The organism is Paraburkholderia sp. J67 (assembly GCF_905220265.1).
In the GTDB taxonomy this organism is placed as follows: Bacteria; Pseudomonadota; Gammaproteobacteria; order Burkholderiales; family Burkholderiaceae; genus Paraburkholderia.
Genome location: NZ_CAJMZK010000001.1, coordinates 459,417 through 690,102, shown reverse-complemented (window position 1 = coordinate 690,102; position 230,686 = coordinate 459,417). Strand labels below are relative to the sequence as shown.

Here is a 230,686-nt window from a genome sequence, read left to right as displayed (position 1 = left end):
GTGGGCATCGACGTTCTGCCGCCAACTTGGTATCCGCTTTCCGCAGGCGACGATCCGTGCTTCGGTAGCTGCCGTGTCGCTGCAGGCCGGCACGCTGCCGGACGCCCTGCACACAGCAGGCATCACGATCACGCGGCGCGGCGACGAGACCTACACGCTGGCGATCAGCGGGATCGCGCGCTTTGATCCCACATGGCAAAAAGTGCGTTATGCACGGGATTTCCTGCCGATGTTTAGTTCGCGCTGGCGCAGCCTCAGCTTCGGCACGTTCGAGGGCGTGCGCTCCGGCCACGAAAGCAGTAAGCGCTGGCGTCTCGATCAGCCAACGCCGATGGAGCACATGCGCGTGCTCGATCCGAGCGTTGACGAGCCGACCGTCGCCGAAATCCGCCGCCGCGCCGCAGCACTCTGTCCGGCCATCGCCGCCGCACCCGTTGCAGGGTCCTGGGCGGGCTATATCGACATGACGCCAGATGGCGTGCCAGTGATCGGTGAGTCTCAGCAGATCCCGGGCTTTGTGTTCGCGGCGGGCTTGAGCGGGCATGGCTTCGGCATCGGGCCGGGCGTCGGACATCTGACCGCCGACATCGTGAGCGGCACGACACCCATCGTTGATCCGCAACCGTATCAGCACGCGCGCTTCGAACAGTCCGTCTGGGGCAAGGTGGCCGACTTCTGAACGCGATGCGCACGCCTACCCACGGTTTTTTTGATCGCTTGACCGGTATCCGGCCTTTTCGCACGGATGCTGCCACATCCACACTGAGGATTCGTAGATGACAACGCTTCGCCCGAAATACATCACCTTCGACTGCCACGGCACGCTGATCCACTTCGAGATGAACGAGGCCGCGCACGCGCTGTACGGCACCCAGCTGAACGCGGACCAGATGGCGCGTTTCTGCAAGCTCTTTTCCGCCTATCGTCTCGACGAGGCAATGGGGGACTGGAAGCCGTACGCGCAGATCGTTCACAACGCGCTGGAGCGCACGACGAAGGCGTTCGCGCTGCCGTTCCGTGCCGAAGACGCGCTGGCGATCTACGAAAGCATTCCGACGTGGGGTCCGCATGCAGATGTGCCCGCAGGTCTTGCGAAGGTCGCGAAGGAAATTCCGCTGGTGATTCTGACCAATTCGATGGACGCGCAGATTCCGCACAACGTCGCGAAGCTCGGCGCGCCGTTTCATGCGGTGCTGACCGCGCAGCAGGCGGGCGCGTACAAGCCCCGGTTGCGCGCATTCGAATATATGTTCGACACGCTCGGATGCGGCCCGGAAGACATCCTGCACGTCTCATCGTCGTTCCGCTATGACCTGATGTCCGCGCACGATATGGGCATCAAGAACAAGGTGTTCGTCAATCGCGGCCATGAGCCTGTGAATCCGTTCTACGAGAACATCGAGATTCGCGATATTTCCGGCCTGGCCGGCGTCGTCGGTCTGTGATAAGCGCGATGCCAGCGCGGCGCGCGTTTACGTGCGTGTGTGTCGCCAGTTGGGGGGCAAGGGAGTCCTGATGCAATTCACTTCTTATTGGCTGGATACGTCCGAGCCGTTCGTCTCGCGTTTCGCGGAGCTGCCTGTCGATGCGTGTGACGTGGTCGTGGTAGGCGGTGGCATTACGGGCACGACCGCCGCGCTCGCGCTCGCGAAGAAGGGTGCGAGTGTCGTCGTCTGTGAGGCGGGCACAGTCGGGCAAGCGGCGTCGGGTCGCAATGGCGGCATGTGTAACAACGGCTTCGCGCAGGACTACGGAACGATGTCGCAACTGATTGGCGTCGAGCGCGCGAACGAGCTGTATCGCGCCTTCGACGCGGGCGTCGACACGGTCGAGCGGCTCGTACGCGAGGAATCGATCGACTGCGATTTCGCTCGGACCGGCAAGCTCAAGCTCGCTGCGAAGCCCGCGCATTTCGACAAGCTCGCACGCAGTCATGCGCTGCTGGCAGCGAACGTGGACCCGGACACCCGGCTCGTGACGCGCGCAGAACTGCGCGACGAGATCGGTTCGGACCGCTATCACGGCGGCCTGATTTTCGGCAAGAGTGCGGGTATGCACGTTGGCCGTTACGTGCGCGGACTCGCTCGCGCAGCGGAAGCCCGCAGTGCGCATATTCTCGAAAACAATCCGGTGCTCTCGCTCAAGCGCGAGCCGGGCGGCGCTTACCGCATTGGAACGCCGCGCGGCGAGATCCGTGCGAAGCAGGTGCTGCTCGCGAGTGGCATCTCGCAGGTCGGACCGTTCGGCTGGATCCGGCGCCGCATCGTGCCCGTGGGCGCGTTCCTGATCGTCACGGAACCGCTGCCTGTCGACGTGCTCGACCGGTTGCTTCCGCACCGTCGAATGGCGACCGACACGAAGAATTTCGTCAATTTCTTCCGCACCACGCCGGACAACCGGCTGCTGTTTGGCGGCCGCGCGCAGTTCGCAGTATCGAGCCCGCGCGCTGACGGCAAGAGCGGTCAGATTCTGCGTCAGCAACTGGCGAGCGTGTTCCCCGAACTGGCCGATACGCGTATCGACTATTGCTGGGGCGGCATGGTCGACATGACGAAAAACCGACTGCCGCGCGCCGGTCAGCGGGACGGCATTTACTACTCGATGGGCTACAGCGGCCACGGCACGCAAATGTCGACGCTGATGGGCACGCGCATGGCCGACATCATGGACGGTCGCGCGGATCTGAACCCGTGGAAGGATTTTTCGTGGCCGGCGATTCCCGGGCACTTCGGCAAACCGTGGTTTCTGCCGATCGTCGGCGCATGGTACCGATACAAGGATGCAACGCAATGAGTTCACAGCTTGAATCGACGTTTGAATCTCCGCTTGATCAACTGCGCCGCAACGGGCATCTGGCGCGGCTCTTCATCGACGGCGAATGGACGCCGCCCGGCGGCGCCGAACGCGTGCCGCTCGTGTGCCCGTCGACCGGGGAAACGCTCGCGGAGCTGCCGCTTGGCGATGCCGGCGATGTCGAGCGTGCGGTGCAGGCCGCGCGCCGCGCATTCGTGCGCTGGTCGGCCACGCCGCCGCAGGAACGCGCGGCGTACCTCGGCCGGATCCATGCACTGATGCTGGAGCGCGCCGAAGACTTCGCGCAGGCGCTCACGACCGAAATGGGTGCGCCGATCTCGTATGCGCGCAACGCGCACGTGCCGCTCGCGGCCGAGCATCTGCGCGTTGCGCGCGATAACCTCGCCGGGTATTCGTTCCGCACGCAGCGCGGCGCGACAGCGCTCGTGCGCGAGGCGATCGGTGTCTGCGCGCTGATCACGCCCTGGAACTGGCCGATTTACCAGATCACGGCGAAAGTCGGCCCGGCGCTCGCCGCAGGCTGCACAGTCGTGCTCAAGCCGAGCGAACTGTCGCCACTCTCGGCGCTGCTGTTCGCCGAGGTCGTCGAGGCGGCCGGGCTGCCGGCGGGCGTCTTCAATCTCGTCAATGGCACGGGACCGGAAGTCGGCGAGCGGCTGGCCGCGCACGAGCAGGTCGACATGGTGTCGATTACCGGTTCGACACGCGCTGGCGTTCTGGTCGCGCAAGCGGCCGCGCCGACGGTCAAACGGGTCGCGCAGGAACTGGGCGGTAAGTCGCCGAACCTCGTGCTGCCGGACGCGGATTTGCCGCGCGCAGTGTCACTTGGCGTGGCGGCTGCGTTCCGCAACATGGGGCAATCGTGCAGCGCGCCCACACGCATGATTGTGCCTCGCGCGTTACTGCCGCAGGTGGAAGAACTGGCGCTGGCGGCGGTCGAGGCCATGGTGGTGGGCGACCCGTTCGCCGAGGCGACGACGCACGGGCCGTTGGCGAACCGCGCGCAGTTCGAGCGCGTGCAAACGATGATCCAGGCGGGCATCGACGATGGCGCGAAGCTGCTGACGGGCGGTGCGGGGCGGCCCGCAGGATTCACGCGCGGCTGGTTCGCTCGACCGACGATCTTCTCCGGCGTGCGCTCCGACATGACGATCGCACGCGAGGAAATTTTCGGGCCGGTGCTGGCGATTCTCGCCTACGATAGCGTCGACGAAGCAATCGCGATCGCCAACGACACCGTGTATGGACTCGGTGCGCACGTGCAGGGCACGGACCTCGATGCGGCGCGCGCAGTAGCCGCGCAAATCCGCTCGGGGCAGGTGCATCTGAACTATCCGGCGTGGGATCCGCAGGCGCCGTTCGGAGGCTACAAGCAGTCAGGCAACGGGCGCGAGTACGGCGTCGAAGGGATGGAGGAATATCTGGAGATCAAGTCGATCCTTGGGTATTACGCCTGAAATGCGCGGTTCGTTGCTGCGTCGCGCGTTTTGCAGCCAGTCCAAGCGCCTGTATCCGCTCTCACTGCACACCATGAACATCACCGAACCCGATACTTCGATGCCGTTCTATCGCGTCCATCACGCGCACTGGACGAAGCTGCGGCAGGACCTGCACGCAAACCCTGAACTGCGTTTCGAGGAGACCCGCACGGCGGACGTCGTCGCGCGCGAACTCGAATCGCTCGGCTACGCGACCGTACGCGGTCTGGGCAAAACGGGCGTCGTCGCGAGCCTGCCGGGCGCCGATCCATCGCGGGGCGTCGTGCTACGCGCCGACCTCGACGCGTTGCCAATTCATGAGGCGAACACGTTTGCGTATGCGTCGTGCAGCGCGGGGCTCATGCACGCGTGTGGTCACGACGGGCACACGGTGATGCTGCTCGGAGCGGCGCGCGTGCTGAAGTCACTGCCGCAACTACCGGGCTCCGTGCATTTCGTTTTCCAGCCGGGCGAGGAAGGCGGAGCGGGCGCGCGCAAGATGATCGACGACGGGTTGTTTGAGCGCTTTCCGACCGAAGCGGTGTTCGGCATGCACAACTGGCCGGGTCTCCCAGCCGGCGAATTCGGGCTGCGCACAGGACCGATCATGGCGGCGGGCTCACGCTTCCGGATTACCGTGACCGGCAAGGGCGCGCACGCGGCGCAACCGCATCTCGGCCTTGATCCGATTCCGCTCGCGTGCTCGATGGTGCTGCAATGCCAGACGATCGCCGCGCGCCACAAGGATCCAGTCGATCCCGGCGTGATCTCGGTCTGCATGGTGCACGCGGGCGACACCGACAACGTGATCCCCGAAACGGCCGAACTGCGCGGCACGATCCGCACGCTGTCGTCGGCGTTGCAACAACAGTTGCAGCGCGATATCCAGACGATGTGCGAGGGGCTTGCCGCCGCGTATGGCGCACGCGTCCAGGTCGAGTATTTCCAGTACTATCCGGCGACCGTCAATACGCCCGCGGAAACCGCGCTCTGCGAAACGGTCCTGCGCGATACCTTTGGCGATGCGCGTGTCCACGCGAACGTGCCGCCGAATATGACGTCGGAAGACTTTGGCTTCATGCTGGAGGAACGGCCGGGCACCTACGTGCTGATCGGTAACGCGAAACCGGATAGCGCGCCTGCGGGTCTGCATCATCCGACCTACGATTTCAACGACGACATCCTGCCGGTCGGCGTGCGTTACTGGGTCGAACTCGCCCAGCAGTATTTCAAGAACTGACTGCTCGATTCGGGCGGCGGCGCCTGACGCCGCCGAACCCGATCGACTCCATCGCGTTCGCGATTTTCCCCTTTCTTTCCTTTCTAGCGCTGCTTCCTGCGCCGTCCCCTGTGTGGTCCGTGCCGTTCAATCCGCTTTAATCGCGGGTTTAATGGCCATTAAACCCGCCGCCGTTTTGCGTTTCTATAGTGGGGCAACGTCGATCGACTCAACGCCAGATCGGCAGGATTTATCGCCTTCAACACGAAACAGAATACGCATCAGGGAATCCACGTGAAAGTCATCAGCATTCGCAACAGCGCTCAATTTCCAGATCTCGAGGATCGCGGCAGCATCGCGTCGCTTGCGGGCCCCGACATCGAGCTTCGTGGCATACGCCTGGCCGTCGACGGCGCAGAAGTCACGAACACCGGCATCTTCGAATGCACGGCCGGTTCCTATCGCCGCATCGTGATGGAACCAGAAGTCATGCACATTCTCCAGGGACACGGACGCTTCACACCCGATGGCGAAGCGCCGGTCGATTTCGCGCCTGGCGATACGCTGTTCTTCGCCGCGAACACGCAGGGTTTGTGGGAGATGCCGGAAACCATGCGCAAGTTCTACGTCATTCTCTGAGCGATTCGTTGAACGCCGCCGCATACGCGTGCGGCGCATCACGTGTCATGAATACGAACGCAGTGCACACGAAGGTGAGGGAACCCCATGGGAAACGCGATTCGCGGCTACGCTGCGCGCTCCGGCGACACGCCGCTGAGGTTATTCGATTTCGAGCGACGCAGCCCGCGTCCGGACGATGTCGTCATCGAGATCCTGTATTGCGGCGTTTGCCATTCTGATCTGCATGGCGCGCGCAATAACTGGGGCAGCGCGAAATATCCGATGGTGCCGGGCCACGAAATCGTTGGCCGTGTCACGGCAACGGGAAACGACGTCACGCGCTTTGCCGTTGGCGATTACGTGGGCGTCGGTTGCATGGTCGATTCATGCCGTGCGTGTAGCTCGTGCGGTGCGGGGCTCGAACAGTATTGCGAGCGCGGCGCGACCTCGACTTATAACAACGTCGACCGGCACGACGGTTCGCGTACCTACGGCGGTTTTTCAGAGCAGATTGTCGTGTCCGAGCGCTTCGTGCTGAAGATGCCGGACGGCCTCGACCTGAAGGCGGCCGCGCCGCTGCTATGCGCAGGCATCACGGCGTATTCGCCGCTGCGGCATTGGCGCGTCGGTCCCGGCTCGCGTGTCGCCGTGGTGGGTCTCGGCGGCCTCGGACATATGGCACTGAAGTTCGCGCGAGCGATGGGCGCCGAGGTCACGCTGATCACGCGCTCGGCAGGCAAGGACGCCGATGCACGTGCGTTGGGGGCGCATCACGTCGTTGCATCGACGGACGACGCACAGATGACCGCGGCGAAGGAGCACTTCGATCTGATCGTCGACACGGTGCCGTATCAGCACGACATCAATCCTTATGTCGCGACGCTCGCGCCCGGCGGCACGCTGGTGATGATCGGGCATTTCGGTAAGCTCGAACCGGCGGTCAATTCGACGCCGCTGCTGATGAAGCGCCGGGCGGTCGCGGGTTCGTACATCGGCGGGATTCCCGAGACGCAGGAGATGCTCGACTTCTGCGGCGAGCACAAGATCGTCTGCGATATCGAAACGATCGACATCCAGCAGATCGATGAAGCATTCGACCGGATGCTGGCGAGCGACGTGAAGTACCGGTTCGTGATCGATATGGCTTCGCTGAATAACGCAGCACGGATGTGACGGGCACGCTGTCGCAGGTCACTTCCTGGTAGTGAAAACGAAGTTTGAAGGCTGGCGGCGCGACGTGTGTCGTCAGCGTTTCGGGCGTTCCAGTTCGATCTGCCGATCCGGTTCGTGCTGTCGGGGAGTTGTGGGCATGAATTGGTGAGTTGGGTCGCGGTGCAATCTGTTGAACTTTTCGGTTTTTATGGAGCACGTCGCATGAATGACTTCGATAGCAAAGCGGCTGGCATCACCCGTCGCGACATGATGCGCCTGATTGCGGGTGCTGGGGCGTTCGCCGTTGGCGCGGGTTTTGGGGTGCTGCCCGGCATCGCGAACGCCGCGCCTGTGCCTAAGCGCGGCGGAAGCATACGGGTTGCGTACGACTCGATGTCGACGTCCGACACGCTGGATCCTGCGCACGGTTCGACCGGCTCGGACTATATCCGCTTCTTCATGTTCTACAGCGGCCTCACGCAGCTAGACCGCAACCTGACGCCGAAGATGAACCTGGCAGAAGCGATCGACAGCCAGGACGGCGTTGTGTGGGTCATCAAGCTGCGCAAGGACGTTACGTTCCACAATGGCGCGCCGCTGACGCCCACCGACGTAGCGTATTCACTGATGCGCCATAAGGACACGGCGATTGCGTCGAAAGTGAAGGCGCTGGCCGATCAATTCAAGGAGGCGAAGGCGACCGGTCCGAACGAGTTGGCGCTCACGCTGACCTCGGCGAATGCCGATCTGCCGACCATTCTCGCCACGCCGCAACTGGTCATCATCAAGGCGGGCACGACGGACTTCACGTCGGCGAATGGCACCGGACCGTACCGGGTGAAGACATTCAAGCCGGGCGTGTCGACGGTAGGAATCAGAAACCCAAATTACTTCAAAGCAGGGTTGCCGTATCTCGATCAGGTCGAGGTGATCGGCATCAGCGACGACAACGCGCGCGTCGACGCGCTGTTGGCCGGCGACGTACATCTGATCGACAACGTCGATCCACGCACGACGAAACGGATCGGCACAGCAGGCGGCTACACGGTGATGGAGACGAAATCCGGCGAATATACGGATCTGGTGATGCGCGCGGATAACCCGATCTCGGGCAATCCGGATTTCGTGCTCGGCATGAAATACCTGCTCGATCGCGAGCAGGTGAAGGCGAGGGTATTTGGCGGCTACGCGACAATCGGCAATGATCAGCCGATTCCACCGTTTCATCGCTATTTCAATGCGTCGTTGCCTCAACGGCCGTATGACCCGGACAAAGCGAAGTTTTTTTTGTCGAAGGCCGGCGCCATTGCGTCGCCGCCACCGCCGGTGTTCGCTGCGCCGACGGCGACTGGTTCGGTTGAGATGGCGATGCTGCTGCAGCAATCCGCCTTGAAAATCGGCATGAATCTGGCGGTCAATCGTGTGCCCTCGGATGGATACTGGTCGCAGCACTGGATGAAGCATCCGCTTGGATTCGGCAACATTGGCCCGCGTTCCAGCGCGGACGCGTTGTTTACACAGTTTTTCCGCTCGGATGCTGCATGGAACGAGTCGGGCTGGAAGAATGCACAATTTGACCAGCTACTCGTCGCGGCGCGGTCGGAGACGGATGAGGTTAAACGCAAGGCTCTATACGGAGATATGCAGGAACTCGTGTCTGATAAGGGTGGAATCGGTATTCCCGCTTTCATGAGCCTGCTTGACGCTTACGACAATCGACTGCACGGACTGGAGTCGATTCCGACAGGACCGATGATGGGTTATTCGTTCGCCGAGTCTACGTGGTGGAGCGCCTGAACACTGTATTCGGCGCGAAGCGCGAAGTACGACGCGCGCTTCGCGCTGTGAACCGCGTTACGCGGTTCACAGAGTTCGATCAGTTTTTCAGTACCCAGATCTTGCGCGTGGTTTCCAGCACTTTCCAGGTGCCGACGAAGCCGGGCTTCAAAACGAACGTATCGCCTGCGCGAACAGTGACCGTTTCTCCACCATCCTCGGTGATTTCTGAAACGCCGGACAGGATCACACATAATTCCCACGCATCCTGCTTCATCGAACGGTAGGCACCTGGCGTGACTTCCCATACGCCGGTCGCCACGGTTTCGTCTTGAGTTTTATCGACATTCCAGTTGCGGCAGATCTGGTTGCCTTCGAGTTGCCGCTCAGGCAGCGGCGAATAGACACGATGCGGTTCTCCGAGATTATTCAGCGGGAATTGGATGAACGACGACATGATTGAGTCTCCGGGTTACTGAGCACAGGTGATAAGTATTTGCAAGTCGGCGAAGGCTGCACGCCGGAATTGCCTCCGTCTCGACAGTTGTGACGGAACATGGTCGCGGAGCTTCGAGAGAAAGCGGGTTTCGACGGGAGCGGAAAAATCCTGCAAAGGCTCAGTGATTTTATTTTTATTATTTCTCGTTGGAGTTAAATTAAAGTAAATATAAGATTTTGTTTTTATTAATGTTAATAAATCGAGAATGGTGGTCGACTAGTTTATCGTCGTTGTCGGATGCCTTAAACATTGTCAATGTTCGATGCGATTTGGTGCTACGGAGCTGCTCTGCGCATCTGCTGCGAGAGGGTGACCTGTTACCCGTTGCACGCAGATCATTGTGAAGATGGCCGTGGCTCGCGACGTCCTTGCAGCATATCAAGGCTCGGCGGGGGCTAAATGATCAAGGCGCGCTATGTTTAGGCGCAGGCGCAGTTCGGGCCGGTCGGCTCCCCAGGGCTGGATCTATCGAGTTCAGCGCCCAGTCAAGATCATGGCGATAGCGACTATGGTGGCAATAGACCCGACAAAGCCAGCTGCGACGGCCGATAGCGCAATGAGGGCTTCTTTGTCTTGGGCGCGAGGGAAGAGGCGCCGTGCGATCTTTATCAAGTTGAACTCTAGTGTCCAGCGGGCAGCGCAATAATCGACAGCAACGCGCGATATATGGGGTATTCAAGACTTCAAACGGCCTATCGTTTGTGCTGCCAGATCGTCTTAAGGCGATTCGATGTCGCGTTAAATCTAGTCGGTCAGAAACTCAATGGAAGTTTGAGTTTCCGCCCCTCGCGACGCGGGAAATTCGCCTACCCCGCGAAGGCGGGGAGGAGGGCACGGTGAGGCGCTGTGGCGTGAGGCAGATCACACAGTCGCCCGTTTAATTGCGTATGTGCGGGGTCAACTGAAGCGAAAGTGCGACAGCCTGAAGTCCTCGTCCCCTTTCTTACTGCACCGAATCACACTCAATGTAGGGTGCAGAGGACCATTCCGTTGTCCATTTTGTTTCCGTGCTTGCGTGACGTTGCCATGGAAGGAACGGGATGAGGGTACCGTCGGACACTTGATACGAATACCACCGTGTTCCGTCCGCCACATAGCTGTGGATCGAGGAAACCGGTTGGATAGCACATTGTTCGTCTGCATTCATCCGGGTGTTGATCACGAAGATTCTGCTATGTGCCTCAAGTTGGCTCACGATCTCAAGCAGATCCTCCGCCATAGCCGAGAGAAAAGTGTCAATTGGATATTCGTCTTGCTCGGTCTTCCTACCAGACTGGATGAGGAAGCAAGTTGGAGGAACTGCAACACATCGAAAGGCTGTGTAAGGAGAAAGTAGTTTGCTTCTGGCCGGGTTCTTGTCTTCCCAGCTGGCCTTGGTCAATAGCATCGATGCGGTTGTATATCTAACTCGAGCGCAATGTGTTCGAACCGACGAAACGCACGTCGTCGATTGCGTCGAAAAACGCTAATCATAGTATGTAGAATCGCAGTATGCAATCGCGGACATTTTCGGGATGTCCGTTAATCCCTCACAATGTCACCTCGTTTCTGTCTTTGCCGCCAACGTCCGGCGCCGCCGGCTCGAACTAGGCCTTTCCCAAGAAGCACTTGCCGAGTTGGCAGGAGTGCACCGAACCTATGTTGGGATGCTGGAGAGGCGCGAGAAGAACGTGACGATCTATAACATTGAGCGTATCGCGCAAGCTCTGGATGTTTTGCCCGCGTCGTTGCTGGAGTACTAGCGATAGGCTTTCCATAGTCCCGCGTGGTGAGCGTTTTCTCGGATAAATCTACCCGCATAGATTCCCGGAGAAAGCGGCGCACCGTGTACCAATAACTCAACTTACGGGGCTCAAGTCTCACGTTTTGGAGGGAATCGCACATCAGCATGCGTACTACGGTGGGGCGTTCGCGTCGCCGGACGCCGCGGACCCGACGCTCAGTGCGGGAAGGCAGATCCGTTTGGGTGTAACTCACATCGGACGCTAATCTTCCCCAGATTGCCTGATTGATCTCGGCATCGAGCTTCGCAGAACTCCCGCATTCACGATGAGCGTTAGTGACTTGGGCTAAGCGTGCTGGCTTCCACCCGGTTGCCTCTGCTGCGGACAAGGAACATGAGGAGTGAAATACATCTGCTCAGCAGCGGTCGGATTCAATCAAGTCTCCAGCCTTGAATGCAACTGGCCTGTGCCGTCACAAGAAACGTTGGTTTAGCGATTTTGGCTAGTTTAGCTGTACAGCAAAACTAGCCAAAATCGCTAAAGAAAGGGATTCTCCGCGATCGTGTAGCCAACTACAGACTGGTCGATTGTTTTTGTTTATCGATAATAGAATTGTAATTTTATTTGGCTATTGATGAGGTCGCTAGATCCATGGAAGACTTATGGTGAAACTCGTCGATCTCGGAAGTTATTTGGGTAACAGACCAGTCAAACGACACAGATTTTGAGCCCATACCCATACCTAAGCGGAAGTTATTTGGATAATTTTTCGGAAGCCATTTGAGTTCCTCTACAAGCAGCAGCGCGAGAACGAACGACCCCCTCTCGTGCAGTCAACCTCATCTCCACCCAAGGCCCGGAGCGACATGCTCCAGAATGGCTTCGATAGTGTGCGCGCAATAATCGACACCCAACTGGTTCGGCACCGTCAGCAGTAGCGTGTCGGCTTCTGCAATCGCTTCGTCTTCCGCAAGCGCCCGAATCAGGCGGTCGGGTTCGGCTGCGTAGGAACGACTAAAGATCAGCCGCAAGTCGCCAAAATAACCGATCTGATCGCGGCTCTGCGCGTCGCCGCCAAAATGACGGCGATCGTCATCATTCACCAATGCGAAAATGCTACGGCTGACCGATACGCGCGGTTCGCGAGCATGCCCAGCCTCGCGCCAGGCTTCGCGGTACGCGCGAATCTGCGCCGCCTGCTGGATGTGAAAGGGGCGGCCGTCTTCGTCATCCTTGAGCGTGGAGCTTTGCAGATTCATGCCAAGCCGCGCCGCCCAGACCGCCGTCGCGATGGTGCTCGAACCCCACCAGATGCGCTCGTGCAAGCGCTCGGAGTGCGGCTCAAGTCGCAGCAAGCCAGGCGGGTTGGGAAACATGGCTTGCGGACTCGGTTCGGCAAATCCCTCGCCACGCAGCACGTTCAGGAGTACTTCGGTATGACGTCGCGCCATGTCGATGCCGGTTTCTCCCTCGGCGGGTGCGTAGCCGAAGTGGCGCCAGCCGTCGATAACCTGCTCCGGCGAGCCTCGACTGATGCCCAGTTGCAGGCGTGAGCCCGCGATCAGGTCCGCTGCGCCTGCGGCTTCGGCCATGTAGAGCGGGTTTTCGTAGCGCATATCGATCACGGCCGTGCCGATCTCGATACGTCGCGTGCGTGCGCCAATCGCAGCGAGAAGCGGAAAGGGCGACGAGAGTTGCTGCGCGAAATGATGGACCCTGAAGTACGCACCATCGGCGCCGAGGGCTTCTGCCGCGACGGCGAGTTCGATCGATTGCTGAAGTGCGTCGGCCGCTGAGCGCGTTTGCGAATGCGCAGAAGGTGTCCAATGACCGAACGAGAGGAAGCCGATATTTTTCATCGAATTCAAATGTAGGCGCGTGTGCGGGGCAATGATCGATTGCAGAAGATGAGAGCGGCTTTCTCATCGCCGCTTTCTTCTTCGATGAACGCTGCGCGACAAACTCAAGGCAGCGGACCATGCAAACTCAGAAAATCAGGTTCACGCTGAGATAGCTTTCCAGCGCCCAATTGACCTTGGGATAAATCTCGGCGTTCTTCACTACGCCAAGACCGACCTGCACGAATGCGCCGGGCAGAATGTGGTACGCGTAGCTTGCGGTGATCGACGCCAGGTTGTTGGCCGTATCAAGGCCACGGAACTCGGTATTCAAGGCTGAACGGCTCAGCGAGTTGTCGGTGAAGACCAGCGAGGCCATATCGAGCGGGCGACCGGGAATAATGCCGAGCCCGTAAACACGCGCTTCGAAATATCGCGAGAAGAGGTTCATATTGGGCGGCGCATAGGTGAAGGACGCGCCTGCATAAATGCCCCGGAACGGCATGCCAGGATCGGGCTGGGTCAACTGGTAGTCGATGGCGGCGTAAGCGCCGCGATTGCTCGAGGTGCCGCCCGTGTCGAAGCGGGTGTACTGGGTCCAGTTGTACACGCCGCCCGCACGGAACCAGAGGTTGTGCTGGTCGGGCGCCGAGGGCCGGTTATAGCCGAATTCGTTCATCACGAGTGCTTTCGTGCCCGGATACGAGAGACGCATGCCGAAGCGTTCGCTATCGACGATCGTCTGAACGGCCTCGTTGGGAATGGCCCGTACGATGGCGACCTTGTCGTAGAAGTGATTCGGCGCGTTGTATTTGATGGTGATGCCCGGCGTGTTCAAACCGGGGAAGGCGGCACCGACCACGCCGATGAACGCGGCCGACGGGCCCAGTGAACCATTGGCAAAGCTGCCGGCCACATTGGCGCCCATGAATTCGTTCGCCAGCACCATATAGCCGACCTTCACTTCGAACGTATCGTGAAGGAAGGGCTGGAAGTAGGTCAGACTGCCGATATCGACGTTCTTCGGCCCGTTGAGATCGTTCGCGGCGTTGGTGAGCGCATTGAGTTGAAACTCGAATTGCCCGCCTTCCAGTCCGATGCGGCTCGCGTCGTAAGTCATGGCGATGCCGGTGCTGCCGAAGTAGTAAGTGGGGCGGCGGCCGTTGTAGTTCGCGCCTGGCGTGTTGTTCCCGCGCAGGTCGTAGGCGAAACCATTGAGGCTGTAGCCCAGGAAGTAGAGGCCGTTATCGGCCAGTTTGGTGCGGAGGCCACCCGCGTCGCCGATCAGCGAGTCGCTGGCAAGCGGGAAGGGCGTCGCCCAGCCCTTGACCCCGAGTTGATCGTAGTTATTGGTCGGCGGCGGCGGTACGGTGGCCGCCGGTGTGCCAGGCGTGCTCGAGGGACGTGCCGAGATCGTCGGTTTGCCGACCGGCGCGGTGTTCTGCGCGGTTTGTTGAACGTCATCGTTACCGGCATCCTGCGCGGTCTTTTGCGCATCGTTCTGCGCGCTGGCCTGGGCGAGCGCAACGCTGGACCACATGGCTGCACAGGCAGCCGCAATCACGAACTTCATGAGTATGTCTCCTTGCTTCTTCTAGATATGACGTGGGATCAGTGGAAACTGTCTTACGTGCTGAAGATTATTAAAATGTAGGAAAACTAAATAAATTCAATCGACAGCCGGATTAATCCGGCATGTGAGGTTTTTTAAGCCGTGAAGTCTTGCTCTGGCGAAGCGGATTTCAGTGGGAGGATGCAGCCTGTCCAGCCATTGCGTGCTCGCGTTTGATCGATTTTGGCGAAGCGAGCAATTGCAACAGGCCAATCAGCGTGGTCAGTGCGACACCCACTGCGAAGGCGGGCCCATAGGTATGGAGGCGATCGTAGACCGATCCTGCGCCCATGCCGCCTATCGTGCCGCCAATCATTCCGGTTGCGAGAATGACACCGTAGAGAATCGGAAACGCCTTGGTGCCGAAATAGTTCGTGAGCGTGGTGATCCAGCAGACCTGGCCGGCGCCGTAGCCGAATCCGAACACGATCCCGAAGGCCGCCAGGGCCGCAAAGCCGGACGGTGCGATCGCTAGTGCGAGGCCGGCGCTGAGCATCAGCATGGCGCCGGCGCCCAGCAGGTGAGGCGGGATGCGGTCGCCAAGCAGCCCGGCAGCCGCATTGCCGGCCAGCGAAGCCGCGACAATGATCGAGAGCGCCGTTGCTGCGCTGGTGGAGCTATAGCCGATGTCGTGCAGATGCTCGATGCCATGCGAGAGGAAGAACACCCAGACGATGCAGGTCGTCAGGCTGTAGAGCAGAAGATAGACATAGGGGCGCGTACGCATGGCTTCGCCAATCGGCCAATGGGTCGGCGTCTTGTAGACGCGCGTCCTCGATGCTTCACGATCCACCACGGGCACGCTCACGTCGATACTGTGCGGGTCGGCGGAGAGATTGCGCGGAATCATCCACAGGATCAGCAAACCCGCCACGACGAAACAGCCGAGCGTCACCCACCACGCGTCGCGCCAACTGCCGGTCTTGTCGATCAGCCAGGCATAGGCCGGCGACGTGACCACCCCCGAAATATCGATCGCCGAGAGAATCACGGACACGGCGAGCGCGCGGCGGTTGCGAAACCACGTCGCAACGATCGTCTGAACCGGCAGCACGCCGGAAGCGCCGACCCCGAGGCCGATCACGAGGCCATACGAGAGAATGAACGAAGGACCGGACGAGACGACGGTGGCCATCAGGATTGCGCCGATCATGGCCAGCGTCACGCCGGCCAGCGCAACATTGCGAATGCCGAAGAAACGAAAGCCGAGCGCGACACACGGTGCGGACAGGCTCATGAGGGCGACGAAGAGGCTGATGCCTGCGCCCAGCACCGTGCGATCCATTTTCAGGGCGACGGCCATATGGGCATTGATCACGGCCGCGCCGATCACGGGGGACGACACGATCAACGCGACGATGAACCACAACGGAATCAGTTTCCAGGTCGGCGCATGTCCTGAGGCCGAAGCCGCTGCCGAAGATGATGCGTCGCTTTCCCCGGGCCGGGGAAACGGAATATTCGCTGCCGTGTTGCTGCTCTCCATCTGATGCATGACTGTCTCCGCTCCGTATCCTGTTTGAGGCGAATCGCCGGATTCGCTCTCTCGGTCTGATGTGGCCTATGCGGCTCTGTTGCGTAGTTCGATGCGTCTGTCCGGCTCACTGCCCCGTCTCGTAGGTGTCGTAAGGCTCGGGCGGAACCGGGATCAGTTGCGGGGCGCGATCCTTGCTGTAACTCGTGCTCGGGCGCGGCGGTTCGTCGTACGTTGCGTCCCCTTCATTGAGCGGCGGCTCCGGCGGCGGCACGGCATCGACCCAGCTTTTGTAGTAGTCGGCTGCAAACGTTGAATATACGCGCAGGTGCCAGATGCGCCAGCCCGCTTCGGTGCGGATGAAATCCACCGAATAGCGCAGCCAGTTCCAGAAGGCGATGTGCGGCGATCCCTCCACCCAGAAGAACTTGTGCGCCTCGTGGCCCGGTGAATTCCACACGGCCTTCGCCGTTTGCGCATCGCCGGCCACTTCGATGATGGGGGTCGTCAGGGTGTGCTCGACCATCTCGCCACGCAGGTCGCGCGGCGTGAGGTCTTTCTCGAACAGCACTCCAAAGCAGCGGCGGGCGGCATCGCGGCCGTAGTAACGCCCGAAAGGCGCGTCGATCGACAAGTCGTCGCGATCCGCGAAAAGTCCGACGATGCGCTCGTTCAGATAGGCCGAGTGCAGGTACTGGTATTGGCTCATGAGGTTCTGGATCTCGACCGTGGCTTCGAGACGTTCGATCCTCTTTTCGAGCGACAGCTGGCGGCTCATTGTGTCCACTCCCGTTATCAATACAAGGCGTCGAGGTGCTTGCCCGGGCCTTGGCCCAGCAACACACGGCCTGCAAGCGATTGCGCGTAACGCCAGTCGAGAACGGCGTGACTGCGCATCACCTGGCTATTGCGGTTGATCAGATCGAGCGGATGCCCGTCGCGGTGAATGCTCGCACCCGCGTTTTGCACGAGGGTGTCGACGGCCTTCAGCGCTTCGGTGCCGCTGCCGGTCACGGCCAGATTCAAGCGGGCGCGCTCTTCCAGCGACGGGTTTTCGCTGCCGCGTGCGTAGAGTCGTTCCGTGCGGGCGACGGCATCGTCGAGCAGCAGGCGTGCGATCTGGGCCTGCTGGACCGCCTCGCCATACGCCGAGTGATTGCCGGCTTCCTCGGCCAGCGGCTGGCCGGTGGCGGGGCGTACGCGGTTGCCGATGATCGACGGATACAGTTCGAGCGCCGCTTCGGCCGTGCCCACCGCAACGGCGCCGTGGATCAACGACAGCACGCGATACATCGGATATTGCAGCGCTTCATACGACGGGAAGAGTTGGGCGCCATCGTTCTCGCGCGAGGAATAGCGCACGAAGTCGACGACACGGTGCGCCGGAATGAACGCATCCTTCAGTTCGAAGTCGTTAGAGCCGGTTCCGCGCATACCGGGTACGTGCCAGGTGTCGTGAATCGTGCCTTCGCCGATACGGGCGACGACCGCGAGCGGGCCGGTTGCCGGCCCACCGGCGGAGACGACCACCCAGTTCGAGTGCAGGATTGCCGATGCGAATCGCCAGCGTCCCGTCACGCGATATCCACCGTCGACCGCTTCCGCCTTGCCGGGCGGCGCGGCTGCCGCGGCGGCGAGCCCAAAGCCGTCCGCGAAGATCTCGGCCTGCGCCTGTGCATTCAGACGCGAAAGCAGCCATTCGTGCGAGATCAGGAACGCCGCTACCCAGCCCGCCGAGGCATCGCCGCGCGAGATGTGGCGCACGATGTCGATGAACTCGCCAAAGCGGATCGCCGCGCCGCCCACCTCGGCGGGGCGCATCGCCGTGAACAGACCGGCCTCGCGGAACGCGGCGATGAGCGCATCGGGAATCCGGCGCGACGTATCCGCTTGCTGGGCATATTCGCGCGCGAGGGGCGCGAGATCCACCGCAGCCTGAATCAAGGTTGCCGGACGCAGCCGGCCTTCGCTAATCACTGTCATTTTTTTGTCCCAAGGGTGTTGGCGATCTGGGCCTCGACGTTCGGCAGGCCGCCTGCGAAGGTCTTGTCTTCCGTTCGGCCGAGGGCGTCGCGGCCACTCAACTCGGCCAGCGGATCGAAGCGGATCGCGCCATGCGAGCAGAGGACGCGGATGTCACGGTGAAAGCGCTGAACCGGATTGGCCAGGGCGAACGCGGCGGAGCCCAGTGCGGATTCGAGATCGGCAATCGCGTCGGAGCACAGGCGGATTGCAAAGACGAGTTCCATGTGCATGCGCGTCGCTTCGACCTGGGTCAGATCGAGGCCCGCTGCGCTCAGCCGGTCGATGCCGTCGGCAATGCGCTCGATGGTGCCGCGCGCCACGTCGATGCCGGCCTGCGAGCGGCCCCCGCTGATTTGTGCGCCGGGGCAGTCCGCAATGGTCGGATACTGCGGCAGATTGAACGGCGTCCGTTTGGGCGCCTGCTGGATGAAGCATTCCAGCGCGCCTTCCGCCATGCCCACCGCGACCGCTGCCAGGTTCAGCGTGATGACGACGATGCGCGCCTGATCGCGCCACGTGAAAGCGGTTCCCTCGTAACGGTCCTTCAGGGCATCCATGCGGGCGGGAAGCTCGGCGAGATCGAACATCCGGTGAGCGGGCACGAAGACTTCGTCCTCGATCACGATGGTGTTGCTCGCCGTTCCCGCCATACCGGCGGTGTTCCAGTCGTTCAGGATTGCGTAGGTTTCGCGCGGCAGCAACACGAGTCCGCGCGCGGGGCCGTTCGCACCTTCGAAATCCGCACCGACCATCGCCCATTCGGCGGTGCGGCAACCGCTCGCAAAGCCCCAGCGACCGCGCACCATCCAGCCGCCCTCGACCTGTCGCGCGGTGCCGACCTGGCGCGCGAAGATCGAGGCCGCCACCAGACGCGGGCCATTCAGGCTGCGGCCGCTGCTGAAGACTTCGCGCACGGCTTCATCCGGGTACGCCACGACCAGCAGATGGTTATTGGCCGCCGTGCCGGTCAGCCAGCCCGCCGAGCCATCGCCGCGGCCGACTTCGCGGAGCACTTCGACGATGTCGCGCGCACCGGCGGCGAGGCCGCCATATTCCATCGGCGTGCCCAGATCGAAGACGCCAATCGCACCCAGGCGCTTCGAAATCTCCACGGTGAGCGAGCGCTGGCGCTCGGCTTCGTCCGCCTGCGCCCGCAATGCCGGAACGAGTTCCGCCACTTCGCGCCGCATCTGCGCGGCGCTTTTCGACAACGTGCTGTCCGGCGAGAACAACGCTCGCCCCGAAGAGGATCGACCCTGATTCAATAGGTCCTTGACTGCCTGCGCTGTGTCGTTCATCGGTTCATCCTTTTATTCGCAACTTGTGTGCGGTGGTATCGCATCGCTATCGGGTCGGCGCGGCGGGCGGAGGCGGCGCCGCGGCGCTCCAGTGCTCGGTCATCACCCCGTCGCGTACGCGGAACATGGTCGGGATAAAGCGCTCGAGGCCGCGATCGTTGACGCCCTGAAGCAGCAATGCGACGACATCGCCATCGTTCATCACGCAGATGGGCATGGGTGGCCACAGATCGACACCGGCTGCGGCCGCACCGCGGAAGAACTGCGCAAGCGACTCGCGTCCGTCGGCGAGATGCGGATCGTGTTGTCGATAGGTATCCGAAATAAATTTCGCCAGAAGATCGTCGATGCCTTCGGCCACTCGCCCGCTTGCAATCAGTTGCGCCAACTCGCGCTGGAACGCGACGGCGACCAGCTTGCGCGCCGTGTCGGCAGGATCGGCGGAACGGACCAGTCGTTCCACATAGTCGTCGTCGTCCATCCATCGACGAAAGAACGACGGGTCCGAGATCGTGGCGATGGGTCCGTCGAATCGATATCCCTCGGCGACGGCTGGCCTCTCTGTGCTCATGTGCTCCTCCTCGTGTCGATTGCGAAACGCCTTCCGGTCATGCCGGACGCGTCGTATCGCGATGAAGCGCAGTTTCTTGGAAACGAAACGGTTCTGTCAATGATCGAATTGAGCGATAGGGAAACTCCCTAGACGTCTCTTGATGCAAGCGAGGGTGGGCGATCAGGTGATCGATAGTTAGCAGAAAATCCTATGAAACCAGTATTTATAAGGATTAAGAAGAGATCGCGACGCTGCGTGCAAGTGCTGGAATCCGCCGCGGGCACGCGCGGTTGACCAGGGTTGACCATGATCTTGCGGCGTTAGACTGGTGCGGATATAGTACTAAAACGTACACTTTGAAGCCGGGGGCATTCATGGGATTCTTGTCTCACCAGGATGGGCCGCTCAGTCGCGATGGCGCTGTAGCCGAAGAGGGCGCCGCGCCGTCGACGCCCGCTGGCGGTCTGTCACCCGACGCGTTCAGGCAGGCGTTTCGCACGCATCCCGCCGGGGTCGCGGTCATCACGGCTGACGACGGCAACGGGCCGGTCGGGCTGACGGCGACTTCGGTCTTCTCGGTCAGCGCGGAGCCGCCCTTATTCGCTTTCTCGCTCTCGTCGGCATCGACCACGGCCCAGGCTATCGCCAACGCCGGGACGGTCGTGATCCATCTGCTGGGCGTTGAGCAACGCCACGTCGCGCAGATCTTTTCGACGAGGGGCGTGGACCGTTTCGCGGACACCACGCTATGGGATCGCCTGCCGGGCGGCGAGCCGTATCTCGTCGATGCGCCCGTGCGGGTGCTCGGCCGTGTTGTCGAGCAATTGCGCATGCAGGTGGGCGGCGCGATCGTCATCGCATGCCATGCGCTTGACGCACATGTTTCGCTCTCCCAGGAACATGCACCGCTCGTCTATCACGACCGCGCCTGGCATCGGATCGACGTGAAATCCAGGCTGCCGGAGTAGTCCGGCACGCTATCCCCACCCATTCGACCAAGGAAGACAATGCCGAAACTACTGATTGTGATCGCGAGCACGCGCCCGGGGCGGCTCGGCCTGCCCATCGCCCGCTGGGCAGCCGAAGCCGCAAGAAAGCACGAGGGTTTCGAGGTTGACATCGCCGACCTCGCCGAACTCGATCTGCCGCTCTTCAACGAGCCGCATCATCCACGCATGGGCAACTACACGAGCGAGCGCACGCGCAAGTGGAGCGAGCTGGTCGGCTCCGCGGATGCGTTCCTTTTTGTCACGCCGGAATACAACTATGGCGCGCCGGCGAGCCTGCTCAACGCGATCACCTACCTGTACTGGGAGTGGACGTACAAGCCGGTTGGCTTCGTGAGCTATGGCGGCTTGTCGGGCGGCCTGCGCGCCGTGCAGGCGCTCAAGGAAGCGGTAACGGCGGTTCGCATGATGCCGATTTCGGACGGCGTCGCCATTCCCTTCGTGATGAAGCAGGTGCAGGACGGCGTGCTCTCGACCACGCCCATCATGGACGCCACGCTGCCGTTCCACCTCGACGAACTGCTGCGCTGGACCAACGCGCTGGAGCCCCTGCGCAAGGAAGTGCCGTTGCGCAAGCGCGAACTCCCGCCGGGTGCGCCCCCGCCGCCGCCGGGCGCGGGGCCGAAGCCTTAAGGCAGCCCGGACATCCATTCCAGCAAAGCACCGCCGCCGGCAAGGCGGTTCGCTGGCGGCGTGCATCACGAGACCGACCGTATCCGGCCGGCAGTTTTACATGGAATCAGCGATCGCTCTGATCGACAGGAGACAAGCAGTGGTTACCGTCGCGGATATCGCGTATGTGCGTTACCAGGTCACGGACCTCGCGCGCATGGAAGAGTTCTTGAGCGACTTTGGCCTGCACCGGGTCGCGCATACGGGCAGCGCCTTGTACATGCGCGCGGCGAGTCCCGTTCATCACGCGCATGTCAGCGAACTCGGCGAGCGCAATGCGACGCTGGGCTTCGGCTTTCTGGCGCAATCGCTGGCCGATCTTGAGCAACTCGCGGGCCGCCTGGGGTCGGTCGTGGAGGACAACCCCGAACCGGGCGGTGGCAAGCGCGTGCGTTTCACCGATCCCGCGGGGTTCGTGGTCGACGTGTTGCATGGACAGGCGCGTCACGCGCCGCTGCCCGCACGTGAGCCGTTTGCGATGAACGCCTCGGTAGAGCGGCAGCGCTTTGGCAAGACGATTCGCGTTGGCCGCAAGCCGAGTGCCGTCGTGCGTCTTGGTCATGTGGCCGTGCTGGTGCCGGATTTCGCGCAAACGCTGGCCTTTTACCGCGATGTGCTGGGCTTCCGTGTTTCGGACACCTATTGGGCCGGCAGCGACCAGAACACGATTGCGGCCTTTTTGCATTGCGGCCTGGGCGAACAGTGGACCGATCACCACACGATCGCGCTGGTGGCCACGCAGGACGGTGCGGCGCGCTTCGATCATTCGGCCTACGAAGTGATCGATCTAGACGATCTGTACCAGGGCGGCGAACATCTGCGCGAACGTGGCTACCAGCACACGTGGGGCGTGGGTCGTCACGTGCAGGGCAGCCAGATTTTCGATTACTGGCGCGATCCGTTCGGCAACAAGATCGAGCACTGGACCGACGGCGATCTCGTCAACGATCACACGCCGGTGGGCCATGCCGAAATCACCGACAACGAATTGAGCCAGTGGGCGCCGCCCCTGTCGCCGGAATTTTTCCGGTAATCGCTTTCCAGAACGTCTTTTCAGGAGACAGCTTAATGAAGCTCGCACGTTATACCTACGGCGATGTCACGACGATCGGTGCGGTGGTGGAGGATCGCGTCGTGCCGCTGGCGTCGCTCGATGCGTCGGCGCCGTCGACGATCCGCGAAGTGCTGGCCGCCGGTCCCGCGCTCATTGACCGGCTCACCGGCAAGCTGGCTGGCGCGACCTCCGGCGTGCCGCTTGCCGAGGTGCGTCTTGAAGCGCCGATTCCCGATCCGCAGAAGTACCTCGCCATCGGCATGAACTATCACGACCACGCCGAAGAGTCGGCGAAGGCGGGTATGACGGTGCCGAAGAACCAGTTGTGGTTCAACAAGCAGGTCACCTGCATTACGGGCCCGTACGATCCGATCTACAAACCGCGCGTCTCGGAGAAGATGGATTACGAGGCGGAACTGGGCGTGGTGATCGGCAAACGCTGCCGCTATGTGTCGGTCGAAGACGCGCCCAGCGTGATCGGCGGCTATTTCGTCGCCAATGATGTGAGCGCGCGCGACTGGCAATTCAAGAGCCCGACATTCACGCTCGGCAAATCTTTCGACAGCCACGGCCCGATTGGTCCGTGGATCACGACTGCCGATGACATCGACGATCCGCACGCGCTTCAGATGGAGCTGTGGGTGAATGGCGAGCCGCGTCAGAAAGCGAGCACGGGCGACATGATCCACAACATCTGGCAGCAAATTCATGAGCTATCCCAGGTGATGACGCTCGAACCCGGCGATCTGATTGCGACGGGCACATGCGCGAACGTGGGCATTGCGCTGGGGAAATTCCTGCAACCGGGCGATATCGTGCGTGTGGAAATCGAGCGCCTCGGTCACATCGAAAACGCGGTGGCCGACGAGCCGGTCTGACGCGCCAGTTGCCATGCTGAAACTGTTCGAATAGAGGAGAGGGTCGATGACTGTGGAATTCAAACCTGGTGTGCGCTATCGCATGCCCGCCGTGTTCGGTCCCGCACCGGGCCCGCGCCAGAAAGCCGATGGCACGATCTGGACGCCAGAAGAAACCGGCACGATGAAAGCCCAATGGATGACCGTGAGCTACCGCACGGAACGCGCGAGTCTGGAGCGGATCCTGCCGCCCGGGTTTGCGCTGCGTGGCGAGCCGGAGGTCCATGTATCGCTTGCCTGGTTTCATAACCTCTATTGGCTGGCCGGCCGCGGCTACGGCATTCTCAATGTCGAAGTGCCGGTCGTCTATCACGGCAAAACGGAAACCATCGACGGGGCATTTTGCCCGGTGCTGTTCGAAGGCATTCCGGATGCGATCCTGACGGGCCGTGAGGAACTGGGCTTTCCCAAACTCTTCGCGAACATCCCCGATCTACGCATCGATCACGCGACGGGCACCGCAGGCGGGGAGGCTTCGTGGTTCGATTTTCGCTTCTTCGAAATCGATCTGCACGGTCTTGAGGAAACCACCGGCGACAAGAAACTGCCGGGTCCCGGCGGCGCCACGTTGTTCTACAAATACATGCCCCGCACGGGGCCTTCAGGCAGCGGCGGTTGCGACATCGCGTATGCGACGACGTCGCAGCCGTTGCCCGGCGCGGCCGGCGATACCTCGCCAATCAAGTTCAGCGACGCGAATTTCCGCAAGTGGAAGGGGACGGGCGGATCGGTGAAATGGAATCGTGCGACCTTCGAGCAGTTGCCCACGACGTTCCATGTGGTCAACGGTCTCGCGGATCTTGAGATTGTCGAATATCTGGGCGCGGAAATGATCGAGTTCTCGGGACCGGGCGTGGCGGTGAGCGCCAACGTGATTCGTTCTGTGGAAGCCTGAATGCAGCACGGATCGCAAGGCAGTGCGACCCGTGCTCGTAAAAGAATATCGTGAGCATTACTTCATATTGATCGTTATCTAATCGGCTATTCATCGACAGCTGGATTCTTCTCTTACCCGGAATTGCGCAGATGCATGAACGATCCGTCATGGCAGATCGAAACCTGAATGAGTTTCGATTGATCGCGACGCTTGCCACATTGGCGGCGTTCGCGCCGTTTTCGACAGACATGTATCTCGCCGGATTTCCTGCGATGGCGGCTGCGTTCAACGCCGATTTGGGTTCAGTGCAGGCCACGCTTTCCGTGTTCGTGTTCGGTCTGGCCGCGGGGCAGGTTCTTTATGGCCCCGCGATTGACCGGTACGGGCGCAAACTTCCTCTGCAATTTGGCATCGCACTGTTTGCGCTGGCTTCGCTTGGACTTTGCTTCGCGCCTACGATCGGCGTCTTCGTCTTACTGCGGCTGCTTCAGGCAATCGGCGGTTGCAGCGGAATGATTATCTGCCGCGCGGTCGTTTCCGATCTCTATGACGAACGCGAGGCGGCCGACAAGTTCTTGGTCATCATGCTGGTCGGCTCGCTCGCGCCTATCGTGGCGCCCGTTGCGGGCGGCCTGATTGTCACGTGGCTTGGCTGGCGTGCGATATTCCTCTTTCTGAGTGTCTTTGGACTCGTTTGTCTCGCGGCCGTCAGCGTCATGTTGCCGGAGACGTTGCCCCCGCATGGACGCAGCAGCGCTGCATTCCGCGACGCAGCGCTGGCATCCGTGCGGTTGCTGCGCACTCGCGCGTTTGTCCTGCCGATGCTTGCAGGCGCACTGGCGTTCGCGGGTCTTTTTGCCTTCATATCCGGATCTCCCGCCGTTTTCATGTCGTTTTTCGGCATCGATCGAAGTCTGTATGGCTGGATCTTTGCAGGCGTCGTGGTCGGGATGATGGGATTCTCGCAGTGCTCGCGACGGCTGTTGCGCAAGATGTCGTCCGAGCGGGTTTTCGTCGTGTCGATGTCGGTCAACGTGCTTGGGGCGCTTGCGTTGCTACTGTGCGGGAGGCACGTTGCCGTCCAGATTTTCTTTCTCGTGCTGACCGTGTCGGTTTCGGGAATACCGCTTGCCGCGGCCACCAGCACGTCCAGGGCAATGGCAGCAGCAGGCGCGAACAGGGGAAGCGGGTCGGCGTTGCTCGGCCTGCTCCAGTTCGGACTCGCGGGTGTCACAAGTTCGCTCGCGGGCCACTTTTACGACGGCACGCCTTTGGCCATGTCGATCTGCATGCTGGTGCCCGGTTGCCTTTCTCTCGCCGCGTTCTTTCCGCTGCTCAGAGAACCTGCCTCGGAGCGGCACGCCTGACACTGGCATTCATATAAAAAGGGAAACTGAAATGAACGAGTCATCGATTAACTTGCCGCGCGCGCCAGCGTTCAATCTGGGCGGCAGGCGTGCGCTGGTCACGGGCGCGGGCCGAGGGATTGGCGCGGGTGCGGCTGCGGCGCTGGCAGACGCCGGTGCTGCCGTGACCCTGCTTGCGCGCACTGCCAGCGAAATCGATGAAGTTGCCGCTGTTATCCGTGATCGCGGCGGCGAAGCGCACGCCATCGCCGTTGACGTTAGCGACGCTGCCGCGATTCGCGCGCTCGTGAACGACCTGCCGCCATTCGACATTCTCGTGAACAACGCGGGCACGAATCGCCCAAAACCGATGGTGGACGTGACGCCGGCTGATTACAGCGCCGTCATGGATCTCAACGTTCGCGCGACGTATTTCGTATCGCAAGCCGTATGCGCGCGCATGGCGCAGGGCGCCATTCGGGGCTCGGTCATTCATGTCTCGTCGCAGATGGGGCATGTGGGTGCGGCCAACCGCACGCTCTATTGCATGTCCAAATTCGCGGTCGAGGGGCTCACTAAAGCGATGGCGGTCGAACTTGCGCCGCTGGGCATTCGCGTGAACTCGCTATGCCCGACATTCATCGAGACGCCGATGACAGCGGGTTTTCTCGCAGATGACGCTTTCCGCACGCAAGTCCTCAGCAAGATCAAGCTTGGCCGCCTCGCGCGTGTCGACGATCTGTTAGGCGGACTGATCTATCTCGCGAGCGACGCCTCTGGCATGGTCACGGGTTCTTCGTTGTTGATCGACGGCGGATGGACGGCTGACTAGCGCGTTTGTCGGGCCTCGCACGCGAAAGCGATGGGCGTCGATGATGGGAGCCGGACGCGCAGTGTACCGGCTCCCATGTTCAAACTGTGCAGCGGATTGCTCAGATGGCGATGCCCGCGTAGGGCACGTCCTTCTGGCCATAGCGGCGTACACGCAGATTCGCCTGTTCGCCGTGACCGGCGAAGCCCTCCAGCGCACACAGACGCGAGGTGTATTCACCGATTGTCGTCGACGCTTCGTCGGTCAGGACCTTCTGGTACGTGCAGGTCTTGAGGAACTTGCCGACCCACAAGCCGCCCGTGTAACGCGCGGCTTTTTTCGTCGGCAGCGTATGGTTGGTGCCAATGGCCTTGTCGCCAAATGCGACGTTGGTGCGCGGGCCGAGGAACAGCGCGCCATAGTTGGTCATGCGTTGCAGGAACCAGTCGGGGTCGCGGGTCATGACCTGAACGTGTTCCGAAGCAATTTCATCTGCAATGCGAAGCATTTCGTCATCGCTTTCAGCGACGATGACTTCACCGAATTTCTGCCACGCCTGGCGCGCGATATTGGCTGTGGGCAGGATGTCGAGCAGTCGCTCGACCTGTGCGATGGTGTCCCTGGCGAGCTTTTCCGAGGTGGTCAGCAAAATGGCGGGCGAATCGGGTCCGTGTTCTGCCTGACCCAGCAGGTCGGTGGCGCACATTTCGCCGTCCACGCTTTCGTCTGCGATCACCAGCGTTTCCGTCGGCCCCGCAAAGAGGTCGATGCCCACACGGCCGAAGAGCTGACGCTTGGCCTCCGCGACGAAGGCGTTGCCCGGCCCGACGAGCATGTCGACTGGCGCGATGCTGCGCGTGCCGATCGCCATCGCGCCAACGGCCTGGATGCCGCCGAGGCAATAGATCTCACTTGCGCCCGCCATGTGCTGCGCGGCGACGATCGCGGCAGCAGGCTTGCCATTGAAGGGCGGGGCGCAGGTGATGATGCGCTTGACGCCGGCGACGCGCGCCGTGATCACGGACATATGCGCGGACGCCAGCAATGGGTATTTGCCGCCCGGTACATAACACCCAGCGGCATTGACGGGGATATTCCGATGACCAAGCACCACACCCGGCAGCGTCTCGACTTCGATGTCGCGCACAGAGGCGCGCTGATGCTTCGCGAAATTCTCGACCTGTGTCTGAGCGAACTGGATATCGGCAAGGTCGCGCGGCGAGAGTTGCGACAGACACTCGTCGATCTCCTTTTGCGTCAGGCGGTAGTCGTCGCGGTCCAGCTTGTCGAACTTGATCGAGAGATCGCGCACGGCTGCGTCGCCGCGCGCCTCGATATCGGCGAGCGTCGATTCCACCGTTTCGCGCACTTCTTTTGCCGCCGCCTTGACCACTTCGGCTTCAGCGCCTTTCTTGAGCCATATCGCCATGCCACATCTCCGTATCGTCGTTGAACAGGGTTTTGCATACGTATGCAATTGCAAGCACATTAGATCATTGGCGCAGTGGCGGCAAGCAAATCGGCGTTAGCGTAAACCCGCGCGGGGGTGTCAGCGGGCGCGGACGGCGGCGGGCGGGGCCCAGGTGCGGCGGTCGCCTTCGACGGTGATGCCAGCGTTCGGCTTTCTCGCGGAGTCGCGCACGATCAGTTGGCCGCTGACGACGTCCTGGACCGGCGCGGCCGGTTGATCCGCGAGCTGGCGAAGCACGATCTCGACGGTGCGCTCGACCATGCGGCCGACCGGCTGGCTGTACGTGGTGAGTCCAAAGATGGGCCATGTGCCCATGAGGATGTCGTCGAAGCCCACGATCGAAAGATCGGTGCCGGGTTCAAGGCCGAATTCGCCGCGTGCGATGCTGATGGCGATCAGCGCCATATGGTCGTTGGCGCAGAAAACGGCATCGGGCGCGCGCTTGAGCGAGAGCAGTGCACGAATGGCGCGTTCCGCGCCCGCAGCGGAATAGCCGCCGACCTGTCGCTCGATCTGTTGTATGCCGTGTTTGGCGAGACATTGCGTAAAGCCGGCTTCGCGATCCCGGCTCGTCGACGACTGTTCGAGCCCGGCGACATAGGCGAAGCGGCGATGGCCGCCCGCGAGAAGATACTCCGCGACCCGCTTGCCGCCTTTGCGGTTTTCTCCCGTGACGCTGGAGGAGGCGTCGCTGTCGGTCTTGCGGTTGAACATGACGACCGGCAGCCCAATCTGGAGGCACTCCTCAGCGAAGCGCGACGAAAGACCGGTCGAGACGAGTACGAGGGCGTCCACCTTGTAGCGCAGCACTTCCTCCAGAACCGGATCGGACGGCATATCCTGGTCGGTGGTGAACAGCAGTACGCGATACCCTTGAGTCGCAAAAGCCGCGGAAAGCTGCTCCAGCGCCTGCTGATAAAACGGATTGCCGTTGCCGGGGACCACGACGCCAATGAGATGCGAGCGCCCCATGATCAAGGAACGGGCCACCAGATTGGGGCGATAGCCGAGCTGTTCAGCGGCCGCAAGGACGCGTTCGCGCGTGGCGGGTGACGCGCTGGCGCCCGGGGTGAAGACACGCGATACAGCCGATTGCGATACGCCAGCAAGTTTGGCCACTTCGTGTGCGGTGGCCGGGCGCCGGGTCGGACCGCTGCTGCTCATGAACGAACTCCTTTCGTCATCTCTTGATCGTTTGTTCTCGATGATGCTTTTCGCTCGACAAATCAAGGCGATTGCGAATAGCGAGGACGCCGCTGACCCGATCAATCGGCGTGCGGATGCATGGTATCATCGAACTGTTTAGTTCTCGCCCACGCGACATACCTGCCTGGTCGCGCACGCCGCCCACGAGAACGTAAAGGGCGCGCCAGACCCCTGGTCAGTACGAGCAAGGTTTGCAGAAATGACGATCAATAGCCGCGAAAACGGTTCGCCAGCATACGGGCAGGAGCCTCCATATCGAACCGGGAAGCCCATGAGAAAACAGAAATCGCAAAAGGCCGCACAGGACATTGATCAAGACGATACGGTTTTGACGTCAGCGCCGGGGAAGCCGAATCACGAATCCTCGCCGAAAGCGGCGGGTTCGTCTCGCCCGCGTAGTGAAATCCGGCTTGAAAATCTTCGTCGTGTGGTGCTGGAACTGGTTGCGGCCCGCGGAATCGAGGGCGTCACGATCGACGCGATCGCGACCGCCGCGCAAGCTTCGAAGCAAACGCTCTACAAGCGCTGGCCGACTAAATCGGAACTCATTCGCGACGCTATTCGCATGAGTTTCGACGGGGCGCATCCTGGCGACCCGGGCGACCTTGGGTCCTTGCGCGAAGAACTGCGCCTCATTCTGGAATCCGCCGCAGCCATGCTGCGCACGAACCGGCGTCTGATCATCGCGCTGATCGACGGCGGCCAGCGCGATCCGATCATCATGGCGCTCATGCGGCAGGAGACGCGCGAAAACTATCGCGAGTCGCTACAGCGACCGATGAAGCGGGCCATTGCGCGGGGGGAGATTGGTCCGGAAACGGATCTGAACCTCGTGTCCGAAATTGCACTACCTGTGCTTTTGCATCGCGCCATGCTCGACGAGATCATTGATGATCGCGTGGTGCGTATGTTGCTCGACGATGTCCTCATGAAACTCGTCAGCAAGTAACTTCTTTTTATGCGCGATAGCCGGCGCGGGTGTGTGGCAGCGTTGGCTGCTCGCCCGGCAGGCCTGCATTGCGTTCGCTGTTTTCTCTGAATCAACCGTGCCGGTGCTGGCTTCAGCGCCTGCAAGTCATCAAGCACGGTTGAGTGTCCCCTGTTCCCGGTCTCCTGGCGATATTCGCGCGGCTACGCGCGTGACCTGTAGCGCCTTTTAGTATTCAACGGAACAACTCGAAAACTGCGAGGTGGCTATTGGCCACAATCATGCAGGATTCCATATGACGACGCAGCGCTCGTTTGAGTAGTGCACGCAAGCTTGTCCGAGGGCCGCGGATGGCATGAGGGGCGGTAGGTGCAGCAAGGGTCGTGTTCGAGTCCATGATCGGCGGTTTTGGGCCGGAAAGCGTTGGTGTTTTCCCGGATTATAGCCTGTCGATGCGGTTGAAGTATAAAAAGGTACGATTCTGTACTGTTGAAATTTTGATTGATCTCACCCTTGGCTCGCTTCGGCCATTGAGCGCCCGATGATCCGCCTTCTGGTGACGAATCGTCGTGGCGCTAAATAAATCCCGTAAAAAGGCGCGTATCTATCAGGCTGGCACCTGAGGAATTGAGGGTGACGCACACTCGCGTGAGCTGGCTGGCAAGGGTTTTCATGCTTGAATTCGTAGATTTTTGTGGATACAGTACGTTTCCGTTCACTTTGTTTTTTGCGGGAGCATCACGGTGATCGGCGTGGCATCCATTACTCAAATTCAATACATGCAGGAGAACGAACATGGCAGGAAAGCTCGACGGTCAGGTTTGCGTCATCATCGGCGGTGGCCGCAACCTCGGTAAGCAGATTGCGCACACCTTTGCGGAGCAGGGGGCGAAAGTCGTCGTAGTCGGCCGCTCGCTTGCGCCGCTCGAGGCCGTGGTCGCTTCGGTCGAAGCGGCCGGGGGCCATGCTTCGGCGATTGCCGCCGACGTCACCCGGGTTGACGAAAACGCACGCCTGGTTTCAGAGGTCGATGCCCGCTATGGGCGTCTCGACATTCTCGTCAACAGCGCGGGCATCTTCGTCAATCCCGTGTTCGCGGAAACGACGGAGACCGAGTGGAACGACATCATGGACATCAACCTGAAGGCGGTGTTCTTCGCCGTGCAGAAGGCCGCGCCGGTCATGGCGCGCACCGGCGGCAATGTGATCAACTTCTCCTCGGTAATGGGTGTCAAGGCCCGCGTAGGCAGCGCGGTCTATGCGGCGGCGAAGGCGGGTGTCATCAATATGACCCGTGCGCTCGCACTCGAACTGGGTCCGCAGAAAATTCGCGTCAATGCGATTGCGCCAGGCTTCACGCTCGAACCCGATCAGGCGCATGAAATCCCGCCTGGCGTGGTGGCGGAGATGACCGCGGGCCTGCCCGCCGGGCGCCCGGGAACCGCGGCGGAAATCGCCGCTGCTGCGCTGTATCTTGCTTCGCCGGAGGCGTCGTTTACGACCGGTACGACGATCTTTGTCGACGGGGGGGAGACCGCGCGATGACCGTCCTGGACTTCGGCTCACTCGTGCTCGGTGCGGGTGGCTTCGGGGATACGCTCGACCGCGAACAGAGCTTCGCCATACTCGATGCCTTCATCGAAGCGGGCGGCCAGGCGATCGATACCGCCGACGCCTATTCGGTGTGGGTGCCCGGGCACACCGGCGGCGAGTCCGAGTCGATTCTCGGCGACTGGCTCGCATCGCGCGGAACGCGAAACCGGGTGACGATTGCCACGAAGGTCGGCAATAAACCGGATCGTGCCGGGCTCTCGCGAGAGAACATCACGCGGGCGATTGACGAGTCGCTTGTGCGCTTGCGCACCGACCGGGTCGATCTTTACTATGCGCACCGCGACGACCCGGATCAGCCGCAGGAGGAGGTGCTGAGCGCCTTCGATGAACTGGTGCGTGCGGGGAAGGTGCGCGAGATCGGTGCGTCGAACTTTACGGCGGATCGGCTGCGAAGCGCGGCAGCGATCGCTGCGCGAGAAGGGTTCACGCCGTATGCGGTGGCCCAGGATCACTACAACCTCGTCGAGCGCGAGCCTGAGCTGGCGTTGCTGCCGACCATCGCCGAACTGGGGATCGTGGAGGTTCCGTGGGGAGGTCTGGCGCATGGCTTTCTCGCGGGCGCGTACGGGCAGGGCGACGCCGTTCCGCCGCCGTGGACCGGGCTCGTTGCGATGTATTGGGCAGACGCGCGCAAAGCCGATCTACTCGACCTGTTGAAGGACCTCGCAGCGGCGCATCGCGTGTCGCCGGCGGCCATCGCACTCGCGTGGCTTGCCGCGCAACCTGCCGTGGCGGCGCCTGTCAGTGCAGCGTTGAGCGTGCAGCAACTGACCGAACTGTTGCAGGCCGCGTCGGTTCAGCTCACGACCGGCGAACTCGCGCAACTGTCCGAGGCTTGCGCGCCGATTCCGAAAACATCATGAAACATGGGCCGGAAGCGAAGCTCCCGGCCCATGTTTGTCATTCTTCAGCGCGGCAGGAACGATTCCCTAGACGACCCCGGAGTTGCCGGTCGCAGCAATGATCTGGCCGGTGATATAACTCGCATCGTCGGACGCCAGGAAGGTAATGAGCGGCGTGACATCGTCGGGACGCCCAACCCGTTGCACGACGCTCGTAGCCGTCATCTTGTCCGCGACTTCCTTGAACGCCGGCGGCATCTTCGTGATATCCATCGTCAAGGCGCCAGGCGCGATGGCGTTCACGCAGATTCCATGCTCAGCCAGTTCGCGCGAGTGCGTCTTCGTCATGCCGATAATGGCGGCTTTGGCTCCGCAGTAGTCCGAACCGCCGCTTGGCTCGCCATACATGCCAGCGGTGGAGGTGACGTTGATAATCTTGCCTTTGACCTGGTTGTCGATCATCCACTTCACCGCCGGGGACGTGCAAAATGCCGTGCCCTTCACGTGGACATTGAAGACTTCATCCCAGCGTGCCTCGTCCAGCTCGGCAACCTTGGCGAACGACACAATGCCGGCGTTGTTGACCAGAATATCGATGCGGCCAAACGCTTCGACAGCCGTATTCACCAGCATTTCACCTGCGGAGCGGGTGCCGATTTTCGCAACCGCCGCCACGGCCTTGCCGCCGGCATCGGTAATTTCGTTGGCGACCTGATCTGCGCTGTCATTGATGTCGTTGACGACGACACTGCACCCTTCTTTCGCCAGCGCAAGCGCATAGGCCCGCCCGAGTCCGAGCGGACTGCCCGCACCCGTCACGATCGCGACTTTCCCGTTCAGCTTTCCCATCTCTCTCTCCTTCGAATTAGTCAATGAATGGATTTATCTGGCGCCAGGCGGCGGTTGATCGACGAGAAGGACGCCGCCCACGCCGACATTGTCAAGCTCGTCCTCGCGGATCTGAATCATGACCAATTCCCTGGGAACGCCCAGTTCGGTAAAGACGTTGGTGACTTTGGCGACCATTTCGCGCTTTTTCTCGATATCCCATTTGTGGATATTCACCTGGATGACTGGCATGCATAAGGACTCCTTTTCTATCAGGTTGCGTGAAACGTTATCGATGTTTTCGTCATGCGAGCGATGGGTGCTTCGGCGGCTTCGTGCAACAAATGAGTGCGAGGCTTAATGCAAGCGCCACTGTTGCCACAAGGAATGGCGTCATGAATCCGCCCGTTGCGTCATACAGGGCGCCGCTGACGCCAGCGCCCGAGCTGCCCATCAGCATCCAGAATGGCGTGGTGAGCCCGAGGATTTTGGGAAAATGCGATCGTCCATACCAGGCGGCGAAAATTGCCATGATGCTGGTGGTAAAGGCACCAATGCCCAGTCCCAGCACGACGTTGTACAGAAAAACCATAGGGACGGTTTGGGCTGTCAGGGTGAGACCCATTCCGGCCGTCAGCAACGCCATGCAGATAATGATCAGTGTCCGCATGTTGAATCTGAACCCCAGAAATCCGATGGCCAGTGCCCCAATAAGCCCCACTCCGGATTGGAGGCCTGCTGCCGATCCCGCGACCATTCCTTCGATGCCCAACGATTGCAGGAACGAAATCTGATAAGTCATGAGCATGGTGATCGTGTACTGGACCGCGCCATAGACTATGATCAACATCCACAACGCCCAGGTTTTCGACGCTTGTTTCAGGGTGAAATCAACGGGGGTGTTGTAAAGAGTGGGGAGCGATGTTTCGCGCTGCTTCGCCTTCGCCTGCGCAATCGAATCGGTCGCGCCATCCGGCACGTGGCCGACATCCTCGGGCTTGTTGCGAATGAGGATCCCCGGTATCACCGCTGTAAAGACCGTCACTACCGCACATAGAACCAGCAACGAGCTTCGCCATCCCGAATGGGCAACGAGTGCTGTCGTGAACGGAATCATCACGAAGCCGCCGATGCTGATCGACGAATTGATGAGACTCATGGCAAGCGATCGCTTTCTGAAAAACCAGTTACTTGCCAGTGTCATTGCCGGCACCATGCCGCCGATGCCGCATCCTGCGCCCATGAGCGATAGGCCCGCGTAGAGATGCCACGGCTGGGTTTGGAAAGAAAGGACCAGCAGCCCAATAGCCAGCAATACGTGGCCGGCGATGATCGCCATTTTGCAGCCATATCTGGCGGTGATTGCGCCGGAAAGCGGCGAGGTGAGACCAAGCAATAACATCGACAGGGAGACGGCTCCGCCAACCAGAGCACTGCTCCAGGCGAACTCTTTGCACAAGATGGGCAGGAAGATCTGGAAAGAAAATTCCACGCCCATCGAGATCATCAGGACCAGTCCTGCCATCGACACATTGATCCAGCCGTAAAACCGTCCGGCGTCCCCTGTGGCCTGGTTAGTGCAGGCTTCCCCTGAAGAGATTAAGGGAAGGGCGACCGCTTCGCTCGCACCCTCGCGGTTCGGTTGATTACCCATTAAGGACATCTCCTTTCCTTGCTCGGCCGTGTCTGGCGCGACTGGACGCGCCTCGCGTTGACGGGTAGGACATGCCCTCTTATGACGAGGACCATCCCCAGGAGCGTAGTTTCATGTGTACGATACAGTTCCGTACATAATGGTATCTACTGATCGGGTAAGTCCGGTGACTTCCTGGGTATGAATGGTTGTTGTCGAGTGCGGATCTAAAAAACGCAGGGGAAGAGCGGGGTGAGGGGCACGTAGGTCTGGCGTTGGCGTATTTCCTGTCAGCCGGGTTGGGTCTGATTCTCGGCGTCCTTGCGCTATTCAATATTGTTACGCCGTGGATACGGCCGCGAGGAACAATGATGGGAAAGCAAGTCGCGCTGGAGGGCGACCGGTGTCAATGCAAGTGTTCTCCGTCGCCAAAACGGGTTGCATCTCAAACATCGGGAACACTCTCAAGCTGAATGAGTCGATCGACTTCTGCTGGCCACGTGCCTCACTCCGCCACCGGGCACTCCAGTTCCTGCGCGTAAGTCCCCAACGGCTCGCCAACATGCGTTTTCAGTGTGTCGATAAAGCGCTTGATCTTGGCGTCGACGAACTGCCGCGACGGGTACACCGCATAAACGCTGCGCGCGTACGTGTGAAACTGCGGCAGCACCCGCACCAGCTTGCCGCTGCGTAGATCGTCCATCGCCGAAAACGCCGCGAGCAAGCCGATTCCCGCGCCTTCGCGTAATGCCAGCGCCATCGAGTCCATATCGTTGACGCTAAAGTGCGGCCCTGTCGGCCGGAACGTGGTGTTCCCGGCTGCGCTCTCGAGATGCCACTCGTCAGGCGCATAGTCCACCGTCCCCAGCAGGACGCATTGATGGTCGATGAGATCTTCAGGGCGCTCTGGCGCCGCGTGGGTGGCCAGGTAAGCGGGTGACGCGGCAAGGATGCAGTGGCTCGAACCGATCTTCTGGCTGACGTACGCGGAGTCAGGCAGCGTTCTCGTAATCACGACGGCGAGGTCCAGTTGTTCCTCGAGAAGGTTCGGCATGCGCTGCGACAGCAGGAGTTCGACGGAAACCTCAGGGTACGCACCGCGGTAAGCCATCACGGCGCGCGTGACAAGATCGCGGCCCAGTCCAGGCACCGAGTGCACCCGCAGCGTGCCGCGAGGCTCCAGAAGGGCGTCGCGTGCCTCGGCTTCGGCATGTTCGACGTCGGTGAGGATGGCCACGCATCGGTCGTAGAACCGCCGCCCTGCATCCGTGATGACCAGGCGGCGCGTCGAGCGTTGCATCAGCCGCGTGTCGAGCGACTCTTCGAGCACCGAAACGGCGCGCGAAATATTGCCAACCGTGGTGTCGAGGTGGTTCGCGACTGCCGTGAAACTGCCCATTTCGACCACTTTCGAAAACACCGACATGTTATATAACTTGTCCATCCCGCCATTCCTTATCGTCTGAGTCCGTCGAGTCCAGCGCCCCACGGCCGCCTGCCACGCAAGGCTTGCCGGCCATGATAGGCGAGTGCCCGATTCCGTGTCGGTAACGCTTGCCCGGCGTACGCGCCGCGATTTTCCCTCTGCCGGAAAGAATCATTCTTTCTGCCCCGACTAAAACCGCGCGGCCTTCCCGCATAGACTGGGTTCCGCAGACAGGCACTCGACACCGGCCACCTCAAGGGGCCAGCGAGCGCCACCCAACCTACCGACCCGGCAGACCGCCACCAGGCGGCGTCGACCGGAGAAAATGAAGATTAATCTGGATTCCGAATTAACATCGAGGACATTGCCATGAACACCCAATACGATCCACTATTTTTGTTCATCAACGGCGAATGGATTGGCGCGAACGAGCGGGACACTGCACCGGTCGTCAATCCCGCCACGCTGGAGGAACTGGGCCGCGTACCGCTTGCCACCGCTGCCGACCTCGACCATGCGCTGGCGGTCACGAAGCGCGCCTTCGACGTGTGGCGCAACACCGTGCCCGCCGAGCGTGCACGCATTCTCAAGGACGGCGCCAACCTGATTCGCGAGCGCTCCCTGCATATCGCGGAGTTGCTGACGCTCGAAGAAGGCAAGCCGCTTGCCGAAAGCCGCGATGAAGTGCTGCGCGCCGCGGAATACTTCGAATGGTTTGCCGAAGAAGCGCGTCGCATCGACGGTCGTGTCGTGCCGTCGAACCGCCCGGGCGTGCAGCAACTCGTGAAGAAGCAGGCCATCGGCCCGGTTGCGGCCTTCACGCCGTGGAATTTCCCGGCCATTACGCCGGCGCGCAAGCTGTCGGCGGCGCTCGCAGCGGGTTGTAGCGTCATCATCAAGCCGGGTGAGGAAAGCCCCGCGACGGCCTTGGCGCTCGCCCGTGCGCTCGACGATGCAGGATTGCCGAAGGGCGTGCTGCAAGTCGTATTTGGCGTGCCCGACGACATCTCGAAGACGCTGATCGCTTCGCCCGTCATCCGCAAGGTGACCTTCACGGGTTCGGTGCCCATCGGCCGCCTGCTGGCTACGCGCGCCGCCGAAGGCGTCAAGCCTATTACGCTGGAACTGGGTGGCCACGGTCCCGTGCTCGTCTTCGCGGACGGCGATGTCGAGAGGGCGGCCGTAGAGGGTGCCGCTAACCGCTTCCGTGGCACGGGCCAGATCTGCATTTCGTCGACGCGCTTCCTGATTCAGCGCGACGTCTACGAAGCATTCGTCGAACACTTTGTGCGGGCGACCGAAGCGCTCAAAGTGGGCGATGGCATGCAGCCCGGAACCCAGGTGGGTCCGCTCGCCAATCCGCGCCAGATTGCCAAGATGGAGGAACTCGTGGCCGACGCCGTAGCGCGTGGCGCAAAGGTCCTCACGGGCGGCAAGCGCATCGCGGGCAATGGCTACTTCTTCGAGCCTACCGTGCTCGCCGATGTGCCGATGGACGCTCGCGTGATGCACGAAGAGCCGTTCGGCCCCATCGCAGTGCTGATGCGCTTCGACAATCTGCACGACGGTCTCGCCGAAGCGAACCGGCTGCCGTACGGTCTTTCGGCCTATGCGTTCACGAACAACGCACGCACCGCTATCGACGTTGCGGATGGTCTGGAGGCTGGAATGATCGGCGTCAACCAGTACCGCATCATCGCAACCGAACTGCCTTTTGGCGGCATCAAGGAAAGCGGCATCGGTTCGGAAGGCGGCGCGGAAGGCATCGAGTTCTATCTCACCAACAAGTTCATCAGCCAGGCCTGAGGGAGGCATCATGTCCAACACGAATTTCGACAGTCCGCGCGAAGCCGCGCGTGCGTTCACCCCGAAACTCGCCGCGCTCGTCGACGACGTGCTGTTTCCCGAGGTGTGGGCCGACGCGGCATTGTCGCCGCGCGACCGAAGCCTCGTGACGGTGGCCGCGCTCGTGACGGGCGGCCATCACGACGAGATTCCCGCGCATTTGCGTCGTGCCGTGAAGAACGGTGTGACGCGCGAAGAACTGTCGGCGCTGATTACCCACCTCGCGTTCTACGCGGGATTTCCGGCCGCCATTTCGGCGTCCGCCGTGGCGCAAGCGACACTCGGCCATACCCACGCAATCGAGGACACGCAGTCATGAAAGCGATCACCTTCAACGAATTCGGCGATGCAGACGTACTCGCGATCGCAGAGGTTCCCACTCCGGAAGTTCGCCCCGACGACTTGTTGGTCCGCGTCTACGCGGCAGGCGTGAATCGCGCAGACCTCACGCATCGTCGTGGTGGCTATGGCCGGCCAAATTTCGGTGATTCGACCATCATGGGTCTGGAAATCGCGGGTGAAGTGCTCGAAGTCGGCGCGGCTGTCGAGGGTTACCGCATCGGCGATCGTGTGATGGGTGTCGTGGGCGGCGGGGCTTATGCCGAGATTGCGCGCATCGACTGGCGCATGGCGATGCCGATTCCGGCGTCACTCGACTACGTTCACGCGGCAGCCATTCCGGAAGTGTTCGTCACCGCGCACGAAGCGTTGATGCATCTGGGCCGCCTTAAACAAGGCGACTCGGTGCTCATTCACGCCGCGGCGGGTGGTGTCGGTTCCGCGGCCGTGCAACTCGCGGTTGCGACTGGCGCGACCGTGTTCGCGACGGCGGAGGCGTCGAAGCGCGAGCGTGTCCTTCAACTCGGCGCCGACCATGCAATCGACTACCGCACTCAGGATTTCGCGGAGGTCGTTGCGAGCGAAACGAATGGCCGTGGCGTAGACGTCGTGATCGATTTCGTCGGTGCGCCATACTTCACGCGCAATATCGCATCGCTCGCGCACGGCGGCCGGCTGGTTCAGGTCGGCATTCTCGGTGGAGGAGGGCAGGTGAATGTCGAACTCGAGACCATTCTCTATCGACATATCCAGATTATCGGCACCGTCATGAAGTCTCGTCCCCCGGCCGAGAAACATGCGATGGTGCGCCGTTTCAGCGAGCACTGGCTCGCCCGCTTCTCAGGTGGCCGCAGTCTGGAGCCGGTCGTGGACAGTACATTCCCGCTTGCGCGTGCGGCGGACGCCCATCGACGGATGGAGTCGTCCGCGAATGTGGGCAAGATTATTCTGGTGACGGGGGATCAATGACCTGAAAGAGGCGCGGTGGGGTTGGCTCCCCCCGCGTCTTTCGTCGACGATGCCTGGCCGCGCTGCAATTCAATGAAACGCGCGGAAAAAATCGAATAAAGAAACTGGCGCAGGCGCAAGGCATTGGACATGATCGTTCCGAAAGCGATTCGAAGGTCGTCGTTGGGAACGCAACAGCCATGCCATCGGCTTAATCGCAGCCGCCACCGTTATTCACTCGCGATTACGCCCATAAATAGTGCCGACGGTTTCAGCCGCAGCGCATGAATCCCCAAAACGGGGCGCAGCGTGCCCACTCATGCACCCGAAGCACCGCGAGAATCCGCTGCGCGAAATCCCCGCCAAGGCCTTTAACCAGCAAGGCTTTCTCACCCCCACGCCACCACTGGCACAAATCTCGCTACATGCCCATCCGAGAGGTGCGAAGTAATTTGCATCATCTTAGGATCGCTAGGGTTCCGGTCGCTGCGCAGGACAACGCCTCATTCAGTCTTGCGCCCGATGCCTGGTCCGAGAGCAATCCGGTCTCGTCTCCCACCTTCGTTTCGAGGGCGGTGCCGAGGCTCCACGGAGGGATAAAAGCCCGGGAGGTCGCGATGTCGTTTGGTCGCCCTCTCACGCTTATTCCCTTCGCAACCTGGAGCCTCCCATGCCGTCCAGCCTCCTCACTGAACTCGCGCCGATCGACGCACCGCTCTGGGAAACCGTGATTCCCGCGGGCACGCATTGGTCCGGCATTCTGCGCCGCGGTCTCGCACTGCGCATCGTCGATCTCGAAGGCGGGGCGAATCTCGCCGCCGTCTTCCATCGGCAGGAAGATCCGCTCGAGCGCTACAACATGGCGGATACGCTCAAGGCGCAGCACACCGCGCATCTCACGCGCGGCCACGCGTTGCATACCGACATGGGCCGCGTGATCGCATCCATCACGGGCGATACGCTCGGCTGGCATGATCCGCTCGGCGGGGTGGGCGATGCTGCGCTATTCGCCCGCAAATACGGCGAGAAGCGCTATCAGGCGCATCGCAACGAGATGATCCGCAATGGCCGCGACAGCCTCGTGCTCGAACTCGCGAAATACGGCCTTGGCGCGCGCGATCTCGTGGCCAATGTGAACTTCTTCAGCAAGGTGTCGGTGGGCGACGATGGCTCGCTCGAATATGTGCCGCGCCATTCGCAAGCGGGCGCAGCGATCGATCTGCGCTTCGAAATGAACACGCTCGCAGCATTCTCTACCGCGCCGCATCCGCTCGATCCTCAGCCGGGCTATCAGCCTAAGCCGGTGAAACTGATCGCATGGCGTGCCTATGCGGCTGCTCAAGCCGCGTCCGCCGACGATTTCTGCCGCATGTCGTGCGCCGAAAACGGCCGCGCATTCGCCAACACCGACCGCCTGTTTGCCTGAGGAGCCGCCATGCCGATCATCGAAAGCGCGCTCGACGAGCGCCACGCCCAGTACGATTTCACGCTGCCGGCAGGCGAGCCGTGGCTGTATGACCTCAAACGCGGCCAGACGCTGCGCATCGTCGATCTCGAAGGCAATCAGGCCGTCGATACGCTGTTCTATCGCAGTGACGATCCCGTCGAACGCTACAGCGCGCAGGACACCATCCGCGCGCAACGCAATCTCTATCTGAGCGCAGGCAGCGTGCTGATGTCGAATCTCGGCCGCCCCATGCTCACCATCGTCGCGGACACGTGCGGGCGTCACGATACGCTGGGCGGCGCCTGCGCGGCGGAGAGCAATACGGTGCGCTACGCGCTCGACAAACGTCATATGCATAGTTGCCGGGATAGCTACCTCAATGCACTCGCGCATTGCACCTGCGGCGCGGCGGCGCTGCTCGGCAAGCGCGATCTCGTCAGCAACATCAACTTCTTCATGAACGTGCCGGTCACGCCGCTGGGCAAACTCACGTTCGAAGACGGCATATCCGCGCCCGGCAAATACGTGGAAGTCCGTGCCGAAGAAGACGTGACGGTGCTGATCTCGAACTGTCCGCAACTCAACAATCCCTGCAACGGCTACAACCCCACGCCGGTGCGCCTGCTCGTGTGGGAGGCGTGATGGCGTTCAACAAGATTCTCATCGCCAATCGCGGCGAGATTGCCTGCCGCGTGATCCGCACGCTCAAGCGTCTGGGTATTGCGTCGGTGGCCGTCTATTCGGAAGCCGATCGCCACGCCATGCATGTGATGCTCGCGGATGAAGCCGTTTGCATCGGACCCGCGCCCGTTGCGCAGAGCTATCTGAATGCGGCGGCGATCCTCGATGCCGTGCGTCAAACCGGTGCGCAGGCCGTACATCCAGGCTACGGATTTCTTTCGGAGAACGCAGCGTTTGCGCGTGCCTGCGAGGATGCGGGTATTGCGTTCATCGGGCCACGCCCCGAACAGATGACCGCGTTCGGCCTCAAGCATACGGCGCGTGAAATCGCACAGGCCAACGGCGTCGCGCTGCTGCCGGGCACGGGCTTACTGCCCGATGCGCAGGCGGCGCTCGAAGCGGCGGTGTCGCTGGGTTATCCGGTCATGCTCAAGAGCACGGCGGGCGGCGGCGGTATCGGCATGTCGCTGTGCCGCGATGCCGTGCAACTGGAAGCCGCGTTTGCGTCGGTCGCGCGTCTGGGGCAGAGCAACTTCGCGAATTCGGGCGTGTACCTCGAAAAGTTCGTCGAGCATGCGCGCCATATCGAAGTGCAGATCTTCGGCGATGGCGCGGGCAAGGTGATCGCACTCGGCGAGCGCGATTGCTCTGTGCAGCGGCGCAACCAGAAGGTGATCGAGGAAACGCCCGCGCCGGGCTTGAGTGCTGTGGAGCGTCAATCGTTGCACGAAACGGCGGTGCGTCTCGCGCGCGCGGTGCACTACGCGAATGCGGGCACCGTGGAGTTCGTGTTCGACGCCCGCGAGCGCGCATTCTATTTCCTCGAAGTGAACACGCGGCTTCAGGTCGAACATGGCGTGACCGAGCAAGTCTATGGCGTCGATCTCGTCGAATGGATGATTCGCCAGGCCGAAGGCACGCTCGCGCCGCTCGATTCGCTGTTGACCGAGCCGCAGGGTGCGAGCATTCAGGTGCGCGTCTATGCCGAAGACCCCAACCGGCAGTTCCAGCCGAGTTCGGGCCTGCTCACCCATGTTGTCTTTCCCGATGACGTGCGCGTGGATACGTGGGTCGACGCGGGCACCGAAGTGAGTGCGTTCTACGATCCGCTGGTGGCCAAGATCATCGCGACAGCCGGCACGCGTGACGACGCGCTCGGCAAGCTGGCGGACGCACTCGATCGCACGCAGCTCTACGGCATCGAAACCAATCTCGACTATTTGCGTGCGGTGATCGGTTCGGCGACGTTTGCGGCGGGCGAGCAGACCACCGGTTTTCTAGGGCGTTTTCTGTTCGCGCCGCACACGGTCGATGTGCTCGACGGCGGCGTGCAGACCACCGTGCAGCAAACGCCGGGACGTCTTGGCTACTGGGACGTGGGCGTGCCGCCTTCTGGGCCGATGGATGATCTGTCGTTCAGTCTTGCTAACGAATTGCTCGGCAATCCCGCCGACGCGGCGGGACTGGAATTCACGATGGTCGGCGCGACGCTGCGCTTTAACTGCGAGACGCTGTTCGTGCTGGGCGGCGCGCCGCTGGCCGCCACGCTCGATGGCCAGCCGGTGCCGTTCTGGCGGGTCATGCGCGCGACCGCGGGCAACGTGCTCAAGCTCGGCGGCGTGACCGGCGCAGGCGTACGCGCTTGTCTCGCGGTGAAGGGCGGCTTGCAAGTGCCCGACTATCTCGGCAGCAAGGCCACGTTTACGCTCGGCCAGTTTGGCGGCCATGCAGGCCGTGCGCTGCGCAAGGGCGACGTGCTGCATCTCGCGCCGGGCTCGGGCAAGGGCGAGGCGGGCGTCACGCTGCCGGTTGAGCGTATTCCTGTGCTCACGCACGAATGGGCACTGGCGGTGCTCGACGGCCCGCATGGCGCGCCCGACTACCTCACGCGCGACGACATCGCGATGCTGTACGACGCGCGTTGGACCGTGCACTACAACTCCAGCCGCACGGGGGTGCGCCTGATCGGTCCGAAGCCGCAATGGGCACGCACCGACGGTGGCGAGGCCGGCCTGCACCCGTCGAATATCCACGACAACGCCTATGCGATCGGGGCGGTCGATTTTACGGGCGACATGCCCGTGATTTTGGGCCCGGATGGCCCGAGCCTCGGCGGCTTCGTGTGTCCCGTCACGGTAGTGGCCGAAGAACTATGGAAGCTCGGGCAACTGCGCCCCGGCGATACGGTGCGCTTCGTGCCTGCGCGTAACAACGAGCCAATGCCGAGCGAACCGCACGAATGCGTGCTCTACCGCAGCGAACCCGCCGAAGAAAGCGTGGCGGTCGTCTACCGGCGCTCGGGCGACCGTAATCTGCTGATCGAATATGGGCCGCCCGTGCTCGATCTCAAGCTGCGTTTTCGCGTGCATGCGCTGATGAACTGGCTCGACGAGCATCGTGTGCCGGGCATTGTCGATCTCACGCCGGGCATCCGTTCTCTGCAGGTGCATTTCGATCCTGCGGTGCTGGCACTCGACCGGTTGATCGACCATCTCAAAGGCGCGGAAGCGCAATTGCCTGCCGTCGACGCGATGCGCGTGCCCAATCGCATCGTGCATCTGCCGCTCTCTTGGGACGACCCGTCGACGCGCATCGCCATCGAGCGCTACATGCAGAGCGTGCGCCCCGATGCGCCGTGGTGCCCGAGCAATATCGAGTTCATCCGCCGCATCAATGGGCTCGACAGCATCGACGATGTCAAGCGCATCGTGTTCGACGCGCGCTATCTCGTGCTCGGTCTCGGCGATGTCTATCTGGGCGCGCCGGTGGCGACGCCGGTCGATCCGCGCCACCGTCTGGTGACCACGAAGTACAACCCGGCCCGCACATGGACCCCTGAAAACGCCGTGGGTATCGGCGGCGCCTATATGTGCGTCTATGGCATGGAAGGGCCTGGCGGTTATCAGTTCGTGGGCCGCACGGTGCAGATGTGGAATCGCTACCGCACGACGGCGGAATTCGCGCCGGGCCAGCCGTGGCTGCTGCGCTTCTTCGATGAAATCCGCTTCTTCGAGGTCAGCGAGGCCGAGCTGGCCGAATGGCGCAGTGAATTCATCGCTGGGCGGCGTGCATTGCGGATCGAAGAATCGGTTTTCGATCTTGGCGCATACGAGCGCTTCCTGCGGGATGAATCCGCTTCGATCGCGGCGTTCAAGACCACGCAGCAGGCCGCGTTCGAAGCGGAGCGCGAGCGCTGGCGCGAAGCGGGCCACGCCGATTATGTGGGCGAGTCCGGTGCGGAGAGCACGGCGCAAGCGGGCACGCAGGACGCGCTCGCAGACGATTGCCGCGCGATTGGCGCCGATGTTTCCGGCAGCGTGTGGAAGTTGCTGGTCGCTGAGGGCGAGCGCGTGGAGGAGGGCCAGGATGTCGCCATTCTGGAATCGATGAAGATGGAAGTGAGCGTGTCGGCGATGGCAGCGGGCGTGGTCGAGTCGATCGCGTGCGCCGAAGGCGATGCCGTCACCGCAGGCCAACGCCTCATAGTGATCCGTATGGATGAAACAGTTGCGCAGGCAACCGAAAACGAAAGCGTGGGCGGCGAGGAGGCCGCATGCCAATGAATGCGCCTACAACGATATTCGATGTGCCGATGACCCTCGCCGCGCTGCGTGCGCGCTATCTCGACGGCAGCCTCACACCAACGCAGGTCGTCGAGCAGATCGCCGCGCGTACATCGGGCGACGATCCGCACCACGTCTGGATCCGCGCGCTCACGCGTGAGGAAATGATGCGCTACGTGGAAGCGCTCGCAGGACGCGATCCCGCGACGCTGCCGCTCTATGGCGTTCCGTTCGCGATCAAGGACAACATCGATCTCGCGGGCGTGCCGACTACGGCGGCGTGCCCGGAGTACGCGTACACGCCTGCCCATAGTGCAGCTGTTGTCGCACGGCTGATCGCAGCAGGGGCGATTCCGATCGGCAAGACCAATCTCGATCAGTTCGCCACCGGCTTGTCCGGCCAGCGCTCACCCTATGGCGCGTGCCGCAACGCGCTCGATCCGGAGTACGCATCGGGCGGGTCGAGTTCGGGTTCGGCCGTGTCGGTGGCGCAGGGTCTTGCGGTTTTCTCGCTAGGCACCGATACGGCGGGCTCGGGACGCGTTCCCGCCGCCTTTCACGGTCTCGTGGGACTCAAGCCGACCAAGGGCGTGTTGAGCACGCAAGGCGTCGTACCGGCGTGCCGCTCGCTCGATTGCGTGTCGATCTTCGCGCACACTGCCGACGACGCGCAGACGGTCTTTGAATCGGCTCGCGGCGTGGCGCAAGGCGATCCCTATGCGCGCGAATGGGAAGGGCGCCATACGGGCTCAATTTCGCTGAGTCAGTTGCGCTTCGGCGTGCCGCGCGCGGCGCAACGCGAATTCTATGGCGACGCGTCTTACGCGCGCGCGTTCGATGCCGCGCTCGACGCACTGCGTGCGCAAGGCGCGCAAATCATCGAAGTGGATTTCGAACCGTTTCTCGACACCGCGCGCCTGCTCTATGAAGGGCCGTTCGTGGCGGAGCGGCTGGCTGCGATCCAGCCGTTCTTCGACGAGAACCCGGACGCATTGCATCCCGTCACGCGCGCGATCATTGGCGGCGCAGCGCGCTGGAGCGCCGCCGACACGTTCGCAGCCCTCGACCGGCTGGCCGCGCTGCGTATGCAGGCCGAGCCGGTCTGGTCGCAGATCGACGCGCTGTTGACGCCCACGTCGCCGACCACCTCCACGGTCGCGGAACTGGAAGCGGACCCCATCGGCGTGAACGCGAAGTTCGGCTACTACACGAATTTCGTCAATCTGCTCGATCTGTCCGCGCTGGCCGTGCCCGCAGGGATCTGTGAAATTGGCAGGCATGCAGGCAAGCCGTTCGGGATCACGTTCGTTGCGCGCGCACACGAAGACGACAAGCTCCTTGCGATTGCCCGGGCATGGCTGGACGAAGCTGCGCCGCAGAAGGCCTTGCCGCATGCTGAGAAAAACGTGCGAGTTGCCGTGGTAGGCGCGCATTTGAGCGGTCAGCCGCTCAATGGCCAGCTCACGACGCGCGGCGCGCGTCTCGTCGAGACCACGCTCACCGCCCCTGTCTATCGTCTTTACGCCTTGCCGCAGAGCGCGAAGCCGGGCCTCGTGCGTGTCGCCGAAGCGGGTGTCGCGATCGAGGTCGAGGTCTGGGAAATGCCTGTCGAACAGTTCGGCTCTTTCGTCGCGCTGATACCTTCACCGCTCGGCATGGGCACGCTGCTGCTCGACGATGGCCGTAGTGTGCAGGGCTTTCTCTGTGAGAGCGTCGCCCTGCAGGGTGCGACGGACATCAGTGAATTCGGCGGGTGGCGAGCGTGGTTGGGTCGCGATTCGGTCGAAACCGCAGAATCGTCAGGAACATAGACATCCTGATGAAAACTTCAAACCGTAGAGTTTCAGCATTCCCCTCTGTACTTTTCAATACCTGGAGATCAGCCATGAAGACCACGCACTTCACGTTTGCACAAGGCGCGGCACCAGCGCGCCGCTGGGCCACTCGTATTGCAGCGGGCGTCGCGCTCGCCGCCGGGTTGTTCGCGGCGGGGAGTCAGGCCGCAAGCGCTGCGCCGCTGCGCATCGGCTATAGCGACTGGCCGGGCTGGGTCGCGTGGCAGGTCGCCATCGACAAGGGTTGGCTCAAGGAAGCCGGTCTCGATGTGAAGTTCGACTGGTTCGACTACGCGGCTTCGATGGACGCATTCGCGGCCAACAAGCTCGACGCCGTGCTGGTGACCAACGGCGATGCGCTCACGATGGGCGCAAACGGCGCGAAGAACGTGATGGCGCTGATCACCGATTATTCGAACGGCAACGACATGGTGATCGCCAAGCCGCCCGCGCGCAAGATTCAGGATCTGAAGGGCAAGAAGATCGGCGTGGAATTCGGCGTGGTCGATCACCTGCTGCTGCTCGATGCCTTGCAGCGCGCGGGGATGAAGGAGGGCGACGTCACGCTCGTGAACGCGAAGACGACCGAAACGCCGCAAGTGCTCGCATCGTCCGATATCGCAGCGATTGCCGCGTGGCAGCCGAATGCGGGTGAAGCGCAGCGCGCGGTGCCGGGCGCACGTCCGGTATTCACGTCGGCCGACGAGCCTGGTCTCATTTACGACGTGCTCGCCGTCAATCCCGTTAGCCTCGCGGCGCACAAGGCCGACTACGAGAAGCTCGCGAAGGTCTGGTATCGCGTGGTGCATTACATCGAAGATCCGGCCACCCAGGGCGATGCCGTGAAGATCATGTCCGCGCGCGTGGGCCTCACGCCCGAGCAATATCTGCCGCTGCTCAAGGGCACGAAGCTGCTTACGTTGCCCGAGGCGCAACAGGCCTATGTGAAGGCCGACGGCTTCAAGTCGCTCTACGGTTCCAGCCGCGCCGCCGACGCCTTCAACGTGAAGTATCAGGTCTACAAGACGTCGCAGGATGTGGGCGTCTATGTGGACCCGACGCTCACGAGCGCGTTGAAGTAATCCGTATCGCCGTCCAGCAGCAAGAGAGGAGAGCACCGTGGCCGAAATCAGCCAGACCGGTATGTTTGCAGTACGCCGCGAGCTCACGCCGCGCGGTAAGTGGATGTTGGGACTCGGCTCGTTTCTGGTGCCGCTTCTCATCTGGTGCATGGTGAGCTATCTGCCGTTCGTCTGGCATCCGCAGATGTTGATCACGCAGCCCGGTAGCGTTGATTATTTTCAACCGGGCATGCGCATCGACAAGGCGGTGTTCGCGGACGAACTCTCGCACGCGCGCGAAACGCACGCGGCGCTGCCGGCCGGCGTGCCTGCGAATCCCGTCTATCTGCCCGCGCCGCATGAAGTGCTGCGCGCGTTCTATACGGCGTTCACCACGCCGCCCGCTTCGGCGGACGGCGTGTGGCTGCATCAGAGTCTCTGGCACAGCATCCAGATCATTTTCTGGGGCTTCCTGGTGTCCTCGCTGGTGGGCGTGCCGATCGGCATTATCTGCGGCACGTATAGCGCGATTGCGCGCTTGCAGGAGCCGTTCTTCGAGTTCTTCCGCTATTTGCCCGCGCCCGCGTTCGGTGCGTTGATGGTGGCCGTGCTGGGCATTTACGACGCGCCCAAGATCGCCATTATCGTGATCGGCACGCTGTTCCAGCAGGTGCTCATCATCGCGAACACCACGCGCAAGCTGGAATTCGGCTTGCTCGAAGCGGCCATGACGCTCGGCACCTCGCGCCTGAAGTTGCTCACGCATGTCGTGGTGCCGGGCATCCTGCCCGACCTCTATCGCGACCAGCGCATTCTGCTGGGTTGGGCGTGGACGTATCTGATCGTCGCGGAACTGGTAGGCACGAGTTCGGGCATTACCTGGTACATCACGCAGCAGGCCCGTTATCAGCACTTCGACAACGTGTATGCGGCGATCATGATGATCGGCATCATTGGTCTTGGCACCGATCTCGTGCTGGCCCTGGTCGGACGCAAGCTTTTCCCGTGGGATCGCACATTGAAGGCGTGAACGCGCTTTATCCTCGTTGCAGGCTTCACGTTTTCATTTACAAGGACGCCACCATGTTCAATCCCCAGCCCGTCCCCGACTATCTTTTGCAGTCCGATGCGGTGCGCGAGCGATTCGCGCGGCTCAAGGCACGCGAGCCCCTGCTCGAAGTGCGCAATCTCACCAAGCGCTTCGCCACGCCGCAGGGTGAACATACGGCGCTGGCCGATATCAGCTTCACGACGCATCGTCGCGAGTTCGTCTGCGTGATTGGGCCGTCGGGATGCGGCAAATCCACGCTGATCCGCATTCTCGCCGGGCTGGAAACGCAGACTTCGGGCGAGGTGCGCGTGAATGGCAAGGCCGTGCGCGGGCCCGGTGTGGATCGCGGCATGGTGTTTCAGGGCTACACGCTGTTTCCGTGGCTCACCGTGAAAAAGAACGTGATGTTCGGCCTGCGCATGAGCGGGCAGGGCGCTGCGCAAGCCGAGCGCGAAGCGCTCCAGTGGCTCGATCTGGTGGGGCTGGAAAAGTTTGCCGATGCGTATCCGCACCAGCTATCGGGCGGCATGAAGCAACGCGTGGCAATTGCGCGTGCGCTCGCGAACCGGCCCGGCATTCTGCTGATGGACGAGCCGTTCGGCGCGCTCGACGCGCAGACGCGCGCGAAGATGCAGCGTCATCTGCTCGATATCTGGCGCAACGTCGATGTCACGATCTTCTTCATCACGCACGATCTCGACGAAGCGATCTTTCTGGCTGATCGCATTCTCGTGCTCAAGGCTAATCCCGGCGAAGTACAGGAACTGATTGAAGTGCCCGTGCCGAGGCCGCGCAGTTATGCACAGTTCAATTCGCCGGAATTTCTCGCGACGCGCGCGCGGCTGGATGCGCTGATTCATCCGCCTGCGCAGGACGAGGCGGATGAAGACGCGAGCACGCAACCGCACATGATCCGGCTGACCGATATTCACGACTCGGTCGAGTAAGCGCGGATGCCGTGCTTCGTTGCGCTTAAATGAAGAGCGAAATCACCCCGCCGATGGTGAGCCCCGCGGCCATCCATCGGCCGATCGTGTAGGCGTGGTTCGGATTGGCCGGCTGGTCGGGCCGCGCGAGCCCCAGCGCCCCGGCGACGAGGGAGGTGACGGGCTGCGCGTTCGCCTGTGCGTCGGTTTCGTTCGAGTCGTCGCTGGCGGCGCCGGCCGCACCGCTTGCATCGGCGGTATCGGACGCATCGGTTGTATCCGTTGCATCCGATGCATCGGTCTCGTCAGACGCATCGGTTCCATCGGTCGCATCAAACGTATCGGATGCATCGGTCTTCAAATCGTCCGATGCATCTTGCGATGCGTCGATTGACGAATCCGACGCGTCATCCGACGACGCATCGGCTGACGCGGCGTTGTAGCCTTGCGGCGAAATCTGCACGGCGTCGTCCTGCGAGATCGGCGTGGAGCTATCGCTCGTGCCCTTGGTCGGCTTGTCTTGAGTTGTGGTCGTGGCATCCGCCTGATTCGCGCGGGTGTACGCAGCGCGATCGCTCGCGCCAGTCGCCAAACTGCCGATTTCCATTTTCCCCTCTTCTAGATCTGTCGCTACGCTGCGATGTTCCCACGTTGTGGTGCCAGTTCGCCCGACGAATAACGCATAGAAATGCGCGATATTCCGAGACCCTTTCGCGCGCGCGTACCGGCAAAATGTCGGTATGAATGGTCACGCTGCTACGCCTCATGTGGATTAAGCCCCTGCGCACGGGAAAACAGGCGTCGCAACTGGAGTGCGGGACGTGAGTCGGCCTTCGCCGCGCAAGGTATTCGAGGCGCTCTATCGGGCCGCCTATCTACAGGGTCATTCACGTCTTCCTGACGAGCTCGCGCGCGACTTCAATAACGAATACGCGCAAAGCGGCCCGCAAATCGCCTGGGAAATCTGGCAGGCCGCTCACGCGCATGCGCTGGAGATGGCCGCGCAGATCTGCGAGCAGCGGCAGGCGTCACACATTAATCAGGAAAGCAAAGCAGCGTGCCGCCTTTGTGCGGGCGACATCCGCTCGATGCTTGAAGACGCGCAAGGCGACGGCGTCTAGGCCGTGCGTTGCGCGTTCAGATTGCAGCGCAGCTTGCGTTCAGGCCGCGTGCGGCGTAGGCAGGAGGGCGCTGCCCGCTGCAAAACGCAAGCTTGCGCCGGTTTCCGCGTTACGGCTTTCCAGCACGGCGCGCGTGACGCCTGCGCGTGAAGGCGGTGCGCAAACACAGCAGGTATAGGGCTTGTTGGCGTCGCGTACAGGGCGCACGAAACGGCCCGTACAGGTGCCGCAGCGTGTCAGCGTGAGCAGGCCGCCTTCGAAAAAGCGCAGTAGCGTCCATGCGCGCGTGAAGCTCAGCACGCGTTCGGTTTCGGCCGACTCGCAGTGCTCGAGGTAGAGCCGGTAAGCGCGCGTGAGCGCGTCGAGCCGGCTGCATTTCGCCTCGTTCGTGAGATACAGATAGATGTTGTAGAACAGCGAGGCATGAATATTCGGCAGCCACGTGAAATACCAGTCCGCCGAAAACGGCAGCATGCCCTTGGGTGGCGACGCATCCTTGAGTTCGCGGTAGAGCCGGATCAAACGATTGCGCGAGAGATTCAATTCCTTCTCCAGCACCGGCATGCGTGCGCCAAGCTGGATCAGTTCGATCGCGCGCATGACCTCGCGCGCCTCTTCGGTGACACTGCCTTTGTACATGACGAAGCACTCCCTTGGGCAATAGTCCGCTGCCGCGACAACGAGGCGTCCATGCCTGAATTCACGGGCGATTATAAAAGCGGGAGAATGAGCGTCAAGAATAATATTTTGGAAGTAATAGGAAGTTTCGATAATGAAATCAACGACTTTTCGCATCGCTTGAAGTGCATTAAGAAGCGAGCAAAGAGGATCTTTCATGCCGACTTTCCAGATGTGTCCAATTGGAAAGATATGGAAAGATCTGGCGGTCAAAACACCCGTGACGGGGCCTTTATGGCGCGACATGATGTCGCTGCTGCGCGTATGTGGTGCAACGCACGGTAATACGGATTATTACGGAGTCTTGCGGTGTAACCTTTTTGTGCCCGCTTGCCGGTAAACTTCGGCTTTCCAATTTTTACGCGTCTGGCATGAATACTTGCCACCGCGGGCTCGCCGGAACGCGAGCACCATTACTCGCTTTCTATCGATGATCCTTCCCTTTTCCGCCTGCTCTTATTCGTTCAGGCAAGCGCGCAAGCGTTTGCCTGGTGCCGCGTCCGGTGGTTTCGCGCACGCCGCACGCAGCGCGGGCGGGGCGCCTGCGAGCCCACCGCGGCGCATGCTGCTCAAGGGCACGATGAGCGTGCTGGCCCTGAGCGGTTGTGCGAGCACCTTGCTGAGCGCTTGTGGCGGAGACTATTCGGACGGCAGCGGGCCGCAGTTTGCGCCCACGCCCGTCGTGAATTCCGTGGCCAATTTCCGCGACCTCGGCGGCGCGGCGCCCGGCTATTCCACGAGCGATGGTGCGCACGTGCGGCGCGCGCTGCTGTACCGTTCAGACGTGCTCACGCCCAATAACGCCGATACGACGACGCTGGAGCGCATGGCATTCGCCTGCGTCTACGATCTGCGTACGCCCGCGGAAAGCGACAATGCGCCCAACATCGCGTTGACCAGTGCGAACCGTGTCGCGCTCAATGTGCTCGGCATGCCGGGTCCGCGCTCATTCGCGGGCTATACAGGCAACCAGCTGGATCAGGCCATGCAGGCGCAGTGGCGCGAGTTCGTGACCGGGCGCGTGCAATGCATTGCGCTAGGCGCGCTGCTCGAACACATTGCCGAGGCGCCGGGGCCGCAATTGATCGTTGGCGGGAATGGGGTGGATGTGGCGGGGTGGGCGTCGGCGCTGCTGCTGCTGATCGCGAACGTGCCGCTCGAAATCGTCGTGCAGGATTTTCTTCTGACGAATGCGTATCGCTCGCCGGGCGTGGATACGGACAACCTCACGCCGCCCGTGCAGGCCAGCTATCTCCAGGCGGCCTTCGACGCATTGCAGTCGGGCTACGGCAATATCAACCGTTACCTGGCGAGCGGGCTGGGCCTCGACTCGGTGACCGTGGACCGCTTGCGCGCCCGCCTCGTGGTGTGAGCGCCCGCATGATCCGCGATTCAGAGCACGGGTAGCGCGATCTTCACGCGCAACCCGCCTTCGGGGTGATTGGACAGATCGCACTGGCCACCCTGATTGCGCACGAGTCGCGTGATGATGGCGAGCCCCAGGCCGCAATGGCCTTCGCCGCCGCGCGCTTCGTCCAGACGCACGAAGGGCTTGATTGCAGCGGCCACGCGATCGGTGGGAATGCCCGGGCCGTGATCGCGCACTTCGATGACCCATTGCGCGCCATCGCGGCGTGTGGCGATCTCGACGGGCGGCACGCCATGTTCGAGCGCGTTGTCCACGAGATTCGACATCAGCCGGTCCAGCAGCGTGCGCGGCAGCTTGAATGCCGGCCCCGCTTTCAGATCGAGCCTGAAAAGTACGTCTTCGTCGCTGCCGGTATCGGAGCAGTATTGCTCGCGCAACAGGGCATCCACTTCCACTTCAGGACCGGATTCAGGGCGTTGGCGCGCGAATTCCAGGAACTGCTGAACGATATCGTTGAGTGAATCTACTTCGCGATAAAGCTGCTGGCGCTCACGGTCGTCGGCGAGCATCGAGGCGCGCAGCTTCAAACGCGTGAGCGGCGATTTCAGATCGTGCGCGACGCCGGCCAGCATCACGGCCTGATCGTCGTCGGCCTCATTGAGCTGCTTCATCATGCGATTGAACGAGCCGACCAGTTCACGCAGCTCGCGCGGCCCCTGTTCTTCGACGGGGGCGGGCCGGTGACCACTGCCGAAGGCGCGCGCCGCCTGCGCGACGAGCGATAGCGGCCGTTGAAGCTGCCACATGGCGAGCAGCGCCACGAGCAACGATACGGCGAGCAGGCCGCCCGCGAGCGGCAGCAGATTGGGCGGCGGAGGGAGATCGACGGGCGCGACGATCCACGTGGGATGGCCCGCGAAACGCACCCATAACGCGCCGCGACTGTGATGCAGGTCCGCGAGAATTTCGGTGCCGGCGGGCAGGTCGCGCAGCAACTGCTTGCGCAGATCGGCAAGCGGCTCGCGCGTGGGCACTTCGAGCTTGACGTCGGCGGGCATGTTCCAGGTGGGCACGAGATGCACACGTAGCGCCGGGGCCAGCTCGACTTCGTTGGGCGCGGCGCCCGTGGCCGCGTGCAGCATGAGCACCAGGCCGCGCTCGAAGCCTTCGACCTCGTGGCGGCGCGGTTGCGGCGCGAATACCACGAACCAGCACGCCTGCACCAGAAACAGCACGAGCGCCGACATCAAGGCCATGCGGCCAAACAGCGTATTCAGCGGATTGTTCATGAACCTGCGTCAGCGTCGGCGGGGCCGTTGCCTTCGATCTCGTCCTCGCGCAGCGGCACGAATACATAGCCCTTGCCACGCACGGTCTGCACGAAGCGCGGCTGCGCGGGATCCTCTTCGATCACGCGGCGCAGACGCCAGATCGGCACGTCGAGGCTGCGGTCGTTGAACGGCACGCCGTCTTCGCGCAGCAGGTCATGGATCAACACGCGTGAAAGCACGCGGTACGGGTGGCGGGCGAAAATCTTCAGGAGAGCGAATATGCTGTCGCGTAGCGGCACGCGTTCGCCGTCGCGCAGCAGCGCGCGGGTGGCGAAATCCAGCTCGAACGGGCCGAACTGGCAGCGCTCGCGCGCTTCGGGCGCGCCCGGCGGCACTGCGCCATGACGGCGCAGCACGGTCTGGATGCGTAGCAACAGCTCCTGCGGATCGAACGGCTTGGCGACATAGTCGTCCGCGCCGAGCGTGAGGCCGGCGATGCGGTCGGTCACCGCACCGCGCGCGGAGGCGAAGATCACGGGAATGTCGTCGCCTTGTGCGCGCAACGCGGCGAGCGTGCGCAAGCCATCGGTGCCCGGCATCATGACGTCGAGCACGATGACCGAGGGCCGCTCGCGCTCGAGCCGCCGCGCGAGGTGGGTGCCCTCGTGCAGCACGGAAGTCTGGAAACCGTGGGTCCGCAGGAAACGGGAAAGAAGATCGCGCACGACCGGATCGTCGTCGACGATGAGAACGTGTGGACTCATCGTCGAATTTTATTTGATGTCGACGTTACGCAGAATAGCCCCAGTGTGACTAAATCTTACCTTCGCTTACAAGCGGACTAACTGGTCCGTTACTTGTCCGTTACTTATCCGTTACAGCCGCTTCCTGAACGGTCGTTTGCGCAGCGTGGGTAGCGTGCGTGGTCTGTGCCGAAGCGATGGGCGCGCTGTTCGCGACCGTCTTCGCTTTCGTCTGACCTGAGGACTTTGCCGTAGGGGTCGAATCCGCAGCCGGCTTGACCGGCTTGTCGGCGGCACGCGCGATGGCGTCGTCGATCGAGGCGACGCTCGTGGCGTTCGCGACGGCCTTGTTCGCTTCCGCACTCGATGCGGACGGCGCGGGCACGGCTGCCGGAATGTGCTTGGCGAGCGCGTCGGCGATACGCTTTTGACGCGTGTCCGCTGCGAGGCCGCTCGGCATCTTGCGCAGGCGCAGCGCTTCGGCGTTGGCCTGGGCATCGTCGTGCTTCGTGGCGACGTGCTTGCCCGATGCGGGTTCGATACCCTTCATTTGCAGCACGGCGTCCTGTGCCGAAGGCGCCAGATGCTGGTCGACGACACCGTCCTTCACGCGTTGCACGGTGGCTTGCTGGCCGTGCAGGTAATCGCCTTCGAGTTCGGCGATACGGCGGTTATACCAGTCCGTCACGCACGCTTTGTCCTTGCAGTTGTGCTGGCGCCATTGCCACTGGCTCAAGCGATCGGCTTCGAGCGCGGTGGCGTCGGGCGTCGCATCGACGGCCGTGCGATAGAGCGCAGCGAGCTTGTCGTCGAGCGCGGAAAGCGTCGGATCGTTGCAGACGATGCGCTCCGACGCGGAGGCGTTATGCGGGCATTTGAAGCTTGCGGCCTGCGCGGCCGTCGAAACGGCGAGCGTAGCGAAGAGCGCGAGCGCGGTGGCGTTCAGGCCACGATGCAGGAATGATTCGGCGCGGCGGATTTTCGGTTCTCGGTTCATGGCGGGCATGATCATGTTGAATTGGCAGGGGACGACAGGCGGCTCGTCCGGCGTCGCCACGGCGCATGGCACCGCAAGGAAAACGATAGCGCAGCGCCTCTCGAGTAAAGCTTCGCTCAACGGGGCGATTGCGGAATCGCTTACGAAACATTTCAAATGGGGCGCAAAAGGTAAGGCGTGGACCGCGCAGTTGGGGGCATACGCGCGGATCTCGTGCGCAATCCGCAAAACGTGCTTACCAGAAGGGAGATTTGCGAAGGACTGGAAAGCCGCTTTCAACATTGCCCGATGTCTGCGCCATCGTGCGCCACGCTTTGCCCCGATGATGCACGTCGAGCCCTGCCGTCCGCGCAACCGTATCGCGTGCGACGGGCAGCCTATCGACGCGTTCTGTCCTCGCCTCCATGCTCAACGTTTTCCGCTCCTCACTTTGCGCGGCGGCGCTCGCTGCGCCGCTCGCACTCAATGGCTGCGCGTGGACGCTGATTACGGCCGCCGATGCCACCGGTTCCGTAATTCAGGCCGGCTACGCGGTCGCGTCGAATTATTCGTCGCCGAAATTCGTGACGGGGCAGCCCGTGAATCTCGCCACGCTATGCGTCGAGATCAATCCGATGGTCACGGCGGCCGACTTCGTGCCGTCACTGCAATTCGCGCTCGCGCAGCGCGGCGTGCGCTCGGACCTCTATAGCCCCGGCACGGAGCCGGCCAATTGCGAAGGCAGGCTGGTGTATAACGCCTCGATCGAATTCGGCCGGCCGACGTTCAGCGACGACAGTCAGGCCTATCTGTCGACCATCAACATGACGATTTTCCTGCACAACCGCATTGCCGTGACAGCGCGCTATGAAGTGCATGGCCTGAGCACCGACCGCTATTCGAGCGCGGCGGTGAAGCTTCAGGGTCTGATCGATCGCATGGTGGTGGACCAGACGCGCCTCGCGAACACCTTCCAGGCGGCGTCGAGCGATCAGTGACCTTTCGCATTGCCTGTTTTTCGGAAAGGAATGGGAAGGTAAGGGGTCTATGCCTCGCACGCCGGTGTCCCTTACGATTTGCGCATGACCAATAACGTTTTCCTCGTCGACGACGACCCCGTCGTGCGCGACGTCACCGCCGAGTATCTTCAGATGCGCGGCTTTACCGTCACCGCGCTGCCGTCGGCGCGCGCCCTGCAACAGAAGCTGCGCTCCGAACGGCCCCAGGTTGTCGTGCTCGACATCATGATGCCGGAGGTCGATGGCATTACCGCCTTGCGCGAATTGCGCGCGAGCGGCGACGACCTGCCCGTGATCATGCTGACCGCGCGCAACGAGGTGATCGACCGCGTGCTGGGTCTGGAATTCGGCGCCGACGATTACGTGGGCAAGCCGTTCGATCCGGGCGAGCTGGCCGCGCGCATTCGCACGGTCATGCGCCGCCGCAGCGTGGCGAGCGCGACGGGTGCGCCAGAAAGTCGCGCCTCGTTCAGCTTCGGCCCGTTCGAGCTGGACTTCCGCTCGCGCGAACTCTTCCGTGACGAAGAGCGTATTCCGCTGCGTTCGAGCGAATTCGCGTTTTTGAAGCTGTTCGTCAATCACGCGATGACAATTCTCTCGCGCGAGCAGATCATCGAGATCGTCTACGGCGAAGCGGGGCGCTATCGCAACCGCAGTCTGGATGTGGCGATCTGGCGTCTGCGCCGGTTGATCGAAACCGATCCATCCGAGCCGCGCTATCTGCAAACGGTCTGGGGTCACGGCTATGTGTTCGTGCCCGACGGCGAAGTGGGCGTGGCGGAGCGCTACAGCGAATACAAGGGCGACTACAAAGGCGACAAGGGCGATTTTGCCGCCGATCTTCGTAGCGACGACGAGTAAGAAAAAAGGGCGGTGCGCGTCATTCAGCGCACCGCCCTTTGTTTATGTTGCTCGCCGTTCGATTAGAACGTCAGCACGCTCAGGAACATGCGCTGCAGCCAGCCCACGGTCGTGGCGTCGTTGAGCAGGCCGTGGCCGACCTCTTCGATTCGCGCATTGGCAATCTTGCTGGAATCCACGTAATTGTCGGATTCGACATCGTTGGGGTTGACGATGCCCGACAGGCGCAGACGCTGATGCTCGCCGCTCATTGCAATGATCTTTTCGCCCGACACCACGAGATTGCCCGTTGGCGTCTTGCTGATGATGGTGACGGCCAGCGTGCCGCTCATGTCGCTCGAGAGCGCGTGGCTGCCGGAGCCGTTGAAGGTCGTGGAGGCCGAGCCGATATTGAACAGACGCGCAAGACGCGCAGCCGTTCCGGTCGACTGGTCGGCGGCCGTGGCGGTGATGTCGCTCGAGCGTTTGGCCGCGGCGGTGGCCGTGTCGTTGCCGGTAAGGGTTTCGGAAAGACGGATCGTCAGCACTTCGCCGATGCGCTGGGCGCGCGGCGTTTCGTAGAGCGCGATGGACGTGCCCGCCTGATAGATCGAGCCGCCCGTGTTGATATTGAGCGGCGCTTCGGCGAGCGGCGGCGTCATCGGCGTCTGGACGATCGACTCGGGCGTGGAGCAGCCCGCGAGCGTCGCCGCGATGGCGGCGCCTGCGAATACGCAGGGCAGCGATCTTTTCATGGCTTTCCAGTGCGTAACGGAAAGTAAGGATTCCGATTTGATCGGTGCGACGTGGGCGCAGGAAGGTTTCATCATGTATCGTCGGGTTGCGCGTGAAGGTGGGCTCGGTTTGACAGCCGGAATATTCAGCCTTCGTCGAACTGGCTGACCTTCAACGCGCGCTCGAAGCCCTTGGGGCGCGGGCTGGATGGTTTGAGCAGATAGGTGAGCGTGGCGCGCCCGCCGTCGGGCAGCACGCAGATCGTGATCGTGCTCGATGCGTTGTCCCATTCGAGCAGGGGCACGTCGCTATTGCCGCGCATGTGCGGCTTGCCGTAGCGCGCCGCAAGCAGGTCGCGCAGATCGAACGCCGTCATGCTGTCCACCACAAAGGACATTTCATAGAGCCGCAGCGGCTCGCCCGGCGCATCGTGCGCGAAGCGCAGTACGTGATCGATGGCGGGCGCGCCGGCCACGACCGCGAGCGAGGGCGCCCAGCCGTTCGAGGTGCGATGCGCCCATCGGCAGGCAATCGTCGGACTACCGTCGCTCTTGAGCATCATGCCGATGCTGCCGCCGGTCACATCGGTCTCGCAGATCAAGGTGCTTTCGTGCGGTGTCGCGCGCACCATGTTCGCCTCGCGCAACGCGGTGAGCGTGATGCCGAGCGAGATGCCGCGAAACGCGAACGGCGTGTCGTCCGGCACGGCAGCGCGCGCGCGTGACGGTGCCGCTGGCGCACGGCGTTGCGGCGCCGCGTGTGACGGCGCTGCGCTGGCCGTTTTCTGCTGGACTTGCGCAGGGTCGGCCTTGTGCACTTTCTGGGCGTCAGCCTGCGTGATATGGGCCGACGCAGCGGCGCCCGACGCACCGGCGCCCGACGCACCGGCGCCCGACGCAGCGGCGCCCGACCCAGCGGCCGCCATCCGGACGGTGCCGGTCACAACGTTGCCTGATCCATCGGCGTGCGCCGGCATGGCGAGCATGCCGGCGCTGAGCGCACCGATGGCGCCGACCGCACAGACGATCCACGATGCCCGTTTCATCGAGCGACTCCGTTTAGTCGATCGCCGCCGAGCACGCATCGAACGGGATCGCCGCCGGATGACCGACGACGGGCACGATCTTCAGCGTGGCCGAGACGAGGCGACAGGGAAGCGCCACCACCGCGCAGCCGTCGAGCGGCAGCGCAAGGCTGGCGAGCACGAGTGCCGACGCGGTGCGCGCAATACCCTTGGGAACACGCATGGCGAGCAAACGCGACGAAACTTTGGAGTACGACATAGCGGTCGACGCAGCGGTCATGCAGTAGTGTTGATGTGATTGCCGAGCGGGCCGCTCGGCATGGTCGGACGCACGGTTTCCGGCTGGGCGGGCGTGCTGCCCGACGAGGTTTGCGTGCCACCGGTCCTGGTGTTGCGGTTATTCGCCAGCGGTTCGAGCGACGAAGATTGGGAGAGGGTGCCGGAGCCGATAGGGCTGGTCATATGGGGCCTCCTTGGCAGAGTGAAACGAGGAGGAGGGTGCGCGCTGTCGCAGCGGCCGCCCTCCGCGAGGCGCCGCACGAAAAGTGGCTTCCGTGGCGGCGCAGGGAATCTTCGCGTCAAGCGGCGCGCCATGAAGCAATAATCAAGGGGCCCTTTGCCAAAAGCCTTACGAGCCCTTTCGCGGGTATACAAATGCCCGCGCCCAAGCCCCATTGCGCCGCGGAAAATGTTGCGCAACCTTGCGGTTGGTAAGGGCTGAAAACCTTGCCTGGCGGGCCTGAGGGAAGCATGCGTTTTCCGCATGCTTCCCTCGACAATTAATCGTTTGTGAGCCAATCCGCGACGGCGGGATACTGCGCCCACCTCAGACGTGGCGACGATCAGGCATCACATCATGCGAGCAGATTACAACTTCATTAACGGGACATTCACCGAAACGGACGGGCAGCGCATCGCCGTCCATAACCCCGCGACGGCCGAATTGATCGGCCACGTGAGCGCCGCGAGCGCCGCCGACGCGATCCGCGCCGTCGAGGCCGCGGTCGCCGCGCAGCGCAGCTGGCGCCGCCTGCCGGCCGCCGAGCGCGGCGCGATCCTGACCCGTTTCGCCGACGCGATCGACGCCCGCTCGCCCGTGATCGGCGCGGTGCTGGCCGCCGAGTCCGGCAAGAGCGTCGCGGACGCCACGGCGGAAGCGCACTACGCCGCCGAGATCCTGCGCTACCACGCGCAGTGGGCCCGCCGCATCGAAGGCGAGGTGATCCCGAGCGACAGCGCGAACGAGAACCTGATCCTGATGCGCGAGCCGATCGGTGTCGCTGCCTGTCTGATTCCGTTCAATTTCCCGATCTACACCTTGTTGCGCAAGATTGCGCCGGCGCTCATCACGGGCAATGCCGTGGTCGCGCGGCCGAGCAACAACACGCCGTGCTCGGCGTTCGAAGTGGCGCGCGCCGCCCAGGACGCGCAACTGCCGCCGGGCCTCTTCAACCTGCTGGCGATGGACCACGACACGGCGGCGGTGCTCTGCACGCATCGCGATGTCGGCATGATCACGCTCACGGGCAGCGTCACGGCCGGGCGCAAGGTGCTCGACTACTGCAAGGAAAACATCGCGAAGCCGTCGCTCGAACTGGGCGGCAAAACGCCGGCCATCATCGAGGCCGATGCCGATCTCGAAGCGGCCGCCACGGCTATCGTGCGTTCCAAGACGACGCACTGCGGCCAGCTCTGCACGGCCATCGAGCGCGTCTATGTGCAGGCGTCCGTTCATGCGCGTTTCGTGGCGCTGCTGCGCGAGAAGATGAGCGCCGTGAGTTTCGGCGACCGCGCGGTGGACGCGGCGCGCATGGGCCCGCTCGTGAGCGCGCAGGCGCGTGCCGCGATTCATGCGATGGTCGAGCGCGCCGTGGCCGATGGCGCCGTGATCGAAACCGGCGGCTATCTGCCCGAAGGCCCGGGCCATTTCTATCCGCCCACACTGTTGAGCGCATGCCGCCAGGACATGGAGATCGTGCAGGAAGAGATCTTCGGCCCGGTGCTGCCGGTGCTGTCGTACGAGACGCTCGACGACGCGCTGCGCATGGCCAACGATCATCAATTCGGTTTGTCGTCGGTGCTCTATACGGAGCGCTATCGCTCGACCATGCGCGTCGCCAACGAAATCGAGGCGGGCGAGCTGTATGTCAACCGCACGCCAGCGGACCCGTATCAGGGCTACCACGCAGGCTGGAAGCGCTCGGGCCTGGGCGGCGACGACGGCAAGCACGGCATGCTCGAATTCACGCAGACGCGCCTCGTCGTCATGCCGTTCTAAAAACGTAGTAGTTCAATCGATTCGTTCGGATAGCTGAGCGAATGTGTGGAAGGGCGTCCGCTGCAACGGAGGCCCGCTTGAAGAAACGCCGGCTGCTGCATGGACGCTTTCTGGATGTCCCTGCAAGCGCGTTGGCGGTATGGAGACAATCTTGCAGAAGTCCATCGCGAAACCCATCGCGCCGGCGGCCTCGCCGCGCGCCGACGCCTCGTCCATTGTCACCTCGTCAGGCAAGATGCAGCGTTACGGTCAACTGCTGCTGCTCGTGCTGGCAGCGGGCGCCATCTACCCGATTCTCTATCTGCGCCAGGTCTATCAGACCACCATGCTCGATGTCTTTCACATCGACAATGCGCAACTGGGCTACCTGTACTCGGTGCTCGGCATCATCTTCTTTCTTTCGTACCTGCCGAGCGGCTGGCTCGCCGACCGTGTCGCGCCGCGTCTGTTGATCTGCTTCTCGCTGATCGGCACGGGCGCGCTGGGCCTCTGGTATTCGACGGCGCCGTCGTTTCCGATGCTGCTGGTGATCTTCTGCTGCTGGGGCCTGACGACGGGTCTCACGTTCTGGGCTTCGGTGCTCAAGCGCGTGCGCATGATCGCGGGGGCGAACGAACAGGGGCGCTTCTTCGGCCTGCTGGACGGCGGCCGCGGCCTGGTCGAAGCGCTGCTGGCGACCGTCGCGCTCGCGCTGTTTGCCGCCGCCACGGGCTCGGGCCGCGGCGAAGCCACCGGTCTGCGTCACGTGATCTTTCTGTATTCCTTCACGTGTATCGGCATTGGCGCGCTGATGAGTTTCTTCAAGGACGCAGCGCCTGTCCAGGCGGATGCGGCCGATGCCAGCGAGTCGAAAGAGCGCGGCGCACTCTGGAGCGATCTCAAGATGCTCGCCGCGATCCCGCAACTGTGGCTCGTGGCGGCCGTGGTGTTCTGCGGTTACCAGATCTTCTGGGCGACCTATAGCTTCTCCGCGTACCTGCAACAGGGCGAGATGCATATGACGGTGGTGGCGGCGGGCATGGTCACGACGCTCAAGCTGTGGATGCGTCCGCTCGGCGGCATCGGCGGCGGCTATCTGGGCGATCGTCTTTCGAATCTACGTGTGTTGATCTGGGCGCTGTTCCTGGCCGTCGCGGGTCTGATCGGCCTGATCGTGCTGCCCTCGCTGCACAACATGGCGGTGCTCGGCGCGGTCGTGCTGTTCATCGGCCTCATGACCTACGCGATTCGCGGCCTCTACTGGACGCTGCTCGACTACTGCGCGATTCCGATGCGCATTACGGGCCTCGCCATCGGCCTCGTTTCGTTGATCGGCTATTCGTCGGACATTTTCCTGCCGCTCCTGAACGGCTATATCACGGAGCACTACGCGGGCATGCTCGGCTATCAGTTCTATTTCGCTTACGTAGCGGCCATCGGCACGCTCGGCGGTATCGCGGCGCTGGTGCTCAAGCGCATGTCCCATTTCCAATCTGCCTGAATTCGCTCGAACCATGAAAGTCGTTGCATTGCAAACCCACGTCGTCGCGGTGCCTCCCCCGCACCTCGGCGGTATGTACTGGATCTTCGTCACGCTGCAAACCGATTGCGGCATCGAGGGCGTTGGCGAAATCTATGCGGCCACCTTCCATCCGGACGTGATGGTGCCGGCCATCGAAGACGTGTTCACGCGCTATCTGTTAGACCGCGATCCGCATCACGTCGAGCGCCTGTGGCGCGAAGCGTATTCGAGCGGCTTCACGCAGCGTCCCGACCTCACGATGATGGGCATCGTCAGCGGGCTGGAGATGGCCTGCTGGGACATCATCGGCAAGGCGGCTAACAAGCCGGTCTATGAACTGCTCGGCGGCATGGTGCACGAGCGTCTGCGTTCGTACACCTATCTTTATCCGAAGAACAGCAAGGGCGAGTACGACTACGACGACCCCGATCTCGCCGCCGAATGCGCGGTGCAGAACGTCAAGCAAGGCTTCACCGCCGTGAAGTTCGACCCGGCAGGTCCGTACACGGCGTATTCGGGCCACCAGCTTTCACTGGAAGTGCTCGACCGTTGCGAAACGTTTTGCCGCAAGGTGCGCGAGGCAGTCGGCAACAAGGCCGACCTGCTGTTCGGCACGCACGGGCAGATGGTGCCGTCGTCGGCGATTCGTCTGGCGAAGCGCCTCGAAAAATACGACCCGTTGTGGTTCGAAGAGCCGGTGCCGCCGGGCCAGCCGGATGCGATGGCCGAAGTCGCGAAGCACACCAGCATTCCGATTTCGGCGGGCGAGCGCCTGACCACCAAATATGAGTTCCACAAGCTGCTGGAAGCGGGCGCTGCCTCGATCATCCAGTTGAACGTGGCGCGCGTGGGCGGTCTGCTCGAAGCGAAAAAAGTGGCGACGCTTGCCGAGGTCTATTACGCGCAGATCGCACCGCACCTCTATAACGGGCCGATTGGCGCAGCGGCGAGCATCCAGCTCGCGGCCTGCACGCCGAACTTCCTGATTCAGGAAAGCATCGGCACCTGGGGCGGCTTCCACGCGGAAGTCCTCAAGCAGCCGCTGCAATGGGAAGACGGCTACATCATTCCGTCGAAGGCGCCGGGTCTGGGCGTCGAACTGAACATGGACGTCGTGCGCGCCCATTCGCCCTATACGGGCAAGCGTCTGCATCTGCAGATGGCGAGCCAGCCGGCCGACGTGCGCGATACGTCGCCCGCACGCGGATAAACGTGGGAAACATGCGATGAACTACGACTACATCATCGTCGGCGCGGGCTCGGCGGGCTGCATTCTCGCCGAACGGCTCTCGGCCTCGGGACGCCATTCGGTGCTACTGCTCGAAGCGGGTGGCTCGGACAACTCGTTCTGGTTCAAGATCCCCATCGGCTTCGCCAAGCTGTACTACAACAAAGTCCACAACTGGATGTACTACAGCGAGCCGGAACCCGAACTCGCCGGGCGCCAGATCTACGCGCCGCGCGGCAAGGTGCAGGGCGGTTCGGGCTCGATCAACGCGATGATTTATGTGCGCGGCGCCGCGCGTGACTTCGACGACTGGGCGGCCGCCGGCAATCCGGGCTGGTCGTATCAGGACGTGCTGCCGTATTTCCGCAAGCTCGAATCGCATCCGCTCGGCGATACGGCCTGGCACGGCGCGAACGGTCCCGTGCGCATCACGCCGATGAAGGACGGGGCGCATCCCATCTGCAAGACCTTCCTCGAAGGCTGCGAGCAACTGGGTTATGCGCGCAACGACGACTTCAATGGCGCGAAGCTCGAAGGTGTGGGCATCTACGATGTGAACACCCGCGACGGTCAGCGCGCGTCCAGTAGCTTCGCGTATCTGCATCGCGCTGGCGAGCGGCCGAATCTGAAGATCGAGCATCATGCGCATGCCACGCGCGTGCTGTTTGCCGCGAATGAAGGCAACGGAGAGACGCCGCGCGCGATTGGCGTGGAGATCGAGCAAAAGGGCGTGAAGCGCAGTTTCCGCGCGAACCGCGAGGTGATCGTGGCGGCGGGTGCGGTCGATTCGCCCAAGCTGCTGCAACTCTCGGGCGTGGGCCCGGGCGCGCTGCTCAAGCAGCACGGCATCGACGTGGTGCATGAACTGCCTGCAGTGGGACAGAATTTGCAGGACCATCTGTGCGTGAGTTTCTACTATCGTTCGCGCGTAAAGACGCTCAACGACGCGTTCAGCAGCTGGGCCAGCAAGCTCAAGTTCGGCATGCAGTATCTGTTCCAGCGCAAGGGACCGTTCTCGATGAGCGTGAACCAGTCGGGCGGCTTCTTCCGCACGACGGCCGATCAGGCGCATCCGGACATGCAGGTGTATTTCAACCCGCTGTCGTATCGGATTCCTAAGTCAAATCGCGCGCAACTGACGCCGGAACCGTACTCGGGCTTTCTCGTCTGCTTCAATCCGTGCCGGCCCACAAGTCGCGGTTCGGTCGAGATTGCCTCAAGCAAGGTGGCGGACGCGCCGAAGATTCGCGGCAATTATCTGTCGACGCAGAAGGATCGCGACGAAGCCATCGCGGGTAGCCGTCTCGTGCGCAAGCTGATGGAGGCCCGCGCGCTGAAGGCGATCACCGTAGAAGAAGTCACGCCCGCAGGCGAAGTCACCGACGACGCCAGCATGCTCAAGTTCTTTCGCGAGCAGAGCGGGTCGATCTATCACCTGTGCGGCACCTGCGCGATGGGCCCGGACCCGCGTACCTCGGTGGTGGATGCGCGCTTGCGTGTGCACGGCATCGACGGGTTGCGCGTGGTCGATGCGTCGATCTTCCCGAACATCACGTCCGGCAACACCAATGCGCCGACCATGATGGTGGCGGAGAAGGGTGCGGACCTGATCCTCGAAGACGCGGACAGCACGATCGCCGCGCAGGGGCTGGCCAGGACCGTTCAGCGCGCCGCGGCGATCTCTTCCTGAAGCCACTGCCTGAAAAGCTGGAGCGGCCTGGACGCTTTCTGTTCGGGCCGCACCACGAACCAGTAGGATTGCCGACCCTCCACGTGGATGTCGCGCACCGGCGCGAGCAGGCCGTCGGCCAGTTCGCGCCCGATCATGTTGCGGTCGGCCATCGTGACGCCCAGTCCTTCGATGGCGGCGCGGATCGCATGGTCGAGCAGATCGAATTCATAGCCGCCCGAGGTGTCCACGTCCTCGATGCGCGCGGCGTCCAGCCAGTGTCGCCAGGTCAGGTAGCGCTGGTTTTCCGCGGCCAGCACGTGCAGCAGCGTCTGCTGCCTGAGATCGACGGGGCCGTTCGCCAGCAGCGCGGGCGCGCACACCGCGATATGCGATTCGTGCATCAGCACTGAACTTTCCAGTCCCTCCCATTCGCCATCGCCGAAACGGATCGCGCAGTCCAGCGCCGTCGAATCGGCGAGGCTGTCCTGCAACTGCGTCGTGAGGCTCAATTCGAGCGAGGGATGGCGCGCGTGCAGGCGCGTGAGACGCGGCACGAGCCAGCGGCTCGCGAAGGTGGGCGGGGCGTTCACGCGCAGGCGATTCAGGTCGCTCTTCTGCTGGATCGTGCGCACCGTCAGCTCGATACGGTCGAACGACTGCTGGAGCGTGCGCAACAGCGCGCGCCCGGCGTCGGTGAGTTCGAGCCGGTGATGGTGGCGTTCCAGCAGGGTCTCGCCCAGTTGCTCTTCGAGCTGGCGCACCTGGCGGCTCACCGCGCTCTGCGTCACGTTCAGCTGCTCGGCGGCGCGGGTGAAGCTGCCGCTCGTGCCTGCCGCCTCGAACGCCTTCAGGGCATTGAGCGCCGGCATTTTTCGCTTCAAGGTGGTCTCCTCGCGGGCGGCGCCGTCTCGAAAAGACGGGGCGCCAAAACGTCGGAGTATACCGGGCTGCGTGGCGCGACGGCGCGAGGCTATTCCGCGCGACGCTGCTCGCGCGGCACCATTCAGGGCGGCACCATTCAGGGCGATGCCATTCAGCGCCGCGCCCGCGAGAGCGCCGCGAGCCCAAGCGTGATGGCCAGCGCGAACACGTAAAGGCCGCCGGGGCCGAGCAGGCGCATGAAGAGGGAGGCTAGCGTCGGCCCGGCCGCGCCCCCCAGCGAGAACACCAGCAGCAAGGTGGCGCTCGTCTGCACCCGGCGGGTCTGGTCGACGTGATCGTTGACGTCCGAGACGATCACGCCATAGAGCGTGAAGGTGAGCGCGACGTAGAGGAACAGCAGCGTATCGACGAGCCAGGGCGTGCGCACCACGATCAGCGCGGCGGCTGCGACGGCGGCGACGAGCGAGACCGCGCCGAGCGTGGCGCGTCGGCCGAGCCGGTCGGAGAGGCGGCCCACGGGCCATTGCGAGAGCAGCGCGCCGATCAGCACAATGCCCATCGCGTGCGAAATGTCGCTGGCCGGAAAGCCGATGCGCGCGAGATAGACCGGCGTGAGCGCATAGAACGCGCTGGAGAGCAGGCCCGCGCCGATACAGGCGGGCACGCTGCGCGGCGCGACGCGCGCGAGTTCGCGCAGGCCGTCGAGCAGCAGCGTGGGACGCTTGGGCATGGCGAGCGGCGAGGCGCGGGCCGCGGCGGCGGTCACGGGTGGGGGCACGCTGTGCTGCCAGTCGCCGACCAGCGCAACGGGAATCAGCGCCAGCACGTAGAGGCCGTTCACGAGTGCGTGTTCGAGATTGCTGCCGGGCGCACCTACGCCCAGTAGAAACTGCCCGGCGCTCACGCCCAGATAGGTGAGCACGAGATAGAGTGCGAAGGCGCGCCCGCGCTGTTCATTGGCCACGGCGCCGTTCACGCCGCTTTCGATCGACGTGAACACGCCGACCATGCTGAAGCCAGTAACAAGCCGCAGCACGGCCCAGACATCGGGCGAATCGAACGAGAGATAGCCGAGCGCGGCCAGCGCCGTGAGCGCGCCAAAGCCGATAAAGGCGCGCTGCGGCCCGATCCGCCCCACGAGCGGACCGAGACCGAGCGCGCCGACGATAAAGCCGACGTAGTAGCACGATTGCACGAGGCCGACGCCGAGCGCACCGTGCGCCGCCTCGAGCATGCGCAGCGAGATCAGCGTCGTGAGCAGGCTGTTGCCGCAGACGAGAATCGTGTAGCCGCCCAGCAGGCCGTAGAGCGCCCGCATGCGTGCCTTAGTGGGTCGTGCCGCTGCGGCGCTCGACGAAGCGGCGCACGTAGTCGTCGGCGGGGCGGTGCAGGATGTCGTCGGGCGTGCCGCACTGGATCAGACGGCCGTCGCGCAGGATCGCGATCTGGTTGCCGATGCGCAGCGCCTCGTCCAGATCGTGCGTGATGAACACGATGGTCTTCTTGAGCGTCTTCTGCAGTTCGAGCAACTGGTCCTGCATCTCCGTGCGGATCAGCGGGTCGAGCGCGGAGAACGCTTCGTCCATCAGCAAGACATCCGTATTGGCGGCCAGCGCGCGTGCGAGGCCCACGCGCTGGCGCATGCCGCCCGACAATTCGTCGGGGTAGCACTCGCCGTAATTGCCCAGGCCCACTTTGCCGAGCCATTCGCGTGCGCCTGCGAGTGCCGCAGCCTTCTTCTCGCCGCGCGTGACGAGCGCATAGGCGGCGTTGTTGAGCACGGTCTGATGCGGCAGGAGTCCGAAGCTTTGGAACACCATGCTCACGCCGTAGCGGCGCAATTCGCGCAGGCCGTTGTCGGAGAGCTTGAGCACGTCTTTACCGTCGATCAGGATCTCGCCGACCGTCGGCTCGATCAGGCGGTTGAAGTGACGCACGAGCGTGGACTTGCCTGAGCCCGAAAGACCCATGATGACGAAGATCTGCCCCGAGCCGATCGACAGGCTCACGTCGTTCAGGCCCACATTGCAGCGCGTCTTTTCCAGCACTTCGGCCTTGTCCGCGCCGCCGCGCAGCAGTTCCAGCGCGCGCTGGCTCGCGTCGCGTGAGCCAAAGATCTTGTACACGTGTTTGACTTCGATGCCGCTCATGTTCGTTACCTCTTTGCTTGTTCGGGGTGCAAGGCGTGGGTGCGCTGCGCCGTTGGGCGCAGCCGCGCGCCTTATTTAGCCGGCTGGCCGCTCAGATCGCTGGCCTTGGACGCATCGTTATCGGCCTGCTGACGGGCGCGGCGAAACGGAATGCGCGAGGGCTGTTTGCCCTGGCGTGCGATGCCGCGTGTGCGGCGTCCTTGACCGTAGCCCTGGCTGATGCGGTCGATCACGATCGCGAGAATCACGATGGCGATGCCGGCTTGCGTGCCCTTGCCCACATCGAGCGTCTGGATGCCCGCGAGCACGTCTTCACCGAGGCCGCGCGAGCCGATCATCGAGGCGATCACCACCATCGACAGCGCCATCATCGTGGTCTGGTTGATACCGGCCATGATGCTCGGACGCGCGAGCGGCAACTGCACGCCGAACAGCAATTGCATGCGCGTGGTGCCGAAGGCGCGTGCGGCTTCGACGATCTCGCCATCCACATGACGGATGCCCAGATCGGTCAGACGGATCAGCGGCGGCAGCGCGTACACCACAGTCGCGAGAATCGCCGGCACCTTGCCAAGGCCGAACAGCATCAGCACCGGAATCAGGTAGACGAAGCTCGGCAGCGTTTGCATGACGTCGAGCACGGGCAGCAGGACACGGCGCAACGTGCTGCTGCCGGCCGCGAGAATGCCGAGCGGCACGCCCAGCGCCACCGAGATGACCGTGGCCACGACCATCAGCGCGAAGGTCTGCATGAGCTTGTCCCAGAGCCCGAAGCAGCCGATCAGCCAGAGCAGGCCGACAAACAGCAGCGCCACGCCCACGCGGCGCGACGCATGCCAGCTCAGCAGACCGACGAGGGCGAGCACGAGCAACGGCGGCATGGCGCGCAGCAGGCCTTCGAGCGGCACGAGCACGTCGCGCAGCATCAGCACGCTGAAGTTGTGGAAGGCGTCGCCGTACTGCTGCACGAACGCCGTGACCTGATCGTTGACCCAATCGGCGATCGACAGGTGAAGAAAGGGGGATCCCATGATGAGCCTCATTCTGCTTGTGACTGCGTATGACTGCTTGTGACGTGATGCGGGTGAGCCGGTCAGGACTTCACGACTTCAGACCGGCCTGTACGCGCGCCGCGACATCCGGCGTGACCCATTGCTTCCAGATTTCGGGGTGCTGCTCGAAGAAGCTGCGCGCGACGGTGGACGCGTCGAGCTTCTTGTCATGCATTTGCTGGACCAGTTGTTCGTCGAGCGGCAGCGGCAGGCTCACTTTCTCGAAGAACGAGACCGCGCCGGGTTCCGATTCGAAGAACGGCGTGGAGACCGCGACCTTCAGATGCGAGACCTTGAACGCGGAAGCGCAGGGCGTGCCCTTCGGTTCGGCGATGGTGTTCCAGCAGGCGTCGGAATAGGGCGCGCCCGCAAGCTGCACGAAGTGATATTTCGCCATTAACCCGGCCGGTTGCCAGTAGTAGAACAGGATGGGCTTGCCGCGCTCGTAGGCCGAGGCGATGGCCGCATCGAGCGCGCCGCCCGTGCCCGGGCGGAAGTTGGTGTAGTCGTCGCCGAGTTTGTAGGCCGACATCAGGCGATTGTTGAAGCGCTCGCAGTCCCAGCCCGCCGGACAGTTGTAGAAGCGGCCCTTGCCGGGTTCTTCGTCGTCGCTAAAGAGGTCTTTGTATTGGGGCAGTTGCGCGATCGAGCGCAGTTGCGGCGCGAGCGGCTTGATGCCGCGTTTGGGGTCGCCGTTGATGACGTAGTCGGGTACGTACCAGCCTTCCTTGTCGCCGCCCGGGATCAGTTCGCCGACCAGCTTCACGCTGCCATCCTGCAAGCCGCGCGCGATGATGGGGCTGCGGCCCGTCCAGTGTTCGGCCCATACCTGCAGGTCGCCGTGAGCGAGCGCCGTTTCCGTTGCGGCCGTGGCGCCGGGCACCACTTCGGTCTTGCAGCCGTAGCCTTTTTCCAGCACGGTGCGGACCATTTCGGTCATCAGCGCGCCGCTCTCCCAGGTGATCTGCGCGAGCTTCACCGTCTTGCCGGCCTGGCACCAGCTGGATGCCGCGAAACTGCTCGTGGCGGCGCACGTGAGCGCCAGCGCGGCGGCGATCTGTACGCCTGCGCGTGTGATTCGTTTCATGTCTCCTCCTGTCGACCAGCGTTCGTGCTTCTGGAGCATGTCTCTGGTCCCATACACAAGTTGTTCGTGATGTCGGGGTCGCCCTTGCTGTTGTCCTGTTTGCTACTGCGTGCAACGGGCTTTTCGATTTGGCGCGAACAAAGTCTAACGGCAGCATTTTGGGTTGCGAAGCCACGAAAAGTCATCGAAGCATTACCGGATCTCATGCCGATGATCGGGTGTCATGCCCCCATGAGATTTCATAGCTTTTTGCCGGACCTGGCGTGTGCTGGAATTCGTCTCGACGCGCAGCTTGCAATGAACCAAACGGCGACGCTGCGGCGCACCAATCAAACACCGGCACTATGGAGACGGAGTCAGATATGAAAGCCTTGGAAGTCTATATCGGTGAGGGTTTTGCAGGACCAGGCGTAAACGCTGCCCATATCAACATCATGATCGGCCCGCGCAACGGTCCCGTGGGCCAGGCCTTCACGAACAGTCTTTCGTCGCCGTCGCAAGGGCATGTGCCCTTCATGGTGGTGGCGCAGCCCAACGTGCCGGTGAAGCCCGCCACGCTCTATGTGAACAAGGCCGACATTCGCGGCGATCTGCACGGCAACGCCACGTGGGGCGCTTCGCAGGCGGCCATCGCGCGCGCCGTGACCGAAGCGATGCTCGACGGCACGCTGCCGCCGGAAGCCGAAAACGAATGGTGCATCGTGACGGCCAACTGGGTGAACTGGTCCTGCGACGATCTCGATGCCGTCTACGAGAACAACTACGCCGCCTGCAAGACCGCGATCCACGCCGCGATGAATGGGCTGCCCAAGCTCGACGACATTGCGAAGATCAAGGATCAGATCAGCAATCCGTTCTATACGCCCAAGGCCCGCGCGGCCTGAACCCCGACTCTCCTGGCAGGTGACTACGATGGAATACGTGCAACTCGGCCGTTCGGGCCTGAAAGTGTCGCGCCTGTGCCTCGGCACGATGAACATGGGCACGCCCGACTGGAAGCCGTGGATCTATAACGAAGAGCAAAGCGAGCCGATCGTGCGCCATGCGCTCGAAGCGGGCGTGAACTTCATCGACCTCGCCGACTTCTACTCGACCGGCGTGGGTGAGGAAGTGGTGGGCCGCATCGTCAAGCGCATCGCGAAGCGCGACGAGCTCGTGCTGACCACCAAGGTCGGCTATCCGATCGGCGGCGGCGTGAACAATCAAGGCCATTCGCGCAAGCACATCATGGACGGCATCGACGGTTCGCTGCGCCGTTTGCAGACCGATTACGTCGATATCTACATGCTGCATTACTTCGACGTGAATACGCCGGTCGAAGAAACGATGGACGCGCTCAACGATATCGTGCGTTCGGGCAAGGCGCGTTATATCGGCGTGTCGACCATGTTTACGTGGCAGTTTGCGAAGATCCTGCAAGCCTGCGAGCGCTATAACTTCGCACGCCCGATCAATATGCAACTGCAACTGAACTGCGCGTATCGCGAGGAAGAGCGCGAGATGGTGCCGTTCTGCCAGGATCAGGGCGTGGGCGTGTCGGTGTTCAGTCCGCTGGCGCGTGGGCTGCTCTCGGGCGACGCGAAATCGGTGCGCAACCAGACCGACTTCTTCACCGGCCAGATGTACGACGATGAAACCTCGCGCAACGTGGCGCGCTCGGTGGCGGAAGTCGCACTGGCGCGTGGCGTGTCGTGCGCGCAGATCGCCCAGGCATGGGTGCTGAATCGTCCGGGCATCACCTCGATGCTGGTGGGCGCGGATACGGTCGCGCAATTCGACAGCGCGCTCGCGGCCCTGGACACGAAGCTCGACGCCGACGAACTCTACGAACTCGACCGCAACTACACGCCGTGCGATGTGATCAACGACTACGTGACCTCGCGCATTCCGCGCGTGGCGCGCGCGGCACGCCGCCTGGAGATCGCAGCATGATCGACGGCCTGAAAGAGACGCGCTTGCTGCGCACGTCGAGTTTCATCGACGGCGAATGGGTCGCGAGCGACGCCACCTTCACGGTAATCGATCCGGCGAGCGGTGCTGCGCTTGCGGAAGTGGCGCGCGCGGGCGCACGTGAAACGCTACAGGCCGTGGCCGCCGCCACGCACGCGTTCCCCGCATGGCGCGACGCCACGGCGGCCGAGCGCGGCGCGAAGGTGCGCCGCTGGGGCGAATTGATGCTCGCGCATCGCGAAGACCTCGCACGCATCATGACGGCGGAGCAGGGCAAGCCCTATGCGGAAGCGCTCGGCGAAGTGGCCTACGCGGCGAGCTTTCTGACGTGGTTCGCCGAAGAAGCGCGGCGGGCCTATGGCGATGTGATTCCCGCGCCGAAGAAAGGCGCGCGCATCGTCGTGACGAAGGAAGCCGTGGGCGTGGTCGGTGCGATCACGCCGTGGAATTTCCCGCTCGCGATGGTGACGCGCAAGGCTGGCCCGGCGCTGGCGGCAGGTTGCACGATGGTGCTCAAGCCGTCCGAGGAAACGCCGCTGAGCGCGTTCGCGCTCGCCGTGCTGGCCGAGGAAGCGGGCATTCCGCGCGGCGTGTTCAACGTAATCTCGGGCGACGCGCCCGCGATCGGCGACACGCTGATGGCCTCGAAGGCCGTGCGCAAGATCTCGTTCACGGGCTCGACGCGGGTGGGCAAGCTGCTCATGCGCGCCGCCGCGGACAGCGTCAAGAAGGTTTCGCTCGAACTGGGCGGCAACGCGCCGTTCATCGTGTTCGACGATGCCGATCTCGACGCCGCCGTGGAAGGCGCGATGGCTTCGAAGTTCCGCAACACGGGCCAGACCTGCGTGTGCGTGAACCGCTTCTACGTGCAAGCGGGCGTCCATGACGCGTTCGTCGAAAAGCTGACGGCGGCGGTGCGGGCGCTGCGGGTGGCCAACGGGATGGACGCGGGCGCGACGCAAGGGCCGCTCATCAACGCGGCGGCGCTGCGCAAGGTGGAGGCGCATGTGAGCGATGCGCGCGAGAAGGGCGGCACGGTCGTGTGTGGCGGCCAACCGCATGCGCTCGGCGGCACGTTCTACGAGCCGACTATCATCACGGGCGCGCATGGCGGCATGATGCTCGCGCATGAAGAGACGTTCGGGCCGGTGGCAGCCGTGTTCCGTTTCGATACGGAAGAAGAGGCCATTCAGGCTGCGAACGATACGGACTTCGGTCTTTCCGCCTACTTCTATGCGCGCGATATCGGTCGCGTGTGGCGCGTGGCCGGTGCGCTGGAAAGCGGCATGGTCGGCATCAACGAAGGGATCATCTCGACCGAGGTGGCGCCGTTCGGCGGTGTGAAGGAGTCGGGCCTCGGGCGCGAAGGGTCGAAGTACGGACTCGATGAGTACCTCGAAACGAAGTACATGATGATGGGTGGGTTGGGGTGAGCTGAGCTTTCTCTGCGCTAATCGCGCGGCTTTGCCGCGCGTTGCCTGGTCTGGGCGGAAGCCGCCACGTGAAAACGTGGCGGTTTTTTTCTTTGCGACGTGTGCTTAGCCTGGTTTCGCCCCTCGCCCGATGCGACCGAATTCGACCGGCACTTTCACATAGGTCAGGTCGACGTCCTCCTGCGCAAGCGCGTCCATCAACTGCCGATGCGCGGTTTCATCGACGGACAGGGTGATGGCGACTGCGATTTTCGGTTTTTTCTGATTCCTTCCGTTGCTGACTTTTCAGACCCTGATGGTCGCGCCGCGTTGAGAGGGCGCGCTACCTCGCAAGAAGGGAAGTGAACCGGAGATCGACTGGTGCCCCAATCAAAACCTGTAGTCAGGACGAACTCGACATCCCATTCAGGCCTTGATGGCTATTTGAGGCCGGTGAAGTTCGACGAACTCTGGTCGGCGTATCCGGACAAGGAGGCGTCATTCGCCGGCCCGGCAAACGGCAAGCCCCCCGCGCACGCGGACAGCCAAGGTGCAATCCGACTCAGCATTACCTTGCACCGTGCAGGCGTCGAGATGAATTCGTTTCGCGGAACGGGGCAGATTCTGGTCGACGGCAAGCGGACTGCGTTGCGTGCGCGAGAGCTGGCGGAGTGGCTGACGTTGCGCCCCATGACGGGACTGGCCGCATTGACCGATATCACGGGCGTGGACTGGCAACGCAGAATCAAGGGCAGGACGGGGATCGTGTACTTTTCGGGCTATGGGTCGCGCAAGACGGGGCGCGTTGGCGGGACCGCCCGGGATCATATCGATCTCTGGAACGGTCACACCCTGACATCGCCTGGTATTCGGGGAAAGCTTGTATCGTTCTTTCGGTTTCGGGTTGGCGTGAAGGCCGCCGGGTACCCGGACCTTGGCAAATCGCGGCAGATCCTTTTCTGGGCACTCAAATGAACCGTGAGCGACGGCCTACGCCTTCACCGCATGCCCGTCGATCAACCAGCTACTGAAGTTACGCACCCGCACGGTCTCCTGCACCTCGGGCCGCACGTCGAGCCAATAGCCCGACGGCCCGTTCACCTCGATCTCGCTCAACTGCACGAGCGTCCCGTTCGCGAGTTCCTGCTCGATCATGTGGCGGTCGGCCACCGCAATGCCCAGGCCAGCCACCGTCGCGTGGATGACCTGATCGAGCGTGCTGAATTCCAGCTCGCCGCGCGGCGCCATCGCCACGTCCAGGGCGGCGGCTTCGAGCCACGCTTCCCACACCAGCAAACGCCGGTCGATATCGAGGATGTAGAGCCAAGGATGCTGCGCCAGGATTTCGCGTAGCGCTTCGGTGTTCGCAGGCGCGCCGCCGAATTCGCGTGCCGAGCCCACCAGCACATGGCGCTCGCGCATCAGCAGCGTGCTTTGCCCGCCCGGCAGCGGCTCCATGCCGAAGCGGATCTGGCAGTCCTCGTTGCGCTCGCTGCCATGCAGCGGCCCGTATTCGTTCGTGATGGAAATGCGCAGATCGGGATGGCGCGTCTGGAAATCGCGCAGGCGCGGCGTGAGCCAGCGTGTGGCGAGTGTGGGCGCGGCGTTCAGGCTCAGCAGGCTATTCGAGGGATCGGCGCGGATCGTGTCGAGCGTGTGGGCGATGCTGTCGAACGCGGCCTGGAGTGTGGGCAGCAGACGCTTGCCCGCCGCGGTGATTTCGAGCCGATGATGATGCCGCATGAAAAGCGGCGTACCCAGGTAATCTTCGAGCAGACGGATCTGGCGGCTGATCGCGCCTTGCGTGACGTGCAGATTCTGCGCCGCCTTGGTGAAGCTGAGAGTCCGGCTGGCTTCTTCGAACGAGCGCAGGGCCGAAAGTGAGGGAAGGCGGCGCATGCTGCAACCTCTTGATGCAATACGTGAGACGGGTCTCGATACGGAAAAACGCCGGCTTGCGCCGGCGTCTCAAACCGCGAACGTCAGAAGGAGTGCGTAATACCCACGCGGCTGACGACCTGATTCTGCGTGCTCGACGGGTTGAAGCCCGTAATCTGGGCGTTTTCCGCCGAGCCCGCCGCGTGCTGGTACGAACCCATCGCGTAGACCGAGGTGCGCTTCGAGATCGCGTACTGCGCAATCAGGTTGACCTGGTGGTACTTCGGCTCGGTGTCGCTGGCGTGATCGCGGCCCATCGTGAAGGTGTAGCCCGCGCCCACGGATACTGCCGGCGTGACCGCATAGGTGCCCGAGACCTCGTAGTTCTGGTAATGGAGGTCGTGGCTGCCGTTACCCGAGGAGAAGTCCACGTTCGAGTAGTTCGCCATCAGCTTGAGGCTGCCCAGCACGTACGATGCGCCCGCCGAGAGAATGCCCTGGTAGCGCGCGTTCGCGAGCGCGTCGCCATAGACGGTGTTGACGTAGCCGCCGCCGCTGCCATAACCGGCCACTGCCGTGATCGGGTTGTTGATGCGCAGGTAGCCCACGCCCGCGCTGAACGAGTTGAGCGTGTAGGCGGCTGCCGCGCTGTACGACGCGTTGTTCGAAAACTGCCCGGCCTGGCCGCCGAACGAATAGTGGCCTTCGAATTGCAGGCCCGCGAACACGGGGCTCACGTACTTGACGGCGTTGTTGACCGGAAACCCGTTGTCCAGGTTGTCCATGTCGTTCGGGTGCGCGAAGTACCAGCCGCCGTAGTTGCCGTTCAGCGAGTACGGCTCGATCAGGTCGACCGTGGCGTCCCACTGCTTGCCGAACGTGACCTGACCGTATTGCTCCGACTTCAGGCCGACATAGGCGTTGCGCGAGAAGGCGAGGCCGCCGCCGGCTGAGCCCGTGGCCGCGTTGAAGCCGCTTTCGAGGCGGAAGATCGCCGAATAGCCGCCGCCCAGGTCTTCCGTGCCGCGCAGACCCCAACGGCTGCCCGCCGGCACGCCGCTCTGCATCTGCACCAGATGGCCGCCGCTGCCCGGCACGAGGTTGCCGTTCGCACCGTTGACGACGTTGTTGGCGTAGTCCACGCCGAGGTCGATGATGCCGTACAGCGTGACACTGCTTTGCGCGTGGGCGCCCATTGCGGCGAGGGCGAGCGGCAGCGCCGCGAGAAGTTTCTTCTTCACTACGAGTCTCCTGTTGCTGGCGCCGCTTGTCACGGCGCTTCCTGCTGGTTGAATGGTTACCTGGTGATGCGAATCAATTCCCTAAGCGACGCTTACGCGCCGAGCGACTTCTGCACCTTGGCCGCCACATCGGCGGGCACCCACGTCTTCCACATTTCCGGGTGGGCCTTGAGGAACTTGAGCGCTTCGGCCTGCGCATCGACCTTGTGTTCGGTCATGTCGAGAATCGTCGTGTCCAGGAAGTCGATCGGGAAGTTCACCTTCGAGAAGAACGTCGCCACGTCCGGCTCGGCCTGATAGAACGGTGTCGATACGCCGATCTTCAGTTGCGAGACGAGATACGACGAAGGGCATTGCTGCGTGCTCTTTTCGTCGCGCAGAGTCTTCCAGCAGGCTTCGTTGAACGGCGGCATCTTCAGTTGCACGAACTTGTATTTCGCCATCAGCGCGGCCGGTTCCCAGTAGTAGGTGAGAATCGGCTTGCCGCGCGCATAGGCGGAGGAAATCGCCGCGTCGAGCGCCGCGCCTGTGCCGGGGCGGAAATTCGTATAGCTGTCGTCGAGCTTGAGCAGCTTCAGCAGGCGCGTGTTCACGCGCTCGCAATCCCAGCCCGAGGGGCAGTTGAGGAAGCGGCCGCGATCCGGTTCCTCGTCGTCGGTGAAGAGGGCCTTGTATTTCGGCAGATCGCTCACCGATTGCAGGTCGGGCGCGCTCGCCTTGATGCCGCGCTTCGGGTCGCCGTGAATCACGTAATCGGGCACGTACCAGCCTTCCTTCGTGCCGCCCGGCAGCGTGTCGCCAACGAGCTTCACCGTGCCGGCCTTCACGGCGTTGGCGATGATTTCCGACCGGCCGGTCCATTGCTCGGACCACACTTGCAGGTCATTGCGGGAGAGCGCGGTTTCGGTGGCGGCGGTGCTGCCCGGCACGGTGTCGGTCTGGCAGCCGTAACCGTTCTTGACGATGTAGCGCAGCACTTCGCTCGTGAAGTTGCCGCTTTCCCACGTCACGCCCGCGAAGTGCACCGGCTTGCCCTGGCTGCACCAGGTGCCTGCCGCGTGCGCGGGCAGGGCGGCAATCGCCAGCGGCGCGGCGAGGCAGGCGGCGCGAAGCAGTTGGCCTATCCGGCTGGTTGCTTTTTTCATTGTCAGTCTCCTTCTGATTAAAATGTTTCGGAATGCTTCATATTACGTACGATCGTTCGCGCGATTCGTTGGGATTGCGCTGACGTCGAGGGGCGTTCAGTCGTAGCGGCTGTCGCTGGCGCGCGTGGCGGCCAGCACGGTTTCATCCAGTTCGATGCCGAGGCCCGGCGCGTCACCCAGGTCGATCCAGCCCTGCGCGTCGGGCTCGATTGCGCGCGTGAGCGGGAAATCGCGGCGCGCGGGCGTCCATTCGGGCGGGTCGTAGGGGAATTCGACGAAGGGCGCGTGAGCCGCGCCCGCCACCACATGCAGATTCGCGGCAAGACCGATGCCGTTGCCCCATGTGTGCGGCGTGAAGATCTTCCCGTTGGCCTCGATCTGCGTGGCGAGGCGGCGCGCGCCTTCCATGCCGAGCGTGCAGACCACATCGGGCTGGTAGACGTCGAGGCATTCGTGCGCGAGCAATGTCGCGAACTCGTGGGCCTCGCGCGTCATCTCGCCGCCCGCGATGAGCACATCCGTGAGATGGCGCAGCCGCGCGTGACCCGCGTAGTCGCCGCGATGCAGCGGCTCTTCCACCCAGTAAGGGCGATAACGTTCGATCTGACGAATGACGGCGAGCGCGTTTTCTACGCGCCACGGCGCCTGGGTGTCCCACGGCATGCGCCAGCCCTGGTTGCAGTCCACCATGATTTCGACGGCGTCGCCCGCGGCTTCGCGCACGGCGGCGAGCGCGGCGATGTCGTCGGCGAGGCTCGCGCGGCCAAAGCGCACCTTGAGGGCCGGGAAGCCGCGTGCGACTGCGTGTTCGGCCCAGCGCGCCATGCCGTCGAGTGGACGATGCACACCCGAGGACGCATAGGCGCGCACCCGGCGCGCGCGGCCGCCGGCCATCTGCCAGCACGGCTGGCCCAGGATCTTGCCCGCCAGATCCCAGAGCGCGACGTCGAGCGGCCACAGACGGCCCGCGTGGAAGCTGAGGTTGTCGAGGATTGCCGAATGGCGCGCGAGATCGAGCGGATCGGCGCCGATAAAGAGATCGCGATAGTCGTCGAAGCCGTACATCGCGTCGCCCGAACCGATGCCGACACGTCCTTCGGTGTCCTCCACACGCACGATGGTCGCGGGGAAGGCGCGGCGCGGACGGCTGTCCCAGGAGGCCGGAAAGGGCGGGTCGAGCGGCAGGCGATGCTGGCTGACCGTGATGCGGGCGATGCGGTTCGTCATGGCGTGTCTGGCGCGGCCCGGTGCGTCTGTCAGACGGTGCGAGCGGCGTTGGTCTCCTTAGCCTGTTCAGGCGTTACGGCATCCTAGAGGTGCAATTTGTGACACTCAATGAAGTCAATTGAAGTAAATGACAGCCTTCAATTCCGCGAAATGGGCGAGATAATGATGCAGCCGTCGTGCGGGGAGCGCGGCGCGTTTCGACCTTCGGGAAAACACCCATGAACGGCTGGTTGCCCACGTTGCCTGCGCTGCCACGCGGCGAGCCCAAATACCGTGCGATCGCTTACGCCTATGCGAACGCGATCAACGGGGGACAGATGCTGCCCGGCGAGAAACTGCCCGCGCATCGTCTGTTGGCTAAAAAGCTCAATGTGACGACCGGCACGGTCAGCCGCGCCTATACGGAACTGGAACGCTGCGGCATGGTGGTGGCGCGCGTGGGCGACGGCACCTATGTGGCCGAACCCGACGCCGATGGCGCGCGTCTGCCCGCGCGCACGCGCCAGGCACCCGAGCCTGGTGAATTGACGACGACGGGGGCGGCAGGCAGCGCGCAGCCGGTTCTAGCCGCCGCGCGCGCAGTCGACCTGGGCCAGAACGTGCCGATGCCGACCGACGAAGCGCTGCTGCTCACGCAGACGCTGCGCGAACTGGCCGCCGACGAACGGCTCGCCGGCGAACTGCTGCTCTATCAGCCCGAGGGCGGCCGCCGCTCGCATCGCGAAGCGGGGGCGCGCTGGCTCGCGCGCATGGGCTGCACGGTGCCGGCCGAACGCGTGCTCGTGACCCAGGGCGCACAGCATGGGCTCGCCTGCGTGCTGCGCGCGGTGCTGCGTCCCGGCGACACGATCTTCGCGGAGGCGCTGAGCTATCCCGGCATCGTCGCGCTCGCGCGGCAACTGCGCCTGAATCTGGTGGGCATCGAAATCGACGAAGAGGGCATCGTGCCCGCTGCGCTCGAACGCGCGTGCGCGTTGCTCGCGCCGCGCGCGCTCTTTTGCGTGCCGACGCTGCACAACCCGACCACGGCGACGCTGTCCGAAGCGCGCCGCGTGGCCATCGCCGACATCGCCGTGCGCCACAACCTCGTGGTGATCGAGGACCTCGTGCCCGCCGCGCTGCTCGATGCGCCGCCCGCGCCGCTGGCCGCGCGTCTGCCCGAACATGGCATCGTCATCAGCAGTCTGTCGAAGGCTGTCGCGCCTGGCTTGCGCGTGGGTTATGTGCAGGCGCCGCAGGATTGGGTCGGCAAGATCCTCGCGGTGATCCGCAGCGATTGCTGGATGACCTCGCCCCTGAGTGCCGAGATCGCGGCGCGCTGGATCGTGAATGGCGAGATCGACCGGCTGGTCGCGCAGCAGCGCGCCTGTGTGGATGCGCGCCAGGCGATCGCCGCGCAGGTGCTCGCGGGCTGGTCTTATCGCACCGATCCGGCCAGTCCGCATCTGTGGCTGCCGCTCGCCGAGCCCTGGCGCGCGGCCGAATTCGCAGCGGCGCTGCGCCAGGCGGGCGTGCTGGCGAAAACGGCGGATAGCTTCGTGATCGGGCGCGGGTCCGCGCCGCACGCGGTGCGTTTGAGCCTGGGCGGCGCGCGCTCGGACGAGGCTTTGCGCGATGCCCTGAACGTTCTGGCGCGCACGCTGCGCAATGGGCCGGAAGGGCTTTATTCGGCGTGATCTAATCGATGCTTGTGGCCGTGACGATGGGGTGTGTTCAATCCGAGGGAGGCAGGCAGACCATGAGCAATGCGAAGGACTCGAAGGGGGCGAAGGACTCGAAGGATTCGAAGAAGAAGGCCGCCGGGGCGAAAAAGCCCAAGGCGAAAACCGGTGCCGAAGCAGGTAAGGCGCGCCGCACGCAGGTGATGGGAGAAGCCTTCGTCGAGCGCGCGATGGGCTCGATGGATGGCTTCACGCGACCGCTTCAGGAATGGCTCAACGAGCACGCGTGGGGCAGCACCTGGCTGCGCGACGGTCTCGATCTCAAGACACGCAGCCTGTGCACCTGCTCGATGCTCGCAGCGCTCGGGCGCAGTACGGAACTCAAGGGACACGTGCGCGGGGCGATCAACAATGGCGCAAGTGTCGTCGAGATTCGCGAGGTGCTGCTGCATTGCGCGATCTACGCTGGCGCGCCCGCTGCGAGCGAGGCGTTTCGTGCTGCGAAGGAAGTGCTGGCGGAGATGGGCGTCGAACTGCCTGAATGACGGACAGGACACGTGCGCGGTGACCAGGCCACCGCGCACGCCAGGCTGAACCCGCTGAACCCGCTTAAGCCGCGACGCCTTCTTCCGCCTCGCTTTGCTGCACGGCGGCGCGGTTATCGAGACCATCGATCGCCACCGGCACGCGCCGCGCAACAGCGCACATCAACTCGTAGCCGATCGTGCCCGACGGCTCGGCCACTTCATCCACCTTGACGTTCTCGCCCCACAGCTCGACGTAGGAGCCGATGCCCGCATTCGGGCAGGGCGTGAGATCGACGGTGAGCATGTCCATCGACACACGGCCGACCACGCGCGTGCGCACGCCATCGACGGCGATGGGCGTGCCGGTCGGCGCATGGCGCGGATAGCCGTCCGCATAGCCGCACGCCACCACGCCGATGCGCATCGGCTGCTCGACCGCATAAGTGCGGCCATAGCCGATGGTTTCCTGCGGCGCGAGCGTCTGCACGCCGATGATGCGGCTCGACAGCGTCATCGCCGCACGCAAGCCTACGTCTTCGATATGACGCGCCGCGCCCGTGGGCGACGCACCGTAGAGGATCGTGCCGGGCCGCACCCAGTCGCGGTGCGCCTTCGGATGCCAGAGCACCGCTGCGGAATTCGACAGCGAGCGCTCGCCGGGGATGCCGTCGGTTGCCGCGTCGAAGCGGTCGAGTTGCCAGTCGACCGCGCCGTCGTCGGCGTTGGCGAAGTGCGTCATCAGGGTGATCGCGCCGATCGTGGGCGTCGCGCGGGCGCGCTCCCAGGCCGCGCGATAGGCGTCGGGGCGGTAACCCAGCCGGTTCATACCCGAGTTCATCTTCAACTGGATGTCGATAGGCTGGGTCGTCTGTGCCGCCGCGAGCAGCGCCAGTTGTTCGTCGCAATGCACGGCGACGGTCAGACGATGCGCGACGACCGTCGCGACATCGGCGGCGTCGAACACGCCTTCGAGCAGCAGGGTCGGCTTGGTCCAGCCAAGTTCGCGCACGCGCACGGCTTCGTCGAGATCGAGCAGCGCGATGCCATCCGCTTCCGCGAGCGCCGGATAGATGCGCTCGATGCCGTGACCATAGGCGTTGGCCTTGACGACGGCCCAGACGCGCGCGCCCGCGGCGCTGCGCGCGGCGAGCTGGAGATTGTGGCGGACGGCTTCGGGATGGATGCGGACGGAAATGGGGCGCGGCATGGGCAATCCTGCGGACGAAGGTTAGCGGGGTTGAACAGTAATTTGTGCAATCGTATTGATTTTCGTCCAGTTATTTTTAATGAATTTGTTTTAGGTTTTGGTTTTATCGACTGCCTTTATACCCGCTGGCGGTTGTGTCACGGAATTTTCGCGGTGTTACGCCGGGAGGCGCTGTTCGTTCGCCGCGTGGCGCAGTGCCTCCAGCACCGTGGCGACGGCGGCGCTGCGCGGCTCGTGGCTCAGCGCGCCAATGGCGGGCGCGATGGTCGTGAGCTTGAGCGGCAATGCGCGCAGTTCGCGCGTCGCGTCGCTGCGGTTCGCGCGCGTGGCCGAGGTCACGAAGAGGCAGGGCATGCGCTGCGCCACGGCGCGATTCGTGTGATGCAAAGCCGACTCCATGAGGATTTGCGGCATTGCGTGGCCCGCTCGCGCAAATTCCGCTTCGAGGGCCACGCGCATGGGCGAGCCCAGCGGCGGCGCGATCCACGGGAAGGCCGCGGCGTCGGGCCAGTCGACGCGGCTGCGCCGATGCAGCGGATGCCGATGACCTGCCACGACCACCACGTCGTCGCGCAGCAGTTCGTCCACATGCAGTCCAGAGGCTAGCGCCGTTGCCTCCAGGCGGCACACCAGCAGATCAAGTTCGCGCCGCTGGGCGAGCGGCAGTAGACGGTCGAGCGTGTCCACGCGCGTATTGAGCTGGATCGGCGTGTCGTGTTCGCGCAGCCACGCGAGCACGCCGGGCAGGAACTGCTCGTCCATGTTGGGCAGTAGCCCGATCGTGAGCGGCTGGGCGAGGCCGTGGCGCAGCGCCTCGAAGGCGGGCTCGATCTCGCGCAGATCGTTGAGGATGCGCGCGATGCAGTCGAGCATAGCCTCGCCGTAGAGCGTGGGCTCGACGCGCCGCGAGGTGCGCTCGAAGAGCTTCAGCCCGAGCGACTCTTCGAGTTCGCGCAGCCACTTGGAGAGCGCGGGTTGCGAGATCGACGCGGCTTCCGCCGTGCGCGCGAAGCTGCGAAAGCGGCCGAGCCATTCGAGCGTCTCGAGGTCGCGCAGGCGCAGACGGCGCAGCGCCACGGGCAGGGCCGCGAGGCGGGCGGCATCGCGCGACGTGGCGGGCTGGGGAGCGGACGGGGAAGCGGACTTCAAGGCAGGCATGGCAGGGCGATTCCATTCATATATCCACGGTTATGGATTATGCGGAATCTTTCATCGAATCCGCTGCCGATCCGCGAATAATAAAAAGCCCGCGAACAAGGCGTGTACGCAACGACGGCACGCCACGCATCAGGAGACAGTCGATGAGAGACACCCCGGAGAACGGCGCTGCCGGCGAGCCTGGCGAAGCGAAGGCCAACAACCACGGCCGCAGGCAATTCCTCAAGGTGGCGGGCGCGGCGGTCGCGACGGCGGGTGTGAGCGCCGCCGCGCCGGTCGTGTCCGTGGCTGCCGAAGCGCCGCGCGCGGCCAGCGCGCCCACGGACGGCGTGCCCGCCTTCCAGCAGGCCGCTGCCGCGCCAGGGCAGGTGCCCGAGGGCTACAACATCCTCTTCATCCTCACCGACCAGGAGCGCCACTTCGACGCGTGGCCGTTCCCCGTGCCGGGCCGCTCGGCGATGCGCCGCGACGGCATCACCTTCGCGAATCATCAGATTGCCTCGTGCGTGTGCTCGCCTTCGCGATCGACCATCTACACGGGGCAGCACACGCAGCACACCGGCGTGCTCGATAACGCGGGCGTGCCGTGGCAGCCCGACATGTCGCCCGATATCCGCACGGTCGGCGACATGATGCGCGATGCGGGCTATTACGCGGCCTATCTCGGCAAGTGGCATTTGAGTTCGAAGCTGCACGAAACGACCAGCCCGTACACGGCGCCCGTGTCCGACTACAACCATACGATCAAGGAATACGGCTTCGACGATTACTTTGGCGTGGGCGATTTGATCGGCATGGTGCGCGGCGGCTACAACTACGACGGCATCACGACCGAATCGGCGGTGAGCTGGATGCGCAACCACGCGCCGCGTCTCGCGAAGGAAGGCAAGCCGTGGTTTCTCGCGGTCAACCTCGTCAATCCGCACGACGTGATGTTCGTGAACACCGATCCGCCCGGCTCGACGCTGCAAGACGCGAACAAGCCGATGCTCGGCAACGCGCATCCGCCTGAGGACGCGCTCTATCAGCAGAAGTGGGACCGCGTGCCGTTGGCTGCGTCGCGTCATCAGCCTTACGACGAACCGGGCCGTCCGCCCGCGCACGGCATGTTCAATGCGGCGCACGCGAATCTCGTGGGCCGTTATCCGTTCACCGACGAGCGGATTCGTGTTTATCAGGACAACTACTTCAATTGCCTGCGCGATTGCGACACGCATGTCGTGCGGCTGCTGCAATCGCTGCAATCGCTGGGTCTCGACGAACGCACCATCGTCGTGATGACTGCCGACCACGGCGACCATGTGGGCGCGCATCAACTCGTGGGCAAGGGCGCGACGGCGTATCAGCCGCAGAATCATGTGCCGTTTGTGATTCGCCATCCCGCGTATCCGGGCGGCAAGCAGTGCAACGCGCTGACCTCGCATATCGACGTCGCGCCGACGCTGCTCGGCCTCACGGGACTCGATCCCGCACGCCGCGCCGCGATTGGCGGTCCCGCGCTCAAGGGGCACGACCTCACGGCATGGCTTGCCGCGCCCGAGAAGGCGCAGACGAATAGCGTGCGCGATACCTCGCTCTTCAACTACGCGATGCTGCTCTATTACGACAGCGAGTGGATGCTCAAGGAATTGAGCACGCTGCGCGAGAAGGGCGTGCCCGAGGACGAACTGCGTCGCCGCGCGTTGGCGCAGCAGCCTGACTTTCGCTTGCGTGGCACGATACGCAGCGTGTTCGACGGGCGTTATCGCTTCACGCGCTATTTCTCGCCACTGCAATTCAATACGCCGACGACGCTGGAAACGCTGTTTGCGCAGAACGATGTCGAGTTATACGACGTGGCGAGCGACCCCGGTGAGATGCGTAATCTGGCAATAGATCGCAAGCGCAACGGCGAGTTGTTGCTGGCGATGAACGACAAGCTCAACAACGCGATCGGCAACGAAGTGGGCGACGACAGCCCCGACGTCATGCCGATTCGCGATGGCAAGGTGCAGGTGCAGTTACGCAGCTTCCATTAAGCCTCGCGGGGCGCGGGGGCGAGTTGCTTGTAGTAGAAGGTGGTCGCGCAGAAGCGGCCATCGGGCATCAGCGCGTAATTGGGCACCGTGCCCGCGCGCTGCCATCCCGCGCGTTCGTAGAGGCGTTCGGCGTCGCCGCCCGTGACCGTGTCGAGCACCAGCACGGTCTTGCCCGCCTGTTGTGCGTGCATGTCGACGGCGTGCATCAGGCGCGCGCCGATGCCTTGCTTGCGCGCGGCGCTCAATACCAGCATCTTGGCGACATCGGCGCGATGCGGCTGGTTTTCAGGCTGCGCCGTGACGATCTGCACGGTGCCGACGATGCGGCCCGATGCGTCTTCGGCGACCAGAAGGATGCGTTCGTTGGCGGCTACGCTATTGGCTATCTGCTGCCAGAACGCGAGCGCCGTTTCGCGCGCGAGCGGCGCCATGAAACTTACGGACGCGCCGTTTTCCACGCAGTCGATCAGTATGTTGGCGAGCGCGTCGAGGCTCGCGGCGGCTTCTTTTGCGCTGAGGCGGCGCACTTCGATTTCGCTCATGCTGCACTCCACTAAGAATTCTGCGCTGCCCGGCTTAGGGCTACGAGGTAACGCGCGGGCTGGCGCGTGGGATTGCGCCACACGATGGGGCAATCGAGCTTCATCGCGAGACAGTCGCCAGTTTCAAGGCGCCAGCGCTGCTCGCCCACCGTGATCTCCATCGTGCCCTCGATGATCCAGACTTGTTGATGAATATCGGTGTCGCGCAGGCTCGTGTCGTAGGCAACGCGCTTGCCCGCTGGGAAGCGCACTTCGACAAGCTGGATGGGTGTCCATAGCTCTGGCGAGAGATTGCGGCGCACATAGCCGGACGCCGGATCGGTCCAGACGGGTTGCGCATCGACGGGCGAATACGGAGACGGCTCGGCGGCGACCGCATGCTCGGGCGGCTCGAACAGCGAGGCGAGCGAAACGCCCAGGGCGGTCGCGAGCTTGTCGAGCACGACGGCGGTGGGGCTGCTCTCGCCCCGCTCGATCAGCGAAATGGTCGAGCGGCTGACGGCGCTGCGTTCGGCCAGCGCTTCGAGCGACCAGCCGCGCGCGTCGCGCAATTCGCGCAGGCGCTGGGCGAGCGCTTGGTGGATGTCCATGTTGTCTAGTTTAATAGATGTCAATTTCCAGTAAACTAGATGCGAGAACCCCGGTTGTCAAACCCGACAAAAATGCAGCGCTGGGTGCCGTCCGCCCCCGCAGCAATTTCTTCCAAGACTTCACCTCCAGCGTGCCGCATGATCGCGCCTTTGCTCGCGCTTTCCGCACGCCATGAACCCCGCAACCAACGGCTTTCTGCTTTCCCTTTCGCTGTGCCTCGACATCGGCATTGCCAACATCGCGATGATGAACCTCGCCATGCAGCGCGGTTACTGGAACGGTTTCTGGCTAGGGCTGGGATCGTGCTTCGGCGACCTGATCTATGCTGTGCTCGCGCTCGCGGGCATGACGGCCTTGCTGCAATTTTCGGCGGTGCGCTGGTGCATGTGGCTGGGCGGCTCGGTCGTGCTGGCGGTGCTGGCCGTGAAGATGATCCGGTCCGCGTTGGCATCGGCGGGTGCGGGTTCGGCCGAGGCATCGCGCGCGGATAAAAGCTCGCCCTTGCAGCACCTGACGAAAGGTGTGTTGCTTGCGCTCTCGTCGCCATCCGCGATTGTGTGGTTCGCGGCGGTGGGCGGTTCGCTGATCGCGCAATCGGGCGTGCGCGGCTGGCAGGCGACGGGCAGTTTTCTCGCAGGATTCTTCGCGGCGGGCGTGGTGTGGACCGTAGCCGTGTGCTTCGCGGCGCGTCAGGGCGGCAAGCGATTCGGCGCGCGTGGGCTGTCGTTCTGCTATTTCGCGTCGGCGGCGCTGTTCGCGTTCTTCGCGTTTCAGGTGGTGACGTCGGGGTATCGGACGCTGATTCTGGGCATGACGTCCTAAGCCCTCGCAAACCGCAGCGGGCTCACGCCCAGCGTCGTGCGAAACGTATTGATGAAGTGGCTCTGATCGTAGAAGCCCAGCGTGAAGGCCACATCCGCAATGGACGATCCCTGGCGCAACAGGCGGCGCGCTTCGATCAGCCGCAACTGCATGTGGTACTTCCCCGGCGACATGCCGACCGCGCCCTTGAACGCGCGGATCAGGTGGAATTTGCTGATGTCGGCGATGCCTGCAAGCTCGTCGAGTTTGACCGGTGCGTCGAGTCGTTCGCGCATGAAGGCCTGCACACTATCGAGCCGGTGCGCGCTCAGGCGGTCGGTATCGGCGTGTAGCGCGCGCGTCGAGCCGTTCGAGAGCAGGGCGGCCGCGAGTTCGGTGAGCGCGATATCGTATTCGAGCGTGTCGGGCTTCGCGTGGGGATTGGTGTTGAGCGTGCGCGCCGCGAGATAAAGCTCGACGATGCGTCGATGCAACGTCGCATCCGCGAATACGCCCTGGCTGATCTCCTGCGCGAACGCGCGTGACGTCCAGCCGTTTTCGCTGGCGATATCGGCAAGCCGTTGCGGTTCCAGGTACAACGAAACAAATTCGCAATCGCCTGTCGAGGGATCGAATTCCGAGGCCTGAATCGCGAACGGGTTATAAACGGTTGCCGTGCCGGCCGGCGAGCTGAAGGTTTTGCCGTCGAGCCAGACGTCCTCGCTGCCGGACAGCGTTGCGCTGATCACATATTCCGCGTGCGTATGGCGAGGAAACTCCGCCGCGCCCGTGGCCAGGATTCGCGCCACTTCCAGCGGGCCGTTGCGATAGAACTCCGTTGTGTTCAACATGAGGTCGCCCGAATGTCGCCAGCAAGGCAACGCACAAGCGGCGACATGGCTGCCGCCGCTTGTGCGAAAGACCGTCAGGCCGCGGCGATCACGTCGATGCGCAGCGCCTCGCCGCCTGCCGCGACTTCCAGCAGACGATCGACGTTCGGGTGGGCACCCGGACGATTGCGTGCGTCAGCGGTGTGTTCGGCGAACACGGCGAGGCCGTGCTCGGCCGCCTTCGCGTCGAGCGTGCCGAAGGCCTGCTTCAGGTAGTGATAGACAGCCAGCGAGCCTTGCTTGCCCGGCTTGTTCTCGATCGTCGAGACCACCGCGCCCTGGCCGTTCACCAGGTCGATGCGCTCAATGCCGTCGATCGAAGGCAGTTGCGCGAGGTTGTCCTTGAATACGTTGCCCGCTTGAATCATCTCTGAAAATACTCCGTTGGTTCCGTGGTGGGCCGTATCTTAGCCGATTCGCCTGGCCGATCGGCGCGGCGATTCAGGGCTGCGCCTGCGGCGGCGCTTTGTCGAGCCCTTCGAGGATTGCATACGCCGCGCTCACACGCGCCTCGTTCGGATATGACTTGTTCGCGAGGATCACCACGCCTATGCGCCGCGCGGGCACATAGGCGACGTAGGCAGAAAAGCCGTTGGTCGAGCCGGTCTTGTTGATCAGCGCGTCGGCCTGCGGCACGAGCGGCGGCGTGAGCTTGTGGGCCGGCGTCGGTTTGAGAATGACTTCGAGGTTATTGCCGCGCTGGAGCGTGTCGAGCGTCACCGGCCACGGGTACTGCTCCCAGACGAGATCCTGCGTGAAGGCGCCCGCCGTGTAATAGCCCGTGTGCGTGCAGGCGATGGCGCGTTGCCAGGCGGCGTCGGGCGGTGCGATGCCCATGTTGGCGTCGAGATAGCGCACGAGGTCGGTGGTGGTCGTGCGCAGGCCGTAGGCCGCGTCGGCGAAGACACCGGGGCTCATGCGTTTGGGCGTGTCCGTCTTGTCGTAGCCCTGCGCGTAGTGCGCCAGGCTTGCGGGCGGCACGTCGAGCCACGTGTGCGTCATGCCGAAGGCGGGCAGCAATTGCCGCTGGATGGCTTCGCGCAACGGCACGCCCAGGCTCTGCGCGGTCGCCTCGCCCAGCAGGCCGATGCCGAGATTCGAGTAGACGCGCTGGGTGCCCGCCGGGCTGGCGGGCTGCCAGGCGCGCAGCCAGGCGGTCATCTGCGTGTCGTTGGTGACGCCGTCTGGCACGAAGAGCGGCAGGCCGGACGTGTGGGTGCCAAGGTTCAGCACGCTTACATGGTCGAACGCACTACCGCGCAGCGCGCCTACGTAATCGGTCGCGGGTGCTGCGAACGAGAGCTTGCCTTGTGTCTGCGCATAGCAGGCCAGCGTGGCAGTCACGGTTTTGGTGACAGAGCCGATTTCGAACAGCGTGTCGTTATCGACGCGCGCGCCCGTGGCCTTTGACGCCACGCCGTAGTTATAGAACGCGTGCTTGCCGTCCACGGTGATGGCGACTGCGACGCCCGGGATGCCGTATTTCGCCTGCAGAGGCGCAATTGCGGTATCGACGGCGGCTTTGACATCGGCTTGTACGGCGTGCGCGTTCGCCGTCGCTAACGTCAGAGCCATCAAAATCGCTTTTGTCTTGAAATTCATTTTTCTCAATCGGGTTGCATGGGTTGGGGAGGATGCGGCCCGCTTCATCGGCGTTCTATCCTGCCGCGCCAAGCATTCTCTGGCGTTGCCGCCCCGCCCACAAGCGACGATAATTTGCCTCACCCGATAGAAAAACTTATGGATCGTCCATGCGTCCCAATGTGCCCCTGCACGCGCTGCGCGCCTTCGAGGCTTCCGCGCGCCATCTGAGTTTCACGCGTGCGGGCCTCGAACTCAAAGTCACTCAAGCCGCCGTGAGCCAGCAGGTTCGCATGCTCGAAGACTGGCTTGGCGTGCCGTTGTTCCGGCGTCTGCCGCGCGGCCTCGGCATGACCGACGAGGCGCGGGCGCTGCTGCCGGTGCTCAGCGACGCGTTCGGCCGTATCGAGAACGTGCTCAAGCAGTTCGAAGGCGGCCGCCTGCACGAGGTGCTCACGGTCGGCGTGGTGGGGACGTTCGCGATCGGCTGGCTGATGCCGCGTCTCAAGGCGTTTCGCGAGGCGCATCCGTTCGTCGAATTGCGCCTGCTCACGAACAACAATCTCGTCGATCTGGCGGGCGAGGGGCTGGATTTCGCGATCCGCTTTGGCGACGGCAAATGGCCGGCCACGCAGAACACGCATCTACTCGACGCGCCGCTCGCGGTGTTGTGCGCGCCGGAGATCGCGCAGCGTTTGCGCGCGCCGGCAGATCTCGCGAAGGAGACGCTGCTGCGCTCCTATCGCACCGACGAATGGTTGCGGTGGTTCAGCGCTGCGGGCATCGACGCGTGGACGGTGAGCGGGCCGATCTTCGATTCGTCGCGGCTGATGGCCGAGGCGGCCATGCAGGGTGCGGGCGTGGCGCTCGCGCCGGCGCGCATGTTCGCGCGCGAGTTGCAGGCGGGGCTGTTGATGCGGCCCTTCGACATCGAGGTGCCGACGGGGAGTTACTGGCTCACGTCCTTGCAGTCGCGAGCCATGACGCCTGCGATGCGGCTGTTCGAGGCGTGGATCGTCAAAGAAGCCGCATCCTGACGCTACGCGCCGTCACAGCACGTTCAACATCGACAGCGCCGTCTCCTGCAAATGCGGCAGCACGCGTTGCACGGCCGCCTCCGCGCTTTCAGTGCCGATCGACATGTTGGTGCTCAGCGCGGCGATCACTTCGCCGCTGCGGTTGCGCAACGGCACCGCCACGCCCCGCACGCCTACCTGCAATTGCTGCTCGATGAGCGCATAGCCATCGGCGCGCGCGCGCACGATTTTCTCGCGTAGCCGCGTCGCGCTCGTGAGCGTGTGCGGCGTGAAGGGTGCGAGCTCAACGGTATCCAGCCACGCGGAAACCGCCTGCTGATCTTCCTGGTAGGCAAGCAGCACGACGCCCGGCGAGATCAGCGGCGCGGGCACGCGTGCGCCTAGCACGAAGCCCGTCGTCATCACGCGCGAGACGCCGTTGCGCGCGATCACCACGAGGTCCCAGCCGTCGAGCACGCTCACATAGGCCGATTCGTTGAGCGTCGCGCTCAGTTGCTGGAGATAGGGCTGCACCGTGCGCGGCAGGCGCGCGGAATCGAAATACGACCAGCCCACGCGCAGCACGCGCGGCGTGAGGCCGAACAGGCGCCCATCGGTATGCACGTAGCCGAGCGATTCGAGCGTGAGCAGATAGCGCCGCGCGGCCGTGCGCGAGAGGCCGGTGCGCTCGGCGGCCTGGGTCGCGGTCATGCGCGCGTGCTGGCTGTCGAAGGCTTCGAGAATCGCCAGGCCTTTTTCGAGGCCGGCGATCCAGTCGCGCTTGTCGAGGGTCGTCGTCGTTTTCATGTCGGCGGAAATAGCGTGGCGTTTTGGCGCATCAGCGAATCAACGCAAAAGGCCGGGCATGTGCCCGGCCTCGTTGCCATCTGCAAAAGCGTGCGTCGTGCTCAGGCCTTGGCGGGCTTCATGCGCGCGGCGACGATCAGCGAGATCAGGCAGCCAACGGCCAGATACGCCGCCACCAGATGCCACGATCCGCTGCCCACGCCCACCAGCGCCACGGCGATGAACGGGGTGAAACCGCCGCCCACGACGCTGGCGAACTGGTAGCCCACGCCCGCGCCGCTGTAGCGATATTCGGCGCCGAACAGTTCGGTGAAGAGCGGTTGCTGCACGCTCACCACCATGTCGTGCGCGAGGTTGGCGAGCGCCACCGAGAAGATCACGATCCAGAACGTCGAGCGCGCTTCGAGGGCGAGGAAGAACGGCACCGCGCTGGCGAGACCGATCACCGCGCCGATCAGGTAGATGCGGCGCAGGCCAAGGTGGTCGGCGAGCCAGGCGAAGCAGGGAATCGTCACGCACGAGAGCGCGCCGACGAACAGGCCGATGCCGAGGAACAGATCGCGCGAGAGGCCCAGGTTGGTCGTCGAGTAGCTCAGCGCGAAGGCGGTCACGATGTACATCGTGAAGAGTTCGGCCAGACGCAGCGCGATGATGTAGAGGAAGGCCTTCGGATGACGCGTGAGCGCTTCGAGCACCGGCATCTTGAGCTTGCGATGGCCGTGCTCGACCTTCTCGACGAATTCCTTCGACTCGTCCATGCTGGAACGCACCCACAGGCCGATCAGCACCAGCACGATGCTGAACACGAAGGGCAGGCGCCAGCCCCACGAACGGAAGGCCGTTTCGCCGAGCAGGTGGCTCAGCAGCGCGACGATGCCGGTCGCGAGCACGAGACCCACGCCATAGCCCACCTGTACGCCGCTGCTATAGAACGCTTTCTTGCCCTTGGGCGCGCTTTCCACGGCCATGAGCGCCGCGCCGCCCCATTCGCCGCCCACGGCGAAGCCCTGGATCGCGCGCATCAGCACGAGCAGCACGGGCGCCCACCAGCCGATCGTGGCGAAGGTGGGCAACAGGCCGATGGCGACGGTCGACAGACCCATCAGCATGACGGTGAGCACGAGCATGCGCTTGCGCCCGAGGCGGTCGCCATAGTGGCCGAACACCACGCCGCCGAGCGGGCGGAACAGGAAGCCCACGCCAAACGTGGCGAAGGCCGCGAGCGTGCCCATGTTCTTGCCGATGGCGGGGAAGAATTCCGCGTTGAAGACCAGTGCGGCAACGATGCCGTAGAGCAGAAAGTCGTACCAGTCGACGACGGCGCCAACGAAGCTGCCCAGGGCGGCTTTCTTCGCCTGGCTGCGTGCGTGGCTGGCATTGGCCGGCTCGGCCGCGCCCGTGGATTCGAGGGTAGGGGTCATGAGATGTCTCCAGTCCCAGCAGCGTTTTTGTCTGCCTGGTGTGATGCCTGCCGGTGGTTCGGCAGCGGTGAAACGGAGCATAGGGCCGCGTGCGCCCCGGATCAATGCGTACAACGCGCGAAATGCGCGATTATCGCCCATAAGTGTGCGATTATCGAACGCTTTGAGGGTTAGCACGGAGGTGGTTGCGGCCGAATCGGCCGGGCCACCTTTGGCGTGGTGTACGAATTGGTTAAAATTGGCGCGCCGCAGCGGGGTGCGGTTCGGGGTGTCGTCATGCTGCGCTGGGGCTTGCGCCGCGCGCGTTCTGCACGCACTCTCTAGCTGTTCCCGCTGCTTCGTTCGATTGATTTAATTCGACGCTTCATAGTCTGCTTCATCGTCTGGTATCAGGAGCCTCCCGCATGTCGTCCAACCCCATTTCCGGTGCACCGGAGCAGCTCAATCCGCTCGGCATGGCCGGGCTCGAGTTCGTCGAATTCGCGGCGCCCGAGCCCGCGGCGCTGGCGGCGCAGCTCGTGCAACTGGGGTTCAAGGCCATTGCGCGCCACATCAGCAAGGACGTGACGCTCTGGCGTCAGGGCCAGATGAATTTTCTCGTCAATGCCGAACCCGACTCGTTCGCCGCGCGCTACGCCGAGGAATACGGCATGGGCGTCTGCGCGATCGGCGTGCGCGTGGAGAACGCGCGGCGCGCGTTCGAGCATGCGCTGCGGCTGGGCGCGTGGGCCTATGAGGGCGAGCGCGTGGGCGCGGGCGAACTGCGCATTCCCGCCATTCAGGGCATTGGCGACTCGCATATCTATTTTGTCGACCGCTGGCGCGGGCGCGGCGGCCAGCGCGGCGGCGTGGGCGATATTTCGATCTTCGACATCGACTTTCGCCCCATCGAACTGGCCACGGCGCAAGCCGATCTCGAACACAGCGGCACCGGTCTGCAGCGTGTCGATCACCTCACGCAGACGGTGGGCGCGGGACGCATTGGCGAATGGCTCGACTTCTATCGCGACCTGCTGCATTTCCGCGAGATCCACGAGATCAATGCGAACTGGCACGTCGCGCAGGAGTCGCGCGTGATGGTCTCGCCGGACGGCGAGATCCGCATTCCGGTCTACGAGGAAGGCACGCATCGCACCGAACTCATGCACGACTATCTGCCCGATCATCCGGGCGAGGGCGTGCAGCATATCGCGCTCGCGACCGACGATATCGTGCCCTGCGTCGATGCGCTGATGGCGAACGGCGTCGAATTCGTCGTGCCGCCCGCCGCTTACTACGATTCGGTCGATGCGCGCCTGCCGGGGCATGGCGTCGATCTGGAGGCGCTGCGCAAGCGCCATATCCTGATCGACGGCGAGATCGGCGCGGACGGCGTGCCGCGCCTGTTCTTCCAGACTTTCGTGAAGCGTCGCGCGGGCGAGATCTTTTTCGAGGTGGTGCAGCGTAGCGGCCATCATGGCTTCGGCGAGGGCAATCTCGACGTGCTCGCGAAGGCGCGCGCGGCGCAGGGCAGCTAGGCGCGCGCCGCCGGTCGTGAGGATCTGCCATGCGCTTGCATGGCGTAGTGTGTGTGGCCTGGCGCACGGATGCCACGCGTCGCAGCGCGTAGGCTGGAAGCGGGCCTTCCCCTTATGCGGGGTCGCACGATGACAGGCGTTGAACGGATCCTGGAGACACCCCGTCGCGTCGCGCGAATCTGTGCGGCGTGGGTTGCCGTGTTGCTGTTCACTGCTGCAAACATGGTGCGCGCGCAACCACAGACGCCGCTGCCGGGCCCGCCCGCCGACGATCATCCGCCTGTCTGGATCGCGCGTTCGCCGGGCCATCCCACCCTGATCCTGCTGCCGACCATCCACGCGCTCGCCAGCGACGATCCGCGCGTGAACGCGGCGCTGGCCGAACTGGCAAACGGCGTGCAGGCGATCGTGCTGGAGACGCACACCCAGCCGACGCCCGAGGACACGCAGATGGTCAGGCGCATCGGCTTCTATCCCGCGAACGACAATCTCTCGAATCACGTGAGTTCGATGACGGCCGAATCGCTGGCGCGCTGCGCGCGTGAAAGCGGCGCCGATATCCGCACGTTTTTCCAGACCAAGCCCTGGCTGGCGGGTTTTGCCGCTGAAGCCGTGCGCCTGCACCAATGGCGCTGGGTGAGCGATGGCAGGCAGCGTGCGCATTTCGTGAAGGATGCCTCGCCGCAGGTGTTTGCCGGTATCGACGAGCGCCTTGAAACGCTGGCGCGGCACCGGCAGATTCCGCTCATCTATCTGGAAACGATGGAGCAGGGCATGCAGCTTTTCGACGAGATGCCCGCCGACGATCAGGAGGCGTTTTTGCAGGGCGTGTGCATGGGTCTGCATGGCGGCAAGGCGCCGGGCGAGGTTTCGTACGAGTCGTTCCAGGCGGCATGGGCCGCGGGCGATGTCGCGGCGCTGGAGCGGCTCGCGAACACGCGCTATCCCGGCGAGAGCGACGCGCATTACGACTTCAGCCAGTATCTGTTCGTGCGCGGCACCGACATTTTCGCGGCCACGATGGCACAGGACGGCTACTTTTACGGCAAGGGGCCGATACTCGTCGCCGTGGGCGCGGGGCACTTCTTCGGCGAACATTCGTTGCTTGCGCATCTGCGCGATGCGGGCTATACGATCACGTCGCCGGTTACGGCGCAACCGCACGGGGCGCCGCCCAATGAAGTCGCGGTGCGTTGATGCTTTCGATTCGCTTTCGTGGTGGCGTGCATGCGCCACGCCCCTAAAGGTTCTCGCGCCAAAGCCGTTAGCCCGGGTATGACGACGCCATTTTCAAAATCCGAAGCACAACTCATTCTCTCGATCGCCCACGAGCGCGCGGAGTATCGTGCCGCCGCCGCGGGGGTCCAGCTGGAATCGGCTGCGGGTTCCGCGATCTACGACACCGTGATTTACTCGACGCTCTCCGAACTCGCACCGGCACTGTCGATCGAGGAATTCATCGGCCTGCTCGCGCGGCCCGAAGTGCTGCACTGAGTCTGCCGCGTAGCCGATATAGTCAATTGTCTGATTAATCTGCAATCCTGATCAACAGGATTGAAGGTTCGCCCGCTGGGCGAACCGCATCCAGGGCACGCCCGCGCATTCGCGCCGCGTGCCCTGTTTCATTACAGCGTCAGAACTTCTGGCGGAAACCCACGCTCACGATCGTCTGCGACTGCGCCGCCGACGAGTGGCTATTGCCCTTGTCCGACACCGACGCCGTCGCCGCCACCGGTTCGCCAAGCGCGTTGAGCGTCATGCCCGATGCGTGCTGATAGCCCGCGAGCAGGTACACCGTCGAGCGCTTCGACAGATCGTAAAGCGCGCCCAGCGAAACGTTGTGGTACTGCGCCGGGTCGTCGAGACCATCGACGTGGCTGCCGCGCGTGTAGCTATAGCCCGCGAACAGGTGCGTGCGCGGCTGCACGTTCCACATCCCGAACGCGCCCGCGATGTTGAAGTTCGCCGTGCCCGAGTAGAGCGAGTTCGCGCCCGCCTTGTACTGCACGTTGCTGTAGTTCACGCCCACGAGCACCGGGCCGAAATCCCAGGTCGCGCCCGTCGCCACCACCTGTTGCGATTGTGCGCTGGCGTAGCCTTCGTTGATCGACGAATTGAAGGTGCCGTCGAAGGTGCCTTGCCACTTGCCGTAGGTGGTGTCGGTGAGACCGGTCTTGCTGTTGTCCGAGCGCTCGTAGCCCACGCCGACATGCAGCGGGCCGTTCGCGTAGCCCGCGCCCACGCTCCAGGTGTTCTTGCGCTTGAGGGTGCCCGCCTGGCCGCCGAAGCCGTACAACGCGCCGAACGTGAAGCCGGAGTAGTTCGCGCTCGTGTACTTGATCGAGTTGTCGACGCGCGTGGTCTGGTCCAGATCGTCGATGTCGCCAGGGTGCGCGCCGAAGCCGCCCACCGCGCTGACCGGCGCGACCGGGGCCACGAAGTCGTTGAGCGAGGTGTACTGGCGGCCCATCGTGAGCGAACCGTACTGCTTGTCGGCGAGGCCCATGAAGGCCTGGCGCCCGAACAGGCGGCCGCCTTGACCCGAGGTGCCGTTGCTGATGTCGAAGCCGTCTTCGAGCAGGAAAATCGCCGACAGACCGTTGCCGAGGTCTTCCTTGCCCTTGAGCCCCCAGCGGCTACCCGAGAGGTTGCCGCTCGTCACGCCCACGTTGGAATGGCCTTGATACGCGCCGGCGCTGCCGGTGCGTTCGTTGCTGCGGTAGGTGATGCCCGCATCGACGATTCCATAGAGCGTGACGGAGCCCTGCGCCGCTGCGACGCCCGCGAGGGACATCAGGATCGGTGCAGAGATCAGGTGTTTTTTCATCATGTGTTGTCTCGATGAGTGATGGACCGCCATGCTGCGGTCTTTTGTTATGCGCGCAAGCACAGGCCGCCTCGCGTGCGAATGCGAGGCGGCCCGCGGCCTGGGCGCGGAAAAAAGGCGTGGATTTTACGGAGCGGTGGCGAAAACGCCAGTGCTGCGGGTGGTTGTTTCGATGCACTGCGTCGATGCGCTGCCTTTAAGGCCGCGCATCGAAACCTCAACGCATCAATGCATCAACGCTTGAGCGAAGCGCCCGGCGGCAGATCGGGCGCGCTCACGCTCACCGTCTTGCGCACCTTGGCGACGTCGGCGGCGCTCACCGGCGCGCCGGTGTTGCCCCAGCTCGTGCGCACGAAGGTGGCGACGTCGGCGACTTCCTCGTCGGAGAGTCGCCAGCCGAAGGGCGGCATGGTGAAGGTCGACGGCGCGGCCTTCGTGCCTTCGAGCGCGGCGCCCGTGAGCAGCACGTGGATCAGCGACGTGGCGTCCGTGCCCTGCACGACGGGGTTGCCGCCGAGCGAGGGGAACACGCGCGTGTAGCCGCGTCCATCGCTGCGGTGGCAGGCCATGCAGTTGTCGCGATAGACGGCCGCGCCGCGCGCACTCGCGTCGCCGCTTTGCAGCGCGTGACCGGCGGCGGCGTCGTAGGCGTACGACGTTTCCTTCGCATCGCTCGACGGCAGCGTCTTCAGATAGCGGGCCATCGCGAGCAGGTCCGCGTCGGTCATGTACTGCATGCTGTGCTGGACCACGTCGGTCATGCCGCCGAATGCCGCCGTGTGCAGATTGCGGCCAGTTTTGAGGAACTGGACGATGTCGTCTTCGTTCCACGTGCCAAGGCCCGTGCGCGGATTGCCGCGCAGATTCGACGGCACCCAGCCGTCGATCGGGCCGCCGCCCGCGAGGAAATCGTCGCCCTCGAGATCGGTGAGCGCGCGTTCCTGCATCGTGCTGGCGCGCGGCGTGTGGCACGCGCCGCAGTGGCCGAGACCCTGCACCAGATACGCGCCGCGCGCGACGATCGCATCGTTGTAACGCGAGGGATCGAACGCCTGCTCCTTGGGCGCGAACATGGTGCGCCAGATGCCGAGCGGCCAGCGCATCGAAAGTGGCCAGGGAATATCCACCGCGCGGTTCTGAGCCGCGACGGGCGCCACGCCCTGCATGAAGTACGTGTAGAGCGCCTTCATGTCGTCATTGGAAAGACGCGCGTACGACGGGTAGGGCATCGCGGGGTAGAGCGTCTCGCCGTTCGGGCGCACGCCTTCGCGCACGGCTTTGGCGAAGTCCTCGTAGCTCCACTTGCCGATGCCGTTGCTGGCGTCGGGCGTGATGTTGGTCGAGTAGATCGCGCCGATGGGCGTGTCGAACTTGAGGCCGCCCGCGAAGGACTTGCCGCCTTTCGCGGTGTGGCAGGCGATACAGTCGCCGGCGCGCGCGAGATATTCGCCGTGCGCGACGAGCGCGGTGTCGGCCTTGCTGGCGGGCGCGGGCGCATCGGCGGCGCGGGCCGCGAGCGGCGCAACGAATGCGCTCAGGGCAGCGGACGCCGAGATTGTTGCGGCCGCAACCGAAAGGCGCGCGAACTTGTGCATGTTGCGTGTGGGGGAAAAGATCGTCTTCATGCGGCTCGTCACACGCTCACCAGAGGGCCGGGGTTCTTCAGATACTGGTTGCGGATGGCCTTCGCCGACCAGTACGCAAGGGCAGCCACCAAACCCGTCGGGTTGTAGCCGATGCCCTGCGGGAACGCGGACGCGCCCATCACGAACACGTTGTGCACATCCCAGCTCTGCAAATAACGGTTGATCACGCTGGTTTTCGGGTCCGTGCCCATCACCGCGCCGCCCACGAGGTGGGTGGTCTGATAGCGGCGCGAATCGAAGTGCGCGCCGAACTCGCGCGTATAGACGTTGATGGCCTGCGGACCCATCGCCTCGGCGATTTTCTTCATCTGGCCCGTGACGTACTGCGCCATCTTGATGTCGTTGTCCTTCCAGTCGAAGGTCATGCGCAGCAGCGGCTGGCCGTACGAGTCGCGATAGGTCGGATCGAGGTCGAGGAACACGTCGCGATACGACATGTTCGAGCCGTGCGCATCCATCGACACCGTATGCGCGTAATGATCCTTCACGGCCTTCTTCCACTGCGAGCCCCAGTTGGGCGTGCCCGCCGGCGTGGCGATGCCGCTGATCGGCTTCACGCCCGCCTGGTTCACCCACAGCGGCGAGCCGCCGACAAAGCCGAGCGGACCGTGGTCGAAGTTGTCGGCGTTGAAATCGTCCACGGCCACGCCGTTGCCGCCCGCGCCGATGAACGGATTCGTGTACGTGTCCTTGTCGAAGAACGCGGTGATGGTCGAGAGGTTCTGGTACGCGAAGTTGCGGCCCACCACGCCCTCGCCCGAGACCGGGTCATAAGGCTTGCCGATGCCCGAGAGCAACAGCAGATGCACGTTGTGATACTGGAACGCCGAGACGATCACCAGATCGGCGGGCTGGAATACTTCCTGGCCCGACGGATCGACATAGGTCACGCCGGTCGCGCGTTTCTTCGAATCGTCGAGTTCTACGCGCAGAACGTGGCACTTCGCGCGAAGTTCGAAATGTTTTTCCTGCTTGAGTGCGGGCAGGATGTTCAGATTCGGCGACGCCTTCGAGTACATGTAGCACGCGTAGCCGCTGCAATAGCCGCAGAAGTTGCACGGGCCCATCTGCACGCCATACGGGTTCGTGTACGGACCCGAGGTGTTCGCCGAGGGCAGGCGGTACGGATGCAGGCCGAGCGACTTCGCCGCGTCGAAGAAGCGCTGCGCCGAGTACGTATTCAGTTGCGCGGGCAACGGAAAATTATCGCTGCGGCGCGCTTCGAACACATTGCCGTCGCCGACGACCTTGTCGCCCACCTTATAGGCCTGGCCCGAGGTGCCGAACACCTTTTCCGCGAAGTCGAAGTGCGGCTCCAGCTCGTCGTAGCTCACGCCATAGTCCTGGATCGTCATGCCGTCCGGGATGAACTTCTTGCCGTAGCGCTCTTCGTAGTGGCTCTTCAGGCGCAACTCTTCGGGCGTGATGCGAAAGTGCACGCCCGACCAGTGCAGGCCCGCGCCGCCCACGCCTTCGCCAGGCAGGAAGGCCGCGAGCTGGCGATAGGGCAGCGCCGTGTCGTTCGCGCCGTGGCGGATCGAAACGGTGGTCTTCGAAAGATCGAGAAAGAGTTTCTTGCGAACGTTGTAGGTGAGCTCGTCGATGGTGTTCGGGTACGCGCCATCCGGGTAGGTGTCGCGATACTCGCCGCGCTCCAGCGCGACCACGGACAGACCGGCTTCCGTGAGTTCCTTCGAAAGAATCGCGCCGGTCCAGCCGAAGCCGACCACGACCGCGTCCACATGAGGTTTCTTGATCGCCATTAAGTGCGTTCCCCGTTGATCGAAACCGGACCGTACGGGTAGGCCTTACCGTTCTGGTTCACGAAATCCATGAAGTCGGCGCGCGCGCCGGGAAAGCCGATCATCTTCCACGCGGCCATGTCCTTGTTGCCGCCGTGAATCGGATCGCAGAAATAGCCTTCGCGGGTGTTCTGCAACAACTGGCCGAAGAACACCTTGGCGGGCACGCCGTCGAGTTCGACCTTGCCCGCTTCGAGGGCGCCGAGCACGGCGTCGCGCGTGGCGGCGTCGAGCGCGTCGAAGTCTTTGCCGTACGCCTTCGAGCAATACGCATTCACCGCTGCAATGCCCAGTCGATAGAGGTCGCGCGGCACCAGCTTCAACTGGTAGCCGAGTTCCGGGATGCCTTGCTGGAACGGGCCCTGCATGTACCAGAGCGCGCCGTGCGCGTAGGGCGTGTCCATCTGCCGGTCGATGAACTCAGGCACGCCCGCGTCGAGCGCGCCTGGGCCTTCGGTATCGGCGGGAATCAGTCGATCGACGGCCGCGCGCAGGAAGGTCCATTCGCGGGCGTCGAAGAAGCGGGGTTTGTATTCGGTCTGCGCGGACGCCTGGTTGCCGCCTTGCTGGGCCGCCATACTGGAAGGCGCGGACGACGACTGCGTGCCGCCCTCGCAGGCCGCGAGCGCGCCAGTTGCCGGAACGAGCACCACCGCCGTGCGCAGGAAGCCCCGGCGTGACGTGAGAGGAGATTCGGACATGGTTGGATTCTGTATCAATTCGACGCGGCCTGATCTGACCGTGCCGTTCGCGGGGACCGACTTTTAGCCTAGGCCGCTTTGCGGGCCAATGGTAAATGGAACCGGTTCCAAAATTTGCGCGGAATTTTACAACAATCCATTTCAGTGGCTGTAGGGGTGGGGGAGGTGGAGGGTTTTTAGTCGCGTTGCGCGGGGGCGCGGTGGGGTGGCTGAGTGTTGGAAAATTCTATTTTTATCAACAGGTTATAGATTGTTCTGTTGGCCAGGTTCGCCGCATTCGCAGCGGGCGGAGACGGGTTTCTGGCAAGTGACGTGATGTCGCTTTTGTTGCTTTTTGGGGAAGAATGGGTGGGGTGGGTTGTCAGGAAGTGATTGGATTTGGTAAGGCGATGCGCAATGGCTATTTATCCGATGAAATAGCCATTCATGTTTCTCTTTGCGTGTTCGCTATCAACGCCCAAGCCCCACTCTTTAGCCCCTCCGAACAAACCCTAACAACTCTCAAAGTTGTTTGACAACTAAACAACGCCGGTGCTACTGTGCAGGGTATCGACAACCCTCCATCCAGCACGAGGCCTCATGAACGTGTCCCCGATCGTCGAGAGCGAATTCGCTTCGACCGTGATGGCGGTGCCCCCCCTGGCACGCCGCCCTGATTTCTCGCTCGACGTTGAAGCTAACGGCAAGCTCATCCGCCACATGGAAGCGGGCGGCATCCGCACGCTGCTGTACGGTGGCAACGCGAATCTCTATCACGTCGCCGTCAGCGAATTCCGCGAGCTGCTGGACATGCTGGCCGAGCTGACCGCGCCCGAAACGCGCGTGATCCCGGCCATCGGCCCGGACTACGGCAAGATGCTCGATCAGGCGCGCATCCTCGCGCAGACGAAATACCAGACGGCCATGGTGCTGCCGCTCGCCGGTTTCACCACGCCCGCGGGCGTCGAGGCTGGCCTCACGCGCATCGCCGACGCCGCCGGTATTCCGCTCACGCTCTATATCAAGAGCGAGGATTACGTCGACGTGGACACGCTCGTGCGCCTGATCGACCGTGGCACGCTGATCGCGGTCAAGTACGCCATCGTGCGCGACGAGCCGGCCAACGATCCGTACCTGCGCCGTCTGCTGCAGAGCGTGCCGGCTTCGAAGGTCGTCTCGGGCATGGGCGAGCGTCCGGCGCTGGTGCATGTGCGCGACTTCGGTCTTGCCGCATGGACCACGGGTTCGGGCTGCATCGCGTCGCACGCTGTCATGGCGCTGCTCAAGGCCGCCAAGGAAGGCCGCGCCGACGAAGCGCAACGTCTCTACGACGCCTTCATGCCGCTCGAAACGCTGCGCGACGATATCTCGCTGATCCGCGTGCTGCACGACGCCGTGACGCTCTCCGGTATCGCCGACATGGGCCCGATCCTGCCGCTGCTCTCGCAATCGCCCGCCGAGGCGCTGCCCGCCATCGGCGCGGCCGCAAAGGAACTGCTGGCATTCGAGCAGTCGCTCGCCGCGGCGCACGCCTGAGTCGTTCGTGCAATTGAATGAAGTGAACGGAGCGAACATGTCTATCACTGGATCCATGCTGCTGGGCGCGCAAGCCGTGCGCGGCCAGGCCGGCGAGATGCGCGCTTTCGCGCCCGCGCTCGGCAAGGACATCGAGCCGTCGTTCGGCCTCGGCGGCAAGGCCGAAGTCACGCGTGCCTGCGAACTCGCGGCGCAAGCGTTCGACGCTTTCCGCGCGGCGCCGCATGAAACCCGCGCGCAACTGCTCGAAGCGATCGCCGAACGCATTCTCGGTATCGGCGACGAGTTGATCGAGCGCGCGCATCTGGAATCGGCGCTGCCCAAGCCGCGCCTCGAAGGCGAGCGCGGCCGCACGGTCGGCCAGTTGCGTCTGTTCGCCTCGCTGGTGCGCGACGGCCGCTGGTGTGGCGCGGTGCTCGATTCGGCGTTGCCGGAACGCAAACCGCTGCCGCGCTCGGACCTGCGTGCGCAGCGCATCGGCCTCGGTCCCGTGGCCGTGTTCGGCGCGAGCAATTTCCCGCTGGCGTTCTCGGTCGCAGGCGGCGATACGGCTTCGGCGCTGGCCGCGGGCTGCCCCGTCGTCGTGAAGGCGCACCTCGCGCATCCGGGCACCTCGGAACTCGTCGGACGCGCGATCCAGCAGGCGGTCGCGGACGTCGGTCTGCCCGAAGGCGTGTTCTCGCTGATCTTCGGCGGCGGCAACGAAACGGGCGAGGCGCTGGTCGCGCATCCGGCCATCAAGGCGGTGGGTTTCACGGGTTCGCGCCGCGGCGGTCTCGCACTCGCGCACATCGCTGCGCAGCGTGCCGAGCCGATCCCCGTCTACGCCGAAATGAGCAGCATCAACCCGATGTTCGTGCTGCCGGCAGCGCTGGCCGCACGCGGCGAAGCGCTGGCGCAGGCTTTCGTCGATTCGCTCACGCTGGGCGTTGGCCAGTTCTGTACGAACCCGGGCCTCGTGCTGGCCATCGACTCGCCGGAACTCGACCGCTTCGTGCAGACCGCGAGCGTGGCGCTCACGGGCAAGCCCGCGCAGACCATGCTGACGGCGGGTATCGCCTCGGCGTATGGCGAAGCGGTGGCGGCGCGCAAGACGGCGCAAGGCGTCGAGCAACTGGCCGAAGGTACGCAGACCGACGCGCATTGCGCCGCGCTGCCGCTGCTCTTCAAGGCGAGCGCAGAACAGTTCCTCGCGCAGCACGCGTTGTCGGACGAGATTTTCGGACCGACCTCGATCGTGGTGGCCTGCCGTGACGAAGCCGAACTCGTGCGCGTGGCCGAGCACCTCGAAGGCCAGCTCACCGCCACGTTGCAGATCGACCGCGACGACTACGCGATGGCCGCGCGCCTCCTGCGTGTGCTCGAACGCAAGGCGGGTCGCATCCTCGCGAACGGTTTCCCGACCGGCGTCGAAGTTTCGTACGCAATGGTGCACGGCGGCCCGTTCCCGGCCACGTCCGATGCGCGCACGACTTCGGTGGGTGCGATGGCGATCGAGCGTTTCCTGCGCCCGGTCTGCTATCAGGATCTGCCGGCGGAGTTGCTGCCCGCCGCGCTGAAGGACGACAACCCGCTCGCGCTGTGGCGTCTGCGCGACGGTGAACTGGTGCGCAAGTAAGTCGATAGAAGGCGCTTGCAGAACCGCTGCAAGCGCCTTCTCGCTGGCCGTGTCGTCAAGTGCCTCACAGAAGGCTCACAACGCGCTCACAAAAGCACATAAAAGCCCTTACGTTGCTTGACAACTTGATGTGTGGTTCGGCATCCTTTGACCGCGCGGTGGTTGAACGCGGTGGATAAAAGCAGTCGGCAAAACAGGCAACAGAACCCAACAGCCGCGTACAACAAATTCCATAAACAAGATGTGAGGAGATGCGATGTTCAATGGACGCTTGAAGGTCAGGATCCTGGCCGTGTGTGTGGCGGCCGCCGCAGCGCTCGGCGCGAGCGCGGCCAAGGCTGATCCTGTTTCGCTGAACATCGTCGACGTGGCCGGGAATCTGCAGCTCACGCAGAAAGCCTTTGAAGCGTTCAAGGCAAAGTATCCGAACCTCGTCTCCAACATCACCTACACCAACGCGCCCGCGCCGCAACTGCCCGGCAAGATCAAGGCGATGCAGGCCGCTGGCCGCGCCGATATCGATCTCGTGCTGACCGGCACCGACGCGCTCGCCGCGGGCATCGAGCAGAACCTCTGGATGAAGCTGCTGCCGGATCAGTCGGCGGCGCTGCCGGGCGTGCTCGACAAGTACGCGCCGGGTCCGCGCAAGATGCAGGATCTCGCCCAGGGCTTCGGCCTCGAAGTCTCGTACATGCCGGCTGGCCCGCTGGTCGAATACAACCCCGCCAAGGTGGCTAAACCGCCGCACACGCCGCAGGAACTGCTGGCGTACTGCAAGGCCAATCCGGGCAAGCTGATTTACGCGCGTCCCGCGAATTCCGGCCCGGGCCGCACTTTCCTGATGGGCCTGCCGTACCTGCTCGGCGACAAGAATCCGCAAGACCCGATCAATGGCTGGGACAAGACCTGGGCCTTCCTGAAAGAGCTGAATTCGTGCGTGCCGTACTACCCGGGCGGCACCTCGGCGGTGATGAAGGAACTGGGCGAGGGCACGCGCGACATGACCGTGACCGTGACGGGCTGGGACATCAACCCGCGCGCGCTCGGCATCGTGCCCGCCGAATTCAAGGTGCAGGCCTTCGACAACATGACGTGGGTAAACGACGCGCACTTCATGGTGGTGCCCAAGGGCGTCTCGAAGGAGAAGCTCGCGGTGCTGCTCAAGCTGATGAACTTCATGCTGGAGCCGCAGCAGCAGGCCATGACTTATGACGATGGCTACTTCTATCCGGGGCCTGCCGTGAACGGCGTGACGCTTGCGATGGCGCCGAAGCAAAGCCAGGACGTGATCGCCAAATATGGCCGTCCTGAATACGCAAAGTGGCTCACGCAGTATCCGCACGTTCAGCCGCTTTCCGCGCAGGCGATGGTTGCAGCGTTCCAGAAATGGGACCGCGAAGTCGGCTCGCAAAAGTCCCAGTAAAGGCGCAGCGATAAGTGAGGGCGGCCTCGCATGCGCGCCGCCCGCGACCTATCCTCAGGAATGTCGATCTCGTGATCAGGAACGTGTCATGAAGCATTCATTCGATCGTCTGCGTCTGGACTCGGTGTGCCGCAGTTTCGCCAATGCCGAAGGCGCGCAGGTTGCGGCGCTGCGCGGTCTCGATCTCGACATTCGCCGCGGCGAATTCATTGCGCTGCTCGGGCCTTCCGGTTGCGGCAAATCGACGGCGCTCAACTGCATCGCGGGCCTCCAGCCGCTGACGAGCGGTAGCATCTGGCTCGACGATCTGCGTATCGACGTGCTGCCGCCCGAAAAGCGCGGCTTCGGCATGGTGTTTCAAAACTATGCGTTGTTCCCGCACATGACGGTGCTGGAGAACGTCGGTTTCGGCCTGAAAATGCAGGGTGTTTCGCGCGAGGAAGCGAAGCGCCGCGCGCGCGAGGCGCTGCAACTCGTGCAGCTCGTCGGCCATGAAAGCAAGTTGCCGGGCCAGCTTTCGGGCGGTCAGCAGCAGCGTGTGGCCATTGCGCGCGCGATCGTCATCGAGCCGCCGCTCGTGCTGATGGATGAACCGCTTTCGAATCTCGACACGAAGCTGCGCATCGAAATGCGTGCGGAGATTCGCCGCATTCACGGTCAGCTCGAACGCGCAACGATTTACGTCACGCACGATCAGGACGAGGCGCTGTCGATGGCCGACCGCATCGTCGTGATGAAAGAGGGCGTCGTGCAGCAGGTGGCCACGCCCAAGGAAGTGTATAGCCGTCCCTCGAATCTGCATGTCGCGCGTTTTATGGGCTATCGCAACGTGCTGCCGTTCGCGGTGGCGGGCGAGCGCGGCGAGCATATCGCGATGTCGGCGTCGGGCATCACGCTTACGGGCGTGGCGATGGGCGACGTGAAGGGCGGCGAGATTTCCGTTGCGATGCGCCCGGAGGATTTCGAACGCGCCCAGTCGGGCGATGCAAACGCCTTCGACGTCGAAGTCGAAATGGTCGAGTACGGCGGCCGCGATTCGCTGCTGCTTGCCAATGCGCCGTTCGGCAAGCTGTGGGCGCGTGTGGCGGGCGAATTCGAAGCGGGTGAGCGCGCCACGCTGCGCGTCGCGCCGTCGCGCGTGCTGGCCTACGCGGAGCGTGCGGCATGAGCACGCTCATGTCCTCGCGTCTTTCCAGGCTTAACCGGCAGCCGCGCGATGCGCGTGGCTGGCTGGTTGCGCCCGCGCTCGGTTTTATCGTCGCGCTGTTTCTCTATCCGTTCGCCTACGGCCTCGTGCTCTCGTTCAAGCCGATGAACGGCGGCGGCATGTTCGCGAACTACCTGCAGTTCTTCCACGATCTCGCGCTCTGGCCGACCGTGTTCGTCACGCTCAAGCTCGCCGTGCCCGCGACGATCATCAACGTGGGCCTGTCGCTGCCGGTGGCCTTCGCGCTGCGCCGCAAGTCGCCGTATCAGAAGCTCGTGACGACGCTGCTGGTGATTCCCGTGACGCTCGGCACCGTGCTGATCGCGGACGGCATGCTCAGCTACTTCGGCCCCAACGGCTGGTTCCCGCAGGCGCTGCACGCACTGCATCTGTACACGAACGAAGAGGTTCGGCTCACGCACAACTATTGGGGCGTGCTGATCTCGCTGATCGTCTCGGGTTTTCCGTTCGCTTTCCTGCTCACGCTCTCGTACGTCACGGGCATCGACCCCACGCTCGCACGTGCGGCCGCGACACTCGGCGCAGGCCCGTGGCAGCAGTTCCGGCTGATCTATCTGCCGTTGCTCGCGCCCGGTCTGACGATGGCGGCGTGTCTGTCGTTCGTGCAGGCGTATTCGGTGTTCCCTTCGGCAGTGCTGCTCGGCGCGCCCGCCGGCCCCACGCGCGTGATTTCCATCGCGGCTTCGGAGGCGGCGTTCGAAAGCTACGATTACTCGCTCGCCTCGACCATCGCTATCGCGATGGGCTTCGTGCAACTCGTGGTGGTCGCGGCGATGCTCGGCGCGAAGCGCTACTTCTATTCCGGTCCGGTGAGCGGAGGGAAAGGCTGATGGGCGCACATCAACGTAACGCAGCCGGCCTCCCCGCGAACACGTCGATGCGCGACGAGGGCGCCGCGAATACCGCCAATGCGCCGCGCGCGAAGCCGCGAGCAAGCGTGCCCGACATCCTCTGGAAAGTGATCGTCTGGGGCGGCGTGGTGTTCTTCCTGCTCAACGTCGTGCTGCTGATTGCCACCGTGGGCGTGAACTCGATCGCCACGCGCTGGTTCGGCACACCTCTGCCGCAAGGATTCACGCTGCACTGGTATGCGCAGGCATGGCGCGACTTCCAGTTGGGCAGCGTGCTGTGGGTCACCTTCGAAGTGGTGGGCGCGGTCGTGCTGCTGTCCATCGCGCTCGGCGTGCCTGCCGCTTATGCGCTCGCGCGCGCGCAGTTTCCGGGCAAGCGCATCTGCATGCTCGTGTTCCTGCTGCCGCTGATGGTGCCGCCTGTGACCTATGGCATTCCGATGGCCACGGCGATGTACCAGACCGGTCTCGCAGGCACCTTGACCGGCGTGATTCTCGCGAACCTCGTGCCCGCGCTGCCTTTCGTGATTCTGGTGATGACGCCGTTCATCGAGCAGATCGACCCGAACCTGGAGTCGGCAGCGCGCATCTTTGGCGCGAACACGCTGCGCTATTTTCGTTATGTACTGCTGCCGCTCCTCGTGCCGGGGATGCTGGCGGCCGGGCTGCTCGTGCTGGTGCGCACGATCGGCATGTTCGAACTGACTTTCTTTACCGCCGGACCCGACACGCAAACCCTCGTCGTGGCGCTGTATTACGCAGTGTTCTCGACAGGCGTGCGCGCGCCGCAGTCCATCGACGCGATGGCGATGATCTACATGGCGATCACGCTCGCATGGGTGCTGGTCGCGCTGCAATTCGTCAGCCCGACACAACTCGTGTCGCGCGTGAAGGAACAGCGCTAGCCACGCGCCGGCGGCCCTACTCGCCAGCGGCCCTACTGAAACACATCCGCGGAAACACCTGGAGCAACGCAACATGAGCAACAAGCGAAAGACCCCCGAAGAACTGCGCAGCCACCGTTGGTATGGCGTGAACGACCTGCGTTCGTTCGGCCATCGTTCGCGCAGCGCGCAGATGGGCTACAGCCGCGAAGAATACGCGGGCAAACCGGTGATCGCGATCCTCAATACGTGGAGCGAGATCAACCCTTGCCATACGCACTTCAAGCAGCGCGTGGAAGAGGTCAAGCGCGGCATCTGGCAAGCGGGTGGCTTCCCGATCGAGCTGCCGGTGCAGACGCTCTCCGAGCCGTTCCAGAAGCCCACGACGATGCTCTATCGCAACTTCCTCGCGATGGAAGCGGAAGAGACGCTGCGCTCGTATCCCGCCGATGGCGTGGTGCTGATGGGCGGCTGCGACAAGACCACGCCCGCGCTGCTGATGGGCGCGATCTCGATGGACCTGCCCACGATCTTCCTGCCCGCCGGCCCGATGCTCAACGGCAACTGGAACGGCGTGACGCTCGGCTCGGGTTCGGACACCTGGAAGTACTGGGCCGATCTGCGCGCGGGCAAGATCACCGAACAGGACTGGCAAGGCGTGGAAGGCGGCATCGCGCGCTCGCCGGGCCACTGCATGACGATGGGCACGGCGTCGACCATGACGAGCGCGGCGGAAGCGCTCGGCTTCACGCTGCCCGGTTTCGCCTCGATTCCCGCGCCCGATTCGCGTCACGCGCAGATGTCGGCGAAGACGGGCATGCGTATCGTCGAGATGGTCTGGGAAGACCTCAAGCCCTCGGACATCATCACGCGCAAGGCGGTCGATAACGCCGTCACGACTTGCCTCGCGCTGTCCGGCTCGACCAACGCGATCGTGCACATGATCGCGGTCGCGCGCCGCGCCGGCGTCGATCTGACGCTCGCGCATTACGACGATGTTGCGCGCCGCACGCCGGTGCTCGCGAACATTCGCCCGACCGGCAAGTACCTCATGGAGGACTTCTATTACTCGGGTGGTCTGCGCGCGATGCTCAAGGAACTGGGCGATCTGATCGACGGCTCGCAGATGACGGTGAACGGCAAGACGCTGGGCGAGAACATCGCCGACGCCGAGATCTACAACGAGGAAGTGATCTATCGCCGTGCGAAGCCGCTGATGCCGGATACGGGTCTTGCCGTGCTGCGCGGCAATCTCGCGCCCGATGGCGCGGTGATCAAGCCGGGCGCGGCGGAAAAGCGCCTGCACGTGCATACGGGCAAGGCCGTCGTGTTCAAGGACTACAACGACATGGCCGCGCGCATCGACAGCGAAGAACTCGATTGCGACGAGAACAGCGTGATCGTGCTCCAGCATGCCGGTCCGGTGGGCGCGCCGGGCATGCCCGAGTGGGGCCAGTTGCCGATTCCGCAAAAGATCCTCAAGAAGGGCGTGCGCGACATGCTGCGCATTTCGGACGCGCGCATGAGCGGTACGAGCTACGGCGCATGCGTGCTGCACGTGGCGCCCGAATCGTTCATCGGCGGCCCGCTCGCGCTGGTGCAGGACGGCGACATGATCGAGCTGAACGTGCCGGAGCGCCGCCTGAACGTGCTGATCTCCGATGAAGAGATGGCGCGCCGCAAGGCCGCGTGGGTCGCACCGGAACCGCGTTTCAAGCGCGGTTATGGTGCGATGTATCAGATGCACGTGATGCAGGCCAACAATGGCTGCGAATTCGACTTCATGCAACGCGAAGGCGCGGGCGGCTGTGGCGGCAATAGCGGTGCAGGCGGTGAGCCCGAGATTCACTAAGGGCGCAGGGATGGGCAAGTGAAGGCATCGGGCGTCGCATGGAGCGGCGCCCGATGCCGGAGCGCAGAGGCACTCTCGCAAAAAGATTCATACGTAGTCAAAAAAGCAATACATCACAATGATTCAATCAGGAGAACAGATGAAGAAGACCATTCTCGCGTCCGCGCTCGGACTCGCCGCTATCGGCGCGCAAGCCCAGAGCAGCGTCACGCTGTACGGTATCGTCGATACCGGCATCGGCTATCAAAGCAGCTCGGCAGCGCTCGGCAGCAACTCGGGCGGTCACTCGGTCGTCAAGATGGTGCAGGGCGTGTGGGCCGGCTCGCGCTTTGGCTTGAAGGGCAGCGAAGACCTCGGCGGCGGCACGCGCGCGATTTTCCAGCTCGAAGAAGGCTATAACTCGGCGAATGGCGCACAGTCCACCACGAACCTGATGTTCAGCCGCGCGGCCTTTGTCGGCGTCGCCAACAAGGACTACGGCACGCTCACCGCCGGCCGCCAGTACGCGCCGTACTACACGCTGCTCTCGCCGTACAGCCCGACCACCTGGCTGACCGGCGCATACGGCGCGCACCCGGGCGATCTCGACTCGCTGGACACGATCTATCGGATCAACAACTCGCTCGTCTACACCTCGCCGAACTTCTCGGGCTTCACGTTCAGCGGCATGTACGCGTTCGGGGGCGTGCCGGGCAGCACCGGCGCGGGCCAGACGTGGAGCGTGGCGGCGAACTATATCCACGGTCCCGTGGGTCTCGCGGTGGGCTTCGAGCGTCTGAGCAACTCGACGAGCGGCGGCGGCACGTGGGGTTCGAGCTCGACGGCCTATAGCAATGGCGAGCCGGGCGTGTCGGGCATCACCAACGGCTTCCAGACGGCACAGACGCAACAGCGCCTTGCCGTGACGGGCGGCTACGCGTTCAACTCGCAGTGGGATATTTCGGCGTCGTACTCGAACGTGCAGTACATCGCGGGCACGGGTTCGAAGTTCTTCGACACGCAGATCTGGAACACGGGCGGCGTGGTGCTGCACTACAAGCCGCTCGTCGCGCTCGATCTGGCGGCGGGCTACAGCTACACGCGTGCGACCAAGGCCAATGGCGTGACCAGCGCGGCCTCGTACCAGCAGTTCAACCTCTCGCAGTACTACAGCCTGTCGAAGCGCACGGGCCTGTACTTCGTCGAGGCGTATCAGCGCGCGGGCGGTCAGACGCTCGGCTCGAACGGCGCGGGCGACATCATCAACGCGACCGCCGATATCGGCGACGGCCAGAACAGCGCGCCGTCTTCGTCGCGCAGCCAGTTCGCGGGTGCGATCGGCATCGTGCACCGGTTCTGATCTTCAGGTTCGTTTTTCACGCTCCGAGGCAGGTTTGACGGCGGCGCCAGCTTGGCGCCGCCGTTTTTTTGCGTGCGTGCATCGCCGGGATGATCTGGAGGTGCCAGGTGGGCTTCGCAGGGCTGCGCTATCATGCAGGCCCGGTATCGCGAAGCCGCGCCGTGACGGCGCCCACCCACGCTGACCCACGCCAACCTCATAACTTCGATGTTCGATTTCCAGCTCTCCGGGGGCGTCCTGCTCCCGCACATGCAGGCGCTCGACGCGCTCCAGCTTTGCGGTATCGTCGTGGCGCTGGTGCTCGGCGGAATGGTGAAGGGCGTGACCGGCATCGGCGTGCCGCTTATCGCCATGCCGATTCTTTCGCATTTTCTGCCCGTCAAGCAGGCCGTGCTGCTGCTCTCGATGCCCATCATCCTCGGCAATATTCCGCAGGCGCTGGAAGGCGGGGAGTTCTGGAAAACGGTCAAGCAGATCGCCGCGCCGCTGGTCGGCACCGTGATCGGCAACGTGGTGGGCGTGTCGCTGCTGATCCGGCTGGAGCCGCATCACGCGCAGGCTGCATCGGGGCTCGCGCTGATCGTGGCCGCGGCGTTGCTGCTCGCTTCGCCGAAACTTCGGCTGTCACCGGGGCTCGTTCAGCCGGTGGGCTTCGTGCTCGGCTTTGGCGCGGCGTTGATGGAGAGCATTGCCTCGGTGCCGGGGCCGCTGCTGGCGATGTATCTGATTGCCTCGGGCGCGTCGGGTCGTGTGTTCACCAAGCAGATCGCGATCATTCTCGTGGTGTCGGTGCTTACGCTTATCACGACGTTCAGTGGCGGCGCACATGCGAACGGCGCCGATCTGGCGATATCCGCGCTGGCGAGCGTGCCGGCGATCATCGGCATGCTTCTGATCCGGCCGTTGCGTGACAAGCTGCATCCGCTGGCGTTTCGCGTCGTCGTGCTGGTGTGCGTGCTGGCGGCGGCGGTGCAGATGATTTTTAAATCTGGCGTGCTGTGACGGTCGCCTTCCTGCAATAAAAAAGCGCCCATGTGGGCGCTTTTTTGTATCCGGCGAGCGGCTAAAGCACTCAGGCCCTGCGGCTACGCTTTTCCACCGGCGTGAAGTCGAAGCTCGCGAAACTGCCGCCTTGATAGCGTTGCGCGGTAGCGTCGAGCGGATTCTGTTTCGCGAGGATTTCCGCTGCGTAGTCCTCAGCATTTTGTTTCGGATGGTAGCCCAGACGTTGCGCGTCGTCGGTCTTGCCTTCCTGCACCCAATAGCTGCGCGTGTTGTTCGACACGCCCCAGACCACGGCGAAGCCAATCGATTCCACATTGATCACGCGATCGACCAGATGGAACAGGTCGTCGTGGCCGAACCACGTGCTCAGATGACGGAATTCGGTCGGCTGCGGCAGGCAGCTGCCGATACGCACATTCACCGTTTCGATGCCGTGCTTGTCCCAGTAGAGGCGCGCGAGCGATTCGCCCCACGCTTTCGAGAGGCCATAGAAACCGTCGGGACGGAACGCACAGTCGAGATCGAGCTTGTCCTCGACCGGATGCATGCCGATCGCGTGATTCGAACTTGCGAACAGGATGCGCTGCGTGCCGTGACGGCGTGCGCCTTCGTAGACTTCGACGAGGCCGCGCAGGTTGTTCTCGATGATCTCGGGCAGGGGCCGCTCGACGCTCGTGCCGGCCATGTGGATCAGCACATCGACGCCGTCGAGCAGACGATCGACCACTGCGGGGTCGCGCAGATCGCCGTGCATGACGTCTTCGCCGTCGAACAGCGGTTCGAGCGGTTTCGTGCCGGCCGCGGAGCGCAGATTCACGCCGCGTTCGTGCAGACCCTTGCGCAGGACGGTGCCGAGCTGGCCGGCCGCGCCGGACAATGCAACTTTCTTCACAGTGGGATTACCTCACATAAAAACGCCAAAAGCCGGCACCCTCGCGGGCGCCGGCCGATGTTGGAGCGATCAGGCCTTCACGTTCTGCGCGGCCTGCAACGTGGCGCTGGAAACGTTGTCGCGCTGCTGGTTCGAGATCAGACGCCAGGCGACGCAGGCGCCGATGATGTCGAACAGCATCAGGCACACGAACAAGGGGTTATAGCCGATCGTGCTGGCCAGTGCGCCGACGATGAGCGAGAACACCGTCGCGCCGAGATAGCCGAACATGCCGGAGAGACCCGTGGCGGTTGCCACTTCATGCTGGCCGAACACGTCCGAGGCCAGCGTGAACAGGGCGCCCGAAATCGTCTGGTGTGCGAAGGTGCCGACGCAGAAGAGGGCGATGGCGGCATACGGGCTCGCAACGAGGCCCACGCAAGCCGGTCCGATCATCAGCAGCGCGCCGGTCGTGATGACGAGCTTGCGCGAGGTGATCAGCGAACAGCCGAACCAACGGATGAACAGCGGCGCGAGGTAGCCGCCGATCAGACAGCCGAGATCGGCGGCAAGGAAGGGGATCCACGCGAACAGCGCGATTTCCTTCAGGTTCATGTGACGCACGGTGACCATGTAGAGCGGAATCCACGCACCGAAGGTCTGCCATGCCGGTTCAGCGAGCATACGCGGGATGCCGATACCCCAGAAGCGACGCGTCTTGAGCACGTCCTTGAACGAGGCGCGCTTGCCGACTGCCGACTTCTGCGCGTCGGTCTGACCGGCGCGGATGTAATCGGCTTCGTCTTGCGAGAGGCGCGGGTGTTCGGCGGGCATCTTGAAGAACACGAGCCACAGCGCGACCCAGATCAGCGCCACACCGCCCGTGACCACGAACGCGAACTGCCAGTTGTACTTGAGAATGCACCACACGACGAGCGGCGGAGCAATCATTGCGCCGATCGACGTGCCGGTGTTGAGCCAGCCGGTGGCGACCGAGCGTTCCTTGGCCGGGAACCAGGCGCTGATCGCCTTCATGCCGGCCGGGAAGATCGCGGCTTCGCTCATGCCGAGCAGGCCGCGGAAGAAGGCCAGCGCGGGCCAACTGCCGGCGAGGCCGTGCAGCATGTTGGCGATGGCCCAGCCGAACGCGAAGATCGCGAAGCCGATCTTGACGCCCACGGAGTCGAGCACGAAGCCGGCGATGGGCTGCGAGAGCGCATAGCAGGCCTGGAAGGCCGTGACCACGTAGGCGTACTGCTGGGTGGTCATGTGCATCGTCTGCGTCAGCGTGGGCGCGGCCACGGAGAGCGAACTGCGTGCGAGGTAATTGAAAATCGTGCCGATCATGATGAGGCCGATGATCCACCACCGAACCCCTTTGATAGTCTTGCGTTGCACTGCTCGTCTCCTGTCGATCCGGGGTGAATGCGTGTGCACTGACTCCGGCTCCATGCCCGGCGATGCGTCCGGATGGATGTTGTTTGCGTGTGCTTGCCGATCGCGAGGCCGCCGCGTTGTCATGCAACCTTGCGGTCCCGCTGCCGTTTCCAGGCTGTTTTTCAGCCTTTTCTCGTTGGTTTCCCTTTATTACCCGTTTCTCTCTGGTGGGCCGTGACGGACCGGATAAGGCCTGTCATGTAAGACATCATTCTATTTGCGCGAAAGTTGTAAAGCAAATCTTGTTTCGATGGGGATTTCCCTGGGATTCGGTCTGAGTCTGAGAGTGGTCAAGAAAGGTACGGATTGCGGCGAGAAGCGCTGGACAAGGCCCGAAAAGGCGGTGCATCAAGGCTTCATGGGGTTGTCCGATGACTGGCGCCAAAACGAGACGCTACGGGCTGGTTGACAATTCTGGTGTTGTATTACAACAATGCCGACATTGCGTTCGACAACGGTCGGGCGGCCCGCATGCGCGACCCCGCGCAGCCTATAAATGGACGAGACACGATGAATTCACCTGCGATCCCCGTCAGCGAACAAGCGCTCGAACAACTGCGCCACGTCTCCACTGCGACGCTCACCACCCAGCTTTTCAAGCACGGCTTGCGCAACGTGTTCATTCAGGGCGTGAAGCCGCTCGCCTCGCCAGCGCCCGGCACGCCCAATCTCGTCGGGCCGGCCTTCACGATGCGCAACATCCCGGCGCGCGAGGATCTCGACCAGTTGAGCGCGTTCCAGAATCCCGAGCATCCGCAACGCAAGGGCGTCGAGACCGTGCCCGCGGGCGCCGTGCTGGTGCAGGACTGCCGTGGCGTGACCGATGCGGCGTCGATGGGCTCGATCCTCGCCACGCGTCTGAAGATGCGCGGCGTGGCGGGCATGGTCTCCGACGGCCCGGTGCGCGACAGCGCGACCATCGCGGCGCTCGGCATTCCGGTCTATTGCGCGGGGGCCTCGGCGCCGCTCAATCTCTGCAAACACCACACCGTCGATCTGAACGTGCCAATTGGCTGCGGCGGCGTGGCGGTGTATCCGGGCGATATCCTCGTCGGCGATGCGGATGGCGTGGTGGTGATTCCGCGCCATCTCGTCGAGGAAGTCGCGCAGGCGTCCACCGAGCAGGAAACGCTCGAATGCTTCATCACCGAGCGGATCGAGGCGGGCGCGGCGCTGCCGGGCACCTATCCGCCGAACGAGGCGACGCTCGCCGCTTACGCCGAGTGGAAGAAGGCACGCGGTTAAGCCGAAAGGCGCTTGCCAACAGGGCACGCCACGCCGCATCAAAAGTTTTCTCAATTTCCGATACGACATGCCGAAGTTTCAGGATCAGGACGTCATTGAAATCGCGCGCGGCGCTTCGCGCCTCTTGATCGCGCCGCAAGCAGGCGGACGCCTTCTGTCGTGGTATCTGCACGGCGCATCGATCATCCATTGGCCCGATGACGCAGACTGGAGCCAGCCAGCATTGGTGCGCGGCGGCAATCCGTTGTTGTTTCCGTTCATCGCGCGGCATCGGGTGGACGGACGCATCGGTTTCTGGCGCGATGCGCATGGCGTGGTGCGGGAGATGCCGCTGCACGGCTTCGCGCGCGACCTGCCGTTCGATGCGCAGATCGACGAAGACGGCAACGGCGTGCGCATGACGCTGACCGATAGTGAGGCGACGCGCACGCGTTACCCGTTCCGTTTCCGCTTCGAGGCGCACTATTGCCTCGTGGATGAGACGACGCTCGAAGTGAGCCTGACCACGACGAACACCGCCGACGGCCCCGACTCGGCCGACGCCCGCCTGCCGTACTACGCGGGCCATCATTTCTATTTCGCGCTGCCGCATGCGCAGCGCGGCGAGGCGACGCTCGCGCTGCCGCGCAACGTCTGCCGGCATCAGCTGGCCGACGGCGCGAAGACCGAGCCGCTGCCAGGCGCAACGCGCTACACCTTCGACGATCCGCAAATCGTCGATCGATTTCATTGCCTGCAAGGCGAGCCGGACGCACCCGTGCGCATCGAGATGCCCACGCTGAACCGTGCGATCGAAATTGATCTGAAACGCCCCGATTCGCTGCCCTGGTACGCCGTGACGTCGTGGACGCTCGCGCCCGATTCGGACTTTTATTGCGTCGAACCGTGGCTCGGTTTGCCCGATGCGATCCACAACGGTCTGGGATTGCGCTGGCTCGCGCCGGGGCAAAGCGAAACGGCCACGCTGCGTATTGCTGTGAGCGCTGCCTGATGATGTGCAGAAATACGCCAGAAGCCTTGCAGGCCGGGGAGTTTCGCTCTGTGACCGGTTCATATGACTTACAATCCACGACACACCTGACAACTTACCGCGTAGCACCTCATCATGGCTGAGCAGAAAGCGCCGAATATGCCGGCGCGGATTTACAGCGACATCCTGAACCGCATCATCGAAGGCGAATACAAGGAAGGCGAACGCCTGCCGACCGAGCACATGCTCGCGGAACGCTTCGCGACCTCGCGGCCCACCGTGCGCGAAGCGCTCGCGCAACTGCGCGCCGACGGCATCATCGCCACGCGCCACGGTTCGGGCACCACGGTCATGCGCCGTCCCGACCCGGACGTGCGCCGCTTTGCGCCGCTCGAAACGTTGTCGGACATCCGCCGCTGCTACGAATACCGCGTGGTGGTGGAGGCGGGTGCGGCCTCGCTCGCCGCAATGAAGGCCGACGACGCCGACCTCGCCGCTATCCGCCGTGAGTGGGACAACCTTCAGACGATCATCGAGACCTCGGGCATCGGCGCGAAGGACGACTTTGCATTCCATATGGCCGTTGCGCGTGCTTCGAAGAACCAGTTCTTCATCACCGCGCTCTCGGGCATCCAGGAGCAGATGGTCTTCAGCATGAATCTCTCGCGCAACCTCTCGCTCGTGAAGTCCATCGAGCGCCAGCGCATCGTGCAGCAGGAGCATCTGGAAGTGCTGGAAGCCATTCAGGCACGCGACGCCGCGCGCGCCGCGCAGGCCATGCGCGACCACCTCGAACATGCGGTCAGCCGCATGTTCGGCTCCTGATCGACGATTGAAAGGCGGCGCGCAGCCGCCTCTTCGGTCTCTCCGCGCTTTCTGCCGCGGGTTTCCGTTCCGAACGTTTTATCCTGTGTTTTTCCAATGAGAAACACGATGGGTTCGACTGTTCTGCGGGCTGTCTTTGCCACGGCGCTGGCCCTTTTTCTTGTCACTTCTGCCGCTGCGCGCCCGGTCGACGCGATCGCCAGCGCGCGCATGCCGCTCGACACGCCACACGGCCATGCCGAATTCGCACTCGACCTGAGCGCGGACTGGAACACGCCACAGCCCGACGTCGTGCGCGCCGTGATCGTGCTGCACGGCCGACTGCGTAACGCCGACGACTACTTCCACACCGCGCAACGCGCGCGCGAACTTGCGGGCGGCGATCCGTCGGGCGGCGATCCATCCAGCACGATCCTGATCGCTCCGCAATTTCTCTCGACCGCCGATGCGCACGCTTTTCACGCACCGCGCGATCTGCTGAGCTGGCACGCCAACTCCTGGATGGGCGACGCCGACGCGAAAACGGGCGCGCCGGTGGGGTCTTACGCGGTGCTCGACGCCATCGCCCGTCGCCTCGCAGACTCGCAGCGCTTTCCCAATCTGAAGACGATCGTGTTCGCCGGGCATTCCGGCGGCGCGCAGGTGCTTCAACGCTATGCGATCGCGTCCGACATGCCGGACGAACTCGCGCAGGCGGGTATCGACGTGCGTTTCGTCGTGGCGAGTCCTTCGTCCTATGCGTATTTCGACACCCAGCGGCCTCTCGCCGATGGGACGCTCGCCGCCTTCGATGCATCGCACTGCGCGGGCTTCGATACGTGGAAATACGGCATGGAAGGGCGTCCCGCATTCATGCGTGAGCGCTCGCCGCAGCAACTGGAAGCACGCTACGCGCTGCGGCGGGTGCTTTATCTGGTGGGCGGCGCGGACCACAATCCCAGTTCGGATTCGCTCGACAAAAGCTGCGCCGCGATGGCGCAAGGGCCGCAACGTCTGGCGCGCGCAGAAGGCTTCTTCCGCTATATGCAGACGCGTCACCCGGCGGGGCTGAATCAGGATTTCCATGTCGTGCCGGGTGTCGGTCACGACGGCGCGCGCATGCTCACTTCGCACTGCGCGCTCAAGTCGATGTTCGATGTGGGCGCGTGCGACGATTAAAGGCGCGTTGCCGAAAGGAAAGTCGCGAGCCGAAAAGACGTCAATCGGCAATATCTGCGCCCAAAAGAAAAAGCGGCTTCCGCTTGCGCGAAACCCGCTTTTTGCGCGGCTGTGACGCCGCAAGGGCGTCCAGCCGAAAATCTGGTGCTTAAGCCGTTTGCTTTGCAGCGCGCGTGGCTTGGGCTGCTGCCTTCGATGCTGCCTTGGTGACGGCGTCGATGTTGCTTTCGGCGATTTCGGTGGCTTGCTTCGCGGCCTTGTTCACCGACTCGAAAGCGCCTTGCGCTGCCGTGATAGCCGACTTGAATGCTGCGATGGCGGTTTCCGAACCGGCGGGTGCGTTCTTCGCTGCCGATTCAACCAGCGACTGGACTGCACGTTGCTGCTGTTCGATCTGGCTCTGCGCGGCTTCGGTGAATTCCGAGTGCGTGGCCGAGACGATGGCGTACACGTTGCGGCCATATGCCAGCGCCTTTTCGGCGGCGGGTTGGGCGAAGCCGGCTTGCAGTGCGAAGAAGCCTTGCGGATCCTTCGCCGTCAGCGCGCGCTGGGCGTGTTCCTGACCTTCAGCGATGGCGGCGCGAGCCGTCTCGATGTTCAGTTCGGCGAGCTTGACTGCGCCCTCGAATGCCTTCGTCGTGAGGCCGAAGAGGGTTTCGAGGCCAGCTTTCTGGGTGGCGGCGAATTGTTCGGGAGTAGGCAGAGTCATGTCGTCGTTCCTGATTGGGGGACCGCTACGCGTCGGTTCCGTTACGAGAAGGAGAAAACGTTCTTTGATCACCGGTTCGCGCATTGGTGCGATGCAGCAATCTGAGCTCATGATATCTCAATAGAAACGCGTGTCAAGCGTTATCTTGTGCGTCGCAACATTTCAGTAAACGCTTGATTCGAATTAAGAATTTGCTGACATCCGCAGGCACCGCAGCCGGCCAGAATTTCCGATTCGAAACGCATGGAAAAGCACGTAACGCCGCAAATTTTCCGATGCGAAACGACGCTGGCCCAGCGAACTTCTCCGCCATGCCGTCTTCTTCCGCGTTCCTGCAACCGCTTAAGCGCAACGCCTGGCGAGCCGGAGCAGAATGTCCCCTCCCTGGCGGCCAGGTGAGCGCCGGGGCGTCCCCCAATCAGAGCCGCGACGCGCTTCGCGTACCACGACGTTTCGCGCCCAATGTGCGCGGCACGGCTGTTGCGCGGCTCAGTGAGTTCTCAGCAATTCCACAGGAGAGGTGAAATGGCGGATTCGAGCGGAAAGTCTCTCGGCAAATCCACGACGAGCGCGGGAGCACCGGCCATCAGCGACCGCAACTCGCTGACGATCGGACCCGATGGCCCGATCCTGTTGCACGACGTGCATTTCCTCGAGCAGATGGCGCACTTCAACCGCGAGAAAGTGCCGGAGCGTCAGCCGCATGCGAAGGGCTCGGGCGCGTTTGGCGAGTTCAAGACCACCGAGGATGTCTCGAAGTACACGAAGGCAGCGCTATTCCAGCAGGGCGCGAGCACCGAAATGCTGGCGCGCTTTTCCACGGTGGCGGGCGAGATGGGCAGTCCGGACACGTGGCGCGACGTGCGCGGTTTTTCGCTGAAGTTCTACACGACCGAGGGCAATTACGACCTGGTCGGCAACAACACGCCGGTGTTCTTCGTGCGCGACCCGATGAAGTTCCCGCACTTCATCCGCAGCCAGAAACGTCTGCCCGATTCGGGCCTGCGCGACGCCGAGATGCAATGGGACTTCTGGACCAACAATCCGGAGTCCGCGCACCAGGTGACGTATCTGATGGGCGAGCGCGGCCTGCCGAAGACGTGGCGCCATATGAACGGCTACGGCTCGCATACCTATATGTGGGTCAATGCGCAGGGCGAGAAGTTCTGGGTGAAGTATCACTTCCATACCAACCAGGGCATGCAGTGCTTCACCAACGCCGAAGCCGAGGCCACAGCCGGCCGCGATGCCGACTTTCATCGCCGCGATCTGTTCGAGGCGATCAAGCGCGGCGAATTTCCGTCGTGGACGCTCTCGGTGCAGGTGATGCCGTATGCGGACGCGAAGCAATATCGCTTCAATCCGTTCGATCTCACGAAGACGTGGTCGCACAAGGACTATCCGCTCATCAAGGTCGGCACGATGACGCTCAACCGCAACCCGGAGAACTTCTTCGCGCAGATCGAGCAGGCCGCGTTCTCGCCGGGCAACACGGTGCCGGGCATTGGCCTGTCGCCGGACAAGATGCTGCTGGGGCGCGCGTTTGCCTATAACGATGCGCATCGCGCGCGCATCGGCACGAACTTCAACCAGTTGCCGGTGAATCGCCCGAAGGTGCCCGTGCAGACGTATCAGTTCGACGGTCACATGGCGTTCGAGCACACCGGCAACGCGCCGACTTACGTGCCGAATAGCTTCGGGCGCCCGTGGGCCGACCAGACCGGTCCCGCCGACGACGGCTGGGAAGCCGACGGCGACATGGTCCGCAGCGCCTACACACTGCACGCCGACGACGACGACTTCAGCCAGCCGGGCCACCTCGTGCGCAACGTCTTTAACGACAAGCAGCGCGCGTTGCTGGTCGAGCAGGTGGTGGCGAGCCTGGGCGGCGTGCGCAGCCCGGTACGCGAGCACGTGTTCGAATACTGGAAGAATATCGACGCCAACGTCGGGCGTCAGATCGAAGAGCAGGCGGGCAGCGGCAAGTAAGCTGTCACTGCCCGACCCGCAAGCCGGAGTGGTGCGCTACGCGCCGTTCCGGCTTTTTTGCGTCCGCGCCTCGCATGGAGCACGTGGAGCGGGCGATCGAAGCTGGCAAGCGCGCCATCTTTCGGCTTCTGCGGTGTCAGGTGCGAGGGCGCATAATGCGCGTGCCTCTTGCTGGTATCCGGCCTCGGGCTCCGGCGACACTCAACGAATGTTTGCGCGTGCGATGGAATAAATCCTGCGCACAGCGCGTTATCCCCTACTAGAACGTTACGGCCCGCTCACGTGAAGACTTCTCTCTCCGCCGAATCGAGTTTTGACGCCGCCGCACCCGCGCAGAAGTACACGCGCGTGGCGGTGTTGCTGCACTGGTCGATCGCCTTGCTGATCCTCGGTAACGTCGCGCTCGGCCTGACGGCCTCGTTGCTGCCCGATGGCACGCTCTCCGACGAAGGCATCCGCTTCGTGATCGACACGCACAAGTCCATCGGCATCACCGTGCTGGGGCTGGCAATCCTGCGCGTGCTGTGGCGCCTCACGCACCGTCCGCCGCCGCTGCCCGCCGAGTTCCCCGCGTGGGAGCGCGCGGCCGCGCACGCGGCCCATATCGCGCTCTATGTGCTGATCTTCGCGATGCCGCTCAGCGGCTGGTTGCACGACTCGGCGTGGGTGGCCGCCGCCTCGCATCCCATGTATCTGTTCGGGCTGTTCCAGTGGCCGCGCATCGGTTTCATCATGAATCTCGATCCGGTCACCAAGAACCAGTTGCACGAACAGTTCGGCGCGCTGCACACGGCGTGCAGCTATGCGCTCTATGGCGTGCTCTTCCTGCATATCGCGGGCGCGCTCAAGCATCAGTGGATCGACCGTCATTCGGTGCTGCGCCGGATGATGCCGTGAACGACGAAAAAGGACTGTCTTGAACGACTCGCTCGACCAGGCGCTTGCGCGCACTTCACCGCGCATCGCGCCGCCGCCCACGCCGTTTGTCAGCATCGCCATTCATCTGAGCGTGATGGTGCTGTGGGCCGTGCTGTTCGCCCGCGCGTTCTTTCTGCAAGGGGTGGTCGCGTGGTCGACCGGCATCGCCTACGTGATCTACGACACGGTGTTGCTGATCTTCGTCGCCTGGCAGGCGCGCGTGTTATTGCGCCCCTACGAGAGCACAGGCATCGACGCGCCCGCATCGTCCGCATTGCCGACGCTCGGTGTGATCGTCGCGGCGCACAACGAGGCGGGCGTGCTGCCGATCACGCTCGACGCGCTGTTTGCGCAAACGCGCGCGCCGCGCCAGATCGTGATCGCCGACGATGGATCGACCGACGGCACTGCCGCGCTGCTGGCGAAGCAGTATGGTCTGACCGATCCGGGCGAAGGGCGCATGAGCGCGCCGTCGCCGCGTTACCCGAATCTGCGCTGGCTGAAGCTGGCGCACGGCGGCAAGGCGCGCGCGCTCAACGCGGCGCTCGGCGCGATGGACACCGACGCGGTGATGACCGTGGACGCCGACACCTTGCTCGAACCCGATGCCTGCGCCGCGATGGCCGATGCGTTCGCACGCGAGAGCACACTCGTGGCTGCGGCGGGTCTGCTTACGCCGGTCTGCGGCACGACGGCGAGTGGCCGTTTCTTCCAGTGGTTCCAGACCTACGAGTACATCCGCAATTTCATCTCGCGTTTCGCGTGGATGCGTGCGGACAGCCTGTTGCTCGTGTCCGGGGCGTTCGCCGCATTTCGCCGCGAAGCGGTGATGACGGTGGGCGGCTTCGATCCGAATTGTCTCGTAGAGGATTACGAACTGATTCACCGTTTGCGCCGCTATTCGGCGCGTGAAGGGCTGGGCTGGGATGTGCGCGTGATCGGCACAGCGCGCGCGACCACCGACGCGCCCGGCACGCTCGCGAGCTTCCTGCGCCAGCGTCGCCGCTGGTTTGCGGGCTTTCTGCAAACGCAATACTGGTATCGCGACATGACCGGCAACCGCCGATACGGCAAGCTCGGCCTCATGATGCTGCCCGTGAAAGCGTTCGACACCGTCCAGCCGATCTACGGCCTCACGGCGTTTGCGCTGCTGATCGGCTTTCTGTTCGACGGACGCTTCACGATCGTGCTGCCGGTGCTGGCGGTGATCGTCGGCAAGATTGTTGTCGACCTCGCGTTTCATCTGTTCTCGGTGCATCTGTATCGGCGCTGGAGCGGCGACCGCACGCATTCGAGCTTCGGCATGGCGCTGCTCGCGGCCATCTTCGAGCCGTTCTCGTTCCAGTTGATGCGCCATGCGGGCGCGGCATTGGGCTGGGTGCATTTCCTGCTGGGTCGGCGCAAATGGGGCGTCCAGCAACGCACTGGCTTGAGCGCGCAACAGCGGCGTGAGACCGCGGCACCGACGCGTTGAATGGGCAACCGCCACGGTTTCGCCTAGACTGCACCATGATGAGGCACCGAATCGCGCCGCCTGCGTCTAGCACGTTGGCGGCCGGACGCTTGCACCATTCAGGCGCGTAAAAGCGGGGCAATCGCGTCCCGCAGATGGCACACGCCTTGCTTTTTGTAGCGTACCGCAGCGCGCCGCCCGTGGTGAGAACCTTGCATCAGGACGCGTCGCTGCATCCACGCGCGAGAACGAGCCGATGCAAGTCCATGACGAAATGCGCGACGAGGGTGCTGTGCGCCCGCATTACGAACGTTTCCAGCACTGGCTGGAGCGACAGACCGGCGAGACGATGGCGCGCAAGCGCGCTGAAGCGGACCTGCTGTTCCGGCGCGTCGGCATCACGTTCGCGGTCAACGGCGACCTGTCGGGAACCGAGCGGCTGATCCCGTTCGATCTGATTCCCCGCATCATTCCCTCTGACGAATGGGCCACGCTCGAACGTGGATTGCGCCAGCGCGTAAAGGCGCTCAATCTCTTTCTCCACGACGTCTATCACGATCGCAACATCGTGCGCGCGGGCATCATTCCCGCCGAACAGGTCTATACGAACGCACAGTATCGGCCCGAAATGCAGGGCATCGATCTGCCGCTCGGCGTCTACGCGCATATCGCGGGCATCGACATCGTGCGTGACGGCCGCGATGGCGCGTTCTACGTGCTCGAAGACAATCTGCGCGTGCCCTCGGGCGTTTCGTACATGCTCGAAAACCGCAAGATGATGATGCGGCTCTTTCCCGAACTGTTCGTGCAGCACAAAGTTGCGCCCGTCGCGCATTACCCCGACCTGCTGCTCGAAACGCTGCGCGCGTGCGCGCCAGACGGCGTGGACGATCCGGTGGTCGTCCTGCTCACGCCGGGCATGTACAACTCCGCGTACTTCGAACATACCTTCCTCGCGCAGCAGATGGGCGTGGAACTCGTCGAAGGTAGCGATCTGTTTGTCGAGGACAACTACGTATTCATGCGCACGACCAAGGGGCCGCGCCGCGTGGACGTGATCTATCGGCGCGTGGACGACGACTTTCTCGACCCGCTCGCCTTCCGCGCCGACTCCGCGCTCGGCGTGCCGGGCCTGCTGACTTCGTATCGCGCGGGCCGCGTCGTGCTGGCGAATGCGATGGGCACGGGTGTGGCCGACGACAAATCGATCTATCCCTACGTGCCGGACATGATCGAGTTCTATCTGGGCGAGAAGCCGATTCTCAACAACGTGCCGACATGGCAGTGCAGGCGGCCCGAAGATCTCGCCTATACGCTCGACCGCTTGCCCGAACTCGTCGTGAAGGAAGTGCACGGCGCGGGCGGTTACGGCATGCTGGTCGGCCCGGCATCGACGCAGGCGGAAATCGAAGCGTTTCGCGCGCGTCTGCTGGCGCGGCCCGGCAATTACATCGCGCAGCCCACGCTGTCGTTGTCGGCGTGTCCGACCTTCGTCGAGGCCGGCATCGCGCCGCGCCATATCGATCTGCGGCCCTTCGTGCTGTCGGGCAAGACGGTCCAGATGGCGGCGGGCGGCCTCACGCGCGTTGCCCTCAAGGAAGGGTCGCTGGTGGTGAATTCGTCGCAGGGTGGCGGCACAAAAGATACCTGGGTACTCGAATGAGTGCGCCGTTGAAGATCACAACGTTGAAGATCGCAAGACACGGAAACAAAGAGGAGCGAGCATGCTGAGCCGTACCGCCGATCACCTGTTCTGGATGGCCCGTTACATGGAGCGCGCGGAGAACACCGCGCGCATGCTCGACATCAACCTGAGCGCGCTGCTATTGCCAGGCAACTCTGACGACGAAGCCCGTACGCACCGTGCGGTGCTACGCATTTCGGAGCTCGACACCGCTTTCGATGCACGCCACGAAAAGACCACGCGCAGCAACGTGTTGCAGTTTCTCGTGGCCGACCCGACCAATCCGTCGAGTATCTATTCGTGTCTGCAAGCGGCCCGTGAAAATGCGCGTGCGGTGCGTGGGACGCTCACGACGGAGTGGTGGGAAACCATCAACGACACCTGGTTGCAGTTCTCCGAACTATTGCGCGCCAATGAGTTGACGACCCATCCCGAGTCGCTGTTCGAATGGGTGAAGTTCCGCTCGCACCTGTCGCGTGGCGTGCGGGTGGGCACCGCCTTGCAGGACGATGCGCTGTTCTTTACGCAACTGGGCACTTTCCTGGAACGTGCCGACAATACGGCCCGTATTCTGGATGTGCGCTTCGTCGAAGTGGATCAGCCCGATTCGCGTTCGGCCGCGCGCCAGCTTGAAGACTTCTATTACTGGACCTCGATTCTGAGTTCGGTGTCCGCGCTCGAGATTTACCGCAAGGTGTATCGCGACGTGGTGACGCCCGCACGCGTGGTGGAACTGTTGATTTTGAATCAGCAGATGCCGCGCTCGCTGCTGGCGTCGATCGATGGCGTCTGCGCGAATCTCGCGATGCTGCGCACCGACGCATCGCGCGAAGTCGAACGCACGGCCGGCAAGCTGCGCGCCGAACTGCTTTACTCCGATTTGCGACAAGTCTTTTCCGTGGGCGTGCATACCTTCCTCACGCAGTTTCTTGCGCGCGTCTACGAGCTGGGCAACCAGGTCGCGCGCACGTATCTGATGCTGCCGGTGGGCTAGCGCGATGCGATATCGTTCGCATTCCAGATCGATTCGTTGAAGGATTTCAGCCATGCAACTCGCGATTCGCCACGACACCGTGTACCGCTACGATGCGCCGGTGCACTACTCGATCCAGCAACTGCGGCTCGCGCCTCTCACCACGCCCTCGCAGATCGTCACGCAGTGGCATGTGGACGCGCCCGGCAAGCTGGACGCGAGCCGCGACGCCTACGGCAACACGCTCATGACGCTGGTGCTCTCGCGTCCGCATCGCGAGATACGTCTGCGCGTGCGCGGTGAAGTGGAAACCGTGCCGCTTCCCGACGGGCGCTTGCCCGAAGGCGAAGGGCCGATCCCCACGTACCACTTCACGTCGCCCACGCGCCTCACGGAAGCCGATTCGGCGCTCTGCGAATTTGCGCAGAGCCTGGGGCCGCTCGACGACGCGGCCTCGATTCTCGACGCGGCGGCAAATATCACGCAGCGCGTGAGCTACGAAGCGGGGGTGACCGATGTGGCGCACACGGCCGCCGACGCGTTCTCGCTAGGCCGCGGCGTGTGCCAGGATCACGCGCACGTGATGCTGGCGGTGTGCCGTGCGCGCGGCGTGCCCGCGCGCTATGTGAGCGGCTATTTCGCGCCGGGCGACGTGCCCGAAATGGCGAGCCACGCCTGGGTGGACGTCTGGCTCGATAACGGCTGGGTGACGGTGGACGTCACGCACGCGTGTTTCGCGAGCGAAAAATACTGTCGTATTGCGGTGGGGCGCGACTACGAGGCGGCCGCGCCGGTGCGGGGGCGGCGCATCGGCGGTCTGGGCGAGACGCTCGACGTCAGCGTGCGGGTCAGCGCACAGACGGCGCAGCAACAACAGCAATAGTTTTCTCGTTATACGAGAGGAGACAACGCGGGTTTCTCCCGCTCAACGCTGCGGCGGAGCGTGCGAAAATCGCGGCTACACGAGGCGATTCGAAGGATAACCATGACGTACTGTGTAGCGCTGGCAGTGGAAGAGGGGCTCGTTTTCCTATCGGATACGCGTACCAACGCGGGGGTCGATCACATCAGCACCTCGCGCAAGATGGCGGTGTTCGAAGAACCCGGCGAGCGCGTGCTGGTGCTGCTCGTGGCCGGCAATCTGGCGATCACGCAGGCCACCTTGCAGGTGCTGACCGAGCAGCGCGACAGCGCGCAGCCCTCGCTCTGGAACGCGCCGAGCATGGTGGAGGCCGCGCGCATCGTCGGCGAGGCGGTGCGGGAAGTGCACCGGCGCGACGCCGAAGCGCTCAAGCAGTTCAACGTCGACTTCAACTGTAGCTTTATCCTCGGCGGGCAGATTCAGGGGCAGGCCATGCGCGTGTTCCAGATCTACGCGGCGGGCAATTTCATCGAAACGTCGAGCGTGAATCCGTACTTCCAGATCGGCGAGTCGAAGTACGGCAAGCCGATCATCGACCGTGTGCTCACGCCGCGCACGCCGCTCGACGAAGCGGCCAAGTGCGCGCTGATTTCGATGGATTCGACACTGCGCTCAAACCTCTCGGTGGGCTTGCCGCTCGATCTGCTCGTCTATGAGCGCGATTCGCTGCGCGTGACGCGTTACGCGTCGCTCGATCATTCCAACGACTATTTCCTGATGCTGCACTCGACCTGGGGCGAACGGCTGCGCCAGGTGTTCGGCGAAATTCCCGACCCGCTCTGGACCGACGATGGCGGCGTGCCGCGCCACGAGCGCGTAGAACTGCCCGCTGTGTCGCGCTCGCCGCACGAGGGCCATCGCGCGAACGACGAGCAGACCCGCCCCACGCAGACGCTCGCACAGGGGCCGCAGCCAGCGACGCCGCCGCGCAACACCTGAGTTTTTCCCTGCCTCCTCGCGCCTGAGTCGCACGGCCTTGTGCCGTGCGGGTTCGCCTGCGCGCGCCGTCGCGCGTAACGGAAGTGTCATGCGCCGTGCCGCCGCGCAGGCCGCCTCGCGCGGTATCCTCCTGCAGAACGTGTGTATTGACGTGCAATCTGCAGCGCGCGCTGAGCGCCCTTTGACCGGAAAGAGGAGACAGGCTGATGAAGCATGACGACCCGAAGGCAGCGGACCTGGACGGCGACGACGAGAACCGTGCGCCGGGAGAGCCGGGCGCGCCCGACGATCCTGCGCGCCGGCGCGTGCTGGGCGGTCTCGCCGCGGTGGGCGTGGGCCTGGCGCTCGGCGGGTGCGAAACGCCGCAGACGAACGCCGGCATGGGGCCGCGTACAGCGAGCGAAGCGCGCGTCGACGCGGCGCTACGTGACCAGGTGCGCCACATCGTCGTGATCTATGCCGAAAATCGCAGCTTCACGAATCTCTACGGCAATTTCCCCGGTGTGCAGACGCCGCTCTCGGGCGTGCCTGCCTCGCGCTACGCGCAACTCGACCGCGACGGCAAGACGCCGCTCACGCAGTTGCCAAAGATCTGGGGCGGCCTCGTTCCGCAGGCGCAGGAACTGGGCGGCAAGCGCTACAGGATCGGCGAGCAGGCCATTACCGGTCTTGCAAACCAGCCGTTTCGCATCGTCGACACGCATGGCGATCCGTTGCCGAACGGAATCATCACGCGCGATCTCGTGCATCGGTTCTATCAGAACCAGATGCAGATCAACGGGGGCCGCAACGACCAGTTCGCCGCCTGGGGCGATTCGGGCGGTCTGGTGATGGGCTATTACGAGAACTCCGCCGACACCTTGCGCCTGTGGCAACTCGCGCAGCAGTACACGCTTTGCGATAATTTTTTCATGGCCGCCTTCGGCGGCTCATGGCTCAACCACATCTACCTGATCGCCGCGCAGCCGCCGTACTACCCGAACGTGCAGTCTAGTCCGGCGAAGAAACTGGTTTCCGTGCTCGACGGCGACGATCCGTTCGGCACGCGGCTCAAGCTCGCGGAAAGCAATCCGGCCTCGGCGCTGGGCGGGCCGCCGAAGTTCGTCAACGACGGCGCCTTCACGCCCGACGGCTATGCGGTCAACACCATGGCGCCGCCGTACCAGCCCAGCAGCGTGCGACCCGCCGAGGACGGCAACGCCGCCTGGGCCGACCCGGCCGACCCGCGCGTGATGCCGCCGCAAACTTTTGCCACCATTGGCGACCGGCTCTCGGCCAAAGGCGTCGACTGGGCCTGGTACAGCGGCGCGTGGCAGTTTGCGCTCGACCATCGCGACACGGGCGCCGTGCCCGATTTCCAGTACCACCATCAGCCGTTCAACTATTTCGCCAGCTTCGCGCCGGGTACGGCGCAGCGCGCGCGGCATCTGCGCGACGCGGGCGTTGGCGACGATCCGGCCACCAATCGCCTGCTCGCCGACATCGACGCGGGGCGGCTGCCCGCCGTGACGTTCTACAAGCCGCAGGGCAACCTGAACATGCACGCGGGCTATGCCGATGTGGAGTCGGGCGACCGCCATGTGGCCACCGTGATCGAGCATCTGCAACGCAGCCCGCAGTGGGCGAACACCTTGATCGTGATGACGCACGACGAGAACGGCGGCTGGTGGGACCCGGTCGCGCCGCCGACGGGCGACCGCTGGGGACCGGGTTCGCGCATCCCCGCGCTCGTGGTCGCACCGTTCGCGAAGAAGGGCTATGTCGATCACACCTTCTACGACACGAACTCGATCCTGCGCTTCATCAGCCGCGTGCATGGCCTCGCGCCGCTCGATGGCGTGGCGTCGCGCGACCAGGCTTTCGCCGCACGCGGACAGACGCCACCCGGCGACCTGACGGGGGCGCTCGATCTGGCGTGACGGCGCGCCGCAGGGCAGGCGGGCAAAAGTTGCGGATCGGAAACCTCTGCTGATTCTGTGACTAAATCGACTAACTGTCCGTCCGATCAATGAGTTGGTGCGCTCTTCAGGTGGTTATAAACAGGGTTGTCCACAGAAGTTGTGGACAACTTTTCTGCATAGTTTTTGTGCATTTTTGCTGACTCGAAGGAATTTATCCTTTGTGATCAGTGGCTTGGTTGCGATGTCCAGTACTTGCCCACAGGGCTGCCAACAAAAACTGTGGACAAACCCGCTTCCAGCTTTCGTGTTTGCATCAAAGCTGCTGCAAACGGCAACGTTGCAGACAATCCGATATGCATCAGGCACTTGGCGCACTCATCCCAGGGTTACGCACAGGCCTGTGAACAAAAACTGTGGATAGCGCGCCGAAGCCGGACCTGGATCCAGACCCAGATGCTGATATCGATAACACTCGCCTTGCGCCGCGCGCGGTTTCGGCCCGATAATCGGTTTCGCAATCGGGTTCAATCAGCCTGAACGCGTCGCCTCCACTTCTCCCGCCACTCTCCATCGCGCCGTGCTCAAGAACTCGCGCTTTGTCGGTCTCCTGCATATTCCCGGTTTTCTGCCGCTCGCCGGCGCCACCCTGATGCTCGGTGTGGCGATGTCCTTCACCGCTCCGTATCTGTCCTTGTTCGGCGTCGAGCGCGCGGGCATGACGCCGTTCCGGCTTGGCGTGTTCATGACCGCCATCGCCGCGAGCGGCGTGATCGCCAGCACGGCGGCGGGGCGCTGGAGCGACCGCACGGACAAGCATCGGCTGCTGTTGCTGGTCTCGCTGTGCGCCGCCACGCTCGGCTATCTGTGCCTGTGCATCGTGCGCGACTACCGGCTGCTGCTGGCCGTGGGCATTGCGTTCATCGGCGCGGGCGGCTGCGCGATGTCGCTGGTGTTCTCGTTCAGCCGCGCCGCGCTGCCTGCCGCTGACGACGCCGAGCGCACCTTTGCCAGCGCAACCTTGCGCACGATTCTGTCGGCCGCGTGGGTGTTCGGCCCGGCGGTCGGTGCATTGGTGCTCGCGGCCACCGGTTTCTACGGGCTGTTCCTGTTCGCGGCGGCCAGTTTCGCCGCCTGCGGCACGATTGTCTGGCGTATGCGCGAGCCGCGCCAGGACGAGCATGCCACCCAGCATCTGATGGCGCGGCCCACGGCTCAGGAGGTGGCGCAGGAGCGCGCCGAAGAGGCCATCGCGCCTTACGAGGGCCAGCCGCTCACTCAGGCCGAGGTGCAGCCCGCCGTGAAGCAGCGTGTGCGCGCGAGCGCGCCGGATGTCTCGCAGAAGGACATCATGCGGGCGGTCGTTGCGCTCACATTGATCGGTCTTGCCGCCAACGCGACCATGATCGTGCTGCCGCTCTATATCGTCCACGGCTTGCAGGGCACCCGGATCGACGTGTCGATCATGCTGGGTCTCGGCGCGCTGATGGAGATTCCGATGATGCTGGCGCTTGGGGCCAAGGCTTCGCGCCTGAACAAGTCGCATTGGCTGGCGGCCTGCGCCGTCGTGCACGCGGTGTACTTCGCGGCGATGGCGGCGGCGCCGGGCGTCCACTCGCTCATTCCGATGCAGATCCTCAATGCCTTCGTGGTGGCCGTGACGTCGTGCCTCGGCATGACCTTCGTGCAGGATCTGATGCCCGATTCGCCGGGGCGGGCGACGGCGCTGTTCTTCAATGCGTCGCGGCTGGGCTCGATTTTGTCCGGCGTGCTCTCGGGGATGCTTGTGCAGGCGTTCGGTTATCGCGGCACGTTCCTGTTCTGCGGCGTGCTGGCGCTGTGCGCGCTGGTACTGTTCGCTGTGCCTGGCGAGCAATATCCGAAGATGGCGCGCGCGTTGCGCGAGTTCGTGCGCGAGCGTTTCGCATCGCGTACGAAGTAGACTCCATCGTGGATAGTCGATAAGGTATCCGAATCAATTGGCATAAAGTACAAGGCGGCGCGATCAACGCGCCGCCTGCATCGTTCAACGTCGAAAGCCGTTATTCGACCGTTTCGGCCACGCGCAAGCCCGTCGGGCGCTGCGTGTTATCGCCATCGACGGCCGAAGCAAAATCCTCGGCATCCACGTCGTATCCCGACGGTTCCCAGCGCACTGCGAGCAGCGCCACGAGTCCTGCGAGCGGTGCGATTGCGATGATCCAGAACACGCGCGTATGAAGCGCGGCGGCGAGTACCGGGAACAGGAACAGCGAAACCGTGGAACTGGCGCGCATCAGCGTCTGGTTCAGACCGACGCCCACGCCGCGCAGCGAGGTCGGATAGGCGAGCGAGGCGAACGTCATGCTGTGCGAGCCCGGCCCGATCCCCTGGCCGAACAGGAAGGCCGCGAGCAGCGCGACGGCGCTCACGACTTCGGGCGTCGTCGCGGGCTTGCCCACGATCGCGAGGCCCACGAGCGCCACGAACTGGATCGCGTAGCCGCAGACCGTCATGTTCCAGGCGCCGAAGCGCGGCACGGTGCGCACGGCGATCAGGCCGCCCACGAACGCGAAGCACAGATTGAGCGCGAGCGAGGCGAGGATGGTGGTGAGCATCGACTGCGCGAGGAAGCTCGAAATGATTACCGGCAGGCCGAACGCCACGGCGTTGTAGGCGAAAGAGGACGCCACGCCGATCACAGTTGCGAGCACGGTGCGGCGCTTGTAGACGCCGCGCAGCAGCGCGCCGTAGTTCTTCCACGATGCCACGCGAGCGGGCTTCGTCGCAGCCGTCTGGAGGGCTTCGGGCGCGACTTCCGCATCAATGCCATAGGAGCGCTGCAGGATGCGCGCCGCGCCTGCGAGATCGCCCTGATTCGCGGCCCAGACCGGCGACTCGCTGATGTAGCGGCTGCGGATCGCGATGATGACGAGCGCGGGCACCGCGCCGAAGCCGAGCGTCAGGCGCCAGAGCAGATGCGAGTGCGACGCGGGCAGCGTCGCGTAGAACGCCAGCACGAGCAGATAGGACACGCTGATGGCCGCGTACCAGACGGGGCACCACATCGCCACGCGTGCGGCCTTGTTGCCGCGGCCCGAGAGGCGCGAGAACTCCGCGAGGAAGGCCATCGCCACGGGCAGGTCGATGCCGACGCCGAGTCCCATGACGAAGCGCGCGCCGCCTAGCACCCATGCGTTGGGGGCGAGCGCGCAGGCGAGGGCGGCGACCACGAAGAAGAACATGTCGGCCATGAAGACGCGGTAGCGGCCGATGCGGTCGGTCAGGAAGCCGCCGAGAAACGCGCCGACGATCGCGCCGAACGTGATCGCCGAAGCCACGAAGCCGGTGCCCGCCGGCGAGAGCGAGAATTCGCGCGCGACATCCTTGAGGCCGAAGGCGAGCGCGCCCAGGTCGTAGGCGTCGAGGAACACGCCACCCAGCGCGATCGCGACGACGATGCGTGCGTTGCTGTCGGGCGCACCCCCCGCGTTGACGAGCCGCGAGACATCGGCGGCACTGTGAATCAGCGGGCGGCCAGCGGAAGAGAGGGAGGCGGACGAAGCGGAGGACATGCGGACAGGGCTAAGCGGCGGCTGAAAGCTGGCCATGCTACCGGCGGCTCGTTGGCTGTCCAAATCGTCTTTCGTAATGAGCTTATGCCGTGTGCATGGCTGTGTCTGACGCGTCGAACCCAGCCGCACCGTCACGGTGCATGTCTCGGTGCGCCAGTGCCTCAGTGCATATAGGTCACGCGGCGGCTGCGGTCGCTCAATTGAACACCCGCGTCGAGCAGGCAGATGGCGAACCAGCGCGCGGTCTTGAGCATGGCGCTCACGCTTTGCGAGGGCAGCCAGTCGTTGAGAAGCTGCACGGCGGCCTCGCTACGCGTCGATTGCAGCAAGGCGATCACCTGCAACAGCGAGCCTTCGTCTTTCGCCAGTTCCGACGCGCAGCGGCAGCGCGTATCGAGCGGGCGGCACGAGGCGTGGCACAGCGTACCCATCAGCAGATCGAAATGGCCGATGCCTTCGGCGCCCAGTCCCGCGTCGGCGAGCACGCCGCGCCAGTTCTCGGCCTTGGCGTAGGCGTCGCAGTGCGGGCGCAGCCAGGTGCGCACGGCGCGCAGGATGGTTTGTTCGGCGCTGTCGGGGTGCTGGACGAAGGTGTCGTCGATCAGCGTGTCGTTTCTCGCGAATGGGGCGGTGTAGTTCATGGGAGCCTCGGGCGAACGGGTCGGTCGGACGCGCAACCATTGCGCGGATCATTCGAGGCCGGCCTCGCCGGCATGGAAAGCATGATGCCCCAAAATACTCTCAAATGCAAATGATTCTCATTTGTATAATTGACGGTGCCAGATGGGTGTGGAGCCAGCAGGGGAGCAAGACCGATCGACGTAGGGATCCCCAGTCGCGCCAGGAAGGTCTCTTCCACGGCGCCCGCTTAATCAGGGGGCGCCGAGCGGCTACAGTGCGGCCCATGCGTGTTCCAGCACCGCTGGTGCATCGTGAGAGTTCGCCCCGGCCCGAAGACGGCCGGGGCTTTTTTTTGCGCCGCGCAAACACGCGCTCAACAGGCCTGGCGGGGCCGCCGGGATCCTTCCCCTATGCATAAGTCATTGAGGGGAAAGAAACAACTAAGGTATTATTTCGGCCGCGCGGTGTGACGGCGTGTCGCTTCCACGGGCGTACTGGAGGTCGTCGAGGGTTGGTCTGAGGCTGGAAAGGCGCTGAACGAGGCGATTGCCTGTTTTTTCTGGTAACAAAAAGTTTCGGAAAAACAATGGCTTGGTTCAAGTCGATGATCGGGTTTGGGTTGTTGCGCTGCAAAAAATCCGTAATCCGTTTACCCTCGTTAACCCTTGAACGTGTGTTGCATATCGCCTCAGCTGACAAGAACGTTACAGCTCGTCTGGCTCGATTTTCACCCCGCGTCAATCTTTCAGTTTGCTTGCGCACCAGCCCGTGCGCTGACAAAGCTATGTGCTCCGCATTTTTAAGGTCCTGTTGAAATGCAATCCGTTCCATTCCTGAGTCTGGCGATCTGGATTCCCATCCTGTTCGGCGTGGCTGTGCTGCGCCTCGGGTCGGATCGCCATCCGCAGCGCACGCGTTGGTTGTCGCTGACTGGCGCCATCGTCGGTCTGCTGCTGACCATTCCGCTCGTTACCGGTTTCGACAACCATGTTGCCGCCATGCAGTTCGTCGAATTCCGTAACTGGCTGCCCGACTTCGGTGTGGCGTGGCGACTCGGGATCGACGGCATTTCGATGTGGCTCGTCGTGCTCACGGCGTTCACGACGCTCGTGATCGTGATCGCCTCGTGGGAGTCGATCACCGTGCGCGTGGCCCAGTACCACGGCGCGTTCCTGATTCTTTCGGGCCTGATGGTCGGCACCTTCGCGGCGACCGACGGCATGCTCTTCTTCGTCTTCTTCGAAGCCACGCTGATTCCGCTTTACCTGCTGATCGGCGCGTGGGGCCATGCCCGCCGCAGCTACGCGGCAGTCAAGTTCTTCTTCTTCTCGCTGGCCGGCTCGCTGCTGATGCTGGTGTCGATGCTGTATCTCTACAGCCAGTCGCACACCTTCAACATGGCTGAGTGGCACAACCTCACGCTCGGCTTCGTGCCGCAGGTGCTGGTCTTTATCGGCTTCTTCGCGGCCTTCGCGGTCAAGGTGCCGATGTGGCCGTTCCACACCTGGCTGCCCGACGTCCACCTCGAAGCGCCTACCGGTGCGACCGTGATCCTGGCGATGCTCAAGCTCGGCGGCTACGGCTTCCTGCGCTTCACGCTGCCGATCACGCCTGACGCCGCGCACTTCTTCGCACCCGCGATCATCACGCTGTCGCTCGTCGCCGTGGTGTACTCGAGCCTGCTCGCGCTCGCGCAAACCGACATGACCCGCCTGCTGGCGTACTCGACGATTGCCCACATGGGTCTCGTCACGCTCGGCCTGTTCCTCTTCAACCAGATCGGCACCGAAGGCGCGATCGTCCAGATGATCTCGTACGGCTTCGTCTCGGGCGCCATGCTGCTCTCGATCGGCGTGCTGTTCGACCGTACCCACACGCGTACGATCTCGGCCTATGGCGGCGTCGTCAACACGATGCCGCGCTACGCGACCCTGATGATGCTGTTCTGCATGGCCAACGTCGGCCTGCCGGGCACCTCGGGCTTCGTGGGCGAGTTCATGGTCATCATGGGCGCGATCCGCGTGAACTTCTGGATCGGCGCGATTGCCGCGACGTCCGTCATCATGAGCGCTGCGTACACCCTCTGGATGTACAAGCGCGTGATCTTTGGCGCGGTGGCGAACAAGAGCGTTGCGAAGCTGGCTGACATCAGCCGCCGCGAAACGCTGGTGCTGGGTTCGCTCGCCGTGCTGGTGCTGGCAGTGGGCCTCTATCCGAAGCCCATGACCGATGCGATCGAGCTCTCGGCAGCCAACCTGGTGACCCAGGCCGGCCGCACCAAGCAGCCCGCAGAGGACACGGCCAACGCGGACGCAGTGCGCACGGATGCTGCGCGCCCCGCGACGGAAACCCGTGCTCCGCACTCGCCGACTTAAGTCGATCGGTCTAGCGAAAGAATGACGACGCAACTGCGCGCTGTCCCGCCCACGAGGCGGCACGGCGCGCAGGCGCGTTCAACAGTTTCGGATTTTTAGATTCGGAAAAAAGCCGCGGCGGATCCGCGTCAAGACTTTAGTGGGGCACGACGTGCGTGTGTTGATGAGGCGCGACAAACCTCGCGAACGCATGCGACATAGTGTCTCACTTTCGTTTTGACAAAGATCATTTTCAGCATTCATTGATTGTCATGGATCAAAGCGGCTGTATGATTCGGGCGCGCTTCCTTTGCCGGATGTCAGGGGATGTGCCCGGAACTATTCAATGAATGAAATTCAGGCAAACGTGATGAAAAGAACAACCTTGCAAAGGTTATTGCTTCCCGTCAGCGCCGGATTGGCCATGTGTCTTTCCGGTTGCAACTTGGAAGTCCTCGACCCCAAAGGTAGCGTGGGCGTGGCGGAAAAGCAGCTGATCGCTACTTCCACCTGGGCCATGCTGATTGTGGTGATCCCCGTGATCATCCTGACGCTGTGGTTCGCGTACCGCTATCGCGCGTCGAACCGCAACGCCACCTATGCACCGAAATGGTCGCATTCGACGGCCATCGAAGTCGTCGTCTGGACCGTCCCGACGCTGATCATTCTGTTCCTCGCGGTCCTCACGTGGAAGACCACGCACGAACTCGATCCCTACAAGCCGCTTGAATCGAACGTCAAGCCGATCAACGTCGAAGTGGTCGCGCTGGACTGGAAGTGGCTGTTCATCTACCCGGATCTGGGCATCGCCACGGTGAACCAGCTGGCCGTTCCGGTCGGCACGCCGGTCAACTTCAGCATTACGTCGGACTCGGTGATGAACTCGTTCTTCATCCCGCAACTGGGTACCCAGGTGTACGCGATGGCCGGTATGCAGACCCGTCTGCACCTGATCGCTGACGAAGCTGGCGACTACGCAGGTCTGTCGGCGAACTTCAGCGGCAAGGGCTTCTCGGACATGAAGTTCCGTACCCTCGCAACGAGCCAGAAAGACTTCGACGCATGGGTCCAGAAGGTCAAGGCGTCCTCGACGCAGCTTTCGATGGATCAATACGTGACGGTCGCGAAGCCGAGCGAGAAGGTACCGGTTGAATACTTCTCGACGGTGGACCCGAAGCTCTTCAACAACATCATCGCGAAGTACAACAACGGCCACGTCACGAATTTCAGTGACCCGTCGTGTGTGACCAAGGGGTAAACCAGGCATGTTCGGAAAACTTACACTATCCGACATTCCGTATCACGAGCCGATTATTCTCGGCACGATGATCGGGATGGCGCTCATCGGGGCGCTGGTCCTCGGTGCCATCACTTACCTCGGTAAGTGGAAATATCTGTGGTCGGAGTGGCTGACGAGCGTCGACCACAAGCGTCTGGGCGTGATGTACATCGTGCTCGCCCTCATCATGCTGCTGCGCGGCTTCGCCGACGCAATCATGATGCGTACCCAGCTGGCTCTCGCGTACAACGCGCCGGGCTATCTGCCGCCGCACCACTACGACCAGATCTTCACGGCTCACGGCGTGATCATGATTTTCTTCATGGCAATGGCCTTCATGGTCGGCCTGATGAACATCGTGGTGCCGCTTCAGATCGGCGCACGCGACGTCGCGTTCCCGTTCCTGAACTCGCTGTCGTTCTGGATGACCGCCGTTGGCGCGATCCTGCTGATGATCTCGCTGGTCGTCGGTGAATTCGCAATGACCGGCTGGCTCGCCTATCCGCCGCTTTCGGAGCTTGCATACAGTCCAGGGGTCGGTGTCGATTACTACCTGTGGGCGCTGCAGATCTCGGGTGTCGGTACGCTGCTGACCGGCGTGAACTTCTTCGTCACCATCATCAAGATGCGTGCTCCTGGCATGACGCTGATGAAGATGCCGGTGTTCACGTGGACGGCGCTGTGCACGAACGTGCTGATCATGGCCGCGTTCCCGATCCTGACCGTCACGCTCGCGCTGCTCGGCCTCGATCGCTACATCGGCACGCACTTCTTCACGAATGACGGTGGCGGCAACGCCATGCTGTACCTGAACCTGATCTGGGCCTGGGGTCACCCCGAGGTGTACATCCTGATCCTGCCGGCGTTCGGTGTTTTCTCGGAAGTCGTTGCGACCTACGCGAAGAAGCCGCTGTTCGGCTACAAGGCGATGGTGTACGCAACCTGCGCGATCATGGTGCTGGCATTCGTCGTCTGGCTGCACCACTTCTTCACGATGGGTTCGGGCGCTGACGTCAACGCGTTCTTCGGTATCGCCACGATGATCATCTCGATCCCGACGGGCGTGAAGATCTTCAACTGGCTGTTCACGATCTACCGCGGTCGCCTCGAGTTCAACTCGTCGGTGCTGTGGACGATTGGCTTCATGGTCACCTTCACCATCGGCGGCATGACCGGCGTGATGATGGCGATCCCGGGCGCGGACTTCGTGCTGCACAACTCGCTGTTCCTGATTGCTCACTTCCACAACGTGATCATCGGCGGCGTGCTGTTCGGCTACCTCGCCGGCTTCAACTACTGGTTCCCGAAGGCGTTCGGCTTCAAGCTCGACGAAAAGCTGGGCAAGCGCGCGTTCTGGTTCTGGCTCGTGGGCTTCTACGTTGCTTTCACGCCGCTGTACGTGCTGGGCTTCATGGGCGCAACCCGCCGTCTGAACCACTACGACAATCCGGCATGGCATCCGTGGATGATCATCGCGTGGGTCGGCGCCGTGCTCGTGGCAATCGGTATCGCGCATCAACTGATGCAGCTGTACGTGTCGATCCGCGACCGCAACCTGCCGGAAAACCGCGATGTGACGGGCGATCTGTGGGGTGGCCGTACGCTGGAATGGTCGATGTCGTCGCCGCCGCCGTCGTATAACTTCGCGATCATCCCGCACGTGAGCGAGCTCGACGAGTACGCCCACCTGAAGGAAACCGGCCGCGCGTTCGTTGACCCGGCGAAGACGAAGTACACCGACATTCACATGCCCTCGAACACGAGCGCAGGTCTGTTCATCGGTTTCTTCAGCCTGGTGCTCGGCTTTGCTGGCATCTGGCACATCTGGTGGCTCATGATCGTTGGCTTTGTCGGCATCGTCGGCACGGCAATCGCTTACAGCTTCCAGAAGAACGAAGGCTATTACATCCCGGCCGCCAAGGTTCGGGCGGACGAAGAAGCGCGTCATCGCGCACTGGTCAAGGCGTTTGCTGACAAGCAACGCGGTGGCAAGGTTGAAGAAGCACTGGAGGCCAACTGATGTTGACGAAAACTGGTGCGGCCGCACTCGCGGAGCACGATCACCACGATCACCCGCCGTCACACTCGGTGTTCGGTTTCTGGCTGTACCTGATGACCGACTGTATTCTGTTCGGCACGCTGTTCGCAGTGTTCGCCGTGATGCAGAACCAGTTCGCAGGCGGCCCGACGGGCAAGGACCTGTTCGACATCAACGGCGTCGCGATGGAAACGGCAGTGCTGCTGCTGTCGTCCATCACGTACGGCTTCGCGATGATCGGCGCGCACAAGCACCGCAAGGGCCAGGTGTTCTTCTGGCTGGCCATTACGTTCCTGCTGGGCGCAACGTTCCTGTATTTCGAACTCCATGAGTTCGCGAACATGATCGCCGAGGGCAACGGCCCGAGCCGCAGCGCGTTCCTGTCGTCGTTCTTCACGCTGGTTGCCACCCACGGTATCCACGTGACGTTCGGCATGATCTGGATGGTCGTCCTCATGGTGCAGACCCTGAAGGCGCCGGAACTGGGCGATCGCGAAATTCGCCGCCTGTCGTGCCTGAGCCTTTTCTGGCACTTTCTGGACATCGTCTGGATCTGCGTGTTCTCCTTTGTTTACCTTGCGAGCGTGATTTAAATGAGTGCTCATCCTATCCACGAAGAAGAAAGCCACGGCAGCTTCGGCGGCTATCTGGCCGGTTTCATCCTGGCGGTGGTGCTCACGGCCGCATCGTTCTGGGTGGTTCTGCATGGCGGCTTCCCGCGTGAAACCGCGTTGCTCGGCCTGGCTGTGCTCGCAGTCGTGCAGATCCTGGTCCACCTCGTGTTCTTCCTGCACATGAACACGTCGTCGGGTCAGCGCTGGAACGTGACCGCGTTCGGCTTCACGGTCATGACCGTGTTGATCGTCGTGGGCGGCACGCTGTGGGTCATGCACAACGTCGCCATGAACATGATGTCGCGTTAATTCGCGCATCCCGCGGGTCCCGCATCGCATGCGGGCGAAGCAAAAAACGCCGCCTGGGTTTGCGCCCGGCGGCGTTTTTCTTTTGGGGCTTCTTGTTGGGTTTCTTGTGCCGCTCAGGTGCTGAAGCGCTGCCGCACGAGAGCCGCGACCGCGTTGCCGAGCTTGTGGTGTTGATCGGCTTCGTAATGGATGCCGTCGGTTTGACTGACCTTCGCAAATTCGCCCGCATCGAGAAACGCCGAGCCGAATTTCACCGCCACGCGCTCATAGAGCGGCGCGAGCAGGCGCGATTTGGCCGCGCCGCCCGTGAAGATCTCGCCGAGAAAGCCGATTTCCTCGATCGGCGCGGGCGACATCAGCAGCACATGCGGCGTCGAGCCGCCCGGACCCGCACGGCAGGCGACGAGCGTTTCAAGCAGCACGTCCACTGAATTGGCGACGTCGGCAGGTGTGACAGAAAAGCGCGCCTTGAGGTCGTTGGTGCCGAGCATGAGCACGACCACATCGACGGGCAACTGACTTTCGAGGCAAGGGCGCAGGTAGGTCAGACCGTTCTTGTGGTGACCCTCGATGGGGTCGTCGTGAACCGTGGTGCGCGCGGGCAAACCTTCCTCGATGAGTTGCCAGCCGCTGCCGAGCGCGTCGGCCGCCACGCAAGGCCAGCGATCCGCGGGGCTGAAGCGTTCGAGCACGCCCGGCAAATTGAGCGGCCTGGTGCCGTGAGTGTTCGAATCGCCGTAACAGAGCAGGGTGCGTAACGACATGAGTGGCGCTCCAGATGGTGAGTTTCCGATGCGAAATTTCCAGCCGCCGCTCGTTTGAGGGCGCGAACGCGCGCGGCAGGCCGGTGCGATAAAGCCACTTCGTGAGTCGGGAGATTACTAGACGACTGGTCTAATCCACCTGTAACATGGCAACCCATGAACGCAGCGCCAGCCGTCGAAGTACGACAACACATCCTCGATACCGCCATGCCCATCATTTTGGGCAAGGGTTTTTCAGCCGTCGGTCTCAACGAGATCCTCGCGACCGCGGGCGTCCCCAAAGGGTCGTTCTATCACTATTTCGGCTCGAAAGAGGCATTCGGCGAAGCGCTGCTGACATCGTATTTCACCGAGTATGCGCAACGCCTCGAAGAACAGCTCGTGCAGCACGGCGGTTCGCCGGTCGAGCGCCTGATGGGCTACTTCGAGGAATGGCGCGTGATGCAGTGCGCGGACGGCCCCGACGGCAAGTGTCTCGCCGTGAAGCTGGGCGCCGAAGTGAGCGACCTGTCCGAGCCGATGCGTGCGGTTCTGCGTCGCGGCACGGAAGAGATCGTACGCCGCATCGCAGTGTGTATCGAAGAGGGCGTGGCGGACGGTTCGCTCACCGGCGTGAGCGATGCGAGTTCGACGGCGGCGACGCTCTATGAATTGTGGCTGGGCGCAACGCTGATGGAAAAAATCCGTCGCGATCGCCGCCCGCTCGATGCCGCGATGGCGACCACGCGGCTGCTTCTGAATTTGCCCGCTGGCGTTTGATTCGTCACGGCAGCATCTAAACGCCATATCGGCATGACATCATCATCTGGGCGTCCTTGAACGGGCGCTCTCTCGAAGAGTCGTGTCATGCGGCAAGTAACTAGACGACCGGTCTAATATTTTGAGCGCTGCATAGTGTGCTATAGCACAGCAGACCGGTTTCATTGGGCGCGCGAGCGTCCCGACATCATCGAAAAAAGGAACGTCGATGAAGGTACTGATCGTTTTGACTTCGCACGAAGACCTCGGCAACACGGGCAAGAAGACGGGTTTCTGGCTCGAGGAATTCGCGGCGCCGTACTTCGCCCTGCGTGACGCAGGTGCACAGATCACGCTGGCTTCGCCCAAGGGTGGCCAGCCGCCGCTCGACCCGAAGAGCAGCGATCCGTCGGCGCAAACTGATGCGACGCGCCGCTTCGACGGCGACGCCGCCGCGCGTGCGGAACTTGCCAATACGAAACGTCTCGCCGATGTCGACGCGAGCGAGTTCGACGCCGTGTTCTATCCCGGTGGCCACGGCCCGCTGTGGGATCTCGCGGAAGACCCGCTGTCGATCGCACTGATCGAAAAGACGATCGCAGCAGGCAAGCCGGTCGCGGCCGTGTGCCATGCGCCGGGCGTGCTGCGTCACGTGAAGGGTGCCGATGGCCGTCCGCTCGTGGCCGGCAAGAACGTGACCGGCTTCGCGAACAGCGAGGAAGAGGCCGTTCAACTGACGGACGTGGTGCCGTTCCTCGTCGAGGACATGCTCAAGGCGAATGGCGGTCACTACACGAAGGCCGCCGACTGGGCTCCGCACGTCGCAACCGATGGCCTGCTCATCACGGGGCAAAACCCGGCGTCGTCCGAGCCGGTGGCCGAGGCGCTGCTCGCGCTGCTGCGTAGCAAGTAAGCTCCGAAGTCACCCCCGATTTATCCAGGTTTCCTGAAGGCAACATTCCACGCTGCGCGAAACGCGCGGCGTGGACGGATTTTGTTGTCTGTTCCGGCGACACGTGCCGAAAGGAAATCCCGATTTTTCAAGCTTTCGCAGGTCGTGCATCGCGCGCGGCCCGCGTCGGTCGATTACCGTTTTTTCAAGGGCGGGAGCCAGCGCTGAAAAGCCTGCTCCGGCCGCTATAGGAGTGCAGTAGATGTCCGCATTGTTCGAACCGTTCAAGCTCAAGGATGTGTCCTTGCGCAATCGCATCGCCGTTCCGCCGATGTGCCAGTACATGGCCAACGACGGCATGATCAACGACTGGCACCACGTCCACTACGCGCAGATCGCGCGCGGCAGCGCAGGCCTCGTGATCGTCGAAGCGACGGCGGTGTCGCCGGAAGGCCGCATCACGCCGGGCTGCACGGGTATCTGGAATGATGAGCAAGCCAAGGCCTTCGCGCCCACCGTCGCGGCCATCAAGGCTGCGGGTTCGGTGCCTGGCATCCAGATCGCGCACGCAGGCCGCAAGGCAAGCGCGAACCGTCCGTGGGAAGGCGACGACCATATCGCCGAAAGCGATGCACGCGGCTGGCAGACCATTGCGCCGTCCGCGATCCCGTTCGGCGCGAACCTGCCGAAGGTGCCGCAGGCGATGACGCTCGATGACATCGCGCGCGTGCGCGAAGACTTCGTCGCGGCGGCAAAGCGCGCGCTCGACGCAGGCTTCGAGTGGCTCGAACTGCATTTCGCACACGGCTATCTGGCGCAGAGCTTCTTCTCGGAGCACTCGAACCAGCGTACCGATGCCTACGGTGGCAGCCTGGAGAATCGCAGCCGTTTCCTTCTGGAAACGCTGGCTGCCGTGCGCAAGGTCTGGCCGGAGCATCTGCCGTTGACGGCGCGCTTTGGCGTGATCGAATACGATGGACGCGACGAGCAAACGCTCGCCGAGTCGATCGAACTCGCGAAGAACTTCAAACGTGAAGGTCTGGACATGCTGAGCGTGAGCGTCGGTTTCTCCACGCCGACCGCGCAGATTCCGTGGGCGCCCGCGTTCCTCGCGCCGATCGCACAGAAGGTGCGCCGCGCGACGGGCCTGCCGGTGTCGTCGGCATGGGGTATCGGCACGCCGGAACTGGCTGAGCGCTCGGTTGCCTCGGAGCAGCTCGACCTGGTGATGGTGGGTCGCGCGCATCTTGCGAATCCGCACTGGCCGTACTTTGCCGCGCAGGAACTGAAGGTCGATCGCGCAGCGTGGGTGCTGCCGGCGCCGTACGCGCACTGGCTCGAACGCTACAAGGGTTGAGTCGCGTCGGCTCAGAAAGAGCCGATCGGAAATTTCATTGATTTCATTGACGATAAGGAAATCTCGATGAGCATCTATGTCTTTGCAAGCCTCACGCCGAAGGCCGAGCACGTTGCCGACCTCGAAGCGGTACTGCGCCACATGGTGGCCGAAACGCGCAAGGAAGCGGGCAATCGCCGCTACGACCTGCTGACTCGCGCGGACGGTGCGCCGGGCTTTCACATCTACGAAACCTATGTCGATGAAGCTGCCGTGCAGGCGCATCGCGAGAGCGCGCACTACGTGGCATTTCGCGCCAAGATCGGCGACTGGCTGGCCGAGCCGGTCGACGTCAAGGTCTTGAAGGGCGTGGATATCGCGGCCTGAGGCCGATGATCCAGCCGCGCATCGATTGATGCGCGAAGGCGCCGGGACGATGTCGTGTCCCGGCGCTTTTGCTTTTTGCAGCGTTGAATGTGCTGATGCGCGCGCGATTCAGTTCGCGAAATCGAGCACCACGCGACCTTCGATGGCGCCGCGCTCCATACGCGCGAAGACGTCGTTGATGTTTTCGAGCCGGTCGGTGCTAACGGTCGCCTTGACCTTGCCTTCCTGCGCGAACATCAGCGATTCCTCAAGATCGAGCCGGGTGCCGACGATAGAGCCGCGTACCGTCACGCCACTCAAGACCATGTCGAAGATCGGCAGCGGAAAATCGCCGGGCGGCAAGCCGTTGAGCGAGACCGTGCCGCCACGGCGCACCATGCCGAGCGCCTGCGAAAATGCGATTGGCGAAACGGCGGTTACGAGTACGCCATGCGCGCCGCCGATTTCCTTCTTCAGAAACGCGGCCGGGTCGGTAGTCTTCGCATTGACGGTGACCGTGGCGCCCAGGCGTTTCGCGAGTTCGAGTTTCCCATCGTCAACATCGACGGCGGCGACATTGAGACCCATCGCGCGCGCATATTGCACGGCCATGTGACCCAGTCCGCCCACGCCGGAAATAACGACCCAATTGCCCGGGCGCGTATCGGTTACCTTCAAACCCTTATAGACCGTGACGCCCGCGCAAAGTATCGGCGCGATGTCGATAAAGCCGATTGCTTTGGGCAACAAGCCGACGTAATTCGCATCGGCCTTCGCGTATTGCGCGAAGCCGCCGTTTACCGAATAACCCGTGTTTTGCTGCTGTTCGCAGAGCGTTTCCCAGCCGCCGAGACAATGTTCGCAATGACCGCAGGCGGAGTAGAGCCACGGAATGCCCACGCGGTCGCCTTCCTTCACGTGCTTCACGCCGCTGCCCACGCCCACCACGAAGCCCACGCCTTCATGGCCCGGAATAAAGGGAGGCTGGGGCTTGACGGGCCAGTCGCCGTGCGCGGCATGCAGATCGGTGTGGCACACGCCGCACGCTTCGATCTTCACGACAAGCTCGCCTGGACCTGGCTCGGGAATCGCAACCTCTTCGATCACCAGTGGCTTGCCAAACGCGCGGACCACGGCCGCCTGCATTGTCTTGCTCATCATCGGGCTCCTGTGTGCGGGGCGGCGCGTTGCACCGGATCGGGTGCCAGCGCAACGTCCGTCCGAATGACGCGCCGGCGGTTGCCGGCGTCAGAGGCGAGCGCAAGTGTTGCGATGTAGCATGCATCGCAGATGCGCTTTTTCGCTTTCGTCGCGCTTGCAGTGTGCAACAAAGCGTGGGGCGTTGCGTTGAATCTGTGCATGGCATAACGACGCAGGGCGAGAGCGAAGTTAATTAACGAAGGCACGGTGATGTCATTTTTACATCGCATTCCGAATCAATTTATTTGCTTTCGGAGTGCAAGAAAATGGCTTGGCGGCGAGACGGCACATCGGGCCGATTACAATCAACGTTTTGCTCATTGAATGGCGCATCCGGATGCAGATCGACGAACTCTTTCAGCAAGCTCACGAACGGCATATCGCCGGGGATTTTGCATCGGCGCGCGAGGCTTACGGCCGTATCGTCGAACTTGACCCTTCGCATGGCGCCGCGAGATTTCGCCTCGCGGTGATCGACATCCAGCAAGGCCGTTTTCAGGACGCCATTCTGTGGCTTACAAGCGCCCTCGAAATCGAGCCCGCCAATCGACGCTATCGTGAAGCATTGGGGCAAGCTTATGCTTTCGCGCAGCGTCATGCGGATGCTGCGTTGGTCTATCGCAGTCTGCTCGAAGAAGATGCAGCCGATCCTGATCACTGGTTCGGACTCGGTGCCGCGCTCCAGGCGCAGGGTGAGCTGAGCGAAGCGGCGGCGGCATGGGAAGGCGTCACACAACGCGATCCGCATCGAGCCGATGCGCTCAATAATCTCGGCAATTGCCGCCAGTTGCTCGGTGAACCAGTGCTCGCGCGCGACGCTTATGAGCGCTCGCTTGCGGCGCAACCCGGCAATGTGGACGCGCTCGTCAACCTCGGTGCGCTGTTGCGCTCGCAAGGGCAGCGCGCTCAGGCACTGGCATTGTTGCGCGAAGCCGTGACCGCGTCGCCCGAATCGACGGCTGCGCTCGTGAATCTCGGCGCGCTGCTGCTGGACGAGGGGAAACCGCAAGAAGCCGCAAACGTGCTCGTGCGCGCGCTGCAGCTTGCACCGGATTTCGCGCACGCCGCGTTCAATTACGGCAACGCGCTGCATGCGTTGGGACAGCGGCGCGAGGCGCAAGCGCAGTATCGGCACGCGCTGTCGATCGAGCCTTCGCATGCGGATGCGGCCAACAATCTGGGCAACGTGTGCCGCGAACTGGGCGAGCACAAAGCGGCAATGGACGCTTTCGAAGCCGCGATTCGCGCGCGGCCCGATTTCGTCGATGCATGGAACAACGCGGCGAATCTGGAGCGTGCTCTGGGTCATCAGGACCGGGCGCGCGCGCTGCTGGGCAAGGCGCTAGAACTCTCCCCGGAGCATTCGCCCACGCTCAATAATCTCGGCAACGTGTACAAGGATTGCGGCGAGCTCGACGAGGGTGTTGCTTGCTTCGAGCGCGCCGTGAAAAGCGATCCGGACAACCTCACCGCGCACAGCAATCTGCTCTACGCGCTGTCGTTCCAGTCACCCGAGCCCGAGGCGATTCTCGCGCAGGCGCGTCGCTGGTCGGCGCACCATGAGGCGCCGTTGCGTGCGGTGCGTATCTCGCACGAACGCAGAAGTGTGGAAGGGCGCCGGTTGAGAATCGGTTACGTCTCGGCGGATTTTCGTGAGCATTGCCAGGCATTATTCATGACGCCGCTGCTGTCGAATCACGACCGAAGCCGCTTCGAGATTCACGCGTATTCGAGCGTCGTGCGGCCCGACGCCGTCACGTCGAGCCTCGCCGCACACGTGGACGTGTGGCACGACGTGCGCCAGCTCGACGACGCGGCGCTCGCCGAGCGAATTCACGCCGATGGCATCGACATCCTCGTCGATCTCGCGATGCACATGGCCGATGGCCGGCCTCTGTTGTTCGCGCGACGTCCCGCGCCGGTGCAGGTTGCGTGGCTCGCCTATCCGGGCACGACAGGGATCGAGGCGATCGACTACCGGCTTACCGACCCGCACCTCGATCCAGCGTCGTTCGACGCGCACTACACCGAACGCACGATCCGTTTGCCCGACACCTTCTGGTGCTACGACCCGCTCGCGCACGAACCCGCCGTCAATGCGCTACCGGCCGCGCGAATGGGGTATGTGACACTCGGCAGCCTGAACAATCCCTGCAAGTTGACCGAGGCCACGCTCGGTTTGTGGTCGGGTGTATTCGCGGCTTTGCCCGATGCGCGTCTGCTGCTGATGGCAGCCGAAGGCGAGGCGCGTGAGCGTCTTGCGGTGCGGCTTGCACGTCATGGCATCGATCCGGCGCGTGTGCGTTTCGTGCCGTTCCAGCCGCGCGATGCTTATTTGCGCACGTATCACGAGGTCGATATTGCCCTCGACACGTTGCCGTACAACGGCCACACCACGGCCCTCGACGCGTTGTGGATGGGGGTGCCGGTGATCACGCGCGTTGGCGCAACTTGCGCGGGGAGGGCGGGGCTGTCCCAGTTGGCGAATCTGGGGCTTGATGCGCTCGTGGCTTCTTCCGACGCGGATTTCGTGCAGACGGTGGCCGGGCTTGCCCGTGATCTGCCGCGACTCGCCGAACTGCGCGCGACGTTGCGTGCGCGTATGGAAGCGTCGCCGCTCATGGATGGAATGCGATTTGCGCGGGGCATGGAAGCCGCGTACGAGACGATGTGGCGCGAGTGGAGCGAAGCCGACGTGCGATAAGCCGCCGTTGGATGCGTCTGGCCGAATGGCCCAGGCCGAATGGCCGACTTTTTCGAGCCGCGCGTCCGCTCTGGCCATGCTTCAGCACGCGTCCAGCATGCTGTATAAATATACAGTAAAATCTCAAACACTCAGCCCGCCGAATCGGGCCGAAAGCTGCCGGGCTCGCCGCCCGGTTCCTACGCCTGTGATCCATCCGGAATGCCAGCGCAAGTGAGCGATAACCGATCTATCCGTATCCGCGGTGCCCGTCAGCACAACCTCAAGAATCTCGACCTCGATCTGCACACCGGTGAAATGACGGTGGTGACCGGGCCGTCCGGCTCGGGCAAATCCAGCCTCGTGTTCGACACCCTTTACGCGGAAGGGCAGCGCCGTTACGTCGAAACCTTCAGTGCCTACGCACGCCAGTTTCTCGATCGCATGGACCGTCCGCAGGTCGATCGCGTGGACGGCGTGCCGCCCGCCATCGCCATCGACCAGACCAACCCCGTGCGCAGTTCGCGTTCGACGGTCGGCACGATGACCGAGCTGAACGACCATCTGAAGCTGCTGTACGCGCGCGCCGCGAATCTGTTCGATCGCGTCACTGCGCAGCCGGTGCGCCACGACACGCCGGAGACGATCTACGCCGAATTGCGCGCGCGCACGGCGGCGGGCGATCCGCGCCTCGTGGTGACGTTCCCGGTCGAACTGCCGGACACGACCACCGAAGAGGAAGTGCAGCAATGGCTGTCCGCGAGCGGCTATACGCGTGTGCAGGCGCAGCGCGAAGTCAAAACCGCAGAAGGCACGCGCAAGGTGCTGGACGTGGTGGCCGACCGCTTCCGTTTGCAGAACGCCGAAAAAAGCCGCGTGGTCGAGGCGATTGAAGCGTCGCTCAAGCGCGGCGCGGGGCGTGTGAACATTTATGTCGTATCGGAAACCGACGCTGCGAGCGAGGTTTCCGATACGAAATCCGAGCCGCAGATCTGGCGCTTCTCCACCGGCCTGCATTGCCCGGATAGCGATCTGCGTTACGCGGACCCGCAGCCCGCGCTGTTCTCGTTCAATTCGGCCTACGGCGCCTGCGAGGCCTGCCGGGGCTTTGGCCGTGTGATCGGCGTGGACTGGGGGCTGGTGATTCCCGACGCGCGTAAATCGTTGCGCGGCGGCGCGATCAAGCCGTTGCAGACGCCCGCCTGGAAGGAGTGTCAGGACGACCTGATGCGTTACGCCGCCAAAGCGGGCATTCCGCGCGATACCGCGTGGTCGGAACTGACCCAGGCGCAACGCGACTGGGTGATCAACGGCGTGCCGGACTGGAAGGGCGACTGGCAATCGCAGTGGTATGGCGTGAAGCGCTTCTTCCAGTACCTGGAATCGAAAGCGTACAAGATGCACATTCGCGTGCTGCTGTCCAAGTACCGTAGCTATACGCCGTGCGAGACATGCGGCGGCGCGCGTCTGAAGACAGAGGCGTTGCAGTGGCGTCTCGGCACGCAGGAAAACGCGGATGAAGTGCTAGCGCCCGCCGCGCGTTTCCTGCCGCATGGCGTGGACTGGTCGCGCGCGCAACTCGAAGCGCTGCCCGGATTGACGCTGCACGACGTGATGCTGTTGCCGATCGAGCGGATCCGTCGTTTCTTCGACGACCTCTCGCTATCGTCGGCACTCCTTGACGATGCGCTCAAACTGCTGCTCGCCGAAGTGCGCACGCGGCTCAAGTATCTGTGCGATGTCGGCCTCGGCTATCTCACGCTCGACCGCCAGAGCCGCACGCTCTCCGGCGGCGAAGTGCAGCGGATCAATCTGACCACGGCGCTCGGCACCTCGCTGACCAAGACCTTGTTCGTGCTCGACGAGCCGAGTATCGGGCTGCATCCGCGCGACCTCAACCGCATTGTCGAGGCCATGCAGCGACTGCGCGACGCAGGCAACACGCTCGTGGTGGTCGAGCACGATCCTTCGGTGATGCTGGCCGCCGATCGTCTGATCGACATGGGCCCGGGGCCTGGCGAGCGCGGCGGCACGATCGTTTATGACGGCACGCCGAAAGACATTCGTTCGTCCGGCACGTTGACCGGCGAGTATCTGGGCGGTCATCGTGCTGTAGCCGATGCCTCGCATTGGGAGCGCCGTCCGGTCGATGCGAAGACGCCGAGCCTCCTGCTCGAAGGCGCGAGCGAACACAATCTGCGCGATGTGACGGTGCAGTTCCCGTTGCAACGCCTCGTTTGCGTGACGGGCGTGTCGGGCTCGGGAAAATCGACGCTCGTGCAGGACGTGCTTTATCCGGCGCTGGCGCGCCATCTCGGCAAGGCTACGGAATCGCCGGGCGTCTATCGCGCGCTCAGCGGCGCGGAGCAGATTACCGACGCCGTATTCGTCGATCAGTCGCCCATCGGCAAGACGGCGCGCTCGAATCCGGCCAGCTACGTGGGCGCGTTCGACGAAATCCGCAAGCTGTTCGCCAAGGCGCCGCTCGCGAAGCAGCGCGGCTATACGGCGGGCATGTTCAGCTTCAACTCGGGCGAAGGCCGTTGCCCGACTTGCGGCGGCTCGGGCTTCGAACACATCGAGATGCAGTTCCTGAGCGACGTCTATCTGCGTTGTCCGGACTGCGACGGCAGCCGCTATCGTCCGGAAGTGCTCGAAGTGAAGATCGAGCGCGCAGGCCGTACGCTGTCGGTCGCCGACGTGCTGGACCTGACCGTAAGCGAAGCGGCGCAATGCTTCGCTGAGGATGCCGAAGTATTGCGGGTGATCCAGCCGATCGTCGATGTGGGTCTCGAATACGTGAAGCTTGGCCAGCCCGTGCCGACGCTTTCGGGCGGCGAGGCGCAGCGCCTGAAACTGGCGGGCTATCTCGCGGAGACCGCGCAGGCGCGCGGCAAGGATAAGGCGACGGGCGGCCGTCTCTTCATGTTCGACGAGCCCACCACGGGCCTGCATTTCGACGACATCGCCAAGCTCATGCGCGCCTTCGGCAAGCTGCTGGCGGGTGGTCACTCGCTGCTCGTGATCGAGCACAATCTCGACGTGATCCGTGCGGCGGACTGGCTGATCGATCTCGGTCCCGAAGGCGGCGATGCGGGTGGCGAAGTGGTGTGCGTGGGCACGCCTGAAGACGTGATCGCCTGCCCGCGTTCGCATACGGGTGCAGCGCTCGAACGCTACGAAGCCGCGCTGGGGCAAGGCGTCGAGCCGTTGCTGGCGGAGGAAGAGGGCGTCGCGTTGCAGACGGCCCTGCGCGCCGCGCAGGCGCGCCGCGAGATCCAGGGCGAGGACGTCGTGCGTATCGTGAATGCGCGCGAGCACAACCTCAAGGCGCTCGACGTCGATATTCCGCATGGCCGTTTCAACGTCATCACGGGGGTGTCGGGTTCGGGTAAATCCACGCTCGCGTTCGACATCCTGTTCCATGAAGGCCAGCGCCGCTATCTGGAATCGCTGAACGCTTATGCGCGCTCGATCGTGCAGCCCGCGGGCCGTCCCGAAGTCGACGCCGTGTACGGCATTCCGCCTACCGTTGCGATCGAGCAGCGCCTGTCGCGCGGCGGTCGCAAGAGTACCGTCGCGACCACTTCCGAGGTGTGGCACTTCCTGCGTCTGCTGTACGTGAAGCTCGGCATGCAGCATTGCGTTCATGACGGCACGCCGGTTACGTCGCAAAGCGTCGATGCGATCGTCGCGCAATTGTTGCGCGAGCATCGAGGCGAGCACGTGGGCCTGCTCGCGCCGCTCGTGGTGAACCGCAAGGGCGTCTATACCGATCTCGCGAAATGGGCCAAGGCGCGCGGCAACACGCATCTGCGCGTCGATGGCGAATTCCTGCCGGTTGCGCCGTGGCCGAAGCTCGACCGCTTCCGCGAACATACGATCGAACTGCCGGTGGGCGATCTCGTGATCGAGCCTGAAAACGAGGCGCAATTGCGTCAGATGCTCGACGCGACGCTCGAAGCGGGCAAGGGCGTCGTGCATTTGCTCGCCCCGCTCGATGGGCTCGATGACGCGCTCGGCAACGGCACATCGACGTCGCACGTCGGCACGGTGAAGGTGCTTTCGACGCGGCGTGCTTGCCCGGTGTGCGGCACGAGCTATCCGGAACTCGATCCGCGCATGTTCTCGTACAACAGCAAGCATGGCTGGTGCACGACCTGCGTGGGCACGGGGCTCGCACTCACGCGCGAGCAGCGCGCCGTCTACGACGACACGGTGATGTCCGCCGACGATCGCGGTCGCGAACAGACGCTGCCTTCGGACGAGCAGGAACCGGAAGGCGTGGTCGACGAACCGTGTCCGGATTGCCACGGCACGCGCCTGAATCCCGAGGCGCGCGCGGTGACCTTCGATGAACATGCGATCGTCGAGATCGCGCAATGGACCGTGGCCGATACACGCCGCTGGATCGAGTCGCTCGAACTCGATGGCCGCGAAGCGCAGATCGCGCGCGACGTCATCAGCGAAATCCGCAGCCGTTTGCAGTTCCTGGAGGAAGTGGGTCTTGGCTATCTGAGTCTCGACCGTGCCGCGCCGAGTCTCTCGGGCGGTGAAGCTCAGCGCATCCGTCTCGCGGCGCAGCTTGGCAGCAATTTGCAGGGCGTGTGCTACGTGCTCGACGAACCGACCATCGGCCTGCATCCGCGCGATAACCAGATCCTGCTCGACGCGCTGCGCAATCTCGGTGACAAGGGCAATACGCTGGTTGTGGTCGAGCACGACGAGGACACGATTCGCCGCGCCGATCACATCATCGACATCGGGCCGAGCGCGGGCAAACGCGGCGGGCGTGTGGTCGCGCAGGGCAAGGTCGCGGATCTCGCGGCGCAGCCGGATTCGATCACGGGTCGCTATCTGGCGCATCCGATAGTGCATCCGCTGCAACCGCGCCGCGAAGTGAAACCGGCGCGTGCGGGCCGCGATGCGGTGCCCGAGCAATGGCTCACCGTGCATGGCGGCAAGCTGCACAATCTGCGCAACGTGACCGCACAGATTCCGCTCGGGCGTCTCGTAGCGATCACGGGCGTGAGCGGTTCCGGCAAGTCGACGCTCGCACGTGATGTGCTGCTTTCGAATCTGCTCGACGCGGTGGGGCGTTCGGTGCTGTCGTCGCCGGCCCAGCGGCGCGCGCGCAAGGCCGTGAAGGAGAGCGCGCCGAGCGCGGCGGAACGCCGTTCGAGCGTGATCGCACGCACCAGCACGAAGCCGAAGATCGAGGTTTCGCACACGTGGCAAGGCTGCGATTCGATCAGCGGATGGGAAAGTATCGACCGCGTGCTCGAAGTCGACCAGACGCCGATCGGTAAAACGCCGCGTTCGTGTCCCGCGACCTATATCGGCGTGTGGGATGCGATTCGCCGTCTGTTTGCCGAGACGCTCGAAGCGCGGGCGCGCGGCTATAGCGCCTCGCGTTTCTCGTTCAATACCGGCGACGGTCGTTGCCCCGCTTGCGAAGGCCAGGGAGTACGCACCATCGGCATGAGCTTCCTGCCTGACGTGAAGGTGCCTTGTGATGTCTGTCATGGTCAGCGCTTCAATCCGGAAACGCTGGCGGTGACCTGGCGCGGCCGCAACATCGGCGAAGTGCTGACGATGGAGATCGACGAGGCGGTCGAGTTTTTCGCGTCGATCACGAGCATCTCGCATCCGTTGCAATTGATGAAGGATGTGGGGCTCGGCTATCTCACGCTCGGCCAGCCTTCGCCGACGCTGTCCGGCGGCGAGGCGCAGCGCATCAAGCTCGTGACCGAGTTGTCGAAGGTGCGCGACGACATCACGCGACGCGGCCAGAAGGCGCCGCACACGCTCTACGTGCTCGACGAACCCACGGTGGGCCTGCATATGGCGGACGTCGCGCGGCTGATTCGCGTGCTGCATCGTCTCGCGGATGCGGGCCATAGCGTGGTGGTGATCGAGCACGATCTCGACGTGATCGCCGAAGCCGACTGGATCATCGACCTCGGTCCCGAGGGCGGTGTGGGCGGCGGGACGATCGTCGGCGCGGCGGACCCGGAAGGACTCGTGAAGGTGGCCGCGAGCCATACCGGCGTGGCGCTCAAACCGGTGCTCGCGCGCACGGCGACCGATGCAGCGGATGCTGGGTCCGCGGTGGATGGCGTGAGCGATCCAGACGCTGCCAGACGGCGTGTGGCGGCGTCTGAGGGGTAACCCCGCCCGATGCCCGGGGAAGACGCCTGCAACGGCTTTAAATGGCCTTTGCAGGCGTCAAATCGCTTGATCTGGGCGGCGGCGGCAAGGTATCATGAGTTCCGCTTGCAGCAAACAGCCGCGCACCTTTGCGGCACATTCTGGCGAGCGGAGCAGTGGACCTCAGATCCCCTCCGAACCGGCCACGGACACCACCCCTGGTCACCTCATCAGTGCAGCAAGGCTTCGCGGCAAATGGCGAAGCCTTTGTCTTTTCAGGGCAGACGATTCGATATCGATCGGCACCTGGCCCTTGGCGATGCGAGAGGAATTAACCGATGTTCGACCTCGACAGTGAGGCGCGCGAACGGCTCATCCTGTGGATTAAACGCCGCATGGACGAGTACGGCATTACGCTCGAAGATCTTGAATCATCAATTGCGGAAAGCGAACGGCTACCGAAGTATCGCGACGCATATGGCAACTCCTGGAATGGAGAAGGCGATATGCCGAGCTGGTTGTTGCGTTATAAGCATGCAGGTCAGGATATCGAGCATTTCCGCTGCTAGCGGAGCGAGCCCCGCCTAGCGCACGGCGGCTCAAAAAAGCAGTCTGTTCTTTGCCAGACATAGGTTTGGCCATTAGCATCTTTTCCGGTATTTTTTAGCGGTGTTTTAAAATACCTTTCAGCGGATATTGCCCATTTAATCAATGGCGCTTCGCCTGGCGCACGTCCCGGTTTGACCTGAAGCGGTTTAAACACGCTCGGGCCCTCGTTGTGCGATCCGCGCGATAATCGTGCTCATTGCGGCTTGTGCTGCAAGGAGGCGTAGATGGCGTTACTGGTCGTGGGTCTCGTGCTCTTCATCGGCGTGCATTCGATCCGCGTCGTGGCGGCGCCGTGGCGCGCCGCGCAGATCGAGCGTTTCGGCTTTGCCGCGTGGCGGGGCGTTTTCGCGCTTCTCTCGATTCTCGGCATCGTGCTGACGGTTTGGGGCTATGGCCTCGCGCGGCGCTATCCCGTGCCCATCTGGCTCCCGCCCTTCGGCATGGCGCATGTGACCGCGCTATTGACCGCTATTGCCTTCGTGATGATGACGGCGGCCTACGTGCCGGGCAACCACATCAAGCGCGTGCTCGGCCAGCCGTTCGTGAGCGGCGTGGCGCTCTGGGCGTTCGCGCATCTGCTCGACAACGGCACGCTCCACGCGATGCTGCTCTTCCTTGTTTTTCTCGTCTGGGCGCTGTTCGAGGTTCGCGCGGGGCGCAGGCGCGACCGTGAAGCCGGGGTCGTCTACCCAGCAGGCACGGCCGCGCGCGATGCGCTGGTCGTCGTCATCGGACTCGTGGCGTGGGCGGTGTTCGCGTTCTGGCTTCATGGCCTGCTGATCGGCGTGCGTCCGTTCGGCTGATCGAAATCCGCTTCACCAAAAAAGAAGCCTGCTCAAGGCAGGCTTCATCAAGGTACAGCTCGGAGTTCCGCGATCAGATCGCAGTGACGGCGATTTTAGGGCCGGCTCATGAAAGGCGCGTGAAAGTACACGCAAAAGTCATGGATCGAATCGATCGGGCCGCGCGGAACGTGTACCTCAATTACAGATCGAAAAACACCGTTTCGCCTTCGCCCTGCATGCGGATGTCGAAGTGATAGACGATGTTGCCGGCCTGTTCGGTGCGGCGTGCGATCAGCGTATTGCGGCGCGCTTCGGGGACCGAGGCCAGCACCGGATCGGCTGCATTGGCGGCGGCTTCGTCTTCGAAGTAAATGCGCGTGAAGGTGTGCGTGAGCATGCCGCGCATCATCACGATCACATTGATGTGCGGTGCCTCGCCAGCGTTTTCGCTGCCCGGTTTCACCGTGCGCACGATAAAGCGCTGCTCGGGATCCGTACCGGTGCCCACGCGGGCGAAACCGCGGAAGCCCGATGCGGCGATCTGCTCGCGCGACTCGGGGTAGTGACCTTCGGCGTCGACCTGCTGGAACTCGAGCATCGCGTCGAACACGGGCTTGCCGTCACCGTCGATCACATGACCCATCAGCGTGATGTGCTCGCCGGGCGTCTTCGAGCCGGCCAGTTCAGCCGTAAACAGGCTCTTGAAGTCGAAGTTGTACTGCTGCGGGCAGAGGCCGTAGGCGAAGTACGGGCCGACGGTCTGCGAGGGCGTTTCCTTGAGTGCCATGATCAACGCTCCGTGGGGGTCTGGTTCGGGCCGCGCAGCACGATGTCGAATTCGTAGCCGAGTGCGTAGCTGTCTTCGGTGGTATCGAGCGAGAAGCGCGAAATCATGCGCTCACGCGCCTGCTCGGGCGTGCCCTGATAGATCGGGTCGAACGCGAGCAGCGGGTCGCCGGGGAAATACATCTGCGTCACGAGACGCGAGCCGAAGTAGTCACCGAACAGCGAGAAGTGAATATGTTGCGGGCGCCATGCGTTGGGATGGTTGCCCCAGGGATATGCACCCGGCTTGATCGTAAGAAAGCGATAACGGCCTTCGTTGTCGGTCACGCAGCGGCCTGCGCCGAGGAAGTTCGGATCGAGCGGCGCATCGTGCTGGTCCTGCTTGTGGACGTAACGCCCCGCTGCGTTGGCCTGCCAGATTTCCACGAGCGTGTTGCGCACCGGCTTGCCGCCGTCGTCGAGCACGCGACCGGTGACGATGATGCGCTCGCCGAGCGGTTCGCCATTACGGGCTGCGTTACGCGTCAGATCATGGTCGAGCGCGCCGAGATCTTCCGCGCCATAGACGGGCGCGTGCAGATTGCGCAGCTTTTCCTTGAGGGGAATCATCGGCAGCGTCGGGCCGCGTTTGACGGAGGAGCGATACGGCGGATAGACGAACGCCGGATGCGAATCGAAGTCGCGCGGCGACAGGATGGACTCGTCCATGGTGGGGTGTCTCCTGGCAGGATTTGTGGGAAGAAGTTTTCTTGCAGCGTGGCGCAAGGTCGCGCTCCGTGCATGCAGCCACTTTATCCAATCCGAAAAGTTATGCAAAATGACGTTTTATCGCGTCTCGTATAACCAATCGTTATGCAAAACCGGCTTGCGGATTCCCGCGTCAAATTTCGCCATCTCCAGTGCTTTCTTGCGGTTGCGCAGTTTGGCAGCGTGCAGCAGGCGGCCGAGAGCCTGTCGATTACCCAGCCCGCCGTTTCCAAGACGATCGCTGAACTCGAAGCCGCGCTCGGCGTGAAGCTGTTCGAGCGCGGCCGGCATGGAGCCGTGCCCACGCGCGAGGGGCAGCTTTTCATGCCGCATGCGAGCGCCTGTGTGAGCGCGTTGCGCCAGGGCGTGGCCTTGCTCGCGCGCGAGGAAGGGGCGGTCGCGGCGACGCTCGATATCGGCGTGCTGCCGACCGTGGCGACTGCGCTCGTGCCCGGCGCGTTGCGCGGCTTCAACGGCGACTGGCCGCGCGTGAGCGTGCGGCTGGTGACGGGGGCCAATGCGGAATTGCTCGAACTGCTGAAGGCGGGGGCGATCAGCTTCGCGGTCGGGCGGCTCGCGGACCCGGAGCGCATGGTGGGTCTGAGCTTCGAACAGCTCTATAACGAGCCGCTCGCGGTGGTCGTGCGCCGCGGCCATCCGCTCGTGCAGGAAACGGGCGCGGCGCTGCCGCTCGCGCAGTTTCCCACGCAGTTCCCGCTGGTGTTGCCGCCCTTCGGCACCTTGATCCGCCAGGCGGCGGACAGTCTGCTGGCGGCGTGGGGCGCGCCGCCGCTGACCTCGTTCGTCGAATTGCTGTCGGTTTCCGTTGGGCGCGCGCTGGCGCTGGAGAACGACGCGGTCTGGTTCGTGCCGTCGGGCGCGGTCGAATACGATCTGCGCGAAGGCACACTGGTGCGCTTGCCGTTGCCGAGCGCGGGCGGCGAGGAACCCGTCGGCCTGATTCAGCGCACCGATACGCAGCCGACGGCGGCGGGGCGTGCATTAATGGACGCCGTGAGGCAGGCGGCGCGGGAGCGTGCCGGATCTCAGGCTGCCGTTGCAGCGAAAAAAGGGCGTTCGCGGGGGAAAGCGAAGCGCGATGTCTGACGCGCGCTGACGCTCACGCAGCCGAAAGTTTCTTTCTGGAACGTTTCGGTTTGGCGGTGGCGGGCGGGGCCGTTTCGGCCCCGGCAACGTCTTGCTCGCCCGGAACGGTCTCGCCGGTGGACATCCAGAGCACCACGGCGTCTTCCTTGCTCGTGGACACGGCGTAGTGGCCGGTGCGACTGTCGAAGTACAAACTGTCGCCGGCCTCCAGTTGGGTAGGCGTATAGAGCTCGGTATGCAGGCAAACGCTGCCGCTGATCACATAGATGAATTCCTCGCCCTCGTGACGCCCCCAGTCGTCGAATGCGTCGACCGAATGCGCCGTGATACGCACGAGGAACGGCAGCATGGCCTTGTGCGCGAGTTCCGTGGCCAGCACCTCCATCTCATAGCCGCGATACGCATGTGGCTTGCCCGCGCCGCGTCGCGTGAGTGCGCGGCGGCCGCCGAAATCCAGCTTCGGCGTGGAGCCGAACAACTCGCCCAGGTCGATCTTCAAGCCGGCGACGATCTTTTGCAGTACGTCGAACGTGGGCGACATCAGCCCGTTTTCGATCTTCGACAAGGTCGAGCGTGACACCCCGCATACGCGGCTGGCGTGTTCGATCGTCAGATCCTGCGTGAGGCGCGCAGCGCGGACGCGGCGGCCGAGGTCCGCGGTCGATGAGGCAGCCGATTGCGTGAGCGTGGTGTCCATAAGCGTGAAGAAGAGGGCAGGTGTTCTGGCACGTTTCCGATCATAGCAAAGCGTCGCTTTTCGGAAACCTCGGCCGAATGGCTAACGTTTGCAATCGAATTCGCAGTTTCGTGCGGTTTTCGGGGCTATTTTGTCGCACGCAGGCCGTTTAACGCTCCGAATTAACAATCCTTGAAGATTGACCTGGATCTTGTCGTCGTCAGAGTTGTCTTTCAATACAGTAAGGATTTGAGTAGAGCCTCGATATGCGTCGCAGGGTCACGTGACGAACCATATGGTGGTGCTTAGTATTGATTTTGATGATGAAAATCAAGCAAGGAGAAGAAAATGCGCGACGAACGTCTCGAATTACTGTTGGCCATTTCACGACGAACGCTCGGTGTCGAGCGCTTTGAGCTGACGGGCAAGCAAACCGCCGACCTCCACCTGGTGAGTTCGGATGACGTCGGTCGCGCGCTCGAATCCGCCTATGACGCAGGGTTGATCATTGGGCACCGCATGGGCCGCGCTGAATGCGTGCAAGAGTCGTAGGCGGCTGATGTCGAAGGATAACGGCGGCGCTAGAGCATGCGGCCGCCGCTCTCTGATGCCGAGGCCTTGAGCTTCGACGTTTCTCTCAGGAAACTTCCGCTGAACTCACAAGGGCTGCCCGGTGTGCCGGGTGGCCCTTTGCATTCGTGGCGCACCTTTGGCGCATCGCGGAGCTCTTTGTTTCTGATCGGAAACACGCGTTATGGCCGCTGTGTTTCTTAAAGGAAACATCCGCTGCGAGGCTCCAATTCGAACCTCGCTGGCTGAAGATAAGCCGGTTGATTCCCGTCACATGGACGTTCCAAGGCATCGGAAGCGTTCGGTCTTTCCCGTCTTGATGCGCCATCGGCCCCCGTGTATAGTCGGTCCACCAAAGTTTGTTTCTTATCGGAAATAAAGGATCGGTCATGGACGCAACACGCATTCTTGCTGACCTCGGCATCTCAGAAGAGGCCGGGTCGGGTGACATCGAGGTGAGATCGCCTATATCCGGCGAAGTGATCGGGCGGGTGGCAAGCCAGTCGGCGCCAAATGTCGACGCGGCGCTGGCGCGAGGGCACGCAGCCTTTCTCCAGTGGCGCAATGTGCCCGCACCGCGTCGCGGCGAACTCGTGCGCCTGCTGGGCGAGCGGCTGCGTGCGCGCAAGCAGGCTCTGGGCAGCCTCGTCTCGCTGGAGGCGGGCAAGATCCTCCAGGAAGGGCTGGGCGAAGTGCAGGAGATGATCGATATCTGCGACTTCGCGGTCGGTCTCTCGCGGCAACTCTATGGTCTGACGATCGCGTCCGAGCGTCCGGGCCATCGCATGGCTGAAAGCTGGCACCCGCTGGGCGTGTGCGCTGTGATTTCGGCGTTCAATTTTCCGGTGGCGGTGTGGTCGTGGAACGCGGCGCTCGCGCTGGTCTGCGGCAACCCGGTGATCTGGAAACCTTCGGAGAAAACGCCGCTCACGGCGCTGGCCGTGCAGAAGATCATGGACGACGCCGTGCGTGAATTCGGCGATGCGCCTGAAGGCCTCACTTCGCTCGTCATCGGCGGACGTGACATCGGCGCGAAGCTCGTGGCCGATCCGCGCGCGGCGATCGTGAGTGCGACGGGTAGCACAGAAATGGGCCGGGCCGTCGGCGTGGCCGTGGCGCAGCGCTTCGGCCGCTCCATTCTCGAACTCGGCGGCAACAACGCGGGCATCGTGGCGCCTACCGCCGATCGCGAACTCGCGTTGCGCGGCATACTCTTTTCCGCGGTTGGCACGGCAGGGCAACGCTGTACGTCGCTACGGCGCCTGTTCGTGCACGAGAGTGTTTATGACGCGACCGTCGAGCGGCTCAAGCAACTCTACGCCAAGGTTCCGATCGGCAACCCGCTGGTGGCGGGCACCTTGATGGGGCCGCTGATCGATTCCCACGCGTTCGAGCGCATGCAATCCGCGCTGCAACAGGCGCGTGCCGAAGGCGGCACAGTGACGGGCGGCGAGCGTGTTCAGGTCGAGGGTCTGGCCAACGGCTACTACGTGCGTCCCGCGCTCGTGGAAATGCCCGCGCAGAGCGCGATCGTCCTGAAGGAAACCTTCGCGCCGATTCTCTACGTCATGAAATACCGAGACTTCGACGAAGCCGTCGCAGCGAACAATGGCGCGGCGCATGGCCTGTCGTCGTGTGTGTTCACAAACGATCTGCGCGAGGCCGAACGTTTCCTGTCGGCATCGGGCAGCGATTGCGGCATTGCGAACGTGAATATCGGGCCGAGCGGTGCGGAAATCGGCGGCGCGTTCGGCGGCGAAAAGGAAACCGGCGGCGGCCGCGAATCGGGCTCAGACGCATGGAAGGGCTACATGCGCCGCGCGACCAACACGGTCAACTATTCGTCGGCGCTTCCGCTTGCGCAAGGCATCGACTTCTCGCTCGACTGATCGACGGGGTGAGACGAAAACAAGGGGGCGGCGCAGTCAAGCGCCGCCCCCTTGTTTTCCTGTGAATTAATTCGGATTGCCAATCATGAGACCAGCCGCCGCAATGACTCGAACGACCAGCTATGCGGCACGCCATGCACGGCGAAGAACCACGCGGCAACCCATGACGCCGCGATCACGATCAGATCGCATCGGCCGCTGCGCCACAGATTCAATGAATGCCGCCGTGCGATCCACGGCACGCCGAGCGGGTTCGGCCAGTCGGCGAACAGGTGCATGACGCCGCCACACGCAAAGCCAAAGACCGGCGCAGCGATCAGCAGATGCCCCAGTTCGTGATAAGACCACAGCAACATGCCGACCCAGCCGATGCCCCAATGCGTGAGCGTGCGATGCGTGATCCAGAGCTTGCGCTTCTTGCGCCACCAGGCGACTTCTAACCAGTCGGGCGCCGTGCCGCCCGCGACACCTGCGATGAAGGATAAAGCGGCCGCGAGGTGCCAGGGGGTATCCGCTCCCGCATGTGTAACGATGGCTGCGGCGATGACACCGGCGGCCCAGCCGGTGGCGTGATGTGCGGACCCAGATGCCATGAAGCGATGTCGTGCAAAATCCAGAGAGGGCGCAATCTTCGCAGATGTGACGACATCGTGACAGGGGCTTTTCGCGAGATTTTCTCTCGCGAGCTGTCGTTAGTTGCAACAGAAGAAATTAAGTCGTGCAACGCGCTACATCGAAGCGCAATTCGGCTTCAGGCGGATCGTCGGAGCTCGACGCACCATGCGTCACACGGATCACCGAACCATAGCCATTCGGTGTGAGCGTAACGAAGTACGAGGCGTCCGAACGTGATCCAACCGAGAGTTCCATCGCCTCGCCATTACGCGATTCGTGGACGCTCGAAATGCGGTCTTCGAGGCAACTCGCGATCGACGAAGGCGAGCGGGCCGACGACGCGTAGATCATCGTTTCGCCATTCGAGGCGGTAGTGGAAGGCGACGATCCGCAGGCAGCGATGAGTGCGAGCGGAAGGGCGGCGATGAGGCGTTGCGTGAGGGTTTTCATGAGCGGCGTGACGAGTGCGAAGCGCGTCGCAACGCGAGGCGCGATGCGGGACACGTGCTTCGAAGTATACGCACGCGTGCGTCGATGCAGGCCCATGCAGACGTAAAAAGATGCAACGGCGCGAGCGCTAGCGCGCATTCGCTCGAACGACAAAAGTTGCCGATACGAAATCGGGAAAACTCGCGGGAAACGCACGAAAAAAAACGCACGTGCGGTCGTGCCACAGGTGCGTTTTGCGGGAGCCGGGCAAGACGGCGGATTGCGCCGCCTGCCCGACGACGCGCGCCGCGAGGCACGCGTCGATGCGCTTTAGAAGCGGTGACGCAGACCGACCGTTGCGGCGATCTGGTTGTTGGTCGACGAGGGCGACAGCGTGTTGATCGCAGCGACGTTCGCGATCGCCTGGCCCGAGCTGTTCACACCCATCGAACCCGATGCGTGCTGGTACACGCCCGCGACATAGACGTCGGTGCGCTTGCTCAGCGAGTAGTCGGTGCCGATCATGACCGTGTGCCATTTCGGGCTCTGGTCGCCGTTGCCCGTGCCGGTCACGGTGCCATCGGTGAACGTGTACGAACCGACGAAGGCGAGTGCCGGCGTCAGGTGGTAAGCACCGTTCAGTTCGAAGTTGTCCATGTGCAGGTTCAGGCCGCTCACGCCGGCGAGCGTCGTGCCGCCGCTCGAGAGGCTCTGCAAGCCGTCGATCTGCGAGTGCGACCACACGAAGCCGACTTGCGCCGGGCCGTAGGTGTAGTTCGCGCCGGCGCCGAAAGTGCGTTGCTGGCGTGCGGAGATGTTCTGGTCAGCCGAGGCCGCGCCGCTCGTGTTGCCGCCCACGGTGCCCGAGTTGTTCAGTTGCAGGTAACCGGCCGCGACGTTCAGCGGGCCGTTGGTGTACGACGCGCCCGCGCTCCATGCGCGGCTGTTCGCGAAGCCGTCAGCCTGGTTCGAGAAGCCGTACAGGCCGCCGAACTGGAGGCCCGAGTAGTTGGCGCTCGAGTACTTGACCGCGTTCTTGATCGAGAACGTCTGGGCGAAGTTGTCGTTATCGAACGGGTGGCCCGCGAGGTTGTTGCCGAAGCCCGCGCCCGCTTCCGAGAGCGGTGCGAGGTACTGGTTCATCGAGTCGTACTGGCGGCCGAGCGTCACGGTGCCGTACTGGTCGCTTTGCAGGCCGACGTAGGCTTGACGGTTGAAGCCGCTGTCGCCGTTCTTGTAGCCGCCGTTATTGATGTTGAAGCCGCTTTCCAACGTGAAGATCGCCTTCAGGCCGCCGCCGAGGTCTTCAGCGCCTTTCAGGCCGAAGTAATTGTTCGACATTGCGCCGCTGCCTTGGGCAAACAGGCTGTGACCGCCCGCGTTGTTGGCATACACGAGGCCTGCGTCGAGCGAGCCATAAAGCGTCACGCTGCTTTGCGCGTGTGCGCTCATTGCAAATGCACCGAGAACGCCAGCGAGGATAAGGGTTTTTTTCATGCTTTTTAACTCCGGACAGTACTTGGGAATCTCACGGAATACGATTGCCTGGCAATGGCTTCCGTGGTCTGACGATTCGAAGCGAAGTGTATTCCGGCTATTCCGCTGATTGCTTTTGTTCGACGCAACAATTCTTTCTGAAAATTGTAATAACCGAATTAATGTCTGTAAGTGTTTGCCTGTAAAGGTATTTTTCTTAATCGTGAGAGATGCGACAAAATGTGACAATCGAGATTTTGTTGCGCAGGTGCGACGGCTTTGCAGCGATTGTGCGGCGGAGAGTTGGCGTGATTGCGTGATTTTTACGGGATATTTCTGCTGTTTTCTGAAAGGTACTGTTCCAGATTATGCGATCTACACGTGGCGAGTGTGGCGGTACAATTCGCTCACCCCTTGACCAAGGGTGGTCTTTTTTCATCTGTTTTACGCGGCTCTCGGGCCGCGTTTTTTTTGCGTCACTCAAAAATCATTATTAGTTCAATTTGATGCGCGAAAGACAGTATTGCGAAAAACGAAATGAGACAATTTGCCACGCGTATGGCGGACCTGTTTGGCGTGATTCCAGAATCGAAAGTCATTCGATTGAATCCTGAATTCCGGGCATTATTCGGTCATTAAAATCCTGATTCGAAGGGCGCTTTCTGATGGATTTTTGGCGGCCTGCGCGCGCACGTCGTAGCGGCCATGCGCGCCTGGTGTGACCGCCGCCCCGGCGCTTGCGGGTAAAATCCTGCCCCTGCCCGTGAAAAAACGGGCAGGCCCGCAGAACCCGATGGAACCCGCCACATGACCAACGCCTCCTCCGCCACCTCCCCCGACGACTCCCTCGATCCGACCGCCGACGATGCACATTCGCCCGACGTGATTCAGGAGCCGCGCCTGTGGCACAAGGACGGCTGGATGGCGCGCGTGATCAAGAACGAAGACGACGACGGCTGGGCCGTCGAGATGATCAAGGACGGCGAGCCCGAGCCCGCGCTGGTCGGACCCTGGACGATGGGCCGCGACAAGAAGAATCCGAAGCCGCTCGACACCTCGGCGTTCAACACGCTCGTGAAAACCGCGTCGGAAGTCCTGCGCCGCCATGAACAGCAACTGCGCGCGCTAATGCACAAGCGGCTCGGCGTGCGTACCGACGACGGCGATATCGACGTGACGCTCGACATCGTGCCCGACGAGTACGAGCCCTACGCCGTGCTCACGGCGCTCGACGCTTTCGGCGAACAGATCGCGCAGGTGCGCGTCGCGCCCAACTTCAAGCTGACCAAGGCGCGCGCCGAATCGTGGGCCGAAGGCGGCTTCGGGCGTATCGAGTAAGCGGCTGCGAAACAGGTCCGATCCGTTTCACGTTCGCTAACGGTTACGCGGTAACTCAGTCCTGCTGGCAGAAGATGGCAGTCAGGAGCGGCCCCGCGTGATGGACGATGGCGGTATTGCCGACCGCGTCGAGCGCCGCCTGGACCTTGGCCTGCGTGCCGACCACCACCGCACCATAGGCCGAACGGGCGATCGGTTTGCCGTCGCCGGTCTTGAAGATCGGGTCGTTCTGCTGGAAACCCACGATCGCAAACACGCTGAAGCCGTAGGCCGTCATGCGCTGACCGTGCGCGGGCCAGAAGGCGTTGATCGAGTTGCTTTCGACGCGCATGGGTTTCCCATCGATCAGTTTCTGATCGATGAGCCCCGAAATGAAGTCGTGGGCGGACTCCTTGCAGGTCAGGGAATCGTCGAGCGCGGCGGCGTGACCGGTAAGCGGTACGAAAGGCAGCGCCGCGAGCAGCAGGGCAGCGAGGGAAAGACGTTTCATCGGGATTCTGGCGATTGGGCAGCGTCAGCGCCGCGTGTGGACGCGACGCCGGAGCCGGTGCGAAGGGGTGCACTGTACGCGGGTTCGCGCGAGTGTGCTCTCGGCCTTGCGTCGGGCGACTTGCTGGAATCGTTTGTTTTGACCCCGATCTCCATTTTCATTCCGATCCAATTGTAGGAAACCCTGCAAGTTTTCTGGAAGCCGTATATATTTCCCGGTTATGACTGGAAAAGACAAATCTGTAAAAACGACACCTCGAACGGTGCCGTTGCCGCGTACATGGGACGCGCGCGCGGCGCGCTGGCTCGTGACGCCGCTCGTTTCAACCCGCGTTACCCCGAATCATCTGACCACGCTGCGCCTGCTGATCGGCCTCGCCGGTGCCTTCTATCTGGCGCGCGGTGATTTTCTGTACGCCAATATTGGCGCATTTCTGATCGTTTTGTCGAATTTTGTCGATCATACCGACGGCGAACTCGCACGAATCAGCGGGAAAACCAGTCGTATCGGCCATTTCTACGATCTCGCCGCCGATGCGGCCACCACGATCCTGCTGTTCTTCGGCATGGGCTACGGCCTCGGTGTGCAGGCGGCGGGCACGACTGCGGCCGAATGGCACGTGCCGCCTGCCGTGCTGGGCGCTATCGCCGGGGTGGCGGTCGCGGTAATCTTCTTCCTGCGCATGCGCATCGAGGAAATGGCGGGCAAGGCCGGCACCCAGCAGGCCTTCGCCGGCGGCTTCGAGACGGAAGACGTGCTCTATCTGTTGCCGCTCGTCACGCTCACCGGCATCGCGTCGCCCTTCGTCATGGCCGCGTCCATTGGCGCGCCGCTGTTCGCCCTCTATGTGGTGTTCGATTACTGGCGCGTCACGCGCCGCGTGGCCGGCAAGGAAACCAGTCAGGTTTGGATCAGCAGATGAGTTTGCAAGCAGAAGAAGAACAAGTCGTCATGGGCGGTGCACGCAGCGCGGGCGGTCAGTCCGCCGCAGCGGCAGGCGCGGCCGACGCCTCGATTGGCCGCGCCCTGGGCGGTCTGGACTCGGCGCGTCTGCGCGACGAGTACGTGAATCAGGGATCGTTTCTGTATCTCTCCGAATTCCTGCCCGCCGACGCGACGCAGCGGCTCATCGACGCCGCGAATGCGTTGATGCCCGAGGTCAACCGCAATTTCATCCCCGGCCATAAGGCTGGCGGCAGCGTAAGCAGTCATACGATTGACCGCCTCCAGCCGTATATCGCCGAGCTGTATCGCTCGCCGAAGCTGCTCGCCTGGCTCGAAAAGATCACCGGCGACAAGCTCCAGCTCTCGCCCGAGGACGATCCTCACGCCTATGCGCTGTATTACTACACGCGCGCGGGCGATCACATCGGCTGGCACTACGACACCTCGTACTACGACGGCCGCCGCTACACGGTGCTGCTGGGCGTGATCGACGACTCGTCGTGCATTCTCGACTACGAGTTGCACACGCGCGACGAGAACAAGCCCGACGAACCCGGCGCCGTGCAATACCCGCCGGGCGCGCTCGTACTGTTCGACGGCGACAAGCTGCGCCACCGCGTCACGCCGAGCCGCGAAGGGGAGGTACGCGTTTCGCTCACGTTCGAATACGTGACCAACCCGAACATGCGCCCGTGGCGGCGTTTCATCTCGAACATGAAAGACGCGATTGCGTACTTCGGCTTCCGGCAGGTGTTCCGCAAGGCTTTCCAGTCCGTCCGCTCCGGCGGCGGCAAGGCCGGAGAACGGGCGTGAGTCGTGTCGCCATCCTGCTGCTGTCGATCGGCACGGCACTCTTCATCGCATTGCTCGCCTGGCAGGGGCTCGGCTCGATCACGAGCACGCTCGCGGCTGCAGGCTGGGGCCTCGCGCTCGTCGCGGCGTTCCATATCGTGCCGCTCGCGCTCGACGCCGGTGCGATCGCGGTGATGTTCCGCAAGGGCGAGCGGGTCGATCAGCGCGACGCGCTGCTCGCGCGCTGGAGCGGCGAAGCCGTGAACAGCCTGCTGCCGGCTGGCCAGATCGGCGGCCCGGTCGCGATGGTGCGTCAGCTTGCGCAGCGCGGCATGGCCATGCGCGACGCGGCGGCGGCCATCACCGTGAGCACCACGTTGCAGGCCGTCGCGCAGATCGTGTTCGCGGTATTCGGCATCGCGCTCTTTTCCGCCTACGCCGCCAACGGCGCGCCGCGCGATCTCGGCCTCGCGGCGATGATCGCCACGGTCGTGCTCGGCGGCATGATCGCCCTGTTTTACGTGGCGCAGCGCCGCGGCCTGTTCGGCCGTCTGCTGCGTCTTGCGTCCAAAGTGTTCGGCAAGCGCGACTGGTCGTCGCTTGCCACGCGTGCCGACGCCATCGACGCCGCCGTGAAGGAACTCTACGCCGAGCGCGGCCGCGCGGCGGCCAGCTTCGCGCTGAGCCTCGCGGGCTGGCTTGTGGGCACGGCGGAGGTGTGGCTCGCGCTGCACTTCCTCGGCCATCCGGTTGGCTGGATCGACGCGCTGCTGCTGGAAAGCATCGGCCAGGCGATCCGCGGTGCGGCCTTTGCGATTCCCGGCTCGCTCGGCGTGCAGGAGGGCGGTTATCTGCTGCTCGCGCCGCTCGTCGGCCTGCCGCCGGAGGCGGCGCTTGCGCTTTCGCTCACCAAGCGCGCGCGCGAAATTGTGCTCGGTCTGCCGGGCCTTCTGTATCTGCATTTCAGCGAACGTAGCTGGCAACGCCGACGCGCTCCGCGTGTCCCCGCTGTCGAAATCGCCGATTGACCTTTTTCTCCCAAGGAACGTTGCGCATGCGCGCCATCATTCTCGCGGCAGGCCTTGGCCTGCGCCTTCAGCAACGCGCTGGAGAACAGTTTCCGAAATGTCTGCTGCAATTCGAGGGCGTGTCGCTGCTCGAACGCCATTTGCAGTTGCTCGAATCGGCAGGCGTCACTGAGGTCGTGCTCGCGCTCGGCTTCCAGCCTGAACTGGTCGAAGCCGAACTCAAGCGCATCAACTGGCCGCACAAGGTCGAAGTCGTGATGAACCCGCGTTTCGATCTGGGCAGCGTGCTGACCGTGCATCGCACGGCCGAGGCGCTCACGCGCGGCGGCGACGTGCTGCTGATGGACGCCGACGTGCTTTACGACGAGCGCGTGTTCGCACCGCTCGTGGCTGGCGAGGCGCCGACCAACCGTCTGCTGATCGACCGCGACTTCGAGGCCGGCGATGAGCCCGTGAAGCTGTGCCTGCGCGACGGCGTGCCCGTCGAGCTGCGCAAGCAACTGGCTGTGGGCCTGCAATACGACACCATCGGCGAATCGGTTGGCTTCTTCCGCCTGAATGAAGCGACGGCGCGCCGCTTTGCGCAGATCGTGGAAGGCTACGTCGATACGGGCCGCGCGAACCTGCCGCACGAAGAAGCCCTGCGCGATCTGCTGCTGGAGCGCGGCGCCGAATTCGAAACGGCCGATGTCACGGGCGCACCGTGGATCGAGATCGACTTCCCGAACGACGTGACGCGCGCTGCCGAACAGGTGCTGCCGCAACTGACGCCGGTCGCGAGCCGCTTGCAGCAAACGGCTGAGTGATCGCACAGCGATCAACGGTTGTGAAGTGAGTTTGCCGAGGGCCGTCGAAAAGGGCGGCCCTTTTGCATGGGCGCTCGCCTGTGCGGCGTGTGCGGGCTATGCGAGCGCACCGCTTCATCTGTTGCCAAAGCCCCGCTTTCTGCAACACGGTGCCATAATGGCAGCTTTACGCCATCAGCCGCGCTGATAGTCGTTCCTGCCCATGCCACTAGCCCTCGGCGCTTTCATCGTTCCGCTCATTGTCGCGTGCTCGATGTTCATGGAGAACGTGGACGCGACCGTCATCGTCACTTCGCTGCCCGCGCTGGCCCGCGATCTCGGCCAGGATCCCATTACCCTGAAGCTTGCCGTCACGAGTTATGTGATCGGACTCGGCGTGTTCATTCCGATCTGCGGCTGGGTGGCCGATCGCTTTGGTTCACGCAATGTGTTCCGCACGGCTATCGGCATCTTCATGACAGGCTCGCTGCTGTGCGCCGCTTCGCGTTCGCTCGAAATGTTCGTGGCCGCGCGCTTCGTGCAGGGTATTGGCGGCGCGATGATGGTGCCGGTGGGGCGCATCATCATCTTCCGCTCGCTGCCGAAATCGGACTTCATTCGCGCGATCAACTATCTGACCGTGCCCGCACTGCTCGGTCCTGTCGTGGGGCCGCCGCTCGGCGGCTTCATCACCACGTATCTGCACTGGCGGCTGATTTTCTTCGTCAACATTCCGATTGGCGTGCTTGGCATCTGGCTGGCGAACCGGCATATCGCGAACATGCACGAGGAGCATCCCGGCCCGCTCGACTGGACCGGTTTTCTGCTCTCGGCGGGCGGCGCTTCGTTGTTCATGCTGGGGCTTTCGCTCGTGGGCGGCGAACTGGTTTCCAATGGGAAAGCCGTGACGATGTGCGTGATCGGTGCGCTCCTGCTGGGCATCTACTGGCTTTACGCCCAGCGTGCCGAACGGCCCGTTCTCGATCTGAAATTTCTGCGCATTCCGAGTTTCAACGCAAGCGTCGCGGGTGGCTCGCTGTTTCGTATCGGACTCGGCGCGGTGCCGTTCCTGTTGCCGCTCGCGCTGCAGGAAGGGCTCGGCATGACCGCGTTCGCCTCGGGGGCGATCACCTGCGCGTCGGCGTTCGGCTCGATCTTCATGAAGTCGATCGTCTCGCGCGTGCTGGGTCGTTTCGGCTTTCGTCGCACGCTGATCGTCAATGCCGCGCTCGCGGGCGCAGCCATTGCCGTGTATGGACTGTTCTCGCCCAGTACGCCCATATGGCTGATCTGGCTCGTCGTGCTGGCGGGTGGCATCTTTCCGTCGCTGCAATTCACGGGCCTCAATTCGCTTGCTTATGCGGATATCCCCAGCAAGGACATTGGCCGCGCCACCAGCGTGGCGAGCGTGATCCAGCAGGTGTCGCTCGGCCTCGGCGTGACGATCGCGGGGATCGTGCTGCAAGTTTCGCATCGGCTACAAGGGCATCCGACCATTGTGTGGTCCGACTTCTGGCCGGCGTTCTTCGTGGTCGGACTGTTCTCGGTCGCATCGATTCCGGTCACGCTGCGCCTGCCCGCCAACGCGGGCGACGAGATCGCACGCGGACGGCGCGGCAAAGCTTGAGCGAGGCGCAGTCGATCGGCGCGGATCATCGGTATCGGCGGATGGCCGGATCGCAAACGTATGGCGTGCGTGCTATAAGCGTGGAAGCCGGGTCACAAGCCCGGTGAAAGCTGACCAGGAACGCGTTAGACGATGAACCGAATCATGGAGGTTGCTCAATGAAGCTGGTTGATAGAACGAAAATTTCCGCTGCCGCTCTCGCACTTGTTTCACTTTCCGCTTTATCGGCGGGCTTTCTCGAAGCCACGCCTGCCTTCGCCAAGGACACGCAACAACGTCCCGCCATCCTGACCGCTTCGGCGGTCGCCGTCGCCGACAAATACGCGGCCGACGCCGCCGAGCAGATCTTCAAGGAAGGCGGTAATGCCGTCGATGCCGCGGTCGCCATTGCGTTCTCGCTGGCCGTGACTTACCCCGAAGCCGGCAATATCGGCGGCGGCGGTTTCATGACGCTCTACGTGAACGGCAAGCCGTATTTTCTCGACTATCGCGAACGCGCGCCGCTGGCCGCCACGCGCACGATGTATCAGGACGACAAGGGCAATGTGATCGAAGGCAAGAGCCTCTACGGTTACGACGCCGTGGGCGTGCCGGGTACGGTCGAGGGCATGTGGGAAGCACAAAAGCGCTTCGGCAAGCTGCCCTGGAAGCAGGTGCTGCAACCGGCGATTCACTATGCGCGCGATGGTTTCGTCGTCGACGAGCAACTGGCGAAGCGTCGCGACGACTCGGCCAAGGATTTCGCCGGCAAGACCAACTTCGACCAGTATTTCGGCGACATGAAAGTGGGCGCGACCTTCAAGCAGCCCGATCTGGCGAATGTGCTCACGCGTATCGCCAATCAGGGGGCGAAGGACTTCTACGACGGCAAGACGGCCGATCTGATCGCGGCCTCGATGAAGGGCCACGGCCTCATCACGAAGCGCGATCTTCAGGAGTACAAAGCCGTCTGGCGTCAGCCGGTCGAGGCGAAGTGGAACGGCTATGAGGTGATCACGGCGCCGCCTCCGAGTTCGGGCGGCGTGGGCCTCGTGCAACTGCTCAAGATGAAGGCCGATCTCGCGCCGCAGTTCAAGGACGTGCCGCTCAACTCGCCGCAATACATCCACTTGATCTCGGAGATCGAGAAGCGTGTGTTTGCGGACCGCGCGCAATATCTCGGCGACCCCGACTTCTACAAGGTGCCGGTCGCGCAGCTGACCGACGATGCCTACATTGCGAAACGCGCCGCCGACGTCGATCCCGACAAGCCCTCGGACACGCAGAGCGTGCAACCGGGCCTCGGCACCTCGATGCCGGAAAAGGCCGAGACCACGCACTTCTCGGTGGTCGACAAATGGGGTAACGCCGTGTCGAACACCTACACGATCAATGGCTACTTCGGCTCGGGTGTCGTGGTGCCGGGCGCGGGCATCGTGCTCAACGACGAAATGGACGACTTCTCCGCGAAGCCGGGCGTGCCGAACATGTTCGGCGTGGTCGGCAGCGACGCGAACGCCATCGCGCCGAAGAAGCGCCCGCTGTCCTCGATGACGCCGACGATCCTCACGAAGGACGGCAAGGTGTCGCTCGTGATCGGCACGCCGGGCGGCTCGCGCATCTTCACGTCGATCTTCCAGGTCATCAACAACATCTACGACTTCCAGATGCCGTTGAAGGACGCCGTCGGCGCGATGCGCTTCCACCATCAACTGCTGCCGCCCAACACGATCTTCTGGGAGCCGTACGAGCCGATCGACGGAGAACTCGCGAAGAGCGTCGAGGCCAAGGGCTATACGTTGAAGGGGCAGAACTTCAATGGCGACATCCAGGCTATCCGCGTGGATGGCGATACGCCTGAAGCGGCCGCCGATCCGCGCGGGCGCGGTGTGACGCGTGTGGTGCAGTAAGCTGAGCCGACGTTGGTGGTCGAAGCTACCGGTTGCATGCATAGCTCGTTGCCGATGGGAAATTTTTGCCTCGCAAGTTTTCCCGAAAAGCACCGGTTTCAGGGCATATGCTCAATGCATGACGAAAAGCTCGCATGCGATGCGCGTTTGTCCTCTTTATTGAGGACTTCAACAGGTGCTTCATCGCGTAGGATGCAAGCTCCGGTGACGTGAAAACCTAGCCGGCGTGTGTTTTCGTGGGCGGCCTCGGCCGCCCATTTTTCTTTATTCTCCTGATTTTCCCGCAGTGTTGCGTGCCGGCACGCTGCCTTGTAGTCGCCGAATTCGCTATATAAGCTATAACGATTTTGGCCGCCCCTTAACCGCCGTTCCGACGCAGGCACTTCCCCCCGCGCATGTATCTGACAAGCCGCGAACTGGCGTTGCTCGCCGACGTCTTCAAGGTGCTGGCCGACCGTACGTTGCCGGAGGACGTGCTTCGGCTCGAAGTAGGGCGGCGCATGCTCGATCTGCTGCGCGCGGATTTTCTGGGCTCTTACGTGTGGGACGACGCGCAGGGCATCTTCACGAACCGCGTCGCCATCAATATGTCGCCCGACAATCTCGGGGACTACGAGCGCTATTTCCAGTATCGCGATCCGCTGACGCCGCGCCTGCAGCCTCACCGCGAAGCTGTGCGCGTGACCGATGTGATCGCGCACGACGAACTCGCGCGTACCGAACTGTTCAACGACTTTCTGCGCCGTGACGGGCTCTACTGGGGCATGAATCTGTTCGCCTGGGAGGGCGATGCGAACCTGGGCGATCTGCGGATCTGGCGCGGCGAGCATCGGGAGAATTTTTCCGATCACGAACGGGCCTTGCTCGACATGATCCGGCCGGCGTTTACGGCGGCGCTCGCCCGCGCACGCCACGAAGCGGGTCTGGTGAAGGCACCACCTGCTGACGCGGTGGTGCCGGATGTCACCGAACTGATCGCACGCCTCACGCGGCGCGAACGCGAGGTGGCCACCTTGGCCGCCGACGGGTTGCTCGACAAGGAAATCGCCGAGCGGCTGGGTATTTCCTATACGACCGTGCGCACGCATCTCGACCGGTCGTTTCAGAAACTGGGGGTCAGCAATCGTTCGCGTCTTGCGCGATTGCTGCAATCGGCACGGCGTTGACGATCGGAAACCCGGGCGATGCGCGAGGCGTCAGACCGGCATCTCGTCGCGGGCCGCGTCGATCAGACCGAGCGCGGCCTGTGCATCGTCGATGCGCTCCACGGCGAGCAGCGCGAAACGCGCGAGAAAAAGCGGCGCATTGGCCTCGCCCAGTTCGGTCATGGTCTTGCACAAGCGCGTGTAGACCGCGTCGAGTTCGCTGTCGGTCATGGCGTTCTCCTGTCCTGTTCTGTTGATATCGTTGAGTTCGCAACGGTGTGCGTTACGCGTGCAGTGCGTGATCGAGAGCGTCGAGCGCATGCTGTGCCAGTGTGGTGTCGCTGCCTTGCCAGCGGCCGAGCACGTGGCCGTCCGGCCGCACGAGATAGAGCGTGCGCGATGCCGCGCCGTACATCGGAAAGAGCCGGCCCGTGTGGTCCCAGCCGCAGTGACGTGTGACGTCTGCGGGCGCGCGCTGCGCGAGTGGGACGAGCTTGAGCGGCGTGGCACACGCGGTTTCGAGCGCAGCGACGGCAGGCGGCACCGCACCGTCGATACTGAAATAAAACGCCGTGAAATGCGGGCCGATCAGATCGGTCATGTGGCCTTCGCGCGCACCGTTGTCATCGACGATCGTGAGCGGGCATTCGGGCAGCACCGTGCCGGGCGCGGGGCCGCTCGCGAGCGGATCGGAGACCGCATTGAGCGGGGAGTCCTTGTACGAGATGGCCGAAGTCTGGCGCGGGTTGATCAGCGAGCGCACGCCGGGATGCCGGGTGGCGAGGCTCAATACCGCCGTGCGCATCAACTCGAACGCGAACGAGGGCGGCGCCATGAATTCGGTGCTCTTCGTGCCGTAGCTGAGGTTCTCGTGGGCGGCGAACACGCGCTCGTCGGAATAGCTGTCGAGCAGGCTTGCATTCGCGCGGCCCTGAATCACATAGGCCAGTTTCCACGCGAGATTGTCCGCGTCGTCGATGCCAGAATTCGCGCCGCGCACGCCGAAGATCGGCACGAGATGCGCGGCGTCGCCCGCGAACAGCACGCGGCCATGACGATAGCGCTCCAGCGTGAGCGCATTGGCCTTGTAGATCGTGATCCAGATGGGCGACCACGCGGCCGTTTCGCCCATCATGTCGAGCAGGCTCTGCACGCGCGGCATCACGTTTTCGGGTTTGACAGCCGCTTCCCCGTCTTCGCCGTCGCGCAGTTGATAGTCGATGCGCCAGACGTTGTCGGGCTGCTTGTGCACGAGCACGGTCGAGCCGGGATTCGACGCCGGATCGAAATACGCGAGGCGTTCCGTGGGGCGCGCGCTGTCGAGCAGGATATCGACGATCACATAGCGGCCTTCGTAGCTCGTGCCCGCGAGTTTCAGGCCGAGCGCGTCGCGCACGGTGCTGCGTCCGCCATCTGCCGCGACCAGCCAGTCCGTTTGCGCTGTGTAGTCGCCGGCTGGCGTCGAGAGCGTCAGCGTCGCGCCTTGCGCGTCGTGCTGCACCGAGGTCACCTTCGTACGCCAGCGAATGTCGATGAGGTCAGCGTGGCGCTCGGCCGCATCGAGCAGGAATTGCTCGATGTGATATTGCGCGAGATTAACCATCGGCGGCAGCTTCTGGTTTTCGTCCTGCGGCATCGTGAAGTGCAGCACTTCGTCGTGACGATAGAAACTGCGCCCGCCGGCCCAGGGCAGCCCCTTGGCGAGAAAGCCGTCGAGTGCGCCCAGGCGTTCGATGATTTCCAGGCTGCGGCGCGAAATGCAAATGGCGCGGCTGCCGTGGCACACCGATTCGTCGGCCTCGATCAGCACCGAACGCACGCCATGTTTTGCGAGACCCAGGGCGATGGCGAGGCCCACCGGCCCGCCGCCGACGATCGTGACCGCGTGGCGCTGCGTTTCGCGGCCATCGACGCAATCGGGAACACGGGCGTCGTACTGCTTCGCCTCGAAGGGATAGGGCTTGAAATCGACGCTCATCGTGCGTTGTCTCCGATCGGAAATTATTGTTCGCGGATGGAAATCCAGCGGCATTGCCGGGAGTATGGCGCGCGTGCGGCGTGGCGCTGTCCTCATTTTGGGTACAGCGCTGGCGTGCTGGAGCGTGTGGCGGGACGGCGGGCTAGCGTGCGTCGTTGGCGAGGCAAAGCGCGAAAAGCTGGCGCTGGCTCGAAATGCCCAGGCGCTGATAGGCGCGTTTCTGATAGGTGACGACGCTGCTGGGTTTCACACCCATGTGGTCGGCGATCTCTGCGGCGCTGTGGCCTTCGAGCACGCCGCGCAGTGCGTCGAGTTCGCGTTTCGAGAGATCGGGGCAGAGGCCTCGCAGACGCGCGAGCATCAATTGCGGAATGCCCAACTGGCTTTGTCCCCGCAGCGCGTAGTGGTGCTTCGTGGCCTCGCCAATCAAGGGAGCGAGCGATTCGACCAGTTCCACCTCACCGGGTTGGAAATTGCCGGCATCGCGCTCGCGATAGAGATTGACGCTGAGCCAGATATCGGCGGCGGGCTGCATGAGCAGGGAGAGCCGATCGGAAACATTCGGCGTGGCGTAGCAGGCCTGGCGGTAGCCGTCGTGCGCGATGTCCTCGCTCGTCTGCCAGTGCAGCACGAGCGATGAGCCTGGCTTGCCCGTATTGTTGGTGTCGCCCGTGACGATCTGCTGATTGCCGTCGAGCGCATAGAAGAGGCGCGCGTAGGTGTCGGCGACATCGCGCAGAAAACGGCCGCCACGATGGTCCGCCACCGAAACCGTGCGCGGCCGGTTGCCGAATTCGTACGCGAATACCGTGCATTGCGAAACCGAGGTCGCCGGGCCGAGCAGATTCAACACTTCGGTGGCGAGCGCGTTGGCGTCCCCGCCGCCGATCGCGGCCACGAGGCCGGTGACGCGGGACAGATCGAATGCGCCGGATGAACCTGATTGTCCAGATTGTCCGGGCCGGTCGAGACGCCAGTAACGCATGTTTCTTGAAGGAAAACGACGGAGAACAGCCTTCGAGGGTAGCACCGAATCGACGCCTTGCGGCAGCTCTGTTGGGCAGGAAAAGCCCCAGCGGGGGACTGATCGATACCCGTTTCGCGTACGCGGTCAACGGGCGACTGCCAAGCAAGAACCTGCCCAGTTGCGGTAACCTCCGTACTTGCGCCGTTTTGGCGCAGATGTTTCCTTTCTTATCAGCCCGCTTCAAGCCGGAAACTGCGCCATGTGGACTCTTCCTACCGCCATCCCGCCCGATTTCGGCACCGGGGCGGTATTTCTCAGCGTGCTCGTCACGCAACTCGGTGTACCGGTTCCCGCTGCGCCGGTGCTGATACTGGCGGGCACGATGGCGGCTGGCGGAGAGGCGTCGTACGCAAGTTTGCTGCTGGCCGCCGTGGTGGCGACCTTGTTCGCCGACTCGCTCTGGTTCACGGCGGGCCGCATGCGGGGCCGTCGCCTGCTCAACGGGCTCGTGCGCTTTTCGTTGTCGCTCGACACGACGATCCGGGTCGCGCGCAATGTGTTCGAGCGCCACGGCGCGCCGATTCTTGCGGTGGCGAAGTTCGTGCCGGGCCTGGGCCTCATGTCCGCGCCGCTGCTGGGCACCACGACGATGGATGTGCGCATTTTCCTGCTCTGGGATGCGGTAGGCGCAACACTTTGGGCCGGCACCTGGCTGATTGGCGGAGCGGCCTTGCACACGGAGATTGCGCGCTTCGCGATGTTCGTGCGCGCCAACGGCTGGACCATTTTCGACGTGCTCGCGATCGCGGGCGTGCTGTTTCTCGCGTATCGCTGGCTGCGCCGTCTGCAACTGCGGCATTGGCTCGCCACGCACCGCATTTCGCCCGATCAGCTCGACGAGATGATGAAGTCCGAGGCGCCGCCGGTCGTTTTCGATGCGCGGCCGCAGACCGTGCGCGAGAAGGAGTCGTATCGTATTCCGGGTGCACGGCCGCTCAATCTCGATTCCAGCGAGGCGCTACCAGCCGAGTTGATCGGGCGGCCGATCGTGGTGTACTGCGTGTGCCCGAACGAGGTGACGGCCAAACGCATCGTGAATCGCTTGCGCGACAAGCACATCTATCATGCGCATGCGCTTCGAGGCGGCCTCGATGCATGGGAGCGGCGCGGTTACCCGGTCGAGCCGCTTTCGTCGGAATTCCACGCCGCGCACGCACTCGCCGATGAAGAATTCGAAGACGGCGCGGAACAGGAATTCACCGTGCGCGCGAGCCTGTCGAAATAAGCCTTCCGCCTGATGTCATGCAGCGCGCGGTGCGCCGCATGACATCGCCATCTACACGTCAATCACGCTCCACGTTCCAGCTTCACGCGCGCTGGCGGCGCGAACCGCCGCCCACGTTCTGGCCCGCGTCGCGCGACATCTGTGCATATCCCCAGACCGACAGCAGCGTCAGCACGCCCGCGCCCAGAAACGCAAGGCGGAAGTCGTCCAGCGTAAACACGTGGCCAGTCGTTTCCCCGTGGAAACTCGCGGCCACACGCAAGGCGAGTGCGCCGAAGGCGATCCCCAGGCCATTGGTCATCTGTGCCGCTGCGCTCCAGAGCGTGCTGGCGCCGCTCATCTGCGGCTGCGCGACATCGGCATAGGCGAGCGTGGCGAGCGTCGAGAACTGCATCGAGCGCGTGACGCCGTAAATGAACACCACGATCAGCACGATGGCGAGCGGCACGTCGGGCGTGAGCAGGCCGCACGCAATCATCGACAGACCTGCAATCGCGACGTCGACCATCGCGACGCGGCGGAAACCCCAGCGTTCGAGAATGCGCGTCGTTAGCGCCTTCATGCCGAGGTTGCCGAGCGCGCTCGCGAGCAGCAGCAGGCCCGCCTTGAAGGCGCTCAGCCCGAAGCCGATCTGGAACAGCAAAGGCATCAGATAAGGCGCCGCACCGATGCCGATGCGCGTGATCGAGCCGGTCACGACCGTCACCGAAAAGGTCGGGATTTTCAGTGTGGAAACGTCGACGAGCGGCGTGGGATGGCGCTTCGCATGCATGAACGCGATGACGCCGACCACGAGACCCGCCGCGACGAGGGCCACCGCGCGCCACGGATTCTCGCCCGGCTGGCTCGCCAGTTCCGCGCCATAGAGGATGGCGGTGAGCGACGCGCCGCTCAGCACGAGGCCGACGATGTCGAGCGGGCGGCGCTGCTCGCCGCGCAGGTTCGGCACGATCGTGGCGATGGCCACGAGCACGGCGATACCGAAGGGCACGTTGAGCAGGAAGATCCAGCGCCACGACGCATAGGTCGTGATGAAACCGCCCACCGGCGGCCCGACCACGGGCGCGGCGATCGCGGGCCAGGTGATGGTGGAGATGGCCTGCATGAGGCGGCTTTTCTCGGTGCTGCGCACGACGATCATGCGGCCGACCGGCACCATCAGCGCGCCGCCCATGCCTTGCAGGACGCGCGCGGCGACGAACTCGCCGAGATTCTGCGAGACGCCGCACAGCACCGAGGCCAGCGTGAAGGTCACCACGGCACCGAAGAACACGGTGCGCGAGCCGCAGCGGTCGGCCACCCAGCCGCTCGCCGGAATGAAAATGGCGAGCGCCAGCATATAGGCCGTCACGCCGAGACTCAGGCTGTTCGGGCCAACGCCGAACGAATGCGCCATCTGCGGCAGCGCCGTGGCGATCACGGTGGTGTCGAGATACTCCATGAAGAACGTGGCCGCGACGATGTACGGCAGCCAGCCCACCAGGGCGTGCGCGGGGCGTGCTTGTGCGGTGTCGTTCATCGCGCCGCCTCGGGCAGGGCGACGTGAGCGTGTTCGAAACGATCGAGGGCGGAAGGGCTGTGGCAGGAAGTGCGGATCATGGAGCGCCTACAGAAAAACAAACGAGGCGACAGTTTCCGATACGAAAGTGTCGATGTACAGCGCCGATGCAACGCGTGCGTGCGCGTGTCCAGGCGGCTGGAAGAATGCGGCGACCGCCCGACAGCCTTACGGGTAGGCGCGTACACTCGTCGGCGATTCGTCAACGCACGATTGTGGAGGAAAGGAAATGGAATACCGTTTTCTGGGCGCATCGGGCTTCAAGGTCCCGGTGCTGAGCTTCGGCACAGGCACGTTCGGCGGCAAGGGCGAGTTTTTCGAGGCATGGGGCGCGACCGATGTGGCCGAGGCGCGGCACCTGATCGACATCTGTCTCGATGCCGGCGTCACCATGTTCGATACGGCCGATATCTATTCGCGCGGCGTGTCGGAGTCGGTGCTTGGCGAGGCGCTCAAGGGCCGTCGCGACAAGGCGATCATCTCGACCAAGGCGACATTTCGCTTCGACGAAGCGGATGCCAATAACGTCGGCTCGTCGCGTTTCCATCTGAAGCGGGCCGTCGATGCCGCACTCAAACGTCTACAGACCGATTACATCGACCTGTTCCAGCTACACGGCTTCGATGCGAAAACGCCCGCCGAGGAAGTCCTGTCGACGCTCGACGAACTCGTGCGCGCAGGCAAGATTCTCTATACCGGCGTGTCGAACTTCTCGGGCTGGCATTTGATGAAGTCGCTTGGCGTGGCCGATCGTTACGGCTATCCGCGCTACGTCGCCAATCAGACGTATTACTCGCTGATCGGGCGCGACTACGAATGGGAACTCATGCCGCTCGGGATCGACCAGGGCGTGGGCGCGGTGGTGTGGAGCCCGCTCGGCTGGGGGCGCCTGACCGGCAAGATTCGCCGCGGCCAGCCACTGCCGCAGACCAGCCGTCTACACAAGACGGCCGAGCAGGGGCCGCCGGTGCCGGACGAGTATCTGTTCCGCGTGCTCGACGCCATCGACGAAGTGGCGCAGGAAACCGGCAAGACCGTGCCGCAGATCGCGCTGAACTGGCTGCTGCAACGGCCTACCGTAGCGACGGTGTTGATCGGCGCGCGCGACGAGGCGCAACTGCGTCAGAACCTCGGTGCGGTGGGCTGGAACCTCACGCCGGAGCAGGTCGCGAAACTCGACGCGGCGAGCGCCGTGCGGCCCGTGTATCCGTACTGGCATCAGGAAGGCTTCAGCGAGCGCAACCCGTCGCCGGTCTGATGCCCGGCGCCTTGGGCCAATCAGTCCAGTTCGGCGGAGCGCTGGATTGCCGCTGAACCCAGGTGGATCGCCAGCGCGAAGAAGTCGCGCTCGGCGAGATTGGCGGCCTTGGCGATCGCCATGGCGCGGTGATGGTCGTGCGGATGCAGCAGCAGCTTGACTTCGATCTTGGCGGGCGACTTGAGGGCGGATTCCATGGCAATGCTCCTTCGGTAACCGGGCGCGTGGCCCGTGACGGGTGCGAAGCCCATTACCGTTCGCCAGTGCGCGCACAAGCGCGAGCCGTTCGCCGTGGCGCATGCCTGGGCGTGATGAACGGCGTATGACGTGGAGTGGGCCTGAACTGGCCAGCCGCACCCACCTGGGCGCGACGGCGCGATACGCGTGCCGGGCGTTAGCGCGGCGTGAGCGATCGTCCTGCGACTGCGTAAGTATTGCGAGTAGAACCGGGGTGAGGCGTCTTGTACGGCGGGTACGGCAGGCAAGCACACTGCATGGGTAACCAACCTCCAGAATTATTTTTCTGCTGCGGCAGGGCGCCGCATATGGTACGGACGAGAGTATAACGAGATTGATCCCTAGGGTAAACACCTACATCGTTACCTGGGTGTCAAATCATTGTTGCAGGGAATGAGAGAATCAAACGCAAAAAACCGGACGACGCCTGTTCGGCGTGGTCCGGTTCGGGGGAGTGGCGGAGGAACGACGGGCGGCCTCGCCGCCCCGTGGGCGTGTTAGCCCGTCGTGTCCTTGCGCAGGCGCGCGCGCGCCTCGCCGAGCGATTCGAAACGGCCGTGCGTGTCGTCGAAGACGGACACGGTACCCTGGCCGATGTCGTACACCCAACCTTGCAACTGGAGCTGGTTCTGCGCCACGCGCGCCGCCACGGCGGGGTGGGTGCGCAGGTGCGTGAGTTGCAGGCGCACGTTTTCTTCCACCAGCGCCTGGACGATCTCATCTTCGTTCAGGCCACGCGTCTGCACCACGCTGCGCGCCGCTTCGGCGTTGCGCAACCAGGCCGTCACCGTCGGCATGCCGGCGGTGGCCGCGCCGCCCGAGGCGAGGCCCTTCATCGCGCCGCAGTCGGTATGGCCGCACAGCACGATCTGTTTGACGTTCAGCGCCATCACGGCGAACTCGACCACGGCCGACACGCCGCCGAGCATCTCACCGTAAGCCGGCACGATATTGCCGATGTTGCGGCAGACGAACAGATCGCCAGGGCGCGCCTGCGTGATCATCTCCGGCGACACACGCGAGTCGGCACAGGTGATGAACAGCGTATGGGGGGCCTGACTGTGGGCGAGGCTGCGGAACAGTTCCTGGTTGCCCGGGAACACGCGATGAGTGAACTCGTCCACGCCGTCGAGGAGGTGCAGCAGATCGCAGCCGCACGATTCCGTGTGATCGTCGTGCGAATGGGTATGGTCTGGCATGGAAGTTTCTCTCTTTATCATGAATCGACACAATCGAATGACAACGGCGGAAGTTTACGCCGGGCTGCCGTGTTTCGGTTCGGAAACAACCGACCGGACGTGCGTTTTCCCGATTTCCGATCGTCACCGGCAAGGGCGCGAGGCGGCCGCTGTCGGGGTATTCGAAGGCGTATTTTCTCACGCGGCGAGCGCCACTGCGTCACATCGAACCGCCATGTTTCGCATCGGCGCAGGCTGATGCGCGGCTTTTGTCATACGACCGGCCAGTCGGTCTTGAGCGCTCGCGCGCCAGGTGCCGAGGCCGGCGGGGCAGCATTGTACGCGACGCGGCGATTTATGCGAGCGGGGGTTTCCAGAAGGAAACTTACCGCCGGGTGCGGGCGGGCGCACGCGTCCTGCGGCGCGTGATCCTATTGATTCGGATGGCGAAGTAATTCGTGGAGTAAAAAACGCTTGCCGCGAGTGCTGGCGGCAAGCGTCGGGCAACCGGGAAGCGAGCGGCCTCGCGCCGCGCTTCAGGACTCCATCGCGGGGTGTGCGGCCCGGGCGCGGCGACCCGGCATGAAGTACCACACGCCGGCTAGCGTCTGCACCACGATCAACGCGGTCCAGACGCACTGGTGGGCGACGGCCGGATAGTGGCCGTCCACGGCGCTCCAGTGTCCGAGCGCAGCACCAATGGCGATCTGCGTGACGAAAATGCCCACGAAGATGACCAGCGTGAAGGTGGTATTGACACGGCCAATCAGGCGGGCCGGGAAATATTCGGCCAGCACCGCATAGGTGAGGATGCCGGTGCCGCCCAGCGCGCCGTAGGCGGCCCACAGCAGCGGCGCGGGCAAGGGCACGCGCGCGGCGAGCAGCGCCTGGACCAGCACGAACAGCGCCATCGTCACGCCGGAAAAGCGTGCGACGTTCACGCCGCGTCGCTCGAAGGCGCGTGCGAGCGCGCCAAAGCCGATGTTGCCGACGATGAACGCGCCGCCCAGCACGGAAACCAGCGATGCCGCGCGCGAGGCCGCGTCCACGGTGCCGGCGGGCGTCACGTCGCGCAGAAAGGCGCCGACCCAGAGCGACTGCATCGCGTAGAACACGGTCTGCGTGAGCGCCGAGAAGGTGGCCGTCTTCCAGAACGCGTGGCTGCGCAAGATGTGCGCGGTGCCCTTGAACTGCTCGAGGACGCTCGCCTGATGATGCGTGTCGCGCGTGCGCGGACCGCCGATCCAGATGATGGCCGCGACGGCGGCCGTGAGCACGGCCAGTCCCAGACTGACCGTGCGCCACGGCGCGATCGTCAGCAGCCAGGAGAGGGGCGCGCCGACCGCCACGCCGCCAAGACCGCCTACGGCCATCACGAGGCCGTTGACGAGCGTGAGCTGCGCGACCGGGAAGTGCTGGGCCGTCGCTTTGAACGCGCCGCCCAGGCATACCGAGACGCCCACGCCCACCAGCAGGCGGCCGAGCATCATCGCGCCCATGCTGTGCGACAGCCCGAACACGAGCGCGCCGGCCGCGGCCACCAGCATCACGCACGCCGTCACGCGGCGCGGGCCGAAGTGGTCGAGCAGCACGCCGCCGGGGATCTGCGCACCCGCGAAGCCCAGGAAGTAGAGACTCGTGAGCGTGCCGAGGTCGGTGGCGGTGAAGCCCATTTCGTGGGTCAGGAACGGCGCGAAGCCGAGATTGACGCCCCGGAACAGATACGAAACGAAGTAGCCGAGCGCGAAGACGGCGAATACGCGCAATCTGAGTGCGGTCATGATGCGGACGGTCGAGGGCGCTGCGGGGCGGCGCAGTGCGCGGCCCGAAAGCGTTTTGAATGGCTGGGACACGATTATTGGCGATTGCCCGGCACGAGGCCAGCGAGAGATTTCAGCCGCGATTGTGAGTAGAATTTGACGTCATGTCCCGATCGCTCCCTCCCTTGCAGGCCCTGCGCGCGCTAGAAGCGGCGGCGCGGCGGCGCAGTTTCAGCCGCGCGGCGGAAGAATTGCATTTGACGCACAGCGCCGTGAGTCACCATCTGCGCGGGCTCGAATCGGAGCTCGGCGTCGAGCTGTTCCGTCGTGCGGGCAGTCGCATGATTCCCACGGCGGCGGGCGCGCAGCTCGCCGAGCGGGTACGGCGCAGTCTGGAGGATCTGCGCGAGGCGCTCGACGCCACGCGCCCCGGCGTGAGCGGCGTGACGCGGCTCGAACTGAGTGTGATGTCCGATTTTGCCTCGGTCTGGCTGATTCCGCGTCTGGGCGACTTCTACGATCGCCATCCCAACGTCGACCTCTCGCTGCGCATGCACGCCGACGTGACGCCGCCCGACCCGTATCCGTTCGATATCGGCATCTGGCACCGTCGCGTGGATGAACCGGGCTTCCAGATCCGCAAGCTGCTCGACGACCAGGTGGTCGCCGTATGCAGCCCCGCATTGCTCGCGCGCTATCCCGGCTTTCGTATCGAGGACCTGGCCGCCATGCCCTTGCTGCGCTTTTCGCGCCGCTCATGGCGCGACTTCTTCGAGGCCGCGGGCGTGTCCGGCGACGAGCCCGAACGCGGCCCGGTGTTCGACGACGCGGGCCTGTTGCTGCAGGCAACGGTCGCGGGCCAGGGCGCGGCCACGGCGCGCCTGCAACTGGCGCGCGGTTTCATCGAACGCGGCGAACTGGTGCAACTCGGGCAGGTGCGTATCCCGGCCTCGCTCGACTACTACTTCACCTGGCGCGAGGGTCATCCGCGTGAGGCGGCGATCCAGCAGTTCTATCGCTGGGTGAAGGCGCAACTGGCCACGCAATTGGTCAAATAAGCGCGCGCTTTTTTCTTTCGTGAGTAAATGCGGGTAAAACCTGTGTGTGCGCTTGTCAACGCTGGGTGAATGACGCGCGTTGCTGGTCGATAAGGACGCATGATTGCGCGTCAATCAATCGGGCAATTCGGTGTTATTCACACTGCATGCACCGGATTGGCGCGTAAGTGGAAATGGCTTAACGGATTGTTCCGTCGCGTGCATCAAGCGGGATTGATTCGCCTTAAATGCTAGTGAATAGCATTTCATCAAGGCGGCTGTCCTGGCATGCGGGACGGCGCTCTGGCGTACTCTGCACGGTCGTGGCGATTCCTCTGTGGAATTGAAGCATTTCACCCACAGTCGAATAGCCTTAGCGGCAGTTTTCGCATCAGACTCGAAATAAATAGAGTATCGTTACTCCCCAGTGCGCCCGGCGCGGTAAGTGGGACGGCAATGACCGCAATGGCAGTAGCAGTTTTTCGTAGTGAATGGTGTGTAGTGAACGGGTCCAACTGGACCATCAAAAAACTGTGACAACAGGAGAAACTGCATGAAGGCTATTCAGGCGTTCAAACTGGCAGCCGGCACGATGCTGGTCGCTGCTTCGCTTCACGTCTACGCACAGGACGCCGCAAGCGCCCCCGCAGCGCCGACCGACGCCGCCAAGGCCCAGGTCCAGCAGTCGAAGTCGCAATACAAGTCGGCCAAGGCCGCCAACCGTGCGCTCTCGCGCAAGGTCCGCGGTGCGCTGGCGAAGGACAAGGAAATCAGCGTCGCCAACATCACCGTCCGCGCCAAGGACGGCGCCGTCATCCTGCAAGGCACGGTGCCGGAACAAGGTCAGGTCGACCGCGCAACGGAAGTGGCGAAGGGCGTGGCTGGCGTGACGTCGGTGAAGAATGCACTGACGATCCGTCCGGTCGGGACCTGATCGTCCGGGTTGCGGCACGCGCCGGCCACCTCGTGTAGCAGGCCCGTGTGTTACGCAACTCACACCCGGCTCACGCAGCCTGGAGGCCGCACAGGCAATCCGCATAACGGATTGCCTGTGCGGCCTTTTTCATGCCCTGCTGCGTGGCGTCGTTCAGGGTTCGACGTAATGCATGGTCGCCGATTCGCCTAGCAGAAGCGCGTGGTTCGCCTCAGCGGCGGCGCGCAGATAGTCCCACAGCGACGTGATGCGCCGCAGCTTGCGCAGATCCTCGCGGCTGCAGAGCCAGAAATGCCGCGTCACCTCGACTTCATCGGGCAGGATGCTCACGAGGCGCGGGTCCGGTTCCGCCATGAAGCACGGCAGGATCGCCAGCGCGCTGCCCTGCAGCGCCGCGTGATATTGCGCGATCACGCTGGTACTGCACAGACTGGCCGTGACGTTGGGCGCCGTACGCTCGAGATAGAGCAGTTCGTGACTAAAGGCCAGATCGGCGACATAGCTGATGAAAGCGTGCTGGCGCAGATCCGCCGTCGTGCGAATCGATGGATGCCGCGCCAGATAGTCAGGTGTCCCATAGAGTCTGAGCCGGTAGTCGCATAGCTTGGTGGAGACGTACTGACCGCGCTCGGGGCGCTCGAGCATGATCGCCAGATCGGCCTCGCGCTTGGACAGGCTGACGAAATGCGGCACCGGCAGCAGGTCGATCGACATATCGGGATGCTTGCCCGTAAAGCGTGCCAGTTGCGGCGCGAGAAAAAAACAGCCGAAGCCCTCCGTCGACCCCACACGCACATGCCCCGAGAGCGATTGCGCCCCCAGCGCGAATTGTTCGCTCGCCGACTGCACCGTGGTTTCCACGGTATCGGCATAGGCCAATAGCCGCTGCCCCTCCGCAGTCAGGACGAAGCCGCCCGAGCGTGACTTGTCGAACAGCACCGTCCCTAGCGCGGTTTCCAGCTCCCGCACGCGCCGCGCGACGGTGGTGTGATCCACGCCGAGGCGCCGTGCCGCGGCGCTCGCGCGCTGCGTGCGCGCCACTTCCAGGAAGTAGCGCAAATCGTCCCAGTTCAATGTCTCCATCTGTCTCGTTGTGTTTTTTTGCATATCGGATGGGCTTTTTCATCTCTATGCCGTGGATATTCGAATAACTATACTCGTTAGCAGACCGCTTCACAGAGCACGTCAAAGACGGTCGCCGACTATAAAGATGGAGACAAACGATGCACATGCAGTCGACCCCCGAAGGGGCGGCAGTGGCCGTTCCCGTTTCTGGTCACCCGCGCCGCACGCGCGATTACCTTGTTGCAGGCTGGGCCAGCATGGCCGGCACGACGATCGAGTGGTACGACTTCTTCCTGTACGGCACCGCAGCCGCGCTGATCTTCAATAAGGTTTTCTTCCCCACGCTCGATCCGATTCTCGGCACGCTCGCAGCCTTCGCGACCTATGGCGTGGGCTTCGTGGGCCGCCCGATGGGCGGCATCGTGTTCGGTCACTTCGGCGACCGTATCGGCCGCAAATCGATGCTGCTCGCCACGCTGCTGCTGATGGGCATTCCGAGCATGGTGATCGGCCTGATTCCTTCGTATCAGAGCATTGGCTATTGGGCTGCGGGGCTACTCGTGGCGATGCGCTTCCTGCAGGGCATGGCCGTGGGCGGAGAGTGGGGCGGCGCGGTCCTGATGGCGGTCGAGCATGCGCCGCCGGGCCGCAAAGGCTTCTTCGGCTCGCTGCCGCAAACGGGCGTGGGCTTCGGGCTGATTCTTTCGTCGATCGCGATGGCGGCCGTCACGGCGCTGCCCGAAGCGGATCTGCTGTCATGGGGCTGGCGCATTCCGTTTCTCGCCAGCATCGCGCTGGTGCTGATCGGCTGGGTGATCCGCGTGCGGGTGCCCGAGTCGCCCGACTTCGAGCGCGTGAAACGTCAGGGCGAGCCCGTGAAGGCGCCCGTGCTCGAAGTGTTGCGCCGTCAACCGCGCGAACTGCTGACGATCATCGGCGCGCGCACGGCTGAAAATACCTGGTTCTACCTGGTAGTGGCCTTCGCACTGGCGTATGCCGCGAACCAGCTCAAGATCCCCAAGGCGCAAATCCTGCATGCGATCACGGCGGGCGCGGTGCTCTCGCTTTTCACGATGCCGTTCTCGGGCTGGCTGAGCGACCGCATTGGCCAAAAGCGCCTGTTCCTTGCGGGCCTCGTCATCATGGCGCTGTTTGCCGCACCGTTCTTCTCGATGCTCGAAACGCTGCATCCGGCGACGGTCTGGTGGGCGATGGTGCTGGGTGTCGGCGTGGTGTTCCCGATTCTTTACGCGCCCGAATCGCAGCTTTTCGCGGCGCAATTCCCGGCTGAAATCCGCTATTCCGGCATCTCGGTGTCGGTGCAGGTGGCCGGCGTGCTCGGCGGCGGCGTGGCGCCGATGATCGCGACCGCGCTGCTCGCCTATGGCGGCGGCAAGCCGCATTATGTGGTGGCCTATATGGTCGTGCTGGCGGTGATCGCCTTCGCGTGCACGCTCATGATGCGCTCGCGATACGACTGAATAATAAGCAGTAATCCTATGCAACCGGCCAAGGCCGGATCGTTCGAACCTTTGAGAGAGAGTTCAAGATGAACGCAGTGACCCAGGCATCCAACGCGCACGTTTCGACCGTCAAACTGCTGATCGACGGCGAGTTCGTCGAGTCGAAGACGAGCGAATGGCGCGACATCGTCAATCCCGCCACCCAGGAAGTGCTGGCGCGCGTGCCCTTCGCCACGGTTGCGGAAGTCGACCAGGCCGTGCAGAGCGCGCACGCCGCTTTCGCTACCTGGAAGAACACGCCGATCGGCACGCGTCTGCGCATCATGCTCAAGTTGCAGGCGCTGATCCGCGAGAACATGTCGCGCATTGCGCAGACGCTGACGGCCGAGCAGGGCAAGACGCTGCCCGACGCGGAAGGCGATATCTTCCGCGGTCTCGAAGTGGTCGAGCACGCCTGCTCGATCGGTACGCTCCAGCAGGGCGGCTTTGCCGAAAACGTCGCGGGCGGCGTGGACACCTACACGCTGCAACAGCCCATCGGCGTCTGCGCGGGCATCACGCCGTTCAATTTCCCGGCGATGATTCCGCTGTGGATGTTCCCGATGGCGATCGTCTGCGGCAATACCTTCGTGCTCAAGCCCTCGGAGCAAGACCCGCTGTCCACCATGCAACTGGTCGAACTCGCGCTCGAAGCGGGCGTACCGAAGGGCGTGCTCAACGTCGTGCACGGCGGCAAGGAAGTCGTCGATGCCATCTGCTCGCATCCGCTCATCAAGGCGATCTCGTTCGTTGGTTCGACTGCGGTGGGCACGCATGTTTACCGCCTCGGCAGCGAGCACGGCAAGCGCGTGCAGTCGATGATGGGCGCGAAGAATCACGCCGTCGTGCTGCCCGACGCGAACCGCGAGCAGGCGATCAACGCGCTGGTGGGCGCGGCGTTCGGCGCGGCGGGGCAGCGCTGCATGGCGACTTCGGTGGTCGTGCTGGTGGGGGCGGCGCAGCAGTGGGTGCCCGAGCTGGTCGAAAAAGCGAAGACGCTCAAGGTCAACGCCGGCCACGAGCCGAAGACCGATGTGGGCCCAGTCGTCTCGCGCGCCGCTAAGCAGCGCATTCTGGGGCTGATCGAAGCGGGCGTGAAGCAAGGCGCGACGCTCGCGCTCGATGGCCGCGATGTGAAGGTGCCCGGCTACGAGAGCGGCAACTTCGTCGGCCCGACGGTCTTCACGGATGTGAAGACGGACATGGACATCTACACGAACGAAATCTTCGGGCCGGTGCTGGTGGTGCTCACGGCCAATACGCTCGACGAAGCGATCGCCATCGTCAATGCGAATCCGTTCGGCAACGGTGTGGGCCTGTTCACGCAGAGCGGCGCGGCGGCCCGTAAATTCCAGAGCGAAATCGACATCGGCCAGGTGGGCATCAACATTCCGATTCCGGTGCCGGTGCCGTATTTCAGCTTCACGGGCTCGCGCGGCTCGAAGCTCGGCGATCTGGGTCCGTATGGCAAGCAGGTCGTGCAGTTCTACACGCAGACCAAGACCGTTACGGCGCGCTGGTTCGACGACGCTACTGTCAACGACGGCGTGAACACGACGATCAGCCTGCGCTAAACCGGCTTGCGCAGCGAACCATCAAGGGAGAATCGCTCATGAAAATAGGTTTCGTCGGGCTGGGGCACATGGGTGCGCCGATGGCGCTCAATCTGCTCAAGGCAGGACACACGCTGAGTGTGTTCGACCTGAGCGCGCAGGCGATGCAGACGCTGGCCGATGCGGGCGCAACGAAGGCTGCGTCGCCGAGGGACGCGGTAAGCGGAGCCGAATGGGTCATCACGATGTTGCCGGCCGCCGCGCACGTGCGCAGCGTGCTGAGCGCCGAGGACGGCGTGCTGGCGGGTATCGGGAAGGGCGTGACGATCATCGATTCGAGCACGATCGACCCGGTCAGCGCGCGGGAGTTCGGCAAGCTCGCGCAGGCGAACGGTAACCAGTTCGTGGATGCACCCGTCTCGGGCGGCACGGGCGGGGCGGCGGCCGGCACGCTCACCTTCATGGTGGGCGGCAGCGCGGCGCTCTACGAGAGCGTGAAGCCGGTGCTCTCGGGCATGGGCAAGAACATCGTTCATTGCGGCGAGACGGGCACGGGGCAGGTCGCGAAGATCTGCAACAACCTCGTGCTGGGCGTGACGATGGCGGGCGTGGCGGAGGCGATGGCGCTGGGCGAAGCGCTCGGCATCGACGCGAAGGTGCTGGGCGGCATCATGAACACCTCGACCGGCCGTTGCTGGAGTTCGGACACGTATAACCCGTTCCCGGGCGTGATCGAAACGGCGCCTTCGACGCGTGGTTATACCGGCGGCTTTGGCACCGATCTCATGCTCAAGGACCTGGGTCTTGCCACCGATGCCGCGAAGAACGCGCATCAGCCCGCTTTCATGGGGGCGATCGCGCAACAGCTCTATCAGGCGATGAGCAGCCGTGGCGACGGCAAGCTCGACTTCTCGGCAGTGATCAAGCTGTATCGCGGGGAGAAGGGCTGAGCGGCATCCGGCCACGATCTGGAGGACGCGGCGCGAGGGCCTCCCCGCGCCGTTTTTACTTCAGATCTTCTCAATAGCCGCAATACGCGCCTCAATGCGCTTGAGCAAGCGCTTGAACCACAGATCGAGCAGCGTGTTCGACGAGGCCGCAAGCGTCGAGCACGCGAGAATGCGGTAGACGTCGTTACGCGTGAGTTTCGAAGGCCGCGCGGGATCGAGCCAGTCTTCGTTCTCGACCAGCAGCTCCAGGGTTTCGAGGCCGATCAGGATCGGCCACAGGCACGCGAGACGCAAGCGCACCGAAAGACGCGGCAACGCGAACGTATAGTCGATGGCCGCGCGGAAGTGATCGAGCGCGATGCGCACGAGGCCGAACATGAGCGGCCGCGCGCGCGCGGAAGTGCCCGGCTGCATCAGGTCCTCGGGCGTGAGCGCCGCCTGCGCGAGCATCGTCGCGGGCAGATAACAGCGGCCGATGCGCAGATCCTTGCCACAATCGCGCAGCACATTCACCATTTGCAGCGCCTTGCCAAAGCGCACGCCGCGCTGATACATGGTCTCGCGCAGTGCCGGGGCGAGCGTGCCCGGCAGGTGCATATAGGTCATCTTCGTCCAGAACTCGCCCACGCAGCCCGCGACCAGATACGTATAGCGATCGAGCTCGTCCCACGTGCCGAGCGCGGCCACCTTGCCCGAGCGTTCGTCGGGGAAGGTGTTCAGGTCGAATTCCATGCCTTCGGTAAGCGTCGTGACGATGTCGCGCACGGCCGCGCGGTCGGCTTCATCGAGCTGGCTCAGCACGTCGAGCGCGCCGCCGAGCGATTCGAGCAGCAGTTTTTCGTCCGACTGCGTCTGCTGCCCGGCGACTTCGCTGGCAATGCGCGCGAGGGCGTCGTCGTTCGCGACGCCCGTTCCATTCACGCGTTCGCGGAAAGCCAGCAGCAGCGCGAGGCGCTGGGCGGGCGGGATCAGCGAGGTATCGGCGATGGTGTCGGCCGCGCGCGCGAGCAGATACGCCTCGCCTACGGGATCGCGCATGCCGGCGGGCAGCACGCGCATCGTGAGGTAGAACGAGCGGGAAACGCCCTTGAGCAAAGGGCCGAGCAGGAAGGCCCGATTGGTATTCTGCATGTCGGTTGGGGCAGTGGAACGGCGGTAAAACGGCAGCTGCATTGTAGCGTGGACGAGGCGCGGGACCTTGCCGCACGACCGTTCGGCCTGGGCGCGCGGGGGCTGAGCGTGCGCTTTCATGCCGATGCGTCCCCTTGAAGCCTCCGTTCATCGAACTGTCGGCGCTCTGTCAGCGTTGGTAATCCATCTCATTACAGTGGATTTCGAATGGCGTTCGATCGGTGCGCGCACAACGGACAGTTGAAAGGTTGTGTATCCACTGTGGACCGGGCGTTTCGGCGATTTTGCGGCTTGCCCTGCGCGCCCGGCGCAATATTGATGAAAGTAATCCGCGTAACGCGTGGGTAACGCCGCGCCGCGCCGCGCCTAATAGACTCCGCCGATGCTTTTGTCACGGAGTGCCGTTCATGTCCACGTCCACGTCACTTGCCATCGATTCGCTGCGCGGTTTCGAACTGACCGCGGACGGCCAGTATTTAATGGTCAACGGCAATCAGCCGGACAGCGTCGCGCTGCATTGCTCGGTCATGCATGAACTGCTGGCCGCACTCTCCAATGCCATCGGCCGCTCGGAGCGCATTCGCCACAAGACCGCGAGCGTGAAGTTCACGATGCCGTGCGAGGCGTGGGAAGTCGGCCGCGAGAACGGCGCCGTCGAGCATCTCGTGGTGAGCTTTCGCCTGCCGGGCGGCGCGGAACTCTCGTTCCGCCTGCATCCGGCACAAGCCGCGCATATGACCGAAGTCCTTTCGCTCGCAACCGGCCTCGCCAAGCCGCGGCGGCCCAGCGGGATGCGCATGCAATAGCTGCAATAGGCACGCGCCGCGTGCGCCCATTTCGTCACGCGCTGGCGCGGTTCGCCGCGCAGCGTCTCTCGCGTCGCGCCTGTTCGCGCGGCGTATTCGTTTGTCTTCGCTGGCCTACTTCTCGACCTCCCGCATGACGGTTTCAACTTCCACGCGCTACGCACGCGCGCTGACCTTCGCTGGCTTCGGAATCGGCTTCGCCGCCACCGCGCACGCCACTGAGCCTTTCGTGGTCCAGGACATCCGCATCGACGGGCTGGCGCGCATCGAACCCGGCACCGTATTCGCCTACCTGCCGATCAAGCAGGGCGACACCTTCACCGACGACAAGGCTTCCGACGCCATCCGCGCGCTCTACGCGACGGGCTTCTTCAGTGACGTGCGCATTTCCGCCGAAGGCCGCACGGTGATCGTGCAGGTGCAGGAACGCCCGGCGATCGGCACGATCGACTTCGCGGGCATTCACGAATTCGACAAGGACAACCTCACCAAGGCGCTCGGCGCGGTCGGGCTCTCGCCGGGCCGCAGCTTCGACAAGGCGCTGGTGGACAAGTCCGAGCAGGAACTCAAGCGTCAGTACCTCACGCGTGGCTACTACGCGGCCGAAGTGACGACCACCGTGACGCCGATCGACCGCAATCGCGTGGGACTGCTGTTCTCCGTGGTGGAAGGGCCGAGCGCGAAGATCCGCCAGGTCAACTTCATCGGCAACCACGTGTTCAGCGAAAGCACGCTGCACGATGAGATGCAGTTGTCCACGCCGAACTGGTTCTCGTGGTACACGAAGAACGACCTGTACGCCAAGGACAAGCTGACCGGCGACCTGGAGAACATTCGTTCGTACTACCTCGACCGTGGCTACCTGGAGTTCAATATCGACTCGACCCAGGTGTCGCTCTCGCCCGACAAGAAGGACATGTATCTGACGATCGCGATACATGAGGGCGAGCCTTACACGGTATCGAGCGTCAATCTGTCCGGCAATCTGCTCGATCGCCAGGCAGAACTGATGAAGCTGGTCGGCGTGAAGCCGGGGCAGAAGTTCTCTGCGCAAAAGCTCAAGGACACCACCAAGGCGCTCGTCGACAAGCTCGGCGAATACGGTTACGCCTTCGCGACCGTCAATGCCGAGCCGCAGATCGATCAGGTGCATCACACGGTCGCGTTGACCTTGCAGGTCGATCCGAGCCGGCGCGTCTATGTGCGACGCGTGAATGTCGTGGGCAACTCGCGCACTCGCGACGAAGTGGTGCGCCGTGAAATGCGCCAGCTCGAAAGCTCGTGGTTCGACTCGAACCGTCTCGCGCTTTCGAAGGACCGTATCAACCGTCTCGGCTACTTCACCGACGTCGACGTGACCACCGTACCCGTGGAAGGCACGCAGGATCAGGTGGACGTGGACGTGAAGGTGACCGAGAAGCCGACCGGCACGCTCTCGCTGGGTCTGGGTTACGGCTCGGGCGAAGGGCCGATCATTTCGGCGGGCATCTCGCAGGACAACGTGTTCGGCACGGGTAACAGCCTGTCGCTGAACGTCAACACGGCGTCCACCTACCGCACGCTGTCGGTCACGCAGATCGACCCGTATTTCACGGTCGACGGCATCAAGCGCATCACCGATGTCTACTACCGCACGACCGAGCCGCTCTACTATTCGAGCACGAACGACACGAGCTTCCGTATCGTTTCGTATGGCGCGGACATGAAGTTCGGCATTCCGTTCTCCGAGACCGACATGGTGTTCTTCGGCCTCGGCATCGAGCAGGACCGCCTCGATATCGACTCGGAAACCCCGCAGACCTATAAGGACTACGTGGCCGACTTCGGGCGCGTCTCGAACACGGTGCCGGTCACGGTGGGCTGGTCGCGCGACAATCGCGACAGCGCGCTGGTGCCGAGCCGCGGTTACTTCGCGCAGGCCAACGCCGAAGTCGGCACGCCCGCCGGTACGGAGTACTACAAGGCGGATGCGCAAATGCAGTACTACTACTCATTTGCGCGCGGCTTCGTGCTGGGCATGAACTTCCAGGGCGGCTACGGCAACGGCTTGGGCGGCAAACCGTATCCGATTTTCAAGAACTACTACGCGGGCGGTATCGGTTCGGTGCGGGGTTACGAGTCGGGCTCGCTTGGGCCGCGCGATACGAGCACCAACGACCCGATCGGCGGTTCGAAGATGGTCGTCGGCAATATCGAGCTGACCTTCCCGTTGCCGGGCACCGGCTACGACCGTACGCTGCGCGTGTTCACCTTCGTGGACGGCGGCAACGTGTGGGGTTCGGAAGGCAGCAGCACGGGCGCCAACGGCCTGCGCTACAGCTACGGCGCGGGTCTCGAATGGATCTCGCCGATCGGCCCGCTCAAGCTCGACCTCGGCTTCCCGATCGTCAAGCACGCGGGCGATCAGTACCAGAAGTTCCAGTTCCAGATCGGTACGTCGTTCTAAACGACACACCGCTGTAACGCGACCAGCGAAACCCGCTCGACCGTGTGGCCTTCATGGCCCGCAGCCGAGCGGGTTTCGTCGTTCTGGCAATCGTCGAATAGTCAGATCTTCAGATAGTCAGATCAATAGTTCGAGCGAGTGGTAGAGCCGCCGCCGCTCCGCATCCTGAGAGGCCTCGCCCGCACGGATCGCGTCCTTCAGGCAGCCCAGAAAGCACTCGGCCGCCGCCGAAAGCGGCACACCGCGCCGCGCCACCACACTCACCACGGTTCGATCCACTTCCTCCTGGAGCGTGAGCGCGCGCAGGTTCTCGCGCGCGAAGCGCGTCTCCACCAGCGGCCAGGGAAAGATGCTCACCATGTCGGTGTTCATGATGAGGCCCATCGCCACGATGAACGAATGCGCGAGATGCACCGTGCGCGGCAGCGGCAGGCCGTGACGACGGAATACGTCGTCGGTGACCATCTCCTTGCTGGCCGGGTCCCAGTTGAGCAGCCACTCGCACTCCTGGAGTTCCATGAGCGAATGCGCGTGTTCGAGCGGATGGCCCTTGCGCACGACCACGGCGGATTCGGTCGCGAAGATCGGCGTTTGCGAGAACTCGGCGTGCAGCGAGGCGAGGCCCGGCTTGCCGAGCGAGAAGTCGAGCGTGCCGTCGCGCAGGCGCGGCATCACGATGTTGAGCAAGCCCTCGTAGAACTCCAGTTGCATGCCGGGCATGCGCTCGCGAAAGCGCGTGACCGCATCGGGCAGGAAGGAGAGCGCGAGCCACGGCGTCACGCCGATCGAGAGCTTGCCGCCGCCACTGCCGCGCCGCGCGTCGAGTTCGTCCTGGGCGCGCGAAAGCTGGTGCACGATCGCGCGCGCATGCACGAGCAGCGCCTGGCCCGCTTCGGTGAACGCGATGCCGTTCGCGTTGCGCGTCACGAGCGCAATCTGCTGCTCGGCTTCCAGCTCGCGCACGGCCTTGGCGGCGGCCGCGGGCGAGATGCCGATCGCGCGCGCCGCGGCGCGAATGCTGCCGGTATCGGCCATGGCGACGAGCGCCCGGAACTGGTGGAACTTCATAAGGGAAAACCCTGGTGAATACCTGCGGTTGGCGGGCTAACCATTTTAGGACTGTCCGCGACAAACCGTCGTCATTATCCTGAGCCCATCGAGCAATCACCCCGCACCAGGAGACGACGGATGAACACGATGGCGATTCCCCCCGCAATCGCGGCGATCGAAGAGGAAATGATCGCGCTGCGCCACGCGATCCACGCGCATCCGGAACTCGGCTTCGAGGAATTCGTGACCAGCGATCTGGTGGCAGAAAAGCTCGCCGAATGGGGCTACGAGGTGCATCGCGGGCTGGGCGGCACGGGCGTCGTCGGCACGCTCAAGGTGGGCACGGGCGCGCGGCGCCTCGGCCTGCGCGCCGACATGGACGCCTTGCCGATCCACGAAGCCACCGGTCTCGACTACGAAAGCCGCATTCCCGGCAAGATGCACGCGTGCGGCCACGACGGCCACACGGCGATGCTGCTGGCCGCCGCCAAGCATCTCGCGCAATCGCGCGCGTTCGACGGCACGCTGCACCTGATTTTCCAGCCGGCCGAAGAGGGTCTGGGCGGCGCGAAGCGCATGCTCGACGAAGGTCTGTTCGAGCGCTGTCCCAGCGACGCCGTGTTCGCCATGCACAACATGCCGGGCTTTCCCACCGGCAAGCTCGGTTTCCGTTCGGGGCCGTTCATGGCTTCGTCGGATACGGTCGTGATCGACATCGACGGTCGCGGCGGTCACGGCGCCGTGCCGCACAAGGCGATCGACCCCGTGGTGGTGTGCGCGAATGTCGTGCTCGCTTTGCAGACCATCGTGTCGCGCAACGTGCCGCCGCTCGACATGGCGATCGTCACGGTGGGCGCGATCCACGCGGGCGAGGCGCCCAACGTGATTCCGCAGACCGCGCAGATGAAGCTCTCGGTGCGCGCGCTGCGCCCCGAAGTGCGCGACCTGCTCGAAGCGCGCATCACGGCGCTCGTGCATGCGCAGGCGAGCGCCTATGGCGCGACGGCGCGCATCGATTATCAGCGGCGCTATCCGGTGCTCGTCAACGACGCGGAAATGACGGCGTTCGCCCAGGACGTCGCGCGCGACTGGCTCGGCGAAGATGGCCTCATCGACAATCTCGATCCGCTCACCGGCAGCGAAGACTTCTCGTTCCTGCTCGAACACTGCGCGGGCAGCTATCTGATCATCGGCAATGGCGACGGCGAAGGCGGCTGCATGGTCCACAACCCCGGCTACGATTTCAACGACGACTGTCTCGCGACGGGCGCCGCGTACTGGGTGCAGCTCGCCGAACGCTTCCTGCGCGCCTGACGCGCAGCGCCATGTGCTTTGCACGGGCTAAGGGCCAGGCGCCAGAGCGCCCGCCCAGGCCGACAGGAGACCCACGATGACCGCCACCACCCTGCACACCGACCCGCCCGCTCACGCGCATCCGTCGACGCGCGCCTCGCGCGCCAAGGCCATCGCCGCGATCACACTCGGCAATGGTCTGGAGTTTTTCGACTTCACGGTCTACAGCTTTTTCGCCACGACCATCGGCACGCTGTTCTTTCCCGTGCATGGCGCGCTGAACCAGTTGCTGCTCGCCGTGGGCAGCTTCGGCGTGGGCTTCATCGTGCGGCCGCTCGGCGGCGTGATGATCGGCGCCTTCGCCGACCGTGCGGGCCGCAAGGCGGCCATGACGCTGACGTTGTGGCTCATGGCGCTCGGCTCCGCGCTGATCGCCTTCGCGCCCACCTATGCGCAGATCGGCCTCGCCGCGCCCGCGCTGATCGTGCTCGCGCGCCTCGTGCAGGGCTTCGCGGTGGGAGGCGAGGTGGGCGCCTCGACCGCCATGCTGCTCGAATATGCGGACGACCGTTCGCGCGGTTTCTACGGCAGCTGGCAGTTCGTGAGCCAGGGGCTCAATGCGGTCTGCGGCGCGCTGCTCGGCGTGGCGCTCTCCACCATGCTCTCGCCCGCGGCGTTGCATAGCTGGGGCTGGCGCGTGCCCTTCGTGATCGGCTTGCTGGTGGTGCCGGTGGGCGTGTATATCCGCCGCCATCTCGACGAAACGCTGGAGCACGTCGAACCCGTCGACGCCGAAACCACCGTGGCTGTGGCGGCCCGTCCGCTGCGCGAGATCTTCGCGCACCATCGCACGGCGCTCGTGGCGGGTGTGGTCACGACCATCGGCGGCACGGCGGCGAACTATATCGTGCTGTTCTACATGTCCACCTACGCGATCAAGATCCTCGGCCTGCCGATGTCGGTGGGCATGAGCGCGGCGCTGGTGGCCGCGCTCGTGACGGCGGTGTGCTCGCCGTTTGCGGGCATGCTCTCGGACCGGTTCGGGCGCAAGTGGGTGCTCGGCGTCTCGCGCGTGCTGCTGATCGCGGTGATCTATCCGGCTTTCATGCTGATCCATTCGGTGCCCACGGTGCCGGCCGTGCTGGGCGTCGTGGCCGTGCTGGGCGCCATCGTCGCGTTCACGGCGGTGCCCAATATCGTCATGCTGCCCGAACTCTTCCCGCAGTCGATCCGGGTGACCGGCATGTCGATCGTCTATTGCGTGGGCGTGTCGATCTTCGGCGGCTTCGCGCAGTTCTTCGCGACCTGGCTGATCCAGGTGTTCAGCAATCCGCTCGCGCCCGCGTGGTATCTGATTGGCTGCGGCGCGGTTTCGCTGCTTGGATTGCCGTTGATTCGCGAACCGGCGGGACGTCCGCTCGACTGACGTGTTGGATGGCGTGCGCTATGGCTTTTTAGCGTGCGCCACAGGTTTCTTTACGCGGCCTTTGCACGCCGCTACCTAGAATCGAGTCATGTTCAACAACCGGTGCGCCCCGCGCGGTGCGTGCCCGGATCACATGGCGTCGTTCCTGCCGAATCGTTTCACTGCTTCCCACACCGTCACGCCGCGTGCGCCTCGCCCGAAAACGCCCGCGAAGCGCCGCGCGCCGTCGGCGCTTGCCACCGTGCAAATGACCGTGCGCGTCGCCACGCGCGACGCCCAGTTGGCGCGCTGCTTGCTGCACGGTCTGCTCGGTCATACGCTGGGTGTTCACACCATCGACATCGATCGCCGTCGCGATCTGGCCTGCCTGCATGTCGAACTGGAGCACGCGCGTGTTCCCGATGTCATGGCGCTTTTAATCCGCAGCTTGCCGGGCGCGGAATTCGGTGCAATTCGCAGACTCGATCGCAATCATTGAATCGACACCGCGAAATAAGCGTTCGCATAAGATCATTCGAATGTTTGCAATCCGTATCAATCGGATTTATTGCGCTTATTGAAACGCTCTTTGCGATTATTTCGACGCCGTTTTCTACTCGCGTTCATCAATAAAAGCAATAGCCCGATTTCAATGGCAAACATGATCGTGCACCTTGAAGAAACGCAGTAAGATTTGCTCCGAGCTTGAGGCGGCGCAGCATGTCCTGCATGTCGGGATTCGCCTGGGGTTCGTCGGTCCAGCGTAGATCGTCGATAACGGAGAAAAGCATGACATGCAGAAAGCGGGCTTCACGTTTGTGCTTGTTCATGGGTTTGGTGGTCGGGCTCGCTGCGTGCCACGACAAAACACCGGTCGCGTCGGCTCCGCCGCCTGCGAATGTGGATGTGATCGACGTCGCGCTGCGCGACGTGCCCGTGGTATTCGACTACGTGGGACAAACGGAAAGCTCGCAGCAGGTCGAAATTCGCGCGCGCGTGAGCGGCTTCCTCGAAAAGCGCATCTATGAAGAAGGCTCGATGGTGCATCAAGGGGACGTCATGTTCCAGATGGACCGCAAGCCGTTTCAAGCCGCGCTCGACGCAGCACACGCCGAATACGCGCAGCAGAAGGCGCGGCTCGATACCGCGCAGGCCAATCTGAATCGCGTCAAACCGCTGGTCGCTAAAAACGCGTTGAGCCAGAAAGACCTCGACGATTCCATCGGCCAGCAACAGGCCGCCGCCGCCGCGCTCGAACAGGCGCGCGCCAACGTCACGAGCGCGTCGCTCAATCTCGGCTATACCACGATCACAGCGCCCGTCACGGGCCTGTCGAGCTTCGCGAAGAAACAGGATGGTTCGTACATCGACACGACCAACAGCCTGCTGACCTACGTCGCGAAACTCGATCCCATGTGGATCAACTTCTCGCTCTCCGAGAACGAGATGCTCAATCTGCGCACGCAGACGAAGAACGGCACACTCAAGATGCCGCAGATGGGCCAGGTCGAAGCGGTGATCGTGCTCGCGGACGGCAGCACCTATCCGTATACCGGGCATATTGCTTTCGCCGATGCTTCGCTAAGCGAACAAACCGGCACGTATCTGATTCGCGCCGAAGTGCCAAACCCGAAGGGCGCATTGCGCCCGGGCCAATTCGTGCGCATCAAGCTAATGGGTGCCGAGCGCGCCAATGCGATTGCGGTGCCGCAGAATGCCGTGATCCAGGGGCCGCGCGGCGCGTTCGTGTGGACTGTCGACAAGGATGGCAAGGCACAGCAGCGCTCGGTCGAAACCGGTGAATGGAACGGCAATAGCTGGGTGATCAGTTCCGGCCTGCATGCGGGCGACCGCGTGGTGGTCGACAACACGCTCAGGCTCATGCCGGGCGCGCCGGTGAACGCGCATACGGTCCCCACGCCCGACGCGGCGGCGAACGTTGGTGTGCAGTCGGAGGCGGGCGGGGCGAGTGGAGCGAGCGGCGGGACGAATGCGGCCACTGCCGCCAACGCCGAGGCTCCTAAAGTGGGCAACGGCGCGACAACGGCCGCCATGTCGGCGAGCGGTGCGAACGCCGCGGGATCGGCACAAACGCCGCTCTACTTCACGAGCGGCAGCGCGAGTCTCGATACGCAATCGGCCGCCGCGCTCGCGGCCGTGGCGCAGCGTCTAGCCGCCTCGCCGCAGACGCGCGTGGTGATTTCCGGCTACACCGATTCGACCGGCTCCTACGCGGCGAACGAGCGGCTCGCCCATGCGCGCGCCGACACGGTCCGCTCGGCGCTCATCGTCGCGGGCGTGCAGGACGCGCGCATCGAGATGAAAAAGCCCGCTCGCGTGGTGGCTTCCGACCCAGCCGACAAATCCCGGCGCGTGGACGTGACCCTCTCGCCCGCCGCGGGAGGTTGAGCGATGAAGTTCTCCCACTTCTTTATCGACCGGCCGATCTTCGCGTCGGTGCTGTCGATCATCCTCGTGGTCGCGGGCTTCGTGTCGATGCTCAACCTGCCGATCGCGCAGTTCCCCGACATCTCGCCGCCGCAGATCACGGTGAGCGCGACCTATCCGGGCGCGAGCGCGGACGTCGTCGCGCAGAACGTGGCCGCGCCGATCGAGCAGCAGGTCAACGGCGCCGACAACATGATGTACATGAACTCGTCGAGTTCCTCGACGGGCAACATGACCTTGACGGTGTACTTCAACATCGGCACCGACCCGTCGCTCGCGCAGGTGGACGTGCAGAACCGCGTGAACCTGGCACTGCCAACCTTGCCCGACGCCGTCACCGCGCAGGGCGTGTCGGTGCAGAAGCGTTCGTCGGCGTTCATGATGGTGATCGCGATCTATTCGCCCGATAACGCCTACGACCAGTCCTACGTGGCGAATTACGCGAACGTCTACGTGCTCGACGCGCTCAAGCGCATTCCCGGCGCGAACCAGGCGACCATTTTCGGCTCCGCCGACTATGCGATGCGCGTCTGGCTCAAGCCCGACCGCATGGCGCGCCTGGGCATCACCGTCGCCGACGTGCAGAACGCCATCAGTGCGCAGAACCAGCAGTTCTCCGCCGGGCGATTAGGGCAGTCTCCAACCGATGGGCCCGTGCAGCAGACCTTCCCGGTGGCGACCAAAGGGCGGCTCACCGAACCCTCGCAGTTCGACGACATCATTCTGCGCGCGGCGTCGGGCGATGCGGCCATCGTGCGGATCAAGGACATCGGCCACACGGAACTGGGCGCGAAGGACTATTCGCTGCGCGGCCGCTACAACGGCAAGACCGCCACGCTGATCGCCGTCTATCAGCAGCCGGGCGCCAACGCGCTGCAGGTGGCCAAGCAGGTGCGCCAGACCCTGGAGCAACTCTCGAAGACCTTCCCGCCGGGCCTCAAATACGAGGTGGCGCTCGATACCACCGAGTTCGTGAGCGAGTCCATTGTCGAGGTCTTGCACACGCTGCGCGACGCGGTGATTCTCGTGATTCTCGTGGTGTTCATCTTCCTGCAGAGCTTTCGCGCGACGCTCGTGCCGATTCTCGCGGTGCCGGTGTCGATCATCGGCGCGTTCATCGGTATGGAAGCGTTTGGCTTCTCGATCAATATGCTCACCTTGTTCGGCATGGTGCTGGCGATCGGCATCGTGGTGGACGATGCGATCGTCGTGATCGAAAACGTCGAGCGCAATATGAGCGAGTTCAAGCTGCCGCCGAAGGAAGCCGCCAAGCGGGCAATGGACGAGGTGAGCGGGCCGGTGGTGGCGATCGTGCTCGTGCTGCTCGCCGTGTTCATTCCAGTGGCGTTTCTTTCCGGCATCACGGGCCAGTTGTACAAGCAGTTCGCGGTGACGATCGCGGTGTCCGTGGTGATCTCTGGGATCGTCGCGCTGACGCTGTCGCCCGCGCTTGCGGCCATCCTGCTCAAACCGGGCGAGCATAAGAAGAACCGCTTTTTCCGCTGGTTCAACGAGAAGTTCGACAAGCTCACGAACGGCTACGCCAGTTGGGTGCAGACCGCGATCCGCCGCGTCGTGCTGTCGATTGGCCTGATCATTGTGATGATGGTGGCGACAGGCGGGCTCTTCAAGTCGATTCCCTCGTCGTTCCTGCCGGTGGAGGATCAGGGCTATTTGCTCGGCGCGGTCGTGATGCCCGATGCGGCCAGCCTCGACCGTACCGGCGAACTCTCGAAGAAAGCCGAGGACTGGTTTGCGCAGCAGCCGGCGGTCAGTTCGGTGGCGGCGCCAATCGGCTTTAGCCTGATCGACTCGCAATACAAGTCCAACGCTGGCACGCTCTTCATTACGCTCAAGGGTTTCGGCGAGCGCGGCAAGAACGGTACCGCGCAGGATTTGATTCGCGAGGCGTCGAAGCACTTTTCGACCTTCAAGGAAGGTGTCATCGTGCCGCTCAATCCGCCTTCGATTCCGGGGCTGGGCACCACGGGCGGCTTCGAGTTCTGGCTGCAAAGCACAGGCGACGGCAACTATCAGCAACTGGAGCAGAAGGTGCGGGCGATGGTCGCGAAGGCGCGCCAGACGCCGGCCTTGCGCAGCGTGAATTCGACCATCAACACGAATTCGCGGCAATTGCTGGTCGAGGTGGACCGCGAGCGCGCGGAAACGATGGGCGTGCCGGTGCAGGACGTTTATTCCGCACTGCAAACGATGTTCGGCTCGTCCTATGTGAGCCAGTTCCCGAAGGGCAGCCGGCTGTTCCAGGTGATCGTGCAGGCGGAACCACAGTACCGCACGCGTCCCGACGACATCCAGCAGCTCTACGTGCGTAACCGCACCGGCAGCATGGTGCCGATCAAGGCCGTGGCAACGGTGCGCTTCGTGCCGGGCCCCGACATCGTCAACCGCTTCAACAACTTCCCGGCGGCGAAGATCACGGGCGATGCGGCGCCGGGCCATAGCTCGGGCGAGGCGATTGCGGCGATGGAGGAGATTGCGAAAGAAACGCTCGGCGACGGCTATAGCTACGAATGGAGCGGTCAGGCCTACGAAGAAAAGAAGGCCGGTTCCACGGCGGCGATGGTGTTCGCGTTCGCGCTGCTGATGGTGTTCCTGATTCTGGCGGCTCAGTACGAGAAGTGGTCGCTGCCGATCGGCGTGCTGCTCGCGGTGCCATTCGCGATCTTCGGCGCGCTGGTGGGGATTCTGATTCGCGGCATGGAAGACGATGTGTACTTCCAGATCGGCTTGACGGTGCTGATCGCGCTGGCGGCGAAGAACGCCATTCTGATCTTTGAATTCGCCGTGGAAATGCGCGAGAAGGAGAACATGTCGCCGTACGACGCGGCGATTGCGGCCGCGAAGCTGCGCCTGCGGCCGATCATCATGACGTCGCTCGCGTTCATCCTGGGTTGCGTGCCGCTCGCGATCGCCAGCGGGGCGTCGGCGGCGAGCCGCCGCTCGCTCGGCACCGGTGTGATCTTCGGCATGCTGGGCGCCACGCTGATCGCGCTGTTCTTCATTCCGATGTTCTTTTGGGGCCTCGAAACGCTGTCCTCGCGCAAGAAGCCGAAGGCCGAAGCGCCGCCGAGCGCCACGCCGCCGGCGCTGCCGCCCGCGCAGGAGGGTTGACGCCATGAACCCGATACTGATGAAGCGTGCATCGCGTTCCGGCGCACTGGCTGCGGGCGCACTGAGCGTGGCGTTGCTCGCCGCTTGCGCGGTCGGCCCCGACTACCATCGGCCGACGGTGGCGACGCCGTCGACCTGGCGTTATGCCTCCGCGAACGGCGAGGCGATCGATCCCTCGCTCGACTGGTGGAAGCAGTTCAACGATCCGGTGCTCGACGATCTGATCGCGAAGGCGCTGGCGCAGAACAAGGATCTGGGCATCGCGGCGGCGCGCGTCGAAGAGTATTACGGCCGCTATGTCGTCGCGCGCTCGGGACTGTTCCCGCAGGTCAGCGCGAATTTCGGCGCGTCGCGCAGTCGCGGCGTGCCTGCGCCCGGCTATCCGCCGCTGGTGGGCAACCAGGTGCAATTGCAGGGCGTGGCCTCGTGGGAGCTCGATCTGTTCGGACGCTTGCGGCGGCTCACGGAAGCCGCGCGCGCCGATTATCTCGGCACGCAGTCGGCGCAGCAGGCCACGCGTATCGCGCTGATCGCCAATGTGGCGACGAGCTATCTGCTGCTGCGCGACCTCGACAATCAACTGACGATTGCGCAGGAGACGCTCAAGAGCCGCGAAGGCTCGTTGGCGCTGTTCGAGGAGCGCTTCGCGGGCGGCGTGGTGTCGAAGCTGCAATTGAGCCAGGCGAAGTCCGAATACGAATCGGCGCAGGCATCGGTCTTTTCGATCCAGCAGCAGATCGCCCAGCAGGAAGATGCGATTTCGCTGCTGCTCGGCCAGAATCCGGGGCCGATTCCGCGTGGCAAGACCATCACGCAATTGAGCGCCCCGGCGATTCCGGCCGGGCTGCCTTCGTCGCTGCTGGAGCGCAGGCCCGACGTCCTCCAGGCAGAACAGGCGCTGATTGCGGCCAATGCGTCGATTGGCGCGGCAAAGGCGCAGTATTTCCCGGAGATCTCGCTCACGGGCCTATTCGGGGCGGCCAGCACGGCGCTCTCGGGCCTGTGGACCGGGCCGGCGCGCGTGTGGTCGTTCGCGGGTTCGATCACGCAGCCGATCTTCGAAGGCGGCGCGATCGCGGGTTCGGTGCATGAGGCCGAGGCGCAGCATCAGGAAGCACTCTTGAGCTATGAGCAGACGATCCAGCAGGCTTTCGCCGATGTCGAGAATGCGCTCGTGGGCGTCAGCGGCACGCGCGATCAGCTCGACGCCACGACGCGCCAGGTGGACGCGCTCACGCAGTACGCGTCGCTCTCGCGCGATCTTTACGAAGGGGGCTATACGAGCTACCTCGAAGTGCTGGATGCCGAACGCAGTCTGTTCGCGGCCCAGATCCAGCAGTCACAGTTGCAGGATCAGCAACTCGCGCAGATCGTGACGCTCTACAAGGCGTTGGGCTACGGCTGGACGCCCAACTCGAGCGCGAACGCCGACGCCAAAACGGCGCCGAAGTCATAGCTGCGATTCAGACGTTATCTCCATGCGCTATTGCGAAGGACGGCGCATGGCGAGACGCCGTCCTTCATGCCCGTTCAGGGCGCATCCGACATCAGATAACGCAGCGATTGCGGCGCGGGCCGCGTCGCCTTGGCGACTGGCTGCGGTTTGCGATCGTTACGCGAGATTTTTTGCACCTGCTTGCCGGTGTTCATGCCGGGGGCGAGCGCGTTGCCTTGCGCCCATGCCGAGGTGCTCATCGACGTGGCGCACGCGCAGAGCGTGACCGTAACGATCGTCGATGCGAGCTGGGATGTGACCGTCGAGACCATGAGAACGCTCCCGCGCCGGCGCGAGGCCGTAGGTGCGCTGGCAGGGTGCCGGCGCTGCGTTCCTGAGTATGGTGCGACGATAGCGCGGCCGCCTCCATCGTTTGATGGAGAAACGTGCGGCCGGGCGGTTCAGGCGTTCAGCGCGATGTCAGTCGGCGGCGCGGCGGTCGGAGAGCGCGATCTCGCAGTCCTTGAGCACCTGAAGCACCAGCTTCGCCTGGTAGTTGAGATCGTCCGTGTCGAGAATCTCCTCGACCGCGTCGCGCGCCCACGTGGCGTCCACGAACCACGCGTGCTGCCGGGCGATTTCCTGGGCGATCGCGGTGAGCCGCGCGATGGCGAGCCAGTCGGCCTCTCGCGCGTGGCGGTCGAGCCACTTGTGCGCCGCCTGCACGTGAAAGGCCGCGTTGGGCCACGATTCGTTGAGGTAGTAGGCTCCGAGGCTCCCGCAGGTGAGCCAGCAGAGCAGTTCCACGCGGTCGCGTGGACTCAGGTGGTGGCGTACATCACTCATGGCGACGCTCGCGAAGGTGACAGAGTTCGATTGACGGGCACGTGTGCGTTACGACTCCGGTAACCAGACGATATCACGGGTTACGTAAGCTGTCAGAGCAAGTCATGTGCCGTGTGGGGCTACAGGAATAGCGTCGCCTGGCGGCGGCTGGTATGCAAACCAGGAGTGACACCAGGGAGACGTCAGGAAGGTCCGTTCCCTGGGGACTTGCCGATCGCGAATCTAGTACGTCCGGCCGCTCGTGTGTGCGAGTCGCGCGGCGGCGTCGGTGGCGCCCATGGCGTTGGCGACATCGAACGCCGTGTTGCCGGCGCCGTCCTGCGCACGCGGATTGGCGCCGCGCGCGAGCAGTTGATCGACGATATCGACGCGATTGAACATGGCCGCGATCATCAGCGCGGTGCGGCCGTCGGGCGAGGCACCCTCGACGTCGGCGCCATTGTCGAGCAGCGCGCTGATCACGTCGATATAGCCCTTGAACGCGGCGCCCGCGAGCGGCGTCTGGCCGTTTTCGTTGCGCAGGTCGGGATCGGCGCCGTGCTGGATCAGCGCGCGTACCGCGTCGGCGTGGCCGTGATAGCTCGCCAGCATCACGAGGCTGTCGCCTTTCTCGTTGCGCATATCGGGCGGCAGGCCCTGATCGATCAGCGAGGCGAGTGTGGCGGCCTCGCCACGGCGGGCGGTATCGAACACTTCGCGCGCGAAATCAACGAGGCGCGGATCGAGATCTTCGGTGGGCAGGATCTTTCCGGGCACGGCAGGCTCCTTGAGCGCGTTCGGGCGTTCGTCCATTGTCGCCGAATTATGCGTAGGGTGCGCGTAAGGGCGGTGGAAAGAAAAAACGGCGCCGCGTGACAGGGCACGCAGCGCCGTTCTGGCCGTGGCGGTTGGCTTTATCGGCCGCTCAAGGCACGAGCCACAGCGCGACCGCGTAAATCACGAGCGACACCGCGAAGGTCACGGCGGTATAGCCCATCACGCGCTGGATGCGGATGCCCGCAATGGCGACGATCGGCACGGCCCAGAACGGTTGCAGCATGTTCGAGACGTTCTCGGCCATCGCCACGCCCATCGCGGTGCGCGGCACGGAAGCATGCAGGCTCAGCGCGGCGGGCAGCACGAACGGCCCTTGCACGGCCCAGTGGCCGCCGGCGCTCGGCACCAGCAGCGTGATGATGAGCGAGCTCAGATAGCTCCAGATCGGCAGCGTGACGGGCGTGGCGATCACGACGAACGCCTTGGCGATCATCGAGGCAAGGCCGGTGCCCTTCATGATGCCCATGATGCCGCCGTAGACGGGGTACTGGAGCAGCATCGAGCCGGTCTGACGCGCGGCGCGGCGAATTGCGTTCGCATAGGCGATGGGCGTGCGCTGCAGCGCGAGGCCGATCAGCAGGAAGATCAGGATCGTCGTGTTGATGTCGAGATCGAAACCCTTTTCGCTCCATTCCATCGCCAGATAGCCTACGCCCAGCACGAGCAGCAGCAGCGTGCCGAGCATCGACTGTTCGAGGCGCGTGGCGAAAGAAGGCGTGTCGCTCACGCGTGCGTGCGGATCGTCGCTCGGGGCGCTGTCTTCGCTTTCCGCAGCCTGGTTGAAGGCCACCACGTCTTCGGCCTTCGGGTGCATGCGGATGAAGATGAAGGTCATCACGACCACCACGAGCACCGTGGGCACGAACACGAACGGGGCGAACACGGTCTGCGCGAGCGGAATGACCTGACCCGTGGCTTTTTCGACCAGATTGAGCGCGTTGCCGTGCGACGCCTGCGAGAGCGCGATCGAGCTGGACAGGCCGCTATTGCAGATCGACCACGCCGAATAGCTGCCCGCCACGAGCCACGCGAAATCGACCTTCACGCGCCGCGCGATCTCGCGCGAGAGCAGCGCGCCGACGATCAGGCCGAGCCCCCAGTTGAGCCAGGCCGCAATCGCGACGACGGGAAACACCAGCAGCGCGGCGCGCGCCGGCGTCTGGGCGCGGGAGGCGAGCGCGCGCAGGCCGCGCTGGACGATCGGCGCTTCGGCGATGGCATAGCCGGTCGCCAGAATCAGGATCATCTGCAGCGCGAAGCCGAGAATGCCGAAGGTGCCCGTGTACCACGCGTCGAGCAGCGTCGGCACATTGCCGTGCGGCGCGAACGCGAGGGCGATGACGGCGACGAAGGCGGTGAGGCAGATCGACAGGACGAAGGGGTCTGGCATGACCCGCTCGAATACGTAGACGAGGGCGGCGACCACGCCGCGTCCCTTGGCAGAGGGCGCTTGCGCGCTGGAGTAGTTGTCTCTTTTCATGCTGTTATTGCTCACGCAGCGTGTGGCTGCAGGCTGGCCAGGGCGGTCAGGATCGGCGTGCGTGTGCGGATGGACCCCTCTCCACGCGGCTGCGCGGCCGAACGGGCAGAGGGTCTGTCGGTCGGTCTTCGAGCGTGGTGGGCGGGGTGCCGGTGCGGCGCTCCTCCAGTGCAGAGGCGTCAAGCCCCGGCGCAGCGGGTTCATATGCGCCTTGCGCGGCATGATGAAAACGCTGCGCGAGGCGGCCAGGCCCGTTCTTGTTGTTCGATGTTCGTTATATGAACACCGTTTCGTTTATCGAACCGGCCAATGGTCCCCTCATGCGAAGTGAATGTCAAGCCGCGATCGTGCATGGACGGGGTCTTTTCGCCGCCGTTGGCTGCCGATTGAATGCTAATTGAAAGAATTGGCGCGCCGGATGGCCGGGCGGCCAGCGCGAGGCTGGCGCTCCGGTTAGCGCGTTTCCGATCGGAAAATAAGGCTGCGGCCCGCGTCATGGCATGCGGGGCCGCCAGAGGAGGAGGTCAGGCGTTGCTGCTTTTGTCTTCGTCGCGCGCTTCGTTTTCGTCTTCGTCGTAATCGCCGTCGTCTTCGTACTCGTCGTATTCGTCCTCATAGGCCGCGCCGCTGCCCAGCAGGAATTCGTCGACGAGCGGCGCGAGCACGCGCGCGTGCGCGTTGGCGAGATCGTGTCCGCCACCGTTCACCACGTCGAGTTCCGAGTTCGGCAGCAGCTCAAGCAGACGTTCGCCGACGGCAAGCGGGCTGATCGGATCGTCGTCGCCCCACAGCAGCATGACGGGCTGCTGGATATAGGCGAGCTCGCCCGTCAGGTCCTCTTTGAGCGTCAGGAACCAGTCCGGCACGTTCGGGTTGTTGGCGGCGAAATCCGCGCGCCAGTCCTGCCCGCCGAGCGCCTGCACGTCGAGGCCGCCCGAGGTGACGGTCAGCACGATATGCGTGATGAGCGCCGTCTTCGCGAGCGCCGCGCGCAGCGCGATCACGCCGCCCATCGACTGGGCGATCAGCGCGGTCGGCTGGTCGATCTGCTGCACGATCTTGCGCACGAGGTCTTCGAAATGCTCGACGTCGGGATCGGCCGGCGCGCCGCCAAAGCCCGGATACGTGGCGAAGCGGCGCGTGGCCGGATGCGTGAGCTGGTCCGCGAGCGGTTGCCAGAACGCCGGGTCGCCCGAGGCGCCGGGCAGGAAGAGGAGTTGGGTCGGTGTGTGCAAGATGGTTCGCCGGGAACGGGCGGAGTCGCGAGGCGCGGCGGCGCGCCGGGACTTGCGCGGGGGTTGTGGGATGCGATAGTGCGATAGCGGCCGATCTTAGCACGCAGCCCACGCGGCGAATGGGGCGCCGAGAGGGTGCCGACAGGGTGCCGATGGGACGCCAACGCACGGGCCGCCGCGCAGCGGACGGTACAATGTGGGCCGGCCGGGAGGCCGCCACGTCGCCATGTTCCGCAAGGCATCGCCAATACTGCGGCCAACCCTGCGCGACGCCGCCCATTTCCAGATCGAAGACCATGCAAAAAAAGCCGGCCAAAGGGACGACAGGCACGTCGTTGCCCGCCTACGAACAGATCAAGCGTCACGTGCTCGCGCAAATCGAAAGCGGCGCGCTCAAGCCCGGTGACGTCGTGCCTTCCGAAACGGAGATGGTCAAGGAATTCGGTGTCGCGCGCATGACCGTGTCGCGCGCGCTGCGCGAACTGATGGCCGACGGCGTGCTCAACCGCGTGCGCGGTTCGGGCACTTACGTCGCGCCGCGCCAGTACGAATCGACCGTCCTGCAGATTCGCAATATCGCCGATGAAATCGCCGCGCGCGGTCACCGTCACGCGGCCCGCGTGCTCGCGCTCGAAGCGAGCGACGACGCGAATGCGATCGCCGCGCTCGAACTCGACGCAGGCCCGGTGTTCCATTCGCGCATCGTGCATAGCGAAGAGGGTGAGCCGATCCAGTACGAGGATCGCTACGTGAATCCCGAGGTGTTCCCCGACTATCTGGAGCAGGACTTTACGGTCGAAACGCCGAATCACTACATGGTGCGGCTCGCGCCGATCCAGCGCGCGGAATTCCGCATCTACGCGCAGAAGCCCGACGCGCGCGTGCGCCAGTACCTCGAAATGGAGATTGGCGAACCGTGTCTGCTGCTGTTGCGGCGCACCTGGGTGGGGCGGCACGTGGCCACGTCCGTGCGGCTCTGGCATCCGGCTTCGCGTTTCCATCTGGCCGGTACGGTCTGACGCTTTTCGCCTTCCTCGCTCCCGCCTGCTTGTCTAGTCAATGAGCGCCGCCTCTGGCGCTCGATTCCCGCTTGAACACCCAAATTACCCCGCGAAATCGCCAGGGTAACTACCTACGTTCGTTTTATTGAAACGAGTTGTATATACAACTTAACGGCGATAGACTAGCTCTCACGTTGCCGCGACGCCGCTTGAGGCTCATGCCAAAAAGCCGCCCGGTCGCCCCAGAACTTCCATCCCGAGACGAACGAACGCCATGAACCATCCGAACTTCACCGATCCCCGCCTCGACCCGTCCCGCACGATCCGCGCGCCGCGCGGCAGCGAGAAGGTCTGCAAGACCTGGCTGGCCGAAGCCGCGTACCGCATGCTCCAGAATAATCTGGACCCGGAAGTGGCGGAGCATCCGCATGCACTGGTCGTTTATGGCGGTATCGGCCGCGCCGCGCGCAACTGGGAATGCTATGACCAGATCCTCGCGTCGCTGAAGGAACTGAACGAAGACGAAACGCTGCTGATCCAGTCGGGCAAGCCGGTGGGCGTGTTCCGCACCCATGCCGATGCACCGCGCGTGCTGCTCGCGAACTCGAACCTCGTGCCGCACTGGGCCACGTGGGAGCATTTCCACGAACTCGACCGCAAGGGCCTCATGATGTACGGCCAGATGACGGCGGGCAGCTGGATCTATATCGGTTCGCAGGGCATTGTTCAGGGCACCTATGAAACCTTCTTCTCGGTGGCCAACCAGCATTTCAACGGCGACCCGAAGGGCCGCTGGATTCTCACGGGCGGTCTCGGCGGCATGGGCGGCGCACAGCCGCTGGCCGCGACGATGGCGGGCTTCTCGATGATCGCAGTGGAATGCGACGAATCGCGTATCGACTTCCGTCTGAAGACGCGTTATGTCGACCGCAAGGCCAAGACGATCGACGAAGCGCTCGCGATCATCGAAGAAGCGAAGCGTGACGGCAAGCCGGTATCGGTGGGTCTGCTCGGCAATGCCGCCGACGTGTTCGCAGAGTTCGTCGCACGCGGCATCACGCCGGATTGCGTGACCGACCAGACCAGCGCGCACGATCCGATCAACGGCTACCTGCCGCAAGGCTGGAGCGTCGAGCAATGGCGCGAGGCGCAAAAGGTTGCGCCGGAAAGCATCGTCAAGGCCGCGAAGCAGTCGATGGCCGAGCAGGTGCGCGCAATGCTCACGCTGCAGGAACGCGGCGCGGCCACGCTCGACTACGGCAACAACATCCGCCAGATGGCGCTGGAAATGGGCGTCGAAAACGCCTTCGATTTCCCGGGCTTCGTGCCGGCCTATATTCGCCCGCTGTTCTGCGAAGGCAAGGGTCCGTTCCGCTGGGTCGCGCTCTCGGGCGATCCTGAGGATATCTACAAGACCGACGCCAAGGTGAAGGAGTTGATCCCCGACGATCCGCACCTGCACAACTGGCTCGACATGGCGCGTGAGCGCATCGCGTTCCAGGGCCTTCCCGCGCGTATCTGCTGGGTGGGCGTGAAGGATCGCTATCGTCTGGGCCAGGCGTTCAACGAAATGGTCAAGAACGGCGAACTGAAAGCGCCGATCGTGATCGGCCGCGATCACCTCGACACGGGTTCGGTCGCCAGCCCCAACCGCGAAACCGAATCGATGAAGGACGGCTCGGACGCCGTGAGCGACTGGCCGCTGCTCAACGCCCTGCTGAACACGGCAGGCGGCGCATCGTGGGTCTCGCTGCACCACGGCGGCGGCGTGGGCATGGGCTTCTCGCAGCACTCGGGCGTCGTGATCGTCGCCGACGGCACGCAAGCCGCTCACGAGCGTCTGGGCCGCGTGCTGCACAACGATCCGGCTACGGGCGTGATGCGTCACGCGGACGCCGGCTACGAACTCGCGCAGCAGACCGCGCGTGAAGCGGGCCTCAATCTGCCGATGCTGGGCCGATGAGCCATACGCCTGCAACGCAACAGGCAGGCGCCGCGCAGCTCACGCTGCTGCGCGGCGTGGACCTGGTGGCGTCGCCGTGGAAGAACGGCGGCGGCGTCACGCGCGAGATCGCCGTGGCGCATGCGCCCGGCGCTTCGGCCGATGCGTTCGCGTGGCGCGTGAGCGTCGCCGACGTCGCGCAGGCCGGCCCGTTTTCGCGCTTCGAGGGCGTGGCGCGTACGCTCGTGCTGCTCGAAGGCGCGGGCATGGTGCTCGACGAAACGGGCGCGCATGCACGTACGCATACGCTCGCGAACGTGCTCGACGTGGCATGCTTCGACGGTGAAGCGCCGATCGCCGCGCGCCTCATCGACGGTCCCACGCGCGACTTCAATCTGATGGTGCGCCGTGAGGTTGCGCGCGCAACGTTTGAGGTTTGGCGCGAGCAAGCGACGCAAGATGTGGATGCCGAAACCGTTTTGCTCTATTGCGCGAGCGGCACAACGACCGTGCGCGTGAACGGTGGTGAGCGTATGGTGCTGGCAGCGGGCGACACGCTGCGCATCGACACTTCAGCCACGGCACGCACCGTGCGGATCGAGACGCAAGGCGAGGGCGCCTTGCTCGCCATCGCACTGGAATCCATCAAGCCATGAACCAGACAGTCTGGCATCACCTGAATCTGTGCGCGCAGGGCGACCCGCGCGACACCATTGAAAACGCGGCGATCGCCGTCGAGAACGGCGCCATCGTCTGGATGGGCGCCGTTTCGGCGCTGCCACCGTCATTCGCGCAGTGGCCGCGCGAGGACCTGAAGGGCGCGTGGGTGACGCCCGGCCTCGTCGATTGTCATACGCATCTCGTCTACGGCGGCCAACGCGCCGACGAATTCGCGCAGCGCCTCGCGGGCGTGAGCTATGAAGAGATCGCGCGCAACGGCGGCGGTATCGTCTCGACCGTGCGCGCGACGCGCGCCGCGAGCGAAGCGTCGTTGTTCGTGCAATCGGCCGCGCGCCTTGAACCGTTGCTCGCCGAAGGCGTTACGGCAGTCGAGATCAAGTCGGGCTACGGCCTCGAACTCGAAGCCGAGCGCAAGATGCTGCGCGTCGCGCGGCAACTGGGCGAACGCTATCCGGTCACGGTGCGCACGACTTTCCTCGGCGCGCATGCGTTGCCGCCCGAATACGCGGGCCGCGCCGATGCCTATATCGACGAAGTGTGCGAGCGCATGCTGCCCGCGCTGGCGGACGAAGGTCTCGTCGATGCCGTCGATGTGTTCTGCGAGCGCATCGGCTTCACGATCGCACAAAGCGAGCGCGTGTTCGAAGCGGCCGCACGCCGCAATCTGCCCGTCAAGATGCATGCGGAGCAACTGTCGAACAGCGGCGGTGCGGCGCTGGCCGCGCGCTACGGCGCGCTCTCGTCAGATCACCTGGAATTCCTCGACGAAGCTGGCGTAGCCGCGATGAAGGAAGCGGGAAGCGTTGCCGTGCTGCTCCCGGGCGCGTATTACTTCATCCGCGAAACGCAGTTGCCGCCGCTGGACCTGCTGCGTCGCTACGAAGTGCCCATCGCGATTTCTACGGACAGCAATCCCGGCACGTCGCCCGCTACCTCGCTGCTGCTCATGATGAACATGGCGACCACGCTGTTCCGCATGACCGTGCCCGAAGTCCTTCAAGGCGTGACGCAACATGCGGCGCGCGCATTTGGCGATGCGCAACGGCACGGCACGCTGACCGTGGGCCGTCCGGCCGACTTCGCGGTGTGGCAAGTGCAATCGCTTGCGGAACTCGCTTACTGGATCGGCCGTCCGCTGTGCACGCGCGTCGTGCGCGGCGGCAAGACTGTCTTCGATCGTCCATTGACCGCTTGAATCACGCTACGAACATGACATCTTCTTCCCGTGCGCTGTTCGCGGCGCAGGCCTGGCTGCCGCAAGGCTGGCAACGCAATGTGCTGCTCGAATGGGATGACGCAGGCACGCTGCTGCGCGTGCAGTCCGGTCTCGACGCCGCGCCCGCAGGCGTCGCGCATGCTTCGGGTCCGGTCATGCCTGGGATGCCTAATCTTCATTCGCACGCCTTTCAGCGTGCGATGGCGGGCCTCACCGAGTATCGCGCGAATCCCACCGACAGCTTCTGGAGTTGGCGCGACCTGATGTACCGCTTCGCCGCGCGCATCACGCCGGACGATCTGGGCGCGGTCGCGCGCTGGCTCTATGTGGAAATGCTCAAGGCCGGCTATACGTCGGTCTGCGAATTCCACTATGTGCATCATGCCCACGACGGGCAGCGCTACGTCAATCCGGCCGAACTGGCCGAGCGTGTCGTCGCGGCCGCGGGCGAGACGGGCATCGGCATGACCATGCTGCCGGTGCTCTATCAGTACAGCGGATTTGGCGCGCGTGCCCCGCGCGAGGACCAGCGCCGCTTCATCAATACGCCCGAGCAATTGCTAGGCATCGTTGAAGCGCTGCGTGGCGCACGTCCCGAGCATGGCGCGTTGCGCTACGGCGTGGCGCCGCATTCGTTGCGCGCCGTGTCGGAGGCCTCGTTGCGGTCGCTGCTGGGCGGGCTCGATGCGATGTCGCCGGGTGCGCCCGTCCACATTCATATCGCCGAACAGACTGCCGAAGTCGAGGCCTGCGTCGAGACCGAAGGTGCGCGTCCAGTGCAATGGCTGCTCGATCGCTTCGATGTGGATGCACGCTGGTGTCTCGTGCATGCTACCCATGTCGATGAAAAGGAAACCCAGGCGCTCGCGCGTAGTGGTGCGGTAGCCGGTCTGTGCCTTACCACTGAGGCTAATCTGGGCGACGGTATCTTTCCGGCACACGACTATCTCGCCGCGAACGGCGTGTTCGGCGTGGGCTCGGACAGCCATATCGGCGTGGACTGGCGTGCGGAACTGCGCCTGCTCGAGTACGGTCAGCGTCTCGTGCGCCGCGAGCGCAATGTGCTGGCGGGATCGCAGCAGACCAGCGTGGCGGACCGTCTGTTCGGCGCGGCGCTCGCGGGCGGTGCGCGTGCGACGGGTCGCCAGGTGGGCGCGCTCGAAGCGGGCGCGCGTGCAGACTGGATCGTGCTAGATCCACAGCATCCCGATCTCGCGGAAAAGACGCCGCAGAACTGGCTTTCCTCGGTCGTGTTCTGCGAACATGGAGAAACGCCCGTGCTCGACGTCTACACGGGCGGCGAAAAGGTCGTGGAAGGCCGTCGCCATCGCGATGAAGCACGCCTCTACGCGGACTATCGCGCGACGCTGGCGCGGCTGCTCGCTGCCGCTTGAGCGCACCCCAACGAACGGACCGAATGATGACCGACCTCTACACCCTCGAGCGCGGCGACGCGCCGCTGCTCATTTCGATCCCGCACCTCGGCACCGTGATTCCCGAGGCGCTGCACGGGCAGTACACGGATATTGCGTTGACCGTCGCGGATACCGACTGGCATCTCGATCGCCTCTATGCCTTCGCGAAGTCGCTGGGCGCGACGATTCTGGGCGCGCGCGTCTCGCGTTATGTGATCGACCTGAATCGCCCGCCCAACGATGAGAGCCTTTATCCGGGCCAGACGACCACGTCGCTGTGCCCGACCGAAACGTTTCGCGGCGAGCCGATCTATCGCGAGGGCGGCGCGCCCGATGCGGCGGAGCGTGAGCGTCGCGTCCAGGCGTACTGGCAGCCGTATCACCAGACGCTGCGCGCCGAATTGCAGCGTCTGCGCAGCCGCCATGCGAATGTGCTGCTGTGGGAGGCCCATTCGATTGCGAGCGTGCTGCCGCGCCTGTTCGACGACAAATTGCCGGACCTGAATCTCGGCACGCAGGAAGGACGCACGACGCACGCGTCGATTCAGGCGCGCGCCGAACAGGCCGCGGCCGATAGCGCCTACACGTGGGTTGCGAACGGACGCTTCAAGGGCGGCTATATCACGCGGCATTTCGGTGCGCCGCAAGACGGTGTGCACGCAATCCAGCTTGAAATGTGCCAGTCCACGTATATGGACGAACACGCGCCGTTCGACTATGCGCCTGAGCTTGCCGGGCGTGTCGAACCCGTGCTGCGCAAGATGGTGGGCGGGGCGCTTGACGCCATCCATGCGTTGAATGCTGCGACTTCATGATTCGCTATTGACATCATAAGTCATACGAAATAAGCGGCTCTGGATTGATGATCCAGAGCCGCTTTGATTTGTGCGTCGCTAAGGCGGCTTTAGAAACGATGGACGATGCCGATCTGCACGCCACGCGCGTTGGCGCCCGCGTAAGCGAGCGGCAGTCCCGAATTGGCTGCTCCAGCCAGCGTGTAGGTCGCCTGGTTACGGTTGCGCAGGAAGGACAGCGCGCCGTAGAAGTTCGTGGTCTTGGAGAGATCGTATTCGTACATCAGGCCAAGCTGGTCGGCGTTATTGCCTTGCGAGGTGCGGTCGCGCAGCATGGCGTAACCAAACGCGAGCGTGTTCGCCGAATTGAATTGGTACTTGGCGGAGAGGCCGGTCGTATAGGCGTTGAGCGCAAAATCGGGCCACTTCATGTCCGAGTAACCGCCAAACAGCGTCGCACGGCCGATCTCGTACGAAACGCCGGCCATGATCGTGCGATTGGTCGCGCTACCGTCGCTGTCCTTGAGCCACTGGCCTGCGACGAACGCGTTGAAGGGGCCATGCGCATAGGTGACGTCGAATTGCTGGCTGGAACCGGCTGCACGCAAACCGCCCGCATTGCCGAAGCCCAGGTAAACGCCCGCCTGCAACCCTGCGAATTCGGGCGTCACATAGGACACGGTGTTGCTGGTGCGGAACGAGAACACCGTGAGGTTGTCCATGCCCGACGCCTGGGTGACACCGCCGAACGCATCCTGGCCGCCCTGATCGTTGAAGAGCGGCGAGTTTTGCCGGCCGACGCGCATTTCGCCCCAGTTGCCCGAAAGGCCGACCCATGCCTGGCGGTCGAACAGCGAGCCGCTCGTCGCCTGGGTTCCATCGGTGGGATTGAAGCCGTTTTCCAGCACGAACGAAAGCGTTTGTCCGCCGCCCAGATCCTCCTTGCCTTTGAGGCCGAAGCGGCTGCCCCATTGACCGCTGGAGCCGAGCGCGGCGGTATAGCCGTTGCCGGTGTTCACGTACTGCGCGAACTCGTCGATCAGGCCGTAGAACGTGACGCCGTCCTGGGCGTGGGCGGCTTGCGTTGCGAGGGCGAACGACGCCGCGCCAAGCGCACGCAGGGCGGGGCGTTGGAAGGCAGCGTGTCGGGATACAGTCTTTTTCATTATCAGTACAACTATTTATTGAAAGGAAAAGAATAAGCGCGCGGGTCGTTGGACCCGCGCGGGTGTACGGCAAAGATTGGGAGCGGGGAGGCGCCTCGTGCGGCGCCCGCGCGTCAGTCGCGCTCGACGGGCAGGATCAGCCGGTCGGGAATGGTTTGCGGCGCGCGGCGCATGGTGACGTAATAGATCACGCCGGGGACGATGAGGCCGAGAATCCAGGAGATATCGGTGCCGCCCAGTGCGTCGACGAAGGGACCGGTATAGAAGCTCGTGGAAATGAAGGGCATCTGCACCAGCACGCCAATGACGTAGATCGTAATGGCCTTCACGTTCCAGCGGCCGTAGCGGCCATTCGGGTTGGAGAGCGCGGGCACGTCGTAACGCGATTGCGTGAAGCAGTAGTAATCGACGAGGTTGATCGCGCTCCAGGGCGTGAAAAACGCGAGCAGGAACAGAATGAACGCGGTGAATTCCTTCAGGAAGGAATGGCGCCCGGCGAGCGCCACGAGCGTCGAGAGCCCCACCATGCCGATGATATAGATGAAGCGGTGGCGCGTGGAGATCGCGCGTTTGGCGCTGAACGCGCTCACCACCGTCGCCATCGACATGAAACTGCCGTAGGCGTTGAGCGTGGTGACGGTGAGCTTGCCGAAGGCGATGCTGAAATAGAGCATGGCGGCGACCGCGCCGCTTGCGCCCAGACCGACGATATAGGCCACTTCGTGATGCGCGAATTCATGACCGGCGAGGGCGGCGGCGAACACGCCGAACACCATCGAAGCCTGCGCGCCAAGCACCGAACCCAGTCCTACCGCCAGGAAAGTCTTCGCCGGCGAAGTCGAGCGCGGCAGATAGCGCGAATAGTCCGCGACATAGGGACCGAACGCGATTTGCCACGAGGCGGAAAGCGACATGGACAGCAGGAAACTCGCAATCGAGAAATGCCGGTTGGCGAGCAGCGCGCCGATATCGTGATGCGAGAAGAGCTGCGCGAACATGTAGCAGAACGCCAGCACGCCGATCACGCTCGCGATACGGCCCACGAAGTGAATCGAGCGATAGCCGAGAATTGTCAGTACGACGATCAGTGCGGCGAACAGGCAGATGCCGGTCGTATCGGAAACGGAGAGCAATTGCGCCGTCGCCTGGCCCGCGAGCACGGTGCCGCTCGCTGAAAAGCCGACGTACATCAGGCAGACCAGCACGATAGGAATCGCGGCGCCATAAACGCCAAATTGCACGCGGCTGGAGATCATCTGCGGCAGGCCCAGCTGCGGCCCCTGGGCGCCGTGCAGCGCCATGACGGTCCCGCCGATAAGTTGTCCAATCAACAGGGCGACGAGCGACCAGAAGACATCGCCGCCAAGTACCACGGCGAGCGCGCCGGTGATGATGGCCGTGACCTGAAGATTGGCGGAAAGCCAGAGCGTGAACTGGCTGAACAGGCTGCCGTGGCGTTCCGCATCTGGAATATAGTCGATCGAGCGCGATTCAAGCAGCTTACGGCCTTCCGGCTCAAGCTTGACGAGGGATTCGGGGATGGCCACGAGCTGCTCCGAGAGTATGAGATAGGCATGGCGCCCGCGCAGGCGAGCGCTGAGATGCTCAAATCATCTTGTATAGACAACTTATGCGAAATAGGGGATTACCCGGGCGCGTTGAAACGCGCAGACGCATTGTGCGCCGGGTTTCTCATCGGAAAAAAATGTTTGTTGATGTGCGGGGCCAAATCGCTACTTTGGCCACTCGCTACAACAGCCACTCGATCGGCAGGATGGAAAAGAACCAGACCGCGAGCCGGGTGCTCCAGCGCGAATTCGGCTCGGTGTCGTAACGCGTGACGCCGTCCGGCGTTTGCCGGATCCAGTAGAGCGAACCGTTCGCGTCGAGCTTCACCTCATAGGCTAGTTGAGGCACCTGGGTCCAGAACGCGGTTTCTATTCGGCTCGCGAGCAGCGGGCTTTCAATCACGAGCCCGAGTTCGGTATTGAGGTTGGCGGAGCGCGGGTCGAAATTGAGCGAGCCGACGAAGACGCGCTGGGCGTCCACCGCGAAGGTCTTGGCATGAAGGCTCGAGCCCGAACTGCCGAACACGCCCGGCGCTTGCTCCTTGTACGCGCTCGGACTCGTGCCCGCCGCGCGGCGCAATTCGAACAGTTCCACGCCGCCTTTGAGCAGCGGCTTGCGGCGGCGCGCGTAACCGGCATGGACGGGCAGCACATCCGTGGCTTCGAGCGAGTTGGTGAGCACGCGCACCGTCACGCCGCTCGAGGCCAACTGCGTGAAATATTGCGTACCCACTTCGCCAGGCACGAAGTAAGGCGAGACGAGGTCGAGTTCGCGCTTCGGCTCGCCGAGGATATCGCGCAACTGGCTGAGCACAAGCGACTCAGGCGCGGCCTTTCCTTGCGCCTTGGCCGGATCGTCGCTGACAAGGCGCGTATGCGCCCATTCGAGCGTGAGCGTGCCGTCCAGTAGCTGGCGCACATCGGTCTTTTCCTGGAGCGCCGCGATAAAGGCGGAGGCGGCGGGGTTGGCCTGCACGGCTTGCGCGGCATGGTCGAGCGTATCGAGTTGAACCGGCTGCGCGGCGGGCAAAATCTCATGCGCGGGCCACGCCGAGGCGCTTGACCAGTAACGGTCGAAATCATGAGCGACGTCGGTTGCGGCAGGGCCGATCGCCAGCACGTCGAGGTCGGCGAAAACGACACCATCGGTTGCACCGAAATATTCATCGCCGATATTGCGGCCGCCGAGGATGGTCGCGATACCGTCGGCGGTGAGCGACTTGTTATGCATGCGCCGGTTCAAACGCGAAAAATCGGTCAGGAATCCGATAAATTTCGGGTTGCGCACAGCAAAAGGATTAAAGAGGCGCACCTGGATGTTCGGGTGCGCGTCGAGCGCCGCGAGCGTCGTGTCGAGTGAAGAGGGAATGCCGTTATCGTCGAGCAGGAGTCGCACGCGCACGCCGCGGTCGGCGGCTTCGCGCAGCGCTTCGAGCAGGAGGGTGCCCGTGAGGTCGTTGCGCCAGATGTAGTACTGCACGTCGAGCGTGCGTTGCGCGGTGCGTACGAGATCGACGCGGGCCGCGAAGGCTTCGAGCGGTTTCGTCAGCGGGTCGATGCCGCTCAGACCCGGATGGGCGGCAAGTTCTCCCTCGATCGCTGCGCCCAGCGGCGTGGCGCGTGCCTCGGTGGCGGTGAGGGCGGCCGACTCCATGCGTGGCCCCGGCGTTGGCAGCTGACAAGCCGTGAGCAACAGCGCGCAGAGCACAGGCATTCGATACCGCTTCGCAACCGACAGGAATGGCGATCTTGGCATGGAGCGTCCGGGCGGGGGATGGCGCTAGCTTACGCGAATGCTATCGGTCATTCCACGAGCGTGTGCCAGGCGCCCGGAAAACGCAAAAGCCGCCGGCGCGTGCAAGCGCTTGCGGCTTAAGGTGGTGAGTGCATCGATCGGGATGCTATTCGGCGTTAAGCGACTCCTGGGCGCGGGCGCGCGATTCCTGGGCGGATTGATTGCGTTCGGATTTTGCCTGCTTGACGTCGCTCTTGTACGCCTTCTTCGCTTCGGCGTTCTTTGCGCGTTGCTCGCGATTGGCGTCGCGAATTTCCATGCGCTTCTGGACGATTGGGTCGCTATGCGTAGCGGTTGCCGCAGGCGGTTGTTGGGAGGCGGGCGGCGCGATCTGCTGCGCCATGACCGATCCGGCGATCATCGCACCGATCACGACGAGAACCACAGCGGTGATGCGGGTTTTCGATTTCATCATATTCTCTCCGGTGGTAATACGGATGACTAACTATCGGCATGGGATTGGGTAAATCGTTTGCCGATCGGGAGGCGTTGAAGAAGCATTGGGTAAATGCCTTGATACGCCTCGTTTCGTCAGGTTTTATTTTACTTTCATGAGTCGTCAGGTCAAGCGATCCGGCGCATGAATGCCAGGCTAATGCTTCTATTTGCGGGCTATCGTCGGCGAATAGCGGTGAATATGGACAGAATGTCGCACGTGCGCGAATGGGTTTATTCGCGCAGCATTTGCGCGAGCGTATTAAACAGCACCGTGCGCCGGTTTGATTTCCGGTGAATCATGCCGACCGTGCGCATGAACGGCGGATTACTCAGGGCGATGAGTTTCAGGTTCGCGTCGTCTCGCCAATTACCGTTGTGGAGAACCGGCAATACGCTCACGCCCACATCGTTGCGCACGAGCGAGACAATCGTTTCGATCGAGTTGAGTTCCAGATATTCCTGTGGCTTGATGCCGAGCGTGCGCAAGGCGTCGTCGATGACGCTACCGGTCGGCACGCGGCGATCGAAACGCAGGAAGCTTCGCTCGGCAAGGATGCGTCGTGCGTCGTTACCTTTGGTGGCGCGACTCGTCACGAGCATCAATGGTTCTTCGTAGAGCGGCGTCCACACGAGCGATTCATGCAGTGTGCCATCGGCATTGCCCACGACGACGGCAGCGTCGACCTCGCCGGTTTCGACCATTTCCGCGAGTTCCGCCGAGCGCGCGGAGGTCAGGCGCACTTCCAGTTCCGGGTGCCCCGTCTTGAGGTGCGCCACGGCAAGCGAGAGCGCCCCGATCACGGAGACCACCGCGCCGACGATGACCGAGCCGCGCAACGTGTCGTCGGCGCTGGCCGGCAGTTCGTCGATCAGTTCGAGGATGCGCTCCACCTTCGCGCAGATTTCGAGGCCTTCGCGCGTGAAGGCCACCTGGCGCGCGCGGCGGTCGAACAACTGGCGCCCCAACGCTTCTTCCAGCCCGCGCATTTGCAGGCTGACGGCCGCCTGCGTGAGCGCGGTCTTTTCTGCCGCGAGGGCGAACGAGCCGCTACGCGCAACGGCTTGCAGGGTACGCATCATCCGCAAGGAGAGCATGGAAGAAAAATTTAAGTATCGAAAACAAAATATTAATATTTTTTTGTGCGAGCCTTCAAGATAATCAAAATGTTGACCTGACCGATGCGCCCGCCTGGCATGGCGCCGTGCTCCGACCACTCCACCCGATACCGTCATGACACGCTTCAACTGGCACAACCCCTACCCGACGCCGCGTTTGCCGGTGTTTGCCCGCAACGTTGTTTCGACCTCGCACCCGCTGGCTGCACAAGCGGGCCTGCGCATGCTCTGGAAGGGCGGCAATGCCGTGGATGCCGCGATCGCCGCCGCGGCGGCCATTACCGTGGTCGAACCGGTCTCGTGCGGGCTGGGGGGCGATGCCTTCGCGCTGGTCTGGGACGGTGATCGTCTGCACGGCCTGAACGCGTCGGGCAACGCGCCTGCTGCGTGGAGTCTCGACTACTTCCGCCGCAAATACGGCGAAGAACAGGGTCTCGCGAGGCAGCCAAAACGCGGCTGGGACACGGTCACCGTGCCGGGCGTCATCGCCGGCTGGGAAGCGCTGCACTCGAAGTTCGGCTCGCTGCCGTTCGCGGACCTGATGGCGCCCGCGATCGAGATCGCCGAGCGCGGCTATGCGGTGCCCACGATCGTCGCGCGCAAGTGGCAGGCCGCCGTGCCCGAGTTGCGCGATCAGCCCGGTTTTGCCGAGACCTTCATGCCGCGCGGCCGCGCACCCGAGGTGAGCGAGCACGTCCGTCTGCCGGGCCATGCCGCGACCCTGAGGCGCCTCGCCGAACTCGGGCCGCGCGCTTACTACGAAGGCGAGATCGCGGAACGCATTGCCGCCTTCGCGCGCGAGGGAGGCGGCGCGCTCACGCTGGACGATTTGCGCAACTATCGCGCGCAGTGGGTCGAGCCCATTTCGAAGGCGTATCGCGGCTATCGCGTGCACGAGATTCCGCCGAACGGGCAGGGCATCGCGGCACTGATCGCGCTGGGCATTCTGGAACAGTTCGACGTGGCCTCGCTGCCCTGCGACGGCATCGAATCGCAGCACCTCCAGATCGAGGCGATGAAACTCGCGTTCGCCGACGTTTATCGCTATGTTTCGGATCCGAAATCGATGGACGTGACGCCCGAGCAAATGCTCGACGATGCTTATCTCAAGTCACGCGCGAAGCTGATCGATCCGAAGCGCGCGACGCAGTTCGATTTCGGCATGCCCAGATCAGGTGGCACGATCTATCTCTCCGCAGCGGACGAGCGCGGCATGATGGTGAGCTTCATCCAGTCCAACTACATGGGTTTTGGCTCTGGCGTCGTCGTGCCGGGCACCGGCATCGCGCTGCAAAACCGTGGTTGCGGCTTTTCGATGGACCCGGCATCGCCCAATGTGGTCGAGGGCGGCAAGCGCCCGTTCCATACGATCATTCCCGCTTTCCTCACGCAGCAGGTGGATGGCCGCGACGAAGCGGTGATGAGCTTCGGCGTGATGGGCGGCGACATGCAGCCGCAAGGGCATCTGCAAACCGTCGTGCGCATGCTCGACTACGGCCAGCAACCGCAGGCCGCGTGCGACGCACCGCGCTGGAAGGTCAACCGCGATTTCACGCTCGACATCGAATCGACTTTCGATGCGCAGACGGCCCACGCCCTGGAGGCGCGAGGCCATGAAATCAAGGGTATCGACGATCCGTATATGGACTTCGGCTCCGGCCAGTTCATCTGGAGACTCGATCGCAACGATCCCGAGCGGGGCTATGTCGCGGCAAGCGATACGCGGCGCGACGGCCTGGCCGCGGGGTTCTGAGCGGCAGTTTCCTGATTGACGACCGACTGACTCGAGGCTGGTCGTCGGTCTATCTGGATCGTTAAGTAGAGCAGAGTAAACGGAAGCGAGGCGACATGGAAACTGGGTCACAGACATCCGAAGTGGACATCGCCGAAGCGCCGCTGCCGCTCACGCGCGGCATGGTCCGGCGCATCGTGTTTTCTTCCTCGCTCGGCAACGCGCTCGAGTGGTTCGATTTTCTCGTCTATGGTTATTTCGCGCCGCTGATCGCGAAGCAGTTCTTTCCGGTACACGACGAATGGTTGTCCACCTTGCTTGCGGTCGGCACGTTCGGCATTTCGTTTCTGATGCGACCGCTCGGCGCCATCGTGCTAGGTCTGTACGGCGACAGGAAAGGGCGCAAGGCCGCGCTCACGCTGTCCATCGCGCTCATGATGGCGGGCACGCTGGCGATGGCCGTGATGCCGCCTTATGCGTCGATTGGCCTCGCCGCGCCGCTCCTGATCCTGCTTGCGCGACTCGTGCAGGGTTTCGCGGTGGGCGGGGAGTTCGGCAGCGCGACGGCATTCATGGTCGAGCACAGCAGCGCAAAGCGGGGCTATTACGCGAGCTGGCAGTTCGCGAGCCAGGGCGCGGCGGCGATTCTCGCGGCGACCTTCGGCGGATTGCTGGCGCTCTGGCTGCCGCCCGCTGAACTCGCTGCGTGGGGCTGGCGCGTGCCGTTTTTCTTCGGACTCGTGCTCGGCCCCGTCGGCTATTACATTCGTTCGCATCTGGACGAGACACCTGAATTTCTCGCGACCCGCCGCGAAAAATCACGATCGGAAACGCATGCACCGGCGGATGAGCAAGCGCCGCGTCAATGGCTCAATCTGCTGCTCGCGGTGGGCATCGTCGCGCAATCGACGGTGGGGGTGTACATCCTTCAGCTCTATATGCCGATGTATGCGGTCAAGCAATTGCATATGGCCGCTGCAACCTCGTTTGGCGTGGTCGTCCTCAATGGCGGCTTGCAGTTCGCGCTGTCGCCCGTCATGGGCGCGCTCTCCGATCGCATCGGCCGCGTGCGCATCATGCTCACTACGTCGATCCTGCTCGC

Annotated in this window: 199 protein-coding genes, 1 pseudogene and 1 riboswitch (2 of these 201 only partly in view); of the genes and pseudogenes, 119 read left to right on the top strand and 81 right to left on the bottom strand. The window is 63.6% G+C overall.

The window, feature by feature from the left end; genetic code table 11:
• The 8 genes from U5782_RS02970 to U5782_RS02935 form a co-directional block, all read left to right on the top strand.
• Nucleotides 1–679 carry the 3' portion of an FAD-binding oxidoreductase gene (locus U5782_RS02970; RefSeq protein ID WP_321887272.1) on the top strand. 647 nt of this gene lie to the left of the window's left edge, so 679 of the gene's 1,326 nt are visible here — the last part of the coding sequence; its start codon lies off the left edge, out of view; its stop codon occupies nt 677–679.
• Between the two features lie 97 nt (nt 680–776).
• On the top strand, nt 777–1,445 hold the full coding sequence (locus tag U5782_RS02965; protein WP_321887273.1) for a haloacid dehalogenase type II: 669 nt from the start codon (nt 777–779) through the stop codon (nt 1,443–1,445).
• 70 nt (nt 1,446–1,515) lie between these two features.
• The gene (locus U5782_RS02960) at nt 1,516–2,793 is read left to right on the top strand and encodes an FAD-binding oxidoreductase (protein WP_321887274.1); all 1,278 of its coding nucleotides are present in this window, start codon (nt 1,516–1,518) and stop codon (nt 2,791–2,793) included.
• Entirely contained in the window at nt 2,790–4,271 is a 1,482-nt protein-coding gene (locus U5782_RS02955; RefSeq protein WP_321887275.1) for an aldehyde dehydrogenase family protein, read from the top strand. The genes U5782_RS02960 and U5782_RS02955 overlap by 4 nt, the downstream gene beginning before the upstream one ends.
• A gap of 73 nt (nt 4,272–4,344) precedes the next feature.
• Entirely contained in the window at nt 4,345–5,532 is a 1,188-nt protein-coding gene (locus tag U5782_RS02950; protein WP_321887344.1) for a M20 aminoacylase family protein, read from the top strand.
• Between the two features lie 273 nt (nt 5,533–5,805).
• A complete protein-coding gene (locus tag U5782_RS02945; RefSeq protein WP_321887276.1) occupies nt 5,806–6,150 on the top strand; it encodes a cupin domain-containing protein in 345 nt (114 codons plus the stop codon).
• Between the two features lie 87 nt (nt 6,151–6,237).
• Entirely contained in the window at nt 6,238–7,305 is a 1,068-nt protein-coding gene (locus tag U5782_RS02940; protein WP_322042360.1) for an NAD(P)-dependent alcohol dehydrogenase, read from the top strand.
• Nucleotides 7,306–7,506: 201 nt separating this feature from the next.
• A complete protein-coding gene (locus U5782_RS02935; RefSeq protein ID WP_322042359.1) occupies nt 7,507–9,081 on the top strand; it encodes an ABC transporter substrate-binding protein in 1,575 nt (524 codons plus the stop codon).
• A 79-nt stretch (nt 9,082–9,160) separates the two neighbouring features.
• Here U5782_RS02935 and U5782_RS02930 read toward each other — a convergent pair whose 3' ends face one another.
• Nucleotides 9,161–9,517, bottom strand: coding sequence for a cupin domain-containing protein (locus tag U5782_RS02930; protein ID WP_321887279.1), 357 nt, complete (start codon nt 9,515–9,517; stop codon nt 9,161–9,163).
• A 1,556-nt stretch (nt 9,518–11,073) separates the two neighbouring features.
• Between U5782_RS02930 and U5782_RS02925 the strand changes: the two genes are divergently transcribed.
• Nucleotides 11,074–11,301, top strand: coding sequence for a helix-turn-helix transcriptional regulator (locus U5782_RS02925; protein WP_321887280.1), 228 nt, complete (start codon nt 11,074–11,076; stop codon nt 11,299–11,301).
• An 821-nt stretch (nt 11,302–12,122) separates the two neighbouring features.
• Here U5782_RS02925 and U5782_RS02920 read toward each other — a convergent pair.
• The 7 genes from U5782_RS02920 to U5782_RS02890 all read right to left on the bottom strand — a co-directional run bounded on the left by U5782_RS02920 (nt 12,123) and on the right by U5782_RS02890 (nt 20,011).
• Entirely contained in the window at nt 12,123–13,142 is a 1,020-nt protein-coding gene (locus U5782_RS02920; RefSeq protein WP_322042535.1) for an LLM class flavin-dependent oxidoreductase, read from the bottom strand.
• A gap of 127 nt (nt 13,143–13,269) precedes the next feature.
• The gene (locus tag U5782_RS02915) at nt 13,270–14,694 is read right to left on the bottom strand and encodes a carbohydrate porin (RefSeq protein WP_322042358.1); all 1,425 of its coding nucleotides are present in this window, start codon (nt 14,692–14,694) and stop codon (nt 13,270–13,272) included.
• Between the two features lie 169 nt (nt 14,695–14,863).
• Nucleotides 14,864–16,228 (bottom strand): MFS transporter, encoded by a 1,365-nt coding sequence (locus U5782_RS02910; protein ID WP_322042357.1) that lies wholly within the window; start codon nt 16,226–16,228, stop codon nt 14,864–14,866.
• A gap of 106 nt (nt 16,229–16,334) precedes the next feature.
• A complete protein-coding gene (locus U5782_RS02905) occupies nt 16,335–16,985 on the bottom strand; it encodes a nuclear transport factor 2 family protein (RefSeq protein ID WP_322042356.1) in 651 nt (216 codons plus the stop codon).
• 17 nt (nt 16,986–17,002) lie between these two features.
• Nucleotides 17,003–18,190 (bottom strand): acyl-CoA dehydrogenase family protein, encoded by a 1,188-nt coding sequence (locus tag U5782_RS02900; RefSeq protein ID WP_322042355.1) that lies wholly within the window; start codon nt 18,188–18,190, stop codon nt 17,003–17,005.
• Nucleotides 18,187–19,530 carry an acyl-CoA dehydrogenase family protein gene (locus U5782_RS02895; RefSeq protein ID WP_322042354.1) on the bottom strand — a complete coding sequence of 448 codons (1,344 nt, stop codon included), beginning with the start codon at nt 19,528–19,530 and terminating at the stop codon, nt 18,187–18,189. Before U5782_RS02895 ends, U5782_RS02900 begins: the two co-directional genes overlap by 4 nt.
• Nucleotides 19,531–19,576: 46 nt before the next feature.
• Nucleotides 19,577–20,011, bottom strand: coding sequence for a hypothetical protein (locus U5782_RS02890; RefSeq protein WP_322042353.1), 435 nt, complete (start codon nt 20,009–20,011; stop codon nt 19,577–19,579).
• Between the two features lie 446 nt (nt 20,012–20,457).
• Here U5782_RS02890 and U5782_RS02885 point away from each other — a divergent pair, with 446 nt between their 5' ends.
• The 7 genes from U5782_RS02885 (at nt 20,458) to U5782_RS02855 (ending at nt 26,788) form a co-directional block, all read left to right on the top strand.
• Entirely contained in the window at nt 20,458–21,051 is a 594-nt protein-coding gene (locus tag U5782_RS02885; protein ID WP_322042352.1) for a flavin reductase family protein, read from the top strand.
• A 39-nt stretch (nt 21,052–21,090) separates the two neighbouring features.
• The gene (locus U5782_RS02880) at nt 21,091–21,723 is read left to right on the top strand and encodes an NAD(P)H-dependent oxidoreductase (RefSeq protein WP_322042351.1); all 633 of its coding nucleotides are present in this window, start codon (nt 21,091–21,093) and stop codon (nt 21,721–21,723) included.
• Nucleotides 21,724–21,862: 139 nt separating this feature from the next.
• Complete coding sequence (locus U5782_RS02875; RefSeq protein ID WP_322042350.1) at nt 21,863–22,795, top strand: VOC family protein; 933 nt, start codon at nt 21,863–21,865, stop codon at nt 22,793–22,795.
• 35 nt (nt 22,796–22,830) lie between these two features.
• Nucleotides 22,831–23,694 carry a fumarylacetoacetate hydrolase family protein gene (locus tag U5782_RS02870; protein WP_322042349.1) on the top strand — a complete coding sequence of 288 codons (864 nt, stop codon included), beginning with the start codon at nt 22,831–22,833 and terminating at the stop codon, nt 23,692–23,694.
• Nucleotides 23,695–23,740: 46 nt separating this feature from the next.
• Nucleotides 23,741–24,628 carry an acetoacetate decarboxylase family protein gene (locus tag U5782_RS02865; RefSeq protein ID WP_322042348.1) on the top strand — a complete coding sequence of 296 codons (888 nt, stop codon included), beginning with the start codon at nt 23,741–23,743 and terminating at the stop codon, nt 24,626–24,628.
• 149 nt (nt 24,629–24,777) lie between these two features.
• Nucleotides 24,778–25,977, top strand: coding sequence for a multidrug effflux MFS transporter (locus tag U5782_RS02860; RefSeq protein WP_322042347.1), 1,200 nt, complete (start codon nt 24,778–24,780; stop codon nt 25,975–25,977).
• 31 nt (nt 25,978–26,008) lie between these two features.
• Nucleotides 26,009–26,788: an SDR family NAD(P)-dependent oxidoreductase gene (locus U5782_RS02855; RefSeq protein ID WP_322042346.1), complete on the top strand. Its 780-nt coding sequence runs from the start codon at nt 26,009–26,011 to the stop codon at nt 26,786–26,788.
• A 100-nt stretch (nt 26,789–26,888) separates the two neighbouring features.
• On the opposite strand, the gene hisD is transcribed toward U5782_RS02855, so the two are convergent.
• Nucleotides 26,889–28,196 (bottom strand): histidinol dehydrogenase, encoded by a 1,308-nt coding sequence (gene hisD / locus U5782_RS02850; protein ID WP_322042345.1) that lies wholly within the window; start codon nt 28,194–28,196, stop codon nt 26,889–26,891.
• 120 nt (nt 28,197–28,316) lie between these two features.
• Nucleotides 28,317–29,402: a LacI family DNA-binding transcriptional regulator gene (locus U5782_RS02845; protein WP_322042344.1), complete on the bottom strand. Its 1,086-nt coding sequence runs from the start codon at nt 29,400–29,402 to the stop codon at nt 28,317–28,319.
• 241 nt (nt 29,403–29,643) lie between these two features.
• Here U5782_RS02845 and U5782_RS02840 point away from each other — a divergent pair, with 241 nt between their 5' ends.
• The 3 genes from U5782_RS02840 to U5782_RS02830 all read left to right on the top strand — a co-directional run bounded on the left by U5782_RS02840 (nt 29,644) and on the right by U5782_RS02830 (nt 32,849).
• A complete protein-coding gene (locus U5782_RS02840; protein WP_322042343.1) occupies nt 29,644–30,393 on the top strand; it encodes a TetR/AcrR family transcriptional regulator in 750 nt (249 codons plus the stop codon).
• 774 nt (nt 30,394–31,167) lie between these two features.
• Entirely contained in the window at nt 31,168–31,917 is a 750-nt protein-coding gene (locus tag U5782_RS02835; protein ID WP_322042342.1) for an SDR family oxidoreductase, read from the top strand.
• Nucleotides 31,914–32,849 carry an aldo/keto reductase gene (locus U5782_RS02830; protein ID WP_322042341.1) on the top strand — a complete coding sequence of 312 codons (936 nt, stop codon included), beginning with the start codon at nt 31,914–31,916 and terminating at the stop codon, nt 32,847–32,849. Before U5782_RS02835 ends, U5782_RS02830 begins: the two co-directional genes overlap by 4 nt.
• 66 nt (nt 32,850–32,915) lie before the next feature.
• On the opposite strand, the gene U5782_RS02825 is transcribed toward U5782_RS02830, so the two are convergent.
• From U5782_RS02825 to U5782_RS02805, 4 genes are all read right to left on the bottom strand, one after another.
• On the bottom strand, nt 32,916–33,647 hold the full coding sequence (locus U5782_RS02825; protein ID WP_322042340.1) for an SDR family NAD(P)-dependent oxidoreductase: 732 nt from the start codon (nt 33,645–33,647) through the stop codon (nt 32,916–32,918).
• A gap of 63 nt (nt 33,648–33,710) precedes the next feature.
• Nucleotides 33,711–33,908 (bottom strand): tautomerase family protein, encoded by a 198-nt coding sequence (locus tag U5782_RS02820; RefSeq protein ID WP_322042339.1) that lies wholly within the window; start codon nt 33,906–33,908, stop codon nt 33,711–33,713.
• 52 nt (nt 33,909–33,960) lie between these two features.
• A complete protein-coding gene (locus tag U5782_RS02815) occupies nt 33,961–35,310 on the bottom strand; it encodes an MFS transporter (RefSeq protein WP_322042338.1) in 1,350 nt (449 codons plus the stop codon).
• A 484-nt stretch (nt 35,311–35,794) separates the two neighbouring features.
• Nucleotides 35,795–36,733 carry a LysR family transcriptional regulator gene (locus U5782_RS02805; protein ID WP_322042337.1) on the bottom strand — a complete coding sequence of 313 codons (939 nt, stop codon included), beginning with the start codon at nt 36,731–36,733 and terminating at the stop codon, nt 35,795–35,797.
• Nucleotides 36,734–37,084: 351 nt separating this feature from the next.
• Between U5782_RS02805 and U5782_RS02800 the strand changes: the two genes are divergently transcribed.
• The 3 genes from U5782_RS02800 to U5782_RS02790 are packed head-to-tail and all read left to right on the top strand — an operon-like array spanning nt 37,085 to nt 39,868.
• Nucleotides 37,085–38,521, top strand: coding sequence for an NAD-dependent succinate-semialdehyde dehydrogenase (locus tag U5782_RS02800; RefSeq protein ID WP_322042336.1), 1,437 nt, complete (start codon nt 37,085–37,087; stop codon nt 38,519–38,521).
• Between the two features lie 10 nt (nt 38,522–38,531).
• Complete coding sequence (locus U5782_RS02795) at nt 38,532–38,879, top strand: carboxymuconolactone decarboxylase family protein (RefSeq protein WP_322042335.1); 348 nt, start codon at nt 38,532–38,534, stop codon at nt 38,877–38,879.
• Complete coding sequence (locus U5782_RS02790; protein ID WP_322042334.1) at nt 38,876–39,868, top strand: NAD(P)H-quinone oxidoreductase; 993 nt, start codon at nt 38,876–38,878, stop codon at nt 39,866–39,868. The genes U5782_RS02795 and U5782_RS02790 overlap by 4 nt, the downstream gene beginning before the upstream one ends.
• Here U5782_RS02790 and U5782_RS02785 read toward each other — a convergent pair.
• Nucleotides 39,862–39,999 (bottom strand): hypothetical protein, encoded by a 138-nt coding sequence (locus U5782_RS02785; RefSeq protein WP_322042333.1) that lies wholly within the window; start codon nt 39,997–39,999, stop codon nt 39,862–39,864. The genes U5782_RS02790 and U5782_RS02785 overlap by 7 nt on opposite strands.
• Before the next feature lie 308 nt (nt 40,000–40,307).
• A riboswitch (guanidine-I (ykkC/yxkD leader) is annotated at nt 40,308–40,460 on the top strand.
• A gap of 57 nt (nt 40,461–40,517) precedes the next feature.
• On the opposite strand from U5782_RS02785, the gene U5782_RS02780 reads away from it, so the two are divergent.
• From U5782_RS02780 to U5782_RS02750, 7 genes are all read left to right on the top strand, one after another.
• Complete coding sequence (locus U5782_RS02780; protein ID WP_322042332.1) at nt 40,518–41,273, top strand: urea amidolyase associated protein UAAP1; 756 nt, start codon at nt 40,518–40,520, stop codon at nt 41,271–41,273.
• Between the two features lie 9 nt (nt 41,274–41,282).
• On the top strand, nt 41,283–41,936 hold the full coding sequence (locus U5782_RS02775) for an urea amidolyase associated protein UAAP2 (protein ID WP_322042331.1): 654 nt from the start codon (nt 41,283–41,285) through the stop codon (nt 41,934–41,936).
• Nucleotides 41,936–45,538 carry an urea carboxylase gene (uca, locus tag U5782_RS02770; protein WP_322042330.1) on the top strand — a complete coding sequence of 1,201 codons (3,603 nt, stop codon included), beginning with the start codon at nt 41,936–41,938 and terminating at the stop codon, nt 45,536–45,538. The genes U5782_RS02775 and uca overlap by 1 nt, the downstream gene beginning before the upstream one ends.
• Nucleotides 45,535–47,349: an allophanate hydrolase gene (gene atzF / locus U5782_RS02765; protein ID WP_322042329.1), complete on the top strand. Its 1,815-nt coding sequence runs from the start codon at nt 45,535–45,537 to the stop codon at nt 47,347–47,349. Before uca ends, atzF begins: the two co-directional genes overlap by 4 nt.
• Before the next feature lie 74 nt (nt 47,350–47,423).
• Nucleotides 47,424–48,455 carry an ABC transporter substrate-binding protein gene (locus U5782_RS02760; protein WP_322042328.1) on the top strand — a complete coding sequence of 344 codons (1,032 nt, stop codon included), beginning with the start codon at nt 47,424–47,426 and terminating at the stop codon, nt 48,453–48,455.
• Nucleotides 48,456–48,516: 61 nt separating this feature from the next.
• Nucleotides 48,517–49,464: an ABC transporter permease gene (locus U5782_RS02755; protein WP_322042534.1), complete on the top strand. Its 948-nt coding sequence runs from the start codon at nt 48,517–48,519 to the stop codon at nt 49,462–49,464.
• 53 nt (nt 49,465–49,517) lie between these two features.
• Nucleotides 49,518–50,432, top strand: coding sequence for an ABC transporter ATP-binding protein (locus tag U5782_RS02750; protein WP_322042327.1), 915 nt, complete (start codon nt 49,518–49,520; stop codon nt 50,430–50,432).
• A gap of 25 nt (nt 50,433–50,457) precedes the next feature.
• Here U5782_RS02750 and U5782_RS02745 read toward each other — a convergent pair whose 3' ends face one another.
• Nucleotides 50,458–51,018 carry a hypothetical protein gene (locus U5782_RS02745; protein ID WP_322042326.1) on the bottom strand — a complete coding sequence of 187 codons (561 nt, stop codon included), beginning with the start codon at nt 51,016–51,018 and terminating at the stop codon, nt 50,458–50,460.
• 214 nt (nt 51,019–51,232) lie between these two features.
• On the opposite strand from U5782_RS02745, the gene U5782_RS02740 reads away from it, so the two are divergent.
• Entirely contained in the window at nt 51,233–51,532 is a 300-nt protein-coding gene (locus tag U5782_RS02740) for a hypothetical protein (protein WP_322042325.1), read from the top strand.
• A 39-nt stretch (nt 51,533–51,571) separates the two neighbouring features.
• Here U5782_RS02740 and flhC read toward each other — a convergent pair whose 3' ends face one another.
• The gene (gene flhC, locus U5782_RS02735; RefSeq protein ID WP_322042324.1) at nt 51,572–52,171 is read right to left on the bottom strand and encodes a flagellar transcriptional regulator FlhC; all 600 of its coding nucleotides are present in this window, start codon (nt 52,169–52,171) and stop codon (nt 51,572–51,574) included.
• A gap of 51 nt (nt 52,172–52,222) precedes the next feature.
• On the opposite strand from flhC, the gene U5782_RS02730 reads away from it, so the two are divergent.
• Both U5782_RS02730 and U5782_RS02725 read left to right on the top strand, forming a co-directional pair.
• Nucleotides 52,223–52,495 carry a hypothetical protein gene (locus U5782_RS02730; RefSeq protein WP_322042323.1) on the top strand — a complete coding sequence of 91 codons (273 nt, stop codon included), beginning with the start codon at nt 52,223–52,225 and terminating at the stop codon, nt 52,493–52,495.
• Nucleotides 52,496–52,772: 277 nt separating this feature from the next.
• Nucleotides 52,773–53,582, top strand: coding sequence for a tyrosine-protein phosphatase (locus U5782_RS02725; protein WP_322042322.1), 810 nt, complete (start codon nt 52,773–52,775; stop codon nt 53,580–53,582).
• Between the two features lie 20 nt (nt 53,583–53,602).
• On the opposite strand, the gene U5782_RS02720 is transcribed toward U5782_RS02725, so the two are convergent.
• The 3 genes from U5782_RS02720 to U5782_RS02710 form a co-directional block, all read right to left on the bottom strand.
• Nucleotides 53,603–54,868: an ATP-binding protein gene (locus tag U5782_RS02720; RefSeq protein ID WP_322042321.1), complete on the bottom strand. Its 1,266-nt coding sequence runs from the start codon at nt 54,866–54,868 to the stop codon at nt 53,603–53,605.
• A complete protein-coding gene (locus U5782_RS02715) occupies nt 54,865–55,614 on the bottom strand; it encodes a response regulator (protein WP_322042320.1) in 750 nt (249 codons plus the stop codon). Before U5782_RS02715 ends, U5782_RS02720 begins: the two co-directional genes overlap by 4 nt.
• Before the next feature lie 100 nt (nt 55,615–55,714).
• Complete coding sequence (locus U5782_RS02710; RefSeq protein WP_322042319.1) at nt 55,715–56,590, bottom strand: hypothetical protein; 876 nt, start codon at nt 56,588–56,590, stop codon at nt 55,715–55,717.
• A gap of 404 nt (nt 56,591–56,994) precedes the next feature.
• Here U5782_RS02710 and U5782_RS02705 point away from each other — a divergent pair, with 404 nt between their 5' ends.
• Nucleotides 56,995–57,567: a hypothetical protein gene (locus U5782_RS02705; protein ID WP_322042318.1), complete on the top strand. Its 573-nt coding sequence runs from the start codon at nt 56,995–56,997 to the stop codon at nt 57,565–57,567.
• A gap of 84 nt (nt 57,568–57,651) precedes the next feature.
• Nucleotides 57,652–58,449, top strand: coding sequence for a response regulator (locus U5782_RS02700; protein WP_322042317.1), 798 nt, complete (start codon nt 57,652–57,654; stop codon nt 58,447–58,449).
• Between the two features lie 62 nt (nt 58,450–58,511).
• Here U5782_RS02700 and U5782_RS02695 read toward each other — a convergent pair whose 3' ends face one another.
• The 4 genes from U5782_RS02695 to U5782_RS02680 form a co-directional block, all read right to left on the bottom strand.
• On the bottom strand, nt 58,512–59,183 hold the full coding sequence (locus U5782_RS02695; RefSeq protein WP_322042316.1) for a flagellar basal body L-ring protein FlgH: 672 nt from the start codon (nt 59,181–59,183) through the stop codon (nt 58,512–58,514).
• Nucleotides 59,184–59,308: 125 nt separating this feature from the next.
• Complete coding sequence (locus U5782_RS02690) at nt 59,309–60,208, bottom strand: hypothetical protein (RefSeq protein WP_322042315.1); 900 nt, start codon at nt 60,206–60,208, stop codon at nt 59,309–59,311.
• Nucleotides 60,209–60,221: 13 nt separating this feature from the next.
• The gene (locus U5782_RS02685; protein ID WP_415914228.1) at nt 60,222–60,446 is read right to left on the bottom strand and encodes a DUF6726 family protein; all 225 of its coding nucleotides are present in this window, start codon (nt 60,444–60,446) and stop codon (nt 60,222–60,224) included.
• A gap of 17 nt (nt 60,447–60,463) precedes the next feature.
• Nucleotides 60,464–60,649: a hypothetical protein gene (locus tag U5782_RS02680; RefSeq protein ID WP_322042314.1), complete on the bottom strand. Its 186-nt coding sequence runs from the start codon at nt 60,647–60,649 to the stop codon at nt 60,464–60,466.
• A gap of 394 nt (nt 60,650–61,043) precedes the next feature.
• On the opposite strand from U5782_RS02680, the gene aldA reads away from it, so the two are divergent.
• From aldA to U5782_RS02660, 4 genes are all read left to right on the top strand, one after another.
• Complete coding sequence (gene aldA / locus U5782_RS02675) at nt 61,044–62,465, top strand: aldehyde dehydrogenase (protein ID WP_322042313.1); 1,422 nt, start codon at nt 61,044–61,046, stop codon at nt 62,463–62,465.
• A gap of 235 nt (nt 62,466–62,700) precedes the next feature.
• Nucleotides 62,701–63,945, top strand: a complete 1,245-nt coding sequence (locus tag U5782_RS02670) for an MFS transporter (protein ID WP_415914242.1) — start codon at nt 62,701–62,703, stop codon at nt 63,943–63,945.
• 13 nt (nt 63,946–63,958) lie between these two features.
• Nucleotides 63,959–65,176, top strand: a complete 1,218-nt coding sequence (locus U5782_RS02665) for a mandelate racemase/muconate lactonizing enzyme family protein (RefSeq protein ID WP_322042311.1) — start codon at nt 63,959–63,961, stop codon at nt 65,174–65,176.
• Nucleotides 65,177–65,192: 16 nt separating this feature from the next.
• Nucleotides 65,193–66,884 carry a GMC family oxidoreductase gene (locus tag U5782_RS02660; RefSeq protein ID WP_322042310.1) on the top strand — a complete coding sequence of 564 codons (1,692 nt, stop codon included), beginning with the start codon at nt 65,193–65,195 and terminating at the stop codon, nt 66,882–66,884.
• Here U5782_RS02660 and U5782_RS02655 read toward each other — a convergent pair.
• From U5782_RS02655 to U5782_RS02635, 5 genes are all read right to left on the bottom strand, one after another.
• Nucleotides 66,857–67,735 carry a LysR substrate-binding domain-containing protein gene (locus U5782_RS02655; protein WP_322042532.1) on the bottom strand — a complete coding sequence of 293 codons (879 nt, stop codon included), beginning with the start codon at nt 67,733–67,735 and terminating at the stop codon, nt 66,857–66,859. The two genes, U5782_RS02660 and U5782_RS02655, sit on opposite strands and share 28 nt — an antisense overlap.
• Before the next feature lie 164 nt (nt 67,736–67,899).
• The gene (locus tag U5782_RS02650) at nt 67,900–69,066 is read right to left on the bottom strand and encodes an MFS transporter (protein WP_322042309.1); all 1,167 of its coding nucleotides are present in this window, start codon (nt 69,064–69,066) and stop codon (nt 67,900–67,902) included.
• Nucleotides 69,067–69,073: 7 nt separating this feature from the next.
• Nucleotides 69,074–69,898, bottom strand: coding sequence for a betaine/proline/choline family ABC transporter ATP-binding protein (locus U5782_RS02645; protein WP_322042308.1), 825 nt, complete (start codon nt 69,896–69,898; stop codon nt 69,074–69,076).
• Between the two features lie 71 nt (nt 69,899–69,969).
• A complete protein-coding gene (locus U5782_RS02640) occupies nt 69,970–70,929 on the bottom strand; it encodes a proline/glycine betaine ABC transporter permease (protein ID WP_322042307.1) in 960 nt (319 codons plus the stop codon).
• Between the two features lie 70 nt (nt 70,930–70,999).
• Entirely contained in the window at nt 71,000–72,037 is a 1,038-nt protein-coding gene (locus U5782_RS02635; protein ID WP_322042306.1) for an ABC transporter substrate-binding protein, read from the bottom strand.
• A 362-nt stretch (nt 72,038–72,399) separates the two neighbouring features.
• On the opposite strand from U5782_RS02635, the gene fae reads away from it, so the two are divergent.
• The 4 genes from fae (at nt 72,400) to U5782_RS02615 (ending at nt 76,374) form a co-directional block, all read left to right on the top strand.
• The gene (gene fae, locus U5782_RS02630) at nt 72,400–72,921 is read left to right on the top strand and encodes a formaldehyde-activating enzyme (protein ID WP_322042305.1); all 522 of its coding nucleotides are present in this window, start codon (nt 72,400–72,402) and stop codon (nt 72,919–72,921) included.
• Nucleotides 72,922–72,949: 28 nt separating this feature from the next.
• The gene (locus tag U5782_RS02625; protein WP_322042304.1) at nt 72,950–73,969 is read left to right on the top strand and encodes an aldo/keto reductase; all 1,020 of its coding nucleotides are present in this window, start codon (nt 72,950–72,952) and stop codon (nt 73,967–73,969) included.
• Nucleotides 73,966–75,420 (top strand): NAD-dependent succinate-semialdehyde dehydrogenase, encoded by a 1,455-nt coding sequence (locus U5782_RS02620; protein WP_322042303.1) that lies wholly within the window; start codon nt 73,966–73,968, stop codon nt 75,418–75,420. Before U5782_RS02625 ends, U5782_RS02620 begins: the two co-directional genes overlap by 4 nt.
• Before the next feature lie 432 nt (nt 75,421–75,852).
• A complete protein-coding gene (locus U5782_RS02615; RefSeq protein WP_322042302.1) occupies nt 75,853–76,374 on the top strand; it encodes a T6SS effector amidase Tae4 family protein in 522 nt (173 codons plus the stop codon).
• Between the two features lie 15 nt (nt 76,375–76,389).
• Here U5782_RS02615 and U5782_RS02610 read toward each other — a convergent pair whose 3' ends face one another.
• The 4 genes from U5782_RS02610 to U5782_RS02595 all read right to left on the bottom strand — a co-directional run bounded on the left by U5782_RS02610 (nt 76,390) and on the right by U5782_RS02595 (nt 80,890).
• Nucleotides 76,390–77,298, bottom strand: coding sequence for a LysR substrate-binding domain-containing protein (locus U5782_RS02610; protein WP_322042301.1), 909 nt, complete (start codon nt 77,296–77,298; stop codon nt 76,390–76,392).
• 83 nt (nt 77,299–77,381) lie between these two features.
• On the bottom strand, nt 77,382–78,518 hold the full coding sequence (locus U5782_RS02605; RefSeq protein ID WP_322042300.1) for a porin: 1,137 nt from the start codon (nt 78,516–78,518) through the stop codon (nt 77,382–77,384).
• 92 nt (nt 78,519–78,610) lie between these two features.
• Nucleotides 78,611–79,663 (bottom strand): ABC transporter substrate-binding protein, encoded by a 1,053-nt coding sequence (locus U5782_RS02600; protein ID WP_322042299.1) that lies wholly within the window; start codon nt 79,661–79,663, stop codon nt 78,611–78,613.
• Between the two features lie 96 nt (nt 79,664–79,759).
• Nucleotides 79,760–80,890: a mandelate racemase/muconate lactonizing enzyme family protein gene (locus U5782_RS02595; protein WP_322042298.1), complete on the bottom strand. Its 1,131-nt coding sequence runs from the start codon at nt 80,888–80,890 to the stop codon at nt 79,760–79,762.
• Nucleotides 80,891–81,108: 218 nt separating this feature from the next.
• Here U5782_RS02595 and U5782_RS02590 point away from each other — a divergent pair, with 218 nt between their 5' ends.
• Complete coding sequence (locus U5782_RS02590) at nt 81,109–82,566, top strand: PLP-dependent aminotransferase family protein (protein ID WP_322042297.1); 1,458 nt, start codon at nt 81,109–81,111, stop codon at nt 82,564–82,566.
• A gap of 188 nt (nt 82,567–82,754) precedes the next feature.
• Nucleotides 82,755–83,096, top strand: a complete 342-nt coding sequence (locus tag U5782_RS02585) for a carboxymuconolactone decarboxylase family protein (RefSeq protein ID WP_322042531.1) — start codon at nt 82,755–82,757, stop codon at nt 83,094–83,096.
• A gap of 64 nt (nt 83,097–83,160) precedes the next feature.
• On the opposite strand, the gene alr is transcribed toward U5782_RS02585, so the two are convergent.
• A complete protein-coding gene (gene alr / locus U5782_RS02580; RefSeq protein WP_322042296.1) occupies nt 83,161–84,285 on the bottom strand; it encodes an alanine racemase in 1,125 nt (374 codons plus the stop codon).
• Between the two features lie 156 nt (nt 84,286–84,441).
• On the bottom strand, nt 84,442–85,443 hold the full coding sequence (locus U5782_RS02575; RefSeq protein WP_322042295.1) for a LysR family transcriptional regulator: 1,002 nt from the start codon (nt 85,441–85,443) through the stop codon (nt 84,442–84,444).
• Between the two features lie 143 nt (nt 85,444–85,586).
• Between U5782_RS02575 and U5782_RS02570 the strand changes: the two genes are divergently transcribed.
• Nucleotides 85,587–87,461 (top strand): sulfatase-like hydrolase/transferase, encoded by a 1,875-nt coding sequence (locus U5782_RS02570; protein ID WP_322042294.1) that lies wholly within the window; start codon nt 85,587–85,589, stop codon nt 87,459–87,461.
• Here U5782_RS02570 and U5782_RS02565 read toward each other — a convergent pair.
• Together U5782_RS02565 and U5782_RS02560 are read right to left on the bottom strand one after the other, a co-directional pair.
• Entirely contained in the window at nt 87,458–88,003 is a 546-nt protein-coding gene (locus U5782_RS02565) for a GNAT family N-acetyltransferase (RefSeq protein ID WP_322042293.1), read from the bottom strand. The two genes, U5782_RS02570 and U5782_RS02565, sit on opposite strands and share 4 nt — an antisense overlap.
• An 11-nt stretch (nt 88,004–88,014) precedes the next feature.
• Nucleotides 88,015–88,593: an XRE family transcriptional regulator gene (locus U5782_RS02560; RefSeq protein ID WP_322042292.1), complete on the bottom strand. Its 579-nt coding sequence runs from the start codon at nt 88,591–88,593 to the stop codon at nt 88,015–88,017.
• 172 nt (nt 88,594–88,765) lie between these two features.
• On the opposite strand from U5782_RS02560, the gene U5782_RS02555 reads away from it, so the two are divergent.
• Nucleotides 88,766–89,416 carry a LysE family translocator gene (locus U5782_RS02555; RefSeq protein ID WP_322042291.1) on the top strand — a complete coding sequence of 217 codons (651 nt, stop codon included), beginning with the start codon at nt 88,766–88,768 and terminating at the stop codon, nt 89,414–89,416.
• Here U5782_RS02555 and U5782_RS02550 read toward each other — a convergent pair.
• The 3 genes from U5782_RS02550 to ampC all read right to left on the bottom strand — a co-directional run bounded on the left by U5782_RS02550 (nt 89,413) and on the right by ampC (nt 91,896).
• The gene (locus tag U5782_RS02550) at nt 89,413–90,246 is read right to left on the bottom strand and encodes an AraC family transcriptional regulator (RefSeq protein ID WP_322042290.1); all 834 of its coding nucleotides are present in this window, start codon (nt 90,244–90,246) and stop codon (nt 89,413–89,415) included. The two genes, U5782_RS02555 and U5782_RS02550, sit on opposite strands and share 4 nt — an antisense overlap.
• A gap of 74 nt (nt 90,247–90,320) precedes the next feature.
• A complete protein-coding gene (locus U5782_RS02545) occupies nt 90,321–90,653 on the bottom strand; it encodes a DUF2322 family protein (protein ID WP_322042289.1) in 333 nt (110 codons plus the stop codon).
• A gap of 73 nt (nt 90,654–90,726) precedes the next feature.
• Complete coding sequence (gene ampC, locus U5782_RS02540; protein WP_415914227.1) at nt 90,727–91,896, bottom strand: class C beta-lactamase; 1,170 nt, start codon at nt 91,894–91,896, stop codon at nt 90,727–90,729.
• A gap of 140 nt (nt 91,897–92,036) precedes the next feature.
• Here ampC and U5782_RS02535 point away from each other — a divergent pair, with 140 nt between their 5' ends.
• Nucleotides 92,037–92,903 (top strand): LysR family transcriptional regulator, encoded by an 867-nt coding sequence (locus U5782_RS02535; RefSeq protein WP_322042287.1) that lies wholly within the window; start codon nt 92,037–92,039, stop codon nt 92,901–92,903.
• A gap of 12 nt (nt 92,904–92,915) precedes the next feature.
• On the opposite strand, the gene U5782_RS02530 is transcribed toward U5782_RS02535, so the two are convergent.
• Nucleotides 92,916–93,689: an IclR family transcriptional regulator domain-containing protein gene (locus U5782_RS02530; protein WP_322042286.1), complete on the bottom strand. Its 774-nt coding sequence runs from the start codon at nt 93,687–93,689 to the stop codon at nt 92,916–92,918.
• Nucleotides 93,690–93,790: 101 nt separating this feature from the next.
• Nucleotides 93,791–95,110, bottom strand: coding sequence for a shikimate transporter (gene shiA / locus U5782_RS02525; RefSeq protein WP_322042285.1), 1,320 nt, complete (start codon nt 95,108–95,110; stop codon nt 93,791–93,793).
• 404 nt (nt 95,111–95,514) lie between these two features.
• Here shiA and U5782_RS02520 point away from each other — a divergent pair, with 404 nt between their 5' ends.
• The 3 genes from U5782_RS02520 to U5782_RS02510 all read left to right on the top strand — a co-directional run bounded on the left by U5782_RS02520 (nt 95,515) and on the right by U5782_RS02510 (nt 98,121).
• The gene (locus U5782_RS02520) at nt 95,515–96,627 is read left to right on the top strand and encodes a 4-hydroxyphenylpyruvate dioxygenase family protein (RefSeq protein ID WP_322042284.1); all 1,113 of its coding nucleotides are present in this window, start codon (nt 95,515–95,517) and stop codon (nt 96,625–96,627) included.
• Between the two features lie 198 nt (nt 96,628–96,825).
• On the top strand, nt 96,826–97,824 hold the full coding sequence (locus U5782_RS02515) for a TraB/GumN family protein (RefSeq protein ID WP_322042283.1): 999 nt from the start codon (nt 96,826–96,828) through the stop codon (nt 97,822–97,824).
• A gap of 78 nt (nt 97,825–97,902) precedes the next feature.
• A complete protein-coding gene (locus U5782_RS02510) occupies nt 97,903–98,121 on the top strand; it encodes a hypothetical protein (protein WP_322042282.1) in 219 nt (72 codons plus the stop codon).
• 139 nt (nt 98,122–98,260) lie between these two features.
• Here U5782_RS02510 and U5782_RS02505 read toward each other — a convergent pair whose 3' ends face one another.
• From U5782_RS02505 to U5782_RS02490, 4 genes are all read right to left on the bottom strand, one after another.
• Nucleotides 98,261–99,454, bottom strand: a complete 1,194-nt coding sequence (locus U5782_RS02505; protein WP_322042530.1) for a porin — start codon at nt 99,452–99,454, stop codon at nt 98,261–98,263.
• A 233-nt stretch (nt 99,455–99,687) separates the two neighbouring features.
• Nucleotides 99,688–101,079: a cytochrome c gene (locus U5782_RS02500; protein ID WP_322042281.1), complete on the bottom strand. Its 1,392-nt coding sequence runs from the start codon at nt 101,077–101,079 to the stop codon at nt 99,688–99,690.
• Nucleotides 101,080–101,087: 8 nt separating this feature from the next.
• Nucleotides 101,088–102,863, bottom strand: a complete 1,776-nt coding sequence (locus U5782_RS02495) for a GMC family oxidoreductase (protein ID WP_322042280.1) — start codon at nt 102,861–102,863, stop codon at nt 101,088–101,090.
• Entirely contained in the window at nt 102,863–103,603 is a 741-nt protein-coding gene (locus U5782_RS02490; protein ID WP_322042279.1) for a gluconate 2-dehydrogenase subunit 3 family protein, read from the bottom strand. The genes U5782_RS02495 and U5782_RS02490 overlap by 1 nt, the downstream gene beginning before the upstream one ends.
• Before the next feature lie 579 nt (nt 103,604–104,182).
• On the opposite strand from U5782_RS02490, the gene U5782_RS02485 reads away from it, so the two are divergent.
• From U5782_RS02485 to U5782_RS02445, 9 genes are all read left to right on the top strand, one after another.
• Nucleotides 104,183–105,118 (top strand): dihydrodipicolinate synthase family protein, encoded by a 936-nt coding sequence (locus tag U5782_RS02485; protein WP_322042278.1) that lies wholly within the window; start codon nt 104,183–104,185, stop codon nt 105,116–105,118.
• A gap of 37 nt (nt 105,119–105,155) precedes the next feature.
• Nucleotides 105,156–106,736, top strand: a complete 1,581-nt coding sequence (locus tag U5782_RS02480; RefSeq protein WP_322042277.1) for an aldehyde dehydrogenase (NADP(+)) — start codon at nt 105,156–105,158, stop codon at nt 106,734–106,736.
• A 256-nt stretch (nt 106,737–106,992) separates the two neighbouring features.
• Nucleotides 106,993–108,159, top strand: coding sequence for an ABC transporter substrate-binding protein (locus tag U5782_RS02475; RefSeq protein WP_322042276.1), 1,167 nt, complete (start codon nt 106,993–106,995; stop codon nt 108,157–108,159).
• Between the two features lie 88 nt (nt 108,160–108,247).
• A complete protein-coding gene (locus U5782_RS02470) occupies nt 108,248–109,327 on the top strand; it encodes an ABC transporter ATP-binding protein (RefSeq protein ID WP_322042275.1) in 1,080 nt (359 codons plus the stop codon).
• Complete coding sequence (locus U5782_RS02465) at nt 109,324–110,217, top strand: sugar ABC transporter permease (protein WP_322042274.1); 894 nt, start codon at nt 109,324–109,326, stop codon at nt 110,215–110,217. Before U5782_RS02470 ends, U5782_RS02465 begins: the two co-directional genes overlap by 4 nt.
• Nucleotides 110,218–110,264: 47 nt before the next feature.
• On the top strand, nt 110,265–111,143 hold the full coding sequence (locus tag U5782_RS02460) for an ABC transporter permease (RefSeq protein WP_322042529.1): 879 nt from the start codon (nt 110,265–110,267) through the stop codon (nt 111,141–111,143).
• A 73-nt stretch (nt 111,144–111,216) separates the two neighbouring features.
• Nucleotides 111,217–112,974 (top strand): L-arabinonate dehydratase, encoded by a 1,758-nt coding sequence (gene araD / locus U5782_RS02455; RefSeq protein ID WP_322042273.1) that lies wholly within the window; start codon nt 111,217–111,219, stop codon nt 112,972–112,974.
• Between the two features lie 139 nt (nt 112,975–113,113).
• Nucleotides 113,114–114,313: a porin gene (locus tag U5782_RS02450; protein WP_322042272.1), complete on the top strand. Its 1,200-nt coding sequence runs from the start codon at nt 113,114–113,116 to the stop codon at nt 114,311–114,313.
• A 207-nt stretch (nt 114,314–114,520) separates the two neighbouring features.
• Nucleotides 114,521–115,315, top strand: a complete 795-nt coding sequence (locus tag U5782_RS02445; protein ID WP_322042271.1) for a sulfite exporter TauE/SafE family protein — start codon at nt 114,521–114,523, stop codon at nt 115,313–115,315.
• Nucleotides 115,316–115,385: 70 nt separating this feature from the next.
• Here U5782_RS02445 and U5782_RS02440 read toward each other — a convergent pair whose 3' ends face one another.
• Together U5782_RS02440 and U5782_RS02435 are read right to left on the bottom strand one after the other, a co-directional pair.
• Nucleotides 115,386–116,210 (bottom strand): NAD(P)-dependent oxidoreductase, encoded by an 825-nt coding sequence (locus U5782_RS02440; RefSeq protein WP_322042270.1) that lies wholly within the window; start codon nt 116,208–116,210, stop codon nt 115,386–115,388.
• Between the two features lie 69 nt (nt 116,211–116,279).
• On the bottom strand, nt 116,280–117,587 hold the full coding sequence (locus tag U5782_RS02435; RefSeq protein WP_415914226.1) for an MFS transporter: 1,308 nt from the start codon (nt 117,585–117,587) through the stop codon (nt 116,280–116,282).
• Between the two features lie 549 nt (nt 117,588–118,136).
• On the opposite strand from U5782_RS02435, the gene U5782_RS02430 reads away from it, so the two are divergent.
• The 4 genes from U5782_RS02430 to U5782_RS02415 all read left to right on the top strand — a co-directional run bounded on the left by U5782_RS02430 (nt 118,137) and on the right by U5782_RS02415 (nt 121,824).
• A complete protein-coding gene (locus U5782_RS02430; RefSeq protein ID WP_322042269.1) occupies nt 118,137–118,871 on the top strand; it encodes a ribonuclease activity regulator RraA in 735 nt (244 codons plus the stop codon).
• A gap of 67 nt (nt 118,872–118,938) precedes the next feature.
• Nucleotides 118,939–119,862, top strand: a complete 924-nt coding sequence (locus U5782_RS02425; RefSeq protein WP_322042268.1) for an aldose epimerase — start codon at nt 118,939–118,941, stop codon at nt 119,860–119,862.
• 114 nt (nt 119,863–119,976) lie between these two features.
• Nucleotides 119,977–120,666 carry a FadR/GntR family transcriptional regulator gene (locus tag U5782_RS02420; RefSeq protein ID WP_322042267.1) on the top strand — a complete coding sequence of 230 codons (690 nt, stop codon included), beginning with the start codon at nt 119,977–119,979 and terminating at the stop codon, nt 120,664–120,666.
• 108 nt (nt 120,667–120,774) lie between these two features.
• The gene (locus U5782_RS02415) at nt 120,775–121,824 is read left to right on the top strand and encodes an alpha/beta hydrolase (protein ID WP_322042266.1); all 1,050 of its coding nucleotides are present in this window, start codon (nt 120,775–120,777) and stop codon (nt 121,822–121,824) included.
• 148 nt (nt 121,825–121,972) lie between these two features.
• Here U5782_RS02415 and phaP read toward each other — a convergent pair whose 3' ends face one another.
• Nucleotides 121,973–122,533, bottom strand: coding sequence for a TIGR01841 family phasin (gene phaP / locus U5782_RS02410; protein WP_322042265.1), 561 nt, complete (start codon nt 122,531–122,533; stop codon nt 121,973–121,975).
• Between the two features lie 525 nt (nt 122,534–123,058).
• Here phaP and U5782_RS02405 point away from each other — a divergent pair.
• From U5782_RS02405 to U5782_RS02365, 9 genes are all read left to right on the top strand, one after another.
• The gene (locus U5782_RS02405; RefSeq protein ID WP_322042264.1) at nt 123,059–124,522 is read left to right on the top strand and encodes a catalase; all 1,464 of its coding nucleotides are present in this window, start codon (nt 123,059–123,061) and stop codon (nt 124,520–124,522) included.
• 282 nt (nt 124,523–124,804) lie between these two features.
• A complete protein-coding gene (locus tag U5782_RS02400; protein WP_322042263.1) occupies nt 124,805–125,419 on the top strand; it encodes a cytochrome b in 615 nt (204 codons plus the stop codon).
• Between the two features lie 19 nt (nt 125,420–125,438).
• A complete protein-coding gene (locus U5782_RS02395; RefSeq protein WP_322042262.1) occupies nt 125,439–126,914 on the top strand; it encodes a glycosyltransferase in 1,476 nt (491 codons plus the stop codon).
• A 235-nt stretch (nt 126,915–127,149) separates the two neighbouring features.
• Nucleotides 127,150–128,556 (top strand): circularly permuted type 2 ATP-grasp protein, encoded by a 1,407-nt coding sequence (locus U5782_RS02390; RefSeq protein WP_322042261.1) that lies wholly within the window; start codon nt 127,150–127,152, stop codon nt 128,554–128,556.
• A gap of 61 nt (nt 128,557–128,617) precedes the next feature.
• Nucleotides 128,618–129,571, top strand: a complete 954-nt coding sequence (locus U5782_RS02385) for an alpha-E domain-containing protein (RefSeq protein WP_322042260.1) — start codon at nt 128,618–128,620, stop codon at nt 129,569–129,571.
• 52 nt (nt 129,572–129,623) lie between these two features.
• Nucleotides 129,624–130,433, top strand: coding sequence for a transglutaminase family protein (locus U5782_RS02380; RefSeq protein ID WP_322042259.1), 810 nt, complete (start codon nt 129,624–129,626; stop codon nt 130,431–130,433).
• 102 nt (nt 130,434–130,535) lie between these two features.
• Complete coding sequence (locus U5782_RS02375) at nt 130,536–131,411, top strand: proteasome-type protease (RefSeq protein ID WP_322042258.1); 876 nt, start codon at nt 130,536–130,538, stop codon at nt 131,409–131,411.
• Nucleotides 131,412–131,617: 206 nt separating this feature from the next.
• Complete coding sequence (locus U5782_RS02370) at nt 131,618–133,330, top strand: acid phosphatase (RefSeq protein WP_322042257.1); 1,713 nt, start codon at nt 131,618–131,620, stop codon at nt 133,328–133,330.
• 559 nt (nt 133,331–133,889) lie between these two features.
• A complete protein-coding gene (locus tag U5782_RS02365) occupies nt 133,890–135,251 on the top strand; it encodes a sugar efflux transporter (protein WP_322042256.1) in 1,362 nt (453 codons plus the stop codon).
• 100 nt (nt 135,252–135,351) lie between these two features.
• On the opposite strand, the gene U5782_RS02360 is transcribed toward U5782_RS02365, so the two are convergent.
• Together U5782_RS02360 and U5782_RS02355 are read right to left on the bottom strand one after the other, a co-directional pair.
• Entirely contained in the window at nt 135,352–136,863 is a 1,512-nt protein-coding gene (locus U5782_RS02360) for an MFS transporter (RefSeq protein WP_322042527.1), read from the bottom strand.
• A 161-nt stretch (nt 136,864–137,024) separates the two neighbouring features.
• Nucleotides 137,025–137,504: a hypothetical protein gene (locus tag U5782_RS02355; RefSeq protein ID WP_322042255.1), complete on the bottom strand. Its 480-nt coding sequence runs from the start codon at nt 137,502–137,504 to the stop codon at nt 137,025–137,027.
• A 795-nt stretch (nt 137,505–138,299) separates the two neighbouring features.
• Between U5782_RS02355 and U5782_RS02350 the strand changes: the two genes are divergently transcribed.
• The 5 genes from U5782_RS02350 to cyoD all read left to right on the top strand — a co-directional run bounded on the left by U5782_RS02350 (nt 138,300) and on the right by cyoD (nt 144,078).
• Nucleotides 138,300–139,859: an NADH-quinone oxidoreductase subunit M gene (locus tag U5782_RS02350; RefSeq protein ID WP_322042254.1), complete on the top strand. Its 1,560-nt coding sequence runs from the start codon at nt 138,300–138,302 to the stop codon at nt 139,857–139,859.
• Nucleotides 139,860–140,208: 349 nt separating this feature from the next.
• Nucleotides 140,209–141,096 carry a ubiquinol oxidase subunit II gene (cyoA, locus tag U5782_RS02345; RefSeq protein ID WP_322042253.1) on the top strand — a complete coding sequence of 296 codons (888 nt, stop codon included), beginning with the start codon at nt 140,209–140,211 and terminating at the stop codon, nt 141,094–141,096.
• A gap of 7 nt (nt 141,097–141,103) precedes the next feature.
• On the top strand, nt 141,104–143,137 hold the full coding sequence (gene cyoB / locus U5782_RS02340) for a cytochrome o ubiquinol oxidase subunit I (RefSeq protein WP_322042252.1): 2,034 nt from the start codon (nt 141,104–141,106) through the stop codon (nt 143,135–143,137).
• Nucleotides 143,137–143,748, top strand: a complete 612-nt coding sequence (gene cyoC / locus U5782_RS02335; RefSeq protein WP_322042251.1) for a cytochrome o ubiquinol oxidase subunit III — start codon at nt 143,137–143,139, stop codon at nt 143,746–143,748. The genes cyoB and cyoC overlap by 1 nt, the downstream gene beginning before the upstream one ends.
• A complete protein-coding gene (gene cyoD, locus U5782_RS02330; protein WP_322042250.1) occupies nt 143,749–144,078 on the top strand; it encodes a cytochrome o ubiquinol oxidase subunit IV in 330 nt (109 codons plus the stop codon). It begins immediately after the preceding gene.
• Nucleotides 144,079–144,191: 113 nt separating this feature from the next.
• Here cyoD and U5782_RS02325 read toward each other — a convergent pair whose 3' ends face one another.
• A complete protein-coding gene (locus U5782_RS02325; RefSeq protein ID WP_322042249.1) occupies nt 144,192–144,842 on the bottom strand; it encodes an SGNH/GDSL hydrolase family protein in 651 nt (216 codons plus the stop codon).
• Between the two features lie 156 nt (nt 144,843–144,998).
• Here U5782_RS02325 and U5782_RS02320 point away from each other — a divergent pair, with 156 nt between their 5' ends.
• From U5782_RS02320 to U5782_RS02305, 4 genes are all read left to right on the top strand, one after another.
• Nucleotides 144,999–145,601, top strand: coding sequence for a TetR/AcrR family transcriptional regulator (locus tag U5782_RS02320; protein WP_322042248.1), 603 nt, complete (start codon nt 144,999–145,001; stop codon nt 145,599–145,601).
• Nucleotides 145,602–145,809: 208 nt separating this feature from the next.
• On the top strand, nt 145,810–146,493 hold the full coding sequence (locus tag U5782_RS02315; protein WP_322042247.1) for a type 1 glutamine amidotransferase domain-containing protein: 684 nt from the start codon (nt 145,810–145,812) through the stop codon (nt 146,491–146,493).
• A gap of 241 nt (nt 146,494–146,734) precedes the next feature.
• On the top strand, nt 146,735–147,829 hold the full coding sequence (locus U5782_RS02310) for an NADH:flavin oxidoreductase/NADH oxidase (protein WP_322042246.1): 1,095 nt from the start codon (nt 146,735–146,737) through the stop codon (nt 147,827–147,829).
• Between the two features lie 66 nt (nt 147,830–147,895).
• The gene (locus U5782_RS02305) at nt 147,896–148,195 is read left to right on the top strand and encodes a putative quinol monooxygenase (protein WP_322042245.1); all 300 of its coding nucleotides are present in this window, start codon (nt 147,896–147,898) and stop codon (nt 148,193–148,195) included.
• A 108-nt stretch (nt 148,196–148,303) separates the two neighbouring features.
• Here U5782_RS02305 and adhP read toward each other — a convergent pair whose 3' ends face one another.
• On the bottom strand, nt 148,304–149,332 hold the full coding sequence (gene adhP / locus U5782_RS02300) for an alcohol dehydrogenase AdhP (RefSeq protein WP_322042526.1): 1,029 nt from the start codon (nt 149,330–149,332) through the stop codon (nt 148,304–148,306).
• A 379-nt stretch (nt 149,333–149,711) separates the two neighbouring features.
• Between adhP and U5782_RS02295 the strand changes: the two genes are divergently transcribed.
• From U5782_RS02295 to U5782_RS02280, 4 genes are all read left to right on the top strand, one after another.
• On the top strand, nt 149,712–152,078 hold the full coding sequence (locus U5782_RS02295; RefSeq protein WP_322042244.1) for a tetratricopeptide repeat protein: 2,367 nt from the start codon (nt 149,712–149,714) through the stop codon (nt 152,076–152,078).
• A gap of 201 nt (nt 152,079–152,279) precedes the next feature.
• The gene (gene uvrA, locus U5782_RS02290) at nt 152,280–158,228 is read left to right on the top strand and encodes an excinuclease ABC subunit UvrA (RefSeq protein WP_415914224.1); all 5,949 of its coding nucleotides are present in this window, start codon (nt 152,280–152,282) and stop codon (nt 158,226–158,228) included.
• A 317-nt stretch (nt 158,229–158,545) separates the two neighbouring features.
• Nucleotides 158,546–158,776, top strand: coding sequence for an H-NS histone family protein (locus U5782_RS02285; protein ID WP_322042242.1), 231 nt, complete (start codon nt 158,546–158,548; stop codon nt 158,774–158,776).
• A 264-nt stretch (nt 158,777–159,040) separates the two neighbouring features.
• Entirely contained in the window at nt 159,041–159,619 is a 579-nt protein-coding gene (locus U5782_RS02280; protein ID WP_322042241.1) for an NnrU family protein, read from the top strand.
• A gap of 181 nt (nt 159,620–159,800) precedes the next feature.
• Here U5782_RS02280 and pcaG read toward each other — a convergent pair whose 3' ends face one another.
• Together pcaG and pcaH are read right to left on the bottom strand one after the other, a co-directional pair.
• Nucleotides 159,801–160,391 carry a protocatechuate 3,4-dioxygenase subunit alpha gene (gene pcaG, locus U5782_RS02275; protein ID WP_322042525.1) on the bottom strand — a complete coding sequence of 197 codons (591 nt, stop codon included), beginning with the start codon at nt 160,389–160,391 and terminating at the stop codon, nt 159,801–159,803.
• Nucleotides 160,391–161,095 (bottom strand): protocatechuate 3,4-dioxygenase subunit beta, encoded by a 705-nt coding sequence (gene pcaH / locus U5782_RS02270; protein ID WP_322042240.1) that lies wholly within the window; start codon nt 161,093–161,095, stop codon nt 160,391–160,393. The genes pcaG and pcaH overlap by 1 nt, the downstream gene beginning before the upstream one ends.
• Before the next feature lie 144 nt (nt 161,096–161,239).
• Between pcaH and pcaQ the strand changes: the two genes are divergently transcribed.
• Nucleotides 161,240–162,241: a pca operon transcription factor PcaQ gene (gene pcaQ / locus U5782_RS02265; RefSeq protein WP_322042239.1), complete on the top strand. Its 1,002-nt coding sequence runs from the start codon at nt 161,240–161,242 to the stop codon at nt 162,239–162,241.
• Nucleotides 162,242–162,254: 13 nt separating this feature from the next.
• On the opposite strand, the gene U5782_RS02260 is transcribed toward pcaQ, so the two are convergent.
• Complete coding sequence (locus tag U5782_RS02260; RefSeq protein ID WP_322042238.1) at nt 162,255–162,938, bottom strand: XRE family transcriptional regulator; 684 nt, start codon at nt 162,936–162,938, stop codon at nt 162,255–162,257.
• Nucleotides 162,939–163,265: 327 nt separating this feature from the next.
• Between U5782_RS02260 and U5782_RS02255 the strand changes: the two genes are divergently transcribed.
• Both U5782_RS02255 and U5782_RS02250 read left to right on the top strand, forming a co-directional pair.
• Nucleotides 163,266–163,469 (top strand): DUF6900 domain-containing protein, encoded by a 204-nt coding sequence (locus tag U5782_RS02255; RefSeq protein ID WP_322042237.1) that lies wholly within the window; start codon nt 163,266–163,268, stop codon nt 163,467–163,469.
• Nucleotides 163,470–163,876: 407 nt separating this feature from the next.
• On the top strand, nt 163,877–165,376 hold the full coding sequence (locus tag U5782_RS02250) for an aldehyde dehydrogenase family protein (RefSeq protein ID WP_322042236.1): 1,500 nt from the start codon (nt 163,877–163,879) through the stop codon (nt 165,374–165,376).
• An 83-nt stretch (nt 165,377–165,459) separates the two neighbouring features.
• On the opposite strand, the gene U5782_RS02245 is transcribed toward U5782_RS02250, so the two are convergent.
• From U5782_RS02245 to U5782_RS02235, 3 genes are all read right to left on the bottom strand, one after another.
• The gene (locus tag U5782_RS02245; RefSeq protein ID WP_322042235.1) at nt 165,460–165,969 is read right to left on the bottom strand and encodes a metal-dependent hydrolase; all 510 of its coding nucleotides are present in this window, start codon (nt 165,967–165,969) and stop codon (nt 165,460–165,462) included.
• Nucleotides 165,970–166,087: 118 nt separating this feature from the next.
• Entirely contained in the window at nt 166,088–166,495 is a 408-nt protein-coding gene (locus U5782_RS02240; RefSeq protein ID WP_322042234.1) for a sugar ABC transporter ATPase, read from the bottom strand.
• 255 nt (nt 166,496–166,750) lie between these two features.
• The gene (locus U5782_RS02235; RefSeq protein WP_322042233.1) at nt 166,751–167,917 is read right to left on the bottom strand and encodes a porin; all 1,167 of its coding nucleotides are present in this window, start codon (nt 167,915–167,917) and stop codon (nt 166,751–166,753) included.
• Between the two features lie 786 nt (nt 167,918–168,703).
• Here U5782_RS02235 and U5782_RS02230 point away from each other — a divergent pair.
• A complete protein-coding gene (locus U5782_RS02230) occupies nt 168,704–169,234 on the top strand; it encodes a hypothetical protein (protein ID WP_322042232.1) in 531 nt (176 codons plus the stop codon).
• A 55-nt stretch (nt 169,235–169,289) separates the two neighbouring features.
• Here the strand turns inward: U5782_RS02230 and U5782_RS02225 are convergent, their stop codons facing one another.
• Nucleotides 169,290–169,724: a hypothetical protein gene (locus U5782_RS02225; protein WP_322042231.1), complete on the bottom strand. Its 435-nt coding sequence runs from the start codon at nt 169,722–169,724 to the stop codon at nt 169,290–169,292.
• A gap of 220 nt (nt 169,725–169,944) precedes the next feature.
• Between U5782_RS02225 and U5782_RS02220 the strand changes: the two genes are divergently transcribed.
• The 7 genes from U5782_RS02220 to U5782_RS02190 all read left to right on the top strand — a co-directional run bounded on the left by U5782_RS02220 (nt 169,945) and on the right by U5782_RS02190 (nt 177,956).
• Entirely contained in the window at nt 169,945–170,646 is a 702-nt protein-coding gene (locus U5782_RS02220) for a CDP-alcohol phosphatidyltransferase family protein (protein ID WP_322042230.1), read from the top strand.
• Complete coding sequence (locus tag U5782_RS02215; protein WP_322042229.1) at nt 170,643–171,482, top strand: 2OG-Fe(II) oxygenase; 840 nt, start codon at nt 170,643–170,645, stop codon at nt 171,480–171,482. Before U5782_RS02220 ends, U5782_RS02215 begins: the two co-directional genes overlap by 4 nt.
• Complete coding sequence (locus U5782_RS02210; RefSeq protein WP_322042228.1) at nt 171,479–172,489, top strand: flippase-like domain-containing protein; 1,011 nt, start codon at nt 171,479–171,481, stop codon at nt 172,487–172,489. The genes U5782_RS02215 and U5782_RS02210 overlap by 4 nt, the downstream gene beginning before the upstream one ends.
• Before the next feature lie 26 nt (nt 172,490–172,515).
• Complete coding sequence (locus tag U5782_RS02205; protein WP_322042227.1) at nt 172,516–173,295, top strand: phosphocholine cytidylyltransferase family protein; 780 nt, start codon at nt 172,516–172,518, stop codon at nt 173,293–173,295.
• Between the two features lie 202 nt (nt 173,296–173,497).
• Complete coding sequence (locus U5782_RS02200; RefSeq protein ID WP_322042226.1) at nt 173,498–174,901, top strand: MFS transporter; 1,404 nt, start codon at nt 173,498–173,500, stop codon at nt 174,899–174,901.
• Nucleotides 174,902–175,059: 158 nt separating this feature from the next.
• On the top strand, nt 175,060–176,790 hold the full coding sequence (gene ggt / locus U5782_RS02195; protein ID WP_322042225.1) for a gamma-glutamyltransferase: 1,731 nt from the start codon (nt 175,060–175,062) through the stop codon (nt 176,788–176,790).
• Nucleotides 176,791–177,185: 395 nt separating this feature from the next.
• Entirely contained in the window at nt 177,186–177,956 is a 771-nt protein-coding gene (locus U5782_RS02190) for a helix-turn-helix transcriptional regulator (protein WP_322042224.1), read from the top strand.
• 30 nt (nt 177,957–177,986) lie between these two features.
• Here the strand turns inward: U5782_RS02190 and U5782_RS02185 are convergent, their stop codons facing one another.
• The 3 genes from U5782_RS02185 to U5782_RS02175 form a co-directional block, all read right to left on the bottom strand.
• Nucleotides 177,987–178,166: a hypothetical protein gene (locus tag U5782_RS02185; protein ID WP_322042223.1), complete on the bottom strand. Its 180-nt coding sequence runs from the start codon at nt 178,164–178,166 to the stop codon at nt 177,987–177,989.
• Nucleotides 178,167–178,218: 52 nt separating this feature from the next.
• The gene (locus tag U5782_RS02180) at nt 178,219–179,913 is read right to left on the bottom strand and encodes an FAD-dependent oxidoreductase (protein WP_322042222.1); all 1,695 of its coding nucleotides are present in this window, start codon (nt 179,911–179,913) and stop codon (nt 178,219–178,221) included.
• Between the two features lie 142 nt (nt 179,914–180,055).
• On the bottom strand, nt 180,056–180,898 hold the full coding sequence (locus U5782_RS02175; RefSeq protein WP_322042221.1) for a helix-turn-helix transcriptional regulator: 843 nt from the start codon (nt 180,896–180,898) through the stop codon (nt 180,056–180,058).
• Between the two features lie 241 nt (nt 180,899–181,139).
• Here U5782_RS02175 and U5782_RS02170 point away from each other — a divergent pair, with 241 nt between their 5' ends.
• Nucleotides 181,140–182,165, top strand: coding sequence for a VTT domain-containing protein (locus U5782_RS02170; RefSeq protein WP_322042220.1), 1,026 nt, complete (start codon nt 181,140–181,142; stop codon nt 182,163–182,165).
• Nucleotides 182,166–182,247: 82 nt separating this feature from the next.
• On the opposite strand, the gene U5782_RS02165 is transcribed toward U5782_RS02170, so the two are convergent.
• Nucleotides 182,248–183,684 carry a DHA2 family efflux MFS transporter permease subunit gene (locus U5782_RS02165; protein WP_322042219.1) on the bottom strand — a complete coding sequence of 479 codons (1,437 nt, stop codon included), beginning with the start codon at nt 183,682–183,684 and terminating at the stop codon, nt 182,248–182,250.
• 268 nt (nt 183,685–183,952) lie between these two features.
• Here U5782_RS02165 and U5782_RS02160 point away from each other — a divergent pair, with 268 nt between their 5' ends.
• Nucleotides 183,953–184,981: an aldo/keto reductase gene (locus U5782_RS02160; RefSeq protein ID WP_322042218.1), complete on the top strand. Its 1,029-nt coding sequence runs from the start codon at nt 183,953–183,955 to the stop codon at nt 184,979–184,981.
• Nucleotides 184,982–185,001: 20 nt separating this feature from the next.
• On the opposite strand, the gene U5782_RS02155 is transcribed toward U5782_RS02160, so the two are convergent.
• The 3 genes from U5782_RS02155 to U5782_RS02145 all read right to left on the bottom strand — a co-directional run bounded on the left by U5782_RS02155 (nt 185,002) and on the right by U5782_RS02145 (nt 188,177).
• Nucleotides 185,002–185,178 (bottom strand): hypothetical protein, encoded by a 177-nt coding sequence (locus U5782_RS02155; protein WP_322042217.1) that lies wholly within the window; start codon nt 185,176–185,178, stop codon nt 185,002–185,004.
• Nucleotides 185,179–185,715: 537 nt separating this feature from the next.
• Nucleotides 185,716–186,417 (bottom strand): carbonic anhydrase, encoded by a 702-nt coding sequence (locus U5782_RS02150; protein WP_322042216.1) that lies wholly within the window; start codon nt 186,415–186,417, stop codon nt 185,716–185,718.
• A gap of 515 nt (nt 186,418–186,932) precedes the next feature.
• Nucleotides 186,933–188,177 (bottom strand): MFS transporter, encoded by a 1,245-nt coding sequence (locus tag U5782_RS02145; protein WP_322042215.1) that lies wholly within the window; start codon nt 188,175–188,177, stop codon nt 186,933–186,935.
• Nucleotides 188,178–188,320: 143 nt separating this feature from the next.
• On the opposite strand from U5782_RS02145, the gene U5782_RS02140 reads away from it, so the two are divergent.
• Entirely contained in the window at nt 188,321–189,214 is an 894-nt protein-coding gene (locus tag U5782_RS02140; RefSeq protein ID WP_322042214.1) for a LysR substrate-binding domain-containing protein, read from the top strand.
• Between the two features lie 532 nt (nt 189,215–189,746).
• On the top strand, nt 189,747–190,127 hold the full coding sequence (locus tag U5782_RS02135) for a BON domain-containing protein (RefSeq protein WP_322042213.1): 381 nt from the start codon (nt 189,747–189,749) through the stop codon (nt 190,125–190,127).
• A 153-nt stretch (nt 190,128–190,280) separates the two neighbouring features.
• On the opposite strand, the gene U5782_RS02130 is transcribed toward U5782_RS02135, so the two are convergent.
• Entirely contained in the window at nt 190,281–191,234 is a 954-nt protein-coding gene (locus U5782_RS02130) for a LysR family transcriptional regulator (protein WP_322042212.1), read from the bottom strand.
• Between the two features lie 116 nt (nt 191,235–191,350).
• Here U5782_RS02130 and U5782_RS02125 point away from each other — a divergent pair, with 116 nt between their 5' ends.
• The 3 genes from U5782_RS02125 to mmsB all read left to right on the top strand — a co-directional run bounded on the left by U5782_RS02125 (nt 191,351) and on the right by mmsB (nt 195,197).
• On the top strand, nt 191,351–192,673 hold the full coding sequence (locus U5782_RS02125; protein ID WP_322042211.1) for an MFS transporter: 1,323 nt from the start codon (nt 191,351–191,353) through the stop codon (nt 192,671–192,673).
• A 68-nt stretch (nt 192,674–192,741) separates the two neighbouring features.
• The gene (locus U5782_RS02120) at nt 192,742–194,268 is read left to right on the top strand and encodes a CoA-acylating methylmalonate-semialdehyde dehydrogenase (protein WP_322042210.1); all 1,527 of its coding nucleotides are present in this window, start codon (nt 192,742–192,744) and stop codon (nt 194,266–194,268) included.
• 38 nt (nt 194,269–194,306) lie between these two features.
• A complete protein-coding gene (mmsB, locus tag U5782_RS02115; protein ID WP_322042209.1) occupies nt 194,307–195,197 on the top strand; it encodes a 3-hydroxyisobutyrate dehydrogenase in 891 nt (296 codons plus the stop codon).
• A gap of 60 nt (nt 195,198–195,257) precedes the next feature.
• Here the strand turns inward: mmsB and U5782_RS02110 are convergent, their stop codons facing one another.
• Nucleotides 195,258–196,328 (bottom strand): phytoene/squalene synthase family protein, encoded by a 1,071-nt coding sequence (locus U5782_RS02110; RefSeq protein WP_322042208.1) that lies wholly within the window; start codon nt 196,326–196,328, stop codon nt 195,258–195,260.
• A gap of 407 nt (nt 196,329–196,735) precedes the next feature.
• On the opposite strand from U5782_RS02110, the gene U5782_RS02105 reads away from it, so the two are divergent.
• Both U5782_RS02105 and bamA read left to right on the top strand, forming a co-directional pair.
• Nucleotides 196,736–197,134 (top strand): hypothetical protein, encoded by a 399-nt coding sequence (locus U5782_RS02105; protein WP_322042207.1) that lies wholly within the window; start codon nt 196,736–196,738, stop codon nt 197,132–197,134.
• Between the two features lie 133 nt (nt 197,135–197,267).
• On the top strand, nt 197,268–199,580 hold the full coding sequence (gene bamA / locus U5782_RS02100) for an outer membrane protein assembly factor BamA (protein ID WP_322042206.1): 2,313 nt from the start codon (nt 197,268–197,270) through the stop codon (nt 199,578–199,580).
• A gap of 117 nt (nt 199,581–199,697) precedes the next feature.
• Here the strand turns inward: bamA and U5782_RS02095 are convergent, their stop codons facing one another.
• A complete protein-coding gene (locus U5782_RS02095; RefSeq protein WP_322042205.1) occupies nt 199,698–200,648 on the bottom strand; it encodes a LysR substrate-binding domain-containing protein in 951 nt (316 codons plus the stop codon).
• A 120-nt stretch (nt 200,649–200,768) separates the two neighbouring features.
• On the opposite strand from U5782_RS02095, the gene U5782_RS02090 reads away from it, so the two are divergent.
• The 3 genes from U5782_RS02090 (at nt 200,769) to U5782_RS02080 (ending at nt 203,827) form a co-directional block, all read left to right on the top strand.
• On the top strand, nt 200,769–201,944 hold the full coding sequence (locus tag U5782_RS02090) for a M20 aminoacylase family protein (protein WP_322042204.1): 1,176 nt from the start codon (nt 200,769–200,771) through the stop codon (nt 201,942–201,944).
• Between the two features lie 76 nt (nt 201,945–202,020).
• Complete coding sequence (locus U5782_RS02085) at nt 202,021–203,349, top strand: MFS transporter (RefSeq protein ID WP_322042203.1); 1,329 nt, start codon at nt 202,021–202,023, stop codon at nt 203,347–203,349.
• Nucleotides 203,350–203,437: 88 nt separating this feature from the next.
• Nucleotides 203,438–203,827, top strand: coding sequence for a hypothetical protein (locus U5782_RS02080; RefSeq protein WP_322042202.1), 390 nt, complete (start codon nt 203,438–203,440; stop codon nt 203,825–203,827).
• A gap of 127 nt (nt 203,828–203,954) precedes the next feature.
• Here U5782_RS02080 and U5782_RS02075 read toward each other — a convergent pair whose 3' ends face one another.
• Nucleotides 203,955–204,158, bottom strand: coding sequence for a hypothetical protein (locus U5782_RS02075; RefSeq protein WP_322042201.1), 204 nt, complete (start codon nt 204,156–204,158; stop codon nt 203,955–203,957).
• Between U5782_RS02075 and U5782_RS02070 the strand changes: the two genes are divergently transcribed.
• From U5782_RS02070 to U5782_RS02060, 3 genes are read left to right on the top strand one after another with little or no spacing between them, the layout of a single operon-like run.
• Nucleotides 204,157–205,737, top strand: coding sequence for an efflux RND transporter periplasmic adaptor subunit (locus U5782_RS02070; protein ID WP_322042200.1), 1,581 nt, complete (start codon nt 204,157–204,159; stop codon nt 205,735–205,737). The two genes, U5782_RS02075 and U5782_RS02070, sit on opposite strands and share 2 nt — an antisense overlap.
• Nucleotides 205,738–205,740: 3 nt before the next feature.
• Entirely contained in the window at nt 205,741–208,908 is a 3,168-nt protein-coding gene (locus U5782_RS02065; protein ID WP_322042199.1) for a multidrug efflux RND transporter permease subunit, read from the top strand.
• Nucleotides 208,909–208,927: 19 nt separating this feature from the next.
• Nucleotides 208,928–210,364: an efflux transporter outer membrane subunit gene (locus U5782_RS02060; RefSeq protein ID WP_415914241.1), complete on the top strand. Its 1,437-nt coding sequence runs from the start codon at nt 208,928–208,930 to the stop codon at nt 210,362–210,364.
• Nucleotides 210,365–210,438: 74 nt separating this feature from the next.
• Here the strand turns inward: U5782_RS02060 and U5782_RS02055 are convergent, their stop codons facing one another.
• From U5782_RS02055 to U5782_RS02035, 5 genes and pseudogenes are all read right to left on the bottom strand, one after another.
• Nucleotides 210,439–210,675: a hypothetical protein gene (locus U5782_RS02055; protein ID WP_322042197.1), complete on the bottom strand. Its 237-nt coding sequence runs from the start codon at nt 210,673–210,675 to the stop codon at nt 210,439–210,441.
• A gap of 148 nt (nt 210,676–210,823) precedes the next feature.
• Complete coding sequence (locus U5782_RS02050; protein WP_322042196.1) at nt 210,824–211,189, bottom strand: hypothetical protein; 366 nt, start codon at nt 211,187–211,189, stop codon at nt 210,824–210,826.
• A gap of 222 nt (nt 211,190–211,411) precedes the next feature.
• On the bottom strand, nt 211,412–211,981 hold the full coding sequence (locus U5782_RS02045; protein ID WP_322042195.1) for an ankyrin repeat domain-containing protein: 570 nt from the start codon (nt 211,979–211,981) through the stop codon (nt 211,412–211,414).
• Between the two features lie 112 nt (nt 211,982–212,093).
• The gene (locus U5782_RS02040; RefSeq protein WP_322042194.1) at nt 212,094–213,485 is read right to left on the bottom strand and encodes a TIGR00366 family protein; all 1,392 of its coding nucleotides are present in this window, start codon (nt 213,483–213,485) and stop codon (nt 212,094–212,096) included.
• A 635-nt stretch (nt 213,486–214,120) separates the two neighbouring features.
• Nucleotides 214,121–214,720, bottom strand: a pseudogene (locus U5782_RS02035) (alpha/beta fold hydrolase); the annotation flags it as partial.
• 296 nt (nt 214,721–215,016) lie between these two features.
• Here U5782_RS02035 and hutC point away from each other — a divergent pair.
• The 6 genes from hutC to hutG all read left to right on the top strand — a co-directional run bounded on the left by hutC (nt 215,017) and on the right by hutG (nt 221,790).
• Entirely contained in the window at nt 215,017–215,739 is a 723-nt protein-coding gene (hutC, locus tag U5782_RS02030) for a histidine utilization repressor (protein ID WP_322042193.1), read from the top strand.
• A 256-nt stretch (nt 215,740–215,995) separates the two neighbouring features.
• Nucleotides 215,996–217,684 (top strand): urocanate hydratase, encoded by a 1,689-nt coding sequence (gene hutU, locus U5782_RS02025; RefSeq protein WP_322042192.1) that lies wholly within the window; start codon nt 215,996–215,998, stop codon nt 217,682–217,684.
• On the top strand, nt 217,681–218,319 hold the full coding sequence (locus U5782_RS02020; protein ID WP_322042191.1) for a HutD family protein: 639 nt from the start codon (nt 217,681–217,683) through the stop codon (nt 218,317–218,319). The genes hutU and U5782_RS02020 overlap by 4 nt, the downstream gene beginning before the upstream one ends.
• Complete coding sequence (gene hutI, locus U5782_RS02015) at nt 218,316–219,539, top strand: imidazolonepropionase (protein WP_322042190.1); 1,224 nt, start codon at nt 218,316–218,318, stop codon at nt 219,537–219,539. The genes U5782_RS02020 and hutI overlap by 4 nt, the downstream gene beginning before the upstream one ends.
• 14 nt (nt 219,540–219,553) lie before the next feature.
• Nucleotides 219,554–220,954, top strand: coding sequence for a formimidoylglutamate deiminase (locus tag U5782_RS02010; RefSeq protein WP_322042189.1), 1,401 nt, complete (start codon nt 219,554–219,556; stop codon nt 220,952–220,954).
• Nucleotides 220,955–220,980: 26 nt separating this feature from the next.
• Nucleotides 220,981–221,790: an N-formylglutamate deformylase gene (gene hutG / locus U5782_RS02005; protein WP_322042524.1), complete on the top strand. Its 810-nt coding sequence runs from the start codon at nt 220,981–220,983 to the stop codon at nt 221,788–221,790.
• A gap of 89 nt (nt 221,791–221,879) precedes the next feature.
• Here the strand turns inward: hutG and U5782_RS02000 are convergent, their stop codons facing one another.
• The 5 genes from U5782_RS02000 to U5782_RS01980 form a co-directional block, all read right to left on the bottom strand.
• Complete coding sequence (locus U5782_RS02000; protein ID WP_322042188.1) at nt 221,880–222,935, bottom strand: porin; 1,056 nt, start codon at nt 222,933–222,935, stop codon at nt 221,880–221,882.
• Nucleotides 222,936–223,048: 113 nt separating this feature from the next.
• Entirely contained in the window at nt 223,049–224,434 is a 1,386-nt protein-coding gene (locus tag U5782_RS01995) for a cytosine permease (RefSeq protein WP_322042523.1), read from the bottom strand.
• Nucleotides 224,435–224,684: 250 nt separating this feature from the next.
• Nucleotides 224,685–226,259 (bottom strand): phospholipase D family protein, encoded by a 1,575-nt coding sequence (locus U5782_RS01990; protein WP_322042187.1) that lies wholly within the window; start codon nt 226,257–226,259, stop codon nt 224,685–224,687.
• A 145-nt stretch (nt 226,260–226,404) separates the two neighbouring features.
• Entirely contained in the window at nt 226,405–226,713 is a 309-nt protein-coding gene (locus tag U5782_RS01985; RefSeq protein ID WP_322042186.1) for a hypothetical protein, read from the bottom strand.
• 254 nt (nt 226,714–226,967) lie between these two features.
• A complete protein-coding gene (locus U5782_RS01980) occupies nt 226,968–227,831 on the bottom strand; it encodes a LysR substrate-binding domain-containing protein (RefSeq protein ID WP_322042522.1) in 864 nt (287 codons plus the stop codon).
• A 136-nt stretch (nt 227,832–227,967) separates the two neighbouring features.
• Here U5782_RS01980 and U5782_RS01975 point away from each other — a divergent pair, with 136 nt between their 5' ends.
• Nucleotides 227,968–229,605 (top strand): gamma-glutamyltransferase family protein, encoded by a 1,638-nt coding sequence (locus tag U5782_RS01975; protein WP_322042185.1) that lies wholly within the window; start codon nt 227,968–227,970, stop codon nt 229,603–229,605.
• A 95-nt stretch (nt 229,606–229,700) separates the two neighbouring features.
• Nucleotides 229,701–230,686: the 5' portion of an MFS transporter gene (locus U5782_RS01970; RefSeq protein ID WP_322042184.1), read on the top strand. 358 nt of this gene lie beyond the right edge of the window; 986 of the gene's 1,344 nt are visible here — the first part of the coding sequence; its start codon is at nt 229,701–229,703; its stop codon lies beyond the right edge, outside the window.

What these genes read in the sequence shown, in the direction of transcription:
- U5782_RS02700 (WP_322042317.1), top strand. Translation starts at nt 57,652, where the DNA reads ATGACCAATAACGTTTTCCTCGTCGACGACGACCCCGTCGTGCGCGAC.
- U5782_RS02940 (WP_322042360.1), top strand. Translation starts at nt 6,238, where the DNA reads ATGGGAAACGCGATTCGCGGCTACGCTGCGCGCTCCGGCGACACGCCG.
- U5782_RS02405 (WP_322042264.1), top strand. Translation starts at nt 123,059, where the DNA reads ATGGCGGATTCGAGCGGAAAGTCTCTCGGCAAATCCACGACGAGCGCG.
- U5782_RS02450 (WP_322042272.1), top strand. Translation starts at nt 113,114, where the DNA reads ATGAAGAAGACCATTCTCGCGTCCGCGCTCGGACTCGCCGCTATCGGC.
- U5782_RS02490 (WP_322042279.1), bottom strand. Translation starts at nt 103,603, where the DNA reads ATGTCCGAATCTCCTCTCACGTCACGCCGGGGCTTCCTGCGCACGGCG.
- U5782_RS02135 (WP_322042213.1), top strand. Translation starts at nt 189,747, where the DNA reads ATGAAGGCTATTCAGGCGTTCAAACTGGCAGCCGGCACGATGCTGGTC.
- U5782_RS02610 (WP_322042301.1), bottom strand. Translation starts at nt 77,298, where the DNA reads ATGCGCCGCCTTCCCTCACTTTCGGCCCTGCGCTCGTTCGAAGAAGCC.
- U5782_RS02430 (WP_322042269.1), top strand. Translation starts at nt 118,137, where the DNA reads ATGAATTCACCTGCGATCCCCGTCAGCGAACAAGCGCTCGAACAACTG.
- U5782_RS02160 (WP_322042218.1), top strand. Translation starts at nt 183,953, where the DNA reads ATGGAATACCGTTTTCTGGGCGCATCGGGCTTCAAGGTCCCGGTGCTG.
- U5782_RS02575 (WP_322042295.1), bottom strand. Translation starts at nt 85,443, where the DNA reads ATGCCTGCCTTGAAGTCCGCTTCCCCGTCCGCTCCCCAGCCCGCCACG.
- U5782_RS02390 (WP_322042261.1), top strand. Translation starts at nt 127,150, where the DNA reads ATGCAAGTCCATGACGAAATGCGCGACGAGGGTGCTGTGCGCCCGCAT.
- U5782_RS02805 (WP_322042337.1), bottom strand. Translation starts at nt 36,733, where the DNA reads ATGGACAAGTTATATAACATGTCGGTGTTTTCGAAAGTGGTCGAAATG.
- U5782_RS02815 (WP_322042338.1), bottom strand. Translation starts at nt 35,310, where the DNA reads ATGGGTAATCAACCGAACCGCGAGGGTGCGAGCGAAGCGGTCGCCCTT.
- U5782_RS02635 (WP_322042306.1), bottom strand. Translation starts at nt 72,037, where the DNA reads ATGAAACGAATCACACGCGCAGGCGTACAGATCGCCGCCGCGCTGGCG.
- U5782_RS02230 (WP_322042232.1), top strand. Translation starts at nt 168,704, where the DNA reads ATGACCAACGCCTCCTCCGCCACCTCCCCCGACGACTCCCTCGATCCG.
- U5782_RS01980 (WP_322042522.1), bottom strand. Translation starts at nt 227,831, where the DNA reads ATGCTCTCCTTGCGGATGATGCGTACCCTGCAAGCCGTTGCGCGTAGC.
- hutI (WP_322042190.1), top strand. Translation starts at nt 218,316, where the DNA reads ATGAACCAGACAGTCTGGCATCACCTGAATCTGTGCGCGCAGGGCGAC.
- U5782_RS02220 (WP_322042230.1), top strand. Translation starts at nt 169,945, where the DNA reads ATGACTGGAAAAGACAAATCTGTAAAAACGACACCTCGAACGGTGCCG.
- atzF (WP_322042329.1), top strand. Translation starts at nt 45,535, where the DNA reads ATGAATGCGCCTACAACGATATTCGATGTGCCGATGACCCTCGCCGCG.
- aldA (WP_322042313.1), top strand. Translation starts at nt 61,044, where the DNA reads ATGCGAGCAGATTACAACTTCATTAACGGGACATTCACCGAAACGGAC.
- U5782_RS02790 (WP_322042334.1), top strand. Translation starts at nt 38,876, where the DNA reads ATGAAAGCGATCACCTTCAACGAATTCGGCGATGCAGACGTACTCGCG.
- U5782_RS02745 (WP_322042326.1), bottom strand. Translation starts at nt 51,018, where the DNA reads ATGGAAATCGGCAGTTTGGCGACTGGCGCGAGCGATCGCGCTGCGTAC.
- U5782_RS02565 (WP_322042293.1), bottom strand. Translation starts at nt 88,003, where the DNA reads ATGAGCGAAATCGAAGTGCGCCGCCTCAGCGCAAAAGAAGCCGCCGCG.
- U5782_RS02000 (WP_322042188.1), bottom strand. Translation starts at nt 222,935, where the DNA reads ATGAAAAAGACTGTATCCCGACACGCTGCCTTCCAACGCCCCGCCCTG.
- fae (WP_322042305.1), top strand. Translation starts at nt 72,400, where the DNA reads ATGAAAGCCTTGGAAGTCTATATCGGTGAGGGTTTTGCAGGACCAGGC.
- U5782_RS02795 (WP_322042335.1), top strand. Translation starts at nt 38,532, where the DNA reads ATGTCCAACACGAATTTCGACAGTCCGCGCGAAGCCGCGCGTGCGTTC.
- hisD (WP_322042345.1), bottom strand. Translation starts at nt 28,196, where the DNA reads ATGGCGATATGGCTCAAGAAAGGCGCTGAAGCCGAAGTGGTCAAGGCG.
- bamA (WP_322042206.1), top strand. Translation starts at nt 197,268, where the DNA reads ATGACGGTTTCAACTTCCACGCGCTACGCACGCGCGCTGACCTTCGCT.
- U5782_RS02530 (WP_322042286.1), bottom strand. Translation starts at nt 93,689, where the DNA reads ATGAAAACGACGACGACCCTCGACAAGCGCGACTGGATCGCCGGCCTC.
- U5782_RS02070 (WP_322042200.1), top strand. Translation starts at nt 204,157, where the DNA reads ATGGGTTTGGTGGTCGGGCTCGCTGCGTGCCACGACAAAACACCGGTC.
- uca (WP_322042330.1), top strand. Translation starts at nt 41,936, where the DNA reads ATGGCGTTCAACAAGATTCTCATCGCCAATCGCGGCGAGATTGCCTGC.
- alr (WP_322042296.1), bottom strand. Translation starts at nt 84,285, where the DNA reads ATGCCGCGCCCCATTTCCGTCCGCATCCATCCCGAAGCCGTCCGCCAC.
- U5782_RS02175 (WP_322042221.1), bottom strand. Translation starts at nt 180,898, where the DNA reads ATGCGTTACTGGCGTCTCGACCGGCCCGGACAATCTGGACAATCAGGT.
- U5782_RS02055 (WP_322042197.1), bottom strand. Translation starts at nt 210,675, where the DNA reads ATGGTCTCGACGGTCACATCCCAGCTCGCATCGACGATCGTTACGGTC.
- U5782_RS02140 (WP_322042214.1), top strand. Translation starts at nt 188,321, where the DNA reads ATGTCCCGATCGCTCCCTCCCTTGCAGGCCCTGCGCGCGCTAGAAGCG.
- U5782_RS02595 (WP_322042298.1), bottom strand. Translation starts at nt 80,890, where the DNA reads ATGACGAACCGCATCGCCCGCATCACGGTCAGCCAGCATCGCCTGCCG.
- U5782_RS02960 (WP_321887274.1), top strand. Translation starts at nt 1,516, where the DNA reads ATGCAATTCACTTCTTATTGGCTGGATACGTCCGAGCCGTTCGTCTCG.
- U5782_RS02710 (WP_322042319.1), bottom strand. Translation starts at nt 56,590, where the DNA reads ATGAACCGAGAACCGAAAATCCGCCGCGCCGAATCATTCCTGCATCGT.
- U5782_RS02355 (WP_322042255.1), bottom strand. Translation starts at nt 137,504, where the DNA reads ATGAACTACACCGCCCCATTCGCGAGAAACGACACGCTGATCGACGAC.
- U5782_RS02260 (WP_322042238.1), bottom strand. Translation starts at nt 162,938, where the DNA reads ATGGACACCACGCTCACGCAATCGGCTGCCTCATCGACCGCGGACCTC.
- U5782_RS02320 (WP_322042248.1), top strand. Translation starts at nt 144,999, where the DNA reads ATGAACGCAGCGCCAGCCGTCGAAGTACGACAACACATCCTCGATACC.
- U5782_RS02245 (WP_322042235.1), bottom strand. Translation starts at nt 165,969, where the DNA reads ATGGCATCTGGGTCCGCACATCACGCCACCGGCTGGGCCGCCGGTGTC.
- U5782_RS02870 (WP_322042349.1), top strand. Translation starts at nt 22,831, where the DNA reads ATGAAGCTCGCACGTTATACCTACGGCGATGTCACGACGATCGGTGCG.
- U5782_RS02180 (WP_322042222.1), bottom strand. Translation starts at nt 179,913, where the DNA reads ATGAGCGTCGATTTCAAGCCCTATCCCTTCGAGGCGAAGCAGTACGAC.
- U5782_RS02685 (WP_415914228.1), bottom strand. Translation starts at nt 60,446, where the DNA reads ATGTCGTACTCCAAAGTTTCGTCGCGTTTGCTCGCCATGCGTGTTCCC.
- U5782_RS02730 (WP_322042323.1), top strand. Translation starts at nt 52,223, where the DNA reads ATGCCTGAATTCACGGGCGATTATAAAAGCGGGAGAATGAGCGTCAAG.
- U5782_RS02215 (WP_322042229.1), top strand. Translation starts at nt 170,643, where the DNA reads ATGAGTTTGCAAGCAGAAGAAGAACAAGTCGTCATGGGCGGTGCACGC.
- U5782_RS02935 (WP_322042359.1), top strand. Translation starts at nt 7,507, where the DNA reads ATGAATGACTTCGATAGCAAAGCGGCTGGCATCACCCGTCGCGACATG.
- U5782_RS02190 (WP_322042224.1), top strand. Translation starts at nt 177,186, where the DNA reads ATGTATCTGACAAGCCGCGAACTGGCGTTGCTCGCCGACGTCTTCAAG.
- U5782_RS02905 (WP_322042356.1), bottom strand. Translation starts at nt 16,985, where the DNA reads ATGAGCCGCCAGCTGTCGCTCGAAAAGAGGATCGAACGTCTCGAAGCC.
- U5782_RS02305 (WP_322042245.1), top strand. Translation starts at nt 147,896, where the DNA reads ATGAGCATCTATGTCTTTGCAAGCCTCACGCCGAAGGCCGAGCACGTT.
- U5782_RS02665 (WP_322042311.1), top strand. Translation starts at nt 63,959, where the DNA reads ATGAAAGTCGTTGCATTGCAAACCCACGTCGTCGCGGTGCCTCCCCCG.
- U5782_RS02625 (WP_322042304.1), top strand. Translation starts at nt 72,950, where the DNA reads ATGGAATACGTGCAACTCGGCCGTTCGGGCCTGAAAGTGTCGCGCCTG.
- U5782_RS02485 (WP_322042278.1), top strand. Translation starts at nt 104,183, where the DNA reads ATGAACGTGTCCCCGATCGTCGAGAGCGAATTCGCTTCGACCGTGATG.
- U5782_RS02720 (WP_322042321.1), bottom strand. Translation starts at nt 54,868, where the DNA reads ATGAACAATCCGCTGAATACGCTGTTTGGCCGCATGGCCTTGATGTCG.
- U5782_RS02555 (WP_322042291.1), top strand. Translation starts at nt 88,766, where the DNA reads ATGAACCCCGCAACCAACGGCTTTCTGCTTTCCCTTTCGCTGTGCCTC.
- araD (WP_322042273.1), top strand. Translation starts at nt 111,217, where the DNA reads ATGAGCAACAAGCGAAAGACCCCCGAAGAACTGCGCAGCCACCGTTGG.
- U5782_RS02105 (WP_322042207.1), top strand. Translation starts at nt 196,736, where the DNA reads ATGTCCACGTCCACGTCACTTGCCATCGATTCGCTGCGCGGTTTCGAA.
- U5782_RS02695 (WP_322042316.1), bottom strand. Translation starts at nt 59,183, where the DNA reads ATGAAAAGATCGCTGCCCTGCGTATTCGCAGGCGCCGCCATCGCGGCG.
- mmsB (WP_322042209.1), top strand. Translation starts at nt 194,307, where the DNA reads ATGAAAATAGGTTTCGTCGGGCTGGGGCACATGGGTGCGCCGATGGCG.
- U5782_RS02165 (WP_322042219.1), bottom strand. Translation starts at nt 183,684, where the DNA reads ATGAACGACACCGCACAAGCACGCCCCGCGCACGCCCTGGTGGGCTGG.
- phaP (WP_322042265.1), bottom strand. Translation starts at nt 122,533, where the DNA reads ATGACTCTGCCTACTCCCGAACAATTCGCCGCCACCCAGAAAGCTGGC.
- U5782_RS02150 (WP_322042216.1), bottom strand. Translation starts at nt 186,417, where the DNA reads ATGCCAGACCATACCCATTCGCACGACGATCACACGGAATCGTGCGGC.
- U5782_RS02045 (WP_322042195.1), bottom strand. Translation starts at nt 211,981, where the DNA reads ATGGACGAACGCCCGAACGCGCTCAAGGAGCCTGCCGTGCCCGGAAAG.
- U5782_RS02545 (WP_322042289.1), bottom strand. Translation starts at nt 90,653, where the DNA reads ATGATTCAAGCGGGCAACGTATTCAAGGACAACCTCGCGCAACTGCCT.
- U5782_RS02255 (WP_322042237.1), top strand. Translation starts at nt 163,266, where the DNA reads ATGCGCGACGAACGTCTCGAATTACTGTTGGCCATTTCACGACGAACG.
- U5782_RS02780 (WP_322042332.1), top strand. Translation starts at nt 40,518, where the DNA reads ATGCCGTCCAGCCTCCTCACTGAACTCGCGCCGATCGACGCACCGCTC.
- U5782_RS02065 (WP_322042199.1), top strand. Translation starts at nt 205,741, where the DNA reads ATGAAGTTCTCCCACTTCTTTATCGACCGGCCGATCTTCGCGTCGGTG.
- U5782_RS02840 (WP_322042343.1), top strand. Translation starts at nt 29,644, where the DNA reads ATGACGATCAATAGCCGCGAAAACGGTTCGCCAGCATACGGGCAGGAG.
- flhC (WP_322042324.1), bottom strand. Translation starts at nt 52,171, where the DNA reads ATGTACAAAGGCAGTGTCACCGAAGAGGCGCGCGAGGTCATGCGCGCG.
- U5782_RS02670 (WP_415914242.1), top strand. Translation starts at nt 62,701, where the DNA reads ATGCAGCGTTACGGTCAACTGCTGCTGCTCGTGCTGGCAGCGGGCGCC.
- U5782_RS02130 (WP_322042212.1), bottom strand. Translation starts at nt 191,234, where the DNA reads ATGCAAAAAAACACAACGAGACAGATGGAGACATTGAACTGGGACGAT.
- U5782_RS02090 (WP_322042204.1), top strand. Translation starts at nt 200,769, where the DNA reads ATGAACACGATGGCGATTCCCCCCGCAATCGCGGCGATCGAAGAGGAA.
- U5782_RS02095 (WP_322042205.1), bottom strand. Translation starts at nt 200,648, where the DNA reads ATGAAGTTCCACCAGTTCCGGGCGCTCGTCGCCATGGCCGATACCGGC.
- U5782_RS02415 (WP_322042266.1), top strand. Translation starts at nt 120,775, where the DNA reads ATGGGTTCGACTGTTCTGCGGGCTGTCTTTGCCACGGCGCTGGCCCTT.
- U5782_RS02950 (WP_321887344.1), top strand. Translation starts at nt 4,345, where the DNA reads ATGAACATCACCGAACCCGATACTTCGATGCCGTTCTATCGCGTCCAT.
- cyoA (WP_322042253.1), top strand. Translation starts at nt 140,209, where the DNA reads ATGAAAAGAACAACCTTGCAAAGGTTATTGCTTCCCGTCAGCGCCGGA.
- cyoB (WP_322042252.1), top strand. Translation starts at nt 141,104, where the DNA reads ATGTTCGGAAAACTTACACTATCCGACATTCCGTATCACGAGCCGATT.
- U5782_RS02620 (WP_322042303.1), top strand. Translation starts at nt 73,966, where the DNA reads ATGATCGACGGCCTGAAAGAGACGCGCTTGCTGCGCACGTCGAGTTTC.
- pcaH (WP_322042240.1), bottom strand. Translation starts at nt 161,095, where the DNA reads ATGGACGAGTCCATCCTGTCGCCGCGCGACTTCGATTCGCATCCGGCG.
- U5782_RS02370 (WP_322042257.1), top strand. Translation starts at nt 131,618, where the DNA reads ATGAAGCATGACGACCCGAAGGCAGCGGACCTGGACGGCGACGACGAG.
- U5782_RS02590 (WP_322042297.1), top strand. Translation starts at nt 81,109, where the DNA reads ATGAACGGCTGGTTGCCCACGTTGCCTGCGCTGCCACGCGGCGAGCCC.
- U5782_RS02640 (WP_322042307.1), bottom strand. Translation starts at nt 70,929, where the DNA reads ATGGGATCCCCCTTTCTTCACCTGTCGATCGCCGATTGGGTCAACGAT.
- U5782_RS02895 (WP_322042354.1), bottom strand. Translation starts at nt 19,530, where the DNA reads ATGAACGACACAGCGCAGGCAGTCAAGGACCTATTGAATCAGGGTCGA.
- U5782_RS02860 (WP_322042347.1), top strand. Translation starts at nt 24,778, where the DNA reads ATGGCAGATCGAAACCTGAATGAGTTTCGATTGATCGCGACGCTTGCC.
- U5782_RS02585 (WP_322042531.1), top strand. Translation starts at nt 82,755, where the DNA reads ATGGGAGAAGCCTTCGTCGAGCGCGCGATGGGCTCGATGGATGGCTTC.
- U5782_RS01990 (WP_322042187.1), bottom strand. Translation starts at nt 226,259, where the DNA reads ATGCCAAGATCGCCATTCCTGTCGGTTGCGAAGCGGTATCGAATGCCT.
- ggt (WP_322042225.1), top strand. Translation starts at nt 175,060, where the DNA reads ATGAAGCTGGTTGATAGAACGAAAATTTCCGCTGCCGCTCTCGCACTT.
- shiA (WP_322042285.1), bottom strand. Translation starts at nt 95,110, where the DNA reads ATGACCCCTACCCTCGAATCCACGGGCGCGGCCGAGCCGGCCAATGCC.
- U5782_RS02830 (WP_322042341.1), top strand. Translation starts at nt 31,914, where the DNA reads ATGACCGTCCTGGACTTCGGCTCACTCGTGCTCGGTGCGGGTGGCTTC.
- U5782_RS02500 (WP_322042281.1), bottom strand. Translation starts at nt 101,079, where the DNA reads ATGAAGACGATCTTTTCCCCCACACGCAACATGCACAAGTTCGCGCGC.
- U5782_RS02085 (WP_322042203.1), top strand. Translation starts at nt 202,021, where the DNA reads ATGACCGCCACCACCCTGCACACCGACCCGCCCGCTCACGCGCATCCG.
- U5782_RS02200 (WP_322042226.1), top strand. Translation starts at nt 173,498, where the DNA reads ATGCCACTAGCCCTCGGCGCTTTCATCGTTCCGCTCATTGTCGCGTGC.
- U5782_RS02060 (WP_415914241.1), top strand. Translation starts at nt 208,928, where the DNA reads ATGAAGCGTGCATCGCGTTCCGGCGCACTGGCTGCGGGCGCACTGAGC.
- U5782_RS02350 (WP_322042254.1), top strand. Translation starts at nt 138,300, where the DNA reads ATGCAATCCGTTCCATTCCTGAGTCTGGCGATCTGGATTCCCATCCTG.
- U5782_RS02375 (WP_322042258.1), top strand. Translation starts at nt 130,536, where the DNA reads ATGACGTACTGTGTAGCGCTGGCAGTGGAAGAGGGGCTCGTTTTCCTA.
- U5782_RS02020 (WP_322042191.1), top strand. Translation starts at nt 217,681, where the DNA reads ATGAGCCATACGCCTGCAACGCAACAGGCAGGCGCCGCGCAGCTCACG.
- U5782_RS02510 (WP_322042282.1), top strand. Translation starts at nt 97,903, where the DNA reads ATGACGACGCCATTTTCAAAATCCGAAGCACAACTCATTCTCTCGATC.
- U5782_RS02155 (WP_322042217.1), bottom strand. Translation starts at nt 185,178, where the DNA reads ATGGAATCCGCCCTCAAGTCGCCCGCCAAGATCGAAGTCAAGCTGCTG.
- U5782_RS02380 (WP_322042259.1), top strand. Translation starts at nt 129,624, where the DNA reads ATGCAACTCGCGATTCGCCACGACACCGTGTACCGCTACGATGCGCCG.
- U5782_RS02725 (WP_322042322.1), top strand. Translation starts at nt 52,773, where the DNA reads ATGCTGCTCAAGGGCACGATGAGCGTGCTGGCCCTGAGCGGTTGTGCG.
- U5782_RS02475 (WP_322042276.1), top strand. Translation starts at nt 106,993, where the DNA reads ATGTTCAATGGACGCTTGAAGGTCAGGATCCTGGCCGTGTGTGTGGCG.
- U5782_RS02445 (WP_322042271.1), top strand. Translation starts at nt 114,521, where the DNA reads ATGTTCGATTTCCAGCTCTCCGGGGGCGTCCTGCTCCCGCACATGCAG.
- U5782_RS02325 (WP_322042249.1), bottom strand. Translation starts at nt 144,842, where the DNA reads ATGTCGTTACGCACCCTGCTCTGTTACGGCGATTCGAACACTCACGGC.
- U5782_RS02835 (WP_322042342.1), top strand. Translation starts at nt 31,168, where the DNA reads ATGGCAGGAAAGCTCGACGGTCAGGTTTGCGTCATCATCGGCGGTGGC.
- U5782_RS02865 (WP_322042348.1), top strand. Translation starts at nt 23,741, where the DNA reads ATGACTGTGGAATTCAAACCTGGTGTGCGCTATCGCATGCCCGCCGTG.
- U5782_RS02470 (WP_322042275.1), top strand. Translation starts at nt 108,248, where the DNA reads ATGAAGCATTCATTCGATCGTCTGCGTCTGGACTCGGTGTGCCGCAGT.
- U5782_RS02775 (WP_322042331.1), top strand. Translation starts at nt 41,283, where the DNA reads ATGCCGATCATCGAAAGCGCGCTCGACGAGCGCCACGCCCAGTACGAT.
- U5782_RS02855 (WP_322042346.1), top strand. Translation starts at nt 26,009, where the DNA reads ATGAACGAGTCATCGATTAACTTGCCGCGCGCGCCAGCGTTCAATCTG.
- U5782_RS02910 (WP_322042357.1), bottom strand. Translation starts at nt 16,228, where the DNA reads ATGCATCAGATGGAGAGCAGCAACACGGCAGCGAATATTCCGTTTCCC.
- U5782_RS02750 (WP_322042327.1), top strand. Translation starts at nt 49,518, where the DNA reads ATGTTCAATCCCCAGCCCGTCCCCGACTATCTTTTGCAGTCCGATGCG.
- U5782_RS02040 (WP_322042194.1), bottom strand. Translation starts at nt 213,485, where the DNA reads ATGAAAAGAGACAACTACTCCAGCGCGCAAGCGCCCTCTGCCAAGGGA.
- U5782_RS02900 (WP_322042355.1), bottom strand. Translation starts at nt 18,190, where the DNA reads ATGACAGTGATTAGCGAAGGCCGGCTGCGTCCGGCAACCTTGATTCAG.
- U5782_RS02315 (WP_322042247.1), top strand. Translation starts at nt 145,810, where the DNA reads ATGAAGGTACTGATCGTTTTGACTTCGCACGAAGACCTCGGCAACACG.
- hutU (WP_322042192.1), top strand. Translation starts at nt 215,996, where the DNA reads ATGAACCATCCGAACTTCACCGATCCCCGCCTCGACCCGTCCCGCACG.
- U5782_RS02145 (WP_322042215.1), bottom strand. Translation starts at nt 188,177, where the DNA reads ATGACCGCACTCAGATTGCGCGTATTCGCCGTCTTCGCGCTCGGCTAC.
- U5782_RS02495 (WP_322042280.1), bottom strand. Translation starts at nt 102,863, where the DNA reads ATGGCGATCAAGAAACCTCATGTGGACGCGGTCGTGGTCGGCTTCGGC.
- U5782_RS02505 (WP_322042530.1), bottom strand. Translation starts at nt 99,454, where the DNA reads ATGAAAAAACACCTGATCTCTGCACCGATCCTGATGTCCCTCGCGGGC.
- U5782_RS02820 (WP_322042339.1), bottom strand. Translation starts at nt 33,908, where the DNA reads ATGCCAGTCATCCAGGTGAATATCCACAAATGGGATATCGAGAAAAAG.
- U5782_RS02755 (WP_322042534.1), top strand. Translation starts at nt 48,517, where the DNA reads ATGTTTGCAGTACGCCGCGAGCTCACGCCGCGCGGTAAGTGGATGTTG.
- U5782_RS02760 (WP_322042328.1), top strand. Translation starts at nt 47,424, where the DNA reads ATGAAGACCACGCACTTCACGTTTGCACAAGGCGCGGCACCAGCGCGC.
- U5782_RS02310 (WP_322042246.1), top strand. Translation starts at nt 146,735, where the DNA reads ATGTCCGCATTGTTCGAACCGTTCAAGCTCAAGGATGTGTCCTTGCGC.
- hutC (WP_322042193.1), top strand. Translation starts at nt 215,017, where the DNA reads ATGCAAAAAAAGCCGGCCAAAGGGACGACAGGCACGTCGTTGCCCGCC.
- U5782_RS02690 (WP_322042315.1), bottom strand. Translation starts at nt 60,208, where the DNA reads ATGAAACGGGCATCGTGGATCGTCTGTGCGGTCGGCGCCATCGGTGCG.
- U5782_RS02010 (WP_322042189.1), top strand. Translation starts at nt 219,554, where the DNA reads ATGACATCTTCTTCCCGTGCGCTGTTCGCGGCGCAGGCCTGGCTGCCG.
- U5782_RS02425 (WP_322042268.1), top strand. Translation starts at nt 118,939, where the DNA reads ATGCCGAAGTTTCAGGATCAGGACGTCATTGAAATCGCGCGCGGCGCT.
- U5782_RS02925 (WP_321887280.1), top strand. Translation starts at nt 11,074, where the DNA reads ATGTCCGTTAATCCCTCACAATGTCACCTCGTTTCTGTCTTTGCCGCC.
- U5782_RS02930 (WP_321887279.1), bottom strand. Translation starts at nt 9,517, where the DNA reads ATGTCGTCGTTCATCCAATTCCCGCTGAATAATCTCGGAGAACCGCAT.
- U5782_RS02535 (WP_322042287.1), top strand. Translation starts at nt 92,037, where the DNA reads ATGCGTCCCAATGTGCCCCTGCACGCGCTGCGCGCCTTCGAGGCTTCC.
- U5782_RS02520 (WP_322042284.1), top strand. Translation starts at nt 95,515, where the DNA reads ATGTCGTCCAACCCCATTTCCGGTGCACCGGAGCAGCTCAATCCGCTC.
- U5782_RS02465 (WP_322042274.1), top strand. Translation starts at nt 109,324, where the DNA reads ATGAGCACGCTCATGTCCTCGCGTCTTTCCAGGCTTAACCGGCAGCCG.
- U5782_RS02655 (WP_322042532.1), bottom strand. Translation starts at nt 67,735, where the DNA reads ATGCCGGCGCTCAATGCCCTGAAGGCGTTCGAGGCGGCAGGCACGAGC.
- U5782_RS02645 (WP_322042308.1), bottom strand. Translation starts at nt 69,898, where the DNA reads ATGAGCGGCATCGAAGTCAAACACGTGTACAAGATCTTTGGCTCACGC.
- U5782_RS02800 (WP_322042336.1), top strand. Translation starts at nt 37,085, where the DNA reads ATGAACACCCAATACGATCCACTATTTTTGTTCATCAACGGCGAATGG.
- U5782_RS02480 (WP_322042277.1), top strand. Translation starts at nt 105,156, where the DNA reads ATGTCTATCACTGGATCCATGCTGCTGGGCGCGCAAGCCGTGCGCGGC.
- U5782_RS02295 (WP_322042244.1), top strand. Translation starts at nt 149,712, where the DNA reads ATGCAGATCGACGAACTCTTTCAGCAAGCTCACGAACGGCATATCGCC.
- U5782_RS02845 (WP_322042344.1), bottom strand. Translation starts at nt 29,402, where the DNA reads ATGAGCAGCAGCGGTCCGACCCGGCGCCCGGCCACCGCACACGAAGTG.
- adhP (WP_322042526.1), bottom strand. Translation starts at nt 149,332, where the DNA reads ATGAGCAAGACAATGCAGGCGGCCGTGGTCCGCGCGTTTGGCAAGCCA.
- U5782_RS02680 (WP_322042314.1), bottom strand. Translation starts at nt 60,649, where the DNA reads ATGACCAGCCCTATCGGCTCCGGCACCCTCTCCCAATCTTCGTCGCTC.
- U5782_RS02205 (WP_322042227.1), top strand. Translation starts at nt 172,516, where the DNA reads ATGCGCGCCATCATTCTCGCGGCAGGCCTTGGCCTGCGCCTTCAGCAA.
- U5782_RS01975 (WP_322042185.1), top strand. Translation starts at nt 227,968, where the DNA reads ATGACACGCTTCAACTGGCACAACCCCTACCCGACGCCGCGTTTGCCG.
- U5782_RS02285 (WP_322042242.1), top strand. Translation starts at nt 158,546, where the DNA reads ATGTTCGACCTCGACAGTGAGGCGCGCGAACGGCTCATCCTGTGGATT.
- U5782_RS02250 (WP_322042236.1), top strand. Translation starts at nt 163,877, where the DNA reads ATGGACGCAACACGCATTCTTGCTGACCTCGGCATCTCAGAAGAGGCC.
- U5782_RS02550 (WP_322042290.1), bottom strand. Translation starts at nt 90,246, where the DNA reads ATGTTGAACACAACGGAGTTCTATCGCAACGGCCCGCTGGAAGTGGCG.
- U5782_RS02225 (WP_322042231.1), bottom strand. Translation starts at nt 169,724, where the DNA reads ATGAAACGTCTTTCCCTCGCTGCCCTGCTGCTCGCGGCGCTGCCTTTC.
- U5782_RS02660 (WP_322042310.1), top strand. Translation starts at nt 65,193, where the DNA reads ATGAACTACGACTACATCATCGTCGGCGCGGGCTCGGCGGGCTGCATT.
- U5782_RS02785 (WP_322042333.1), bottom strand. Translation starts at nt 39,999, where the DNA reads ATGTCCAATGCCTTGCGCCTGCGCCAGTTTCTTTATTCGATTTTTTCC.
- U5782_RS02110 (WP_322042208.1), bottom strand. Translation starts at nt 196,328, where the DNA reads ATGCAGAATACCAATCGGGCCTTCCTGCTCGGCCCTTTGCTCAAGGGC.
- U5782_RS02705 (WP_322042318.1), top strand. Translation starts at nt 56,995, where the DNA reads ATGCTCAACGTTTTCCGCTCCTCACTTTGCGCGGCGGCGCTCGCTGCG.
- U5782_RS01985 (WP_322042186.1), bottom strand. Translation starts at nt 226,713, where the DNA reads ATGATGAAATCGAAAACCCGCATCACCGCTGTGGTTCTCGTCGTGATC.
- U5782_RS02185 (WP_322042223.1), bottom strand. Translation starts at nt 178,166, where the DNA reads ATGACCGACAGCGAACTCGACGCGGTCTACACGCGCTTGTGCAAGACC.
- uvrA (WP_415914224.1), top strand. Translation starts at nt 152,280, where the DNA reads ATGCCAGCGCAAGTGAGCGATAACCGATCTATCCGTATCCGCGGTGCC.
- U5782_RS02050 (WP_322042196.1), bottom strand. Translation starts at nt 211,189, where the DNA reads ATGAGTGATGTACGCCACCACCTGAGTCCACGCGACCGCGTGGAACTG.
- U5782_RS02080 (WP_322042202.1), top strand. Translation starts at nt 203,438, where the DNA reads ATGTTCAACAACCGGTGCGCCCCGCGCGGTGCGTGCCCGGATCACATG.
- U5782_RS02915 (WP_322042358.1), bottom strand. Translation starts at nt 14,694, where the DNA reads ATGAAGTTCGTGATTGCGGCTGCCTGTGCAGCCATGTGGTCCAGCGTT.
- U5782_RS02715 (WP_322042320.1), bottom strand. Translation starts at nt 55,614, where the DNA reads ATGAGTCCACACGTTCTCATCGTCGACGACGATCCGGTCGTGCGCGAT.
- U5782_RS02955 (WP_321887275.1), top strand. Translation starts at nt 2,790, where the DNA reads ATGAGTTCACAGCTTGAATCGACGTTTGAATCTCCGCTTGATCAACTG.
- U5782_RS02885 (WP_322042352.1), top strand. Translation starts at nt 20,458, where the DNA reads ATGGGATTCTTGTCTCACCAGGATGGGCCGCTCAGTCGCGATGGCGCT.
- U5782_RS02600 (WP_322042299.1), bottom strand. Translation starts at nt 79,663, where the DNA reads ATGAAAAAAGCAACCAGCCGGATAGGCCAACTGCTTCGCGCCGCCTGC.
- hutG (WP_322042524.1), top strand. Translation starts at nt 220,981, where the DNA reads ATGACCGACCTCTACACCCTCGAGCGCGGCGACGCGCCGCTGCTCATT.
- U5782_RS02965 (WP_321887273.1), top strand. Translation starts at nt 777, where the DNA reads ATGACAACGCTTCGCCCGAAATACATCACCTTCGACTGCCACGGCACG.
- U5782_RS02560 (WP_322042292.1), bottom strand. Translation starts at nt 88,593, where the DNA reads ATGGACATCCACCAAGCGCTCGCCCAGCGCCTGCGCGAATTGCGCGAC.
- U5782_RS02650 (WP_322042309.1), bottom strand. Translation starts at nt 69,066, where the DNA reads ATGCGGGCGCTCTACGGCCTGCTGGGCGGCTACACGATTCTCGTCTGC.
- U5782_RS02420 (WP_322042267.1), top strand. Translation starts at nt 119,977, where the DNA reads ATGGCTGAGCAGAAAGCGCCGAATATGCCGGCGCGGATTTACAGCGAC.
- U5782_RS02880 (WP_322042351.1), top strand. Translation starts at nt 21,091, where the DNA reads ATGCCGAAACTACTGATTGTGATCGCGAGCACGCGCCCGGGGCGGCTC.
- cyoD (WP_322042250.1), top strand. Translation starts at nt 143,749, where the DNA reads ATGAGTGCTCATCCTATCCACGAAGAAGAAAGCCACGGCAGCTTCGGC.
- U5782_RS02235 (WP_322042233.1), bottom strand. Translation starts at nt 167,917, where the DNA reads ATGAAAAAAACCCTTATCCTCGCTGGCGTTCTCGGTGCATTTGCAATG.
- U5782_RS02280 (WP_322042241.1), top strand. Translation starts at nt 159,041, where the DNA reads ATGGCGTTACTGGTCGTGGGTCTCGTGCTCTTCATCGGCGTGCATTCG.
- U5782_RS02920 (WP_322042535.1), bottom strand. Translation starts at nt 13,142, where the DNA reads ATGAAAAATATCGGCTTCCTCTCGTTCGGTCATTGGACACCTTCTGCG.
- U5782_RS02460 (WP_322042529.1), top strand. Translation starts at nt 110,265, where the DNA reads ATGCGCGACGAGGGCGCCGCGAATACCGCCAATGCGCCGCGCGCGAAG.
- U5782_RS02570 (WP_322042294.1), top strand. Translation starts at nt 85,587, where the DNA reads ATGAGAGACACCCCGGAGAACGGCGCTGCCGGCGAGCCTGGCGAAGCG.
- U5782_RS02170 (WP_322042220.1), top strand. Translation starts at nt 181,140, where the DNA reads ATGTGGACTCTTCCTACCGCCATCCCGCCCGATTTCGGCACCGGGGCG.
- U5782_RS02890 (WP_322042353.1), bottom strand. Translation starts at nt 20,011, where the DNA reads ATGGACGACGACGACTATGTGGAACGACTGGTCCGTTCCGCCGATCCT.
- pcaQ (WP_322042239.1), top strand. Translation starts at nt 161,240, where the DNA reads ATGCAAAACCGGCTTGCGGATTCCCGCGTCAAATTTCGCCATCTCCAG.
- U5782_RS02075 (WP_322042201.1), bottom strand. Translation starts at nt 204,158, where the DNA reads ATGAACAAGCACAAACGTGAAGCCCGCTTTCTGCATGTCATGCTTTTC.
- U5782_RS02360 (WP_322042527.1), bottom strand. Translation starts at nt 136,863, where the DNA reads ATGTCCTCCGCTTCGTCCGCCTCCCTCTCTTCCGCTGGCCGCCCGCTG.
- U5782_RS02120 (WP_322042210.1), top strand. Translation starts at nt 192,742, where the DNA reads ATGAACGCAGTGACCCAGGCATCCAACGCGCACGTTTCGACCGTCAAA.
- U5782_RS02125 (WP_322042211.1), top strand. Translation starts at nt 191,351, where the DNA reads ATGCACATGCAGTCGACCCCCGAAGGGGCGGCAGTGGCCGTTCCCGTT.
- cyoC (WP_322042251.1), top strand. Translation starts at nt 143,137, where the DNA reads ATGTTGACGAAAACTGGTGCGGCCGCACTCGCGGAGCACGATCACCAC.
- U5782_RS02385 (WP_322042260.1), top strand. Translation starts at nt 128,618, where the DNA reads ATGCTGAGCCGTACCGCCGATCACCTGTTCTGGATGGCCCGTTACATG.